Origin of the sequence: Frigoribacterium sp. NPDC087798 (genome assembly GCF_044742985.1) — a bacterium.
Lineage (GTDB): Bacteria > Actinomycetota > Actinomycetes > Actinomycetales > Microbacteriaceae > Frigoribacterium.
This window is the reverse complement of record NZ_JBIUVP010000005.1, coordinates 1-223,882: the sequence shown is the minus strand read 5'-3', so window position 1 is coordinate 223,882 and position 223,882 is coordinate 1. Positions and strand designations below refer to the sequence as shown.

Here is a 223,882-nt window from a genome sequence, read left to right as displayed (position 1 = left end):
TTCCTGGCGGCGCACGACGAGCTGCGCGACGCCGCACGCGCCTCCTGACCGGCGCGGGGCCCCCCCCCCCGCCCCCCCCCGCCCCCCGCCGCCCCCCCCCCCCCCCGCCCCCCCCCCCCCCCCCCCCCACGACGGTGCGTCCTCGGAGGTGCCCCTCGTTAGGGTGACGGGAGCACCGGGCACAGCGAGTCCGAGGCAGATCACGAGGGAGCCCCCGATGACCACGACCATGCGCAGAACGGCCGTGACGGCCACCACCACGGGCGTGCTCGCCCTCGGCCTGCTGCTCGCCGGCTGCACCTCAGGAGGCGCGGGTGACGGTGACGAGGCCGGTTCCGGTGGGTCATCGGCCGGCTCGACGGAGGGCACCTTCGACGACCTCGCCAGCTGCGACGACGTCGGCTCGGCACTCGGCGGCGTCGTGGACGGCCTGGAGTTGCGCGGCGACAGCACGTTCTCGGGTGACCAGGCGAACTGCCAGTGGGCCACCCCGACCACCGAGGCGACCGACGCCGCCGACGTGACGGCGATCGTCGTCCTCGCCCAGCGCCAGGAGTTCAGCGCCGACGACATCAGCGCCCAGACCTCGCAGATCGAGGGCACCGAGGGCGTCGAGACCGTCGACGACTCGCGCGTCCAGGCGTTCGGCGGCCAGGCCTTCTCACAGTCGGTGACGCAGCAGGGCATCACGGCCTCGGCCAGCACGGTCCTCTCGCCGCACGGCCTGATCGCCGTCACGGCGACCGGTGCGGGCGACGCCGCCCCGCTCAGCACCGACGAAACGCTCGACGCCGCCTACGGCCTGTTCGACTGAGCCCCGCCGGGGCGGGCGTCGTCGTCGTGACGCGCCCGCGCCTCCTCGTCCCGCTCGACACGTCGGTCGAGTGGTCCCGAAACGTCCTCGCGTGCGGGCCGAACCACGATTCGGGACCACTCGACGGGTCGCTCAGTCGACGCTGAGCTTCTCGAGCACGAAGTCGGCGATGACGCGTTGGCCGGCGTCGTTCGGGTGCACGCCGTCGGCCGAGAGCAGCGAGGCGACCCCGTCGGCTGGCAGGGCGTCGGCGAGGTCGACGTAGGCGCTGCCGGTCTCGGCCGCGAGGCGCTGCACGACGGCGTCGTACTCGGCGGCATCGCCGGCCAGCCCCTCGGTGAGGTTCGTGCCCGGCACGAACTCGCCCATCAGCAGGACCGACGGCGGGTCGTCGAGGCTCTGCAGGCCGTCGATCAGGGTGCGGTAGTCGTCCTCGAACTGGTCCGGCGTGCGGCTGAACGCGTCGTTGGCGCCGAGGGTGATCGTGACCAGGTCGGGCTTGGTCGCGGCGATCGAGTCGAGGAACCCGGGCAGGTCGGCCGTGAAGGTGCGGGCCGTGGCGCCGGAGCGGGACGAGTCGAAGAGCGTGATGCCGCGGTCGCGATCGCCGTCGAAGGCGGTCAGACCCTCGAGGTCGACCGGCGTCTGCGCGTGGATCGTCACGGTGTGTGCGCCCGCGTCGAGCCCGGTCACCGACGTGATCCCGCTGGTGGCCATGGAGTCGCGGGTGTCGACCTCGACCGCCTCGCCGTCGTCGACGGTGTAGTCGAAGGTGCCGCGTCCGCTCGACCACCAGAGGTCGAGGTCGGTGCCCGTGAACGGGTACGTGGTGGTCGCGCCGGCACCGAGGGTGACCGCGCGGTAGCCGAGGTCGGCGGTGCGGGACGACGCCGACACCGACCCCTCGCTGCTCGAGGCCCAGCGGGCCCAGGTCGAGGCCGGGGGAGCGACGGCGAACGCGGCCGGCCGGTAGCCGACCCCGCCCGGAACGTCGTCGGTCGGGTAGCGCTCGCGCAGGCCGTCGAGGGTCAGGTCGATCCACCGGGAGTCCACGGTCGAGGCGCCCATGCCCTCGGAGATCGAGTCGCCGACGGCGACCCAGCGGGCGGAGTAGTCGTCGCGGGCGTCGAGGGCGGTCGCCCAGTCGGCGAGCTCCGAGGAGGCGCGGGTCGGCTGGGGAGAGGAGGTCCCGTCCGCGGAGGCGCCGCCCGTGGGCTCGCTCGGGTCGGTCGGGCCCGCCGTGCAGCCCGTGAGCAGGGCGAGGGCAGCGGCGACCGCGACCAGTCGGGTGGTTCGGGTCATGACGACGACGGTAGTCGAGGGGCGCGGGGGTCGTTCACCGGCGACGGCGTCGGCGCCCTCACGACTCGGTGACGGTGCCGCCCTCGACCCTCCAGTGGCGATCGAGCCGGACCGTCTCGAGCATGCGCCGGTCGTGCGTGACGAGCAGCAGCGTGCCGTCGTACGACTCGAGGGCCTGCTCGAGCTGTTCGATGGCGGCGAGGTCGAGGTGGTTCGTGGGCTCGTCGAGCACGAGCACGTTGACGCCTCGGGCCTGCAGCAGGGCGAGGCCGGCACGGGTGCGCTCGCCGGGCGAGAGCTCGTCGACCGGACGCGAGACGTGGTCGGCCTTGAGCCCGAACTTGGCGAGCAGCGTCCGCACCTCGGCCTGGGGCCAGTCCGGCACGAGCGCCTCGAACGCGTCGGCCAACGGCACGTCGCCGGCCAGGAGTGCCCTGGCCTGGTCGATCTCGCCGACGGCGATGCTGGCTCCGAGACTCGCGCCTCCTTCGCTGGGGGCCTGGCGGCCGAGCAGGCCGCGCAGCAGGGTCGACTTGCCGGCGCCGTTCGGGCCGGTGATGCCGATGCGGTCGCCGCCGTCCACCTGCAGCGACACCGGACCGAGCACGAACTCGCCCGTCGTGGGGTCGCCCTGGCGGAACACCGCACCGCTGAGGGTCGAGACGACCGAGCTCGACCGGGGTGCGGCGCCGATCGTGAACTCGAGCTGCCACTCTTTGCGGGGCTCGTCGACCTCGTCGAGGCGGGCGATGCGGCTCTCCATCTGGCGGACCTTCTGGGCCTGCTTCTCGCTCGACTCGGCCGAGGCCTTGCGACGGATCTTGTCGTTGTCGGGGGCCTTCTTCATCGCGTTGCGGACGCCCTGGCTCGACCACTCTCGCTGCGTGCGGGCGCGGCCGACGAGGTCGGCCTTCTTCTCGGCGAACTCGTCGTAGGCCTCGCGGGCGTGACGGCGGGCCGTCTCGCGCTCGTCGAGGTAGGCGTCGTAGCCGCCGCCGAAGACGCGGTTCGACGACTGCGCGAGGTCGAGCTCGAGCACCTTCGTGACGCATCGGGCGAGGAACTCGCGGTCGTGGCTGACGAGGACGATGCCGCCCCGCTGCCCCTGCACGAAGCGCTCGAGTCGTTCGAGGCCGTCGAGGTCGAGGTCGTTCGTGGGCTCGTCGAGCAGCGCGACGTCGAAGCGGCTGAGCAGCAGGGCGGCGAGGCCGACGCGGGCGGCCTGGCCTCCGCTGAGGCCGGTCATCGGGCTGTCGGGGCCGACGGCTCCGTCGCCGTCACGGTCGAGGCCGAGGTCGGCGAGCACCTGCGGCAGGCGGTCGTCGAGGTCGGCGGCGCCGCTGGCGAGCCACCGGTCGAGGGCGGTCGAGTAGACGTCGGCGGGTTCGAGGCCGTCGGCTCGGGGCACCGGGTCGGGGTCGCCGAGGGCGGCGGCGGCGGCGTCCATCTCGGCGGTGGCCTGCGTGCTGCCCGTGCGGCGGCCGATGTAGTCGGCGACGGTCTCTCCGGGCACGCGCTCGTGCTCCTGCGGCAGCCAGCCGACGAAGGCGTCGCCGGGGTTGAGGGTGACCGTGCCGGCCTGCGGCTCGTCGACCCCCGCCAGGAGGCGCAGCAACGTCGACTTGCCGGCCCCGTTCACACCCACCACCCCCACGACGTCACCCGGGGCGACGGTCAGGTCGAGGTCGTCGAAGAGGGTGCGGTGCCCGTGGCCGCCGGCCAGGCCCTTGGCCACGAGTGAAGCGCTCATCCGGCCATTCTCGCGTACCGGGCGCCGGCCCGCGAGGCGGCCCTGGCGCCCTCCAGGCGGGGCTGGCATGCTCGAGGGCATGGCCTCCCTCACTCGTCCCCGCCGCGGCAAGATCATCGCCGGAGTCTGCGCCGCCCTCGCGAACCGCTTCGGCATCAGCGCCTTCCTGGTGCGCCTGATCTTCGTGCTGTCGATCATCCTCCCGGGGCCCCAGGTGCTCGTGTACCTCGTGCTCTGGGTCGTGTTCCCGAAGGAGAACCGCTAGTCCTCGACCCATGGGTCTGCCGATCGCCGGGTCGCGGCCCTCGCCCTGCGGGGCGCCGGGCGCGTGGCGCCGGGTTCGGGCGCCGGGCGCCGGGCGCGTGGCGCTGGGTCAGCCCTTGGGCAGGGACCGCAGCAGCGCCTCCTGCAGGTAGCCCAGCCAGTCGAAGACGTGGCCCATCGCCTGCAGCTGTCGGTCACCGCCCTCGGGGAGGCCGTCGCCCGTGACCCCCAGGCGCTCGCCGAGGGTCAGGCGCAGGTCGTTGAGGGTGCGCAGCCACGACTGCTGGGCGGCACGGTCGAGCGTCGACCCCGGCTCGCCGAGCGTCGCCAGCACCGCCCGGCCGTTCTCGACCTTGCGCCGGGTCAGGTCGTCGGCGGTGAACCGCCGGAACTCGGCGGCCGCCTCGGCGTCGTCGCGATACGCCGCCGGCAGGAGGCGCGCCAGGGCCGGATCGCCCTCGTCACCGTTCTCGAGCAGCGACAGCAGTTGACCCACCAGGTCGGTGAGCAGGCCCCGCTCGTCGGCGTCGAGCCGCACGCGGATCTCGTTGCCGCCCCGGGGGCGGACGAACGGCACCAGCGTCACGCCTCGTCCTCCTTCGAGAGGGTCGCCCACAGGCCGTAGTCGTGCATCGCCTCGACGTGCCGCTCCATCGCTTCGCGGTTGCCCGTGGCGACGACCGCACGACCCTCGGTGTGGACGCGCATCATCAGGCGCTTCGCCTCGGCCCGGCCGAAGCCGAAGTAGGTCTCGAAGACGTGCGTGACGTAGGTCATCAGGTTGACCGGGTCATCCCAGACGAGCGTCACCCAGGGGGTGTCGGGCGAGGTCAGGAGGCGCTGGTCGGCCTCCGTTCCCGTGCGGGTGTCGTCGAGGGTGGGGCTCACCCGTCCAGGGTGTCACACGGTCGCCGAGCGGGTTCCCCGTCAGGGGTCGTCTTGTTATGCTGTGCGGGTCGCGACTGGCGTTCAGATGGTCACCATCGGGGAGCGACTGACACACGTGCGTGGCCGTACGCCTGGGCCACGACATCCGACCTCCGTCCGTCCCGTGTGCCAAGGAGTCCTCCGTGACCATCTCCGACCAGACCAGCGCCCAGACCGCCGCCTCGTCCGCCGAGTCGACCGATCGCCAGCCGTCGACCTTCAACCAGCCGCTCTCGGTCGTCGACCCCGAGATCGCCGCCGTCCTCGAGCAAGAGCTGGGGCGCCAGCGCGACTACCTCGAGATGATCGCCTCCGAGAACTTCGTGCCGCGTGCCGTGCTCGAGTCGCAGGGTTCGGTGCTGACGAACAAGTACGCCGAGGGCTACCCGGGTCGTCGCTACTACGGCGGTTGCGAGTTCGTCGACGTCGCCGAGAACCTCGCCATCGAGCGCGCCAAGTCGCTGTTCGGCGCCGAGTTCGCCAACGTCCAGCCGCACTCGGGTGCCCAGGCGAACGCCGCCGTGCTCGCCGCGATCGCCGACATCGGCGACACGATCCTCGGTCTCGAGCTGTCGCACGGCGGCCACCTGACCCACGGCATGAAGCTCAACTTCTCGGGCAAGATGTACAAGGCCGTGGCCTACGAGGTCGACCCCGAGACCTACCTGATCGACATGGACGTCGTCCGTCGCCAGGCGATCGAGCACCAGCCCAAGGTCATCATCGCCGGCTGGTCGGCCTACCCCCGTCAGCTCGACTTCGCGGCCTTCCGTGCCATCGCCGACGAGGTGGGCGCCTACCTCTGGGTCGACATGGCGCACTTCGCCGGCCTCGTGGCCGCGGGCCTGCACCCGTCGCCCCTGCCGCACGCGCACGTGGTCTCGTCGACGGTGCACAAGACCCTCGCGGGTCCCCGCTCGGGCGTGATCCTCTCGAACCACGAGCCCCTGTTCAAGAAGCTCAACTCGGCCGTGTTCCCGGGCCAGCAGGGCGGCCCCCTGATGCACGTCATCGCGGCCAAGGCGACGGCGTTCAAGCTCGCCGCCGAGCCCGAGTTCAAGGACCGTCAGGAGCGCACCATCCGCGGCGCCCAGGCCCTCGCGGCCCGCCTCACGGCCGACGACGCCAAGGCCGCCGGGGTCGACGTGCTGACCGGTGGCACCGACGTGCACCTGGTGCTCGTCGACCTGCGCGCCAGCGAGGTCGACGGCAAGCAGGCCGAGAACCTGCTGCACGACGTCGGCATCACGGTGAACCGCAACTCGGTGCCGTGGGACCCCCGCCCGCCGATGGTCACCTCGGGCGTGCGCATCGGCACGTCGGCCCTCGCCACCCGTGGCTTCTCGGATGACGAGTTCGCCGAGGTCGCCGACATCATCGCGCTCACGCTGATGCCCTCGCCCGACGTCGAGGCTCTCGCGGCCCGCGTCAAGGCGCTGACCGACGCGTTCCCGCTCTACGCGTGAGCGCTGACGTCGCGGCCGGGACTCCGGCGGACGTCGGGGTCGAGGCCTCGTCACGGGGTGCGGTGGGCGTCGAGCGTGCCCGTTTCGTCCCCGGCGACGACTTGTCCGCCGTGAAGATCGACGGCACTGCTCTGGCCGCCGCCGTCAAGGACGACCTGCGCCTCCGGGTGGACGCCCTCAAGGCCCGGGGCATCGCGCCGGGACTCGGGACGATCCTGGTCGGGGCGAACCCCGGTTCGCTGTCCTACGTCGCGGGCAAGCACCGTGACTGCGCCGAGGTCGGCATCGAGTCGATCCGCATCGACCTGCCCGACACGGCGACCGAGGACGAGATCCGTCGGGCGATCGAGACGATGAACGCCGACCCCGCGGTCACGGCGTTCATCATCCAGTTGCCGTTGCCCGCCGGCATCGACCCGACGGCGATGCTCGAGCTCATGGACCCGGCCAAGGACGCCGACGGCCTGCACCCGGTCAACCTCGGCGAGCTCGTGCTGGCCGTGCCCGGCGGCAAGGGGTCGATCGACACGCCCCTGCCCTGCACGCCGCGCGGCATCGTCGAGATGCTGCACGCCTACGACATCCCGATCGCGGGGACGCACGTCACGATCATCGGCCAGGGGCTGACGGTCGGGCGGCCGCTCGGGCTGCTGTTGACCCGCCTCGAGGCGACGGCGACGCTGACGCACTCCCGGACGGTCGACGTCGCCGCCGAGGTGCGCCGGGCCGACATCGTCGTGGCCGCCGCGGGCGTCGCGGGGCTGGTCAAGCCGGACTGGGTGAAGCCCGGGGCCGCCGTGATCGACGTGGGCATCACCCGCGTGCTGAACGAGGAGACGGGCAAGTACAAGCTGCGCGGAGACGTCGACCCGGCCGTCGCCGCGGTCGCGGGCTTCCAGTCGCCCGTGCCGGGTGGGGTCGGGCCGATGACCCGGGCCATGCTGCTGAAGAACGTGGTCGAGGCCGCCGAGCGTCCCTGACGCCGGGGCCTGCCGGGCGTGCTGCCGCTGCCCGCACCACGCCCGGAGATGAGCACAGCGCCAGGTTTTCCCCTGGCGCTGTGCTCATCTCGTGGTGCTGTGCCCACCTCGTGGTGCGCTGGCCGTCCCGTGGTGCTGAGTCGGGGTCGTGCCGGCATCCCGCCACGAATTCGACACGCCGCCACGCAATGACGTGGCGGCGTATTCATCTCGTGGCGGGGAGCACTGCCGCCGCTCCCACCACGCCAGAAGATGGGCACCGCGCCAGGTTTTCCCCTGGTGCTGTGCCCATCTCGTGGTGCTGTGCCCATCTCGTGGCGCTGTGCCCGTGGCAGGGCAGCCCGGCGTCAGGCGTCGCGGCGGGCGCCCTCGGCGGCGTGCACCGTGAAGACGGTCGGAGCCGTGTAGCCGGCCTCGGCGAAGGCGGCGACGATCGCGGCTTCGACGTCGGCGCGGGCCTCGGTGGGGACGAGCGCGATGGCCGACCCGCCGAAACCGCCACCCGTCATGCGGGCACCCACGGCACCGGTCGCCTGGGCGGTGGCGACGGCGAGGTCCAACTCGGGGACCGAGATCTCGAAGTCGTCGCGCATCGACACGTGCGAGGCGTCGAGCAGATGGCCGATCGCCTGCGGGCCGTCGGTGCGCAGCGTGCGGACGGTGTCGAGCACGCGCTGGTTCTCGGTGACGACGTGACGGACGCGACGGAAGGTCTCGTCGTCGAGCAGCTCTTCGGCCCGAACGAGGTCGTCGGCGTCGAGGTCGCGCAGGGAGTCGACGCCGAGGGCGGCGGCACCCTTCTCGCACGACGCGCGACGCTCGACGTAGCCGCCGGTGGCGTGGGCGTGCTCGACGTGCGTGTCGACGACGAGCACCTCGAGGCCGGCGGCGGCGAAGCCGAGGTCGACGACGTCGGCGTCGAGGCTGCGGCAGTCGAGGAACACGCCCGAGTCGGCCTCACCCAGCAGCGACGCGGACTGGTCCATGATGCCCGTCGGTGCGCCGACGACCTCGTTCTCGGCGAGTTGCCCGACCGCGGCCAGGGCCGAGCGGTTGACGTCCAGCGACCAGAGCTCGGCGAAGGCCACGGCCACCGAGCACTCGAGCGCCGCGGACGACGAGAGCCCTGCGCCGACCGGCACCTCGGACTCGACGAACAGGTCGAGGCCGGGGACGCCGGACAGGTCGATGGTCGACAGGTCGCCCCCGGCGGCCGCGAACGAGGGTGAGTCGGCGCGGTCGTGTGCGACCGACAACGCCCAGGCGATGCCGAGGGCGTACGCCGACCACCCCGACATCGATGCCGGGTCGAGGTCGTCGAGCGACACCTCGTGCACGCCGCCCTCGAACGACGACGCCACGCGCAGCAGGCGGTCGTCGCGCCGACCGACGGTGACGGTGGTGCGTCGGTCGATGGCGAAGGGCAGCACGAAGCCGTCGTTGTAGTCGGTGTGCTCGCCGATGAGGTTCACGCGGCCCGGGGCGGACCAGCGTCCGGCGACCTCGGTGTCGAAGACCTCGCGGAAGCCCTGGGGAGTGGTGGTGTCGGTCATGATCGCTCGATCGCCTCTCGGATTCGGTCGGCCTGCACCTCGGGGACGAGGTCGCCCACCCAGGCTCCCATCGCCGCCTCGGAGCCTGCCAGGAACTTCAACTTGCTCTCGGCCCGGCGAGGCGAGGTGATCTGCAGCATCAGGCGCACGGTGTCGCGTCCGACGCCGACGGGGGCCTGGTGCCAGGCGGCGATGTAGGGCGTCGGGTCGTCGTACAGGGCGTCGACACCCCGCAGGAGGCGCCGGTACATGACCGCGAGCTCGTCGCGTTCGTCGTCGGTCAGCGCCGCGAAGTCGGGGGCGTGACGGTGCGGCAGCAGGTGGATCTCGATGGGCCATCGCGCGGCGAACGGGACGAAGGCCGTGAAGTGCTCGCCGGCGAGGACGACGCGGGGGCCGGAGCGTTCGCGGTCGAGCAGGTCGGCGAAGAGGGTCGGCCCGTAGGTCTCGATGCTGTCGAGCAGCCGCGTGGTGCGCGGCGTGACGTAGGGGTAGGCGTAGATCTGACCGTGCGGGTGGTGCAGGGTGACGCCGATGGCCTGGCCGCGGTTCTCGAAGGGGAACACCTGCTGGATGCCGGGCAGCGCCGACAGGGCGGCCGTGCGGTCGGCCCAGGCCTCGACCACGGTGCGGGCGCGTGACTCGCTCAGGTCGGCGAACGACCCGTGGGTCTCGGGGCTGAAGCAGACGACCTCGCACCGGCCGACGCTGCGCAGGGTGCGTTCGAGGCCGATGCGGGTCAGGTCGTCGAGGCCCTCGGGAGCGTCGTCGCTCTCGAGCAGCGGCCCGAACGACGGCGAGCGGTTCTCGAACACGGCGACGTCGTAGACGTCGGGGATCTCGGACGGGTTGGTCTCGCTGGCCGGCGCCAGCGGGTCGAGCTCGGCCGGGGGCAGGAACACACGGTTCTGCCGCGACGCGGCGATCGAGACCCACTCGCCGGTGAGGACGTCCTGTCGCATGGTCGCCGTGTCGGGCCGCGGATCGAGCGTGCGCGCGTCGACGCGTCGCTCGGCCGTGAGCGTGGTGTCGGCGTCGTCGAAGTAGATGAGTTCGCGACCGTCGGACAGGACCGTCGCGCGTTTCGTGATGGACGACATCGCGCCTCCTTCAGTTCGGGGCACTCGCTACTACGATTTGCAGTTGCGAAAGTACGTGAAAGCATACGAAACTAGCCGGGTGAACGGCAACTCGACCCCGCCCCCGGTGCCGCAGCCCGCGCCGCTGCCGGGTGAGCGGCGTCGCGACCGCATCGCCGACCTCGTCGGGCGTCGCGGCTTCGTCCGCACGGCCGAGCTGGCGCGCGAGTTCCGGCTGTCCGAGGTGACGATCCGCACCGACCTCGAGAGCCTGGCGGCCGACGGCCTGCTCTCGCGCGTGCACGGTGGGGCGCTGTCCGTCGACCGCCCGGCCGAGCGACCGTTCGAAGAAGAGAGCTCGGTCTCGACCGAGGCCAAGCGGGCCATCGGGGTCGAGGCCGCGTCGCTCGTACGGTCGGGTGACTGCGTCGTGCTCGACGTCGGCACGACCACAACCCAGATCGCGCTTGCCCTGCTCGAACGGCACGACCTCGAGGGCGTCGTGGTCGTGACGAACGGCCTCACCATCGCGCTGGCGCTCGAGCAGGCCGTGCCCCGGTTCACGGTCATCGTGTCCGGCGGCACCCTGCGGCCGTTGCAGCACTCGCTGGTCAACCCGCTGGCGACGAGCGTGTTCGCGAGCGTCACGGCCGACCTGGCGTTCATCGGCTGCACCGGCGTCCACGCCCTCCACGGGGTGACGAACGTCAACCTGCCCGAGACCGACCTCAAGCGCCTCATGACCCAGACCGCCCGCCGGTCGTACATCGTCGCCGACGGCAGCAAGCTCGGCGAGGCCCACCTCGGCGTCATCGGTCCGCTCGACACCTTCGAGGCGCTCATCACGGCGGGGGCCGACGAGGCGCCCGTCGCCGAGCTGCGTCGAGCCGGCCTCGCCGTCGTCACCGCAGGAGGCGCGGGCGAGGTCGACGCGCCTCCTCGCGACCCTGCCCCCTCGCGTCCCTGAGCCCGGGCCCCCGTCGCGGGGCCTCGAGCGATCCCGGACGCCACCGACACCCGAGAGCGAGACTGGAACGATGACGACGAGCAGCCCGACCGGAGAACAGTACGACCTCGCCCTCGAGCACGACGGGCACCGCGTCACGGGTGTGGTCACGCAGGTGGCGGCGGGCATCCGCGCGCTGGCCGTCGACGGCATCGCCCTCACCGAGACCTTCGGTGCCGACGAGGTGCCGCCGTCCGCCTGCGGCATCACCCTCGTGCCCTGGCCGAACCGGGTCGCGCGCGGCCGATGGACGCTCGACGGCCGTGAGCAGCAGCTCGACCTGACCGAGCCGTCCAAGGGCAACGCCAGCCACGGGCTGCTGCGCTACACGGCCTACCAGGTGGTCGACCGCGAGCCCCACGCCGTGACGCTCGGAGCGACGGTGTTCCCCCAGCACGGCTATCCGTTCGAGCTCGACACGAGCGTGCGGCACGAGCTCGTCCCGGACGGCATGGTCGTGACGCACACCATCACGAACGTCGGCCCGGACCGGGCCCCGTTCGCCGTCGGGTCGCACCCGTTCTTCCGTGTGGGCGACCACGATCCGGCGACGCTGACCGTCACGCTGGCGGCCTCGACGCGGTACGAGACCGACGAGGCGAGCATCCCGGTCGGCACGGTGCCGGTGGCCGGCACCGCGTTCGACCTCTCGCAGGGCCCTCGCCTGGGCGACCTCGACCTCGACACGGGTTACCGCGACGTCGAGCCCGACGCCGACGGCATCCGCACGACGACCTTCACGGCCCCCGACGGCTCGACGACCGAACTTTGGCAAGACCCGTCGTTCGAGTACGTGCAGGTGTTCACGCCCCGAAACTTCCCCCGGGACGGGGTCGAGGGGCTGGCCGTCGCCGCCGAACCGATGACGGCACCGGCCAACGCGCTGGCCTCGGGCGAGGGTCTGCGCTGGCTCGAGCCGGGCGAGACGTGGACGGGCACGTGGGGCGTGCGGTACCGGGCGTCCGGCTCATGACGATGACGTGGCGGTTCGTCGAGACTCGCTCGAGGGTCAATGTCCAGAAAACGCGAACCTGAGACCGGCACGATGCCGGGCGCGTAACGTCGACTGCTGTCTCCCCAGGGTCCCGTAACCCTGGCGTACCCCGTAACGACTCCGTCGGCTTGCCCGACATGTGTCGCGAGGAGGCCGAGCGCCCCTCCCGGCCCGAACCGGAGGGGCGCTTTCTCTCGCCCTCAACAGACTCGTCGAGACGCGGAGGCGGACAAGGCGTATGTTCTGCCCATGCCAGGTGGGTGGGACCACCTGAAATCGGGGGACAGGATTCGGGTTCGGTCTCTCGTGGTGGGGCCGCCGCATTCGGGTGCGACGTCGGCCCCACCTTCCTGGTCGGAAGACGGCCGTCCGTGAACGCGACGACGACGTCGGAGCGATGTCGGCGATCGCGACGCGTACAGGTGGGCCCCGTGGGGCTCGAACCCACGACCCGCGGATTAAAAGTCCGATGCTCTACCAACTGAGCTAGAGGCCCGTGCGCGTCCACTTTACGGGATGCCGCGCCTCCTGACCGCCAGGCCGACCCGCGCCTCCTCGGTGTCGACGGGCGTCGACGGGTGGGCCCGGTGCAGGCGGTGGTTCCGTGGGCGAACGCCCGGCTCGGTGTCGGTGGTCGCGCCTATCGTGGGTCCGGTGCCGAGACCATTCCACCGCCCGACCCAGTTCTCGGGGTCCGAGTTCGAAGCCTTCCAGGGCGGAGACGACCCCGCGACGATGAACCGCGTCGCCCACGAGTCGGCCTCGGCCCTCGTCGCGCGCGTCAAGCACGACCCGAGCCCCGAGATCCTCGACCGGCTCGTCACCTTCACCGACCAGCACGGCATCGACGCGGTCGCCGAGCTCTGGGCCCGGGCCAGTCCCCACAGCCTGCCGGGCGCCCTCTGGCGCATCTACCTCGTGCGGGCCGTCATCCGGCAGAACCCGGTCGAGGTCACCCAGCTCTTCGAGCGCGGGGTCGAGGTCGCCACCACGATCGACCCGGTCGTCGCGGGCGCGCCGGCTCCGGCCAGCCCGGAAGAGATCCTCGAACTCGCCGACCTGATCCTCCGCGGGGTCTTCGTCGGCGACTTCGCCATCGCCCTCGAGCGGGGTGCCGCGTTCTGCCGCCTCGCCGCCGCCGGCGCCACCTCGGTCGCCGACGACCAAGACGCCGTCGGGTCCGACCGCGCGGGCGAACTCACCCGTCGCGCCCTGCGCTTCAGCGAGCTCGGGGTCGACCTCGTCGCCTGCGCCCACCTGTGGCGCGACGACAGCCTCGACTGAACACCGCGCCGCGCCACGCGGGCGGGCGGGCCTGCGCCGCGCTGCGGAGGGCGGCACGGCCGAGGGCGACCGCCGACGGCCGACGGCCGACCGCCGACCGCCCCACGCTCGACACGCGCGGACCCGCCTCGCGTTCGCACGACGCGAACTCGGCGGACCGCTCGGCCCGAGGCGGGTAAAGTCTTCCCTGTCGGGCCGCAGTAACCCCGGGCTCCAAATTTAGCCGCTTCGAGCGGCCTCGCGCCGAGAGGCGTTTCTGCGGTCCGGCGCCTCTTCCTCCCGAGGCGGGTCCTCGGTCGAGGACCGACGTGACGACCGACCGTCGGCCTCCTTCCCTCCGGCACCGCGCCTCCTCGGCTCGTCGGTGTGGGTACGTCGCGAGCAGGCGACGGCGTCTGGCGATCGCTGGGTGACGGTGAGCGACGCGTCGGGGCGAACCCGTCGGCTCCTGGACGGCTGTCGGTCCGCCCCTCTCGGGTTCGACACCCGGGTTCCGGCCGGGCGACACGAGCGCGCCGGGATGTTCACCCAATCCGGCGGGCCCCCCGTGCCGAATCATTGACGTGAGGGATCCACGATCCCCCGCCGACACCCGTCCTCCCTTAGTTTCGGGCGTCGGCGGGCTGGTCTCCCTGCGATGCACCGGGCCTGAACGCCATCCCAGACGGACGCATCGCAGGGAGTCCCGTCCGCACCACGAACACACCGCACCACGAACACACCGCACCACGAACACACCGCACCACGAACACACCGCACCACGAACACACGGCACCACATCACGATCCGCTCCGGATCGTGACCCACGACCCGACGAACAGTGCGACCGGAGGTGAACCCTGACATGCTCGAACTCGTGACCCGAGAGACAGAGACACCCGAGAGCGGGCCTGCTCCGTCGACCCCCGACATGTTGTTGCCGCGGGTCGCCCAGGGTGATCAGGCCGCTTTCGCCGAGCTGTACGATCAGACGGCGCCCCGCGTGCTGGGTCTGATCAAGCGCCTCCTGAAAGACCACGCCCAGTCCGAAGAGGTGGCCCAAGAGGTCTTCCTCGAGATCTGGCAGAACGCCACGCGCTTCGACTCCACCCGGGGCAGCGCCGCCAGCTGGATGCTCACGATGGCGCACCGACGAGCCGTCGACCGCATCCGCGCCTCCCAGGCCGGTCGCGACCGCGACCTCAAGATCGGCGTGCGCGACCTCGAGACCGACTTCGACTCGGTCACCGAGTCCGTCGAGATCCGCATCGAGCACGAGCGGGTCGAGCGGGCCCTCGGACGCCTCACCGAACTGCAACGGCAGGCGGTGAAGCTCGCCTACTACGGCGGCCTCAGCCACAGCGAGGTCGCGAAACTGTTGGACGTGCCGATCGGCACGGTCAAGACCAGACTGCGCGACGGCATGATCCGTCTGCGCGACGAGATGGGGGTGGCTTCGTGACCGACCACGACGAGCCCACGCACGGCCGCCACGCGGACGACGCGGGCACCACGAGAACCGACACCGACAACCTGTCCGGCGCCTACGTGCTCAACGCACTGAGCGACGACGAACGACACGCGTTCGAGGCACTCCTCGACGACACATCAGACCAGCACGACGACACCAGGACGGAGGTGGCCGAATTGAGAGAGACCGCATTGTTGCTCGCTCACGCGGCCCGGCCCGTCACCCCGTCGGCCGGGCTCCGCGCAAGCGTGCTCGACCTCATCGCGTCGACGCCGCAGCTCGCGCCGCTCACGGCGACGGCGGCACCGACGAGCCCCACGGCAGACCACGACATCGCGACGACCGCAGGAGGCGCGGGTGACGACGACCACGCACGTCGCGTCGAGCGCACCCCCGCCCCCGAGATGGAGCCGAGCGAAACCGAGGGCGCCCGCGTCCTCACGCCGACCGGAGCCGCGCACCGTCGTTGGTTCACGCGCCCCGTCGCCGTCCTCGGGGCGGCCGCCGCGGCCGCCGCGCTCTTCTTCGGCGGTGGAGCCCTCGTCGAGGGCCTCGGTCAGTCCGGCCAGCAGCAAGAACAGCAGGCCTCGGGCATCGACGAGATCTACGCCGCGAGCGACTTCCAGCGCTCGGTGGCCGACGTCAGCACCGGCGGCAAGGCGACGCTCATCTGGTCGGACGAGCTCGGCCGCTCGGCCGTCGTCGTCGACGGGATGACCTCGCTGCCCGGTGACCAGACCTACGAGCTCTGGTACATCAACGATGACGGCGCCGTCCCCGCGGGTACCTTCGACGCCTCGTCGAGCGCCCCGGCCACGCACCTGCTCAAGGGTGAGATGAACGCGGGCGACACCATCGGCATCACGGTCGAGCCGGCGGGTGGCTCGTCCTCGCCGACCAGCGACCCGGTCGTCGCCATCCCCAGCGCCTGACCCGTCGCCACGCCAGAAGAGGCGGTCCACCACGTGGTGGACCGCCTCTTCTCGTGTGCCCCTCACGGACACGCCGCGGGTGGGTGCGCCTCACCCCGAGGAGGCGCGGCTCCGATCAGCCGAAGCGTCCCGACACGTAGTCTTCCGTGGCCTGCACGCTCGGGTTCGAGAACATCTTCGCGGTGTCGTCGTACTCGATGAGCTTGCCGGGCTTGCCGGTGCCCGCGATGTTGAAGAACGCGGTCTTGTCGCTGACGCGGCTGGCCTGCTGCATGTTGTGGGTCACGATGACGATCGTGTACTGCTGCTTGAGCTCCTCGATGAGGTCCTCGATGGCGAGCGTCGAGATCGGGTCGAGGGCCGAGCAGGGCTCGTCCATCAGCACGACGTCGGGGGAGACCGCGATGGCCCGCGCGATGCAGAGGCGCTGCTGCTGACCACCCGAGAGGCCCGAGCCGGGCTTGTCGAGGCGGTCCTTGACCTCGTTCCAGAGGTTCGCGCCCTGCAGCGACGACTCGACGAGGCCGTCCTGGTCGCTCTTCGACATGCGACGGTTGTTGAGCTTGACGCCCGCGAGCACGTTGTCGCGGATGCTCATCGTCGGGAACGGGTTGGGGCGCTGGAACACCATGCCGACCTGTCGACGGACCAGGACGGGGTCGACGCCGGGGCTGTAGAGGTCGTTGCCGTCGATCAGCACCTCGCCCTCGACGTAGGCACCGGGGATGACCTCGTGCATGCGGTTCAGCGTGCGCAGGAAGGTCGACTTGCCACAGCCGGACGGGCCGATGAACGCGGTGACCGTGCGGGGCTCGATGGTGATGTTGACGTCTTCGACAGCCTTGAACTTGCTGTAGTAGACGTTGAGGTCGTTGACCTCGATGCGCTTGGACACGGTGATTCCTTCGGGGTGGGAGCCGGGCGGGAGCCGGGACGGGGTGTGGGTCGGGGCGGCCGGGTCAGCGGCCGAGCTTGGGGGCGAAGACGCGGGCGATCACGCGGGCCAGCAGGTTCAACGCCATCACCAGGAGGATGAGGGTGAGGGCCGAGGTCCAGGCCCTGTCGATGAACGCGGCGGCGTCGGTGCCCTGGCTGACGTACGAGCTGTAGGCGAAGACCGGAAGCGACTGCATGGCTCCGCCGAACAGGTTGTAGTTCATGTTCGCCGTGAACCCGGCGGTGATCAGCAGCGGAGCCGTTTCGCCGACGACGCGGGCGATGGCGAGCATGACGCCCGTCGTGATGCCGGCCACCGACGTGGGGATGACCACCTTCAGGATGGTCAGCCACTTCGGCACGCCGAGGGCGTACGACGCCTCGCGCAGCTCGTTCGGCACCAGCTTGAGCATCTCTTCGGTGCTGCGCACGACGACCGGGATCATCAGCACGGCCAGGGCGACCGAACCGGCCGCGCCCATGCGGACGCCCGCACCGAAGAAGATGACGAACAAGGCGTAGGCGAACAGGCCGGCGACGATCGACGGGATGCCCGTCATGACGTCGACGAAGAACGTGATGGAGCGGGCCAGGCGGCCCTGGCCGTACTCGACCAGGTAGATGGCCGTGAGCAGCCCGATCGGCACGGAGATCACCGCGGCGAGGGCGGTGATGAGCAGGGTGCCCGTGACGGCGTGCAGCCCGCCGCCGCCGGCGCCGACGATGTTGCGCATCGACATCGAGAAGAAGTCGGCGTCGAACCGGTTCGTCCCGGACGTCACGACGGTGATGAGCAACGACACCAGCGGCACGAGCGCGATGATGAAGGCGGCGCTCACGAGGGTGGTGACGACGCGGTCCTTCGCCCGGCGGATGCCCTCGACCTGCATCGCGACGACGAACACGAGCGCGGCGTAGAGCACGGTCCCGAGGACGATCGCTCCGACCCAGTTGAAGGTCTCGGTGACGCCGGCTGCGTTCAGGAGGGCGAAGACGACGCTCATGACGACCCAGCTGCCGAGCAGGATGACGAGGGGCGCGGCCTTGGGCAGGCGCCCCGTCGTGAGGGCGTTGACCGTGCGGGTGGACCGGCGCACGCCGGCGGTGGTGGTGGCCATCAGTTCGCTCCCGAGAAGGCCTTGCGGCGGTTGATGACGTAGCGGGCGATCGAGTTGACGATCAGGGTGATGACGAAGAGCACGAGGCCCGTCGCGATGAGGGTGTTGATCCCGATGTCGTGTGCCTCGGGGAACCTCAGGGCGATGTTGGCCGCGATCGTCGACGAGTTCGTCGACGTGAGGATCGCGGGGTTGATCACGAGGGCGGGTGACAGCACCAGGGCGACGGCCATGGTCTCGCCGAGCGCGCGTCCGAGCCCCAGCATGGCCGACGAGATGATGCCGGGCCGGCCGAAGGGCAGCACGGCGATCTGGATCATCTCCCACCGGGTGGCGCCGAGGGCCAGGGCGGCCTCCTCGTGCAGCACGGGCGTCTGCAGGAAGACCTCGCGGCTGAGGGCGGTGATGATCGGGAGGATCATCACGGCGAGCACGATCGAGGCGGTCAGCAGCGTGCGCCCGGTGCCCGAGACGGGGCCGGCGAAGAGCGGGAACCAGCCGAAGGTGTTCACGAGCCAGTCGTAGAACGGCTGGATCGCCGGGGCGAGCACGATGCTGCCCCACAGGCCGAAGACGACCGACGGCACCGCGGCCAGGAGGTCGATGACGTAGCCGAGGCCCTGGGCGAGCTTGCGGGGAGCGTAGTGCGAGATGAAGAGCGCGATGCCGATGGCGACCGGCAGGGCCATCAGAAGGGCCAGCGCGGCGGCGTAGACGGTGCCGAAGGCCAAGGGGCCGACGTACTGCCAGAAGGTGCCGGGGTAGCCCGAGAGCGAGACCTCGCCCGGGGCGGCGGTGAGTGCCGGGATGCTCTGCACGACGAGGAAGAGGGCGACGGCGGCCAGGATCGCGAGGATGAGACCACCCGCGACGACGGTGCTGCCCGAGAAGATCCGGTCGGCGGGACGTCGCTTGGGCTTCGGGACGACGGCGGGGGCCGAGGTCGTGGCGGGGGCGGTCATCGGACGGGGTCCTCCGGAGGCTCGGGTGGGGATCGGGGGCGAACGGGTGCGGGTGTGCTGGTGGTGCTGGTGCTGGTGGTGCCTGTCAGGCCGACGGCCCGGGAACGCACGCGGTGCGTTCCCGGGCCCCCGAGGTGGTGCGGTGTTACTTGATCAGTGCGATGGCGTCGGCGACCTGACCCGAGAGGGTGCTCGAGATCGGGGCCGAACCGGCGGCGTCGGCCGCGGCCTTCTGGCCTTCTTCGCTGGTGACGTACGAGAGGTACGCCTTCACGAGCTCGCCCTTGGCGGCGTCCTCGTAGGACTCGCAGGCGACGAGGTAGCTGACCAGGACGATCGGGTACACGCCGGATGCGGTCGAGGTCCGGTCGAGCGCGATGGCGATGTCGCCCTCGGTGCGGCCTTCTTCTTCGGGCGACTCGTCGACGATGGCGGCAGCGGCCTCGGCCGAGTAGCCGACGAAGTCGTCGCCGACCTTGACCTTGACGGTTCCGAGGTCACCGGCGCGCGAGGCGTCGGCGTAGCCGATGGTGCCGGTGCCGTTGGTGACGGCGTCGATCACGCCGGTGGTGCCCGAGGCGCCCTCGCCGCCGAACGCGGTCGGCCAGGTGCCGTCGGCCTCTTCGGTCCAGGTGTCGCCGGCCGTGGCGTGCAGGTAGTCGGTGAAGTTCTCGGTGGTGCCCGAGTCGTCCGAACGGTGGACGGCGGTGATGCCCGTGCTGGGCAGGTCGGCGTCGGGGTTGTCGGCCTTGATCTCGGAGGCGTCCCAGGTGGTGATCTTGCCGCTGAAGATGCCGGCGAGGGTGGCGGGCGTCAGGTTGAGCTCGTCGACGCCGTCGAGGTTGAAGACGACCGCGATGGGCGAGACGTAGGCGGGCAGCTCGACGATGCCGGTGTCGGGCGTGCAGCCGGCGAAGGTGCTCGACGAGATCTCGTCGGTCTTGAACGCGCGGTCGGAACCGGCGAAGTCCGCGGCACCCGAGATGAAGCTCTCGCGGCCGCTGCCCGAGCCGGAGGGCTCGTAGCCGATGTTGGCGTCGGGGTTGGCGGTCTGGAAGGCCGCGACCCAGGCCTCCTGGGCGGCCTGCTGCGACGAGGCGCCGACGCCCTTGATGGAGCCGGAGACGTCGCTGGACGATGCGCCGCCCGAAGGCGTGGCGCCGCCTTCGTTGCTGGCGCAGGACGCGAGGAGCATGGTTCCGACCGCGGCGATCGCGACGATGCTGCCGGTGCGCTTGAAGTTCACAGGGGGGTCCTTTTCGGGATGTGATGGCTGGGTGCTGTGGGCCAGGTGCCGACCCGTGCGAGACGCTACGGCGACGGGTTAACCACGGTCGCCTGCCCCGGTGAACGGAAGGTGAACGAGGGGGGAACATCGGCCCGGACAGGCGCGTCCGGACGGCGGTCGACCCCCGCCCGGTGCGGGCGGGGGTCGACCGTCTCGGCGTCGCGAGGAGCCGAGGAGGCGCGGGTCAGGCGGCCGGGCCGTGCGTCTCGATCGCGACGAGCGCCGTGTCGTCGACCGAGACGTGCAGCACCGTGAACTCGGCCGTGCCGAGCGACGAGGCACGGCGCAGGTCGATGCGGTCGCCCCCCTTGGTGCCCAACGAGATCTGTCGGATGACCTCGGGCAGCACCGGGCCGTGGCTGCAGATGACGGCAGCGGCCTTCTTCTTGAGGCGTTTCTTGACGACGCCGGCGACGTCGTCCGTGCCCTGCTCGAAGGCGTCCTGGCTGATCGCGTCGGTCTGCTTGACGCCGACCCGGGTCAGCTCGGAGAGGGGCTCGAGGGTGGCCAGGCACCGCGCCGCCGTGCTGCTGACGATGCGGGTGGGGGCCCAGGCGGCGATGACGGGGGCGACCGACCTCGCCTGGCGGCGGCCCTGGGGCAGCAGGGGGCGCGTGGCGTCCGAGCCGTGCCAGTCGGACGGCGAGGTCGTCTTGGCGTGGCGCAGGGCCACGATCGGGAAGGTGCGGGCCGTGCCCGTCGCCACCCGGTCGGCGAAGCGCTGCAGCACGTCGGCGTCGCGGGCGTAGGTCAGCATGGCCTTCGCCTTCTCGATGCCGACCCACTCGATGGCCGCGACCTCGTGGTTGGGCGTGAACGTCCCGGCCGCGGCGAAGGACTCGTCGGTGACCTCGGCGGACCAGTAGTGCACCACCTTGTCGCGACCGCCGGGCAGCAGGTACTCGGCCGTGCCGAGCGGGGCGCCCAGCGTCACCCGGTAGCCCGTCTCTTCGTGGATCTCGCGCACGGCCGTCTGCGGCGTCGCCTCGCCCGGGTCGACCTTGCCCTTAGGCAGCGAGACGTCGCCGTGGTGGTCGCGGTGGATCAGCAGCACCCGGACCTTGCCGTCGACGAGGCGCCAGCAGACGGCACCCGCGGCGACGACCGTCGTCGAGGTGATGGTCATCGCTTGGAGCGCTTCCGCTGCGTGATGGCCTTCATCTGGGCGTTCTGCAGATCGGTCAGCGAGCGGCCGTCGGCGTCACGCGCGTGGCGGGTCCAGGTGCCGTCGGCCTCGAGCCACCACGAGGCGGTCTCGTCCGACATCGCCTGCTCGAACAGGTCGGCGACCTCGGCGAGGTGGTCGGCCTGCGTCAGGCGCACCAGGGCCTCGACGCGACGGTCGAGGTTGCGGTGCATCATGTCGGCGCTCCCGATGAAGACCTGCGGGTCGCCGTCGTTGAGGAACCAGAACAGACGGCTGTGCTCGAGGTACCGCCCGAGGATCGACCGCACCCGGATGTTCTCGCTCAGGCCCGGCTCGCCCGGCTTGATGGTGCAGATGCCGCGCACCCAGACGTCGACGGGCACCCCCGCCTGGCTCGCCTTGTAGAGGGCGTCGATGATCTGCTCGTCGACGATGGAGTTGATCTTGATGCGGATGCCGGCGGGTCGGCCGGCCTGGGCGTTCTCGATCTCGTTCTGGATCTGCTTGAGCAGACCTCGGCGGAGGTAGCGGGGAGCCACGAGCAGCCGCTTGAACTTCTTCTCGATCGCGTAGCCCGACAGCTCGTTGAACAGGCGCGTCAGGTCTTTCCCGACCTGGTCGTCGGCGGTGAAGAGCCCCATGTCTTCGTAGATGCGGCTGGTCTTCGGGTTGTAGTTGCCCGTTCCGATGTGCGTGTAGTGCTTGAGCGTGCCCTTCTCCTGGCGGATGACCAGGGCGAGCTTGCAATGGGTCTTGAGCCCGACGAGGCCGTAGACGACGTGCACGCCGGCCTTCTCGAGCTTGCGGGCCCAGGTGATGTTGTTCTGTTCGTCGAACCGCGCCTTGACCTCGACCAGCGCGAGGACCTGCTTGCCCGCCTCGGCGGCGTCGATGAGCGCCTCGATGATCGGGCTGTCGCCGCTGGTGCGGTAGAGCGTCTGCTTGATGGCCAGCACGTTGGGGTCGGCCGCGGCCTGTTCGAGGAACGCCTGCACGCTGGTCGCGAACGACTCGTACGGGTGGTGCACGAGGATGTCCTGCCGGGCGATGCTCGCGAACATGTCGGGCTTCATGTTCGGCTCGGTCTGCTGCAGCTGCACGGCGGTGGTCGGCAGGTGCTTGGGGTACTTGAGGTCGGCCCGCGGCATCTTGGTGATCTCGAACAGGCCGGCCAGGTCGAGCGGGGCCGGCAGCTTGTAGACCTCTTGATCGGTCACGTCGAGTTCGCGCACGAGCAGCTCGAGCGTGACCGGGTCCATGTCGTCGGTGATCTCGAGGCGGATCGGCGGACCGAACCGGCGGCGCAGCAACTCGCGCTCGAGGGCCTGGATGAGGTTCTCCGACTCGTCCTCGTCGACCTCGACGTCCTCGTTGCGGGTGACGCGGAACACGTGGTGCTCGACGACCTCCATGCCGGGGAAGAGGTCTTGCAGGTGGTTGGCGATCAAGTCCTCGAGGGGGATGAACCGCACGCGCCCGCTGTCGTTGTCGGGCAGCTGCACGAAGCGCGGCAGCATCTGCGGCACCTTGAGGCGCGCGAACTCCTGTCGCATCGTCTTGGGGTTGCGGACGCGGATGGACAGGTTCAGGGACAGCCCCGAGATGTAGGGGAAGGGGTGGGCCGGATCGACGGCCAGCGGCATGAGGACCGGGAAGATCTGCTCGGCGAAGATCTCGCGCATGCGGACCCGGTCGGCCTCTTCGAGGTCGGACCAGTTCTCGATGTGGATGCCCGCGTCGTCGAGGTCGGGCTTGACGAGGTCGAGGAACGCCCGGGCGTGGCGTTCTTGCAGCTCGTGGGCCTTCCGGTTGATGTCGGCCAACACCTCGTTCGGCCCGCGCCCCACGTTGGTCGGCACGGCGAGGCCCGTCGCGATGCGGCGCTTGAGGCCGGCGACCCGCACCATGAAGAACTCGTCGAGGTTGCTCGCGAAGATCGCCAGGAAGTTGGCCCGTTCGAGCAGCGGCGTGGTCGGGTCTTCTGCGAGCTCGAGCACGCGCTGGTTGAACGCGAGCCAGCTCAGCTCGCGGTCGAGGTAGCGCTCGGCGGGCAGGGTGCCGTCCTCGAAGCTGACGATCTCGTCGAAGTCGTCGAGGAAGTCGGGGGTGACGCCGGCGCCGTCGACGCGGGGTTCGCTGCTGTCCATCGCACCATCGTGCCACCCCCGACCGCCTCGCAGCGTCGTCCCGGGTAAACGCGAGATGACGTGTGGACACCCGGCCGCGGGGGAGGAGCGGTCGAGGGGACGACGACGCCCCCGCCGGGTGGGCGGGGGCGTCGTCGCAGTGGAGGACCTGCGGTTACTTCTCTTCGTTCTTCAGGGCGAGGCCCAGGGCGAAGAAGGTCGGCGCCCAGTGGCCGATGAAGATGCCCCAACGGTCGGACTGGGCCTTGTCGGACGAGTCCTTGCCCTGCGAGGCGATCCAGGCCACGAGGGCGATCACGATCGAGGCGAACCCGCCCCAGTAGGCGTGCTTGCTCTGGAGGCCGAGATCGGAAAGGAACTTGACGGGGTTCATGTTGTTCTCCTGACGATGGGATGCGTGCCTTGCGCGGTGCCTCAATCCACTCCCCGGTGCTGGGAGTGCGGTGGCAGGTTGGCTCGGACCCCAGGAGTAGGCGTCGCCGCCCCGCTTCTGTACCCCGGCTGTACCCCTTGGGTCAGGTGAGCGGCGTGGCGACGCTCGAGGTGAACGTGGCGCCGTCGGCGGTCACGTCGCTGATGAGGCCGCCCACCCGCACCGGCACGGGGGCGAGCGAGCCGTAGACGCCGCTGTTTCCCGCAGCATCGACGCCCTGGGCGGTGAAGGAGGCCGAGCCCGGAGTCGTGGTGCTCACCGTCCACCCGCCGTCCTGCCAGTCGCCGACGGTGAACTGCGGCGCGGACTCGAGGGTCCACTTCTGGCCGGACAGCGTGTACCGACCGGACTCCGTGTCGTACAGGCCGAAGCTGCAGCCCTCCGGACGCAGGTCGGTCGAGGCGATGCAGCCCGCCACCCAGGCGTCGACGGCCGCGGTCGCCGCCTCGGTGCCGGCGGGCGTGAGCGCGGTCGTGAGCAGGGTCGGTTGGGCGATGGCGTCGGCGCCTTCGACCACGGCGGTGGCGGAGGTCGCCGAGTACGACTCGTTCTCGGCGGCGAGGGCGACCTCGTAGCTGCCGGGGAAGGCCTTGAGGCTCACCGATCCGTCGGACCCCCGGGTCACGGGAGTGCCGTCGACGGCGATCTCCGCCGATGCCGGTCCGGCGACCTGCACCGAGACCGTGCCGAGGTCGACCGGCTGGAGCGCCCATCGGTCGAAGAGGAGCAGATCGCGCCCGTCGCGCACGAGCGTGAACTCCTGGGCGTGGGTCGACCCGTCGCCGCGGTGCACGACGGCCTCGACCTGCGCGTCGTCCCCGTCGGTCGAGACGGCACCCACCTGGAACCCGTCGACCCGGTCGCCGGCCGCGGCATAGGCCACGTCGGTCAGCAGCACGTCGCCCTTGGCGACCTCGGTGCCGTCGAGCGCGAGGGCGCGTTCGACCTCGCCGGCCTGGACGGCGCCGAGGTAGTCGCGGACGGCCGCCTCGGGCCGGTGGGAGGCGCTCATCGTGGCGAACGTCACGGCACCCGCCACGACCAGCACGAGCAGCAGGGCTGCTCCACCGATCAGGCCGATCAGCAGTCGTCGACGTCGTGCGGCCTCTTCGGGCGTCCTCGGTGCCGGGGGAGTCGGAGCCTGCGCGTACGCGAACTGCGAGGTCGGCTGGCCCGAGGCGTCGTACGGCTGCTGGTACGCCCCCTGCGGCGGTCCCTGGTCGCCCGGCTGCGGCGAGGAGCCGTAGAGCTGGTCCCCGTAGCCGGTCGCCTGGTGCGGGTTCCCCTCGGGCTGCTGCCCGTACGGCAGTCCCTGGTAAGGGAACGCGGCGGGCTGCTCGTGGCCCCCGGCCGGTGCCCCGTCGTGCTGCGGCTCGTCGTGCCCCTGGTCGCCGTCCGGTCTGGTCTGATCGGTCATGATGCCCCCTCGATCGCTGTCATCCGATCCGCAGCATATCGGTGGACCGGAGGGGCCCGCACCCCCCCCCCCGAGGACGGGCCGTGCCCGGGCGGGGTTCAGCGGGTGAGGGTGTACTGCACGTCGACGGCGTGGTCCGTGAACCCGCGGGCCGCGTAGAGCCGGAGGGCGGCGGTGTTGTCCCCTTCGACGTACAGCGCCGCGGTGCCGGCGCCGCGCTCGGCGAGGCGCGCGAACCCGGCGTCGACCACCGCGCCTCCGAGTCGTTCGCCCTGGTGGTCGGGCGAGACGCCGACCGCGTAGAACTCCCCGGGCTGGCCCTCGTCGAGCTTCAGCCAGCAGAAGGCCAGCAGGTCGTCGCCGCGCCAGAGCATGAGGAAGTCGTCGGCGTCGAACCACGACTCGGCCTTCCGGGCGTCGAGGTCCGCCTGGACGAGCGAGCCCTGCTCGGGGTGGTCGGCGAACGCGCGGGCGTTGAGGTCGAGCCAGGCCTCGTCGTCGACTCCAGGCCGGAACGAGGCGACCCGGTCGGCGTCGCGGAGGCGGGGCGCACGGGGTTCGGCGGGGACGTCGGCACGCTGTTGCAGCAGGCGACGGGTCTCGGCGAGGCCGAAGCGCGCGGCGAGCACGCGGGAGCCGGGGTGGTCACCGTGTGCCCAGAACAGCAGCGGGCCCTCGGTCTCGTCGACGAGTCGTTGCAGCAACTCGGCACCGCGACCCTGTCGGCGGTCGTCGGGATGCACGACGAGCTCGGCCTCGCCCTCGCGCAGCACCGCCGCGGCGTGCGCATCGCCGACGACGGTCGCGACGCCCGACCGGACGTCGACCAGGGTCTGGTCGGAGAACGGCGGGCTGCCGTCGGCCGTGGTGGCCGCTCGGGCGAGCGGGGGCACGAAGGAGGCGCCGGTCGCGTCGGCGACGTCGGTCACCGCGACACCGTGCTCACGAGACGACCGCCTGGGCGTCGTCGTCGTAGACGTTGAACCGGTAGCCCACGTTGCGCACCGTGCCGATCAACGACTCGAGGTCGCCGAGCTTGGCCCGGAGCCGTCGGACGTGCACGTCGACCGTGCGCGTGCCGCCGAAGTAGTCGTAGCCCCAGACTTCGCTGAGCAGCTGTTCACGGGTGAAGACGCGGGAGGGATGCGTGGCGAAGAAGCGCAGCAGCTCGAACTCTTTGAAGGTGAGGTCGAGGGGGCGACCGTGCACCTTCGCCGAGTAGCTGGCCTCGTCGATGACGACACCGGAGGCGTGGATCTTCGAGCCGTTCTGCGACTGCGCGAGACGACCGGTGACCAGTCGGATGCGGGCGTCGATCTCGGCGGGGCCGGCCGTCTCGAGGATGACGTCGTCGACGCCCCACTCGCTGTTGACGGCGGTCAGTCCGCCCTCGGTGAGCACCAGGACGAGCGGCACCGTGACGCCCGTGGTCCGCAGGATCTTGCAGAGCGACTTGGCGCTGGCGAGGTCGACGCGGGCGTCGACGAAGATCAGGTCGCTCGAGGGGGCGTTCACCAGTTGCGCGGGTTCGGCCGGGATCTGCCGGGTACGGTGGCTGAGCAGGGCGAGAGACGGCAGGACCTCGGGGCCGCCCGCAGACGTCAGTACCAAGAGCTGCGCCACACGACCTCCAGTGAATGTACTGTCGAGCAGTCTAAAACATGAGACCCCGCCACTCCGACCATCCGATGCTAGGGCAGGTCGGCAGAACGGCGGACACGAACGAGGGACGAACGGTGCAGACAGGCGAACGAGACGTCGACGCGACGACGGCACGGCTGAAGCCGATCACGGTCGTCCCGGTCTGGGCCGCCACGCTCGTCGTGGCCGTGCTGATCGGCCTGCGGTCGCCCGCCTCCGAGTACTGGGACCACGTCGTCCTGGCCCTCGGCGGGGCCATCGTCCTCACCTTCGTGCTGCAGCTCGCCACGAGCCAGAAGGACGGCCTGGTCTCACGCACGATGCTCAGCACCTGCGGCAGCCTGGTGATCCTGGCCGTCGTGACGGGCGTCTTCGCACTCGTCTGAACGCCCGACCCCCGGCTCGTCTGAACGGTCGCCCCGAAGGGCTGGGCACGTCCGCGGTCGCCGGGTAGGCTCGACGGCATGGATTCCCTGCTCGCACTCGAGGTGTTCTACATCGGGCTCCTCGGCCTCGCCACCCTCGCCATCGGCTTCGTCTCGGTCGTCGTCCTGCTCAAGTTGTTCAAGGGTCAGCGCTGACCGCTCCATGATCGACATCCCCACCGACCTGCCGTCCGAGCTCGTCCCCCTCTCGTGGTTGATCGGCGTCTGGCAGGGCACCGGCGTCGTCGACTACAAGATCGGCGAGGGCGACCCCGACTCCGAACCGGGCACCGAGCGTCGCACCCACGAGTTCGGGCAGCGCATCAGCTTCAGCCACGACGGCCTGCCGTTCCTCAACTACAGCTCGTTCACCTGGCTGCTCGACGACGAGCACACGCCACTGACGAGCGAGACGGGCTACTGGCGGCTCGAACGTCCGGCCGAGCCGGGTGACCGCGGCCCGGGCATGCTGCCCGGCGTCGGAGTCCAGCCCTTCACGTCGGCCCGGGCGGTCGAGATCCTCCGCACGCCCGACGACGGCTTCGGCCTCGAGGTGCAGATCGCCCACCCGACCGGCGTGAACGAGCTCTACCTCGGACGGGTCAAGGGGCCGCGGATCGACCTCGCGACCGACGCCGTCGTCCGGTCGAGCAACGCGAAGGAGTACTCGGCGGCCACCCGCATGTACGGCCTCGTCGAGGGCAAGCTCTTCTGGGCCTGGGACATCGCGGCCCTCGGGCAAGAACTGCGCTCGCACGCATCCGGGCAGCTGGCGCGCGTTGACTGACGTCGGCGACGCGTCCCCCGACACCACGGGCCCCGTGGTCTCGCCCTTCTCGTCGCGCGACGGCTTCGTCGACGACGGCTCGGGCGTGGCGTCCCACTACGGCAATCCGCTCGGCGAACAGCGACTGCTCGCCCGGGGAGCGGCGATCGTCGACCTCTCCGACCGTGGCGTGCTGACCGTCACGGGGCCGGACCGGCTCAGCTGGCTCAACTCGCTGACGAGCCAGGCCCTGGTCGGTCTCGCGCCGGGCGTCTCGACCGAGACCCTGCTGCTCGACGCCAACGGCCGCCTCGAGCACGCCGCCCGCGTCCTCGACGACGGCGAGACCACCTGGCTGCTCGTCGACCGCGCCGAGGTCGAACCGCTCGGCACCTGGCTCGACCGGATGCGCTTCATGCTGCGCGTCGAGGTCGCCGACCGCACGGCCGACGTCGCGACGATCGGCTCGATGCACGACCTGCTCGACGGCCCCGACGGCCCCGACGGCCCCGACGGCTCCGACGGCCCTGACGGCTCTGCTCCGATCGTCCCGGTCCTGATGTCACACGACACGGCGCTCGTCTGGGTCGACCCCTGGCACGAGGTCGCGGCCGGCGGTCACAGCTACGCCGACTCCGACCGTCACCCGGGTCACGACTGGACCTACCGCGAGAGCCTCGTCCGGCGCTCCGACCTCGACGCCCTCGCCGCGTCGCCGGCCGACCGGCTCGCCGTCGCGGGCACCCTCGCCCTCGAGGCCCTGCGCATCGAGGCCTGGCGTCCCCGGCTCTCGACCGAGGTCGACGAGCGGACCATCCCGCACGAGCTCGACTGGATGCGCAGCGCCGTCCACCTCACCAAGGGTTGCTACCGCGGGCAAGAGACCGTCGCCAAGGTGCACAACATCGGTCACCCGCCGCGTCGGCTCGTCATGCTCCACCTCGACGGCAGCGACGGCGTGCTGCCCCCGCGCGGTGCCGAGGTCGTGCTGGCCCCGGTCGCCGGCGGTGCCCCCGACGCAGCCGCCACCGCAGGAGGCGCGGTGTCCGATCCCGAGGCGACCGCACCCAAGTCGGTCGGGCACGTCACGAGCGTCGCCCTGCACCACGAGCTGGGCCCGGTGGCCCTCGCGCTCGTCAAGCGCGGCACCGACGAGGCCGCACCGCTGGCCGTCGTCGTCGACGACCTGATGATCGCCGCTGCGCAAGAGATCGTCGTGCCCGCCTCGGCCGGTGCCGCCGCAGGCGTTCCCCGGTTGCCGCGCCTCGGCGCCGTCCGCCGCTGACGGCCTGGTGACGCGGTGCACCCGGGCCCGGTCGTGACCGGGCCGACGCGCGGCGGCGGGCTGCGACGCGGCTGGCACCGCGCCTCCTCGTCCTTCGACGTGCGCGACGCGACGGCGCGGACGATCGCGTCCGGTCCGGCGATCGTCCAGATCGTGCTCGCCGTGGCGGGGGCCTACGCCATCACGCACTACGGACTCGGGCACGCGATCCCCCTGCTGGCCGTGACCGTCACGATCTCGTCGCTCGGCCTGGCCCGTGACGCCCGTCCGCGTCGGGTGCTCGAGAACGCGGTCGGCGTGCTCATCGGCATCGCGCTCAGCGAGGTGCTGCTCATGGTGGTGGGCAAGGGGCTGTGGCAGATCGCCCTGGTGCTGTTCGTGACGCTCCTCGTCGCCCGGTTCTTCTCGTCGAGCGGCGCCTTCGCCGCGGCCGCCGCGACCCAGTCGATGCTCGTCATGCTGCTGCCCGACCCCGACGGAGGGGCGTTCGTCCGCAGCATCGACGGCGCGGTCGGGGGAGCGGTGGCGTTGCTCGTCACGGCGATCGTGCCGCGCGACCCGGTCGGCCTGGCCCGCCACGACGCCCGGCGCCTGTTCGACGAGCTAGACCGGGCCTTCGCGGCGCTCGTCGGCGCCCTCCGCACCGACGACGCCCCGCGGGCCGACGACGCCCTCGAGCGGTTGCGGTCGACCCAGCCGGTGCTCGACGACTGGTCGTCCACCCTCGAGTCCGCCGAGTCGATCGCGCGGCTGTCACCGTTCCTCCGCTCCCGGTTGCCCGACCTGCGGCAGCAGGCGACGGTCCGGCGCTACGTCGACCTCGCCGTGCGCAACCTGCGCGTGGTGGCGCGACGGCTCGACACGCAGCTCGGCGACGGCGTCGACCGGTCGGCCCTGGCCGACCTCCTCGAGTCGACCTCGCGCGCGGTCGCCGTGCTGGGTCGGTCGGTGCACGACGTCGAGCAGCGGCCCGTCGCCCGTGAGGCCCTGTCGGCCGTCGCCCGTCGACTCGATCCGACGGTCGTGCTGCCCGGGGCGCCCGTGACCGAGGCGATGGTCGTGCTGATGCTGCGCCCGCTGCTCGTCGACCTGCTCATGGCCACCGGCCTGGACCACGACGAGGCCCGAGGCCGACTCGCCCACGTCTGAGGTGACCTGCCCCAACTCGACCCGACCCGACCCGACCGGGCTCGCCCCGGCTCAGTCGCGAGGCGTGACGGCGGCCCAGGGCAGCGAGAGCTCGCCGAGCCGCCAGCGGGACCGCCCGCCGAGCACCGGCCAACCCATGTCGCGGAGCCCCTGCACCGTCGCGAGCCACCGTTGGACCGGCCCGTAGACCGAGAGCGGGGCCGCCACAGCCCACTGCCGGTCGAGGTCGACGAGCAGGTCGTGCACGCGCTCACCCGGCACGTTGCGGTGGATCAGGGCCTTGGGCAGCCGTTCGGCCACGATCGAGGGCAGCTCGAGCCCGGCCAGGCGCAGCGAGATCGTGAACGTCGTGGGCCCCTCGGGGGTCACGTCGATCCAGCTCGCGACCCGCCCCACCTCGTTGCAGGTGCCCTCGACGAGGACGCCTCCGGGCTGCAGCCGGCCGGTCATCAACGCCCAGGCGTCGGCGACCTGCGACTCGTCGTACTGCCGGAGCACGTTGAACGCCCGGATCACCGCGGGTCGCCGGTCGCCGTCGAGCGGCACCTCGAAGCCGCCCCGCCGGAAGCTCACGCCCGGCCGCGCCGAGAGGCTCGCCCGCCGGACGCGCTCGGGCTCGATCTCGATGCCCACGACCTCGACGTCGTCTCGCACCTTCAGGAGGCGCTGGTGCAGTTCGAGAGGAGTCGTCGCGCTCGCCCCGTACCCCAGGTCGACGACGAGCGGGTCGTCCGCCCGCCGGAACGACGGGTGCGCGGCGATCCAGCGATCGACGCGGCGCAGGCGGTTGGTGCCGGTCGTCCCTCGCGTGACGGAACCGATGGGCATGAGCCAAGTCTGCCATCGGGCCGTCGCGATACGCTGGCGGCATGACTTCGACCCTCATCCTCCTGCGTCACGGCAACAGCGAATGGAACGCGAAGAACCTCTTCACCGGATGGGTCGACGTGCGGCTCACCGAGCAGGGCCGCGCCGAGGCCAAGCGGGCCGGCGAGCTGCTGCGCGAGGCCGACCTGCTGCCCGACATCCTCTACACGTCGCGCCTGACCCGGGCGATCCAGACGGCCGACATCGCGCTCGACGAGGCCGACCGGCTCTGGATCGACGTCAAGCGGTCGTGGCGACTCAACGAACGCCACTACGGCGCCCTGCAGGGCAAAGACAAGGCCCAGACGCTCGAGCAGTACGGGCCCGAGCAGTTCCAGACCTGGCGTCGCTCGTTCGACGTGCCGCCGCCCCCGCTCGACGACGACAGCGAGTTCTCGCAGGCGCACGACAAGCGCTATGCCGAACTCGGCATCGACGCGCCGCGCACCGAATCCCTCGCCCTCGTCATCGAGCGCATGCTGCCCTACTGGCACAGCGACATCACCGAGAGCCTGGCCGCCGGTGACGTCACCCTCGTCGTCGCACACGGCAACTCGCTGCGCGCGCTGGTGAAGCACCTCGACGGCATCGGCGACGACGAGATCGCCGAGCTGAACATCCCCACGGGCATCCCGCTCGTCTACGAGCTCGACGACGACTTCGTGCCCACCGGCCCGGCCCGCTACCTCGACCCCGAGGCCGCCGCCGCCGGTGCCGCCGCCGTCGCGAACCAGGGCAAGAAGTAGCGCCTCCCGACGTTCCCACGCCCCGCGCCCCGTTCTCGGGGCGTGGGGCGCTTCGGCGTCCGGCACCCCCGGCACCCCCGGGTTCGGGGCGGTCGTCAGACGAACCGCTCGCTGATCTGCACCACCAGGTCGTCCATGTCGACGGGCGTGCTCGTGTCGACGCGGATCACGGGCCAGTCGCCGAGTGGCTCGGCCGCGGCGGCCCACGTCGGCCACGAGGCCCGGGTCGATTCGACCGTGCCGTGGGCCGGGTGCCGACCGCCGGCCGCGAGCCGGTCGACCACGCGCTGCAGCGCCGTGTCGGGGTCGACGTCGCACCACACCTCGACCGTGCGGGGCGACCCGGCACGCTCGACGCCGGCCCGGGCGAACTCGAGGTCGCGCTCCCGGTGCCAGAAGGCGTCGACGACGACGCCCGCCTCGACCTCGCCCGCCATCGCCCAGACGGTGTCCATCGCGATGCCACCGAGGGCCTCGGGGGCGATCATCGGCCCGGCCAGGTCGACCAGCGCCTCCTTGACGGGGTCCTTCGCGAGCAGCGGGCACCCGAGCACCCCGGCGAGCGTGGCCGAGAGGGTGGTCTTGCCCGATCCGGGCAGACCGTTGACGAGGATCGCGACTGAAGCCATGCCCCCATCCTCGCGGACGACGCAGGCCCCGAGAGAACGCAGGAGGCGCGGTGCCCGTCGAACGGTCACCGCGCCTCCTGTGGGCCGAGGGTCGATCAGACCTCGGGCGCGACCCAGTCGCCGGTCGCGAGGTACTGGACCTTCTTGGCGATCGAGACGGCGTGGTCGGCGAAGCGCTCGTGGTAGCGCGACGCGAGGGTGGAGTCGACCGTGTCGACGGCCGCGCCCTTCCAGGTCTCGCCGAGCACCTTGTCGAAGACGCTGAGGTGCAGCTCGTCGATGCGGTCGTCGTCGTTGCGGATCTCTTCCGCCAGGCGGACGTCCTCGGTCGTGAGCAGCTCGGTGAGCTTGTTCGCGATGGCGACGTCGAGCTCGCCGAGCTCTTTGAACGTCGGACGCAGCGACTTGGGCACGACCTTCTCGGGGAACCGGTAGCGGGCGAGCTGGGCGATGTGCTCGGCCATGTCGCCCATGCGCTCGAGCGAGGCGCTGATGCGCAGCGCGCTGACCACGATGCGCAGGTCGCGGGCGACCGGGTTCTGGCGGGCCAGGATGTCGATGGCCAGCTCGTCGAGGGCGATGGCGCGCTCGTCGATCTTGTCGTCGTCGGCGATGACCTGCTCGGCCAACGAGACGTTCGACTCGTTGAAGGCCGTGGTCGCGTTCGCGATCGAGACGGCGACGAGGCCGGCGATCTCGACGAGACGCTCCTGCACCTCCAGGAGTTCCTGCTGGAATACCTCGCGCATGTCGTGTTCGACCCTCTCGTCGTGGGGGCTCGGTGGCCCTGGGAGCACGGTGGCTGTGAGCGACGTGCGGGTCGCACGGTCGGCTCGTGACGTGGGGCAGAGTCGCCCGCACAGTCCCGACGATGGTCTCCGGTGAAGGTTAACGACCGGTGATCACCGCCTGAACTCTGACCAAAGTACAGCGGATGGGACGACCTCCCGTTCATCCGCCCGCCGGGGGGTCACTACTGTGAACGACATGGAATCCGCCTGGCTGGTGCCGTTGTCGCTGGCCTTCGGGGTCGTCGTCGGTGCCGCGATCGTGGTGGTCGTCGTCTCGGCCCACCGACGAGCCGTGCGTGCCGCGGCACTCGTCGACGTCGCCCTGCCCGACGGCATCGACGCCGTGCTCGACGCACTCGAGTCGGCGGGCCTCGTGGTCGACCCGTCGGGCAACGTGCTCAAGGCCTCGGCGGCGGCACGTCAGCTCGGCCTGGTCTCGGCCCAACAGCACCTCGTGCACCCCGAGGTCGAGACGATCGTGGACGCGGTGCGTCGGCACGGCGACCCGGTGGTCGAAGAGCTCACCCTGCCGCGCCTGCCCGGCAGCGAGGCCACCATCGCCGTGCACGTGCGGGCTGCCGCGCTCGGTGGACGATTCGTGCTGGTGCTCGCCGAGGACCGCACCGAGGGTCGTCGGCTCGACGACATGCGCCGTGACTTCGTCGCGAACATCAGCCACGAGCTCAAGACGCCGATCGGGGCCGTCGGCCTGCTCGCCGAGGCGCTGGAGTCCGCGTCGTCCGACCCCGAGCAGGTGCGCCACTTCGCCGCTCGGCTGACCCGTGAGGCCGGCCGTCTCGGCCGCCTCACGCAGGACATCATCGAGTTGTCGCGTCTGCAGGCGACCGACGCCCTCGAGACCAGCGAGTCGGTCGACGTGCGCCACGTGGTCGACACCGCCGTCGACCGCAACCGCGTGGGTGCCGAGGCGAGGGGCATCGACCTCGTCGTCCGGGGTGGCAAGCACGCGCACGTGATCGGTGACCAGGCGATGCTCGTCACGGCCGTCGACAACCTGGTCGCCAACGCGATCAACTACTCGCCGGACGGTTCGCGGGTCGGCATCGGCGCCACCCTCGACCAGGCCGGCGTGGTCGAGATCTCGGTGACGGACCAGGGCTACGGCATCCCCGACGACGAGCTCGACCGGGTGTTCGAGCGGTTCTACCGGGTCGATCCGGCCCGGTCGAGACGGACCGGCGGCACGGGACTCGGACTCGCCATCGTGAAGCACGTGGTGCAGAACCACGGCGGCGACGTGCGCGTCTGGTCGCAGGTCGGCAAGGGGTCGACCTTCACCCTGCGCCTGCCGGCGGCGGACGTCGACCCCGCCACCCGATCGATCCCGACCACGGCCGCCTCGGCACCCGAGCACCAGGAGACACGATGACCATGGAGACCCGATGACCCACATCTTGATCGTCGAGGACGAAGAGTCCCTCAGCGAGCCGCTCGCCTACATCCTGCAGCGCGAGGGCTACCAGGTGAGCGTGGCCGAGGACGGACCGGCCGCCGTCGCGGCGTTCGACAAGACCGGTGCCGACCTCGTGCTGCTCGACCTCATGCTCCCGGGCATCCCGGGCACCGAGGTCTGCCGCGTGATCCGCACCAGGTCCCAGGTGCCGATCGTCATGCTCACCGCCAAGGACAGCGAGGTGGACATCGTGGTCGGCCTCGAGCTGGGTGCCGACGACTACGTCACGAAGCCGTACTCGACCCGGGAGCTGCTCGCCCGCATCCGGGCCGTGCTGCGCCGCCGCGTCGACCCCGACGACCTGTCCGACTCGATGCTCGAGGCAGGCGACATCCGAATGGACGTCGAGCGTCACGTGGTGACGGTCCGCGGGGACGACGTCGCCATGCCCCTCAAGGAGTTCGAGCTGCTCGAACTGCTCATGCGCAACGCCGGTCGCGTGCTCACCCGCGGTCAGCTGATCGACCGGGTCTGGGGTTCGGACTACTTCGGCGACACCAAGACGCTCGACGTGCACATCAAGCGCATCCGCTCGAAGATCGAGGCCGTGCCGTCCGAGCCGAAGGCGCTCGTGACGGTACGCGGTCTCGGCTACCGCATCGAGGCCTGATCCCGAGGGCGGGCCGTCGGCCCGTCCCCACCGCGCCGACGGCCCCGAGGAGGCGCGGTGTACGGAGGACGCGAGAGGCCCGGCACCGCACTCGGCGGGCCGGGCCTCTCGGCTGACGTGAGGGAGACGCTACGGCGTCGGCGACGAGGAGGGTGCCTGCTGGGTCGCCTCGGGCAACGGCGTCGACGACGGCGTGGCCTCGCCGGACGGCGTGGGCGAGGGCAGCAGGGTGGCGTACTCGCCCAGCGCTCCCGTGAGGACGGGCACGACGAACGACTTGCCGGTCTCGGTGCCGTACTGGACGAAGATCGTCACGAGGGCACCCGGGTCGGAGTCGAGGGACTCCATGAGGAACTGGTCCTGACCGGGCTCGGTGCCCAACGAGACCTGCGACGAGCCGTCGACGTCGACGGTCTGGGTCTTCTTGCCGTCGGTCGTGGGGTACTCGAACGAGACCTCGGCGGCCTCGTCGCTCGTGTTGAGCACGACCATGCTGAGGCTGGCGGTGCCGCCGTCGCCCTCGCTCGCGGTGAGGGCGATCGCATTGCGCACCTGGATGTCGCCCACGTTGACGCTCGTGCCGTCGCTCGCGTCGTACTGCTTCGTGGTGGCCTGGGGGCTGATGAAGTTGCAGCCGGCGGCGGTCAGGACGACCACGGCACCGACGGCGGCGGCCGAGACGAGCCGCGTCGTCAAGCCACGCGACTTCAGGGTTGGGGCTCGCACAGGTGTCCTCCAGGATCAGCGTCACGACAAACGTACGTCGTCCAGCTTATCCGCGCCCGCAGGGGTCGGTTCCTTAGGGCAGCCTTACCAACGACGGCTTATGGTATCCTGGGTGTCGCAGAATGGAGCCTGATTCATGCAGTTCGAGGTCGGCGAGACCGTTGTATACCCGCATCACGGGGCAGCGACAATCTCAGAAGTCAAGAAGCGGATCATCAAGGGCGAAGAGAAGCTGTACCTCAAGCTTCGCGTCACCCAGGGTGATCTGACCATCGAAGTACCCGCAGACAACGTCGACCTGGTCGGCGTGCGAGACGTCATCGGCAAAGAAGGGCTGGACCGCGTCTTCGACGTGCTCCGCGCCCCCTTCACCGAAGAGCCGACCAACTGGTCGCGCCGCTACAAGGCGAACCTCGAGAAGCTCGCCAGCGGTGACGTCATCAAGGTGTCCGAGGTCGTCCGCGACCTCTGGCGTCGCGATCAGGACCGTGGCCTCTCGGCCGGCGAGAAGCGCATGCTCGCCAAGGCTCGTCAGATCCTGATCAGCGAGCTCGCGCTCGCCGAGAAGACCGACGAAGAGAAGGCGTCGAGCGTCCTCGACGAGGTCCTTGCGTCCTAGCACTCCCGACGACCGCTCGGTCGACGACGGTGGGGTCCACACCCCGTCCGTCGCCGGTCGGGCGGTCGTCGTCGTTGCGGCCGGAAGCGGCACGCGCCTCGCCCTCGGCAAGCCGAAGGCGTTCGTCGAGGTGGCCGGGCGCAGCATCCTCGAACGCTCGCTCGACGCCGTCTTCGCCTCGGCCGTGCCGACGCAGGTCGTCGTCGTCGTGCCCGAGGCGCTCGTCGACGAGTCCCGCACCCTCGTCGACGCCCTCGCCGGCCCGGCCCGTGGCTACGCCTCCGTCGTCGTCGGCGGTGCCACCCGCCAGCAATCGGTCGCGGCGGGCCTGACGGCCCTGGGGCCCGACGTCGAGACCGTGCTCGTCCACGACTGCGCCCGACCGTTCACGCCCACCGCCCAGTTCGACCTGGTCGCGACGACCGTCGAGGCGAGCGGTGACGGCGTCGTCCCCGGGCTGCCGGTCACCGACACGATCAAACGCGTCGACGCTGACGCCGCCTTCGTCGTCGACACCGTCGACCGCAGTGAACTCGTCGCCATGCAGACGCCGCAGGGGTTCCCGCGCGCCGCCCTCGACCACGCCTACGCGACGGCGTCCGTCGAGCACACCGACGACGCGGCGCTCTTCGCCGCCGCCGGTCACCGCGTCCGCGTCGTGGCGGGCGACCCCGTGGCCTTCAAGATCACCACCCCGTGGGACCTGCGCCGGGCCGAGACGATCGTCGCCGAGAGCGAGGCGACCCGGCCGGGTCCTGACGCGAGCGCTCGACCGGCCCCGCGCCTCCTGACCGGGGTCGGCACCGACGTCCACGCGTTCGACGCGGCCCAGCCGATGCACCTCGGGCTGCTGCACTTCCCGGGCGAGGCGGGCCTCGCGGGCCACAGCGACGGCGACGCGGTCGCCCACGCGATCGTCGACGCCCTGCTCTCGGCGGCGGGCCTCGGCGACATCGGGTCGAGTTTCGGCACGGACGACCCCCGGTTCGCCGGGGCGTCCGGCGACGTCTTCCTCACGGCGACCCTCGAGCTGCTCGCGGCGGCGGGGGCCGCTCCGGTCAACGTCGCCGTCCAGGTCGTCGGCAACCGGCCCCGGCTGTCCTCCCGCCGCGTCGAGATGCAGGCGGGGCTGACGCGCGTGGTCGGCGCCCCGGTGAGCGTGTCGGCCACGACGACCGACGGGCTCGGCTTCACCGGTCGGGGCGAGGGCGTGGCCGTGATCGCGACGGCACTCGTCACGCGCGACGGGTCGTCCACGGGCCACGGGGCGTCCCCGGGCGACGCGACCGAAGCCGCGTCAAATAGGCTGATCACGTGACCATCAGGCTCTACGACTCCCGTCAGCAGACGCTCGTCGACTTCGTCCCGCTCGTGCCCGGCCAGGTCGGGCTGTACGTCTGCGGACCCACCGTCCAGTCGTCGCCCCACATCGGGCACCTGCGCTCGGCTCTGGTCTACGACCTCTGGCGTCGGTGGTTCACCTACCGTGGCCTCGACGTCACCCTCGTGCGCAACGTCACCGACATCGACGACAAGATCCTCGCGCTGGCCGCCGACACGACCGAAGAATGGTGGGCGCGCGCCTACCGCTACGAACTCGAGTTCACCGCCGGCTACCAGGCGCTCGGCATCCTGCCGCCGACCTACGAGCCCCGGGCGACCGCCAGCGTCAGCGAGATGCAGCAGATCATCACGACGCTGCTCGAGAAGGGGCACGCCTACGTCGCCCCGGACGGCTCGGGCGACGTCTACTTCGACACCGCCGCCTGGCCGACCTACGGTGCCCTGACCAACCAGTCGATCGACGACATGGCACCCGCGGCCGACGCCGACCCGCGGGGCAAGCGCGACTCCCGCGACTTCGCCCTCTGGAAGGGCCACAAGGCCGACGAGCCCGAGTCCGCCTCGTGGGCCTCGCCCTGGGGTGACGGGCGACCCGGCTGGCACATCGAGTGCTCGGCGATGTCGGCCCGCTACCTCGGCGAGGCGTTCGACATCCACGGCGGCGGGCTCGACCTGCGGTTCCCGCACCACGAGAACGAGCTGGCGCAGTCGACCGCGGCCGGCATGGGTTTCGCCTCGTACTGGATGCACAACGGCCTCGTCGCCGTCGAGGGCCAGAAGATGTCGAAGTCCCTCGGCAACTCCATCTTCGCCGCCGACTTCCTGGCGCAGGCCCGTCCCGTCGTCGTCCGCTACTTCTTCAGCGCCGCGCACTACCGGTCGACCATCGACTACCACGAGGGCGCGCTGCTCGAGGCCGAGGCAGCCCTCGACCGCGTCGAGACGTTCCTCGAACGGGCTCAGCGTCGCCTCGCCGACACGCGCTTCGCCGGTGTCGGTGCCCGCGTCGTGCCCGACGAGTTCGGCGAGGCGATGGACGACGACCTCAACGTCCCCCAGGCCGTGGCCGTGCTGCACGACACGGTGCGCGCCGGCAACGTGGCCCTCGACGACGGCGACCTCGACACCGCCGCACGCTCCTGGCAGCACGTGGCCGCCATGGTGGCCGTGCTCGGCATCGACCCGACGGCGCCCGAGTGGCGTGCCGGTGACGAGGTCGACGCGCACCGCGCGCTCGGCACGCTCGTCGACGTACTCTTGGCCGAACGCCAGCAAGCCCGGGCCGATCGCGACTTCTCGCGGGCCGACGAGATCAGAGGCGTCCTGACGGGCGCCGGCATCACCATCGAAGACACCCCCAGCGGGTCGCATTGGAGCCTCGAACAGTGAAGAACACCAGCGGAGCACGCAAGGGCCGTCCCGGCAGCAGTGCCGTGCGTCAGGGCAGCAAGGGCAAGCAGGTCGGCAGCGGCGGCCAGGGGCGCCAGGCGCTCGAGGGCAAGAAGCCCACCCCCGCGGCGGAGGACCGTCCGTACCACCCCGCGGGCAAGGCCAAGGCGGCGCGTGAGCGACTCGAGGCGGCCCGTGGTCGTGGCGGAGCCGGTCCCCGTGCCGGGTCGCCGATCGCCGGTCGCGGCGGACCGGACGCCCCCCGTCGTCGCCCCAAATCGGCCGACGACCACGAGATGGTGACCGGTCGCAACTCCGTCGTCGAGGCCTTGCGGACGCGCATCCCCGCCACGACGCTCTACATCGCCGCCCGCATCGAGATGGACGAGCGCACGAAAGAGATCCTGCAGCTCGCCACCCGCCGCGGCCTGCCGATCCTCGAGGTCATGCGCCCCGAGCTCGACCGCATCACCGGCCACGACTCCGTGCACCAGGGCGTCGCGCTCAAGGTGCCGCCGTACGAGTACGCGCACCCCGTCGACATGCTCGAGGCCGCGGTCAAGCGTCAGCAGAAGCCGCTCTTCGTCGCGCTCGACGGCATCACCGACCCGCGCAACCTCGGAGCGATCATCCGCTCGGTGGCCGCGTTCGGCGGGCAGGGCGTCATCGTCCCGCAGCGTCGTTCGGTCGGCCTGACGGCGTCGGCCTGGAAGACCTCGGCCGGTGCGGCCGCGCGCATCCCCGTCGCGATGGCGTCGAACCTGACCCAGACCCTCAAGTCGTTCAAAGAGCAGGGCGTGTTCGTCGTGGGCCTCGACGGTGACGGCGACGTCATGCTGCCCGGGCTGGAGCTCGCCGACCGCCCGATCGTGGTCGTCGTCGGCAGCGAGGGCAAGGGCCTGTCGCGCATCGTCGCCGAGACCTGCGACGCGATCGTGTCGGTGCCGATCACCGGTGCCGTCGAATCGTTGAACGCCGGCATCGCGGCCTCGGTCACGTTGTACGAGATCTCGAAGCTCCGCGCCGAGCGCAAGAAGAAGTAGCGAGGGCGCCCGCGAGACGCGGGGCCTCGAGGAGGCGCGGGTCGGCTGGTCGCCGGCCCGCGCCTCCTGCGCTCTCAGACCTTGCTGCGCCAGTCCTCGTCCGCGTCGGCCTCGTCGGCCTCGAGCTGGGCGGCCTCGGGCAGCGTGAGGGACTCGGTCGCGGGCTCGATCACCATCTGCTCGTCGCGACGGTGGCGCAGCACGTCGTTGATGTACGAGGTGAGGGCTTCGGCGATCGGCACGTCGCGGTTCTCGGCCTGCGACTGGTACCAGCGGTGCTCGAGCAGCTGGTGGAAGACCTCGGCGGGTTCGAGCCGTCCGCGCAGGTCGCGGGGGATCGAGCGCACGACGGGCTCGAAGACGCGCGAGGCCCACTCGTGGGCGATCATCTCTTCGTCAGAGTCCGACTGGTCGGTGCGCATGCGGTACGCGTCGAGGTCGTTCAACAGTCGACGGGCCTGGTTCTCTTCGACGTCGAGGCCGGTGAGTCGGAGCAGGCGGCGCGAGTGGTGCCCGGCATCGACGACCTTGGGCTGGATCTTGACCTGGCTGCCGCCCTCGGCCGTCTTGATGGCCAGTTCTTCGATGTCGAAGCCGAGGTCGTTCAGGCGCTCGACGCGGTCGTTGATGCGCCAGCGCTCCGAGCTGTCGAAGGTCTCGGCCCCGGTCAGTTCGGTCCAGAGGCTGCGGTACGCGGCGACGATGCCGTTGCTCACGTCGACCGGGTCGAGGTTGTCGTCGAGGCGACCCCCGGCCTCGAGGTCGAGCAGTTCGCCGGCGATGTTGACGCGGGCGACCTCGAGGTCGTTCTCGCGCTGCCCGTTCGAGAGGCCGCCCGGGTAGAGCTTGCCCGTCTCGGCGTCGACGAGATACGCCGCGAACGCACCGGCGTCCCGGCGGAACAACGTGTTCGACAACGACACGTCGCCCCAGTAGAAGCCGATGATGTGCAGCCGGACGAGCAGGAGGGCGAGCGCGTCGACGAGGCGACGAGCCGTGTCGGGGCGCAACGTCTGCGAGTACAGCGCCCGGTAGGGGAGCGAGAACTTCAGGTGGCGCGTGACGAGCACCGGGTTCAGCGGCGACCCGTCGGCGTCCTGGCGGTTGGTGATGACCGCGAGCGGGTCGACGCACGGGATGTCCATGCGCTGCAGCGTGCGCAGCATCTCGTACTCGCCGCGGGCCATCTCGCCCGACGTCTCCTTGATGGCGATGACGAAGCCGCTGAGGTGCGCGAACCGGACGAGGTGGCGCGAGATGCCCTTGGGCAGGGTCGCGATGGCCTCGTCGGGCCACTCCTCGAGCGGGAGGGCCCAGGGCAGGTCGAGCAGCGCCGGGTCGGCCGTGGCCGAGGTGATGTTGAGGGAGTCGGGCATGAGGGCCTCTCGTGCGGGGGAGCGCCGCCTGAGGCGAGGCGGCGGGGGAGGTTCGGGAGGCGCGGGGCCGGAACGCGGGACGGCCCGCCGGGCCGATCGGAGGAGTGCTCCGAGCGGACTCGACGGGCCGACCCGACGGGGTGCTACGCGCTGACGACGGCCTTGTCGCCGAGGCGCTCGCCGCTCTCGGTGTCGAAGACGTGCACGTGGTGCGCCTGCGGGGTGACGTAGATCGTCTCGCCCAGCTTGGGGTGGTTGCGACCGTCGACGCGGACGACGACGTCGACGCGGTTGCCGTCGACCTCGGTGTGGCCGTAGAGGTACCCGTCGGCGCCGAGCTCTTCGACGACGTCGACGGTGACCGCGAGGCCCTCGCCGGTCGTGTTGACCACGACGTCCTCGGGACGCACGCCCACGGTCACGCTCTTGCCGTTGGCCTGGCCGACGGTGTCGCGGTCGACCGCGGTGACGGCGGTGCCGAACTGGATGCCACCGTCGACGACGTCGGCGGGCAGCAGGTTCATGGCAGGCGAGCCGATGAAGCCGGCGACGAAGACGTTCTGCGGTTTCTCGTACAGGTCGCGCGGCGTGCCGACCTGCTGCAGGACGCCGTCCTTCAGCACGGCGATGCGGTCGCCCATGGTGAGCGCCTCGGTCTGGTCGTGCGTGACGTAGACCGTGGTGACGCCCAGTCGGCGCTGCAGCGACGCGATCTGGGTGCGGGTCTGCACGCGCAGCTTGGCGTCGAGGTTCGACAGCGGCTCGTCCATGAGGAACACCTGGGGCTGACGCACGATGGCGCGGCCCATGGCGACGCGCTGACGCTGACCACCCGAGAGGGCCTTGGGCTTGCGCGAGAGGTAGGGCTCGAGGTCGAGCAGCTTGGCGGCCTCGAGGACGCGGGTGGCCCGCTCTTCTTTGCCGACGCCGGCGATCTTCAGGGCGAAGCCCATGTTCTCGGCGACCGTCATGTGCGGGTAGAGCGCGTAGTTCTGGAAGACCATCGCGATGTCGCGGTCCTTCGGCGGGACGTCGGTGACGTTGCGGTCGCCGATGTAGATGTCACCCGAGTTGACCTCTTCGAGGCCTGCGAGCATGCGCAGGGTGGTCGACTTGCCGCAGCCGGAGGGGCCGACGAGGACGAGGAACTCGCCGTCGGCGACCTCGAGGTCGATGCCGTCGACCGCGGCGCGGGTGCTGCCGGGGTAGAGACGAGTTGCCTTGCTGAACGTGACTGACGCCATGATCTTCTCCTTCACCGGCAGGTACGTGCCGGACGATCCGTTGTGAATGGACGGTGATCAACCTCAGAGGTCTGCGGTGACCACCACCGATCAGCATGCCATGAAAATCTCTCGGATCGCCACGGGAGCGCCTCTTCTCCACCCGCTCTCGCCCGCGCCTGGCGGACTTCTGCCAGGCTCGCCTCGTACCATGTTTCGTGGCCACGACTCGTGGCGACCGTCCCCACCACCCGCTCGACGCGACCATGCGAGGCCGTCGCGCACCGGAGCCCCATGACTGACCTGAATCCCGACGACTCGTCGTTGACCAAGAACCAGCGGCGCGCGGCGGCCCGCCAGAAGGCCCAGCTGGCGCGCCAGAAGCAGAAGCGGCGCCAGCGCGCGGGCAAGTGGGCGCTGCGGGGCGGTCTCGCCCTCGTGGTGATCGCGATCGTCGTCGGCGTCGTGCTGGTCATCACGAACAGCATCCGCCCGGCCGGCCCCGGCCCCGCCAACATGGCCAGCGACGGCATCAAGATCGGTCAGGGCTTCGAGGCCGTGCAGACCGGGGCCCTCGGCCCCGACGACGAGCCCACGGCGTCGGCGTCCACGGCGTCGAGCGACACGGTCGACATCGTCGTCTACCTCGACTACCTCTGCCCCATCTGCGGCGAGTTCGAGCAGGCGAACAACGACTACATCAGCGGCCTCGTCGAGTCGGGGGCGGCGACGGTCGAGTACCACCCGGTCGCCATCCTCACGAACCAGTCCCTCGGCACGAAGTACAGCAACCGGGCGGCCAACGCGGCGGCCTGCGTGGCGAACTACTCGCCGAACTCGTTCTTCGACTTCAACACCGCGATGTTCGAGCAGCAACCCGAAGAGGGCACGCGCGGTCTCGACGACTCGCAGCTCGCCGACATCGCGACCGGCGTCGACGGGGTGACGAAGGCGAGCGACATCACCAGGTGCATCGACGACGACGAGTTCGGTTCGTGGGTGACGGCGGCGACCCAGCGGGCCATCGACGGTCCCTTGCCGAACAGCGACCTCGACGCCCTCACGGGCACGCCGACGGTCCTCGTCAACGGGCAGAAGTACGACGGCAGCCGTCCGTTCACGGTGCAGGAGTTCCGCAGCTTCGTCGTGACGGCGGCCGGCAACAGCTACACCGAGTCGGGCACGGCCAGCCCGTCGCCGACCCCGACCGAGTCGGCCCCGGCCGAGTCGGCCCCGGCCGAGACGCCGGCCGGCTAGGTCGTCATGCGGGGGTGCGGGAGCACCCCCGTGCGGTCCCGGGCGGCCACGGGCAGCTCGTGCAGCACCACGTCGCGCACCTCGCCCGCGTCGAGGGTCAGCGTGAGGTAGGTGGCGTGGGGCTGGCGACGGCGGTCCGTGGGCGACCCCGGGTTCAGCAGGCGCAGGCCCGCCGGGGTCGTCGTGTCCCACGGGATGTGGCTGTGCCCGAACAGCAGCAGGTCGGTCTCGGGGAAGTCGCGGTCCATTCGTCGTTCGCGCGCCTCCTTGGCTCCCGTCTCGTGCACCACGGCGAGACGCACGCCCTCGATCGTCGTGCGGGCCACCTCGGGCAACCGGGCGCGCAGCGCGTCGCCGTCGTTGTTGCCCCAGACCCCGATCAGGAGGCGCGCGCGGGCCTCGAACTCGTCGAGCAGCGGTTCGCCGATCCAGTCGCCCGCGTGCACGACGACGTCGGCCCTCTCGACCGCGGTCCACACGACCCCCGGAACGGCCTTGGCCTTCTGCGGCACGTGGGTGTCGGACACGACGAGGACGGAGGTCGGCATGACTCCCACGCTAGGCGCGCGTCGGGTCGCGGGGGCACCGATCCGGCCCGATATTCTCGTGACGGGGTTGGCTGTCCTAGTCGGGCCGATCACCCCCGACGCCTCCGTCGGCGCACCGGCACGCGGCCGTGCCCGGCCGTGCCCTTTCCGGCGCCCCTCTCGACCCCCGCACCCCCAGAAACGAGGACGACACCGTGGCACTCTTCCGCAGCCAAGAAGCCGAGGTGGCCAAACAGGACGCCGCCGTCCGGCACTCCCTCTGGGCCGACGCGTTCGGCACGCTCGCGACGCGTGCCGTGCAGATCATCGCGGTGCTCGTCGTCGCGATCGGCGTCATCTACGTCTTCCTCAGCCTGAGCCTCGTCACCCTGCCGGTGCTGCTCGCGCTGATCTTCGCCTCGGCCATGCTGCCGGTCGTCGCGTTCCTGCGGCGCCACAAGGTGCCCTCGGTGCTCGCGACCCTGATCTGCCTCTTCGCCGTGTTGATCATCCTCGGGCTCGTCGCCTGGCTGATCGTCTGGGCCGTCGAGAGCCAGGCCAGCTCGCTCGCCGACTCGGCCACCTCGGGCTTCAACAAGCTGCAGGACTGGGTCACGACCCTTCCGTTCTCGATCAGCGACCAGCAGATCGACGACGTCCGCAACACGGCCGTCGACTTCGTGACGAGCTCGCAGTTCGGTTCGGGCGCACTCGCCGGCGCCTCGGCCGTGGGCAGCTTCGCGACGGGCCTCGTGCTGATGATCGTCGTGCTGTTCTTCTTCCTCAAGGACGGCCCGGCGATCTGGGAGTTCCTGCTGCGCCCGTTCAAGGGCGAGAACTACGCCCGCGCCCGTCGCATCGGCGACAAGACGGTCACCACCCTCGGCGGCTACGTGCGCGGCACGGCGACGGTCGCCGCCGTCGACGCCATCGGGATCGGCGTCGGCCTCTGGATCGTCGGCGTGCCGCTGGCCCTGCCGCTCGCAGTCATCGTGTTCCTGACGGCGTTCATCCCCCTCGTGGGCGCCACGGCCGCGGGCATCCTCGCGGCGCTCGTCGCCCTCGTCGCGCTCGGCCCCGTCCAGGCGCTGATCGTCGTCGGCATCGTCGTCGTCGTGAACCAGCTCGAGGGCAACTTCCTGCAGCCGGTGCTGATGGGCCGCACGTTGCAGCTCCACGGCCTCGTCATCCTCGTCGCCCTGACCGCCGGCACGATCCTCGGCGGTGTCGTCGGGGCCGTCATCGCCGTGCCGCTCATGGCCGTCGTCTGGGGCATCACCCAGGTCTGGAACGGCGACCACCAACCGGCCGAGATGTTCCGCCAGAAGCGGCCCGAAGAGGTCCGCTAGCGCTCACGGGCGAGGCGGGGCCCGCAGGAGGCGCGGTGCGAGGACGACTCGCACCGCGCCTCCTGCGCGTCCGCGGTCGGGAGCCCCCCTCGCGCGGGCGTTCGAGAGAAAAGTGCAGCAACTGCACTCAAATGGTTGCGGATCGTCAACGAAAGCGTATGGTTGACATTCTGCAACCAACGGACCCGGCCAACGGCGGTCAGTCCTCACCATCTCGAACCACCGGAGCGCACCTTGTCGCAGACCACGACCGCCGCGGGCACGAAGCCCGCGGCACCCCACGAACCGGGCGAAGCGCCCGGCATGAGCCACCGCGAAGTCCTCACGGCCCTGTCGGGCCTGTTGATGGGCATGCTCGTGGCGATCCTCTCGTCGACCGTCGTGTCGACCTCGCTGCCGCGCATCGTCAGCGACCTCAACGGCAGCCAGACCTCGTACACCTGGGTCATCACCGCGACCCTGCTGGCCACCACCGTCAGCACCCCGCTGTGGGGCAAGTTCAGCGACCTGACGAACCGCAAGGTGCTGCTGCAGGTCGCCCTCGTGCTGTTCGTGCTCGCCTCCGTCGCGGCGGGTTTCTCCCAGAACACCGCGACGCTGATCACCTTCCGCGTCTTCCAGGGGCTCGGCGCCGGTGGCCTCACCGCGCTGGTGCAGGTCGTCATGAGCGACATCATCAGCCCGCGTGAGCGCGGCCGCTACATGGGCTACCTCGGCGCCGTGATGAGCGTCGGCACCATCGGCGGGCCGCTGCTCGGCGGCGTGCTCACCGACTCGATCGGCTGGCGCTGGAACTTCTTCGTCGGCGTGCCCGTCGGCGTCGCCGCCCTCATCGTCATCCAGCGCACCCTGCACCTGCCCCCGAAGCCCAAGAAGGCCGTCGTCGTCGACTACTGGGGCGCGGGCCTGATCGCCGGCGGCGTCTCGCTGCTGCTCGTCTGGGTGTCGCTCGGCGGCAAGCAGTTCGACTGGAACTCGACCACCAGCTGGCTGATGGGCGTCGGCGCGGCGGTCCTGCTCGCGCTCGCCGTCGTCGTGGAGTTCCGCTCGAAGGAGCCGATCATCCCCCTGACGCTCTTCACGAACCGCACCTTCACCTTCGCGGTCATCGCCTCGCTCAGCGTCGGCGTCGCGATGTTCGGCACCAGCGTGTTCCTCGGCCAGTACATGCAGCTCGCGCGCGGCCAGTCCCCGACCATGGCCGGGATACTGACCCTGCCGATGGTGCTCGGCCTGCTGATCTCGTCGATGGTCGCCGGTGCGCTCATCTCGAAGTACGGCAAGTGGAAGCCCTACATGATCGTCGGGTCGATCCTGCTCGCCGCCGGCCTCTTCCTCATGTCGACCATCGAGTACGACACGAACTTCGCCATCGTCTCGGTCTTCATGGCCATGATGGGGCTCGGCATCGGCATGGTCATGCAGAACCTCGTCCTCGTCGTGCAGAACTCGGTCGACGTCAGCGTCGTCGGTGCCGCCTCGTCGAGCGTCGCGTTCTTCCGCAGCCTCGGCGGCACGATCGGCGTCTCGGTCATGGGTGCCGTCCTCGGCACCAAGGTCTCGGGTTACATCACCGACGGCCTCACCGACGCCGGGGTCGACCCCAGCGCGCTCGGCAGCGGCGGCTCGACGAGCATCCCCGACCTCAGCACCGTGCCCGGCCCGATCCGGACCATCATCGAATCGGCCTACGGTCAGGGCGTCGCCGACGTGTTCCTGATCGCGGCCCCGCTGGCGATCATCACCATCGTGTTCGTCTGCCTGCTGCCCAACGTCGAGCTCGGCACCAAGACCGGCCTCCAGCGTGCGGCGGCGAAGACGGACGACCCGGCGGACGGCGCTGCCTCGGCCTCGGCCTCGGTCGAGCACGACGGAGGCGCGGCTCCGGTCGACGCGAACGCCGCGTCCCCGGCCGCCAAGGGAGCCGCGGCCACGGCCGGCCTGGCCCCCGCCGTGTCGAGCGCCCCGGCGACGGAGTCGACGCCGGCACCGGTCTCGCCGATCGACGAGGGCCGCGGTCCCGCCGAGGGCCAGCGCCGTCACCACGGCCACACGACGACCGCCACCGGTACCATCGACACGATCATCGCGACGGGCGCCGCCGAGGTGGCAGGGCACCCGGTGCCCGCCGACGAACTGGCCGAGAGCCCGGTGTTCTCGTCCCTGGTCGAGGAGAAAGATGTCGCAGCCGACCGTTGACGGCCCGCCCGAGGGTGCGGTGCTCGACGCGCCGCGCCCCTCGGGGGGCGACCCTGCCGACCAGGCCGCACCGCGCCTCCTCGGGGCCGCGGGGCAGGCCGCACCGCACCTCCCGGGTCCCGACGACGACGGCCGCGAGGGCCTCATGGCCGGCGTGGTCGACGAGATCGGCTCGATGATGGTCGAGGCCAAGCGAACGATCGCCGCGGCGGCGTCGCGCTTCGACCCGGACGTGCCGCCCACGGCCTTCTACGTGCTGCGCTACGTGATGAAGCACCAGCCGTGCAGCGCCGGCGACATCGTCAAGGCGATGGCGATGGACAAGAGCGCGGTCAGCAGGCAGGTCACGTTGCTCCGCGAGGCCGGGTTCGTCGACGTGGTGCCCGACGCCGCCGACGGACGGGTCATGACCCTGCGCAGCACCGAGCGCGCCGAGAGCCGCATGCTCGAGGTGCGCCACGAGAACCGCGCCGTGTTCCGCAACCACGTCGAGGGCTGGTCCGACGACGAGCTCGCCGAGTTCGCCGGCTGGCTGCGCCGGTTCAACTCCCCCGCCGGGTAGCGCCGGAGCCGTCCGGCAGCGCCCCGCCCTCCGCACCGACGAAGGCCCCCTCCCGTGACGGGAGGGGGCCTTCGTGCGTGCAGGCGGGTGCTAGATGGTCGCGGTGTCGATCACGAAGCGGTAGCGGACCTTGCTGGCGACGACGCGCTCGTAGGCCTCGTCGACCTCGTCGGCGCCGATCGTCTCGATCTCGGCTCCGATGTGGTGCTCGGCGCAGAAGTCCAGCATCTCTTGCGTCTCGGGGATGCCGCCGATGTTCGAGCCGGCGAGGCTGCGACGGCCACCGATCAGCGAGCCGGCGCTGAACGACTGCGGGTTCTCGGGCAGGCCGACGAACACCATGGTGCCGTTCAGGCGCAGGGTGCGGGCGTAGGCGTCGATGTCCATGTCGGCCGAGATCGTGTTGATGATCAGGTCGAACGAGCTGCGCAGCTGCGTGAACGTCTCGGGGTCGCTCGAGGCGTAGTAGTGGTCGGCACCGAGCTTCAGGCCGTCCTCCCGCTTGGACAGGGTCTGGCTGATGACGGTGACCTCGGCGCCCAGCGCGTGGGCGATCTTGACGGCCATGTGGCCGAGCCCGCCCATGCCGACGACCGCGACCTTCTTGCCGGGGCCCGCGCCCCAGTGCTTCAGCGGCGAGTAGGTGGTGATGCCGGCGCAGAGCAGCGGCGCGGCCTCGTCGAGCGAGATGCCCTCGGGGATCGACAGCACGTAGTTCTCGTCGGCGACGATCTGCTTGGCGTAGCCGCCGTAGGTGGGCTCGCCCGAGTACTGGCGGCCGTTGTAGGTCGCGACGTTGCCCTTGACGCAGAACTGCTGCTCGCCCGCGAGGCAGTTCTCGCACTCGCGGCAGCTGTCGACGAAGCAGCCGATGCCGACGCGGTCGCCCACCTTGTGCTTCGTGACGTCGGAGCCGACCTCGGTGACGATGCCGGCGATCTCGTGGCCGGGCACCATCGGGAAGATGGCCTTGCCCCATTCTTCGCGGGCCTGGTGGATGTCGCTGTGGCAGATGCCGGCGAACGCGATGTCGATCTGGACGTCGTTCGGACCGACGTCGCGCAGTTCGACGGTGGAGTGCTCGAAGGGGGCGCCGGCGGACGGCGTGAGCAGGACGGGGACGGTGGTGGGCATGAGATGACCTCTCTGCGAGTGGTGGTGCGGTGGTGGTGCGCGCCCCGCGGGCGCGACGGATTCCGACGACGTTGTGGGATGCAACCCAGCCTAGGCGGCACCCCCGACAGCGGCTCCCAGAGAAGCGGCCGGCCGGAGGAGGCGCGGGTCGTCGACCCGAGGAGGCGCGGCTCAGCCGAGCAGCTCGGCCTGCCAGACGAGCGCGGCGGCCCCGACCAGGGGGCTCTCGTCGCTCAGGCCCGAGCGGACGACCCGGACGCGACGGGCGTACTCGTTGACCGGCGCCTCCTGGACCGCGGCCCGGACGAGGTCGAGGTAGTCGTCGCTGACGCGCGAGAAGCCGCCGCCGATGGCGACCACGTCGAGGTCGAGGAGGGTCGTGACCGACGAGATCGCCTCGCCCACGGCGTTCGCGGAGCGACGCACCGCCGCGACGGCGATCGCGTCCCCGGCGACGTAGCCGGCGGCGAGGTCCTCGCCGCGCTCGCCCGTCCAGCCTCGTTCCCGGGCCCAGGCGACGACGTTCGGGCCCGAGGCGATGACCTCGAGCGTGGCGGCCCAGGCGCTCTCGCCCGCGGGGCGGTCCGCGATCTGGATCTGGCCGATGTGACCGGCGTTGCCCGTGCCTCCCGAGAGCAGCCGGCCGTTGACGATCAGGCCGCCGCCGACGCCGGTCGAGACGGTGATCGCGAGGGCGTTGTCCGCCCCCTGCGTGGCACCCACCCAGTGCTCGGCGAGGGCGAGGCTGACGCCGTCGAGCCGCAGGGTGACCGGGGCCGCGTCGGGCAGGGTCGACGCCGCCAGGGCCGCGACCTGCTCCCGCAGCGGATAGCCGCGCCAGGCGTGCAGGTTGATCGGCGAGACGGTGCCGTGCACGAGGTCGACGGGCCCGGCGCTGCCGATGCCCGCCCCGACGAGGGCGTCACCCTCGGGCAGGGCGTCGAGGGCGTGCGCCACGACCGCGCGGACCGCCTCGGCGAGTTCGTCGGACGTCGACCCGGCACCGGTGGGGCGTCGGTCGCGACTTCCGTCGAGGAGGGCTCCGTCGGAGGCGACCAGCGCCGCCTCGACCTTCGTTCCGCCCACGTCGACGGCCAGTGCGTAATCGGTCACGTCGGCCAGCGTAGCGGGGGAGTGCGGCCCGACCGCGTGCCGGAATAGGGTGGCTGCCGGCACGCTGACGAAAGGCACCCCCATGGACACCACCGACGGTCGGGTCGCCGTGCTCGGCGACGCCCTCATCGACGAGCTCCGCACCGACGAGGGCTCGACCGACCACGTCGGCGGGGCCGGCCTCAACGTCGCCGTCGGGCTGTCGCGCCTCGGCGTGCCCACGACCCTGCTCGCCTCGATCGGGGACGACGCCGACGGCGAGGCCATCCGGTCGTTCCTCGCCGAGCACGGCGTCGAGCTCGTCCCGACGATCAACCCCCTCGGCACCGGCCGGGCGGTCTCGCTGCGGGTGGCCGGCGAGCCGACCTACGTCTTCACCGACGCCGCCGTCGCCCGCGGTCTCGACTTCTCGCCCGAGCAGCGGGCCGTGCTCGACGCCGCCCCCGTGGTCGCCGTCAGTTCGTACCCGTTCGACGACGCCCCGCTGACCGATCGCTTGCTGCGCGCGGTCGGCACCGACCCCGTGCGGCTCGTCGTCGACCCGAACCCGCGGCCGGGGTTCCTGCCCGGTGGGGCGGCCCAGATCGCCGACTTCGCCGCTGGCTTCGAGCGGGTCGCGGCCTCGGCCCTGCTCGTCAAGATCGGTGACGACGACGCCGAACTCGTCGCCGGGCGCACGCTCGACGACTGGCAGGAGGCGCTGCTCGCGGCGGGCACCGGGGGAGTGCTCGCGACCCGCGGCTCGGCCGGGGCGGGTCTGGTGCTGGCCCCGTCGGCCGGCGACACGGCGGGCACCTCGCTCACCCGCGGCATCTCGGACGCCGACGGCGAGGTCGTCGACACGATGGGTGCGGGCGACGCGACCTTCGCGTCGATCGTCGCGTCGTTGCTCGCCGAGCGGCGCGGGCCCGGTTCGGTCGACTGGGCGGCCGCCCTCGGGCGGGCCATGGACGTGGCGGCGGCGACGGTCAGGGCTCCGGGAGCGCTCCTCCGGCTGCCCCGGTGACGTCGGCGGGTCCGGTGGTGCGCGCCTCCTGCGCCCGCCCGCCTCGCCCGCCGGGCGGGAGGCTCAGCCCAGCGACTCGGCGACCGCCCGTGCCTTGCCCGACAGGTACCAGTGCGAGCGGGCGCCGGTCTCGACCGGTTGCATGCCGACGACGACCTTGCCGCGCGAGTGCTGCTCGGCGAGGTCCTCGAACGCCTGGGCGATGTAGTCGAACGGGTAGAAGCCCGAGACGAGCACGCGCAGCTTGTTCTCGGCGATGAGCTTCGCGAGGGCCGAGAGGATCATCGCGGGTTCGGTGTCGTCGCGCTCGGCGCCGATGAAGCGGATCTCGCGCTCGAGGCGGTCCTCGCTCGAGCTGAAGCGCGCCGGCAGCACGCCGAGGTCGGTGCTGAGGGCGGGGTTGTCCCCGCCGAAGTTGTCGATGAACGCCGTCACGTGGCGGTCGGTGCCCGCGGCCTTGTCGATGCGCTCGCGGAGGCCTTCGCCGTAGTCGACGGGCACGACCCCGATCGAGCGGAGGTAGTCGTGGTTGCCCGGGCTGCAGGTGCCGATCACCTTGGCTCCGAGCTGCTGGGCGAGCTGGCACTCGATGTGGCCGACGCCGCCCGCCGCGGCCGTGATGACCACGACGTCGTCGGGTCCGAGGTGCAGGCTGCGGACCGTGTCGTAGGCGGTGGCCCCGGCGAGGTAGAGCCCACCGGCGACCTCCCACGGGACGTGCTGCGGCTTGGGCACCACGGCGCTGGCAGGCACGGCGATGTAGGTCGCGTGCGCGCCGCCGCCCACCGCGTGGCCGATCACCTCGGCGCCGACGGAGAAGTTGCGCACGGCGGCCCCGCGCTTCTTGACGATGCCGGCGAAGCACGACCCTTCGCGGGCCGGGAAGTCGAGGGGCAGCCGGTCGACGAAGTCCCCTTGTCGGATGAAGTTCTCGATGTGGTTGAGGCCGGCGCAGATCACCTCGACGACGACCTCGTCGTCGGCGGGCGTCGGCAGCGGCTGCTCGACGAAGTGCAGCTGCGAGACGTCTCCGTACCCGTCGAACTCGATGGCCTTGCCCGGTCGTGCCATGACGCGCCTCCACTGCTGTCGTCGCGGCGGCGCCGGTGCCGTCGCGAGGGTGAGTGAAGTGTGCGCCCTCCGGACCGCCGTCGCCCGGAGGACGCGCTTCGAGTTGCCTGGACGCACCGTGCCGCGGTGCGGCGCCGACCGTCAGGAGGCGCGGGTCGGCTTCGTCGTCAGAGCTGGTCGGTCGGCACCGAGAAGGTGTCGCAGGCCGTCGCGCCCTGGCTGCGCCCGGTCTCGAACCACCTCTGACGCTGCTCGGCCGAGCCGTGCGTCCAGGTGTCCGGGTCGACCTGGCCGCCGCTCGCGGACTGGATGCGGTCGTCGCCGACGGCGGCGGCCGCGTCGAGCGCGTCGGCGACCTGCTGGTCGGTGACGGGCTCGAGGAACGTGGTGCCGTCGGTGTCCGCGATGGTCGACGCCGAGCCGACCCACGCCCCGGCGTAGCAATCCGCCTGCACCTCGAGCCGGATGGTGTCGGAGCCCGGCCCGGTGTCGCTGCGGTCGGCACGGTCGAAGGCCCCGGTCAGCTGCTGGACGTGGTGGCCCCACTCGTGGCCGACGACGTACATCTGCGCGAGGGGGCCGCCGCTGGCGCCGAACTGCGACCGGAGCTGCTCGAAGAAGTCGGTGTCGACGAAGAGGGCCTCGTCGGGCGGGCAGTAGAACGGGCCGGTGGCGCTCGTCGCCCCACCGCAGCCGGTGTCGGTCGAGCCGCTGAAGAGGAAGAAGTCGGGGGTGCGGTAGTCGGTGACGCCGAGTGCCGGGGCCTCGGCGGCCCAGTACGCGTCGAGCGAGTCGGCCGCACCGACCATGCGGCAGTCGACGCTGTCGTTGGCCTGCGCGCCGGTGGTGCACTCGGACGACAGGTCGCCCTCGCTGACCGGCTGGGCGCCTCCGCCGGCCGTCCCACCGCCGAGCAGCCCCGAGACGTCGACGCCGGTGACCTGGCTGATGAGGAAGACGGCGATCACGCCGACGATGCCGATGCCGCCGCCGGCGACACCCACCGTGCGACCGCGACCGCGTCGCTTGACCTTGCTGCCGTCGAGGCGCGCGTCGTCGTTGAAGGACATGTCGCCGACGGTAGCGCAGGGCGGGGGTCAGTGCCCCTCGGCGGCTTCTTTCGCCTCGCGCTCCTTGCGGAGGACCTCGCGGCCGGCGTTGCGCTCCTTGACGCGCAGTTCTTCTTCGCGCACGTCGGCGTGGATGCCGCGTTCGGTGCGCAGCCAGTCGGGCATCTCGTCGAGCAGGGCGTGGATCTCGTCGGTGGTCATGACGTCGTCGACGCCGGCACGGGCGAGGCCCGAGGTCGAGATGCCGAGCTTCTGGGCGACGACCGGCCGCGGGTGCGGACCGGTGCGGCGCAGGTCGGACAACCACTCGGGCGGGTTCGTGCTGAGCTCGGCGAAGGCCTCGCGCGTGACGGGGGCGGCCTGGAACTCGGCGGGCGTGGCCGGCAGGTACACGCCGAGCTTCTTGGCGGCCGTGAAGGGCTTGAGGGTCTGCGGCTGCTTGCCGGACGGCGCGTCGGAGGTCATCTGCCCAGGGTACCGGGCCGATACCCTCGACCCATGACGACCGAGCCGACCCGCGCCCCGTTCCGCATCGGGGTCGTGCCCGGCGTGACCCTGTCGAAGTGGTCGAGGCTCTGGGAGGAGCGCCGCCCCGAGACCCCGCTGGCCTTCGTGCCGCTCGCCGACCTCGACGCGGTGCCCGCCCTCGACGACGACCGGGGCGACGACCGGGTCGACATGGTCCTGGCCCGACTGCCGATCGAGGTCGAGGGGTTGTCGGTCATCCGGCTCTACGACGAGCGGGCCGTCGTCGTCGTGCCGAAGGACCACGCCGTCGCCGCGGCCGGCGCCGAGGACGAGGTCGAGGCCGTGGCGTTCGCCGACGAGCACCGGCACGACCTCGACCCGTCCCTGTCGCTCGCCGATGCCGTGTCCGTCGTCGCGACCGGGGCCGGCGTCGCCGTCATGCCGCAGTCGCTGGCACGGCTGCACGCCCGGAAGGAGGTCACCTACCGTTACGTCGCCGACCTGCCGCCGACCACGATCGCGCTGGTCTGGCCCGAGGGCGAGCTCACCGACGACCTCGACGACTTCATCGGCGTCGTGCGGGGTCGCACGGCCCGCAGCTCCCGGTCGAGGAGGCGCGACGAGCCCGAGCAGGAGGCCCCGGCCCGCAAGGGGTCGGCTCCCGACCCGCGCGGGGCGAAGCCGAAGCGCACGCCGCCGAAGGGCCGAGGGCCCCAGCGCGGCACCGGTCGCAGCCGACCGCGCCGAGGGCGCTGACCCCCTCGCCGACGGGCCGGCCGGTCTGCCAAGCTGAGCGGGTGTCGAAGGAGCCCCGCATGTCGAAGAAGATCTGTCTGCTCACCGGTGCCGGCCGCACGAACTCGATCGCGAACGGCATCGCCCACGAGCTCGCCGCCGACGGCTGGGACCTCGCGCTGACCACCTGGGACGGTTACGACGCCGCCATGCCCTGGGGACTCGCGGCCGTCGACGTGGGCTCGCTCGTCTCCGAGCTCGAGGCCGCGGGTGCGCGCGTGGCCGTGTACCCGGCGGATCTGGCGGACCCCGCTACCCCCGCGCGCCTCCTCGGGGCGGTGAACGACGACCTGGGGCCGGTGACGGCGCTCGTGCTGTCGCACTCGCACAGCGTGGACTCGTCGATCCTCGACACGACGCTCGAGAGCTGGGACGCGCACTACGCCGTCAACGTGCGGGCGGCGTGGCTCGCGATCAAGGCGTTCGCCGAGCAGCTGCCCCCGGTCGACCTGCTCGACGAGGGTGCCCGCATCGTCGCCCTGACGAGTGACCACGTCGTGCACAACCTGCCCTACGGCTCGAGCAAGGGCGCCCTCGACCGGCTCGTCGTCGCGGCCGCCCGGGAGCTCGGGCACCTCGGCGTCTCGTCGAACGCCCTGAACCCCGGGCCGATCGACACGGGCTGGATGGACGACGAGATCCGCGCGAGCGGCATCGAGCGGCAACCGACCGGCCGTCTCGGCACGCCCACCGACCTCGGTCGGGTCGTGCGCTTCCTGCTGTCGCCCGAGGGACGCTGGATCTCGGGCCAGCTGATCAAGGCCGACGGCGGCTTCTCGGTCTGACCGGTCCGGCCCGCCGCCCGACCACGGATCGCCGCGCCCTGTACCCCGCGTCGCTGGGTGACGGGTCGGCGCAGGCGGGGTACCGTCCACGCCACCACCGCGCGGCACCGGACGCCGACGGACGGATCGACACACCAAGGAGGCGCGATGTCGTTCAGCAAGGGAGATCACGTCACCTGGAACACCCCCCAGGGCGAGACCCACGGCACGGTCGTGGAGAAGCGCGTCGAGGAGTTCCAGCTCGACGGGCAGAAGTTCAAGGCCTCGGACGACGAGCCCTACTTCGTCGTCGAGAGCGACAAGAGCGGGGCGAAGGCCGCCCACAAGGGTTCGTCGTTGAGCCCGAAGAAGAAGTAGCACCAGCCGCACCCCACCCACCACCGCCCCACCCCACGAGGAGAACACCATGGCCGACCTGAACGACGTGCGCTGGAACGACGAAGCGCGCGACAAGATCCTGACCGACGCCGACAACGTGCTGCGCGACGCCGTCCGCGACGCGGCCGCAGCCCACTCGGGCGAGTCGTGGGAGGAGTCCTTCAAGGCGATCAACGACGCCGTCAAGGACCGCTTCATCGACTACGAGCCCGGCCCGGACGTCCGCAAGTACGCCGAGGCGATCGAGCGCGGCGACTTCAGCTGACCCGCGCCTCCTGGCCGGCGTCGATCCGTCGCACCCGTGAGCTCAGCGCCACGGCCACCGCGACGGCGACCACGAGGCCGGCCAGGGCGGCGAGGGTGGCCGGGGTGCCGATCACCTGGGTGAGCGGTCCGACCACCACCTCGCCGACGGGCACGCCCGCCAACGACGCCAGCGTCAGGCACGAGAAGACGCGCCCCAGGTAGGCCCCCGGCACCTGCCGCTGGACGACCACGTCCAGCGGCACCGTGAAGACCTCGAGCCCGACGCTGGCGGCGAAGAGGCCGAGGCTGATCCAGAAGAACCAGTGCAGCGGGTCGAAGACCACGGGGTCGGTGCCGTAGGCGAACGACAGCAGCACGAGCGGCAGGGCCAGCGCCGCGGCGCCGAGGCAGGCGGCCCACAACCGGAGCCGCCCGCGGAGGGCCCCGGCCCAGTACGCCCCGACGATCAGGCCGAGGGTCTGCAGGGCACCCGCGAACCCCCAGAGCAGACGTCCGAACGACTGGTCGGCCACGAGCGGGCCGACCACCTGGACCCCGCCCGCGAAGGCGAACTGGAACGTGAACGCGAGCGCCGCGGTCGAGACGAGCCAGCGCGTGCGCCAGACGAAGCCGAGTCCGCTGCCGAGGTCCTCGAGCACCGACGTCCCTCCGGAGGCGCGGGCGCCGTCCCGGGGCAACCAGACGAAGACGGCCGCCGCGACCACGAAGACGACCGCGCCGACGGCCAGGGCGACGCCCGATCCGGCGGTCGCCACCACGGCCCCGCCCACCGCCGTGCCGATCACCAACCCGACGTTCATGCCGACGCGGCTGAGAACCGTCGCGTCCCGCAGCCGGTCGTCGGGGACGGTCTCGCGCAGCAGGGCGCTCGTGGCAGGGCCGAAGAAGGCGGCCGCGGCGCCGTTCACCGCGCCCACCGCCGCGAGGGTGGGCAACGTCTCGGTCTGCGTCAGCATCAGGGCGGCCGCGACGACGAGCGACGCCGCCGACAGCCACGACGAGGCGATCGCGACGGTGCGTTTCGAGAAGCGGTCCGCGAGGGCCCCGCCCACCAGCACCAGGGCGATGTTGGGCACCGACCGGGCGACGACCACGAGCCCGAGGTCGACGGCGTCGGCCCCCAGGTCGATCGCCGCGAAGACGATGGCCAGGGGCGCGAAGCCGCTGCCCACCCACGAGAACAGGCGCCCGACCCAGAGGGCCCGGAAGGCAGGCGTTCTCAGCAGCGACCACGGCACCGCTGAACTCTATGCCGACGCACCGTGTGCGGACGCCGCGTCCCGCGGCGTCGTCATCCGCGCGGGGACGACCTAGGCTGACCCCGATGGACGCCCCCGAGCCCGACACGACCCGCGCCGACGTCACCGACGTCCCGCCGGTCGCTGCGGTGCGCGAACCCGGCCGCTACCGCAAGGGCATCGCCAAGCGCGAGGCGATCCTCGACGCGGCCCTGCCGGTCTTCGGCAAGGTCGGGTTCCACGGTGCCACCCTGCGCGAGATCGCGCGGCGGTGCGGCGTCTCGCACCAGTCGCTCATGCACTACTTCCCGACCAAGGACGAACTGCTGATGGCCGTGCTCCGGCGGCGCGACGAACGACTGCGACGCCACTTCGACGACGACGGTGGCATGCGCGTCGACGAGCTCGTCGCGCTCGCCGAGTACAACGTCGACGTGCCGGTCGTCATCTCGCTGTTCATCACGGCGTCCGCCGAGGCCACCTCACCCGACCACCCGGCGCACCGCTACTACGCCGACTACTACGAGCGCATCGTCTCGTCGACGTCGGCCTACCTCGGGCTCGCCCAGGCCCGCGGCTGGTTGCGCGACGGCTACACCGCCGAGTCGGCGGCTCGCGTCGTGCTCGCGGTGCAGGACGGTCTGCAGTTGCAGTGGTTGTACGAGCGCGACGCCGTGGACGTCCCGGCCCTGATGCGCCTCGTGATCGCGAGCGTCCTCACGGTGCCGACGAGCGAACTCGACGCCGCCGTGCGCGAGGCGGCCGGGCACGCGGGCTGACCCGCGCCTCCTCGGCGGGCGGTCGACGGCCGCGGCCGGTGGCGGGCGTCCGGCGTCCGCTACTTCGCGCTGATGCGCTGGAACTTGCGGATGCACAGCGGCACGAAGACCACCAGCATCACGGTGATGCCGAGCAGGACGGTCGCGTAGGGGTGCTGCATCGTCCAGATGTCGGGCACCGGCGTGGCGCCCAGGTTGCCGAACGAGGTGCGGGCGGCCTGCACGAGCGACGACACCGGGTTCCACTCGGCGAAGACCCTCAACACGGTCGGCAGGGTGTCGCTCGGCACGAACGCGTTCGAGACGAAGGTCAACGGGAACAGGATCATGAACGACGCGTTGTTGATGGTCTCGGGCGTCTTGACGCTCATGCCGAGCAGGGCCATCACCCAGCTGAACGAGTAGCTGAACAGCAGCAGCAGGGCGACCCCGCCGACGAACGAGGCAGGTGAGGCGTTCACCCTCCAGCCGACGGCGAGACCGGTGAGCATCATGATGACCATCGAGATCGTGTTGAGCGCCAGGTCGCTGTTCGTGCGACCGATCAGCACGGCCGACGGGCTCATCGGCAGGGTGCGGAACCGGTCGATGATGCCCTCCTTCAGGTCTTGGGCCATGGCGGCACCGGAGAAGGTCGAGCCGAAGACCACGGTCTGCGCGAAGATGCCCGCCATGAGGAACTGCGTGTAGTCGGTGCCCTGGACCGCGATGGCACCGCCGTAGACCTGGCTGAAGAGCAGGACGAACATGATCGGCTGCAGCACGGCGAAGATCAGCATGTCGGGCGAGCGCTTCACCTTGATCAGGTTGCGCTTGGTGACCGTCCAGCCGTCCGAGGCCCAGGTGCCGAGGCCCGTGTCGGTCGACGGGACGAGCGTCTGCGCCAGGGCGGAGGTGGTTCCGGTGGTGGTCATGCCCGTGCCTCTCTCTTCTTCGCACCGCGCCGACCGCGACCTCGACCGCCGGCCGGGTCGTCGTCGGGGGAGTCGTGGTCGTCGCCCGCGTCGTCGTCGGCCGCGCGGTGGCCGGTGAGCTGGAGGAACACGTCGTCGAGGGTGGGTCGTCGCATGCCGGCGTCGTGCAGCTCGATGCCGGCCGCCCCGAGGTCGGCGAGCGTCCGCTGCAGGGCGGTCGGGCCGTCGGTGACCGCGACCTCGAGCTGGCGGCCGTCGGCCCCGACGGCCGGCTCGGAGTCACCGTGCCGCCGGAGCACCTCGACCGCCTGGTCGGCCCGCGCCTCGTCGACGAGGGCGACGACGAGGCGGTGGCCGCCGACCTGGGCCTTGAGCTGGTCGGCCGTGCCCTCGGCGATGACGGCGCCGCCGTCGATGACGGAGATGTCGTCGGCCAGGCGATCGGCCTCCTCGAGGTACTGCGTGGTCAGCAGCACCGTCGTGCCACCGTCGACCAGCCCGGTGATGATGTCCCACAGGGCGAGGCGGCTGCGGGGATCGAGCCCCGTCGTCGGCTCGTCGAGGAAGAGCACGCGCGGGTTCGTCACGAGCGCCCCGGCGAGGTCGATCCGTCGGCGCATGCCGCCGGAGAAGCCCTTGACCGGCCGGTCGCCCGCAGCGGCGAGGTCGAAGACCTCGATCAGCTCGCGGGCGCGGTCCCGACTCACGCGGCTGCCCAGGTGGTACAGCCTCCCGATCATGTCGAGGTTCTCGAATCCGGTGAGGTTCTCGTCGACCGCGGCGTACTGCCCCGAGACGCCGATCGAGCGGCGCACGGCCTGGGCGTCGGCGACGACGTCGAGCCCGGCGATCGTGGCCGTGCCGGCGTCCGGACGTTCGAGGGTGGTGAGCATCTTGACGCCCGTGGTCTTGCCCGCGCCGTTCGGCCCGAGCAGCGCCTTGACGGTGCCCTCGGGCACGATCAGGTCGAGGCCGGTCAGTGCGTGGACCGGGCCGGACTTCGACCGGTAGGTCTTCGTGAGGCCGCGGGCCTCGATCATCGCCATGGGTGCTCCCGGTGCAGGGGGCCCGTCCATCCGCAGACGGGTCCGTCTTGGCGGGCGCTGTGCACCGCCTGAACGCGCCCAAGGTAGCGCTGTCCGGCCCTCGCCGCCAGTGCCGATCGACCCCTCGTGGAGAAGGAGGCGCGGGCACGTTACGGTCTCGTGTCAAACCTTGCCAGGTGGCAAGTTCCGCCCTACATTCATCCCATGACCACCATCGACGAGACGGCGGGGCCGTCCACCGCTGAACAGCTCCTGCCCGTCGGCATCGGCGACGACGCCGTCGCCCTCGCCCGCCGCTGGGCGCACGAGGCGTCCGGCGCCCCGAGCACCGGTTCGGCCCACCTGCTCGCCCAGGTCCTTAAGGACGAGTCGGGCCTCGCGTTCACGATCGGTTTCGTCGACCGGGTCGTCCGGCCCGAGGACCTCGGCGTCGCGGCCCGCAACCTGTCGACCCTGGCGAAGCAGGCACCGGCCTTCCTGCCGTGGCACATGCGTTCCGCCGTGCGTCTCGGCGGCGTCATGGCACCCGTGCTCCCCGGCGTGGTCGTGCCGATCGCCCGTCGCGTCCTGCGCGGCATGGTCGGCCACCTCATCGCCGACGCCCGCCCCGCCAAGCTCGGTGCGGCCATCGCGAACATCAAGAAAGACAGGACGCGGCTCAACCTCAACCTGCTCGGCGAGGCCGTCCTCGGTGACGCCGAGGCCGAGCACCGCCTCGCCGGCACCCGGGCGCTCCTCGCCCGCGACGACGTCGACTACGTGTCGATCAAGGTCTCGTCCATCGTCAGCCAGCTCTCGATGTGGGCCTTCGACGAGACCGTCGAGCGCGTCGTCGAGAAGCTCACCCCGTTGTACGAACTCGCCGCCCGGTCGCCGAAGCCGAAGTTCATCAACCTCGACATGGAGGAGTACCGCGACCTCGACCTGACGATCGCGGTCTTCACGCGCCTCCTCGACCAGCCGCAGCTGAAGGGCCTCGAGGCCGGCATCGTCCTGCAGACCTACCTGCCCGACGCCCTCGGCGCCCTGCAGCACCTCACCGCCTGGGCGACCGAGCGGGTCGACGCCGGCGGGGCCGCGATCAAGGTGCGCATCGTCAAGGGCGCGAACCTCGCGATGGAGACCGTGGACGCCACGGTGCACGAATGGCCGCTCGCCACCTACGGCACCAAGCAGGACAGCGACACCAACTACAAGCGCGTCCTCACCTGGGCCTTCACCCCCGGACGCACCCGTGCCGTCCGCGTCGGCGTCGCCGGCCACAACCTCTTCGACATCGCCTTCGCCCACCTGCTCGCCGAGGCCCGTGGCGTGAGCGACCGGGTCGAGTTCGAGATGCTGCTGGGCATGGCCGAGGGGCAGGCCGAGCTGGTCAAGGCCGACGTCGGCGGGCTGTTGCTCTACACGCCCGTCGTGCACCCCCGCGAGTTCGACGTCGCCATCAGCTACCTGATCCGCCGCCTCGAGGAGAACGCGTCGAGCGAGAACTTCATGTCCGCCGTGTTCGAACTCGCCTCGAACGAGGCCATGTTCGAGCGCGAGAAGGGCCGGTTCCTCGCCTCCCTCGCCGAGGTCGACGGAGACACCCCGGCACCGCACCGCGTGCAGAGCCGCCTCGACGCGGCCCAGGCGTTGCAGCCCCGCGCGGCCGGCAGCGGCTTCGACAACGAGCCCGACACCGACCCCGCCCTGGCCGACAACCGCGCCTGGGGTCGTGAGATCGCCGCCCGCTCGGCCGACTCGCGCCTCGGCATCGAGCTGATCGAGTCCGCCCGGGTGACCGACGAGGCCACGCTCGACGCGATCGTCGCCGAGGCCGTCGCCGCCTCCGCCGCCTGGTCTGCCCGCGGAGGCGCGGGTCGTGCCGCGATCCTGCGCGAGGCCGCGGCCACGCTGTCGGCCCGCCGCGCCGACCTGATGGAGGTCGCCGCGAGCGAGACCGGCAAGACGGTCGCCGAGGGCGACGTCGAGGTCAGCGAGGCCATCGACTTCGCCAACTGGTACGCCCACCTCGCCGAAGAACTCGACCGGGTCGACGGTGCGACGTTCGTCCCCGAGCGACTCACCCTCGTCACGCCGCCCTGGAACTTCCCCCTGGCGATCCCGGCCGGCTCGACCCTCGCCGCGCTCGCCGCGGGCAGCAGCGTCGTCGTCAAGCCGGCGGGCCAGGCCAAGCGCAGCGGGGCCGTCATGGTCCAGGCGCTCTGGGACGCCGGCGTGCCCCGCGAGGTGCTGAAGCTGGTCGACGTCGACGAGGGCGACCTCGGTCGTCACCTGGTGTCGCACCCGTCGGTCGACCGCGTCATCCTCACCGGCGCCTTCGAGACGGCCGCGCTGTTCACCAGCTGGCGCACCGACCTGCCCCTGCTCGCCGAGACGAGCGGCAAGAACGCCATCATCGTCACCCCCAGTGCCGACCTCGACCTGGCCGCGTCCGACGTCATCAAGTCGGCCTTCGGCCACGCGGGTCAGAAGTGCTCGGCGGCGAGCCTGGTGATCCTGGTCGGCTCGGTCGCCACCTCCGAGCGCTTCCGCCGTCAACTCGTCGACGCGGCGTCGACCGTGCGCGTCGGACTGCCCTCCGACCCCACCACGCAGATGGGCCCGATCGTCGAGCCGGCCCACGGCAAGCTCGAACGTGCGCTCACCACGCTCGGCGCGGGCGAGACCTGGCTCGTCGAGCCGAAGCGACTCGACGACACCGGGCGCCTCTGGTCGCCCGGCGTGCGCGCCGGCGTCGCCGCGGGCAGCGAGTTCCACCTCACCGAGTACTTCGGCCCGGTGCTCGGCGTCATGACCGCGAAGACGCTCGACGAGGCGATCGAGCTGCAGAACGCGACCGACTACGGCCTGACCGCGGGTCTGCACACCCTCGACCCCGCCGAGCTGTCGACCTGGCTCGACCGCGTCGAGGCGGGCAACCTCTACGTCAACCGCGGCATCACCGGGGCGATCGTGCGTCGCCAGCCGTTCGGCGGCTGGAAGAAGTCGTCGGTCGGTGCCGGCGCCAAGGCGGGCGGGCCGAACTACCTCGTGCACCTGGGGTCCTGGCAGCCGACGACGCTGACCGAACCGCAGGAGGCGCGCCCGGGTCGCGAGGCCCTGGCCGCCCTCGAGGCCGCGTCGCCCCTGCTCGGGGCGTCGGGTGCGTCGGCCTCCGACGACCTGCGGGCCGCCGCCGCCAGCGACGAGCACTTCTGGGCCACCGAGTTCGGCGTCGCCCGCGACGTGAGCGACCTCGGCCTCGAGCGCGACCTGCTGCGCTACCGTCCCCTGCCCGTCACGATCCGCGCCGCCGACGGCGCGGCCCCGGCCGACGTGGTCCGCGTGCTGCTCGCCGGACGGCGCTCGGGTGCGCCGCTCACGGTGTCGTCGTCGGTCGAGCTGCCCGGCGCCCTCGTCCGTGCGCTCGGCCTCGCGGCCTCCGACGTCGTGCACGAGGACGACGCCACGTGGCACGACCGGGTGCGTGCGGGGCGCCTGTCGACCGAGCGCGTGCGGTTGGTGACCGGTGCCGGTGACGCGACCCGCGCCTCCTCGGCCCTGGCGGACGCCCTGGGCGGCGACCCGGCGGTGGCCGTGTTCGCGGCCCCGGTCACGCCGACCGGCCGCCTCGAACTGCTGCCGTTCCTGCGTGAGCAGGCCGTCGCCATCACGGCCCACCGCTTCGGCAACCCCGACGACTGGAGCGCCTCGGTCATCTGACCCCGCCGGCGCACGCAGACGCCCGAACCCGCCGGACCCTTCGGGAACCGGCGGGTTCGTGCCAATCACGGCGGGTCAGCGATGGCCCGCCGGGAGCGACGGGAACCCCGCCGACCGAGCCCCTAGCCGGGGACGACCTCGACCTTGGTCCAGCCGGGCTCGCGGCGGTCGAACGCCTCGTAGGCCTCGATGGCCGAGCCGATGCCCTCGTGCTCGGTGATGAACGCCGTGGGGTCGAACTGGCCGGACGCGACCAGGTCGATCAGCGGCGGGGTCACCGAGTGGTGGTCGCAGTTGCCCATGCGGATGGTGAGGTTCTTCAGCATCGCCTCGCCGAAGGGGAACGACGTCACGGTCGGCGAGTAGACGCCGATGACTCCGATGCGGCCGTACTTCGCCACGACCTCGACGGCCCAGCGCAGGGCCTGGGTCGGCGCGTTGCCGGGCACCCACTGGTCGCCCTGCGGGTTCGCGTCGGGGGCGACCTGCTCGACCTCGGCGGTGAACTCGGCGGCCGTGTCGGAGTCGGGGGCGGCGGGACCGTGGCTCGCGTGCTGTGCGTCCACGCCGACCGCGTCGATGACGGCGTCCACACCGGCGCCACCGGTGAGGCGCTTGATGGTCTCGACCGGGTCCTCCTCGTCGAAGTTCACGATCTCGGCGTTCTGGGCGAGCGCCTGCGCCAGGCGGGTCTCCTCACGGTCGACCACGATCACGCGGCTCGCGCCCTGCTTGAAGGCCGAGGCGATCGCGAACTGGCCCACGACGCCGGCACCGAAGACGGCGACCACGTCGCCGCGGGTGACCCCGGCGAGTTCGGCGCCGAACCAGCCGGTGGGGAAGATGTCGCTCAACAGGATGGCCTGCTCGTCGCTGACCGTGTCGGGCAGGCGGTGCATGGTGTTCTGCGCGAACGGGACGCGCACCTGCTCGGCCTGCAGGCCGTTCACCGGGCCGGTCGAGGCCGGGCCGCCGAAGAAGCAGGTGCCGGCGTCGGGGCCGTTGGGGTTCGCCACGTCGCATTGAGCGGTCTGGCCCTGGCGGCAGTAACGGCAGGTGCCACACGACACCGTCGAGTTGATGACGACCCGGTCACCGGCACTGAAGCCGCGCACGTCGTCGCCGACCGCGGTGACGACGCCCACCGCCTCGTGACCGAGGATCGTGCCCTCGGCCATGGGCGCCATCGTGCCGCGCACGAAGTGCAGGTCGGTGCCGCAGATCGCACTCCGGGTGATGCGGACGACCGCATCGGTCGGGTCGACGATCGTGGGGTCGGCGACCTCGTCGAGTCGGATGTCGCCGATGCCGTGCCAGACGACTGCCTTCATGGGATGGTCCTTCCGTTGAGCCCTGGGCACCGGAGCTGCCCGGTACCCGTGCGACGGTAGGCGGCACGACGCCGGAGCGACGTGTGCCCTCACACAGAGAACGGGGGACGCCGCCTCGCCCTGGTTCCCTCCGACCCGAGGGTGGCCGGGCGGCGGGCCTCAGACGGCGGGCTGCCCGGCGGCGTACCAGGCGGCGAGACGACTCAGGCCCTCGTCGACGCTCACGGCCGGTGTCCACCGCAGGTCGCGCTGGGTGCGCCGCTGGTCGAACCAGTGCGCCGTGGACAGCTGCTCGGCGAGGAACCTCGTCATGGGTGGTTCGTCGGTGCCCGGCCGCACGGCCCAGACGCGCTCGACCAACGACCCCGCGGCACGGGCGATCCCGGCCGGCACCCGCAGGCGAGGCGCGGGCACACCGGCGGCCGCGCAGATGCCGGCCATCAGGTCGGCGACGGTGCGGGGCTCGCCGTTGCTGATCACGTACGACTCGCCGCTGACCTCGTCGACGCGTGCGAGCGCGGCGGCGATGCCGGACGCGGCGTTGTCCACGTAGGTGGAGTCGATCAGGGCGGCGCCGTGGTCGAGCAGCGGCAGGCGGCCGGAGCGCGCACGGTCGACGATCCGCTCGACGAGCTGCGTGTCGCCCGGTCCCCAGACGAGGTGGGGGCGGACGGCCACCACGCGCAGGTCGGCGTCGGCGGCCCCGAGGGCGACCCGCTCGGCCGCGGCCTTGGTGCGGGCGTAGTCGCCTCGAGCGTGTCCGGGCGAGGCGGGCAGGGCGTCGTCGCCGACGATGGACGACCCGGCGTGCGCCACGGACGGCGACGAGACGAAGACCAGCCGGGGCACCGAGGAGGCGCGCATCGCCTCGACCAGGGAGCGCGTGCCCCCGACGTTGACGGCTTCGAACTCGGCGGGGTCACCCGTGAGCGACACCTTCGCCGCGAGGTGGACGACGGCGTCCTGGTCGCGGACGGCGGCGGCGACGGCCCGCGGGTTCGTCATCGACCCGAGCACGTCGCGGGCACCGGGCACGCCGGAGGGCCGACGCTGGAAGGTCGTGACATCGTGTCCGGCGTCGGTGACGGCGCGGGCGACGGCACCGCCGAGCAGGCCGCTCGCGCCGGTGACCAGCACCCTCACGGGCGACGCATCCGGCCGCCGGACAGCACGGACGTCGCCCACGCGGCCAGGCCCGTGCGGTCGATCTTGCTGTTGTGCCGCACGTCGGTCGGCAGCTGCGGCACGACGAGCACCGCGGCCACGGGTCGACCCGACGCCGACCGGACGGCCGAGCGGACCGAGGCCGCCAGGGCCGCGGACGCCAGCCCCGGGCGACGAGCCGGGGGGACGGTCTCGGCCACGACGACGACCTGCTGCGTGCCGGCCGGACCGACGCCGACGACGGCGGCGCGCGCGATGGCGGCTCGCGCCTCCACGGCCTGTTCGGATGCCACCGGCGTCAGCACGCCCGTCGACGTCGTGATCACGTGGGGCAGGCGGCCCTCGACCCAGAGTCGACCCTGCGCGTCGAGGTGCCCGACGTCGCCGGTGCGGTGCCATCGGGTCTCGGCGGTCGAGCCCAGGCGGCTGAGGCGGTGCGTCAGCCAGAGACGGTCGTAGTGGTCCTCGACGTGGGGCGCCGAGACGACGATCTCGCCCGAGACGCCGGGGGCGTCGGTGAACGCCGAGGAGGCGCGGCCCCCGTCGTCGAGGGGAGCGATCCGCACGGTCGTGGTCGCGCCGGGCAGCCCGACGCAGACCCCGCCGGCGTCGGGCGCACCCGCGGCGACGGCTGCCCCACGGTCGGCGGCCGCGGAGCGCACGCCCTCGAGCGTGACGTCGGTCATCAGCAGGCCCTCGGTCATGCCGTAGGGCGTGTGGGGCGTCGCGTTCGGCATGAGGTCGCCGGCCGCCGCCAGCAGCGCCTCGGAGACGGGCGCGCCCGCCGACAGGAAGGTCTCGACGCCGGCCAGCGCGCGGTGGTCCACGTCGTCGAGGTCGTCCGACGTCGCGACGACGTTGGCGAGCGCGGCGGGGGAGAGGAACACCACGGTGGCGTCCACCGCCGCCGTGGCGGCCGCGACGGACCGGGCGGTGAGGGTGCGCGGCTTCGTGACGTCCATGTCGGGGGTGACGCTCGTCGCCCCGAGCGCGGGGCCCAGCAGGGCGAACGGGGCGAAGCCTGCCACCAGGCCCGTGCCCGGACCGACGTCGTACTGCTCGGCCAGGGCGTCGCGCAGGGCCGTCAGCTGGCCGTGCCGGTAGACGACGCCCTTCGCGGGGCCGGTCGAGCCCGAGGTGAACAGGATGGCGGCCTCGGCGTCGGCCGTGGGGGCGTCGGGCAGCTCGGCGAGGGCACCGTGGGCGCGGCGGCCGAGGGCGGCGATCTCGGGCAGCGAGGCCTCGACGCCGAGTGCCCGGGCGGCGACCGGCGGCAACGTCGTCGTCGAGATCTTGCGGCCCGGCCAACCGAGGGCGGTGGCCGCCGTGAGTCCCGGGAGCTGGCCGATCACGTGGTCGGGCCACGCGCCGCGGACGGCGCGGGTCAGGCCGCGCATGCCGAGACCGGCGTCGGCCACGACCACGACGGCACCGAGGCGGACGCAGGCGTAGAGCACCGCGGTCAGGTCGGCACCGGGCTGGACGAGCAGCGAGACGCGGTCGCCGGGGCGCACGCCGTGCTTCCGCAGACCGAGCGCGATCTCGTGGACGCGACGGGCGAGCAGGCTCCAGCTGATCGAACGCGGGCCGTCGGCACCCGCGGGTGCCATCTCGACGAGCGCGGTGGCCGGGCTGTCGGCCAGGGAGTCCAGGTACGACCAGAGCGGGCGGTCCTGCGGGGAGGCCACCCGCGCCTCCTCGGTTCCGACCGGGGCGGCGACTCGGGCCTCGGTGGCGGCTCGGGCCGGGGCGTCGACGGCGGCCGTCCCGCCGGGTAGCCGGTCGCCCAGCCAGGTGAGCACGGCTCCGGCGTAGTCGACGTCCTCGGCGACGAGGTGGCCCGCACCCTCGAAACGGTGCACGTCGGCGTGCGGTAGGCGGCCGACCAGGTCGTCGAGGTACCGGTCGGAGAAGATCGGATCGCGCGGGCCCCAGAGCATCAGGGCCGGGACGGTGAGTTCGCGCAGGCCCTCGGCGATGCGGTCGAGCTCGGGGCTGCTGACGTGCCCGTCGTCGACCGGGATGTCGGCCACGAAGCCACCGATGCCGCCGCGGCGGTCGGCCTGGCGGTACGGGGCACGGAAGCCGGCCTTGACCTCGGGCGAGAGCGGCGGGTGGGCGAGGCCGAGGGTCACGTCGAGGAACCCGGTGGTGCCGACGGTCGCCCGGCCCAGCACGCCGCGGGCGAGGGTCAGGCGCAGGGGAGCGGGGATCTTCTCGCCCTCGGGCTGGTGGATCGCGGTGTTGAGCAGCATGAGCCCGGCCAGCTGGTCGGGGTGGTCGACCGCCCAGCCCATCGAGACGACGCCGCCCCAGTCGTGGCCGAGGGTGACGACGGGCCCGGTGACCTCGAGGGCGTCGGTGAGGTCGCCCAGGTCGGCGACGCGGCGGGCCAGCGTCTGCGCCGAGCCCGTGCGCTCGGAGAAGCCCATGTCGAGCTGGTCGACCGCGACGACGCGCCACGCGGGCCCCCCGGCGACGGCCGTCTCGACCGTGCGGGCGACGAGGCGGCGCCAGAGGTACGACCAGGTCGGGTTGCCGTGCACGCAGAGGATGGTGCCGACCGGTTCGGCGCCGACCTCGGCCAGGGCCTCGGCGTTGTCGAGGACGTGCCAGGTGCGGGAGGCGCGGTGTGCGCCGAGCCCGTACGGCACGTCGACGAGACGCGACCACGACGGGTCGAGCCCGTCGAGACCCGCGGGGGGACGTGACGCCGGCGCCGTGGCGGAGGCGGACCGCGGGAGCCGACTCACCAGGCGAGCTCCATCATCGCGGTGTTGATGCCCGAGCCGACGCCCATCAACAGGACGCGGTCGCCCTTGCTGAGGGTCTTGCTCTCTTCGACCAGCGTGATCGGGATCGACGCCGGGCCCACGTTGCCGAGGGTCGGGTAGGTGAGCGGGACGAGCTTCTTGTCGATGCCGGCGGCCTTGACGAAGGCACCCGTGTGCACGTCGCTGACCTGGTGCATGATGTAGCGGTCCATGCGCTGCCAGTTCCAGTCGCGCTTGGCCTCTTTCCAGGCCGAGACGACGAGTTCCATGCCGCGCTTGAGCAGGGCCTTGGCGTCGGTGAACATGCCGTCGACGCTGCCGACGCAGAGGTCGTAGTTCTCGGTGGCGGCGCGGGTGACGCCGCCGACGATGCGGTGGCCCTCGGGGTGGAGGTCGGCGCGGCCGATGACGGCGGCGGCGGCCCCGGAGCCCAGGGTGAGGCTGGCGAACTCGCTCATGAAATCGTCGCGGCCGTAGCCCTTGGTGAGGAGGCGGTCGATCGTGTTGACCTGGACGTCGTCGGCGTCCTCGCCGTCGATGATGACGGCGTAGTCGATCTGACCCGCGTCGATCAGCTGGGCGGCGAGGGTCATGCCGTTGACGAAGCCGAGGCAGGCGTTGGCGATGTCGAAGTTCGTGGCCGACGAGGGCAGGCCGAGGCCGTGGTGCAGGCGCACGGCGACCGAGGGCTCGAGGTGGGGGCGCGTGACCGACGTGTTGATCAGCAGGCCGACCTGGTCGGGGCGGATGCCGGCCTCGGCCAACGCACGCTTGCCGGCGTCGATGGCCGCCGCGTCGAAGCTCTGCTCGGTGCTCCAGTTGCGGCGCTCGTACACGCCGGCGACGCGCTGCAGCAGGCCCGTGGGCAGCTTGAGGCGCTTGAGTACGGGGCCGAGCTTCTCGTCGATGCTCTCGGAGGTGGTGACCCGGTCGGCCATGGTGCTGGTGACCGACAGCAACGCGACGTTGCTGTGCCGGGTCGTAGCGTTTCCGTTCAACGGAACTCCCTGTCGAGTTGTGGCGGGGTGGGGCTGCACGCGCGCGCGGGGTCGCGAGCGGAGCCGAACGTCGTGGGCACCGGTTCGGTGCATCAGTCAGTTTACGGCGGCGCACGCTGGGTGGTTGCCAGGTTGACGGGGCACGTCCATGCCCTGAACGGCATGTGACCGGGGGTTCCGGCGTCAGGCCCCGGGGTCGCGGGGCAGCCGGACGATGCGGCGGCGGTCGTCGTGCGTCCACCAGACGAGGTCGGCCACCGCCCAGGTGACGGCACCCAGGCCGGCGGCGACGACGACGACGGTGACGACGGTGACGTGGCCGCCGCCGACCGTCAGGGCGGCGACGATGCTCGCGATCACGACGAGCGCGCAGAACGACGTGACGAGGGGCAGGGCGAGGCCGCCGCGTTTGGTGAGCAGCCAGTTCGGCACGTCGGGATCGACGTGGACGTCGCGTCGTCGCACGGTGCCTCCTCGGCGGATCGGGGTCCAGGCGATCGTAGCCCGCGCACCTTGTACCCTCGGGTGCATGAGCGACCTGCGGCGACCCTGGTTCACCCTGACGAAGACGGGTGCCGTGGTGCCCGCCGTGTTCGAGGTGCTGATCGGCTTGTTCGGCCTCGTCGTGCAGGTGCTCAACATCGCCTCGGGGGTACCGGTCCAGGCGATCACGGTCATCATCCTGATCGTCGCCGTGCTGCTGGTCGCGCAGGGCGTCGCCGACCTGGTCTGGTGGAGCAAGGACGGCCGCCGGGCGAGGGCGCGCCAGGCCTGACCGCTCGGCCGGGGCCACCCGGCCCCTCGGGTCAGACGGACGCCTCCGGCCGTGGCCTCCGCAGCCGGTGCGTCGCGAGGAGCACGACGACCACCACGCCCACCCCGATGGCGGTGTCGGCCGACCGGGCCGCCACGAGGGCGCCCACGTCGACGGGTGCGCCGCCGAGTGCCCGCATGCCGAGCGCCATGGGCGTGATGGTGACCAGCGCGAGCCCGTAGTTGCGGACGATCAGCAGCTCGGTCGCGAACTGGAGCACGCCGAAGGCGACGATCAGGGCCGCGACCCCGGGGTGCCACGCCAGCAGCAGAGCGGCGAGGCCCACCCCGACGAGGGTGCCGAGGAGGCGGTGGCCGGCCCGCACGAGCTGGCCCGCCGTCGCGGTCCCCACGACGGGTACCACGGCCGACACCATGGCCCAGTACGGGCTCTGCACGCCGAGACCGAGGCTGATCAGCCCGGCCGCGATCGACGCGACCAGGCAGACGGCGGCGTGGACGACCGTCCGCCGGCCGTCCAGGGGACGGGGCCCGCGCCTCCATCGGCGTCCGTCGACGGTCGCGAGCGCGCGACGACCGGCGGGCAGCAGCACGCCCGCGAGCGACGCGAGCAGGGCGAGTGCGAGGCTCGCCGGGGCGACCACGGCTGCGACGGCGACGGTCGACCCGGTCGCGGGCACGAACGCGGTGACGCCCAGGCCGAAGACGAAGAAGAGCGGCCCGGGCGGGCTCCAGCGGCGCAGGTCGGAGAGGGCCGAGGTGATGCCGGCCACGATGCCGATCGTGACGACGAGCAGCCAGACCGGGGCCGCCGAGGCGGCCAGCGCGGTGCCCAGCACCACGCAGGCGACGAGGACGAGCCCGGCCTCGAGCTGCATCTCGAGCCGCTGGAAGCGGGGCAGCCCCCGGCCGAAAGCCGAGGCGAAGGCCCCGAACACCGCGTAGGGCGTCCACTCCACGTGGCCGATCAGGGCCAGCACGACCATCGGTGCCAGGACGGACGCGGCGACGCGGGCGGCCGGACGGTGGGCGCCGTCGTGTGGGCCGAAGCGGACCAGGTCGCGTGGGTGCGGCAGCAGGCGGTGGGTGGGGGTCGTGGTCGTGATGTGGCGGTCCTCTGGTCGGCGCGGCGTGGGCGCTCGTCGTCGAACTGCTTCACGGGTGAATGATCTGCGCATCACTTTACTCGTGAAGCATCGCTAGGCTCAAGGGCATGACCGATCCCGGGCTCCGAGACGTGATGGACGACGTCCACGACCGGTGGCGCGAACTCCGGCCCGACCTCGACGTCTCGGCGATCCCGGTCGTCGGCCGGGTGAACCGGCTCGCCCGCATCGTGCAGCGTCGTAGCGACGACTTGCTGGCCGAGTTCGGCCTGGGGCGCGCGGACTTCGACCTGCTCGCCGCCCTGACCCGCCGCGGCGGACCGATGAGTCCGACGCAGTTGGCGGACGAGACCCTGCTCTCACCGCCGGCCGTGACGAAGCGCGTCAAGGGGCTGCTCGCGGCAGGCCTCGTCGATCGCTCCGCGAACCCCGCCGACCACCGTGGCTACTTCGTCGCGCCGACCGCGGCCGGGCGCCGTCTGATCGACCGCGTGCTCGAGGTCCAGCTCGCGGACGAGCGGGCCGTGCTCGCCGCCCTGCCCGAGGAGGCGCGCCCAGCCGTCGCGGACGGCCTGCGTCACCTGCTCGTCGCCCTCGAGGGGTGAGCCGTGAGCGTCTGGTCGGAACGGCGGGAGAAGAGAGCCGGCCACGGGACTCGAACCCGTAACCTTCCGATTACAAGTCGGATGCGCTACCAATTGCGCCAGGCCGGCGGAGCGTGCCCATCTTACCCAGCCCGCGCCTCCTCACCCGGCGAGCAGCATGCGGTCGGCGCAGGATTGGCGTTCCGAGGCCGAGAAGTGGTGAAGTAGACGCAGCGCACCGCGCCCGCCGGACGCACCGACCTGAGGAGCCCCCTTGTCCACGATCTTGACCGCGCTCGGTTCGCTCGCCATGCTCTTCGTCAGCTTCGCCCTGTTCGCCTACTCGTTCGGCTCGGGCGAGCCCAACGCCTTCGTCTTCTTCGGGGGCATCGTCCTGATGACCGGGTCGTTCTGGCTGCCCATCACGGTGATCGGCAACAGCCACAAGACCTGGTGACCGGCGCGGCACCCGCGACCGGGTGCCGCCGAGGGCGGTCGACCCGCTACGGCGTGCTGACGAACTGCTCGGGGTCGAGCAGCTTGCGAGGCTTGGCGTCGTCAGCGTCGCGTCCGCCCACGTAGAGCCAGCCCAGCAACTGCTCGCCCTCGCGCAGGCCGTGCGCGGCCGCCACCTCGGGAGCCCGGGTCAGGACGCCCGTGCGCCAGAAAACGCCCCAGCCCTCGTCGTCGAGCACGAGCGACAGCAGGTGCGCGACGCCCGAGGCGACCGATTCCTGCTCCCAGTAGGGCACCTTGCGGCTGTCGCGGGGCGAGACGACCACGGCGACGATCAGCGGCGCCCGCAGCGCCTTCTGCGTGAGCTTGTCGCGGGCGTGGCCCTCGGCCCCGCCCGCGTCGGCCAGCGACCGGCCCACGACGAGCCGGTCGTCTCCGCGGAACTCGATCAGGCGCCAGGGCCTCAGCTCGGAGTGGTCCGCCACCGTCGCCGCCGACCGCACCGCGTCGAGCAACTGCTCGTGCGTCGGCGCGACGTCGGTGACCTTCGACCGCGACCGACGACGTCGGGCGGCGTCGGCGACGGCGCTCACTACTCGGCGGCCTTGAAGTCGAGCGAGATGCTGTTCATGCAGTAACGGTCGCCGGTCGGCGTGCCGAAACCGTCGGGGAACACGTGGCCGAGGTGCGAACCGCAGTTCGCGCACCGGACCTCGGTGCGGGTCATGCCGAGCGAGTTGTCCTCGATCAGCTGGACCGCGTCCGGGTTCACCGACTCGTAGAAGCTGGGCCAGCCGCAGCCGCTGTCGAACTTGGTGCCGCTCTTGAACAGTTCGGCGCTGCACGCCGCACAGGCGTAGACGCCGGCACGGCTCTCGTCGAGCAGTTCACCCGTCCACGGGCGCTCGGTGGCGGCCTCCCGCAGGACGGAGTACTGCTCGGCGTCGAGCTCTTCGCGCCACTGCTCGTCGGTCTTCTCGATCTTGTACGCCACGATGATCTCCTTGCTTGTCGGGACTCCTCATTCAACACGGTCGGCCGGTGCACGATTCCCGGGCCCCCACCGGGCTGTCAGACTCCTGCTCGTGAGCACCTCCGACCGCTTCCTGGCCGCGGCCCTCGCCTTCGACCGCGAGGGGTCGCCGTCGCAGGCAGAACTCGCGCGGGGCGTCGCGGGTGATCCGGCGGCGCTCGCCGTCGTCGATCGAGCCGAGGAGGCGCGGCGCCAGCCCGTCCTCGTCCTCGCGGTCTGCCGGTGGCTGGGTGCGCCGCACGGCCCCTGGTCGGTGCTGCGGCCCTGGCTGCTCGCCCGCTCCGACGACGTCGTGGCCGAACTCGGCCGACGGCTCACCCAGACCAACGACGTGCGCCGCTGCGCGCCGCTGTCGATCGCGCTGGCTCGCGTGCCGGGCCCGATCGCCCTGATCGAGGTCGGCGCCTCGGCCGGGCTCTGCCTCGGTGTCGACCGCTACGGTTACCGCTCGGGTGACCGGAGCTGGGGCGATCCGTCGAGCACGGTGCAGCTCGGGATCGACGTCGTCGTCGACGGCGCGGCCCGGTCCGAGGCGGAGCTGCCGACGGCCCCGCTTCCCGAGATCGTCTGGCGGGCGGGGATCGACCTCGACCCGGTCGACGTCCGCGACCCCGACCAGGTCGCCTGGCTCGCGACGCTGCTGCCCCCCGAGCGCGCCGATCGGCGGGACCTGCTGGGGCGGGCCGTCGCGCTCGCCCGCACCGCGCCTCCTCGTCTCGTGGCGGCGGACGCCGTCGACGGTCTCGCCCCGCTCGCGGCCGAGGCCCCGACGGGCGTCACGCTCGTCGTCGTCTCGACGGGCACACTCGTCTACCTGCCGGGTCGCCGGCGTCAGGCCTTCGTCGACGAGGTCGGCCGGCTGGGCGCGCGGTGGATCTCGTACGAACGGCGCGACCTGCTGAGCGACGTGGTCGCCGAGGTGCCGCCGAGGGTGTCTCCCGACGACGCGTTCGCGGCCCTCGCCCTCGACGGCCGGGTGCTGGGCATGGGGGACGCCCACGGCACGCGGCTGCACCTCACGGCCTGACCGCGGGTCGGGCGCTCGCGACACCCGGCGGCTCCCCGAGCGGGTGGACGGGTTGTCGGACCACGCCCCCGGCCTCCGCGATCGGTCGGGGCGCCGCCCATAGGATGACCCGGAACCCAGGGGAGGGCCTCGACGATGGACGAGAAGGCGACAGGTGACGACGTGCGCTCGAGCGCGTTGTCCGAGCTCGACCGTGCCGTCCTGGACTTCGAGCAGCACGCCCCGGCCGCCGCCGGTGCCCGGGAGGCCGCCGTCCGTCGCGAGTTCGGCCTCGGGATCGTCCGCTACCAGCAACTGCTCAACTCGCTCATAGACCGACCCGCTGCACTGGCCTACGCACCCATGCTCGTCGGCCGCCTGCAGCGCCTGCGAGTCGCCCGCCGCGACGCCCGATCGACCCGTTCGTTCGGTCCGACCCGCTGACCCACGAGAGACCACGCATGCCGAAATTCGACCGAGACCGGTTCGACGACGTCCCCGCCGACCTCGACCGCGTCGGAGCCCACCGGGCCGAGAAGCGCCCCGGCAGCGGCTGGATCGCTTTCGCCTGGGCCGCGTTGGCCGTCGGCGTGCTGGTCGGTGCCGGCGTGGTCTACCTCGGGGTCGCGAACAACAGCTTTCAGTTCGTCAACCCCTCGACGTCGAGCACCGCCGAGGCCCAGGCGCCCGAGACGGAGACGGTGACCCCGACGGCCTCGCCGACGGTGGCCCCGCTGACGGACCCCTCGCAGGTCGACCCCTCGGTCACCACCATCACCGTCCTGAACGGCACGGCCACCGCCGGGCTCGCCGGTTCGGCCTCCGAGCGGCTCGAGACCGCCGGGTGGGTCGTCGGCACCCAGGGCAACGCGAGCGAGCTCGTCGCGACGTCGACCGTCTACTACTCGGCGGCCGACGACGAGGCCGCGGCGCTCGGGCTCGCCCAGCAGCTCGGCATCACCGACGTCGAGGCGAGCGACGCCTTCCCGGGTGCCGCTGTCACCATCGTCCTCGGGGCCGACTACCGCGCCTGAAGACGCCGCTCCCGCGGCATCGATCCGAGGAGGCGCGGGTCCCGTCGGGCCCTCACCGCACCTCCCGTGTTACGCCCACGTTTAATAACCGGTGAAATCCTCGTTTTCTGCGGGTGTTTCTCGGTCGAGGCGCGCTTTTCCGCTTTTCCCGTGGTTACCATCTGGAATTGGTCGCCCCTCACGGCTCGCCGACCTGGTGTTCTGCACGAGTGACGCTGTCCCGTCCGGGTTCGCAGGTCGCTGCGTCGACGACCCGGCCCTGCAGCACCGCACGCGCCGTACCACCACAGCAAAAGGGGAGCGACACCATGGCAAACGGGACCGTCAAATGGTTCAACGCGGAGAAGGGCTACGGCTTCATCACCGTCGAGGGTGACGGCCAGGACGTCTTCGTGCACTACTCGGCCATCGACATGAGCGGGTACAAGGTGCTCGAAGAGGGCCAGGCCGTCGTGTTCGAGGTCGGCACGGGCGACAAGGGGCCGCAGGCGGAGTCCGTCCGGCTCGCCTGAGGCCCGCCGGAGCGCCTCGCCGCGCCCACTCCCACGCCGCACGCCGTCACGGTCCACCGTGGCGGCGTGCTCGTGCGTCCGGGCCCCGTCACGTCACTTGCACTCTCATCGGGCGAGTGCCAGAATCGTTGCTGGCACTCGCGACACGTGAGTGCCAATGCTTCTGCTTCATGACGTCCGGGAGGGACGAAAAACACACATGGCTAAGATCATTGCTTTTGACGAAGAGGCCCGTCGTGGCCTCGAGCGTGGCCTGAACATCCTGGCCGACGCGGTGAAGGTCACGCTCGGCCCGCGTGGTCGCAACGTCGTGCTCGAGAAGAAGTGGGGCGCCCCCACCATCACGAACGACGGCGTCTCCATCGCCAAGGAGATCGAGCTCGACGACCCCTTCGAGAAGATCGGTGCCGAGCTCGTCAAAGAGGTCGCGAAGAAGACCGACGACGTCGCCGGTGACGGCACGACCACCGCGACGGTGCTGGCCCAGGCCCTCGTCCGCGAAGGTCTGCGCAACGTCGCGGCCGGTGCCGACCCCATCTCGCTGAAGCGCGGCATCGAGAAGGCCGCCCAGGCCGTCTCCGACCAGCTGCTCGCCGACGCGAAGGACATCGAGACCAAAGAGCAGATCGCTGCCACGGCCTCGATCTCGGCCGCCGACCCCACCATCGGTGCGCTCATCGCCGAGGCGATCGACAAGGTCGGCAAAGAGGGCGTCGTCACCGTCGAGGAGAGCAACACCTTCGGCACCGAGCTCGAGCTCACCGAGGGCATGCGCTTCGACAAGGGCTACCTGTCGCAGTACTTCGTCACCGACCCCGAGCGTCAGGAGGCCGTCTTCGAAGACGCCTACGTGCTCATCGTCAACTCGAAGATCTCGAACATCAAGGACCTGCTGCCGATCGTCGACAAGGTGATCCAGTCGGGCAAGCAGCTGCTGATCATCGCCGAGGACGTCGACGGCGAGGCCCTGGCCACGCTCGTCGTGAACAAGATCCGCGGCATCTTCAAGTCGGTCGCCGTCAAGGCCCCCGGCTTCGGTGACCGTCGCAAGGCTCAGCTCCAGGACATCGCCATCCTCACCGGTGGTCAGGTCATCGCCGAAGAGGTCGGTCTCAAGCTCGAGAACGCGACGCTCGACCTGCTCGGCCGTGCCCGCAAGGTCATCATCACCAAGGACGAGACGACCATCGTCGAGGGTGCCGGCGACGACGAGCAGATCGCCGGCCGCGTCCGTCAGATCCGCAGCGAGATCGAGGCGACCGACAGCGACTACGACCGCGAGAAGCTCCAGGAGCGCCTCGCGAAGCTCGCCGGTGGCGTCGCCGTCATCAAGGCGGGTGCCGCGACCGAGGTCGAGCTGAAAGAGCGCAAGCACCGCATCGAGGACGCCGTGCGCAACGCGAAGGCCGCCGTCGAAGAGGGCATCGTCGCCGGTGGTGGCGTCGCTCTCATCCAGGCCGGCAAGACCGCTCTGGCCAACCTGCAGCTCGAGGGCGACGAGGCGACGGGTGCGAACATCGTCCGCGTCGCGATCGACGCTCCCCTGAAGCAGATCGCCTTCAACGCCGGCATGGAGCCCGGCGTCGTCGCCGACAAGGTCCGCGGGCTCGACATCGGTTGGGGCCTCAACGCCGCGACCGGCGAGTACGTCGACATGCTGGCCGCCGGCATCATCGACCCCGCCAAGGTCACGCGCTCGGCTCTGCAGAACGCCGCGTCGATCGCCGGTCTGTTCCTCACGACCGAGGCCGTCGTCGCCGACAAGCCCGAGAAGAACCCGGCCCCGGCCGGCGACCCCTCGGGTGGCATGGACTTCTAGTCCGCATCCGCGCGGCTCACGCCGCGCACACGCTCAAGGGCGGTTCCCCTCCGGGGGAGCCGCCCTTCGGCGTCGCCGGGGGAGGGGCGCGCCTCGTGCTCGGTGGTTCGGCCGCTTCCGCTTCCGGGGAACACGCCAGGACGTGGTCACGACGCCACGAGAAAACGTGGTTCAGTGCCCACGTCGTGGCGTCGTGTCCAGGGCGCGGGGTGCCGGCCGTGCCGGTCGGGCTAGGCGGTCACGCCGGCGGGCTCCGCCGCGATGACGGCGTCGGCGGGCATCAGCGGCAGGGCGACACGGAAGGTGGCTCCACCGCCGGGGGTGTCGTCGACGTCCACCGAGCCGCCGTGGGCCGCGACGATGCCCGAGACGATCGCCAGGCCGAGGCCGCTGCCACCGGTGTCGCGCGTGCGGGACGAGTCGGCACGCCAGAACCGCTGGAAGATCTTCTCGCGGATCTGCGGCGGGATGCCCTCGCCGTGGTCGACGATGGCGACGGTGGCCACACCGCGTCCGGGGTCGGACTGCACCACGAGTTCGATCGGGCTGTCCGGCTCGGTGAACCGCATGGCGTTGCCCATCAGGTTGGTGATCACCTGACGGATCTTGTTCTCTTCGCCGTGCACGATGGCCGGGGCCTCGAACCTCTGCACCTCGTCCTGCAGCTGGGCGGCCGTCGCCGTGTCGCCGTTGCGGACGGCCCGAGCCCTCAGGCTGCGGAGGCGCGCGAGGGTCGCGCCCGCGAACGAGATCGGGCTCGTCGCGCCGACGGCTGCGCCCGTGAGCGCCGTGCCCGTCGCGGGGGTGTTCGCGGCGGGCGAGGCCGTCTCGGGGGAACGTCCGTCGGCCTGGGTGTCGTCGCCGTCGGCGGGGGCGGGGGCGGGCGACGGTGCGAGGACGGGCTCGAGCACGATCACGTCGATGTCGCGATCGGGGTTCGACGCCATGGTGTCGAGGGCCGAGTCGCGGGCGAGCTGGACGAGGTCGACGGGGCCGAGCTCGAGCGGCTTGGACTCGTCGAGACGGGCGAGGGCGAGCAGGTCCTGCACCAGGACACCCATGCGGATGGCCTCCTTCTCGATCCTGTCCATGGCCTGGGCCACGTCCTCGGGTTTCGTCAGGGCACCCATGCGGTAGAGCTCGGCGTAGCCGCGGAGGGAGACGAGCGGCGTCCGGAGCTCGTGACTGGCGTCGCCGACGAAGCGGCGCATCTGGTCGATGGTCTTGGCCCGGTCGTCGAAGGCGCTGTCGATCCGGTTGAGCATCGTGTTGAGGGATCGGTTCAGACGCCCGACCTCGGTGTTCGGCGTCGTCGAGTCGAGCCGCTGGGTGAAGTCGCCGTCGGCGAAGCGGGCCGCCGTGGCCTCGACGTCACGCAGCGGCGCGAAGGTCGACGTGACGAGCAGGCGGGTGAGGGCGGCGCCGAGCACGACGACCGAGAGGCCGAACCCCAGGAAGATGCCGCCGAAGCGCCCGATCGTCGCATTGGTGCCCGCCAGGTTCGTTCCGGCCACGATGACGGCGGGCACTGTCGTCACGCTGCCCTGGGCATCGGTCGAGCGCAGGGCGGCCGCGTGGGCGAAGAGGCGCCACTCGTTGTCGCGGCTCGAGTTGTACCGGTTGAAGGCCTCGTCGAGGGGAGCGCCGGCGACGCCGACGCCCGTGAGGTCGGGGGCGTCGGTGGCACTCGACAGCTGCGAACGGGTGTCGCAGATGAGATCGCCCTCGTCGTCGAGGATCGCGACGTAACTGCTGGTCAGGCCCGCGAAGTTCACGGTGCACGAGCGGGAGTCCGCCTGGTCGAACGAGGCGCTGGTGAAGTTGGTCGCCGAGTTCCGCAGGGACGTGTCGACCTGACCCATGAGGTAGGTGCTCAGGACGGTCATCGTGCCCAGGCCGGCGACGACGAGGCCGAGGGTGACCAGGGTCACCGTGATGCCGGTGATCTTGGTGCGGATGGAGATCTCGTTCCACCACTGCGAGAGGCGAGCGTGCATGAGGACAGACGCTAGCGGAACCGGCTGGGCGCACCCCGCCCGTCGGAGCACGTACGACGACGCCCGACCGCTCGGGGCGGTCGGGCGTCGTCGTGTTCACGCACCAGGGCTGGTGGTCAGGCCTTCGTGGCCTTGAGCATGTAGCCGAAGCCCCGCTTGGTCTGGATGATGGGCTCCGTCGAGAACTGGTCGAGCTTGCGACGCAGGTACGAGATGTAGCTCTCGACGATGCCGGCGTCGCCGTTGAAGTCGTACTCCCACACGTGGTCGAGGATCTGGGCCTTCGACAGCACGCGGTTCGGGTTGAGCATGAGGTAACGGAGCAGCTTGAACTCGGTGGGGCTGAGCTCGATGGCCGTCTCGCCGATGGTGACCTCGTGGGTGTCCTGGTCCATCGTCAGCTCACCGGCACGGATGATGGCGTCTTCGTCCTCGTTCATCGTGCGACGCAGGATCGCCTTGATGCGCGCGACGATCTCGTCGAGGCTGAAGGGCTTGGTGACGTAGTCGTCGCCGCCGACCGTGAGGCCTGTGATCTTGTCCTCGGTGTCGTCCTTCGCCGTGAGGAAGAGGATCGGCGACGTATAGCCCGACGAGCGGAGGCGCTTGGTGACGCCGAACCCGTTCATGTCGGGCAACATCACGTCGAGGATGATCAGGTCGGGTTCTTCTTCGAGGACCGCCGAGATCGCCTGCGCGCCGTTGCCGACCGCACGGACGGCGAAGCCGGCGAAACGCAGGCTGGTGGTCAACAGGTCGCGGATGTTCGGTTCGTCGTCGACGATCAGGATCTTGGGGCCGTCACTCATGCGCCCAAGTATCTGCGCGCCTCCTCGGTGTTTCCTGTGAGCCGGAGGCACGTCACCCGCACGCTGCCGGAGCGGCAGCCCTCAGGTGGCCGAGACAGCGGGACGCATGGACGTGGACGCGGACGTGGACGCAGACGCGGACGCGGACGCTCAGGCGTCGGGGGCGGACCACTCGACGTTGGGCACCAGGGCGACGCGCGTCGTCAACTCGAGCAGCTCGTCGGGCACGGCCAGCGTGAAGTCGACGCCTTCACGCCGCTCGAGCACCGCGGTGTAGCCCGAGGCCCGGGTGATCTGCCACCCCGGGAACTCCTCGACCGACGCGGCGACGACCTGGGCCTCGGAGGCGTCGTCGGTGGCGCCGATCGCGGTGAGGCCGGCGAACAGGTGGTCCTTCACCGGCGACCCGGCGAGCAGGTCGCTGCGTTCGATCACCTCGGGATCGGGGCTCCAGGTCACGATGCTGAGGGTCGCCCCCGCGTGGAGGCCGCCCTGCACCTCGTAGGTGCGGGCGACCGACACGACGACGGACGGGTCCCACTCGGCGAACCGGGCGACCTGGCCGCGGAACTCCATGGCGTCGTGGTCGAGGGAGGCCACGAGCGGACCGAACGTCGCGAACGGGGCCTGGTCGGCCGCGAACACCCTTCGCAGGCTGTCGCGCCAGAGCTCGTCGTCGCCCAGGGGGAGGTCGGCGTCCGTGGCGTCGCTCACGCGGCGACCACCGGCGAGTCGAGGATGGTGTAGCTGTAGCCCTGTTCGGCGAGGAACCGCTGACGGTTCTGGGCGAAGTCCTGGTCGACCGTGTCGCGGCTGACGAGCGTGTAGAACGAGGCTGGCAAGCCCGACTTCTTCGGCCGCAGCAGACGACCGAGTCGCTGTGCCTCTTCTTGCCGTGACCCGTACGAGCCGCTCACCTGGATGGCCACGGTCGCCTCGGGCAGGTCGACCGAGAAGTTGGCCACCTTCGAGACGACGAGCACCTTGAGGTCGCCGTCGCGGAAGCGCTGGTAGAGGCGTTCGCGCTCGTCGATGGCGGTGCTGCCGGTCAGGGTGGGGGCGTCGAGCACGGCGGCGAGCTCGTCGAGCTGGTCGAGGTACTGGCCGATGACGAGGATCTGCTCGCCGTCGTGCCGGGCCACGAGGTGCTTGACCACGTCGAGCTTGGCCGGGGCCGTCGCGGCCAACCGGTAGCGCTCGTCGTCGGGGGAGGCCGCGTACTCGAGCCGCGCCTCCTGGGGGAGGTCGACCCGCACCTCGTAGCACGAGGCCGGCGAGATGAAGCCCTGGGCCTCGATCTCCTTCCACGGGGCGTCGAAGCGCTTGGGGCCGATCAGGCTGAAGACGTCGCTCTCGCGGCCGTCCTCACGGACCAGCGTGGCGGTGAGGCCGAGGCGCCTGCGGGCCTGCAGCTCGGCGGTCAGCTTGAAGACCGGCGCGGGCAGGAGGTGCACCTCGTCGTAGACGACCAGGCCCCAGTCGAGCGCGTCGAGCAGCGAGAGGTGCGTGTACTTGCCCCCGCGGCGGGCCGTGAGGATCTGGTAAGTGGCGATGGTGACCGGCTTGACCTCCTTCACCGAGCCGGAGTACTCGCCGATCTCGTCCTCGGTCAGCGAGGTGCGTTTGAGCAGCTCGTCCCGCCACTGTCGCGCGGAGACGGTGTTCGTGACGAGGATCAGCGTGGTGGTGCCGGCGGCCGCCATGGCCCCGGCCCCGACGAGGGTCTTGCCGGCGCCGCACGGCAGTACGACGACGCCCGAGCCGCCCTCGAAGAAGTTGTCGATCGCCTTCTGCTGGTAGTCGCGCAGGTGCCAGTCGCTCTCGTCGAGGTCGATGGCGTGCGGGGTGCCGGGCGTGTAACCGGCGTGGTCCTCGGCGGGCCAGCCGAGCTTGACGAGCTGTTGCTTGACCTCGCCGCGCGCCCACGGCAGGAGCTCCCACAGGTCGTCGGCCCGCTTGACGCCGAGCAGCTCGCCGACCTTCTTGGCCCGGGTGACCTCGCTCAGCACGGAGCTGTCGGTGCCGCGCAGCAGCAACTGGTCGCCGTCGCGCTCGATGACGATGCGGCCGTAGCGGGCGACGGTCTCGGCGATGTCGACGCTGACGCTCTGCGGCACCGGGAACTTGCTGTACTTCTCGAGCGTGCCGAGCATGTCGTCGGCACTGTGCCCGGCCGCCCGTGCGTTCCACAGTCCGAGGCGGGTGATGCGGTAGGTGTGCACGTGCTCGGGAGCGCGCTCGAGCTCGGCGAAGACGCTCAGGTCGTGCCGCGCGTCCTCCGCCTGCTCGTGCGCGACCTCGAGCAGGACGGTGCGATCGCTCTGCACGATCAGGGGTCCGGTCATGAGGGTCGAGTCTAGGCGCGCCCGGTCCCGGCTCTCACAGCCGGGCACCGGTCGGCGCCCACCCGGCAGGACGAGGAGGCGCGGCTCGGCCGACGAGGGCCGCCCGCCTCAGTCGCGACTCGCGACCGCCACCACGTTCTTCAGCGGCAGCGTGCGCTCGACGTCGGACTTCTTGTCGCGACCGCGGACGCGTCCGCCCCCGATGCCGGTGGGCTCCATGTCGAGGGTGGTGGTGCTGCCGTCGGGCATCGCGACCGTCACGGTGACCGTCAGACGGCCCTTCACGGCGGCGTCGAGCTGGCGGGCGATCCAGGCTCGGTCGGTGGACTCGTCACCGGAGCCGGGGTCGGTGTGCAGACGCTCGACGAGTTCGCGCAGCGGGTCACGCGTCTCGATCGGGGCCGGTCGCCGGGGTCGGCGTCGGGACGGCGGGACGACCTCGGCACCGCCCTCGTCGACCACGACGACGGGGTAGCGCTCGTCGCTCAACGACCAGAAGACGGTGTCGCGTTCGAACCGGCTCGCCACGGTCGTCGCGTCGACCCGGGTGAGGGCGAGGGGCGAGAGCGACTGGTCGACCTCGAGGGTGTCGAGGCTCGCACGGTCGTCCGCGACCACGAGCGACAGCGCGTCGCCCGGCACGCCCGCGGGGGCGCCGCCCGGCGCGATCGCGCGGACTCGGTAGCGCCCGTGCCGTTCGGCGCTCTGCTGGATCAGGTAGTCGAGCGGCTGGGGGATGCCCGTCGACGAGATGCCGCCGAGGAACTCGCGCAGCGAATCGGCGGACTCGCCCTCGCTCAGGGCCCGTTGCAGTCCGCCCTCGGTGATGCGGTAGGTGGCCGCGAGGCCTGCGCTCTCGACCACCGCGATGACGCGGAGCCGGGCGTCGATGGCGGGCGACAGGGGCCCGGGCGACACGACGCTGAGGTCGTGCTGCAGGTAGACCTGCTCGACCGCGTCGGGCAACAGGGCGGCGACCCGGGTGCGGGCGGCGGCCGGACCGTCGCGGAACAGGGCGACGGCCGCCGAGGTGGGGGTGTCGTCGGAGGTCAGACCCAGCACCTCGGCGCTGCGCGAGAACGCGGCGATGCGCTCGGTGATCCAGCTGCCCCCGGCCGGGTAGGACCAGTCGGAGAACTCGCGCAGCGGCAGTCCCCACGACGTGTCGACGCGTTGCTCGAGCACCGCGAGGATCTCGGTCGGCAGCGATGCGAGCCAGGCCCGCGTCAGCGTCTGCCACCGGTCGGGCCAGGAGGCGCGGAGCCAGTCGGTCGCGTCGGCGGCCACGACCCAGCCGTCCGGGCTCGGCGCGGCCAACCCGGCCCGCACGGCGATGGCGAGCACGGTCGCCACGTCGTCGACGTCGATGCGGGCGGCCTCGGCGAGGCGCCTCGACTCGGGCAGGGCCAGGCCCCCCTTCGCGAGCTCGCGGGCAGGTGACTGCTCGAGGGCACGGAGGATCTCGGCGACCTCGATGACGACGGCGTACAGCCGCTCGGCCGAGCGGGCGTCGGCGTCGTCGCGGGCCTGGTCGAGGACGGTCTCGAGCACCACCGGCGGTCGTTCGGAGGTCAGGATCTCGAGGGCCAGGGCGGGGTCGTCGTCGAGTCGCTCGCCCACGGCGTCGAGGGTCGAGACGGAGTCGCCGCGGCGGACCACGAGGAAGGCCTCGTCCACGCGGTCGAGCGCGGCGGCCACCGTCTCGCGGTCGACCTCGAAGGCGGCGTCGATGCGCTCGTGCACGGCGTCGACGTCCCCCGGCACCCGCACGACCTGCAGCACGATGAGCGCGACGCGGTCGAGGTGGGCGAGGGCGTCGCGCACGCTGGCCGGCTCGAGCAGGACGTCCGCGAGGTCGAAGGCGTCGTGGACGCTCGACGCCCGGACCTGCCGTCGAGCGAGGCGGCGCAACAGGTCGTCGTCGTCGATGGCGCGCAGGACGCCTGCGAGGTCGAGTGCACTAGCCATGGTCGAGGCCTCCAGCCGTCGTGCAGCCCGGGTCTGCGGTTACCGTCTGGTGCCCCGTGAGTCGCGGCTGCGACGCACGGCGCTCGCCACCACGAATGCGAGGAGCATCGCGAAGGCGATCGGGAGCCCGATGAGGGGCAGGATCGTGAGTGCGGGCCAGACGCCCGCGGTGAAGTCGGTGACACCCGTCGCCACGCCCACGAACCTCGTGAAGAACGCGAGGACCGAGACGACGACGATGGCGAGGATCATGAAGAGGAGGACGCGCTCTGTACGATTGACGTCAGAGGGCGCACTCGGTTCGATCTTCTTGGCCACGGGTCAACGATAGTGCGGTGCGGCCCTACCCGGCGATCTAAGCTGGGGCGACCCACCCCCAGGGTCACCCGTCTTCACGAGAGGTCCAGTCATGCCCACCGGCAAGGTCAAGTTCTACGACGACGAGAAGGGCTTCGGCTTCATCAGCAGCGATGACGGCCAAGAGGTCTTCCTCCACGCGTCGGCCCTGCCCGCCGGCACCGTGGGTGTCAAGGCGGGAACCCGCCTCGAGTACGGCATCGCCGACGGCAAGCGCGGCGCGCAGGCCCTGTCGGTCCGCGTGCTCGAAGCCGCCCCCAGCCTCGCCAAGATGAACCGTCGCTCCGCCGACGACATGGCCGTCATCGTCGAAGACCTCGTCAAGGTGCTCGACAAGGCCGGCGGCGACCTCCGTCACGGCCGGTACCCGCAGAACGGCGCCCGCATCGCCGTGCTGCTGCGCACCGTCGCGGACTCGTTCGATGCCTGAGGCCGCCACGCGCACGCCCTGGTCCGAGCTCGCCCGTCGCGCCCTCACCGAGATCACGCCCGACGAGACGATCGGTGCCGAGGCCGACCCGATCGACGACGAGCCCGGCGTCACCTCGGTGCGCTTCGCCACGCTGCTGCCCGGTTACCCCGGCTGGCACTGGACGGTCAGCGTCGCCCACCTCGACGGCGAGGAGCCCTCGGTGCTCGAGGCCGAGCTCATGCCCGGTGACGGCGCCCTGCTCGCCCCGGACTGGGTGCCGTGGGCCGACCGCCTCGCCGACATGAAGGCCCAGGAGGCCCACGGCGACGACGAGGACGACGAGTCGGACGAGGACGACGACGAAGACGACTCGGACGACAAGGACGAGTCCGACGACGAGCGCGGGTCGATCGTGCACGGCGGCGACGTGGACGGCGTCGACATCGACGACCTGGTCGACGCCTCCGAGGGCTCCGACGACGACTCCGACGATTCCGGGCGGGCCGTCGACGCACCCGTCGTGCCGGCCGCGCACCCCGAGGCGGACCTCGACGACGACTCGCACGACGACGACTGGGACGGCGAGGATGAAGACCCGCTGAGCAGGCGACGGAAGTAGTCCCTCAGGCCAGACCCGCGCCTCCTGCGTCGGGGTCGGACCACGACGAAGGCCCCGACACGATCGTGTCGGGGCCTTCGTCGTGCGGGCGATCGGTCAGAGGGCGTCGACGACGAACTCGATCGACCGGATCAGATGGCGGACGTCGTCGGGCTCGATGGCCGTGAAGGTCGCGACGCGCAACTGGTTGCGGCCGAGCTTGCGGTAGGGCTCGGTGTCGACGATGCCGTTGGCGCGGAGCACCTTCGCGATCGCGGCGGCGTCGATCGACTCGGCGAAGTCGATGGTCGCCACGACCTGGGAACGGTGCGACGGGTCGACGACGAACGGGGTCGCGTACTCGGAGGCGGTGGCCCAGTCGTAGAGCGCCGACGACGACTCGCGCGTGCGGGCGTCGGCCCAGGCGAGTCCGCCGTTCTCGAGCATCCAGCGGGTCTGGTCCTCGAGCAGCAGCAGGGTCGTCAGGGCGGGCGTGTTCAACGTCTGGTCGAGCCGCGAGTTGTCGACGGCGTTCTTGAGGCTGAGGAACTCGGGGATGTAACGGCCGCTGGCGGCGATCCGCTCGACCCGCTCGATCGCCGCGGGGGAGAAGAGCGCGAACCAGAGGCCGCCGTCGCTCGCGAAGTTCTTCTGCGGGGCGAAGTAGTAGACGTCGGCCTGCGAGGCGTCGACGTCGATGCCGCCCGCCGCGCTCGTCGCGTCGACGACGGTGAGGGCGCCGGGGTCGCCCGCGACGCGGGTGACCGGGGCCATGACGCCGGTCGAGGTCTCGTTGTGCGGCCAGGCGTAGACGTCGACGCCCTCGAGCACCTCCACCTCGGCCAACGAGCCGCCCTCGGCGGTGACCACGTGGGGGGCCTCGAGCCAGGGGGCCGCGACGGCCTTGGCGAACTTCGAGCCGAACTCGCCGAACGACAGGTTCTCGGCACGCTTCTCGACGAGCCCGAACGCCGCCGCGTCCCAGAAGGCGGTCGAGCCGCCGTTGCCCAGCACGACCTCGTAGCCGTCGGGCAGGCGGAAGAGCTCGCCCAGTTCGGCGCGGACGCGACCCACCAGGTCCTTCACGGGGGCCTGACGGTGCGAGGTGCCGAGGATCGTCGCGCCGGCGGTGACGAGGTGCTCGAGCTGGGCGGCCCGCACCTTCGAAGGGCCGCAACCGAAGCGGCCGTCGGTGGGCAAGAGGTCAGTGGGAATCCGGATGTCCGCCATGCGCTCGATCCTAGTGACGCGGCGCGGTGCCCAGCGTGCAGCCGGTAGGCTTGCGGGGTAGTCCACGTGTTCCACCGGGAGGCCCCTGTTGACCGATCTCGTCGACACCACAGAGATGTACCTGCGCACGATCCTCGACCTCGAAGAAGAGAACATCGTGCCGCTGCGTGCGCGCATCTCCGAGCGTCTCGGCCACTCCGGTCCGACCGTGTCGCAGACCATCGCCCGCATGGAACGCGACGGCCTGGTCGTCGTCTCCGGCGACCGACACCTCGAGCTCACGCACGACGGACGCGCGAAGGCGACCCACGTCATGCGCAAGCACCGCCTCGCCGAGCGCCTGCTCGCCGACGTGATCGGCCTCGACTGGGCCTACGTGCACGACGAGGCCTGCCGGTGGGAGCACGTCATGAGCGAGCAGGTCGAACGACGACTGCTCGACATGCTCGACCACCCGACCGAGTCGCCCTACGGCAACCCGATCCCCGGGCTCGACGAGCTCGGCGACTCTCCCGCGGGGCGCTTCCTCGACGGCGTGGTCAACCTCGTGGCCGTGCTCGCCGAGCACCCCGAGGGCGTCACCCGGCCGATCCGTCGCCTGGCCGAGCCGGTGCAGTTCGAGCCCGAGCTGCTGCAGCAGTTGCAGGGCGCCGGCGTGCTGCCGGGCGGCGTCGCGACCCTTCGCTCGGCGGGGTCGTACGTCTTCGTCAAGGTCGAGGGCCACGACGAGGGCCTCGAGCTGCCGACCGAGGTCGCACAGCACATCTACGTCGGGCTCTGACCGCTCACCGAGGCGGGATGCGGCCGCGCGGGATTCTTGCGTCCGTGCGCCGCGCCTCCTGCGTTCTGCGCCGGATCACGCAGTCGTTTACCGATTCGTTACAAATATCCCTCTCGAGGATGATCTCGCAGGGGTCGCTGGGCTACAGTCGCTGAGTCCCCAGGCTGCTGAACCGGCCGCCGGACCCGTGGCAGGACGTCTCTCACGCCCGTCTCCTGCCGTGTGTCGTCGCGATACGAACGAACGGACGGGACAGCTTCCCGAAAGCTGTCGAGACGCAGGAGACCCACCCTCTTGACCCTCCCCGGCTCAGACCACACCCCCGACGTGCGCCCGAACCGCACCGTCGCCACCCGCACCCCCGCCGATCTGCCGACCCGCTCGTCGCTGCGTCGCGCCCAGGCCACGGCCGCGCCCGCCGCCCGCCCGGGCCGCCCGTCGGTCAAGCGCAGCGTGGTCTCGGTGACCGTGATGACGCTCACCGCCGGTCTGATCGGCACGATGGCGCTGCCGGCGTTCGCGTCGAACCCGGCGGCGGCGAACGGCCCGAGCGTCGGCGCCGCGTCGACGAGCTCATCGACCAGCCACGCGCAGAGCGTCGCGGTCGCGGACGACGTCGCCCTCGCGGACGCCACCCGAGACGGCTACACGGCGACGTCGCAGGCGGACCTCAACGCGGCCGCCCTCGCCAGCCAGCGTGAGGCCGAGCGTGCGGCGTTGGCCGCGAGCTACGCCAGCTACACGGGCCCGACGGCCGCCCAGAACGTGGCCGCCGCGACGAGCTCGGCGACGGGCACCGTCGCCACGCCGGGAGCGTTCAGCCTCAGCGCCGTCTACGCGACGGCCCTGCAGTACGTCGGCACGCCCTACGTCTTCGGTGGCGCGACCCCGGCCGGCTTCGACTGCTCGGGCTTCGTGATGTACGTCTACTCGCAGTACGGCATCTCGCTGCCGCATTCGGTCACCCGCCAGGGAGCCCTGGGCACGCCGATCTCGGCCGCCGAGGCGCAGCCCGGCGACGTCGTCATCTTCAACAACGGGTCGCACGACGGGTTCTACGCCGGAAACGGCATGATCCTCGACGCACCGAAGCCCGGTGGCTCGGTCAGCGTCCGCCCGCTGTGGACCTCCGCGGTGCACTACGTGCGCTACGGGGCGTAGGCGACCCGCGCCTCCTGGGGCACCGCGCCTCCCGGGACACCGCGCCTCCCGGGGCATCGTGCGCCCGGACGGCGCCCCGCGTGAACAACCTGTGAAGGGTCGTCCTGCCTCTAGGCAGTGCGACCCTTCCGGGGTTAACCTGGCGATCTCGGAGTTCCGCTCAGACCAGGAGCGTCAGATGCCTCGTTCGACCGCCACCCGCACCATGGGTGCGCTGTCGCACGAGCACATACGACACCCCGCCATGTGACAGAGCACCGTCCTCGTGACGGTGCTTTTTTCGTATCGGTGGGCCTGTTGGGCCTGCGCAGCCCCGAGAGATCGAATCCCTGGAAGCCGTCCAGGGTGCTTCGAAAGGGAAAGCATGCGCACTCTCGTCCTGAACGCCGGTTACGAGCCCCTCGCCGTCGTGTCCGACCGGCGGGCCCTCGTCCTCGTCATGAGCCAGAAGGCGACCGTCGTCGCCGCCGATGCGGAACACCCCGTCCTCGGGGCGGCGACGTCGTGGGATCGCCCGTCCGTCATCGTGCTGACGCGGTACGTGCGCATCCCGCACACCCGGCAGATCCCCGTCTCGAGGCGGGGCGTCATGCGGCGCGACTCGCACCGGTGCGCCTACTGCGGTCGGTCCGCGACGACGATCGACCACGTGCAGCCGCGGTCGCGGGGCGGGGCGGACAGCTGGGAGAACCTCGTCGCGTGCTGCCTCAAGTGCAACAACCTCAAGAGCGACCGCACCCCGCACGAGATGGGCTGGGAGCTGCTCTTCACGCCCAAGCCACCGCACGGGGTCGGCTGGGTCGTGCGCGGCATGGAGCGGACGCAGGCGAACTGGGACGAGTACCTCGCCGCCGCGTGAGGCCTGGCGCCGGCGCCCGCTCGTCTGCCCATGAACCCCGTTCGCGAAGATGAACCCCGCTTCATCGGGGTTCACCTTCGCGAACGGGGTGCACGGCGGGCCGGACGGCAGGAGGCGCGGGTTCGGTAGACTCGCGGGGTCAGCCTCTGTAGCTCAATGGAAGAGCAGTTCCGTCCTAAGGAAAGGGTTGGGGGTTCGAGTCCCTCCAGGGGCACCTGACGTCGCTTCGCGACGATGCCCCTGGAGGGACTCGAACCCCTGCGGCTCCGCGCTCTGCGCGCCCGTCCAGGGGCACTCCTCGCTTGCGCGCGTCGAGCCCCTTGCGGGCCTCGAACCCGCGCGGCCCGACGGCGCTGGCGCGCCGTCCCCTCCAGGGGCACCTGACGTCGCTTCGCGACGATGCCCCTGGAGGGACTCGAACCCCTGCGGCTCCACTCTGCGCGCCCGTCCAGGGGCACTTCTCACGAGCGCCGATCGGCTACGCGGGCAGCTCGGGCAGGGCCAGGAGCGCGATGCCGAGTGCGGCCGCCACCGCTCCCAACGCCGTGATCGCCACGCCCGGCAGGGCGCTGCCGCCGTCCCGCTGCCGGACGATCAGGACGCCGCCGACGATGCCGACGAGCCCGAGGACGAGGAGGGTGATCGAGAACACCATGAGGGACCTTCCGGTTGGTGGGAACGGTGCTGACGTCGCCGAGCCTGCGTGGGGGAGTCGCCGGCGCACACGCCACCGTGAGTGCCCGTCGCGCTCAGACGGCCGGGAACCACGCTACCTGGAGGCCAGGATCGCCGAGGGGCCAGAGTGGATACATGCCGACCGCCGCTGAGACCGCCCGCACGACCCGCTACGACCGGCAGATCGGGCGTCGCGACCTCACCGAGTGGCGCTCGAGGCCGGGCCGGCGTCTCGCGTCGCGACACAAGGTCGTCGCGCAGAAGGTCGGTGCCCGCCGCGCCCTGGTCGCGACGCTCGCCGTCGGCGGAGGCATCGCCCTCGCGGCGACCGCCGGGGCGGCCTACATCTACGACGGTGTCACGGGTCGGGACGGCATCGAGAGCCTCGACCGGCCGGCGCTCGAGCGCGCGAAGAAGCTCCGGAGTCCGGCGACGAACGGCGCGGCCGCCGCCCTCGCCCACGTCTTCGGGCCCGTCGTCCTGCCCGCCGTCACCGTCGGAGCCGCGGCAGCCTTCGGCTTCCGCGACCGCCACCCCAGTCCCGTCGCCCTCGTCGTGGCGGCCGGTGCGGGATCGCTCGCCATGACGGTCGTGGGCAAGAGGCTCATCAAGCGCAACCGGCCCGACCGTCACGAAGCCATCCCACCGTACGAGAAGTCCCCGTCGTTCCCGTCCGGCCACACGCTGAACACCACCACGATCCTCGGCGTGCTCGCCTACCTCCTGGCTCTCCGGCAGGAGAAGCAGGCACCGCAGGTCGCCCTCGTCGGCGCCGCAGCCGGGACGGCCGGCGTCGTGGGGTTGTCCCGCGTGCTGCTCGGGGCCCACTGGTTCACCGACGTCGCCGTCGGCTGGGTCAGCGGCATCGGCTGGCTCTCGCTGATCGTCACGAGCCACCGGCTCTACCTGAGCACCCAGGACGACGACGACGTCCACGAGTGACGCGGAGCACGACCGACGGGACCACCGCGGCGGGCGTGCGCCGCGCCTCCTCGTCCGGCGCCTCGTCCTGGGACGGCGGCGACGGCGTCACGCGCGGTCGTGCAGGGTGACCTGGTAGCCGTCGGGGTCGACGAAGGTGAAGGTGCGGCCGAAGGGGCCGTCGACCGGCGGGGTGGCGATCTCGACGTCGGCGGCGACCAGGGCATCGTGGATCGCCTGCGCGTCGGGGGCGAGCAGCCAGAGGCCGACGCCGCGACCGAGCGGGGCCGCGTCGAGGTCGACGCCGGGCAGCGGGCCCCGCACGGCGAACGCGATCGGGGTCGTGGCGAAGACGACGGCGTGGGGCGGGCCGTCCTGCCGGGTGAGCCCGAGGTGCCGTTCGTAGAACGCGGCCGAGCGCTCGACGTCGCGGACCTGGAGGGAGATGAAGTCGGGGCCGGTGGCGGTCATGGTGCCTGCTCTCGTGTCGTGGCGGTTGATGTCAGTTGACTGACACAGCAGAACCTATGTCAGACTACTGACATGAGTCAAGCCGCGTCGACCATCGACCTCGAGACCTCCGTGGGGTATCTGCTGAAGGAGGCGTCGAGTGCCCTCCGCGCCGCCATGGAGGCCGAGCTGCGCCCGTTGGGCATGACGATCACGCACTACTCGTGCCTCGAGCTCCTGGCCCAGCGCCCCGGGCTCTCGAACTCCGAGCTCGCCCGCGGCGCCTTCGTGACGCGACAGTCCATGAACGTGCTGCTGCAGTCGCTCGAACGCGACGGGCTCGTGCGGCGTGCCGACCGGGCGCCGTCGGGGCGGGCGTTGCCGACCGAGCTGACGGCGGCGGGCCGCCGCCAACTGGCGACGGCGAGTGCCGCCGTGCGGGGCGTCGAGGACGCGATGACGCGAGGGCTCGACCAGGAGGCGCGGCGTCAGGTGGTCACGGCCCTGCGGGGATTCGCGGCCGCGTTGCGCTGACCGACGCGGTCAGGGTTCGTCTCGTCGCGCCTTCCCGTGTGGTGCCGGGGACGGGTCAGGCGCTCTCGCGCCACATGATCTCGGTCGGCAGCAGGAGCGCGGTGTGCGTCTCGTCGGTGCCGCCGAGCTGGTCGAGGACCTGGCGGGCGGCCCGTCGGCCCAGCTCTTCGGCAGGCTGGCGCACGGTCGAGAGGGGCGGGGTGCAGCGCAGCGCCCACGAGCTGTCGTCGAAGCCGACGATGCCGAGGTCGCCGGGCACCGAGATCCCGCGCCGGTGGAGGACGTCGAGGGCCCCGGCGGCGACGGCGTCCGACGCCGCGAAGACCCCGTCGACCCGGGGGTCCCGCTCGAGCAGCTCGGTCATGCCGTCGACGCCGGCCGAGTAGCTGTAGAACGGGTTGCGCACCACGAGGTGCGGGTCGTAGAGGTCGTCGAGCGCGGCGCGGAAGCCGGCGAGGCGGTCTTCGCCCGAGTCGCGGTCGAGTCCCGAGGCGAGCATGCCGACCCGGGTGCGCCCCGTCGACACGAGTCGGCGCACGATCGCCTCGGCGGCGGCCTGGTTGTCGATGCCGATGAACGGGATGTCGGGAGCGTCGCTCGGGTGGCCGACGAACGAGGCCGCCAGCCCGAGCTCGGCGACGGCCTGCGAGATGGGGTCGCCCGTCCGGGCGGACAGGATGATCGCCCCGTCGACGAAGCCGCCGCGCAGGTACTCGACCACGCGGTCGCTGTCGCGCTGGGAGTCGATCATCAGCGTGACGAGTTGGTGGTCGGCCTGTGACAGCACTGCGTTGGTGCCGATCAGGATGTTGCCGATGTTCGGGTCGTCGAGCACGACCGAATGGGGCTCGTGGACGATCAGCGCGATCGCGCGCGACCGCTGGGTGACGAGGTTGCGCGCGGCCGCGTTGCGGACGTAGCCCACCTTGGCCACGGCGGCCTCGACGGCCTCGCGCGCCTGGTGTGAGACGTACGGTTCGTTGTTCAGCACGCGCGACACGGTGCCCCGGGAGATGCCGGCCTCGGCGGCCACGTCGTGGATCGTGGCACGCCGACGCGGAGATCTCGGACCGGGCATGTCGGTCACCCTAGCGGAGCCCGGGACCCTCGGGATCGTTCCCGGGAGGGCGAACGGAGGTCGCACGGAGGGCGAAGGACGGGCGGCCGGTCGGGTCACCGTACGATCACGGTCGGCCCCTCCGCTTTGACAAACCGGCGACCGTGGGCTTAGCTCTGTGAACGTTCCCAGAAAATGCCATCCGGTCCTTCGGGTCATCCTCTGGGAACGATCACAGAAACCCTGTGAACCTTCGCCGTCGAAGGGCCTCCGGCCGTTCGTGAAGGACACCTGCCGAAGAAGCCGAGGCCCCGTGTGACCCAGACTGCTGCCGAGCCCGCCGTCGTCGCCCCGCCGTCCCCGCGTCCGACGAGACCGCGGAAGCCGTTCCGGTACCGCAAGGCGATCGCGATCTTCATCGTCCCCTTCGCGGCGCTCTTCGCGGCGTTCTACCTGACGCCCATCCTCTACGCCGTCTTCCAGTCGCTGCAGAAGGTCGAACGCGAGGGCACGTTCGGTGCCCCGACCCAGGTCTTCGGCGGCCTCTCGCAGTACGCGTTGGTCTTCCAGAACACCGAGTTCTGGTCGTCCATCGGCCGGGTGCTGCTCTTCGGCGTCGTCCAGGTCCCCGTGATGCTGCTGCTGGCCCTGCTCTTCGCGCTGCTGCTCGACTCGCCCCTGCTGCGCGGCAAGCGGTTCTTCCGCCTCGCGTTCTTCGCGCCCTACGCCGTGCCCGGCGTCATCGCGGCGATCATGTGGGGCTACCTCTACTCGCCGAGCCTCTCGCCGTTCTCGGCCGTCACGTCGCGGGCCGGCCTCCTCGACGGCGGCACGGTGCTCTGGGCCGTGGCCAACGTCGTCACCTGGGTGTTCGTCGGCTACAACATGCTGATCATCTACTCGTCGCTCTTGGCGATCCCCACCGAGATCTACGAGGCGGCCCGCCTCGACGGGGCCTCGCAGTGGCGCATCGCCGTGTCCATCAAGATCCCGCTGGTCGTCCCCGCGATCGTGCTGACCGCCGTCTTCTCGGTCATCGGCACCCTGCAGCTGCTGACCGAACCGCTGGTCTTCCGCCAGTTCACGTCGACCATCTCGTCGACCTTCACGCCGAACATGCTCGTCTACTCGACGTCCTCGGTGCCCAACTTCAACCTCGCGGCGGCGTTCAGCGTCGTCCTCGCGGTCGCCACGTTCATCCTCTCGATCGGGTTCCTCCGGTTGACCCAGCGGAAGGCCGACCAGTGACCGTCGACGCCCCCATCCGTCCCGCCCAGTCGTTCGACGACGCGACGACCCCTGCTCGCCGACGCGGCGGGGGGCCCCGCGAGAGCGTGATGTCGCGAACGGCCGCCATGGTCATCATGGGCGCCTTCACGCTGTACTTCCTCGTGCCGATCTTCTGGCTGCTGGTGTCGTCGACCAAGACGCTCGACAACTTCAACTCGAGCGCCGCCCTGTGGTTCTCGCCGACGTCGGCGCAGGACTTCGTCGGCAACGTCGGCCGGCTGTTCACGTACAACGACGGCATCTTCCCGCGGTGGATGCTCAACAGCATCGTCTACGCGACGGTCGCCGGCGCGCTCGGCACGATCCTGTCGGCGATGTGCGGCTACGCCCTGGCCAAGTACCGCTTCTGGGGTCGGGAGGCGCTGTTCAACATCTTCCTGGGTGGCGTGCTCGTGCCGGCGACGGCCCTGGCGCTGCCGCTGTTCCTGATCTTCAGCAAGGTCGAACTGACCGACACCTTCTGGGCGGTCTTCCTGCCCAGCATCGTGAGCCCGTTCGGCGTGTACCTCAGCCGCATCTACGCCGCGTCGAGCGTCCCCGACGAGATCGTCGAGGCAGCCCGCATCGACGGTTCGAGCGAACTGCGCACGTTCTTCACCGTGGCGATCCGGCTGATGTCGCCCGCCCTCGTGACGGTGTTCCTGTTCCAGTTCGTCGCGATCTGGAACAACTTCTTCCTGCCGCTGGTGATGCTGCGGTCCCAGGAGCTCTTCCCGGTGACCCTCGGCCTCTACACCTGGAACTCCAACGTGAGCCAGTACCCCGAACTGCGCACCCTGGTGCTCGTCGGCGCGCTGGTCTCGATCATCCCCCTGCTCGTCGCCTTCCTCAGCCTGCAGCGCTTCTGGCGCAGCGGCCTGGGGTCCGGCGGCCTCAAGTAGCCGATCCCGCGGCCCCGGCCGTCCCGACCAGCCGCTCCCGTCCTGATCCACCGACCCGCACCTCCTCGACCTCCTCTCCGCAAGGCAACGACGTCGTTCCCTCCCGTGGCCGGCCCCTCCGGCTCCGCACCCCGATTGGACACCAGATGAAGACATCCCGAGTACTCACGATCGCGGCGGCCGCCGTGGTCTCGACCATGGCCCTCGCCGGTTGCAGCTCCGGCAGCGGCTCGGACGCCGCCTCCGGCGACTCCGCCTCGTGCGAGGCGTCCTCCGGCAAGGTCACCCTGAACTTCACGACCTGGGTGCCGAACATGGACAAGGTCGTCGCCCTCTGGAACGAGGAGAACCCCGACATCCAGGTCAAGGTCTCGATCGTGCCGAACGGCAACAGCGGCACCTACCAGAACTTCTTCAACCAGCTGCAGGCCGGCAACGCCCCCGACATCGGTCAGGTCGAGTACGACACCCTGCCCGCCTTCCGCGTGCAGGACGGACTGGCGAACATCGCCTCGTGCGAGGGCGTCTCCGCCGCGAAGGCCGACTACTCCGACGGCCTCTGGAACCAGGTGACCTTCGGCGAGGACGACTCCGTCTACGCGATCCCGCAGGACTCCGGTCCCATGGCGCTGTACTACCGCAAGGACCTCTTCGAGCAGGCCGGCCTCGACGTCCCCACCACGTGGGAGCAGTACGCCGAGGACGCCGTGAAGATCAAGGAGATGGGCGGCAGCATCACCAACTTCGCGAAGGGCGACGTGAACCAGTTCGCCGGTCTGGTGTCGCAGGCCGGTGGCCAGTGGTTCGACACCGCGGACGGCACCTGGAAGGTCGACATGGGCGACGAGGCCTCGACCAAGGTCGCCGACTACTGGCAGGACCTCATCTCGAAGGACCTCGTCACGACCCTGCCGAGCTTCACCGACGAGTGGAACAACGCGTACAACACCGACCAGGACTGGACCTGGGTCTCGGCGGTCTGGGGTGCCAACACCATCTCGAGCGGCGCCCCCGACACGTCGGGCAAGTGGGCCGTCGCGCCCATGCCGCAGTGGAAGGACGGCGAGTCCGCGTCGGCCGCCTGGGGCGGATCGTCAAACGTCGTCTTCAAGGGCAGCGAACACCCCGCCGAGGCGTCGAAGTTCCTGGTGTGGCTGAACACCTCGACCGAGTCGCTCGAGGCGCTGAACAAGGAGGCCAACCTGTACCCGGCCTCCACGACCGGCGCCGACCTGCCGGCCCTGACCTCGGGCGTCGAGTTCTACGGCGACCAGGCCATCTACGAGGACTTCGCGAAGGCCGCCGAGAACATCCAGCCCTTCACGTGGGGCCCGACGATGACGCAGACCTACAGCGACATCTCGGACGGCTTCGGGGCGGCCGCCTCGGGTGACGGCACCCTCCTCGACGCCTTGACGTCGGGCCAGGAGAAGACCGTGGCCGCGATGAAGGCCCAGTCGATCACCGTCGAGTAGCGATGATCCGAGGAGGCGCGGTGTCGGTGATCCCGGCACCGCGCCTCCTCTGCGTCTCCGGCCGGTATCGCGCCGGCCGGTGTCCGGCCGCGGCGCCTCAGCGCCCCGCGGTGGCCCGGTTCCTCGCCCGCGCGACGAGGTACAGCACGGTGCCCGCCGCGAGCAGGATCGCCCCGAACAGCCAGACCTGCCCGCTCTGCTGCGACATCAGCAGCAGGCAGGACGCGACGCCGGCCACCGGCACGGCCGTCCAGACGCGGAAGTGCGCGTGGTCGACCCGGTCGCGACGCAGCACCAGCACGGCCACGTTCGTGCTGATGAACACGAACAGCAGCAACAGGACGACCGTCTCGGCGAGGACGCTGATGTCGCCGACGGTGGTCAACGCCATGGCGACGGCCGTGGTGACCGCGATCGCGGCCCAGGGCGTCTTCCGTCGGGGCAGGACCGCACCGAGCGAGCGGGGCAACAGCCCCTGCTCGGCCATGCCGAAGGTCACGCGGCTCGCCATGATCATCGTCAGCAGGGCGCCGTTGGCGACGGCCACGAGGGCGATGAGGCTGAACACCCAGGTGGGCACGCCGACGCCGGTCGCGGCGACGACCGCCAGCAGGGGACCGGTCGAGTCCGCGAGCTCGGCGGGCGGCAACGCCACGGCGCTCGCGAGCCCGACGAGCACGTAGACCACGCCCGCCGTGGCCAACGCGCCGAACAGGGCGCGGGGGTAGACCCGGCTCGGTTCGCGCACCTCCTCGGCGATGTTCGCACTCGTCTCGAAGCCGACGAACGAGTAGTACGCGATGATCGCCGCACCGAGCGTGGCCAGGGCGGGGTTCGCGTCGACGGGGAACTCCCCGACGCGCGAGACGTCTCCGCCCCCGCCGCCGAGCATCACGGCAACGACCACGATCACGATGACGAGCCCGCTCACCTCGACGACGGTCATGACCACGTTGCCCCGCAAGGACTCGCTGATGCCCCGGGCGTTGAGCAGGGCGACGAGTGCCAGGAAGGCGATGGCGGTCGGCACCGGGGGCAGGTCGACGAAGGTGCCGAGGTAGTCGCCGGCGAAGGCCAGCGAGAGGCCCGCCGCACTCGTCACGCCGGCCGCCAGCATGCTGAAGCCGACCAGGAACGAGACCAGTGGCCGACGGAACGCCCTCTCGGCGAAGATCGCCGCCCCTCCTGCCTTGGGGTACTTGGTGACGAGCTCGGCGTACGAACCCGCGGTCAGCAGCGCCAGGAGCAGGGCGAGCACGAGCGGGGCCCAGAGCGCCCCACCGACCTCGGCCGACAGGGTTCCCATCAGGGCGTAGATCCCGGCTCCGAGCACGTCGCCGAGGATGAAGAGGTAGAGCAGCGGGCCCGTGATCGCCTGCTTCAGCTTGGACTGCCCGACGGCCGGGCCTCCGGTCTGGGGCTGCGGGACGTCGCGGGTCGCCGGCTCGGCCAGGGGTCCTCCTCGATCGGGCCGGGCGGGGTGCGCAGGCCTCGCCGACGAACGAACCACGACCGAGCCGTCGGGGGCCGAGTGCCGGCCGGGGGTTGACGAACGGTCACCTCGTGGGCCACGAGCTGCCCGACGCGGTCGGCCGGGTCGCCGTGTCAGGGCGACCGGATCGCTGCGTCGAGCCGACCGGGTCGGGCGTTGCGGCCCGCTCAGTCGGTGGGGCGGGCGCCGTCCGACGGCCCGGCCGCCTCGGCGAGCCCGGACCCGTGCGTCGGGGCGCCGTCCAGGGTGCGGCCGAGCGACACCGTGCCCTCGTCGTCCGCGTAGTGGCCGTAGGCCGCGATCGGCCGGTAGCCGGCCGACTCGTAGAGACGGATCGCGGTGTCGTGGGCCACGTTGGTCTCGATCACCATCTCGATGACGCCGGCGTGTGCGGCCGACCGTTCGAGCCAGTGCAGCACGAGCCGCGACAGGCCGTGCCCGCGCCGGTCGGGCCGCACGTACATCCGCTTCAGCTCGGCCCGTCCGTCGGGCAGCAGGCGCCAGGCGCCGAGCGCCACGGGCTCGCCGGCCTCGTAGGCCACGGCGAACGTGCCCCTCGGCAGCTCGAACTCGGAGCGGTCGATCGGGCTGTCGTCGCGCCCGCCGTAGATCTCGACGTACAGCTCTTGCAGTCCTTCGACGAGCTGCTGCACGTCGGGGTGGTCGTAGGGACGGGGTTCGATGCTCGTCACGGGCGCCGGAGTGGTCACCGGACCATCTTCGCCGATCAGGCGAGGTGTGGCTCGGCCCGGTGCGGCCCGGTGTGGTGCGGCTCGGGGCGGTGCGGCTCGGTGCGTCAGCCCGCGTCGCGCCCGGTCACCCGGTCGAGACCGGACGAGGAGGCGCGGCGAGCGTCCCCGAGGTCGCACCCGAGGGCCACGAGCACGCGGGCGACCAGCTCGACCGTCCACGCGGGGGTGACGAGTTCGGGGGTCGACCACCAGGTGTGCAGCCCGCCGAGGAGGCTGCCGCCGACCAGGGACAGCGCCAGGTCGACGTCCAGCTCGGCGAAGGAGCCCGCCGCCTGCCCGGCCTGCACGAGAGCCCGTGCCTGCGGCACCAGCGCGGCCTCGGCGTCGAGCAGGCGCAGGCCGTTGCGCGCGACGACCACGGCCACGGCCGGGTCGCTCTCGGCCAGTCCGAGGACCACGTGCATCGCGATCGCCGCGGTCGTCACGGGGGAGTCGTCCGCGCGCCCGAGCGCCGCCATGCGCTCGGTCTGCGCGTCGAGCACGCTCTGCACGGCCTCGTCGAACAACGCGTCCTTGCCGGCGAAGTGGTTGTAGAACGTGCCGAGGCCGACATCGGCCAGCTGCGTGATCTCGGCGACGGGGACGGCGGCGTAGTCGGCCCGCCGCAAGAGGACGACGCCGGCCTCGACCAGCTTGCGACGCGTGTCGCGCGTGCGGCGGGACGTCCTCGAGGGGGCGACCCGCGCCTCTTCGTCGTCCGGTTTCACAGCGGCCTCTCACGTGTCGGGCGGGATGTCTGGCTACATTCTGTCACGACTGACGAATCCGTCAGTCATGACGAATCATTCGAGGAGACAGCGTGCCCGACGTGACCATCACCGCCGCCCGCCCGGACCAGCTGGACGCGGCCGCCGCCGTGCTCGCCGAGGGGTTCCGCGACGATCCCGTGATGCTCGGGTTCGTCCCGCGCGGGCGGCGGCGGCATGCCCGTCTGGTCGACCTCTTCTCCGCGATGATGCGGTCGATCCCGGCGGGCCGTCGCACGGTCGACGTGGCCGTGGCGGACGCCGGCCGGGACGTCGTGGGGGCGGCCGTCTGGGACGCGCCGCGCACCCGACCGTCCTCGCCGCTGCGCCTGCCGGTGTCGCTCGCGGAGATCGGGCAGCTGCCGCGGTACCTGCGGGCGCTCGGGCTCGGCGGGCTCGTGCCGGCGGCCCGCCACCAGGCGACCCTGGCGGCGCCCCGGCCGCGGCTGCCGCACTGGTACCTCGGCGAGATCGCGGTCGGCGACGCGGCCCGAGGGCTCGGCGTGGGCACCTCGTTGATCGAGCACCGCCTCGCGGCGATCGACGAGACGGGCGGCGCCGCCTACCTCGAGTCGTCGACCGAGCGGAACCGGGCGCTCTACCGGCGCCTGGGCTTCGTCGAGCTGGGCCCGATCGGCGGGCTGCCGGGCGCGACGCCCGCGGCGATGTGGCGCCCGGCGACACGGACGACCTGAGCCGCGTGGGCGGGCCGTCCAGACCGGGCATGTATCTTCATGTCGAGAGACTTCTGCGCGGTAGCGTAGAGGCAGCACCACCGAGCACACGCATGCCCGACAACGAGGGAGCACCTGCCGCATGGCGAAGATCATCTACACGCTGACCGACGAGGCGCCCATGCTGGCGACCTACTCGTTCCTGCCCATCATCCAGGCCTACGCCAAGACCGCGGGGGTCGACGTCGAGACCCGCGACATCTCGCTGGCGGCCCGCATCATCAGTCAGTTCCCCGAGCGCCTCACCGACGAGCAGCGCCAGGGCGACGCCCTCGCCGAGCTGGGGGCCCTGGCGAAGACGCCCGAGGCCAACATCATCAAGCTGCCGAACATCTCGGCCTCGATGCCGCAGCTCAAGGCCGCCGTGGCCGAACTCCGGTCGCAGGGCTACGACCTGCCCGACTACCCCGACTCGCCTTCGACCGACGCCGAGCGCGACGTCAAGGCCCGGTACGACAAGGTCAAGGGCAGCGCGGTCAACCCCGTGCTGCGCGAGGGCAACAGCGACCGTCGTGCTCCGCTCTCGGTCAAGAACTACGCCCGAAAGCACCCGCACCGCATGGGCGCCTGGACGGCCGACTCGAAGACGAACGTCGCGACCATGGGCGTCGACGACTTCCGTTCGAACGAGAAGACGGTCGTCATCCCGGCCGACGACACCCTGCGCATCGAGTTCGTCGGCGCCGACGGCGAGACCCGCGTGCTGCGCGAGTCGATCCCCGTGCTGGCCGGCGAGGTCGTCGACGGCACCGTGCTGCACGTCGCCGCGCTGCACGAGTTCCTCGCCACACAGATCGCCCGGGCCGAGGCCGAGGGCGTCCTGTTCTCGGTCCACCTCAAGGCCACGATGATGAAGATCAGCGACCCGATCCTCTTCGGTCACGTGATCCGCGCCTTCTTCCCCCGCGTCTTCGAGCAGTACGGTGCCGACCTGCAGGCTGCCGGGCTCGACCCCGCCAACGGTCTCAACGGCATCCTGCAGGGCCTCGCGGCACTGCCGAACGGCGACGAGATCAAGGCCGCCTTCGACCAGGGGATCGCCGACGGGCCCGACCTCGCCATGGTCGACTCCGACAAGGGCGTCACCAACCTCCACGTGCCGAGCGACGTCATCGTCGACGCGTCGATGCCCGCGATGATCCGTACGTCGGGCCACATGTGGGGCCCCGACGGCGACGAGCACGACACCCTCGCCGTCATCCCCGACTCGAGCTACGCCGGCATCTACCAGGCCGTGCTCGACGACTGCCGTGCGAACGGCGCCTTCGACCCCGCTACCATGGGCTCGGTGCCGAACGTCGGCCTGATGGCGCAGGCCGCCGAAGAGTACGGCTCGCACGACAAGACCTTCGAGGTGCCCGGCGACGGCACCGTCCGCGTCGTGAACCAGGCGGGCGAGACGCTCATCGAGCACGAGGTCGCCACGGGCGACATCTGGCGCGCCTGCCAGACGAAGGACGTCCCGATCCGCGACTGGGTCAAGCTCGCCGTCACGCGGGCCCGCGCCAGCCAGACCCCGGCGGTCTTCTGGCTCGACGAGACCCGTGCCCACGACGCGACCCTGATCGGGCTCGTCCGCACGTACCTCGCCGAACACGACACCGAGGGCCTGCAGATCGAGATCCTCTCGCCCGTCGACGCGATGGCGTTCTCGCTCGAGCGCATCCGCCGTGGCGACGACACCATCTCGGTCACCGGCAACGTGTTGCGCGACTACCTGACCGACCTGTTCCCGATCATGGAGCTCGGCACCTCGGCCAAGATGCTCTCGGTCGTGCCGTTGATCAACGGCGGCGGCCTGTTCGAGACGGGTGCCGGCGGTTCGGCCCCGAAGCACGTCTCGCAGCTCGTCGAGCAGGACTACCTGCGCTGGGACAGCCTGGGCGAGTTCCTCGCCCTCGCGGTCAGCTTCGAGCACCTCGCGACGTCGACGGACAACGCGCGGGCGCAGATCCTCGCGGACACGCTCGACCGCGCCACCGGCACCTTCCTCGACGAGAACAAGTCGCCCGGCCGCAAGCTCGGCTCGATCGACAACCGCGGCAGCCACTTCTACCTGGCGAAGTACTGGGCCGACGAGCTCGCCGCCCAGACCGACGACGCCGAACTGGCCGCCGCCTTCGCCGGGCTGGCCGCCACCCTCGGCGGGGCCGAAGAGGCGATCGTCGCCGAACTGATCGAGCCCCAGGGCACGGCCGTCGACATCGGGGGCTACTACCACCCCGACGCCGCGAAGACCGAAGCCGTGATGCGCCCGTCGCGCACGCTGAACGAGGCGCTCGCGACGCTGTAGGTCGTCGGTCGCCGGGCGCAGGTCGCTCGAGAACAGGAGGCGCGGTGCCGGTCGGCACCGCGCCTCCCGTCGTCCGTCGGGTCGGGCCCTCGTCTGGCCGGTCGTCGACTGGTGGGGGGGGGGGCGGGGGGGGGGGGGCGGCGGGCGGGGGGAGGCGCCACCCCCCCCCCCCCCCCCCCCCCCCCCCCCCCCCCCCCCCCCCCCCCCCCCCCCGCGCCCCGCCCCCCCCCCCCCGGGGGGGGGGGGGCGCCCCCCCCCCACGCCCTGGGGCCCGGGCCTAGTCGGTGACGACGCGGGCGCCGTGGACCGGGCCCGTGGCGCGGACGACCGTGAGACGGGCGGCGCTCAGCGCGATCTGCAGCTCGAGAGCGCCGTCGAGGTCGGGTGCGAGGAACGCCACCGTCGGGCCGGAGCCCGACACGATGCCCGCGAGGGCCCCGTTGCCCTCACCGAGCTCGAGGACGTCGGCCAGGCCCGGCTGGAGGTGCAGGGCGGGCGCCTGGAGGTCGTTGTGCATGGCGTCCGCGAGCATGCCCGGGTCGCCCGCCCGGAGTGCCTGCAGGACGCCGGCGTCGACGACGGGGTGCCGCACCGAGCGGATCTCGCCCTGGTGCCGCAGACGGTGCGCGTCGAGTTCGTCGTAGACGCGCGGCGTCGAGAGGCCGACGTCGGCCACGGCCAGGACCCACTGGAACTGCCCCTTCGCCAGGGCCGGGCTGAGCTCGTCGCCGCGACCGGTACCGATCGCGGTGCCCCCGGCGAAGGCGAACGGGACGTCGGCACCGAGTCGGGCCGAGAGCCGCAGGAGTTCGTCACGACCGACGCCGGTTCCCCAGAGCGTGTCGCACGCGAGCAGCGTCGCGGCGGCGTCGGCCGATCCGCCCCCCATGCCGCCGGCCACGGGCACCGCCTTGTCGACGGTCAGGGCGACGCCGCCCGTGTAGCCGGTCGTCTCGGCCAGCAGGCGGGCGGCCTTGATCGCCAGGTTGGACCCGTCGGTCGGCACGCCCGACACGTCGATGGACGGGCCACCCGTGACGCTGACCGTGAAGTCGTCGGCGCGACGCGCGCGCACGTCCTCGTAGAGGGAGACGGCCTGGTAGGCGGTCGCGAGGTCGTGGTAACCGTCGTCCTGCAGGTCACCGACGGCGAGGAAGACGTTGATCTTGCCCGGCGCACGCGTGTGGACCACGGTCGGGGCGGCCACGGACGTCATGCGTCCAACCTAGTCAGTTCTGGCGATCACTCATGACGCCGAACGCCCGCGTCAACCCCTCTTTCACGGGCTGCACCCGTTCGGGCAGGCGCAGGCTGCCCTGCGTCAACGACACCGAGCACTTCGGACCGGCGGTCGACACCACCTGGAGGCGCAGCGTGTCCCCGTGCGCGAGGGTCCAGTCGGCGGTCGGACGCGTCGCGGACCGGGCGACGACCTCGGGCGGACCGCCGGCGTACCGGGCGAACCGGTCGACGGCGAGGTCGAACAGTTCGAGCGGTGCACCCCTCAGGCTGCGGCCGACGGTGACCGCGTAGCTGCCGTCGGACTGACGCCCCGGCGGCTCGACGCCGCGTTCTTGTTCGTAGCGCACCGTGATCCCTTCGGCCCACCACGGCACGACCTCGAACTCGTCGACCAGGAGGCGCGAGATCTGCTCGTGGGACAGTCGCGCCGCCCCCGCGGCGTCGAGCCGTGCGAACCACTCGGCCGCACCGCGTCCGGTGCCCGACCCGAGCCGGGCGTCACTGAGCCGCTGCTCACCGTGCCCGCGCTCGTCACCGCCACCGTCCCTGCCCCTGGCCCTGCCGGACGGCGCGCCGTCGGGGCCGTTCTTGCGTCGGGGCACGGCTCAGCCGGCCTCGCCCTCGTCGGCGTGCAGCACGGCGGCGACGGACGCCCCGGCGAGGGCGTCGACGTCGCTGACCCGGGCCACGGCGAGGAAGTCGTCGACGGTGAGCTGCTCTCCCCGCTGGGTCGGGGCGATTCCGGCACGCTCGAGGGCCTCGGAGGCGGCGGCGGACGACCCGTAGAGGGAGGACAGCGACTGGCGCAGCATCTTGCGTCGCTGCTGGAACGCGGCATCGACGAGGGCGAAGGTCGCCCGACGCTCGAGCTCGCTGCCGCGGGCCGGCTTGCGGTCGAACGCGACGAGGATGCTGTCGACGTTCGGCACGGGCCAGAACACCTGGCGGCTGACCTGGCCCGCGGCCCGGAACTCGCCGTACCACGCCGCCTTGATGCTCGGGCCGCCGTAGACCTTCGAGCCGGGCTCGGCGGCCAGGCGCAGACCGACCTCGGACTGCACCATGACGAGCCCGTGCTCGAGCCCGCCGAAGTGCTCGAGGAAGTGCAGGAGCACCGGCACGCTGACGTTGTACGGCAGGTTCGCCACGAGGTGGGTGGGTTCGTCGGGCAGGGTCGTCACGCGCAGGGCGTCGTCGACGACGACGGTGAGGTCGGCCGCCGGCTGCAGCTGCGCGACGGTCTTCGGCAGCTGTTCGGCGAGGCGCTTGTCGATCTCGACGGCCACGACCTTGGCACCCGCCTCGAGCAGGCCGAGGGTCAGGGAGCCGAGCCCGGGGCCGATCTCGACGACGGTCATGCCCGCCGAGACACCCGACGCGGCGACGATGCGACGCACGGTGTTGGCGTCGTGGACGAAGTTCTGCCCGAGCTTCTTGGTCGGCTGCACGCCGAGGAGGTCGGCGAGGTCACGGATCTCGGCGGGGCCGAGCAGGGTGGCGCGCGACATCAGCCCTCGACCGTCACGGGCTCGCTGTCCCAGCTGCCGTAGACCAGTTCGGTCGTCGACGAGATCTGGGCCGCGAGCATGGACACGTCGGTGCCGATCGTCTCGGCCATCGACCGCAGCGTGAAGGGGATCAGGTACGGCGCGTTGGGGCGACCGCGGTAGGGCACCGGCGTCAGGTAGGGCGCGTCGGTCTCGACCATGATCAGGTTGCGCGGCAACTGCACGAGGGCGTCGCGCAGGGGCTGGGCGTTCTTGAACGTCACCGTGCCGGCGAAGGACGCGTACCAGCCGTTCTCGGCGAGGATGCTCGCCAGCTCCGGCCCGCCGCTGAAGCAGTGGAAGACGGTGCGTTCGGGAGCGCCCACCTCGAGCAGCAGGTCGACCACGTCGTCGTGGGCGTCGCGGTCGTGGATCTGCAGGGCCAGGCCGTGGCGCTTGGCGATCTCGATGTGGCCGCGGAACGCCTCGAGCTGGGCCGCCCGACCGTCGTCGCCGGTGCGGAAGAAGTCGAGCCCGGTCTCGCCGACGGCGCGCACGCGCGGCCTCGCGGCGAGCCCGTCCAGTTCGGACAGCGCCTCGTCGAGGGTGCCCGCGGCCGCGAGGGCCGGGGCCTCGTTCGGGTGGATGGCGACGGCGGCGAGCACCCGGGGCTCGCGGCTGGCGATCTCGGCCGACCAGCGGGACGTCTCGAGGTCGGTGCCGACCTGCACCACGCCGCGCACGCCCACGGACGAGGCCCGGTCGAGGTGCTCGCGGTAGTCGAGGGGGCCGTCGCCGTCGTCTCCGACGCCGTCGGCGATCTCGAGGTGCGTGTGGTTGTCGTAGACCGGCACGACGAGGGGCTGGGGAGGCGCGGGGTAGGTCAGGTCGCGCTTCTGGCCGTCCGCGCCCGACGAGCGGTGGCGGACGTGCGTCGCCGGGACTCCGTCGGCCGGCCCGGAGGTCGCGCCGCCGCCACCGGACGTGTCGTCGCTCATGCCGCGGGCTCGGGCTGTTCGATGCGCGGGAAGAGACCGGCGGCGAGCGGCTGGACGTCGGGAGCGCTCGACCACTCGGCCGCACGATCGACGGGCTGGCTGGTCAGCTCGCCCTGCCCGATCGACTGCCACAGGGTGCGCGTGGCCGTCGGGATGAACGGCGACAGCAGCACGGTGAGGGTGCCGAGACCCCGCAGCGCGGTGGCGAGGACCGTCGCCAGGCGCTCGCGCTGCGACTCGTCCTTCGCGATGGCCCAGGGCTCTTGCTCGGTGATGTACCCGTTCAGCTGGTCGACCAGTTGCCAGATGGACGCGAGCGCCTCGTTGATGGCGAACCGGTCGATCGCCGCGTCGGCCTCGGCCGTGACCCGCAGTTCGGTCTCGCGGACGGCCAGGTCGGCCTCGGTGAGGTCGCCGGCGACGGGCACGGTGCCGTCGAAGTAGCGGGTGATCATGGCCACGACGCGCGAGGCCAGGTTGCCGAACCCGTTGGCCAACTCGGCCTGGTAGCGGGCCGCGATGTCTTCCCAGCTGAAGTTGCCGTCCTGACCGAAGGTGATGGCGCGCATGAAGTAGTACCGGAACGCGTCGGCACCGAAGACGTCGGTGATCTGCTGAGGGGCGATGCCCGTGAGCTTCGACTTCGACATCTTCTCGCCGCCGACCAGCAGCCAGCCGTGGCCGAAGACGTTCTTGGGGACGGGCAGCCCGGCCGCCATGAGCATCGCGGGCCAGATGACGGCGTGGAACCTCACGATGTCCTTGCCGACGAGCTGCACGGCCGGCCAGCGACGCCGGAACTCGTCGTCGTCGACGCCGTAGCCGATGGCCGTGACGTAGTTGAGCAGGGCGTCGAACCACACGTAGACGACGTGCTTCTCGTCCCAGGGCACCTTGACGCCCCAGTCGAAGCTCTGCCGCGAGATCGACAGGTCGCGCAGACCCTGCTTGACGAACGAGACGACCTCGTTGCGCACCGAGTCGGGCTGCACGAAGTCGGGCTGGGCCTCGTAGAGGTCGAGCAGTCGCTGCTCGAAGTCGCTCATGCGGAAGAAGTAGTTGCTCTCTTGCAGCACCTCGACCGGGATGCTGTGGATCGCGCAGACCTGCTCGCCCTCGTAGGCGCCGGTGCCGGGCACCAGGTCACTCGGCTGCTTGTACTCTTCGCAGCCGACGCAGTAGAAGCCCTCGAACTCGCCCTGGTAGATGAAGCCGTCGTCGTAGAGCTTCTGCAGGAACTTCTGCACGCCGGCCTCGTGGCGGGCGTCGGTCGTGCGGATGAAGTCGTCGTTGGCGATGTCGACGGTCTCGAGCAGGGGCTTCCAGGACTCGGTGACGAGCTTGTCGGCCCACTCCTGCGGGGTCACGCCGTGGCTCGTGGCCGTGCGCAGGATCTTCTGACCGTGCTCGTCGGTGCCGGTCAGCAGCCAGGCGTCGTCACCCCGCTGACGGTGCCACCGGGCGAGCACGTCGGCTGCGACCTCGGTGTAGGCGTGACCGATGTGCGGCACGTCGTTGACGTAGAAGATGGGCGTTGCGATGAAGAAGGAGTCGCCGGCGGGCATGGGGACCATCTTAGGTGGGGGCACCGACGTGATGACGCGACCCGCGCCTCCTGCGTCCGCCGCCGGGGATGAGGAGGCGCGGGTCGCGTCGACCGGTCAGGTCGCGTCGTGCTCCTCGGTGCGGTCGTCGGAACCCGCCCGCTCGCCGGCGTGCTCGCCCGGGTACTCGACGACGTCCATGCCGAGCACGTACTTGCCCCGGGCGTGGCCGTCCTCGAGGTCGCGGTAGGCGTCCTTGACGTCGTCGAGGGGGAAGATCCCGTCGATCGGCACCATGATCTTGTTGGTCGAGATCAGCTCGAGCAGCTCGGACAGCACGGCCTGCGACGTCGCCTGGGCGCTGCCCTCGGCCTTGACGCCGTGCTGCTCGACGGCCGCGAAGTCGATGATCGTGTCGATGCGCTGCGGCGCGACGCCGAGCTCGAGGGCGTACCCGACGTTGCCCTGGCCGAAGCAGTCCACGAACGCGTCCACGCCCTGGGGGGCGGTCTCACGGATGCGGTCGACGACGCCGTCGCCGTACTCCACGGGCGTGACGCCGAGCTGCCGCAGGAAGTCGTGGTTGCGCTCGCTCGCGGTGCCGATCACGGTGAGCCCGCCGAGGACGGCGAGCTGCGACACCATCACGCCGACGCCGCCGGCCGCGGCCGAGACGACGATCGTGTCGCCCTCGGTGGCCTGCACGGCACGCAGCGCGGCGTAGGCGGTGGGTCCGGTCACGCTGATGCTGCCCGCGACCTCCCACGGCACGTTCTCGGGCTTCGCCACGAGTTCGTCGTGGTCGACGACGACGAACTCGGCGTGCGACGACCGGTTGGCCCACCCGACGACCTCGTCACCGACGGACCACTCGTCGACCCCCGCACCGACCTCGTCGACCACGCCGGCGAAGTCGGTCCCCTGCCCCGATGGGAACGCCGCGGGGAACGCGTCGTGCATCAGTCCGGCGCGGATCGCCGCCTCACCGGGGTTCAGGCCCGCCGCCTTGACGGCGACCACGACCTGGCCGGCACCCGCCTCGGGCTTCGCCACCTGTTCGACCTTCAGCTCGTCGATGTCGCCGTACTGCTCGAAACGGACCGCCTTCATGTCGTACCTCCTGCTCGTGGTGGGCCGCGCCTCCTCCGGGCACGCGCCTCCTCCGAGCTTGCACCCGCCGGGCTGGGCGGGGTACGCCACGCCCTACGCGCGGGGCGGGCGGGCGGCGAGGGCGGCCTGGTAGAGGTCGCGCCTCGACAGACCCGTGGCGGCGGCCACGTCGGCGGTGGCCTCTTTGAGGCGGGTGCCGTCGGCGACCAGGGCCTGCACCTGCGCGAGCCCGGCGGCCAGGTCGACGACGCGTTCGGGGGCGCCCTCGACCACGATGCAGATCTCGCCCCGGACGCCCTCGGCCGCCCACTCGGCGAGCTCGGCCGCGCTGCCGCGGCGCACCTCTTCGTGCAGCTTCGTCAGCTCACGGCAGACGACCACGCGGCGCGTGGCCCCGAGAGCGGTGACCAGGTCGCCGAGCGAGTCGGCCAGGCGGTGGGGCGACTCGAAGAACACCATGGTGCGGCGTTCGTCGGCGAGCGCCCCCAGCACGCGCAGACGGTCGCCCTGCTTGCGCGGCAGGAAGCCTTCGAAGCTGAAGCGGTCGGTGGGCAGTCCCGACACGGCGAGCGCGGTGAGCACCGCGGACGGGCCGGGGATCGCCGTGACGGTGACGCCCGCGGCCGCGGCGGCCTCGACGAGCGGGAACCCGGGGTCGCTGATGGCGGGCATGCCGGCGTCGGTGAGCACGACCACGTCGGAGGCGCGGGCCAGCTCGACGATCTCGCCCGCCTTCTCGCGCTCGTTGTGCTCGTGCAGGGCGATGAGGCGGGGGCGGTTCTCGACGCCCAGGGCGCGCATCAGGTGGATCGCCGTGCGCGTGTCCTCCGCGGCGACGACCTCGGCGTTCGACAGCGTCTCGATCAGGCGTCGGCTGGCGTCGCCGAGGTTTCCGATGGGGGTGGCGGCGAGCACGATCACCCGCCCATTGTCCCCCGGCCCCGGACCGCCCACTTACGATGGCCCGATGACGACCGGGCCCGAGCGCGAATTCGACGCGCTCGTCGAGGCCGGCACCGCGCCTCCTGCCCGTCCGACGGCGGGCGAGCCGGGCCTCGCGTCGGCCGACCCGCTCACCGACCGGGTGACCGTCACGCCCGTCGGCACCCCGGTCGACGACGCGACCGCGGCCCACGCCCGCGAGGCTCCCCCGGCCCGGCTCGACGCCTGGTGGGGGCGCGTGCTGCGCACCCCGGTCAGGAGGCGCGTCTGGGCCTGGGCGGGCCCGCTCGCGGTCACGCTGCTGGCCGCGGTGCTGCGCCTGTGGCACCTGAACTCCCCCGCGACCCTCGTGTTCGACGAGACGTACTACGTCAAGGACGCCTGGTCGTTGTTCAACCTCGGCTACGAGGGGTCGTGGCCGGCCGACTACGACCCGACCTTCGCCGCGGGCGGGGTCGGCGGGTTCCTCGCGGCACCGTCGTTCGTGGCGCACCCGCCCCTCGGCAAGTGGCTGATCGGCCTCGGCATGGCGGCGGTCGGTCCCGAGAACCCGGCGAGTTGGCGCATCAGCACGGCCGTCGTGGGCATCCTCGCGGTCGCCCTGGTCGCCGTCATCGGGTCGTTGCTGCTGCGATCGACGCTGCTCGGCACGCTGGCGGGGTTCTTCCTGGCGATCGACGGGCACGCGATCGTCATGTCCCGGGTGGCCCTGCTCGACAACTTCGTCATGTTCTTCGGCCTGCTGGCCTTCGGGGCGGTGCTGCTCGACCGCCGGCAGAGCGCCCGCCGGCTCGAGGCCTGGCGGGCGAGGAGGCGCGGTGCCGGTCGCGACATCGCCTGGGGCCCCGCCCTGTGGGCGCGTCCCTGGCTGGTGACGGCCGGCCTGCTGTGCGGGCTGGCGACGGCCGTGAAGTGGAACGGCCTGTACTTCCTGGCGTTCTTCGCGGTCTACACGGTGGTCGTCGACATGGTGGCGCGCCGCCGGGCCGGCGTGGAGTTCTGGCTGTCGGGCACCCTGTTCAGGCAGGCACCGGTGAGCTTCGTGCTGACCGTGCCCGTCGCCGTGGTGGCCTACCTGGCGAGTTGGACCGGCTGGTTCGCGACGTCGGGCGGCTACTACCGCAGCTGGGTCGAGGACGGCGGCACGCGGTGGACGGGAGCCCTGGCGTGGGTGCCCGACGTGGTGCAGAACTTCTGGCACTACCAGGCGGGCGTCTACGGGTTCAACGTCGGCCTGCACACCCCGCACGCCTACCAGGCGAACCCGCTCACCTGGCTGCTGATGCTGCGACCGACGAGCATGTACTACCAGGGGTTCGACGAGGGCCAGGGCGGCTGCGACGTGGCCCGGTGCGGCGAGGCGATCACCTCGGTCGCGAACCCGTTGATCTGGTACGCGGCGGTCGCGGCCTGCCTCTACCTCGTCTACCGCGTCGCGCGGTACCGCGAGTGGCGGTACGGGGCGATCCTCGTCGGCGTCGCGGCGGCCTACCTGCCGTGGCTGGCGTTCACCGACCGGACGGTGTTCCAGTTCTACACGATCGCCTTCGAGCCCTACCTCGTGCTCGGCCTGGCCGCGGTGCTCGGCATCGTCCTCGGCCGACGCACCGACGACCGGTCCCGGCGGCTGAGCGGCATCGGCGTCACGGCGATCGTCGTCGTGGTCGCCGTCGCCGTGTCCGTCTTCTTCTACCCCCTGTGGACGGCGCAGCTGGAGGACTGGGAGTTCATCCGGCTGCACTACTGGATTCCCAGCTGGAAGTAGGCGTCGGAGCCGCCGTCCGCCGACCGACGGCTCCTCCCCCGCAGGAGGCGCGGGTCGGCCGTGTTCCGCCGTGTGACGTCCCGGGTCCCCGCGTGACGACCAGCGGCTAGCGTGGGGGCATGGCAGATCGTGAGTACGGCTTCCGCACGCGGGCGATCCACGCGGGCAACATCCCCGACGCGGCGACGGGGGCACGGGCGCTGCCCATCTACCAGACCAGCGCCTTCGTGTTCGACGACACCGACGACGCCGCGGCGCGGTTCGCCCTGCAGAAGTACGGCAACATCTACAGCCGCCTCGCCAACCCGACCACCGCCTCCTTCGAGGAGCGCGTCGCCAGCCTCGAGGGCGGCCTCGGCGCCGTCGCGACGGCGAGCGGCCTCAGCGCCCAGTTCGTCACGTTCGCCTCGCTGGCCGGCGCGGGCGACCACATCGTCGCGAGCGCGAACCTCTACGGCGGGTCGATCACCCAGCTCGACGTCACCCTGCGTCGCTTCGGCATCGAGACGACCTTCGTGCAGTCCTCCGACCCGGCGGACTACGCCGCCGCCATCCGTGCCGAGACGAAGCTGGTCTTCGTCGAGACGGTCGCGAACCCGTCCGGCGAGGTCGCCGACCTCGAGGGCCTGGCCGACGTGGCCCACTCGCACGGCCTGCCCCTGATCGTCGACTCGACCATCGCCACCCCCTACCTCAACCGGCCGATCGAGTGGGGTGCCGACGTCGTCGTGCACTCGGCCACGAAGTTCCTCGGCGGGCACGGCACCACGCTCGGCGGCGTCGTCGTCGAGTCCGGCCGCTTCGACTGGGACAGCGAGCGGTTCCCGCTCTTCGACCAGCCCGTGCCGAGCTACGGCGGCCTCAACTGGTCCGGCAACTTCGGCGAGTACGCCTTCCTGACCCGGTTGCGCGCCGAGCAGCTGCGCGACATCGGCCCGGCCCTCGCTCCCCACTCGGCCTTCCTGCTCGCCCAGGGGGTCGAGACCCTGCCGTTCCGCATGCAGGCCCACGTCGACAACGCCCGCCAGGTCGCCGAGTGGCTCGACGCCGACCCGCGCATCGAGCGCGTTCGCTGGGCCGGCCTGCCCGGGCACCCGCACCACGAGCGCGCGGCGAAGTACCTGCCGAAGGGCCCCGGCTCGGTCTTCACGTTCGAGCTGAAGGGCGGTCGTCCGGCCGGCAAGACCTTCATCGAGTCAGTCGAGCTCGCCAGCCACCTCGCCAACATCGGCGACGCGAAGACGCTCGTCATCCACCCGGGCTCGACCACCCACGCCCAGCTCAGCGAGCAGCAGCTCGTCGACGCGGGAGTGCTGCCCGGCTCGGTGCGCATCAGCGTCGGCATCGAAGACCCCGACGACATCATCCACGACCTCGACCAGGCGCTGGCCGCGGCGACGAAAGGCGAGTGACCCGACGTGACCGACACCGTCACCACGCAGCTGACCAACGGGCTGACCTGCGAGCTGCCCGCGTCGTCCCCCCTCGCCAAGCTGCTCAAGTCGCAGCGGACGTGGGTCGGCCCCACGGCCCGCGAGCGCCAGGCCATCCTGCGCTCGGCGAAGAGCGTCGCCGTCGTCGGCGCCTCGCCCAACCCGAGCCGGTCGAGCTCGTTCGTGGGCACCTACCTGCAGCAGTCGACCGACCTGCGCGTCTACTTCGTCAACCCCCGCGCCGACACCATCCTCGGCCAGAAGGCCTACCCCGACCTGGCCTCGCTGCCCGAGGTGCCCGACGTCGTCGACGTGTTCCGCAAGGCCTCCGACATCCGATCGGTCGTCGACGACGTGCTCGCGATCGGCGCGAAGACGATCTGGGTACAGCTCGGCATCTACGACGAGGAGGCCGCCCGGTACGGCGAAGAACAGGGGCTCACCGTCGTAATGGACCGCTGCATGAAGGTCGAGCACGCCCGGTTCAACGGCGGGCTCAACTTGATGGGCTTCGACACCGGCGTCATCACCGCGAAGAAGGCCGGTCGCTGACACGACCGTCGGGGCGGGTCGCGGTTTCCCCGTTCGTCGCGGCGCACACGTTGTGACGCTTCATTGCGGACTCAGGGTCCGATGTCACCGGTCGGCGTTACCGTGGCCCGCATGGCACCCGTCCTCACCTCACCCGTCGTCTCGACACAGTGGTTGGCCGACCACCTCGGCGCCGACGACCTGACGATCGTCGACGCGACGGTGCTCGTCGACCTCGACGTCGACGTCGATCCGGGTCGCGGCGTCGGCCCGGGTCGCGACGTCGATCCGGGTCGCGGCGTCGGCCCGACGGCCCTCGCCACGGGCCGCGACGGGTTCGAGCGCGACGGTCACGTCCCCGGGGCGGTCCTCGCCGACCTGCTCGTCGACTTCAGCGACCCCGGCTCCGACCTGCCCTTCACCCGGCCCGGGGTCGACCGCTTCCAGGCCGCGGCGGCCGCGCTGGGCGTCTCGAACGACAGCACGGTCGTCGTGTACGACACGGTCGACGGCCGCTGGGCGTCCCGCCTGTGGTGGCTGTTCCGCGCCTACGGGCACGACGCCGTGGCGGTGCTCGACGGCGGGTGGTCGCAGTGGCTCGCGCAGGGCAAGCCGTACGACCTCGGCGACGTCCTGCCGACGCCCGCCCCGTTCGTCGCGACCGAACGTCCCGACCACTGGGTCGACAAAGCCTTCGTCGAGTCCGTGGTGGCGGGCGACGAGAGAGCGGCGCTCGTCTCCGGTTCGCCCCGCGACGAGTTCGACGGCACGTCGAGCCCGCTCACCCGCGCCGGGCACATCCCCGGCAGCGTCAACGTGCCGGCCGAGACGCTCCTCGCCGACGACGGCACGCTCGCCCGCGACCCGGTCCTCCGCGACCGCCTCGCCGTCGTGCCCGACGAACCGCGCACGGTCGTCTACTGCGCCTCGGGGGTGTCGGCCAGCGTCGACGCCCTCGCCTTCGCCGTCCTCGGCCGCTCGGACGTCGCGGTGTACGACGGTTCGCTCGCCGAGTGGGTCGCCGACCCGACCGCACCGCTCGTGCCCGCCGCCGCCTGACGCCCCCGCCCGGCGCCCCGGACGGTTCAACCCGCCGGGCACCCCGACCCGGTGCTTCGCCGGGCGGGTGCCCCTATCCGGTGCGTCGCCGGTGCCTGGGCGACCGACGCGGTCGTGTCGTCACTCCTCGAGCAGCAGTCCGTCGAGGTCGTCCACGGTCGTGACCGGCAGTCGGCAGACGAAGTCGCGGCAGAGGTACGCGGTGGGGACGCGCCCGGGGGCCGAGCGACCCGCGAACAACTCGAAGCCCGCGTGCTCGAAGGCGACCAGCGCCTCCTCGTCCAGCACGGCGACGACGCTGCCCGGGCGGACGACGCGGCGTGCCCGGCGGGCGAGGCCGTCGTCGGCGCGGTCCGCCGGGGACGGCTCGACCACGACCAGCTGCGTCAGCGGGGCCTCGAGCTCGACGAGCAGCCCGAAGGCGGCACCGTACGCGAGCGGGTTGTCGAGGGCCGAACCGGCCACCTCGGCGACGAGCCGTCCGGCCACCGACCGGTAGCGCGCCTCCCCGGTGAGCTGGTGGAGGGTGAGCGCGGCCGCCGCGACCGCACTGCGTCCCGACGGGTAGGCACCCTCGCTCGGGTCGCTCGACAGGGCCACGCCCTGCGAGACCAGCACGGGGTCGCCACCCGACGGGGCCGCGACGACCCGCGGGTCGGCGTCGTCGAGCAGGCAGGCGTCGACGAACGACCGCGCGGCGACGGCGTACCGGGCCTCGCCCGTCGCGAGCGAGAGGGCCAGCAGGCCGGACGCGAACAGGCCGTGGTCCTCGAGGGTCGCCACGGCGTCCGACACGGTCGACCCGACGGAGGCGCGCAGCAGACGACCGTCGTCGGTCACGTGACGCGAGAGCAGCAGGTCGGCCGCGCCGCGGGCGGTGTCCACCCAGTCGGGGCGGCCGTGCCGTGCCCCCGCCTCGGCGAGCGCCGCGATCGCGAGGCCGTTCCAGCCGGTGAGCACCTTGTCGTCGACGGGCGGCGGGTCGAGGGCCGCGCGGCCCGCGGCGTCCCTCCGGTAGTAGCCGCCCTCGTCACGGACGCCGTCGATCGTGCTCTCGCTGTCCTGCGCCGAGCCGAAGGCCCCGTCGGCCGTGCGTAGTCGGGAACTCAGGAAATCGGCGACCCCGGAGGCGACCCGGGCCGGATCCGAGCCGATCTCCTGAGTTGCCGACGTCGGCGCGGAGCCGGGGGCCGGGGCCGGGTCGAGCACCGAGAGCCGCGAGTAGGCCAGCAGCAGCTGCGCGTTGTCGTAGAGCATGCGCTCGTAGTGGGGTTCTGACCAGTCGCGGCGGACCGCGTACCGGAAGAACCCGCCCTCGACCGGGTCGCGCAGCGGCGACGCGGCCATGCGGGCGAGGGTCCGCGACACGAGTTCGAGCGCGCCGTCGTCCCCTCCCGCGCCGAGGGCGAGCAGCGCCAGCTGGGCCGGCGCCGTCGGGAACTTCGGGGCCCCGCCGAAGCCGCCGTGCTCGCGGTCCTCGTGGGCGACGAGCCGGGCGACGGCGTGGGCGAGCTCGGGCCGTCCCGGCAGGGCGACCCCGGCACCGGGACCAGGAGGCGCGGTGCCGGTGACCGACGCGGGCCCCGCAGCCAGCGCCTCCTGCACCGCCGACGCGGTCGCGTCGACCTCGGACCGCCTGGTGGTCCAGGCGTCGGTGACGGCGTCGAGCACCTGTCGGAACGACGGCCGACCCTGCACGGGCACCGGCGGGAAGTACGTGCCGGCGTAGAACGGCCGCCCCTCGGGCGTGACGAAGACGGTCAGCGGCCAGCCGAGCCCCTCGGTGAAGGCCGAGGCGGCGGCCAGGTAGCTGGAGTCGACGTCGGGGTGTTCCTCGCGGTCGACCTTGACCGAGACGAAGCCCGCCGAGAGCTGGGCGGCGACCTCGGGGTCGGAGAAGCTCTCGCGCGCCATGACGTGGCACCAGTGGCAGGTCGAGTAGCCGATCGACACCATCACGGGCAGGTCCCGCTCGGCGGCCTCGGCGAACGGCCCCGTCCCCCAGGCACGCCACTCGACGGGGTTGTCGGCGTGCGACCTGAGGTAGGGGCTGACGGCGTCTCGCAGCTGGTTCGGCATGCGGGCCACGGTAGGCGTCAGCGCGCGGGGACGTCCCTCAGGGGTGCGCCGTCGTACTCGCTCAGGGGGCGGATGAGCGAGTTGGCCTCGCGCTGCTCGATGACGTGGGCGCTCCAGCCGAGGACGCGCGACGCGACGAACAGCGGCGTGAAGACCGGCGTCTCGAACCCCATCAGGTGGTACGCCAGCCCGGACGGGTAGTCGACGTTGGGCTTCAGGCCCTTGCGCTCGAACACCGTCGCGGCGACGACGTCGTAGGTCTCCTTGAGCCCGTCGACCCGGTCGTCGCCCTGCTCGCGGGCCCGGTCGACGAGACGACCGAGGGCGTCCTCCATCGTGGGAACCCGGCTGTCGCCGTTCTTGTAGACCCGGTGCCCGAAGCCCATGATCTTCTCCTTCCGCGCGAACGCCTCGTCGAGCCAGGCCGCGGCCCCGTCGGCGGGGCCGACCCGGTCGAGCAGCTCGAGCGCGGCCTCGTTGGCGCCACCGTGCAGCGGGCCCTTGAGGGCCCCGATCGCGCCGACGATCGACGAGTGCAGGTCGGACAGCGTCGAGGCGACGACCCGGGCCGTGAAGGTGGAGGCGTTGAACGAGTGCTCGGCGTAGAGCGTCATCGAGGTGTCGAACGCGTCCACGTCGAGCGGGTCGGGCTCGCGGTCGAACACCTGGTGCAGGAAGTCGGCGCTGTAGCCGAGGTCGTCCCGCGGCGGAACCGGCGGCAGGTCGTGGCGGCGCCGCTGGTCGTAGGCGATCACGGCGGGCAGCACGGCGAAGAGGTGCGTGGCGAGTCGACGCGTGTCGGCGACGTCGTAGGCGCCCGCACCCGTCGTGGGTTCGGGCCGGGCGGCGCCGATGGCGCTCACCGCGGTGCGGACGACGTCCATGGGGTGCGCCGAGGTGGGGATCAGGTCGATGAGGTGCTGCAGCCCGGGGGCCAGCGTGCGGTGCGAGCGCAGCTCGGCGTCGAAGTCGCGTCGCTCGTCGACGGTCGGCAGGTCGCCGTGCAGCAGCAGCCAGGCGACGTCCTCGACGTCCCGCTCGGCGGCGAGCTGCTGCACCGGGTAGCCGCGGTAGAGCAGCGAGTTGCTGGCCGCGTCGACCTTCGAGACCGCCGTCCGGTCGACCGTGACGCCGGCCAGGCCCTTGTGGATCTCGGGACCGTCGGAGGCGGCCGGGGCGGGTGCGGTGATGGTGTCGCTCATGTCACTCCTTCGTGATGAGGCGGGCCCGCCGGAGCGGGCCGGTCGTGTCGGGACGGGGCCGCGACACGATCGTCGAGGCTCCACTCTAGGTGGCGAGCGCCTCGGGACGGGAGGGGCGGGCGGGTCTCGTCAGCACGATCGAGACGACACCCGCCAGCACGAGGGCGAGGCCGATCCAGCCCGGCGGCTCGAGCCGCTCGCCCACCACGAGCACCGCCAGCAGGGTCGCGACGAACGGTTCGAGCAACGTCACGGTCGTCGCCCGAGAACTCGACACCGTGCGCAGGCCGTGGCCGAAGAGGAGGTAGGCGACGAACATCGGCCCGATCGCGAGGTAGGCCGTCGCCCCCACGGAGGCGCCCGACTGCAGCAACGGAGCCCCGGTCGCCAGCAACACCGGCAGCAGGAGCACCGCACCGAGGCCGAACTGGGCCGACACGGCCCCGCGCGACGGGTGACCCTCGGCCATGAGCCGAGCCGCGGTGTAGGTGTACGTCGCGTAGGCGAGACCCGCGAGGACGCCCAGTGCGATGCCGAGCGGGGCGGACCCGGGGGACGCCGCCGTGCCCGCCTGACCGTGCTGCCCGGTCGCCGCGAGCACTCCGACGCCCACGACGGCCAGTGCCGCACTCGCCACCCAGCGGGGCTCGAGGGGACGCCGCCGGCCGGGCGGGTCGAGCAGGCGTTCGAGCAGCGCCGCGAAGACGGGCGCCGTCCCGAGCGAGACCACGTTGCCCACGGCGACGCCGGCGAGCGACATGGACGAGTAGAACGCCAGCGGGTAGACCACGACGCCCAGTGCCCCCGGCACGAGCCAGCGCCACGCCGCCGGGCCACCTCGCAGGGCGGCGCGCGTGGCGCGGGGGGCCGTGAGCGCCAGCAGCAGGCCGCCGACGCACATCATCGCGGCGCCCGTGGCGAGCGGGCCGACGTCGCCGGGAAGAGAAGACGCCACCGTGCCCGTCGTGCCCCAGAGGAGCGCGGCGAGCACGATGGCGATCATCGTGCGAGGGTACCGACGGCGCGGGTCAGGTGCGCGGCGGGCCCGGGCAGTAGTTCAACGCGGCCGCGTTCTCGGAGACGGCGGCCGTGCCACCGATCGTGACGACCTTCTCGGACGCGAGGCCCGCGATGAGGTCCTCGGCGTAGTAGTTCGTGCAGCCGGGCGCGGTGAGGAGCACGGGCGACTTCTCGGCACCGGCGACCGCGGCGATCGCGAGGGCGTCCGGGAAGTTCTGCCCGGAGGCGAGGTACACGGTGCCCGAGTCGTCGGTACGGGGGACGTCGCCCGTCGCGTCGCTGAAGGCGAAGAACGACACGAAGGCCGAGGTCTCGTAGCGGTCCTGGCCGGCAAGCAGGGCGACCTCGCCCGGGAACTGCGCGTCGAGATCGGAGACGATGCCGTCCGAGATGACCGCGGGGCCACCCACGACGGCGACGGACTCGACGCCGAGCGATTCGAACAGGTCCGACGTGGGCTGGTCGACCCCGTCGGCGGTCCCGGGGACGAGCACGACCGCGTCCGGCGCACCGGTCGAGTCGGTGCTGCCGGCACCGGCGGCGGCACTGGCGCTGACGGCGTCGGGGAAGTTCAGGCCCGAGGTGACGAAGGCGCGGTAGACGCCGGTCTCGGCGAAGAACGCGTCGACGACGGCCCGCGAGGTCGCGTAACGGTCGGCGCCATGGACACGATCGACCGTCGCCCCGGTGATCTTGCCGATCTGGGTGGCGACGGCGGGCGACACGGCGTTGACGCCACCGATGACGACCACGTTCCGCGGCTTGAGGGCGACGAGGCGGTCGGCCACCGACGACGGGAGGGCGTTCGGAGCCGTCAGCAGGAGCGGCGCCTCGATCAGCGCGGCGGCCGGAGCGGCGCTCAGCGCGTCGGGGAACTGCACGCCGTTCGCGATGATGACCGTGCCGGCACCGTCCGGGTAGGCCCGGCCGGCGATGTCGGCGGCCGTCGCGAAACGGTCGGCGCCCTGGTAGCGGTCGAGGGCGGGGGCCGCTGCCGCGGAGGCGTCGGACCCGGTGAAGGAACCGGTGGCGGGTTCGGCGGTCGCCGCGGTGACGCCTGCCAGGCTCAGGGCGACGAGGCCGCCCACGGCGGCGGTGACGCCGAGGACTCGGGACATGGAAGGGTTCACGGGGGTCCTGTCAGATCGGGCTGAGGTTCTGCTGTGAGGCTAGGAGCCCGATCGTCCGCCCGGCAGCCCCCGTCCGGGCAGCCCCCGTCCTGGTGATCCCCGTCCGGGGGGTGCCCTCGCGACCCGGTCAGCGGGGCGCCGCGGCTCCCTCGCCGACCCCGGTGACGGCGGCCGAGAACCGGTCCACGAGTTCGCGCTTGAGGACCTTGCCGCTGGGGCCGAGCGGCAAGGCGTCGAGGACGTGGACCACGCGGGGGTACTTGTAGGCCGCGATCTCGTCGGCGACGAAGGCGACCAACTCGTCGGGGGTGGCCGTGGCCCCGTCACGGAGGACGACGGCCGCCTCGATCTCCTGCCCGTGGAGTTCGTGCGCCACGCCGAAGACGGCCGCCATCGTGACGTCGGGGTGCTGCGCGAGGACCTCCTCGACCTGCCGCGGGTACACGTTGTAGCCGTTGCGGATGATCATGTCCTTCGTGCGGTCGACGATCGTCAGGTAGCCGTCGTCGTCCTTCGTGCCGAGGTCGCCCGTGCGGAACCAGCCGTCGACGATCGCCTTCGCGGTGTCCTCGGGCCGGTCGAGGTAGCCGTTCATGAGGTTGTGCCCACGGATGACGAGTTCGCCGATCTCGCCGTGCGGCAGCAGCACGATCGAGTCCTCGACGTGCTGGTCGGCGATCTCGACGTCGACGCCCCAGATCGGCGTGCCGATGGTGCCGGGCCGCGGTGGCACCCCGACGTGGTTGAAGGTGGCGACGGGCGAGGTCTCGGTCAGCCCGTAGCCCTCGTGGATCGGGGCGTCGTACACCTGCTGGAACTTCTCGAGCACCGCGAGCGGCAGCGACGCCCCGCCCGAGACGGCGTAGCGCAGCGGTGGGCGCGCCTCGCTGCGGGTGGCCGCGGCGATCAGGGCCATGTACATCGTGGGCACGCCCATGAACACCTCGCAGCCGTGCTCGACCATCGCGGCGAGCGCGGCGTCGCCGTCGAACTTCGGCAGCATGACGATCGTCGCGCCGACCCGGAACCCGGTGTTCATCGTGCAGGTCTGTCCGAAGGTGTGGAACAGCGGCAGGGCCCCGAGCAGCACGTCGCCGCGATGCATGTCGAACGTCGTCATCAGGTTGGTGTTGACCTGCTCGATCAGGGCGAGGTGAGACCCTGCGGCCCCCTTGGGCTGGCCCGTGGTGCCGCTCGTGTAGAGGATCGTGGCGGTGTCGAACGGGTCGCGGGGCACGTAGGTGTCGAGGGGTGCGGCGGCCGCGGCGAGGTCCTCGAGGCGGTCGGGCCCGTCGTCCTCCTGGCCGGCAGGAGGCGCGAGCACGGTCAGGACGTCGACCCCCGCGAGCTGCGCTCCCGCGCCTCCTTCACCGAGCAGCGGTGCGGCGCAGACGAGCAGGCGGGAGCCGCTGTCGCGCAGCACGTACTCGATCTCGTGTCGCTTGAGGAGGGCGTGGACCGGCACGGCGACCGCGCCGAGCGCGAGCGTCGCGTAGTAGACGCGGGGGAAGTCCGCGACGTTCGGGACGAGCATGGCGACCCGGTCCCCGGGGCCGACGCCCCGGGCGCGGAGGGCCCCGGCGTAGGCCAGGGTCTGCTGCCAGAGCTCGGCGTAGGTGGTCGAGGTGGGCCCGACGATGACGGCGACGTCGTCGGGGAACCGGCCGGCCGACTCGGCGAGGATGGCCGCGACCGACGCGGTGGCGTGGCCTCGGGGGCTGGGTGCTGATGACATGGTGTCTCTCCGTCTCCGTTGACGTGCGGTCTGCCGCGATCCTACGACGCGCCACCCGTCGCCCGGTCCGGCCCCGGGCGGCTTACGATGGAGGGCTCATGATCCCCACCATCACGTATCCCGCCGAGCTGCCGGTCAGCCAGAGGCGCGACGACATCGCCGCGGCGATCCGTGACAACCAGGTCGTCATCGTCGCGGGCGCCACCGGTTCGGGCAAGACGACCCAGCTGCCCAAGATCTGCCTCGAGCTCGGCCGGACCAAGATCGGCCACACCCAGCCGCGCCGCATCGCGGCCCGCACCATCAGCGAGCGCATCGCCGAAGAACTCGGCGACGAGGTCGGCGGCGTGGTCGGCTACCAGGTGCGGTTCACCGACAAGGTCGGTGCCGACACGCAGATCAAGCTGATGACCGACGGCATCCTGCTGAACGAGATCCACTTCGACCGCGAGCTCGAGCGCTACGACACGATCATCATCGACGAGGCCCACGAGCGCAGCCTGACCATCGACTTCCTGCTCGGGTACCTCAAGCAGCTGTTGCCCCGCCGCCCCGACCTCAAGCTCATCATCACGAGCGCCACGATCGATCCCGAGTCGTTCTCGAAGCACTTCGGCGACGCGCCCATCGTCGAGGTCTCGGGTCGCACCTACCCGGTCGAGGTCCGCTACCGACCGCTCGTGGCCGACGACACCACGAGCGACGACGACGGCGACCTCGACGACGACGACCGCCCCGCGGGTCGCCAGGGCGACCGTCAGGAGGCGCGGGCCGGCGACCGCAGGCAGCGCGCCGACGACAAGGACTACCTGCAGGGCATCAACGAGGCCCTCGACGAGCTCGCCCGCGAGTCGAGCGGCGACGTCCTCGTCTTCCTCAGCGGAGAGAACGAGATCCGTGACGCCGAGGAGAGCATCCGCGGCCGCAACCTGCCGTTCACCGAGGTGCTGCCGCTCTACGGCCGGTTGAGCGCCGCCGACCAGCACCGGGTCTTCCAGCCCAGCACGACCGCGGGCACCCGGCGCCGCATCGTCCTCGCGACCAACGTCGCCGAGACCAGCCTCACCGTGCCCGGCATCAAGTACGTGATCGACGCCGGCACGGCCCGCATCAGCCGCTACTCGACCCGGGCCAAGGTGCAGCGCCTGCCGATCGAGGCCATCTCGCAGGCGAGTGCCAACCAGCGGTCGGGCCGCTCCGGTCGCACGAGCAGCGGCATCGCGATCCGCCTCTACAGCGAGACCGACTTCGAGAAGCGCCCCGAGTTCACCGAGCCCGAGATCCTGCGGACCAACCTCGCCGCGGTCATCCTGCAGATGATCTCCCTGAACCTCGGCGACATCGCCGCCTTCCCCTTCCTCCAGCCGCCCGACTCGCGCGGCATCAAGGACGGACTCGACCTGCTGCGCGAGCTCGGCGCGGTCACCCAGGGCGGCCAGATCACCCGGGTCGGCAAGCAGCTCACGCGACTGCCGATCGATCCGCGCCTCGCCCGCATGGTCGTCGAGTCCAAGACGCAGGGCACGACGCGCGAGGTGCTCGCCATCGTCTCGGCCCTGAGCATCCAGGACCCCCGCGAGCGTCCCCTCGAGCGGCGTGCCCAGGCCGACGAGAAGCACTCGCGCTTCCGCGACCCCAAGGGCGACTTCCTCACGCTGCTCAACCTGTTCGAGTACCTCGAGGACAAGCAGAAGGAGCTCAGCGGCAACGCCTTCAAGCGTCTGTGCCGCGACGAGTTCCTCAACTACCTGCGCATCCGCGAGTGGCAGGACGTCTACCGCCAGCTCAGCCGCGCGGCCAGGCCCCTCGGCCTGCACATCGGCGAGCGCAGCGCGAACCCCGACGGCGTCCACCGCAGCCTGCTGGCCGGCCTGCTCAGCCAGATCGGCCTGTTCGACCCGCAGAAGAAGGACTTCGTCGGCGCCCGCCAGACGAGGTTCCTGATCTTCCCGGGCAGCAGCCTCGCGAAGAAGCCGCCGGCGGCCGTGATGACCGCCGAACTCGTCGAGACCAGTCGCCTGTTCGCCCGCGTCGCCGGCTCGATCGACCCGGCGTGGGCCGAACCGCTGGCGCCCGACCTGGTCAAGCGCAGCTACGGCGAACCCCACTGGGAGAAGAAGCAGGGCGCCGTCGTCGCCTACGAGCGCGTCACGCTCTACGGGGTGCCGATCGTCGAGCGACGACGCATCCAGTTCTCGCGCATCGACCCCGCCTACGCCCGCGAGCTGTTCATCCGGCACGCGCTGGTCGAGGGCGACTGGGAGGGGCACCAGGCCTTCGAGCAGAAGAACCGGCAGCTCATCCGCGAGCTCACCGAGGTCGAAGAGCGCACGCGCCGCCGCGACATCCTGGTCGACGGCGACGCCGCGTTCGAGTTCTTCCAGCGGCGCATCCCGGCCGACGTCGCGAGCATGCGCGACTTCGAGGGCTGGTGGCGCAAGGCCAAGGTCGACACGCCCGACCTGCTCACCATGACCGCCGCCGACCTGCTCGGGGACGACGAACCCGACGTCGACGAACAGGGTTTCCCGAGCACGTGGCAGCAGGGCGACCAGACGTTGACCCTGCGCTACAAGTTCGAGCCGGGGGCCGACGACGACGGCGTGACCGTGATCGTTCCGCTGCCGCTGCTGCCGCGCCTCCGTCCGGTCGGCTTCGACTGGCAGGTGCCGGGGTTGCGCGACGAGCTCGTCACGTCGCTCATCAAGTCGCTGCCGAAGCAGATCCGCAAGAACGTGGTGCCCGCCGCCGACTGGGCGTCGAAGATCACGGACGAGCTGCCCGACGCACCTCCGGCCGACGTCGACGAGCCGTTCACGGCGACCGTGGCCGCGGCGATCAAGAAGCTCACCTACACGCCCGTATCGACCGACGACTTCGACCTGCACCGCGTGCCCGCGCACCTGCGGGTCACGTACGCCGTGGTCGACGAGCGGGGCCGCACGGTCGGGGCCGACAAGGACCTCGACGCGCTCCAGCACCGGCTGCGCGACGCCACGCGCGACAGCGTCGCGCGCGTCACACAGGGCGGCGGGCGCGACGAGCGCGGCCGTGGCCGGGGTCGCGGACGAGGAGGCGCGGGGGGCGACGCCACGCCCGTCACGCCTCGCCCCACGAGCTCGATCGAGCGCGAGGGCCTGACGTCGTGGGACTTCGACGAGCTCCCCGCGGTCGTCGACACCCGCCACGGCGACACCGTGATCCGGGCCTACCCGGCGTTGGTCGACCACGGCGACTCGGTCTCGATCACGTTGATGGCGACGCCCGCCGACCAGGCCCTGGCGACGCCGAAGGGCGTGCGGCGCCTGCTGATGCTGGCGACCCCGTCGCCCGTGGCCTACGTGCAGCAACACCTGACGAGCGCCGAGAAGCTCATCCTCGCGACGAGCCCGTACCAGAACACGTCGGCGCTCTTCGCGGACTGTCTCGTGGCCGTCGTCGACGACGTGCTGTTCCGCGTCAAGCCCGACGGCATGGTGATGACGAAGAAGGAGTTCCTCTCGACCCGCGACCGGGTCTCGGGGGCCGTGATGGACCAGATGTTCCAGACCGTCTCGCTCGTCGCCCGCACGCTGACCGCCTCCCGCGACGCCGACAAGGCCCTGAAGGGTGCGACCTCGATGACCCTGCTCGCGGCGCTGACCGACATGCGGCAGCAGCGGGATCGCCTGATCCGTCCGGGCTTCGTGTCGCAGACCGGGCTCCAGCAGTTGCAGCGCGTGCCGGTGTACCTCGTGGGCATCACGAAGCGCACGGCGAAACTGCTCGAGAACCCCGGGCGGGACCGCGTCTGGCTCAGCGAGGTGCAGCAGGCGACCGAGCGGTACGAGGCCGCGGGCGGGACGTTCCCGCCCGCCGACACCGCGCCTCCTGCGCTCGTCCGCGCCCGGTGGATGATCGAGGAGTTCCGCCTCAGCCTGTTCGCACAAGACCTGCGGCCGAGCGAGAGCGTCTCGCTGCAGCGCATCGTCAAGGTGCTCGCCTCCGCCTGAGCGCCTGCCGCCACTAGCCTGAACGCATGCGCGCGACGGTGAAGGACGTGGCGGCACTCGCCGGGGTGTCGCCGAAGACCGTCTCCAACGTGATCAACGGCGTCGTCTTCGTCCGGCCCGACACCCGTACCCGGGTCGAGAGCGCACTGGCCGAACTCGACTACGTGCCGAACCTCAGCGCGCGTGGCCTGCGCACCGGGCGCACCGGGTCGATCGCCCTGGCGTTCCCCGACCTGAGCACCCCGTACAGCGCCGAGATGACGCACTGGTTCGTCGAACAGGCGCACGAGCGCGGCTGGTCGATCCAGCTCGAGCAGACCGGCTCTCGGCCCGAACGCGAGGGCGAGCTGCTCTCGCGCGGCAAGGAACACCTCGTCGACGGCCTCGTCCTCAACCCGATCACGCTCGACGCCAGCGCCCTGTCGTCCGCCGGCAGCGCCTCCGGCACCGGCACCGGCACCGGGGCCACCGACTCGCTGCCGCCCGTCGTCGTCATCGGCGAGGTCGAGCAGACCCTCGTCGACCAGGTGCGGGTCGACAGCGTCGCCGCGGCCCGCGACATGACGGCCCACCTGATCGCCGCCGGACACCGCCGCATCGCGACCCTCGGCGACTCTGCCGGCGAGTTCGACACGGCCACGGCGCGCGCCCGCACCCGCGGCTTCGAGCAGGCCATGGCCGAGGCCGGCCTGCCCCTCGACCACGCGCTGCAGTACTCGTGCCCAGAGTGGACCTCGGCCGACGCCTTCTCGGTCGTCCGGGCGGCCGTCGAGCGCGGCGACCGGCCCGACGCGATCTTCTGCTTCACCGACTCGCTCGCCATCGGCGCCGTCAGCGCGCTGACGTCGGCGGGCCTGCGGGTCCCCGACGACGTCGCGGTGGCCGGTTTCGACGACATCGTCGACGGGAGGTTCTCCGTGCCGCCGCTGACGACCGTCACCTTCGACAAGCGCCTCTTCGTCGACCGCACCCTCGAACTGCTCGCGGCCCGCATCGCCGACCGGCAGGGCGCGGCCGAACTCGTGATCGTCCCCCACGAGATCGTCGTGCGCGCCAGCACCCGCGGCCGCTCCTGACACCACGAGGTGGGCACGACACCAGAAGAGAGCCTGGTGCTGTGGCCCTGTCCTGGCGGTGTGCCGGAAACCTCTTGCGCATCCGTTACAACGATGGAATAGTCGCTCTCGTCACGCATCACGAAGGAGTGAAGATGACCGAGAACCATCGGACGACCCCGGCACCGCGACCGGGCACCACCTCCGGCACCGCCACCCCCCGCGGCCTCAGCCGCCGCAGCATGTTGCTCGGCTCCGCCGCCCTCGTCGGCGGGGCGTTCGTCGCCACGGGCCTCTCGGGCTGTGCGCCCGGGGCGGTCACCGGCTCGGGCACGGACGTCGCGCAGCTGAAGTTCTGGCACCTGCTCAGCGGCGGTGACGGCATCAAGATGTCGGCGCTGATCGACCAGGCCAACGAGCAGAACCCGGGGTTCCACGCGACGCAGACCGTGCTCGCCTGGGGCACGCCGTACTACACGAAGCTCGCCATGGCCTCGGCCGGCGGTCGCGCGCCGGACGTCGCGATCATGCACGCCTCGCGCGTGCCCGGCTACGCCCCCGGCGGCCTGCTCGACCCGTGGGACGTCGAGAAGCTCGCGTCGTACGGCGTCCGCGAAGAGGACTTCGCCGAGGCCGTGTGGAAGAAGGGCTTCAACGGCGGCGACCTCTACTCGGTCGCCCTCGACTCGCACCCGTTCATCCTGTTGTACAACACCGACATCGCCGCCCAGGCGGGTGCCCTCGGCCCCGACGGCAAGCTCGTCGAGATCACCAGCCCCGAGCAGTTCCTCGAGGTCGCGAACGCCATGCAGCAGGTGACCGGCAAGCACGGCGCCTCGTGGGGCTACCTCAACGACGGCGCGCAGCTGTGGCGCATGTTCTACACGTTCTACAAGCAGCAGGGCGCCGACATGGTGCTGAAGGAGGGCGGCACGGTCGAGTACGACGAGCAGGCCGCCGTCACCGCGCTCCAGTTCATGCAGCAGCTCACGGACGGCACGGCGATGGCCACGGCCAGCGACATCCAGTCGGGCATCGCCGAGTTCGTCAGCGGCGAGAGCGGCATGCTCTTCACCGGCGTGTGGGAGGTCCCGAGCGCCGAGAACGCGGGCATCCCGTTCGACGGCAGCATCATCCCGACGCTCTTCGGCACGCCGGCCGTCTACGCCGACTCGCACGCGTTCGTGCTGCCGAGGCAGAGCGAGGTCGACGACGTCAAGCGCGAGGACGTCTACAAGATGGTCTCGACCATCCTGAAGGACTCCATCTCGTGGGCCGCGGCCGGGCACATCCCGGCCTACCTGCCGATCGTCGAGAGCCCCGAGTACGCCGAGCTGCGACCGCAGGCGAACTACGCCGAGGCGGCGGACTACCTGAACTACGACCCGCCCGCCTGGTTCACCGGCTCGGGCTCGGACTTCCAGACGTACTTCCTCGACTCGATCCAGTCCGTGATCCTCGCCAAGGACGACGCGGCCGACGGCATGCGTCGGTTCGTCGCGCGAGTCAACACGCAGCTGTCGCGGCCGGCTCCGGTGTGACCGTCGTGCCCTCCCCCACGCCGACACGACACCGCCGCCCCGTCCGCCCGACACCGCCCTCCTCCCCCTCCGCACGACCCGACCATCACGACGACGAAGGAGTCGATCTGTGACCTCCACCACGGTCAAGGCCCCCCGGGCCACCGCCGAGCGCACGCGGTCCGACGCCCGCGCGACCGACCGCAGCCGCGCCTCCCGCAAGCGGACCGGCCCCTCCGACAACCGCATCGGCTGGGGCTTCGCCGCTCCGTTCACCGTGCTCTTCGCGGTGTTCCTGGTCTGGCCGCTGCTCCACGGCTTCTACCTGAGCTTCACCGGCCAGAGCCTGACCGGCCAGGGCGGCGAGCTGATCGGCGTCGCCAACTACGCCGAGGCCTTCGCCGACGGCGACATGTGGCGGTCGATGCTCAACACGCTGTGGTTCACGGTGCTCAGCACGATCCCGCTCGTCGTCGTGGCGCTCGTGCTCGCCATCCTCGTCAACACCGGGCTGCCGGGTCAGTGGCTCTGGCGGCTGAGCTTCTTCCTGCCGTACCTGCTCGCCTCGACGGTCGTCTCGCTGTTCTGGATCCAGCTCTACAGCCCCACCCTCGGCCCGATCAACAACGTGCTCGGCACGCTGGGTCTGCCGCAACCCGCCTGGCTGCAGGACCCCGACACCGCCATGATCGCCGTGGTCGCGACCACCGTCTGGTGGACGGTCGGCTTCAACTTCCTGCTGTACCTCGCCGCCCTGCAGAACATCCCCGACCAGCAGTACGAGGCCGCGTCGCTCGACGGCGCCGGACGCTGGCGGTCGCTGCTGTCGATCACCATCCCGCAGCTCGGCCCGACCACCGGCCTGATCGTCATCCTCCAGGTGCTCGCCTCGCTGAAGGTCTTCGACCAGATCTACCAGATGACCACCGGCGGACCGGCGGGCAGCACCCGCTCGGCCGTGCAGTACATCTTCGACACCGGCTTCACCGGCTACCGCTTCGGCTACTCGTCGGCGATCTCGTACATCTTCTTCGCGGTCATCGTCGTCATCTCGATCGCGCAGTTCAGCATCACGGCCCGCAACCGCAAGGGAGCCCAGAAGTGACCGCCCCCGCCCTCGCCCCCACGTCCGACCTGCGGGCCCCCACCGCCGGCCGGGGCCGGAAGGGCCACAAGCCCGGCCAGAAGCCGTTCGGCCCCATGGCCGTGATCAGCGTGGCCATCCTGGTCGTGCTCGCCGTCCTCTGGCTGCTGCCGTTCCTGTGGTCCCTCGCCACCTCGTTCAAGAGCGAGACCGACGCCGCGGCGACGCCGCAGACCTGGATCCCGGCCGGCGGCTTCACGCTGGACGCCTACCGCGGGGTGCTCGAACAGGGCAACATCCCGGTGTGGCTGTTCAACAGCCTGTTCACCTCGATCGTCATCACGCTGATCGTCGTGGCCACCTCGGCCCTCGTCGCCTACGCCTTCTCGCGCCTCGACTTCCGCGGCAAGAAGTGGCTGTACGTCGCGACGATCGCGTCGATCATCATCCCGCCGCAGGTGCTGATCGTGCCGCTGTTCTACCAGATGCTCGCCTTCGACATGGTCGACACGTACTGGGGCATCATCCTGCCGCAGGCGATCGCCCCGGCGATGGTGTTCGTGCTGAAGAAGTTCTTCGACCAGGTGCCGATCGAGCTCGAGGACGCCGCCCGCGTCGACGGCGCGGGGCGCATCCGGGTCTTCTTCACGATCCTGCTGCCGCTGTCGCGCCCCATCCTCGGAGCGGTGTCGATCTTCGTGTTCATCGGCGCCTGGAACAACTTCCTGTGGCCGTTCATCGTCACGAACGACGCGTCCCTGCTCACCCTGCCGGTCGGCCTGCAGACCATCGAGAGCGCCTACGGCATCCAGTACGCGCAGAACATGGCCGCCGCGGTCCTCGCCGCCCTGCCGCTCATCCTCGTGTTCCTGTTCTTCCAGCGGCAGATCATCAAGGGCATCTCGACCACCGGGTTCGGAGGTCAGTGATCCGACCGCCCCGGACGCGACCGCCCTGCCGCACCGCGCCTCCTCGTCCCCACCACACGCACGCCGATCCCCTCACCTAGGAGACCCATGTCCACCGCCCGCATCACCGTCGACCGCGAGTTCACCATCGGCCCGGTCCCCCGCCGCCTGTTCGGCTCGTTCGTCGAGCACATGGGCCGCTGCGTCTACACCGGCATCTACGAACCCGGTCACCCCGCCGCCGACGAGAACGGCTTCCGCCAGGACGTCCTCGACCTCACCAAGGAGCTCGGCGCCACCGTCATCCGCTACCCCGGAGGCAACTTCGTCTCGGGGTACAACTGGGAGGACGGCGTCGGACCGGTCGACCAGCGCCCCCGTCGCCTCGACGGCGCCTGGCACACCGTCGAGACCAACGCCTTCGGCCTGCACGAGTTCGTCGCGTGGTCGAAGCTGGCCGGCACCGAGGTGATGGAGGCCGTCAACCTCGGCACCCGGGGCGTCGACGCCGCCCGGGAACTCGTCGAGTACGCCAACCACCCCGGCGGCACCGCGCTGAGCGACCGCCGCATCGCCAACGGCGCCAAGGACCCCTTCGACATCAAGCTCTGGTGCCTCGGCAACGAGCTCGACGGCCCGTGGCAGATCGGCCACAAGACGGCCACCGAGTACGGCCGCCTGGCCCAGGAGGCCGCCAAGGCCATGAAGTTCGTCGACGACTCGATCGAACTGGTCGCCGTCGGCAGCTCGGGCCGCGGCATGCCCACCTTCGGCACCTGGGAGCACGAGGTCCTGACGCACGCCTACGACGAGGTCGACTACGTGTCGATGCACGCGTACTACCAGGAGCACGACGGCGACGCGAAGAGCTTCCTCGCGACGGCCGTCGACATGGACGCGTTCATCGAGGAGGTCGTGTCGACGATCGACGGCGTCAAGGCCGCCGGCAAGCACACGAAGCAGGTCGACATCTCGTTCGACGAGTGGAACGTCTGGTACCAGACGGGCCTCGACTCGGACGACCAGCCGCACAACGTGTCGAAGGGCTGGCGCGAGCACCCCCGGCTGATCGAGGACCAGTACAACGTCACCGACGCGGTCGTGGTCGGCACCTTCCTCAACTCGCTGCTGCGTCACGGCGACCGGGTCAAGATCGCCAACCAGGCGCAGCTCGTCAACGTCATCGCGCCGATCCGCAGCGAGGCCGGCGGGCCCGCGTGGCGTCAGTCGATCTTCTGGCCGTTCGCCCGCATGGCCGCGCTCGCCACCGGGCAGATCCTGCGCACCCTCGTCACGAGCGACAAGGTCGACACCGAGAAGTACGGCGACGCCGACCTGGTCGACGTCAGCGCCACCTACGACGAGGAGGCCGGCACGGTCGCGTTCTTCCTCGCCAACCGCGGTCTCGACGAGGCGGCCGACGTCGAGGTCGCCCTGCGCGGCTTCAGCGGCGGACGCGTCACCCGTGCCGAGGTCCTGGCCGTCCCCGAGGGCGGCGACCGCTTCTCGTCCAACACCGAGGACGCGCAGGACACCGTGGGCCTCGTGCCGCTGACCGGCGTCACGGTCGACGGCGGCACCGCGCGCCTCCGCCTGCCCGCCCTCTCGTGGGCGGTCGTCGAGCTCGAGGTCGGCAAGGCCTGACCCACGGCACGACCGCAGGAGGCGCGGTGCCGGTCACGACCGGCACCGCGCCTCCTGCGTCCGGTCGCGTCGACGCCCCGGATCAGCCGCGGGGCTTGAAGAGGCGGGCGATGCTGTCGCGCACCGACTCCTCGATGGTGTCGGTGAAGCCGTTCGAGAAGCCCAGGGCGTCGGCAGGGGCCGACGCGGCCGTCATCGACTCGACGACGCGCTGACCGTGATGGGCACGCGCCTCGCGCACCGAGCCGAAGCCGAGGCCGAGGTCGACGGCCGCCTGGGCGAGGAGCGCCTCGCGGGCGTCGTCGGTGCTGGTCTGTGCCTCGGCGAGCGCGAGCACGGACAGGTCGTCCACGCCGTCGTCCACCCATCGGACCGCACGCCCCGGCAGCACGCCGGAGGGCAACAGGCCGAGACGGCGCTGTGCCTCGCTGTCGCGGATCTCGGCGCGGGCGACGGACGGGCCACGGGGAGTCGGGTCGGGGTTCACGACGATCACGATACCGGTGGGCATCCCGGAGCGGCTGCCCCGCCTTCGGGTCGCGCTCAGCTGAACAGGCGCGTCGGGGTCGTGACGTCGAGCTCGCCGGCGCGCAGGTCGTCGACCGCCAGGTCGTCGCGCGCGTCGCCGTCGTCGAGGGTCTGCTCGATGCGCCCCTTCTCGGCGATGCTCGAGCGGATCAGCGGCAGGCCGCGCTGGATCGCGTGGCGGATGCGCTCCTGCAGCAGAGGGGCCGTGACCGCATACTTCTCCGCGCCTCCGGTCGCCGTGAAGTCGGTCGTGTGCGCGTAGACGCCCAACGGCAGGGTGAGGGCCTGGAAGAACCCGAACAGCGGTCGCAACGCGTGCTCGATGATCAGCGCGTGGCGCTCGCTCCCCCCGGTCGCGGCGAGCAGCACGGGCACGTCCACGAGCGCGTACTGCTCGACGAAGTCGAACAAGTGCTTGAACAGCCCGGTGAAGGAGGCGCGGTAGACGGGCGAGGCGACGATCAGCAGGTCGGCGGTCTCGATGGCCACCAGCTCGCGCTCGACCCGCTCGTCGAGCTGGTCCCGGGTGAGCGCGCCGGCGAACAGGGGGCCGAGTTCGCTGACCCGGATGACGTGCGCCTCGATCGGCAGGACGTCGCCCAGCGCCGTCACGATCTCGTGCACGAGGGCGTCGGTCTTCGACGGCGTGCTGAGGGTGCCGGACACCGCGACGACCCGCAGGGGACGGGTCGGACGCGGGGACGAAGGGGTCGGAGGCAGCGAGGAAGTCATCCCCTCCATGCTGCGCCCGAGGCCGACGTAACAGAGGGTGTGTGACGGATCGTGACGTGCGACAGTGTTCCGGTGACACATCAACCACTGCAGGAGGGGTTCGATCCGGCCGCCCATGGCTTCGACCCCGCACGACCCGATTCCGACCTCGCCGCCTCGTTCGGGCTGGCCGCCGACGTCTACGAGAGGGGTCGCCCGTCGTACCCCCTCGACGCCGTCGACTGGCTGCTGCCCGAGGGCGCCTGTCACGTGGTCGACCTGGGGGCGGGCACGGGCAAGCTCACCCGTCTGCTGCTCGACCGTGCCCCGTCGGTCACGGCGGTCGAGCCCTCGCCGGGCATGCGCGCGACCCTCGAGCAGGTCGTCCCCGGGGCGACGTCGGTCGCCGGGTCGGCCGAGGACATCCCCCTCGGCGACGACACGGTGGACGCCGTCCTCGTCGCGCAGGCCTGGCACTGGGTCGACCCCGACCGCGCCGTGCCCGAGATCGCCCGCGTCCTGCGTCCCGGCGGCACCCTCGGCCTCGTCTGGAACATCCGCGACGAGTCCGTGCCGTGGCTGGCGGAGCTCAGCCGGGTGATGCGCCAACCCCGCGAGCGCGACATGGGGTCGGACGCCCCCGTCGTCGGTGCGCCGTTCGGCACCGTCGAGCGGTACGACGTCCCCTGGGTGCACGAGCTGGGTCGCGACGAGTTCCTCGCCATGATCGCGTCGCGCAGCTACGTCATCACGCTCTCGCCCGACGACCGCGCGGCCCTGCTGCGCGACGTCGAGCGACTGCTCGACACGTACCCGGACACCCGCGGCGCCGACCTCATCCGCCTGCCCTACGTGGCGCGGTGCTCGCGGGCCGTCCTGCCCGGCTGAGTCGCGCCTCCTCGGCACCCACCCTGCGGAGCCCGCCTCGTCGTCCCCGGACGCGGGCGGGCCTGCAGAGCACGGGCAGCACGCACGAATAGGGTCGGGTCATGGACCAGGAGGCGCGGCTCGTCACGGTCGACCACGCCTGGTCGGGCCGGTGGTCCGGTCGCAGCCTGTTGCGCCTCGACGCCCACGGCGTGGTCTTCGCCGGATCGGCCGACGCGCACGACGCCGACACCCTGGCCGGCGCCGAGCTGCCCCACGTGCCGGGCACCGTGCTGGCCCCCTTCACCGACTCGCACGTCCACCTCGGCCTGATCGACGCCACGCAGCTGCCCGTCGGCGGCATCTCGCGGGTCGTCGACCTCGGGTGGGACCCGACGGTCGCCTCCGGCTGGCTCGGCCGGTCCGGTCGCGACGGCTGGCCCGAGGTGGCGATCGCCGGCGGGTTGATCACGGCGCCGGGCGGGTACCCGAGCCGGGCGGGCTGGGCGCCGCCCCGCGCCTCCCTCCCGGTCGGCGGCCTCCGCGCCTCGACCCGGCTGCGCCGCGCGGCCCGGCTCGTCGAGCAGCAGCATGCCCTCGGCGCCTCGATCGTCAAGGTCGCCCTGAACTCCGACGTCGGCCCCGTCCTCGACGACGCGACGCTGGGCGCCGTCGTCGACGCCGCGCACGGGCTCGACCTGCCCGTGGTCGCCCACGTCCAGGGCGTCGGCCAGGCGGCACGCGCGGCCGACGCCGGGGTCGACCGGCTCGCCCACACGCCCTTCAGCGAACGGCTCGACGACGACCTCATCGCCCGGCTGGCCGCGTCCACGACGTGGGTGAGCACGCTCGACATCCACGGTCACGGTCTCGGTGGGGCCGCGCACGAGACGGCCGTCGACAACCTGTCCCGGTTCCGGGCCGCCGGGGGTCGGGTGCTCTACGGCACCGACCTCGGCAACGGCGACCTTCCGCTCGGGGTGAACGAACGCGAGCTGCGCGCGATGGGTCGGGCCGGCTTCGGGCTGGCCGGCCTGCTCGACGCCCTCGCCCCCGACGTCGCCGGGCCCACCGGCGGTGCGCGCCTGCCGTTCACCCGCGTGACCTGGATCGCCGACGCGCCCCGCGCCTCCGCGTCCTCCGACGAACGGGCCGCCTGGCTCGCCCGCGCGACCGCACTGACCGCCGACGAGCTGCTCGCCGTCGCCCTCGAGGAGAAGACCCGATGACCGATCCGCTCGCCTACCCCGTCGACTCCACCGACCCCGACGAGCAGGCCTCGGCGCACCCCGCCGGCCCGCTCGACGCCACCGACCCGCTGGCGTCGTTCGTCGACCGGTTCGTGCCGGCCGTCGACGTGGTGTCGTACCTCGACGGCAACTCGCTCGGGCGGCCCGTGACCGCCACGCTGTCGCGACTGTCCGAGTTCGTCGAGGGCGCCTGGGGCACGCGGTTGATCCGCTCGTGGGACGAACGCTGGATGGCCCTGCCGACCGAGCTCGGCGACCGCATCGCGGCGGCCTGCCTCGGTGCCGCCCCGGGCCAGACGGTCGTGGCGGACTCGACGACCGTGCTGCTCTACAAGGCGATCCGTGCGGGCTTGCGGGCTCGGCCCGACCGCCACGAGATCGTCATCGACGACGACCAGTTCCCGACCGACCGCTTCGTCGTCGAGGGCATCGCCCGCGAGCACGGGGCCACGATCCGCTGGATCGCCGTCGACAAGGCGACCGGCGTGACCGTGTCGCAGGTGCGCGACGTCGTGGGGCCCGACACCGCACTGCTGCTGGTGAACCACGTGTCGTACCGGTCGGGCTGGCTGGTCGACCTGCCCGCGATCACGACGCTCGTGCACGAGGCGGGCGGTCTCGTGCTGGCCGACCTCTGCCACAGCGTCGGCGTCGTGCCGATGCAGCTCGACGACTGGTGCGTCGATCTCGCCGTCGGCTGCACCTACAAGTACCTGAACGGTGGGCCGGGAGCCCCCGCGTTCGTCTACGCCCGCGCCTCGCTGCTGCCCGAGCTCGACCAGCCGATCCAGGGATGGATGGGCGCCGCCGACGTGTTCGCCATGGCCGACGGATACCAGCCGGCGACCGGCATCCGGCGGTTCATCAGCGGCACTCCCCCGGTGATGGGCATGCTCGCGATGCACGACATGCTCGACCTCATCGACGAGGCCGGCATCGATGCCATCCGGTCGAAGTCGCTCGCCCTGACCGACTACGCCTTCGACCTCGTCGACGCCTGGCTCGTGCCGCTCGGGGTGACCGTCGCGACGCCTCGCGAACCGGACCGCCGCGGCAGCCACGTCACGATCACGCACGACTCGTTCCGGTCGATCGTGGCGCGGCTCTGGGAGGCCGGTGTCGTGCCGGACTTCCGCAACCCCGACGCCCTGCGCATCGGACTGTCGCCGCTCAGCACCTCGTTCGCCGAGGTGCGGATCGGCATCGCCGCGATCCGTGCGGCACTGCTCGCCGACTGAGCCCGCACGCGGTCGGACCGGACGCAGAACAGGCGCCGCCCGGGATGGGCGACGCCTGCTGCGTGGTGCGGGGGTGGGTCAGAAGTCCCAGTCCTCGTCTTCGGTGTTGACGGCCTTGCCGATGACGTACGACGAACCCGACCCCGAGAAGAAGTCGTGGTTCTCGTCGGCGTTCGGCGAGAGAGCGGACAGGATCGCCGGGTTCACGTCGGTCGTCTCCTTGGGGAACATCGGCTCGTAGCCGAGGTTCATCAGCGCCTTGTTGGCGTTGTAGTGCAAGAACTTCTTGACGTCTTCGCTGAGGCCGACGCCGTCGTAGAGGTCTTGCGTGTACTGGATCTCGTTCTCGTAGAGCTCGAAGAGCAGGTTGAACGTGTAGTCCTTGATCTCTTGCTTGCGCTCGTCCGAGGCGCCTTCGAGACCCTTCTGGAACTTGTAGCCGATGTAGTACCCGTGCACGGCCTCGTCGCGGATGATGAGGCGGATGAGGTCGGCCGTGTTGGTCAGCTTGGCGCGCGACGACCAGTACATCGGCAGGTAGAAGCCGCTGTAGAACAGGAACGACTCGAGCAGCGTCGAGGCGACCTTGCGCTTCAGAGGGTCGTCGCCCGTGTAGTAGTCGAGGACGATCTGGGCCTTCTTCTGCAGGTTGACGTTCTCGGTCGACCAGCGGAAGGCGTCGTCGATCTCGGGGGTCGACGCGAGGGTCGAGAAGATCGACGAGTAGCTCTTGGCGTGCACCGACTCCATGAACGCGATGTTCGTGTAGACGGCTTCTTCGTGCGGGGTGATCGCGTCGGGGATCAGGCTGATCGCGCCGACGGTGCCCTGGATGGTGTCGAGCAGCGTCAGGCCGGTGAAGACCCGCATCGTCATCTGCTGCTCTTCGGGCGTGAGGGTGTTCCACGACTGGACGTCGTTCGACAGCGGGATCTTCTCGGGCAGCCAGAAGTTGTTGACCAGCCGGTTCCAGACCTCGACGTCCTTGTCGTCGTGGATGCGGTTCCAGTTGATCGCACTGACCGACGAGATCAGCGGGACCGACTTGCCGGTGGCGTGGACCGGATCGGTGAGGGTCATGACGTGCCTTTCAGGAGCAGGAGTGTGAGTTCAGGAGGCGCGGGCCGGTCGTCGAGACCGGCCCGCGCCGGGTGGCGCAAGGACTCGAGGCGCAGGGCCTAGAGCATGCAGCTGACGCAGCCGTCGACCTCGGTGCCCTCGAGCGCGAGCTGGCGGAGGCGGATGTAGTAGATCGTCTTGATGCCCTTGCGCCATGCGTAGATCTGCGCCTTGTTGATGTCGCGCGTGCTCGCCGTGTCTTTGAAGAACAGCGTGAGCGACAGGCCCTGGTCGACGTGCTGCGTCGCCGCGGCGTAGGTGTCGATGATCTTCTCGGGCCCGATCTCGTAGGCGTCGGTGTAGTACTCGAGGTTGTCGTTCGTCATGAACGGCGCCGGGTAGTACACGCGACCGAGCTTGCCCTCTTTGCGGATCTCGATCTTCGACGCGATCGGGTGGATCGACGACGTCGAGTGGTTGATGTACGAGATCGACCCGGTCGGCGGCACGGCCTGGAGGTTCTGGTTGTAGATGCCGTGCTGCATGATGCTGGCCTTGAGCGCGAGCCAGTCGTCCTGCGTGGGGATCGCGACGCCGGCGTCGGCGAACAGTGCCGCCGCCCGCTCGGTCTCGGGCTTCCACTCGGTCTCGGTGTACTTGTCGAAGAAGGTGCCCGACGCGTAGGTCGAGTCCTCGAAGCCGCCGAAGGTGACGCCACGCTCGATCGCGATGGTGTTCGAGGCGCGCAGGGCGTGGAACAGCACCGTGTAGAAGTAGATGTTCGTGAAGTCGATCGCCTCGGGCGTGCCGTAGTGCACCCGCTCGCGGGCGAGGTAGCCGTGCAGGTTCATCTGGCCGAGGCCGATGGCGTGCGACTGGTCGTTGCCGACCTCGATCGAGCGGACCGACGTGATGTGGCTCATGTCGCTGACGGCGCTGAGGCCACGGATCGCGGTCTCGACGGTCTTGCCGAGGTCGGGAGCGTCCATCGACAGGGCGATGTTCATCGAGCCGAGGTTGCAGCTGATGTCCTTGCCGATCTCGTTGTACGAGAGGTCTTCGTTGAAGGTCGTCGGCGTGTTGACCTGCAGGATCTCGGAGCACAGGTTCGACATGTTGATGCGACCCTTGATCGGGTTCGCCTTGTTGACCGTGTCCTCGAACACGATGTAGGGGTAACCCGACTCGAACTGGATCTCGGCGATCGTCTGGAAGAAGTCGCGCGCCTTGATCTTGGTCTTCTTGATGCGCGAGTCGGCGACCATCTCGCGGTACTTCTCGCTGATCGCGACGTCGCCGAAGGGAACGCCGTAGACCTTCTCGACGTCGTACGGCGAGAAGAGGTACATGTCTTCGTTGTTCTTCGCGAGCTCGAACGTGATGTCGGGCACGACGACGCCGAGGGACAGCGTCTTGATGCGGATCTTCTCGTCGGCGTTCTCACGCTTGGTGTCGAGGAACCGCATGATGTCGGGGTGGTGTGCGCTGAGGTACACCGCACCGGCACCCTGGCGGGCACCGAGCTGGTTGGCGTAGCTGAAGCTGTCTTCGAGCAGCTTCATGACGGGGATGATGCCCGACGACTGGTTCTCGATCTGCTTGATCGGGGCGCCGGCCTCGCGGATGTTCGAGAGCGACAGGGCGACGCCGCCACCGCGCTTCGACAGCTGCAGCGACGAGTTGATGCCGCGCGAGATGGACTCCATGTTGTCTTCGATGCGCAGCAGGAAGCAGCTGACGAGCTCGCCGCGCTGGGCCTTCGCCGTGTTGAGGAAGGTCGGCGTGGCCGGCTGGAACCGGCCCGCGATGATCTCTTCGACGAGGTCGACGGCGAGCTTCTCGTCGCCCTGGGCGAGGCCGAGGGCGGTCATGACGACGCGGTCCTCGAAGCGCTCGAGGTAGCGCTTGCCGTCGAACGTCTTGAGCGTGTACGAGGTGTAGTACTTGAACGCGCCGAGGAAGGTCTGGAAGCGGAACTTCTTCGAGTAGGCGAGGTCGTTCAGCTTCTCGATGAAGGCGAAGTCGTACTGCTCGATGGTGGCGAGCTCGTAGTACTCGTTCTCGACGAGGTAGTCGAGACGCTCACGCAGGTTGTGGAAGAAGACCGTGTTCTGGTTGACGTGCTGCAGGAAGTACTGCTTCGCCGCCTCGCGGTCCTTCTCGAACTGGATCTCGCCGGACGGACCGTAGAGGTTCAGCATCGCGTTCAGGGAGTGGTAGTCCATCCCCGAGCTGAGACCCTGCCCCGGGGCGGCGATCACTTCGAGGTCATCGACTGCTGCGTCCAAAATTCTTCCAATCCTGTGTGTACGGCTTGTACGTCGTCTGGTGTTCCGAAGACTTCGAAACGGTAGAGAAGGGGAACGTCGCACTTGGCGGCGACGATGTCACCGGCCAGGCAGTAGCCCTCTCCGAAGTTGGTGTTGCCCGCCGCGATCACGCCTCGGATGAGGCGCCGGTTGCCCTCGTCGTTGAGGAACCGGATGACCTGCTTCGGGACGGCGCCTCGTCCTTCGCCGCCACCGTAGGTCGGCAGGACGAGGACGTAGGGGTCACGGACGTGGAGCGGCGGCTCGGACGGGAACAACGGGATGCGCCGGGCCGGCAGACCGAGCTTCTTGACGAAGCGGTCGGTGTTGCCCGAGACGCTCGAGAAGTAGACGAGTTCGTTCGTCATGACGAGTCCCCGCCTCCGACGTGGTGTGGGCCCGAGCCCCGGGTCATCCGACTGGTGGGGCGCTGTGCGCCGGGTCGACTAGTCGACCTTGGCGGCCAGCGCGGCGATCTTGTCGGGGCGGAAACCGCTCCAGTGGTCGTCGTCGGCGATGACCACGGGGGCCTGCATGTAGCCGAGGGCGCGGACCTTCTCGAGGGCGGCGTCGTCGGCCGTGACGTCGAGCACGTCGTACTCGATGCCCTTGTTGTCGAGGGCTCGGTAGGTGGCCGTGCACTGGACGCAGGACGGCTTGGTGTAGACGGTGATGGCCATGGGATCCCCTGTGTTCTGGCCGGCCCCTGAGGCCGGATCGGTGGTTCGTGAGCCTGCGGGTCGTGGTGCCCGTGGCGACTCCTCGATACTACATCTAGTGGCCCGGGGTTGCCCCCACAACTAGATGCGGTGTTACACGCCTGTAGTTCGTCTCGCAGAGTTGTCCACAGGGAACCGCACACGTTTTGCACAGAACGAGGGCGGTTCTCCCCGGTTCTGCGCCGTTCTCCACATGTTCGTCCCCACCACCGACACTCGTCGACGGATGTCCCCAGTTCGGGACCACGGCGTGTCGCGGACCGCGGACCCACTCGTAGACTTGTCCCCTCGTGAGCACCTATTCGACCCTGCTGAAGACGCCCGGCGTCTCGCGCATCATCGCGGCCCAGCTGACCGCGCGCTTCCCGTTCGGCATGCTGTCGCTCGCGTTCCTGCTGCACGTCGAGCACGTCCACCACTCGTACGCCGCGGCCGGTCTCGTCCTCGCCGCGACGAGCATCGGTCAGGCGATCTCGGGGCCGCTCACCAGCCGGTGGATGGGCCGCTGGGCGATGCGCCCCGTGCTCACCCTGACCCTGGTGGTCTGCCTCATCACGATGGTCACCTTCACCCTGTACGACTTCTCGGTGCCGGTGTTCATGGCGCTCGGCTTCGTGACGGGCCTCAGCGTGCCCCCCGTCCAGCCGGCCGTCCGCACCATCTACCCGAAGATGGTCACCTCGAACCAGCTCACCCCCCTCTTCTCCCTCGACGCGTCCGCGCAAGAGATCATCTGGGTCGCCGGTCCGGTCATCACGACCTTCGTCGGCACGCAGGTCGGCACGCGAGAGGCGATCTGGCTCGCGGCCGCGTTCCTGGTCGGCGGCGGCATCTGGTTCATCGCCTCGCCCGAGGTCGGACGCGTCCGCATCCCCCGCAGCAAGCGGGCCTTCGGCAAGGTGCTGGCCCGGCCGACCGTGCTGCTCGCGACCGTCGCCGGGTTCCTGCTCATCGGCGCCTGCGCCGCGGTCGAGGCCGGCGTCGTCGCGCTCTTCGGCGAGGGGAGCGCCGACTCGGGCATCGCCCTGGCGATCTTCGCCGCGGGCTCGCTGGTCGGCGGTCTCGCCCTCGGGCACGTCCCGGTCGGCCCGTGGGCGCTCGCCCGCCGCATCGCCATCGTGTTCGTGGGCATGACCCTCGCGATCTTCGCGACCGGCCTCTGGCCCATCAGCATCACGCTGCTGATCGCGGGCGTCGGCATCGCACCCGCCCTGGCCGTGATGTTCGCGATCGTCTCGTCGAGCGTGAAGTTCAGCGACACGGCCGAGGCCTACGGCTGGGCCGGCACCGGCCAGCTGATCGGCTCGGCCCTGGGTTCGGCCATCGCCGGCTTCGCGATCGACCACGTCGGCGGCCAGGGCGGGCTCATCGTCGCCGCCTGCTTCGCCTTCGTCGGCATGATCGTCGGGGCCGCGTTCCACAAGGCGCTGCCCGACCTCCGCGGCCGTGACGCCAGCCCCCTGCCCGACACCGAACCGGTGCCGGTCCAGACGAGCTGACCCGCGCCTCCTCGCCCATCGGTCGACGGGCCCGGCACGCACCGTTCACCGGACGGTCGCCCGCCGCGTGCGACACGCGTCGGGCGGTCGCTGGCAGAGTTGGGGCATGCCCTCCATCGACGTGCCCCAGATCACCCTCAACGACGGCCGCACGATCCCCCAGCTCGGCCTCGGCGTCTACAAGGTCGCCGACGACGAGGCCGAGCGGGTCGTCGAGACCGCCCTCGCCGAGGGGTACCGCCACCTCGACACGGCCGAGTTCTACGCCAACGAGCGGGGCGTGGGCCGGGCCCTGCGGGCCTCGGGCGTGCCGCGCGACGAGGTGTTCCTCACGACCAAGGTCTGGAACACCGCGCACGGCTACGACGAGACGCTCCGCTCGTTCGACGAGAGCCTGACGAAGCTCGGCACCGACCACGTCGACCTCTACCTCATCCACTGGCCGGCTCCGCGGCAGGACAAGTACGTCGAGACCTACCGCGCGCTCGAGACGATCCGGGCCGAGGGCCGCGCGCTCTCAATCGGCGTGAGCAACTTCCAGATCGCGCACCTCGAGCGCCTGATGGCCGAGACCGACGTCGTGCCGGCCATCAACCAGGTCGAGGCGCACCCGTGGTTGCAGCAACGCGAGCTGCGCGACTTCGACGCCACCCACGGCATCGTCACCGAGGCGTGGTCGCCGCTGGCGCGAGGGCGCATCCTGGACAACGCCGCCCTGGTGCGCATCGGCGCGAAGCACGGGGTCACCCCGGCCCAGGTGACGATCCGCTGGCACCTGCAGCAGGGGCTCGTCGTGATCCCGAAGTCGGTCACGCCGTCGCGCATCCGCGCCAACCTCGACGTCTTCGGCTTCGAGCTCGACGCCGGCGACCTCGCCGCCGTCGCGGGCATCGAGACGGGCGAGCGCACCGGGTCGCACCCCGACCACAACGGCTGACACGGGCGGGCGCCACCCCACCGGGCGATCGCCGACACCCCCGCAGGAGGCGCGGGTCCGGTCGGTCGCGCCCGGCACGTTACCGTGGACCGGCAACCCGTCGACGCAAGGAGCACCCCGCATGACCATCACCGCCGCAGCAGACGGATCGGCCCTCGGCAACCCCGGCCCCGCCGGATGGGCCTGGTACGTCGACGACGAGCGGTGGGCGGCCGGCGGCTGGCCGCGTGCCACCAACAACCAGGGCGAGCTCACCGCCGTTCTCGAGCTGCTGCGCGCCACGGCCGGAACCGACGACGACCTGCACATCCTGTGCGACAGCCAGTACACGATCAAGGCCTGCACCGAATGGATGCCCGGCTGGAAGCGCAAGGGCTGGCGGAAGGCCGACGGCAAGCCCGTGCTCAACGTCGAGATCCTCAAGGAGCTCGATGCCGCCCTGGCCGGGCGGAAGGTGCGCTTCGAGTGGGTCCGCGGCCACGTCGGCCACGAGATGAACGAGGCGGCCGACGTGCGGGCCCGGGGCGCGGCCACGGCGTTCCAGAACCGCACCGACGTGCCGTCCGGGCCCGGCTGGCCGGGGGCGCCGGTCGCCACGACCGACCCGATCGCGGCGCCGGCGACCCCGCCCGCGCCTCCGGCGACGCTCTTCTGACGCGCCCCGCCCGCACCGCACCGCACCGCACCGCACCGCACCGCGAATCGTGCACCGCACCTGATCTAGACGCGGTGCCGTGCACGAATCGCGGTGCCGCACCGCGCAAGGCAGGCAGCACCGCGCCGCGCAGCTACATCGAGGGGTGCGTGCTCGACAGCCCGCCGTCGACGACGAACTGGGCGCCGGTCGAGAAGGCCGAGTCGTCGCTCGCGAGGTGCAGGGCGAGCCCGGCGACCTCGTCGGGCTTGGCGAGTCGACCCCGCGGGCTCATCGCGCGAAACGCGTCGAGCACCTGCGGCTGGGCCTCGACCTGACGGCGGAACAGGGCGGTGTCGGTCGGGCCGGGGTGGAGCGAGTTGATGCGGATGTTCCAGCCCTCCTGGGCGGCGTGTGCGGCACTCGACCGGGTGAGCCCGACCAGCGCGTGCTTGCTCGCCGTGTAGGCCGCGTCGTCACCGAAGCCGAGGAAGGACGTCGCCGGAGCCAGGTTGATGATCGACCCGCCCTCGCCGTCGGGGTTCGCGCGCATCTGTTCGATGGCGAAGCGCGTGCCGAGCATGACGCCGGTGACGTTGACCGCGAAGACGCGGTTCCAGCTCTCGAGCTGGGTGACGTCGATCGACTGACCCGAGACGATGCCGGCGTTGTTGACCAGCACGTCGAGTCGGCCGTAGTGCTCGGCGATGCGGTCCATGACGCGCTTCCAGTCGCCGCCGTTGGCGACGTCGTGCTGCACGAACTCGGCCCCCGTCTCGGCGGCCACGGCCGCCCCGTCGACGATGTCGGTCGCGACGACCCGGGCCCCCTCGTCGGCGAACCGGCGGACGATCGCCTCGCCGATGCCCGAGGCTGCCCCGGTGACGATGGCGACTTTGCCGGACAGACGAGACATGGCGACCTCTTCGTGGTGGAACGCGGGTGGAGCTGGTCGGCTGCCGGGGTGGGGCGCGACCCTACGAGATTACCCCTCGACGGGTGACGGTCGGCTCCGCTCGGAGGCCGGCCCGACGGCCGTGACGGTCACGACGGCCTCGCCTCGCTCGTCGCTCGAGGCGAGGTCGACCACGGCCGAGATGCCGAAGTCGTGGTCGCCCTCGGGGTCGGCGAGGATCTGCCGCACCCGCCACACCGTGGGCAGTTGCTCGACCTGGAGCATCTGTGGGCCCCGGGCCGCGGCGTCCGTGCCGATGGAGTCGTACTCGTCGTAGTACCGGTCGAGGGCCTCGCCCCAGCGGTCGGCGTCCCAGCCCGAGCCCGCGTCGAGGGCCCCGAGGGCGTCCGCGTCGTCGCGGGCGGCGAGTTCGACGCGACGGAACAGCTCGTTGCGCACCATGATCCGGAAGGCCCGGGCGTTGGCGGTGAGGTTGCGGAGCGTCGGGGGCACGATCTCGTCGTGGGCCTCGAGCTCGCTCGGGTTCACCATCTCTTCCCACTCGTCGAGCAGGCTGGAGTCGACCTGCCGGACGAGTTCGCCGAGCCACTCGATGACGTCGACCAGCTCGTCGGTCTTCGCCTCGTCCGGCACCGTCTGCCGCAACGCACGGAAGGCGTCGGACAGGTAGCGCAGCACGAGCCCCTCGGAGCGGGCCAACCCGTAGAAGGCCACGAAGTCGCCGAACGTCATGGCGCGCTCGTACAGGTCGCGCACGACCGACTTGGGGCTGAGCGCGAAGTCGCCGATCCAGGGCTGCGAGGCCGCGTACGTCTCGAACAGGGCGGTCAACAACTCGTCGAGCGGCTTGGGCCAGGTGACCTCCTCGAGGAGTTCCATGCGCTGGTCGTACTCGATGCCCTCGGACTTCATCGCGGCCACGGCCTCGCCGCGGGCCTTGAACTGCTGCTGCGACAGGATCGGCCGGGGGTCGTCGAGGGTCGCCTCGACCACGGACACCATGTCGAGGGCGTAGGTGGGCGACTCGACGTCGAGCACCTCGAAGGTCGCCAGGGCGAAGGGCGACAACGGCTGGTTGAGGGCGAAGTTGGCCTGCAGGTCGACGGTCAGGCGGATGGTCGGAGCGCCTCCGTCGGGCGAGGCCTCTTGTACGACGACCTCGGCGGTGCGCAGCGTGCGGTAGATCGAGATGGCCTGCCGGGCCATGGCGTACTGCTTGGCGAGGGGCTCGTGGTTGTCGAAGACCAGCGAGCGCACGTTGGCGAAGACGTCGCCGCCGCGCCCGATGACGTTGAGCAGCATGGCGTGGGTGACCTGCATGTGCGAGGTCAGGGCCTCCGGCTCGGCGGCGATGAGCTTGGTGAAGCTGGGTTCGCCCCAGGACACGAAGCCGTCGGGCGCCTTCTTGCGGACGATCTTGCGCTTCTTCTTCGGGTCGTCGCCCGCCCGCTCGATCTGCTTGAGGTTGTCGATCTCGTGCTCGGGCGCCTGCAGCGTCACCGTGCCCGAGGTGTCGTAGCCCGCGCGACCGGCCCGCCCGGCGATCTGGTGGAACTCTCGCGCGCTGACCTGGCGCATGCGGGTGCCGTCGAACTTGGTCAGCGCCGTCAGCAACACCGTGCGGATCGGCACGTTGATGCCGACGCCGAGCGTGTCCGTGCCGCAGATGACCCGCAGCAGGCCGCGTTGCGCCAGTTGCTCGACGAGGCGACGGTACTTGGGCAGCATGCCCGCGTGGTGCACCCCGATGCCCGAGCGCACCAGGCGGTTGAGGGTCTTGCCGAACCCGGTGCTGAACCGGAAACCGCCGATCAGTTCGGCGATCTCGTCGCGCTGCTCGCGGCTGGCGACCTTGATGCTCGACAGCGCCTGCGCCCGCTCGAGCGCCGCGGCCTGGGAGAAGTGCACGACGTAGACGGGCGCCTCGCCGGTCGAGAGCAGTTCTTCGACCGTCTCCTGCACGGGCGTCTGCGCGTAGAAGTAGTGCAGCGGCACGGGACGCTCGACGCCCGTGACCCGAGCCACGGGCCGACCGGTGCGCCGAGCGAGGTCGTCGGTGATGCGGGTGACGTCACCCAGCGTCGCCGACATCAGCAGGAACTGCGCACGCGGCAGCAGCAACAGCGGCACCTGCCAGGCCCAGCCGCGAGACTGGTCGCCGTAGAAGTGGAACTCGTCCATCACGACCTGGTCGACGGCGGCGTCGGCCCCGTGCCGCAGGGCCAGGTTCGCGAGGATCTCGGCCGTGCAGCAGATGATCGGCGCGTCGGAGTTCACCGACGAGTCGCCGGTCACCATGCCGACGTTCTCGGGCCCGAAGAGCTCGACCAACGCGAAGAACTTCTCGCTGACCAGGGCCTTGATCGGGGCCGTGTAGTACGACCGCCCGCCCTGGCTCAGGGCGACGAAGTGGGCACCGGCCGCGACGAGCGACTTGCCCGTGCCGGTCGGCGTGCTGAGGATCACCGACGCGCCTCCGACGAGCTCCATCATCGCTTCGTCCTGGGCCGGGTAGAGGGGCAGCCCCCGCGACTCGGCCCACTCGGCGAAGGCCGTGTACGCCGCGTCGGCGTCGTACGAGTCGGCGCCCGGCGTCGAGGGGAGCAGGGCGGCGAGGGGGGCGACGGGAGCGGGCGACATGATGAGTCAACCCTGCACCATCCACCGGTCCGACGACGACGACCACGGACGGGTCGTCCGGCCGCGGGAGCGCGACGACGCCCCCGCGGCCGGTCCCCCGCCTCGTGCCCTGAACCTCCACGAGGTGAGGGGGACTCAAGTAAATCACGAGGAGGCGCGACTCGCGACCCCGAGGACGCGCGGTCCGCGACGACCTCCGGGACGAGAAGAGGGCACGCCCCGGTCGACGAGCGGAGCTCGGACCAGGGCGTGCCCACCGGACCCACGGCCGAGGACCTCACGAAGTCGGATCAGGAGACCACGCTGCGTTCGTCGGCCGCTTGACGGGAACGGGCGCCCCGGTAACCAGCCGGTGAGCGCACTACACCGTACCTCGGACGATGCCCGAGGTGGTGGGTGACTTCCAGGTGATTGGAACACCTCGTAATCCGGATGAAACACCGGACGGCTAACGTCGCGATGAACCAACTGGTTCACATCTCTCGACGGGAGCCCCGATGACCCGCACCACGTCGCTCGACCCGGTCGAACGCTCGGCGTTCGCCGCCTTCCCGAGCGGGGTCGCCGCGCTCGCCGCCACCGGGGTCGACGGCCCGGACGGCATGGTCGTCTCGAGCTTCACGGTCGGGGCCTCGTTCGACCCGCCGATGGTGACGTTCTCCGCACGTCAGGACTCGGCGACCTGGGCCCGCCTGCGCACGGCGCCGCGCCTCGGCGTCTCGGTGCTCGCCGCCGACCAGGGCTTGCTCTGCCGTCAGCTCTCGTCGCGCACGCGGGCCGCCCGGTTCGCCGACGTCGACCACGTCGTCACCGACGACGGGGCCGTCCTGGTGGCAGGCACCCCGCTGCGGCTCGAGTGCGTGGTGCACCGCGAGGTGCCCGCCGGCGACCACGTCGTGGTCATCCTGCAGGTGCTCGGCGCCCGGGTCGACGACACGGCGGCACCGCTCGTCTACCACGGCACCGCCTTCCACTCGCTGCAGCCGATCGGCTGACGCGTCGACCGGCCCGACGGCTCAGGCGACGCGTCCCGGGCCGCCGAGGAGCCCGTCGACCTGGTCGACGGCGCCTTCGACGGCGGCCTCGTCGGCCGGGGACTCGCCGTTCAGCTCGACCTCCTCGGGGCTGTCGCCGTGCACGGCGGCCGGGTCGGTGCGCTCGTCGGCGTCGTGGTTCGCGGGGTTCGTGGGCGTGCTCATGGGGGCCTCTCTCGGGGGCCGACGGTCGACCCCGGTCAGGCCGAAGCTACCCGGCACGTCCGACACGGCTCCCAGCGGATGCGGACCCTCGCCGCGCCTCCCGGGCGTCAGGGCGGAGTCGTCCCGACCCGCCGCGCCCGACCACGGATGCCCGCCGGCTAGTAGAAACGACGGAGGCGCGGAGCCCGATCCGCGCACCCCCAGACCCGCCGGGCGTCCGGCAGAAAGGGCCGACGATGTCGTCTCCCCGCACCCCCACCACCCGAGTCGCCGTCACCGGCGGCAGCGGCAAGCTCGGCCGCGCCGTCGTCCGCGACCTCGCCGAACACGGCTACGAGGTCGTCTTGCTCGACCGCGTCCCCAGCCCCGACCCCGTCGAGGGCGTCGTCTTCGTCAAGGTCGACCTGACCGATTACGGCCAGGTCGCCCAGGCGCTCACGAGCGTGGACGACCGGTACGACCACATCGACGCCGTCGTGCACCTCGGCGCCATCCCGGCCCCCGGCCTGGTGCCGAACGCCGCCCTCTTCACGAACAACGTGACGTCGAGCTACAACGTCTTCGCGGCCGCCCGTGCCGCGAAGATCCGCAACGTCGTCTGGGCCTCGAGCGAGACCCTGCTCGGCATCCCGTTCGACATCGATCCGCCGTACCTGCCGCTCGACGAGGAGTACGCCGTGCGCCCCGAGTCGTCGTACTCGCTGGGCAAGGCCGTCGAGGAGGAGATGGCGCGGCACTTCACGCGGTGGGACCGTCAGCTCAAGCTGATCGGCCTGCGCTTCTCGAACGTGATGGACGACGGCGACTACTCGGAGTACCCCTTCGACGAGACCCCCGAGAAGCGCACCTTCAACCTGTTCTCGTACATCGACGCCCGCGACGGCGCCCAGGCCGTGCGCAAGGCGCTCGAGAGCGACCTCGTCGGCTTCGAGGCGTTCATCATCGCGGCGTCCGACACCGTGATGAACACGCCGACGGCCGTGCTCGCCGAGCAGTACTGGCCGCAGGTCGAGAAGCGCCGGGCGGTCGAGGGCGTCGAGCCGCTGCTCAGCAGCGACAAGGCCCGCGACCTGCTCGGCTTCGTGCCCGAGTACTCGTGGCGCGAGTGGGGCGAGCGCACGGGCAACCACCGCGGCTGACGCCCGCTCCGCGCACCGACGACCCGCGCCTCCTGATCCGACGGACCAGGAGGCGCGGGTCGCGTCACGCGGCGCGCCTCACCCCTCGAGCACGACCGTCGCCTCGAGCGGCAGCTCGGCGACGGACGACCCGACGTGCACCGTGAAGGCGCCCGGCTCGTGGGCCCAGGACCCGTCGCGCCAGTCGGCGAACGCCCGGGCCGGGACGGTCACCTCGACACGGCTCGTCCCCCCGGCCTGCACCACGACGGGCGCGAACCCGACGAGCCACCGCGCCGGACGGTCGACCACGGAGTCGGGGCGCGAGGCGTAGACCTGGACCACGTGCTTGCCCTCGCGGGCGCCGGTGTTGGTGACGTCGACGGCCACCTGCACCGCGCCTCCTGCGCTCACCGTCGAGGTCGCGTCGAGGCCCGAGAGCGACCAGGTCGTGTAGCCGAGGCCGTGCCCGAACGGGTAGGCCGGGGTCGTGCCGGCCTTCAGCCAGGCGCGGTAGCCGACGTGGATGCCCTCGTCGTAGACGACCTCGCCGTCGACGGGGGTGACGTCGATCACGGGCACGTCCGCCTGCGTGGCGGGCCACGTCGTGGGCAGGCGGCCGCCGGGCTCGACGGCACCGGTGAGGACGTCGCCGAGCGCGTGGCCGTACTCCTGACCACCGAACCAGGTGAGGAACAGGGCGTCGACCTCGTCACGCCACGGCATCGTGACCGGCGACCCCGCGTTGACGACCACGACGGTCGTCGCGGCGGCCGCCGCCACGCGCGAGACGAGCTCGTCCTGGCGGCCGGGCAGGTCGAGCGAGGTGCGGTCGAAGCCCTCGGACTCGACCTTGCTGTTCGTGCCCACCACGACGATCGTCAGGTCGGCGGCCGCCGCGGCCGCGACGGCCTCGTCGATCAGCCCGGACGGGTCGGCGTCGTCGGGCTCGATGCCGAAGGTGTAGCTCAGGGCTCCGCCGAGTGCGCTCGCCCCGATGGTGTGGTCGATGACGACGTCGATCGGTCGCCCCTCGACGACCGCCACGGCCGCCGACTGCGACGGCGGTGCGAGGAACGCCGCGCCGAGGTCGTCGCCGACGGCCTCGCTCGTGCCGTCGAGCACGACCTCGCCGTCGACGCGGATGACCGAGTGGCCGACCGAGGCCACGCCGAGCAGGATCTCGCCCGTGACCTCCGGCGTGTAGCGGGTCGAGAAGCGCACCGTGTCGCTGCGCTCGATGGGGGCGTCGCCACCGAACCAGACGAGCGCGGTGGCCCGACGGTGCTCCGAGAACAGCTCGTCGTCGCCCGAACGGAACGACACACGGACGCCGGGTTCGCCAGTCTCGGGATTGGTGATGCGGTCGAGGGGCAGCTCGGCCACGCCCTCTTGCACGACGGCGCCGACCGAGTAGGTCACGGTCGCGTCGGGGAAGGCCTGCTCGATGCCCTCGACGGGCGTGACGACCTTCTCGGGCAGCACCGTGGCGCTGCCGCCGCCCTGGGTCCGCGCGAACCGCGCGTTGTGGCCGACGACGGCGACGGACCGGACGGTCGCGGGGTCGACCGGCACCGCGCCTCCCCGGTCGTGGGCCAGGACGGTGCCGGCGGCCGCGGCCTCGCGGACGAAGGCGATGCCGTCCTCGACCGTGGTCGGCGTCGCGGCGACCGGCTCGAAGCCGTCGAGGGCTCCGACGCGGGCGGCGAGCTGCAACAGGCGCAGCACCTTGCGGTCGATCGAGGCCTCCGGCACCTCTCCCGCCCGCACGGCGGCGACGAGGGCGTCGCCCCAGGGGCCGTCCGGGCCGGGCATCACGAGGTCTTGCGAGTGCTTCGCGCTCTCGACGCTCCGCACGCCGGTCCAGTCGCTGACCACGACGCCGTCGAAGCCCCACTCGCTGTTCAGCGGCGTCTCGAGCAGCTCGTTCTCGGTCGCGGTCACGCCGTTGATCGAGTTGTACGACGACATGACCAGCCAGGCGTGCGCCTCGGTGACGGCCTTCTCGAACGCCAGCAGGTAGAGCTCGCGCAGGGCCCGGTCGCTCACCACGGTGCTCGCGGTGAAGCGGTCCGTCTCGTAGTCGTTGGCGACGAAGTGCTTGGGGGTCGCGCCGACGCCGTTGTCCTGCACGCCGTGGACGTACGCGGCGGCGAGCTCGGCAGTGAGCACCGGGTCCTCGCTGAACGCCTCGAAGTGCCGACCGCCGAGGGGTGACCGGTGCAGGTTGATGGTCGGGCCGAGCACGACGTCGACGCCCTTGCGGCGGGCCTCGACGGCGGCCGCGGCACCGTAACGACGGGCCAGGTCGGGGTCCCAGGACGACGACAACGAGGAGGCGCTGGGCAGGTTCAAGGACGGCGAGCGTTCGTCCCACACCTCGCCGCGCACCCCGCTGGGGCCGTCGCTGACGAGGATGCGCCGCAGGCCGATCTTCTCGTTCGGGTGGGTCGTCCAGAAGTCGCGGCCGGTGAGCAGCTGCACCTTCTCGTCGAGCGTGAGTCGCCCGAGCAACTCGCTCAGTCGGGCCTGGTCGTCACGGGCCTGGTCGTCCCGGGCCTGGTCGTCCCGGATCTGGTCGTCTCGGATCTGGTCGTCGGCCGCGTCGCCGTCGTGGTGGAGGGTCATGACGTGACGCTACCAGCGAAAACCGAGTGACGGTGGGTTTCGGGCCCGAGCGCCGACGGTCGCGCTAGCCTGACCGCATGGCACAACGGGGTTCGTACGCGAAGGGTGTGGCCAAGCGCACGGAGATCCTCGACACGGCGCTCGAGGTGGTCTCCCGCAACGGCTTCCGCGGCACGTCGGTCCGGGAGCTCGCCGACTCGGTCGGCCTCAGCCAGGCCGGGCTGCTGCACTACTTCGACAGCAAGGACGAACTCTTCACGGCCATCCTGCGCCGACGCGACGAGGTCGACCTCGCCCTCGCCGACCCGCAGGCGGACATCGTCGAGCAGTTGATCACCGTCATCCGGCACAACGCCGACGTGCCCGGGCTGGTCCAGCTGTTCGCCAGCATGTCGACGGCCGCGACGAGCGATCCGAGCCATGCCGCCCACGCGTACTTCGTCGAGCGCTACGCGTCGATCCGCGCCCAGGTCGCCGAGGCGATCACCGCCCGACAGCGACGGGGCGAGGTGCCGGCGGGCGTCGACCCCACCCGCCTCGCGACCGTCCTGCTCGCGGTCAGCGACGGCATGCAGATCCAGTGGATGCTCGACCCCGCCACCGACATGGCCGAGCACGTCGAGCTCGTCTGGCGCCTCGCGCTGGCGACGGTGGGCACCCCCGCCTGACCCCGTCCGGCCGGCGCCCGGCACATCTTCCGAGCCCGGGACGGGACACGCCCGTCCGGCTCAGGCCCGCAGCATGCCCGTCGTCACCAGTTCGCGGACCTGGGGCAGCAGCTCCGCCCGCAGAGCGGCCTCGTCGGCCCCGAGCAGCTGGGCCAGGGCACCGACGATCGCCCCGACGCTGAGCTCGCCGTCGCAGGCACCGACCAGGGCCGACAGGGCCGTCCCCGAGTCGACGGTGCGGGCGAAGCCGCCGCCCTGCCGCAACGAGATCACCGTGGGGTCGTCGTTGCCCGGCCAGTAGTGGCGCTCCTCGGTGACGTCGCCCGCGACGACCAGCCGACGCGCGGCCAGCTGCTCGTCGTCGAGGTCGCGCAGCAGGTCGATGGCGTCGAGCGTGCCGAGCAGGTGGGCACCGAGTCCCACGTCGTTCTGGCCGAGACCGCCGAGGAGGCGCTCCGTGCGCACCACGGGCAGGCTCGCGTCGTCCGCGGGCCGACGCACCGTCAGGTAGCCGAACCCGACCTCGACGACCCCGCGGGCCTCGAAGTCGCCGAGCCACGCCTCGTACAGGCGCTCGAAGTCGGCGGAACCGGGTCGGGTGCCGCCGTCGCGGATCCAGGTCTCGGAGTACGCGGTCGGGTCCTGCACCTCGCGCTCGACGACCCAGACGTCGACGGGCACGCCACCCCGGGCCGCCCAGTCGGCGACCGAGTACGCGCCCCTCTTGCCGGCGACCGCACCCGCGCCTCCGGACTCCCAGTTGCCCAGCAGCTGCGCGATGCCGCCCGGCGCGAGGTGGCGCCCGAGGCCCTCGACGACCGAGGCGACGAGGTCGTCGCCGACCATGCCGCCGTCGCGGTACTCGTACTCGGGCACGCCCTCGGCTCGCGGCGTGATGACGAAGGGCGGATTCGAGACGATGTGGTCGAAGGTCTCGCCGGCGACGGGCTCGAACAGGCTGCCCAGCCTCAGCTCGATGCCGTCGACCAGGTTGAGCGCGGCGTTGAACGCGGCGTAGTCGAGGGCGCGCTGCGAGATGTCGGTGGCCACGACGTGCCGCGCGTGCCGGGCCGCGTGCAGCGCCTGGATGCCGCAGCCGGTGCCGAGGTCGAGCGCGCGGTCGACCTGGCGCGAGATCATCAGGCCGGCGAGCGTCGCCGAGGCTCCCCCGACGCCGAGCACGTGGTCTTCGCGCAGCGCCCCCTCGACGACGAGCTCGCCGAGGTCGGAGGCGATCCACCAGCTCGCCTCGCCCGAGGCGTCGACGAAGGCGTACGGACGGAGGTCGACGAGCGCACGGACCGAGTCGCCCTCCCTCGCCACGAGCCCGAGGGCGACCGCGCCCTCGGCGCCCAGGGTCGGCAGGGCGCCGGCCACCGCGTCGACGGCCTGCGGGTAGCCGAGCACGAACAGCGACGCGAGCGTGGCGGCCGGACGCACCGACTCGTCGCGGGCCGCGCTGCGGGCGAGGGCACGACGGGCCGCGACCCGCTCGCCGCGGAAGAGTGCGGCCCCCGCGTGCGAGCCCCACGCGTCGGCACCCTGCAGCCGCTCGACCGTGAACCCGGACGACGCCAGGTCGGCCCTCAGCCGTGCGAGCAGCTCGGGATCGGTCGAGAGGTGGGGCGTCGGGGCATCGGTCGGGGTCGTCGGAGGCACCCGACCATCATGGTGCAGGAGGCGCGACACCGGTCGTCCCGGACGCCACGGAGCCCCCGTCGCGGACGACGGGGGCTCCGCCCGACATGGGCCAGTGGACGCGGAACGCGTCAGCTGGTGAACACCACGTCGTCGTAGTCGAACGACGGGGACATCTGGAACACGATCTGGTCGGCGTCGGCCACCGAGAACACGATGCGGTACGAGATGGACTGGCCGGCCGGGACGACCGTCGTGGGCGAGCTCTCGATGTCGGAGTCGTAGACCTTGCTGGCCTCGACGCCGCCCGAGGTGGCCGTCTCGTACGGCATCGGGTCGAAGTTGGCGTCGGTGCCGTTCTCGATCGTCACGGTGAAGACCACGGAAGCCGCCTGGTCGGCGCCGCTCGAGTACTCGCCGGGCGTGTACGCCTCAGGGGCCGAGACGGTCAGGGCGATGCCGTCGTCGTAGGTGAAGGTGTCGCCGAAGGCGTTGTTCTCGGCCGAGGCGTCACCGTCGGCCGTCCCGGTGTCACCCGAGTCGATCGAGCCGCTCGTGGGCAGGGACTCGTTGATGGCCTGGACGGAGGCGAGCCCGACGATGACACCGAAGATCACGACGGCGATGCCGATCAGGACGCCCAGCCCCGACACGATCGTGCCGATCAGGGCGAGCATGCGCGCACCCTTCTTCTTCACGAGCGCGATGATGCCGAGCACGAGGCCGACGATCGCGGGGATCACGCCGAACCCGACGAACGACAGCAGCAGTCCGACGCCGCCGACGACGATCGAGGCGATGCCCAGGCCGTTGCCGCCCTGCGGCGACTGCGGGGCCTGACCGTAGGCGGGAGCGCCGGTCGGGGCGCCACCGTAGGGCTGCTGCTGGCCGCCGTACGGCTGCTGCGGCTGTCCGCCGTAGGGCTGCTGCGAGCGGTCGCCCTGCGACTGCCCGCCGTAGGGCTGCTGCGGGGCTCCGTAGGCGGGCTGGGGAGCACTCGGCGGGGGCGTGGTGCCGTAGGCCGGCTGCGGGAGCTGGGGTGCCGACGGCGGAGGCGTCTTCTGGTCGCCGCGTCCGTTCTCGTCGCGAGGGTCACGGGGCTCGTCGGACGAGCCGTAGGGCGGCTGCGGAGTGCTCATCAGGCAAGCATGTCGTGATCTCGACGTCCCCGAGGGCCGAACAGGCTGCGCGACCGGTTTTCGTTACCGATCTGTCGTAATTGATTCACCCTCCGCAACCTCTCGGCGGTCATGCGCCGAATCGGGGTGGTCAGGCCGGCAGCACCGAGATCTCGAACTCGCCGTACATGTGGGCGGCGTCGCGCAGGTGGCGCAGCGCCTCCTCGGCCTCGGATCGGGAGTGGTACGGCCCCCGGGCCGGCGCGCCGGGCAGGGCACGGGCGTACGAGTACTGCAGGTACCAGACCGGGTGGTCGTGTTCGTCGTGCTGCACGATGCTGACTGCGAGTGACATGCCCGGATGCTACGACCGCCCTCGGCCCGCCGCACCCGCTCACAGCGGATCCATCAGGTCGCTCGGGCCGACGACGGCGGCGCCGGCATGAGGAAGGCCCGGGTCGTGATCGACCCGGGCCTGATGTGGTGGAGCTAAGGGGATTCGAACCCCTGACCTTCTCATTGCGAACGAGACGCGCTACCAACTGCGCCATAGCCCCAGAAACTGCTCTGCCACGATAGCACCTCGTCGACACCCGGATGAACCCGGGCCGGATGCTCCGCGGGTCAGACGGCGCGGCGACGCTGCAGGGCCTCGTCGAGCGAGAAGTCCGACTGCGGCAGGTCGTCGATGATGCCCATGCGGGCGAAGCGACTCGGGGGGCGAGGGGGCGCGACCGGCTCGACCCGCGCCTCCTCGGCGGGGACGGCGGGAGCCGCGACGGGTGCAGGAGGCGCGGTGCGGGCCACCGACGCCCGTCGCGTCGACTGCAGCGCGGCCTCGGCCCGGGCGGCCTCGCGCAGGGCGTCGTGTTGGGCCGACCGGAGGGACTCGACCGAGCGACGGGAGTCCCGCTGCAGCTCGGCCGCCGCGTCGTCGGCCGACGCGGCGCCCACATAGGCGTCGGGGACGGGGCGCTGGCGGCCGCGCCGCAGGTAGAGGGGCCTCGGGACGGGCACGGGGGTCCACAGGCGCGACTCGGCCGAGGCCTGCTCGTCGCGGATGACGACGCCGTCGCCCATGACGCCGGAGAAGTCCTTGAGCGGCTGCGCGACGGGGGCGACGACCGCCCGGCGGGCGCGCGCCCGCGACACGGCGGCGAGCTGGGTCAGCATCGCGACCGCGCCGGCACCGAAGAGGAGGCCGGCGACGACGAGCACCCACGACGACGTCAGGCCCGCGGCGACGCCGCCGACGACGGCGACGACGCTGACGGCGAGCACCACGGTCGAGACCAGGCGTGAGCGCCGGAGCCGACGGGCGGCGAGGGCCGGGTCGCGGTCGGCGGCACGCAACACGGGGGCGGCCGCGGCGAGCTCACGGGTGACGGCACGCTGCCGCGCCGCCTCGTGCGCACGCCTCAGGGCCTCGCGCCGCGCCTCCTCGTGTCGCAGGATCTTCTGCGCGTCGGCGACCGAGCGGGCGTTCGCCTCGATGCGCACCTCGTCGGGGACCTCGGCCGTCTGGGCGAGGATGCGGAGGGTCTGCTGCAGCCGCACGGCGTTGCGTTCGGTCGCGAGGTACTCCCGTCGGCGCTGCCAGGTGGGCACGAGGTAGACGAGCCAGAGCGCGGCGACGAGAGCGAGGACGACGCCTCCACCCCACGACTCGATGTTCATGGTGACCAAGGTATGAGCGGGCGGGCCCCGGAGGCCGCTGATCGACAGGTGTGTCCGCGTGTCGCGGCACGGATGTGCCTCGCGACCCGACGGGCGACCCCCGAGGGCGGAGTCGCTAGAGCGGCAGCGCGCGCCCGGCCTCGGCGAGGGCGTCGGCGGGCACGCTGCCCTGCCCGACCGGCACGGTGCCCGTGGTCCAGCGACGCAGGACGCCTTCGGGGACCTCTTCGGCGACCAGCGCGAAGCAGAAGTGGTCGCGCCACGAACCGTTGATGTGGATGTACCGCCGCCGCAGACCCTCGTAACGGAAGCCCAGCTTCTCGACGACGCGCAGGCTGGGGGCGTTCTCGGGCCGGATGCAGATCTCCATGCGGTGGAGCCCCAGTGCCCGGAAGCAGTGGTCGGTCGCGAGTGCCACCGCGATCGGCGTCGCGTTGTGGCCCGCCGCGGCCTGGGTCACCCAGTAGCCGATGGTGGCCGAACCGAGCGAGCCGTAGGCGATGCCCGAGACGTTCAGCTGGCCGACGAACCGGCCGTCGAGCTCGATCGCGAACGGCAGACCGAGCCCGGCCCGGGCGTTCGTCTGCAACGAGCGGATGCTGCCGCGCACGTCGTGGCTGGTGAAGCCGTTCGGGTTGGTGGCCTCCCACTGCCGCAGCCACGACCGGTTCTCCATCAGGGCCTGGTCGAGGTCGCGGGTGTCACGGAGACGGAGGGGGCGGATGGTCACCGCCCCCTCCGTCAGCGTGGGGATGTTCGTCACGGAACGAGTCGCCTGCTTACTTCTCGAGCCCGGCGGTGAACTCTTGCAGCCACGGGCGCAGCTCGCCGCCGATGTCCTCGCGGTCGGACGCGAGCTGGACGATGGCCTTGATGTAGTCGAGCTTGTCGCCGGTGTCGTACCGACGGCCACGGAAGACGACGCCGTACACGCCGCCGGTCCACTCTTCGGCACCGGCCATCTTCATGAGGGCGTCGGTCAGCTGGATCTCGCCGCCCTTGCCCGGCTCCTGCTTCTCGAGGACGTCGAAGACCTCGGGGCGGATGACGTAGCGGCCGATGATGGCCAGGTTCGAGGGCGACTCGCCCTGGGCCGGCTTCTCGACGAGGCCGGTGACCTTGACGACGTCGTCCTCGTCGGTCTTCTCGACCGTGGCGATGCCGTAGAGGTGGGTCTGCGAGGGGTCGACCTCGAGGAGGGCGATGACGGTGGCGTTCTTCTGCCCCTGCACCTCGACCATGCGCGTCAGCAGCGGGTCGCGTGCGTCGATGATGTCGTCACCGAGCAGCACGGCGAACGGCTCGCGACCGACGTGCATCTTGGCGCGGAGCACCGCGTGGCCGAGGCCGAGCGGGTCGCCCTGGCGCACGTAGTGCATGTCGGCGAGGTCGGTCGACTGGTTGACCTTGGCGAGCTTGTCGTGGTCACCCTTCTTCTTCAGCGTCTCCTCGAGCTCGCTGACGTGGTCGAAGTGGTTCTCGAGCGCGTTCTTGTTGCGTCCCGTGATCATCAGCACGTCGGTGAGGCCGGCGTTGACGGCCTCCTCGACGACGTACTGGATCGCCGGCTTGTCGACGACCGGCAGCATCTCCTTCGGCATTGCTTTCGTGGCGGGCAGGAATCGTGTCCCCAGGCCCGCGGCGGGAATGACTGCTTTAGAAATCGTGAAGCCCATGCGGGTCAGCGTATCCATCCCCGACGTTTCGCGGAGGTTAATAGTCGGACGGTTAAGCTCGTCGTCATGACTGACGACGTCGGCAACGCCAAACGCGCCCTGCGAGCCGAGATCCGCCAGAAGCGTCGCACCCTGGGTGCGCACGAGAGGGATCAGGCCACCGAGGGCATCACGCGGCACCTCACCGACCTCGCGACGGGCCTGTCGGTGCGCTCGATCGCGGCCTACCTGTCGACCGACGTCGAGCCGAACACGCGTCCGTTCCTGAACTGGGCCTTCGCGAACGACGTCCGCGTGCTGTTCCCGATCACGCGGGCCGACGGCCTGCTCGACTGGGCGGTGGGCGACGGCGAGAGCGAGACCCGGGGCCTCTTCGACCTGCCCGAGCCCGTCGGCGAGGTGCTCAGCCCGATGGCGGTCAACGACGTCGACCTGATCGTCGTGCCCGCGGCGTCCATCGACCACGGCGGCATGCGCATGGGCTGGGGCCGGGGCTACTTCGACAAGACCCTCGGCTCCATGGAGCGTCGCCCGCCCGTCTATGCTGTGGTGTTCGACCCCGAGTACGTCGAGTCGGTGCCCCGAGAGCGGCACGACCAACCCGTCGACGGCGTCGTCACCCCCTCCGGCATCCACGAGTTCTAGACTCGCCTTCCTTCAGGAGCGCCTCCGTGCCCACCTACTCCTACCGCTGCACCGAGTGCGACAACGCCTTCGACATCGTCCAGTCGTTCACCGACGACACGCTGACGGTCTGCCCGGTCTGCCAGGGCAAGCTCCGCAAGGTGTTCAGCCCCGTCGGCGTGACCTTCAACGGATCGGGCTTCTACCGCACCGACTCGCGTTCGAAGGGCACGTCGGGCTCGGGCTCGTCGGGCGGCTCCGGCGAGAAGGGATCGTCGTCCGGCTCGTCCGACAAGAGCTCAGGAGGCGCGAGCGGCTCGTCCTCGTCGGGCGCCTCGGGCAGCGGGTCGGGTTCGTCCGGCTCCGGCAGCGGCTCGTCCGGCTCCGGCTCGTCCGGCTCGGGCTCGTCGGGCTCGAGCTCGTCCGGTTCGAGCTCGTCGGGCGGTTCGTCCAGCTCGTCCTGACCGGCCGCGGCGACCGACGGGGCCACCCGAGCGCGCCTCCGTGGTTTGCTTGACGTCGAGAATCTCATCTCGTCCGATCAGAAGGAGTCGCCCGTGAAGGGTTTCAAAGAGTTCATCCTGCGCGGCAACGTCATCGACCTCGCCGTCGCGGTCGTCATCGGTGCGGCCTTCACCGCCATCGTGACGTCGCTCGTGACCAACGTGTTCAACCCGCTGATCGGGGCCGCGTTCAACGCGACCATGCTCGACGAGGCGCTCATCGTCACGATCCCGACGCTCGCCGGCGGCGAGGCCCAGCTGAAGTTCGGCGCCGTCATCGGGTCCGCGATCCAGTTCTTGATCATCGCGGCCGTCGTCTACTTCGTGCTCGTGCTGCCGGTCAACAACCTGCTCAAGCGCACCTTCGCCAAGCAGAAGGCGGAGGAGACCCCCGCCGACGTCCCGCCGACCGACGTCGAACTGCTCAGCGAGATCCGCGACCTGCTGCGTGCGCAGGCCGCACCCGCCGTCGGCGGCGGTTCCCACGCCGCGCCCGTGCTCGAGTCGCGCGACCCCCACAGTGAGAACGGTCCGCTCGGCAGCCGCTGACGCCCCGGCGGCTCCCCCGGGCTCCGACCGCCCGTGAACCCCGAATGCGACGATGAACCCCCCGGAATCGGGGTTCATCGTCGCATTCGTGGTTCATGCCGACGTCGGGCGTGCGTCGCCGCCCGAGGCCGACTCAGCCCCAGTGCGGCGGGACGTCGGCACGAAGTCGCTGGTCGTTCTCGCTCGACCCCTGCCGAGCGGGTTCGGGCGCGGGCGTGGGGTCGCTGCCCGGCACCGGGTCGGTGCTGACGCGACGCCCGGACCGCCGACGCACCACCAGGGGGCTCGGCTCGGCCGCCTCGAGGGCGTGAGGGGCGTCGCCCTCGGACGCCGCGCCTCCTGCGGTCATCGACGGTTGACGTGCTGGCTGGCCGACAGGGCCGGCACCTCGTGCGTGTGCGAGTCACCGATGCCGAGCACCTCGGCGACGCGCTCGGCGACGGCGTCGGGATCGGTGAAGAGCTGGAACGCGTGCACACGGATGTAGTGCCAGCCGAGCCGCCGCAGCACCTCGGGACGCGAGCGCAGCGACTCGCGCAGGCTGGTGCGCGAGAGCGTCGTGTCGGTCTCGATCGTGACGCAGACGCCGTCGTGGGCGGCGACGAGACCGAGCTTGCCCCGGTGCCCGAGCGCGACGGGGATGCCCTTGACCTCGAGCCGGCGAGCCAGGTCGACGAGCATGGGCTCGCTGTCGTCGGGCACGTGCTCGGCCGACGTCCTGGCCTGCACCTCGGTGAGGATCTCGCTGAGCGCGACCGTTCCGTGGCCCATGCGACTCGAGTCGATGTCACCCGGCTGGAAGCAGGTGACGATGACCATCGAACGACGCGCACGCGTCATGGCCACGGCCAGCAGGCGCTCGCCACCCGGCTGGCCGAGCGGCCCGAAGTCGCTGAGCACGCGGCCGTGCGGGGTGCGGCCGTAGCCGATCGAGAACACGACGTGGTCGCGGCTCTGCGCGACGCTCTGCTCGAGGGTGGCGATCATGAACGGCTCGCTGCGGTCGCCCACGACGAACTCGGTCAGGTCCTTGTGCCCCGAGACGGCAGTCAGCACGGCCTGCTGGACGCGGATGGCGTGCTTGGCCGACGCCGTCAACACCATGAGCGACTCGCTCGGGCGCGTGCGGGCGTGTTCGAGGACGAGGGACACGACGCGGTCGACCTCGGCGTCGACACTCTCGACGGCGCCGGACTCGGGATCGGGGACGGCGGTGCCGCCCGAGACGTAGTCGAGCGCGATGCTGCCGTGGCCGAGGAAGCTGCCCGCCCAGGGGAGGGACTCGATGCGACCGCCGTAGAAACGACGGTTGACGAGTTCGGCGAGGTCTTCTCCGCCGGCACGGTAGCTGCGCGTGAGGGAGAGCGTGGGCAGCAGGGTCGCGAGGCGCGCCAGGGCGCTCTCGGAGTGCGACGCGGCCAGGGCCTCTTCGTCCGCGTCGACGGGCGGCTTGCCCGGCACGACGCCGATGTCGAACTCGGAGGGGGTCTGGGTCACGGGGTCGCCGAACGCGACCGTCTGCTTGCCCCGACGGATAGCCCCGACGTTCTCGGCCAGGGTCGTGGCCCCGGCGTCGACGAGCACGACCGTGTCGAACGGCACGGTGTCGGCGATGGTGTGGACCTCGTACGGCGACGCGACCCAGACGGGAGCGATGGCGCGCGACAGGTGCGGGGCCGCGTCGTGCAGCAGGCGAGCGGTCAGGTGGCCCTGACGCAGCAGACCCTTGAGCGCCGACGCCTCGTCGGGCCAGTCCACCAACCCGATCTTCCAGTTCTCGGCCAGGAGCCACGCGAGCAACTGGGCGCTGCCCGCGGCGTGGGCCTCGTCGACGAGGCGGAAGTCGGCCTCGAGTCGGTCGAGCATCGCGGTGTTGGCGCCGAGCAGGGCGCGGTCGGCCTCGAGCAACGACTCGAGCGCCGAGCGCCACCAGGCGAGCTCGAGTTCGGCCGCGACCTGGTGCTCCGGCACGTGGCGGTTGGCCAGGTCGGTGATCAGCGGGGTCAGTTCGAGGTCGCGCAGGGTCGTCATGAGCTCGGTGCGCTCTTGGAGGTTCTGCAGGACGTCGCTCTCGGCGGCGAGGGCCTCGAGTCGTTGCTGCAACTCGACGATGCCGATCTCGGTGAGCCCGTCGTCACCCTTGAGGCCGAGGGGGCCGTCGAGCCGCTCGAGGTCTTGCGACACCTGCTGGTGCAGCACGTGCGTGTCGGCGATGCCCGTCGGCACCTCGGGCGGGGTGCCCGCCGACACGTAGCGCTGCCAGACGACGCGTTGCTGCTGGATGCGCTGCAGCGCACCGTGCAGGTCGGCGATGTGGACGCCGGGTCGCACGTACTCGCGGGCGAGCTTCTTGAGCCGACGGCGGTTGGCGCTCGACATGTCGGGTGCCTCGCGCTTCGGCGCCGTCGCGGCGACGAGCTCGGCGACCGAGCGGTCGAACACGACGGGCATGAACTTGTCGAGGGTGTCGCGGATCTCGGTGAGCAGGCGCAGGTAGACGCCGAGCTCGGCGACGCTCTCGAACGGGCGCATGCGCGTGCTGCCGATCACCTCTTCGGCGCGCTCGAGCAGACGCGGCAGGTCACGGTGGTGGAGGTTCTTGGCGAGCTGGTGGGCGTCACCGGCCCCGACGCTCTCGGTGAAGCGCGCGCCGTACCAGGGCGAGTCGCCCGGGCCGTACTTGAACTCGCCCAGGTTGGCGGCACCGACCATCGTCTCGGCGACGCGGCCACGACCGTCGACCATGGCGGCGATGCTGCGTCGGCTGAGGCGGGCGGTGGTCGCCGGGGCCGCGGGCAGCAGGGCCAGCCGCGAGAGCTCGGTGAGGCAGTCGAGCACCGAGACGCCGAGCTCGGGGTCCCGGCGGCTGAGGGCGCCGCGGTAGTCGACGAGCACCTTGCGGAGGCGCACGAGGGCGTCGTCGACCTCACCCATCTGCGGGTGGGTGGCCTTCTCGTTGCGGGAGATCGACCGGATCACGTCACGACGCAGCGTGGTCGGGCTGACGGCGACGCCCGGCAGGCCGACCTCGGCGAGACGGCTGGTGATGCCGCGCAGGGTCGCCCGGCGGGCGCTGACCACGAGGACGCGCTTGTTCTGCGACACCAGACGACCCACGGCGTTGACGATGGTCTGCGTGCCACCGGTGCCCGGCAGGGTCTTGACGACGACCGAGTTGCCGGCGGCGATCTGGGCCACGACGTTCTCTTGCTCGGGATCGGCGTCGAGCAGCAGGGTGTCGGTCTCGGGGCTGCGCTCGTCCTGGGGCGTGGCGGTGGTCGGGCGGTAGGCCTCTTCGACCTGACGGATGGCCATCGGGTTGCCGGCGAGCGCGTCGAGCACCGGGTGCCCCAGCTCGCGGGCGTCGAGGGCCATCTCGGTCGAGACCTCGGTGAAGGTCGAGACGACCAGGCGGGGCTGCACCGTGAACCACTCGAGGTGGGCGGTCAGCCCACGGAGCCGGTCGATGACCGGGTTGGGCGTGAACGACCCCTCTCGGCTGGCGAGGGAGACGAAGGACTCGGCGTCGAGCGTGATGCCGAACTGGTCGTGCAGCGCGTCGACCAACGACGGGTTGAGGAAGGGCTCTCCGAGCAGCTTGACCTCGAAGTCACGCCCGTGGCGACGGATCGCCAACGGCCGCAGCAACACGGGCGCCCGGAAGTCTTCTCCGGCGAAGGACCAGGCGGCGACGCCGATGGCCAGGTGGACGGCGTCGATGCCGCGGACCGTGCTCAGCTCGAGCCCCTTGGCGGCGATCTCACCGGCCGCGGCACGGGCCGTGCGCAGGGCGAGGTCGTCGCGGATCAGGCTGGAGAGCAGGGTCGTCTTGCCCGTGATGAACTGCGCGAGGCCACCGGGGTGGGTCGTGCTCAGCTCGATGCGGGACCGCTGCGAGTCGCCGAAGTGCAGCAGCGTGGAGGGGCCGCCCACCCGGCGGAGGGACTCGCGCCAGGTGTTCCAGACGGGCTCGGCCACGTTGCCCAGGGACTGACCCGGGTGCCCGAGGCTGACGGCGTGGGGTGTGATCACGCCCGTGGGCGCGCCGGTCGGGACGGCGACGGAGTCGTTCTCGTCGTCGTCGTTGTCATGCTGTCTGTCGGCTCGCCACACCCTGACACCTTAAGCGGTCCGCCCCGACAACTCCCGGAGGACGGGCGGTTCCGCCGCGAGTCGCCGTGGGGCGCCACCCCGGTACCGGCGGTCGCATCGGCGACACCTGACGCCCATCGACGGTCGTGTTACACCATCCGTCATCATGCGCGACATGATCGGTTACGTGAGTTGTCGTCATAACCGTGCGCTCGTACGTCACCGTACAGTACGGTCATCACGGGGGCTATTCAATGAGCCGACACGACACCGTGTCTCGACACCAGGAGCGCACATGCCTTTCGAACAGAAGTACAGCGACGAGACGCGAGAGAAGTCGCTCGCCCGGGTGCTCGAGCGTCGCGAGGCCGAGCCGGGCAACCGGTCGATCATCCGCGAGACGGCATCCGAGTTCGAGGTCGGCGAGCAGTCCCTGCGCGGTTGGATCCGAGCCCACGAGCGGGCGACCGCCCCCACGCCGGCACCCGACGACGCGGTCGAGAAGGAACTCGACGTCACCTCGGACGACGACGAGCCCGCCCCGTCGACCACCGCGGCCCCGCGCCGAGGTCGCCCCCCGGGCTCGGGGTCGGCCGCCACGGCCGAACGCGTCGCCGAGCTCGAGGCGGAGGTCGCCAAGCTGCGCCGCGACCGCGAGGCCCTGAAGGGCGCCATGGCGGTCCTGCTGGCCGACTGACCTAGCACCCGAGACCCGCGGCCACCGCCCGGGACGACGAGAGCGCCCGACCCCGCGACTGCCATCCGGGGTCGGGCGCTCTCGTGTGCTCGGTGCGCGACCGAAACGGACCGGTGCGGCCGCCCGGTCTCGGAGGGGGGACGAGACTCGCGGGCGGACGCACCGACTCACACAGTGTGACAGTTGGAATGTCACATGTCAAGTGGTCGCTGAGGAGCCGACCTGCGGGAGGCGCCACCCGACTCCGCGACACGGGTCGCCTCCCGCCCGGGGTGCGGCCCTATGCTGTCGCCACGCAGAGCGCGCGCACCACTTCGTGCAAGGGGACCCCCATGGCAGGCACCTTCGTCGTCACCCAGGACGCCTCGGGCGAGTACCGCTTCGCCCTCACCACCGGCAGCGGCGTGGTCATCGCCTCCTCCGAGGGCCATCGCCAGAAGGGCGCGGCGATGAACGCGATCGACGACCTGCGTCGAACCGCCGTCGACGCGGTGGTCGACGACCGGACGAGCGTGCCCGAACCGGGTCACGCCGACTGACGGACCGCGCCCCGGCGACTCCGGTCGCGACTCAGTCGGGGCGGTCGCCGGTGGCGACGGGTCGCGCGGGGTCGTTCGACCAGGCGCTCCACGACCCGGCGAAGAGCACGGGGTCGAACCCGGCGATCGTCGCGGCCAGGGCGTTGTGGGCCGCCGTGATGCCCGACCCGCAGTAGACGGCCACCAGCGTCGCCGGAGTGACCCCCGCCTCCTCGAACCGGGTCCGCAGCGCGGCGGCGTCGACGAAGCGGCCCGACGGGTCGAGGTTGCCCGCCGTGGGCAGGTTGACGGCGCCCGGGACGTGACCGGCTCGCGGGTCGACCGGCTCGACGTCGCCGCGGTAGCGCTCGGCGGCCCGGCTGTCGACCAGCACGCCCGTGGTGGGCCACGAGGCCGCCGCGTCGGCGTCGATCACGGGCCACGGATCGTCGCCGAGGGTGACGTCGCCGGGCACCACGTCGGCATCGCCCTGTTCGACGGGCAGGCCCGCGTCGGTCCAGGCCGCGAGCCCGCCGTCGAGCAGACGCACGTCGGCGACGCCCGAGGCCCGCAACAGCCACCACGCGCGGGCCGCGGACTGCCCGCCGAGGTCGTCGTACACGACGACGGCGTCCCCGTCGCGGAGTCCCCAGCGCCGGGCGGCGGCCTGCAGGTCGGCCCGGTCGGGCAGCGGATGACGCCCCTCGACGGGTTCACCGTGCCGGGCGAGCTCGGAGTCGAGGTCGACGTAGACGGCGCCCGGCAGGTGCCCCTCGCGGAAGGCGGGACGGCCGTCCGGCCGGTCGAGCCGCCACCGGACGTCGAGCAGGCGCACGACTCCCCCGCCCGTCAGGGTGGCGTCGAGCTCGGCGGCGGTCACGAGGGGATGGCTCATGCCGACGAGGCTAACCGGCGTCCCACAGGTGAGGACTTCTCGACGTCGAGGGACCGCACGGACGGTGACCGTCCGGTCCCCTAGTTTGAGCGCATGACCGACCACATCGTCCTCGCCGGAGCCAGCGGCTTCATCGGGCAGCACCTCGCGGCCGCGTTCCGCGCCGAGGGTGCCCGCGTCAGCCTGATCGGCCGCCACGGACCCGACGCGTCGTGGGGTGACACCGCCGGCATCACCGCCCTGCTCGAGGGCGCCGACCTGCTCGTCAACCTCGCCGGGAAGAGCGTGAACTGCCGCTACGGCCCGGAGAACCGCGCCGAGATCGTGCGCTCGCGCGTCGAGACCACGCGCGAACTGAAGGAGGCGGTGCTCGCGTGCGCCGCGCCTCCTCGGGTCTGGATGAACTCGTCGACGGCGACGATCTACCGCCACGCCGAGGACCGCCCGATGACCGAGTCGGAGGGCGAGATCGGGTCGGGGTTCTCGGTCGACGTGGCCACCGCGTGGGAGGCCGAGTTCTTCTCGGGCGAGCTGCCCGCCACCCGCCGCGTCGCCCTGCGCATGGCCATCGTGCTGGGCGACGGCAGCGCGCTCGTCCCCCTGATGAACCTGGTGCGGGCGGGCCTCGGCGGGCCGCAGTTCGACGGCCCGTGGCCGGCCACCCGGGCGCGGCTCGCGGCGGGCACGTACCACCACGAGGGTCGCGGCGGTGGACGGCAGAAGTTCAGCTGGATCCACGTCGACGACGTGCTCGGGGCGATCCGGTTCGCCCGTGCGGACTCGTCCGTCGAGGGCCCGCTCAACCTGTCGTCCCCGAACCCGAGCGACAACCGCACCGTGATGCGCACCCTCCGTCGCGTGCTGGGCGTGCCGTTCGGCCTGCCGGCCTGGCGGTGGATGCTCGAGCTCGGCACGGCCGTGCTCCGCACCGAGACCGAGCTCGTGCTCAAGAGCCGGTGGGTGCTGCCCGAGCGCCTCGTCGACGGCGGGTACGAGTTCGTCCACCCGCACCTCGACGAGGCCCTGAAGAGCATCGTCGCCGGGAGGCGCGGCGCGGCCTGAGTGCCCCTGGTGCGACCAGGCCGAGGACGGCGGCCGCCGCGCGGGTGCCGGTCAGCGGAGGACGGAGCTGAGCAGCAGGCTGGTCTCGCTGTTGACGACGCCCTCGACGCTGCGGATGCGGGCGAGCACGCGGTCGAACTCGCCGAGCGACGACGTGCGCAGCTCGGCGACGAGGTCCCAGCCGCCGTTCGTCGTGTGGAGCGACGCCACCTCGGGGAACCCGCGCAGCTGCCGGATGACGTGGTCGGTCGACCGCCCCTCGATCTCGATGAAGCCGATCGCACGGATGAGGTCGGGATCGTCGGCCTCTCGCACCCGCACGGTGTAGCCGAGCACCGTTCCCGACGCCTCGAGCCGGTCGAGCCGTGAGGTGATCGTCGCCCGCGTCACGCCCAACCGCCGCGCGAGGCTCGCCGCCGACTCGCGCGCGTCGACCCGCAGGGCCGCCAGGAGGCGCCGGTCGAGTTCGTCGAGATCCGCCATGGATCGAAACGTACAGCACGACCGCGCACAACGGGTGATCGAGCGTGCGGAATGGCGCTCGATGGTGATTGTGGCTGCACATCGCCCAGTCCTAACGTGGTGCCACCCGGACGCGACGACCGAACCGGGCCGAGCAGGAGGAGGTCGCCGTGGTGCGCTTCGTGGACGTGCAGAACATGATCCGATGGGTCACCGACCGCGGGGTCGGCCCGATCACCAGCGGCATGGTGACCGCCCTCGAACGCGACTTCGCCCGGTGGCCCGCCTTCGACAAGTCGCCCCGCGTCGCCTCCCACAGCCCCATCGGCGTCATCGAGCTGATGCCGGCCAGCGACAGCGAGACCTACGGCTTCAAGTACGTCAACGGCCACCCGTCGAACCCGGGCCGCGGCTACCAGACCGTCACCGCGTTCGGCGTGCTCGCCGACGTCGACACGGGCTACCCGACCTTCCTCGCCGAGATGACGATCCTCACCGCGCTGCGGACCGCCGCCACGAGCGCGATGGCCGCCAAGCGTCTCGCCCGGGCCGACTCGCGCGTGCTCGCCCTGATCGGCGCCGGCTCGCAGGCCGAGTTCCAGGCCCTCGCGATGCGCTCGACCCTCGGGCTCGACACGGTCCGCGTGTTCGACGTCGACCCCGGCGCCACGGCGAAGTTCGTCCGCAACCTCGAGCCGCTCGGCTTCGACATCACGGTCTGCGCGAGCCCCGGTGAGGCGGCCGACGGCGCCGACGTGATCACGACCTGCACGGCCGACAAGCAGAACGCGGTCGTCCTGCCCGACGAGGCCGTCCGCCCCGGCGTCCACGTCAACGCGATCGGCGGCGACTGCCCGGGCAAGACCGAGCTCGACCCCGCGACGCTGCGCCGGGCCGACGTCTTCGTCGAGTACCCCGAGCAGACCCGCGTCGAGGGCGAGATCCAGCACCAGCCGGCCGACTTCGCCGTCACCGAGCTGTGGCAGGTCGTCGCCGGGCAGCGCCCCGGGCGCACGAGCGACGAGCAGATCACGATCTTCGACTCGGTCGGCTTCGCCATCGAGGACGTGTGCGCCCTGAAGTACCTCCGACAGGACGTCGTCGGCACCGACTACGCCGTCGAGATCGACCTCGTCGCCGACCCCGACGACCCGAAGGACCTGTTCGGCCTCGTCGCCGCCCGCCGACCCGTCGGCGTCTGAGCCCCCGACCGCCCCGGACCGCACCCACCGCCGAAGCCGCGCCGAGACCGTCGTGACGACCGTCGCTCCCCCGCCCCGCGCCTCCTCGTCCCCGGCGACCGCCGTGGTGACGCCGCCGGCGTCCCCCGCACTCCGCGCCTCCTCGCGCACCCGAAGCGCCGACGAGGAGGCGCGGACGGCCCTCCAGTCGCCCGCCGCGGTCGTGATGGTGCGGCCGCACCACTTCACGCCGAACCCGCAGACCGCGGCCGACAACGCGTTCCAGACCGACCCGGCCGAGGTCGACGCGACCCGGGCCCAGCTCGCGGCGCGCGCGTTCGACGAGGTGACCCGGGCGGCCGAGGCCCTGCGCGCGGCGGGCGTCACGGTGCACCTCGTCGACGACGGGCGGACCGACCGGCCCGACGGGGTGTTCCCGAACAACTGGTTCTCGACCCACGACGACGGCCGGGTGATGCTCTACCCGATGCACTCGCCCAACCGTCGGGGCGAGCGACGCACGGACGTCGTCGACCTGCTGCGCGAGCGCTACCGCGTCACCGAGGTGCTCGACCGTTCCCCGCTCGAACGGCTCGGGATCGTCGTCGAGGGCACCGGGGCGCTCGTCCTCGACCACGTCGGGCGCGTCGCCTACGTCGCGCTCTCGCACCGTGCCGACCGGGCGGCCGTCGCCCTGGTCTGCTCCGACCTCGGCTACGAGCCCCTGACCTTCACCGCGACCGACGCGACGGGCGTGCCGATCTACCACACGAACGTCATGATGAGCGTGGCGTCGCGGTTCGCCCTGGTCGGACTCGAGTCGATCGCGTCACCGAGCGAACGGAGGCGCGTGGTCGAGCGCCTGGCGGCCTCCGGACGCGAGGTGGTCGCCCTGACCCGCACCCAACTCGGCGAGTTCGCGGGCAACGCGCTCGAACTGGCGGGGGCCGACGGGCCCGTGCTGGCGATCTCGGCACGAGGATGGGCGTCCCTCACCCCGTCGCAACGCCGCACCGTGTCGCGGCACGCACGGCCACTGCCGCTCGAGGTGCCGACGATCGAGCTCGCCGGCGGGTCCGTGCGCTGCATGCTCGCCGGGGTGCACCTGCCGCCCCGGTCGTAGCCGGGGCGCCTCCTGCCTCGGTGCCGGCCGGGGCATCGGCCGCCCCGGTGACGCGGGTGCGGGCCTTGCACGCACTGCAGCTTCTCAGGACTGTCACGGTCGCTTGAGGGCACGCCCCCAGCGGACCCCCACGTACCGTCGTCTCAGGAGCCTTTCCGCTCGTCACGAGCCTTCTCCGCTGTCCGGCCGTTCGCGCCGCTCAGCCCGACCCGCCTCATCAGCCCGACCCACCCGGAGCATCCCCGTGGACGTCTCACTGACCACCTGGCTCATCACGATCGCCGTCACCATCGCGTTCTTCGTGTTCGAGTTCTTCACCCACGTGCGCAAGCCGCACGAGCCGACGATCGGCGAGTCCGCCCGCTGGTCGGCGTTCTACATCGGTCTCGCGCTGCTGTTCGGCGTCGGCATCGGCTTCGTGAGCGGCTGGGGCTTCGGCGGCGAGTACTTCGCCGGCTACCTCACCGAGAAGGCGTTGTCGATCGACAACCTGTTCGTCTTCCTGCTGATCATGACCGGGTTCGCCGTGCCGCGCATGTACCAGCAGAAGGTGCTGATGATCGGCATCGTCATCGCGCTCATCATGCGTGCGGGCTTCATCGCCGCCGGCGCCGCGCTGATCGAGAACTTCTCGTGGGTCTTCTACCTCTTCGGCGCCCTGCTCTTCGTGCTGGCCTACCAGCAGATCAAGGGCGACCACGGCGGCAACGCGGCCGACAACGCCTTCGTCAAGATCGCCCGCCGCGTCCTGCCCGTCGACGACGAGTTCCACGAGGACAAGTTCACCGTCAAGAAGGGCGGCAAGCGCTTCGTGACGCCGCTGCTGCTCTGCGTGATCGCGATCGGCTTCGTCGACCTGGTCTTCGCCCTCGACTCGATCCCCGCGATCTACGGCCTGACCAACGAGGCGTACATCGTCTTCACGGCCAACGCCTTCGCTCTGATGGGTCTGCGCCAGCTCTACTTCTTGATCGGCGGGCTGCTCGAGCGCCTCGTGTACCTGTCGCAGGGCCTCGCGATCATCCTCGCGTTCATCGGCGTGAAGCTCGTCTTCCACGCCCTTCACGTCAACGAGGTGCCGTTCATCAACGGCGGCGAACCGCTGCTGTGGGTGCCCGAGATCCCGATCTGGTTCTCGCTGCTCTTCATCGGCGCGACCATCACCGTGGCCACGATCGCCAGCCTCGCCAAGACCCGCGGCGACGCCCAGAAGGCGAAGCGCGACGAGGTCGACGGCGAGAAGGTCACGGTCGCCAAGGACTCGGACGACCCCACCCGCCACTAGGCGCCCGCCCGCACTGCACCGCGTTTCGTGCACCGCACCACGACCAGTCGGGGTGCGGTGCACGAAACGCGGTGTGGTGTGTCACGAGCGCGCGGCACCAGGCCGCCACACCACCGCGACTTGGTCCGTCGACGGCCGTGCGCGAAGATCGGGTGTCCTCCCGCGGTCGTCGAGGGGGACCGCCTGAGAGGGGTTCTCCGTGGTCGTCGATCGACATGCCGGCTGAGACGCTCGGGCTGCTGCTCGGCCGGTGGTCCGTCACGCGCGAGATCGACGACCACCGCACCGGCGAGCACGCCCGGTTCGACGGGACGGCGACCATCGAGGAGGCGCGGGCGGGTTCCGACCTCGTGGCGACGTACGACGAGGCCGGCGTGCTGGTCGTGGCCGACCGGCGGACGCCCGCCACCCGGCGACTCGGCTACGCGACCCGGGGTGACGGCTCGCTCGACGTGCGCTTCGCCGACGGACGGCACTTCGTCGACCTCGACCTGCGGTCGGGGGCCTGGGAGGCGCACCACCCGTGCGCCCCGGACGCCTACCTCGTCGAGACCCGCGTGCTCTCACCGACGTCGTTCGAGGAGCGGTGGACGGTGCGCGGGCCGGCGAAGTCGTACGACGCGCTCACGACGTACGAGCGCGTCGCCGGGCATCCCGCCACGAAGTGAACAACCCGCCACACGTTCGCGTGGCGGGTTGTTTACTTCGTGGCGGGGTGGAGGGTCGGCGCGTGGCGAGGTGACGCGGTGCCGCGGTGCCGCGGTGCCGCGGTGCCGGGCTAGAGCTTGGCGGCGAGCTCGGCGTCGGTCGGCTCGACCAGGTGGCTGCCGTCGGGGAAGACCACGACGGGGATCTGCGTGCGACCGCTGACGGCGTAGGCGCGGTCGGCACCGTCGGCGACGGCCTCGAGGTCGACGTAGTCGTAGGCCACGCCCTCGCGGTCGAGCAGCGCCTTGGAGCGACGGCAGTCACGGCACCACTCGGCGCCGAACATCAGGATGCGGTCGGGGGCGGTGTCGGTGCTCATGGCGACCAGGGTACGCGCGGTGACGGGACGCGGGCACGCCACCCGCGCCTCCTCGTCCCCGACCGGTCTCGAGATCCGGTCCGGGAATCCGGTCGGACGCCGGATCGCCGCCCGGTTCGCTCGCCGCGAGCGAACGTCGTTCGGTTTCTCGTTCGGGGGCCTTGCGAGCCCCCGGGGGTGGCATGTCACACTGGATGAGCGCCCTCGTCGTGGAGTGGCAATCCCCCCAATCCACCCGCCAGCAGCATGGCCCGCGACGAGTGTGCTGCATCGTGCAGACCGGGGTCGACCACGAGTCGGCCGCCGACGTCCACGATGCCCCCGACGAGATGATCGTCGTGCGCACGCGCCCCGGGCCCGGAGGCATTCCCGTGACCGACACCCTTCAGCGCCCGCCCCAGACCTCGAGCACGCCCGCCGTGCGCACGCCCGCCGCCGCACCTCCCCCGCGCTCGTCGTCGACGCACCCGCGCGACACCCGCCCCACGCCCCAGCCGCACCGCCTGACCCCCTCGGGCGTCGTCGGCATCGCCGTGCTCGGCCTCGCGACGTTCTTCGCGATCACCACCGAACTGAGCCCGGTCGGCCTCCTCTCGACCATGAGCACCGACCTCGGCGTCAGCGAGGCGCGCATGGGCGTCGTCGTCACGGTGTACGCCGTGGCCGTCGCCGCGTTGGCCCTGCCCCTCACCTGGGCCACCGCACGCTTCCCCCGCAAGGCCGTGCTCGTCACGACCCTGGTCGGCTACACGGCCTCGAACCTGATGGTCGCGCTCGCCCCGAGCTTCGGCGTGCTGCTGACCGGTCGCGTGGTCGGTGGCATCGCGCACGCCCTGTTCTTCTCGGTGGCCTCGGCCTACGCGACGCGCATCGTGCCGCCGCGCCTGGCGGGCCGCGCCATCGCCTTCGTCTACTCGGGCAGCTCGCTGGGCTTCGTCGTCGGCGTGCCGCTCGCGACGACGGTCGGCGACCAGCTCGGCTGGCGTCCCGCCGTGGGCGCGGTCGCCGTCGCCACCGCGGTGCTGGCCGTCGTGGCCGCGCTGTTCCTGCCGCACGTCCAGGGCGAGTCGTCGCCGCACGTCGGCTCGGTCCGCTCGTGGGCACGCTCGGGGCTGCTCGCCGTGGTCGTGGCCGACCTCATGCTGTTCGCCGGCCACTACGTCGTCTACACCTTCATCGGCCCGTACCTGACGGGGGCCGGCCTCGGCGAGGACCTCGTCGGCGGCGCCCTGCTCGTGCTCGGCGGCACGGGCGTGGTCGGCCTGCTCGCGGCCGGCGCGTTCGTCGACCGGGCACCCCGGCAGACGCTGATCGTCGCGGTCGCGGTGATGATCGGCGCCCTGGCCGCCCTGCCGTTCGTGCACGGTTCGCTCGTCGGCACGTTCGTCGTCGCTGGGCTGTGGATGGCCGCCAACGGCACGACCGGGACGCTCTTCATGGCGGCCGCGATCCGCACCGGCGGGGTCAGCCCCGACATCGCGGGCGCGCTGATCAACGCCGGCTCGAACGTCGGCATCGCCGCCGGTGCCGCGATCGGCGGGCAGGTCTACGGGATGACGGGCCTCGCCACGGTGCCGTTCGCCGCCGCGGCCATCGTCGCGATCAGCCTCGTCGTGATCGTGGCGGGCCGACGCGGATTCCCGCTGACCGGTCACGCGCAGGCGACCCTGTCGACCTCGTCGCTCGCGGTCATCACCTCGTCGGTGGCGGTCGTCACGACGTCGATCCCGACCGTGGGCCAGGGCCACGGCGGGCGTCGCCCCCGCCGGTAGGACGCAGGAGGCGCGGGTCGCGTCCTCGGCACCGCCATCCGCCCCGCTGTACCCCGATGTCCCCCACAAGGCGGACGAAATCACCCCTGCTCTGGGGACTCCACTCGACAAACGAGAAGCTTTATTGTCGAGGCATCCACTTCCGTGGAGCCCCCGTACCCGAGGGGGCGACACGCGGGCACCTGAACCCCCGCGTGTCGAGCAGGACCGACGTCCGACCGGATCCGACCCGGCCGGACGCCCCCACCCGAGGACACCCCCATGTCGCTTCTCCGCGCCTCCGTGCGCCCCCGTCGTCGCGCCCTCTCGTTCGCGGCCTTCGCCACCGCCTCCCTGCTGGCGGCCGTCGCCGTGACCCAGGCCGTCTCGCCGGCGCCGGCCCAGGCCGCCGCAGCGCTCTCGTGCGACCAGAACACGATCTACGCGACGGCCGGTCAGGGCCAGTTCGTCGCCATCAACGTCGCGGCCAACACGGTGTCCGACGTGATCGCGGGGACGGCGAACCCGTTCTCACCGGCCAACAACGGTCTCGGCGTCGGGCGGAACGGCCTCGACGCCTACGCCTTCACCAACGGCGCGGCCAACAACTCGAACGGCAACACGCTCGCGCGCTACGACTCGGCGGCCGGGGCCGTCACGACGGTCGCCAACGCGAACCCGTCGGGCGCACCCGCCTCGACCCTGCGGGGCGCCGTCAACCCGGTGACCGGGCTCTACTACTACGCGACCGGTGGCGACCCGTCGACGATCTCGGCGTACGACCCGAAGACCGGGGACAAGATCGGCGTCGTCGGCCGCATCCCCGGCCTGCAGGCCGGCAACGGCGACTTCGCCTTCAGCACGCAGGGGCTGCTCTTCGTCGTGGCGAGCAACGCGGTCTACCGACTGAACGACGAGACGATCCCGACCACGGCCGGCACCACCTCCCTCGCCGCCACCAAGCTGACCGACCTGCCCACGGGCACCAACAGCCCCGGCATCGCCTTCTCGTCCGACGGCTACCTGTACGTCTCGTCGGGCATGCAGATCATCAAGCTCGACTCGAGTTCGGGTACCGAGGTCAGCCGCATGACGACCCCGGCCATCAGCAACGTCACCTCGTACTCCGACCTCGCGAGCTGCAACTACGCCAACACCCTGACGGGCAAGGCGGACGTCACGGGCCGCTGGAAGTCCGGCGACCAGTTCGCCCTCAAGGTCGACGGCGGCAACCTGTCGTCGCCGTCCACCGCGACGACCTCTGGCACCGCGAACGGAGTCCAGGCCCAGAAGGCCGGCGCCGCGCTCGCGATCCCGGCCCGGACGTACACCGTCTCGCAGACGGCGGGCAACAGCTCGACGCGCCTCGCCGACTACTCGACGACGTACCGCTGCGCGAACGTCACCGACGACGCGACCGTCGCGTCGGGCTCGGGCAACACCGCGCAGTTTACCTTCCCGGCCGCGACCAGCGCCGACGGCACCGACGTCGTGTGCACCTTCGCGAACACCGTGGCGGCGATCTCGGCCGCAGCCTCCGACGACACCGGGACCACCGCCTCCGGAACCTCGCTGAGGGTCGGCGCGCCCGGCGTCCTCGCCGACGACGCGGGCACCGACCTGACCGTGACGTCGAACACGCAGCCGGCGCACGGGCAGGCCACCGTCGCGGCCGACGGCTCGTACGTCTACACGCCCGCGACGGGCTTCTCGGGCACCGACACCTTCCAGTACACGACGACCGACGGAGGCGGTGGCACGTCGACCTCGACGATCACGATCACCGTCACCCCGGTGAGCAGCGACGACGTCGCGACCGCCCGTGCCGGCCAGGCCCTCGTGGTCGACGCGGCCTCGGGCGTGCTGGCGAACGACTCGGGCACCGGTCTGACCGCCGCCGTGGCGACCGGACCCTCGCACGGCTCCCTCGTGCTCGGTCGTGACGGCTCGTACCGCTACGTCCCGGCCGACGGGTTCTCGGGCACCGACACCTTCACCTACACGGCCACGGACTCCGAGGGCGCGAGCACCACGAGCACGGTGACCGTCACCGTGCTGCCCACCGCCGTCGACGACACGGCGACCGCCGTCTCGGGCACCCCGACGACCATCGCCGGAAGCGCCCTGACCGCGAACGACGACGGCACCGGCCTGAAGGTCACCGCCGCCTCGACGCCGGGTCACGGCACCGCGTCCGTCACCCCCGCGGGCGACGTGCTCTACACGCCGGCCGACGACTTCTCGGGCACCGACACCGTCGACTACACCGTCAGCGACGGCACGGGCGGCACCGACACCGGCACGGTCACCGTGACCGTCGCGCCGCGCGCCTCGGCCGACACCGCCGACGCCGTCGCGGGCTCGGCCCTCGACGTGCCCGCCGGGCGCGGACTGCTCGGCAACGACGGGGGCACCGGTCCCCTCGAGGCCGCCCTCGCCACCGCCCCGACCACCGGCACCGTCGTCGTCAACCCCGACGGCTCGTACGTCTACACGCCGGAGAAGGGCTTCTCGGGCACCGACGTCTTCACCTACACGCTGACCGACGCGAACGGCGTCACGAGCACCGGAACCGTCACCGTCGCCGTCGCCCCGAAGACCGTCGACGACACCATCACCGTCGTGGCGGGCGGAAACGCCCACGTCGACGGACCCGGCGTGCTCGGCAACGACCTCGGCACCGGCCTCGGCGCCGCCATCGTGACCGGCCCGCAGCACGGCAGTGCGACGATCGCACCGAACGGCGAGTTCGACCACACGCCCACGCCCGGCTTCTCGGGCACCGACACCGTGACCTACCAGGTCACCGACGCCGCCGGTCGCACGGCCACCGCGACGGTGACGATCACCGTGACGCCGGTGGCCGTCGACGACGCGGCGACCACGCCGAACGGCACCACGGTGACCACGCCCGCCTCGGCCGGACTGCTCGCCAACGACCTCGGCACCGGGCTGCGCGTGACCGACCACGGCACGCCCGCCCACGGCACCGTGACGGTCGATGCCGACGGCAGCTGGAGCTACACGCCGGACGCCGGCACCTCGGGCACCGACTCGTTCGAGTACCAGGTGACGGACGCCGCGGGGCAGACCGCGACGGCTCGCGCCTGGGTCGTCGTCGGCGACCTGGCCATGGCCGACCAGGGCACCGCGACCGCCGGTCGCGACCTGACCGTGTCGGCGAAGGACGGCCTCCTCTCGAACGATCGCGGCACCGGCCTGGCGGCCACGCTCGACGGGACCCCGCACCACGGCGACGTGACCGTCGCTAAGGACGGCTCGTACGTCTACGCCCCGGCGAAGGGCTTCTCGGGCACCGACGGATTCACCTACACCGTGACCGACGCCGAGGAGCAGACGAGCACGGGCATCGTGACGATCGTCGTCCGGCCCGACGCCGTCGACGACACGACCTCGACGACCGCCGGCACCACGGTCACGGTCACGGCCCCCGGCGTGCTCGGCAACGACCTCGGCACCGACCTGCGCGCCGAGATCGTCGACGCCCCGACCCACGGCACGGCCACGATCGCGGCCGGCGGCACCATCACCTACACGCCTGCCGACGGCTTCTCGGGCACCGATCAGCTGACCTACCGCGCCACCGATGCATCCGGCGGCTCGGACGTCGCGACGGTGACGATCCACGTCGGTCCGATCGTGGTCGACGACTCGCCCGTCGGTGGCACCGTGGCCGACCAGCCCCTCGTCGTGGACGCCGCGCACGGGGTGCTCTCGAACGACAAGGGCACCGACCTGACGGCGAAGGTCACCGACCAGCCGAAGGCCGGCACCGTGACCACGGGCCCCGACGGTTCGTACACGTACACCCCGGAGCCCGGCACCTCGGGCAAGGACACCTTCGGCTACGAGGTCACGGACGGCAACGGACAGACCGGCACGGGCACCGTGACGATCGTCGTCAGCCCGAAGGCCGCCCCCGACGTCGCCTCGGTCGTCGCCGGTGACCGCGTCACCGTCGGCGCGCCGGGTGTGCTCGGCAACGACGTCGGAACGGGCCTGACGGTCACCACGGTGACCCCGGCCGCGCACGGCACCGTCACGATCGCGCCGGACGGCACGTTCGACTACACGCCGGCCCCGGGCTTCTCGGGCGACGACATCGTCGTCTACACGGTCACCGACCGGGACGGCGGCACCGCCACGGCGACGGTCACCGTCTCCGTGACGCCCCGCGCCCTCGACGACCGGTACTCGACGCCCGCCGCGACCACGCTCACCGTGCCGGCCCCCGGCTTGCTGGTCGACGACCTCGGCACCGGCCTGACGGTGACGGGCGTCGACACCCCGGCGCACGGCACGATCGACACCCGGCCCAACGGGTCGTTCGTCTACACGCCGGTCCCTGGTTTCTCGGGCACCGACCGGGTCGGGTACACGGCGACCGACTCGGCCGGCCGGTCGGTGAAGGCCACGGCGACCATCGTCGTCGGTGCCCTGGCGCTCGACGACACGGGCAGCACCCGTGCCGGCACCCCGCTGACCGTCGACGCCCCGCACGGCGTGCTCTCGAACGACTCGGGCAGCTCGCTGAACGCGACGCTCGACGCCGCGCCCACGCACGGCACGGTCGAGCTCGCTCGCGACGGCTCGTACGTCTACACGCCGAAGTCCGGTTTCTCGGGCACCGACGCCTTCACGTACACGGCGACCGACGGTGAGGGGCAGACCCGCACGGGGACCGTCACCATCACGGTGCTGCCGACCGCGGTCGACGACGCCGCCTCGACGCCGGCCGACACGACCCTGACCGTCGCCGCCCCGGGGGTGCTGGGCAACGACCTCGGCACCGGCCTGCGCGTCACCTCGACGGGTCTCGCGGCTCACGGCACGGCGACCATCGACCCCAGCGGCCGCCTGGTCTACACGCCGGACGCCGGGTTCTCGGGGAAGGACGCCGTGACCTACGCGGTGACCGACCGCGACGGCGGCACCGCGTCCGCCACGGTCACCCTCACCGTGGGCGTCAAGGCCGTGGCCGACTCGGGCAGGACGATCGCCGGCAAGCGGCTCGTCTCGGGCACGGTCGGCGGCGTGATGCGCAACGACGACGGATCGGCCCTCTGGGTCGCCCTGGCGTCCCCGCCGTCGCACGGCACGGTCACCCTCGACCGCGACGGTTCGTACGACTACCTGCCGGCCGCCGGCTTCGTCGGGGTCGACGCGTTCGACTACACCGCGACCGACGAGGCCGGGCAGACCGCCCGGGCGACCGTCGCCATCACGGTGCTGGGCGCGGCCGTCGCGGTCGACGACGAGCAGCGCGGCACGACGGACCACCCGGTCACCGTCGACGTCACGGCGAACGACGCCCCCACCGAGGGTGCGACCTTCGACCGCGGCACCGTCGTGCTCGTCGACCCGGCCACCGGTGACGGGGTCAGCACGCTGACCGTGCCCGAGCAGGGCACCTGGACGGTCGTCGACGGAACCGTCGTCTTCACCCCCGCGACGGGTTTCGACTCCGAGGCGTCGGTGCAGTACCGCGTGACCGACACGGCCGGCGAGACGGTCCAGGCGGTCGTCACGGTGTCGTTCCCGATGATCCTGTCGGCGACGCAGCTGGCCTTCACCGGCAGCGCGTCGGTGCTCGGCATCGCCGCCATGGCCCTGCTCGGGGTCGCGCTCGGCCTGGCGCTCTCGCGTCGCGGCCGTCGCGTGGTCGGCCCGATCCGAGGCCGTCGCCGGGCCGAGTAGCCCCCGACGCGCCGACGTCCCCGTCCGCCCGCCCCTCCTGCCGAGGGGGCGGACGGGCGGGGACGTCCGTCGGACGGCAGTCCGTGCCGCGGAACGCTCTCGGCGGCTCCGCAGCACGCGACCCCACCGGGGGTGTCATCCGTCGGGAGGACGCGCCCGCGGCTCGATGCTGAGAGGGTCACGAGGAGGCGGACGGGTCGTCGTCGAGGGAGAGAGGGATCGTCGTGACATCACCGGGAAGGACGTCGGAGCCGCGGTCCTGGGCCTGGGCCCTGGGCTGGCTGAGCCTGTCCGGCCCGGTCCTGCTGGTCGCGGGCAACGCCCCCTCGCTGATCGGCACCCCACTCGTGCCCTGGGCGAGCATCCTGCTGGATCTCTGGGCGGTCGTATCCGTGTTCTTCGGAGTCGCCGCCGTCGCCTTCGCCCGCGACGACGTCGAGTCGGCTCCTGACGACCGACCCCGCTTCGTCACGGCCGGGATGGCGCTCGGCCTTCTCGGGCTGGCGGTCAGCGGGTGTCTGCTGCTTCTCTGGCTGCTGACGCCCCTGCCCTTCTGACCCGTGAGCGAGCGCCGGCAGAGACGGCGTGATCGTCGTGGACGACAGCGCCGGTGCGTGCCGGCGGCCCTCACGCCAGGAGCACGCCCCGCCGCCTCGCGACGGGTGTGAGCACGACTCGCGTCGGACACGCCGCAGGGACGCGAACGAGTGCGCCACGATCCTGCGCGGTCGGCGCAGGCGGTTCCACGATTCCGACCTCCACGTGAGTGGCTTACGAGAAAGTGCGTACCTGCCGACGACGGGGCTTCCTGCGATGCTGCGATCACCCGCCGACCACACGAGCAGGAGAACACATGACGAACGACCTGACCACGCGCAGCCCCTCCCGCCGCCTCGCCCGCGGCACGGCCGTCCTCGCCGGAGTCGCCCTCCTCACCGGACTCGGCGTCGCCACGCCGGCGGCCGCTGCTCCCGGGACCCCGCCGAAGTCGACCGTGACGGCTGCCGCGGACCGGCGGGACAGCACCACCGAACACCGCAACGCCTGCGCCGTGCGGACGCTCCTCACCCAGACCTTCGCCGACCCGGACGGCACGTCCTCCCGCGAGCTCGCAGCCCGGCTCGTCTCCCCGACCGCGGTCGCGCACGGAGCAGGGACCGCCGCGGGGCCGGAGGGACTCCTCGCCCAGTTCGCGGCGGACCGCATCCGCGTTCCCGGTGCCCACGCCGTGATCAAACACGTCGCAGCCGACGGCGACCTCGTCGCGGTGCACTGGCAGATCACGCCGGACCCCGGCGACGAACGACGCGGTGACGCCGCCGTCGACCTGTTCCGCCTCGAGCACGGCCGGATCGTCGAGCACTGGTCGCTCGAGCAGCCCGTTCCGACCGGCACACCGGCCAGCGGGAACACGAACTCGATGTTCAGCGACCTCTACCGGCCGGCGCGTCCGACCGCCGCGCCGTCGGAACGTCAGGAAGAACGCAATCGCGTCCTCGCGGTGTCGGCGTACGACACGCTGTTCCGGGACCACGACCCGTCGATCCTCGACCGCGCGTTCGACCCCGCGTACCTGCAGCACAACCCGGTGGCTCCGAACGGGACGGCAGCGCTGAAGCAGCTGTTCGGGAGCGGTGCGCAGTTCCCGGCGCAGCAGTCCGTCATCTCGCTCTCGGACGGCGACATCGTCTGGACCTTCTCGCAGGCGGTCGGCGCGAAGCCCGGGGACCCGCTGCTCGCGGCCGACCTGTTCCGCGTCGACGGCGGCCTCATCCGCGAGCACTGGGACGTGGTCCCCACCGACTAGCCGCCGAGGCGGCCTCGCGCACCGGGCGTGCGGCGTCGATGCCAGGTGAGGGCACTCGCCGCGAGCACGCCCCCCACGACGGCACCGACGGTGTTGGTGATCCAGTCACCCGTGTCGCAGGCCCGACCGATCACCACCACCAGCGCCTGGAGCAGCTCGATGGCACCCGACAGTGCGACGGCACCGAGAACTGCCACCACCGGTCGTCGTCAGAGCACCCCCGCGAAGAACGAGACCGGGACGAACAAGAGGACGTTCGCGGTCGACTCCACCGCAGTGGGCGAGAGGTACGGCAGGCCCGGGTTGCACGTGATGCCCGGGTAGGGCGCGCCATCCGGGTACAGCGTGAGCGCCAGGACCGCGAGCACTGCCAGGCCGAGGAGAACGCCGGTCGTCCGTCGGCGTCCCACGAGCCACAGTCCGGCGACCGGACCGACGACGACGACGCCGACCAGGACCGAGAAGGCGAGCCACGGCACCAGGGCGAGCACGGTCGAGAGCACGGACCGAGACTAGGACACGTCGGATCTGCTGAACGCGGCGGTGGAGGTCACGGCGGGGTAACGAAGATGATGCGTTCCAATCCTTTTCGGGCCCGGTGGCGAACCCAGTACATCCCCACCGGGACCAACTGACAAGGAGCTTCACCATGAACGCTTTCACTCGCAAGAACATCACCAAGACCACCCTCGGCCTCGTCGCCTCGGGCGCCCTGCTCTTCTCCCTCGCCGCGTGCTCGATGGACTCCGGCACCTCGACCGACACGTCCTCCTCGTCGAGCTCGTCGTCCTCCGAGCCCAGCGCCGCGTCGACGCCCGCCGCGTCGATCGCCGACCTCAGCAACGGCGTCGACACCCAGGTCGCCGTCGACCAGTCCTTCGTCGACGCGATCACCTCGCTCGGCCTGACCCCGGGCGTCGTCGGCACCGCGACCTTCACCGACGGCACGTTCGCGTTCCCGATCACGGGCGGCAACGTCGACTACTACGGCCCCGACAGCGACGTGCGACCCTACGTCCAGGGCGAGATCGACCACGACGGCTCCGGCCTGTCGCTGACCTCGGCCGACGGCACCGTCGTCGAACTGACCGACTTCCGCATCGACCCGGGTGAGAGCAAGCTCTACGGCACCGTCACCGCCAACGGCACCGTCGCCGCCGAGGACGCCTACCTGTTCAACCTCTACGGTGGCACGCTCAAGCCGATCCAGATGGAAGGCTCCAACGCCGTCCTCGAGGGCACCACGGTGCACATCAGCCCCGACGCCGCGTCGCTGCTGAACCAGACCTTCAAGACCGACGCCGTCCAGGACGAGATGCTCGTCGGCGTCGCGAAGATCACCGCCGCCACGGAGTAGTACCTGCCTGGCCGGCTACCCGCCGGCCCGGCCCCAGGGCCGCACCCCGCCTCGCGAGGTGCGGCCTGGAACCCGGGTCGTCTCCGTGACGACGCACCGGCCCCGCCCTGCTCGACGGGGTCGGCGATCCCGGTGGACCCCGCCTCGTGCTCACGCACGGGGCGGGGTTTTTCCGTTGCCCGCCCGGGGCCGGCCCGGGGTCAGGCGGCCGTGAACCCGGTTTCGAACGACGCACCCAGAAGAATCGGGGTGCATCGTTCGGAACCGGGTTCTTCGCGCACTGACGGCCGGGGGTCAGGAGGCGCGGCGGGGGTGACGAGCGCCGTGCTCACCGCGCCCGTCACCTCCGCGTCTGCCCGGCAGCTGACGACCACCGCAGACACGACTCGTGACCCTCGGTCTGGGGTCACCGCTTTCAATTCAAGCGCATAGAGTTCGAGGGGTGCCGTCGGTGGCACGAAACCTCGATCCCGAGCCCCCCGGACTGGACGCCATGTCTCTTGCACCTGCGCCACCCGTGGGGACCGAGCGCTCCGACGACGACCTCCTCGTCCTCGTCGCCGAAGGCAACCAGCAAGCCTTCGCGGTCTTCTACGACCGGACGGCTGCCCGTGTCCTCGGACTGGTCCGTCGCATCCTGGTCGATCCGGCGCAGTCCGAGGAGGTCACGCAGGAGATCTTCCTGGAGGCCTGGCAGACCGTCGGGCGCTTCGATCCCGCGCGTGGCAAGGCATCGTCGTGGCTGCTCACGATGGCGCACCGCCGCGCCGTCGACCGGGTGCGCGCCTCCCAGTCCTCACGCGACCGCGACCTCGCAGTCGGTGCCAAGGAATTCGTCGACGCACGGGACGACGTGGCGGAGACGGCCGAGACCCGGGTCGAGCACGAGCGAGTGACGAAGGCCATGCGCACCTTGACCGACCTGCAGCAGCAAGCCCTCGAGCTGGTGTACTTCGGCGGGCTGAGCCACAGCGAGGCTGCCCGTGAGGCCGGCGTCGCCATCGGGACGATGAAGACCCGCATCCGCGATGCCCTGATCACCCTCCGTCGACTGATCGCAGAAACGGAAGCGGCCTGACCGATTCATCCCCCGGGATCGGGCCGGGGGCACGTGCCGGAGGCACGTGCCGAGCAGATCGGCGTCCAACAGCGGGCCTCACGACGTTCTCGTCGACGTCGACGCTCGGCATCGTCAGGGTGTTGGGTCGATGGATGGTCGCCGCCTCACCTGTCCTGACCGTCGACGCGTTCCCCGTCGGGTTCACGTTCCTCTCGTGGACCTTCATCGCCATCGGTGTCGTCTGCGCGGTCGGTGTCGCGGCCGACGTGGCCCGCCGCCCACAGCCGATGGCCGTGATGAATGTGGTGTGGCCCGTGACGATGCTGTTCGGCGGGCTCGCGTGGCTGCTGTTCTACCGTCGGACCGCGCGCGCCGCCCTCCGAGGACTGAGCCAGGACGAGCGCGGGAGTTCGATGGCGGTCTCCGTCGCCACGGGCACCAGCCACTGCGGCGCGGGTTGCGCGATCGGCGACCTCGTCGCGGAGTTCGCCCTCGTCGCCTTCCCCGTCATCGGCGTCGTCGTCGGCCGGGGCACCCTGTACGACGACGAGATCTTCGCCGGCTGGATCATCGACTTCGTCCTCGCCTTCGCTCTCGGGATCGTGTTCCAGTACTTCTCCATCGCCCCGATGCGCGGCCTCGGCCTCCGAGCCGGCATCGTGGCCGCCCTCAAGGCCGACGCCCTGTCGATCTCGGCGTGGCAGGTCGGAATGTACGGGGTCATGGCGCTGGCCCAGTTCCTCGTCCTGCCCTCACTCTTCGGCGGGCGCGCGGACGTCGTCAGTCCGGAATTCTGGTTCGTCATGCAGATCGCCATGCTCGCCGGGTTCGCGACCTCCTACCCCGTCAACTGGCTCCTCATCAGGTCGGGCGTGAAAGAAGCGATGTGATCCGATGCAGACCTCGACGCCGCACACGAACGCTCGGCCCGGGGGCTGGCGCCCGCGCTCGTTCCGTCGCACACTGGTGCCCAGCGAACGAGAGGACTCGTCATGAGCGACACCGTGGTCGATCAGTACATCGCGGGGTTCCCGCCCGAGAGACGCGAAGCGCTCGAACGGGTGAGGCGGGCCATCCACGCCGGGTGCACAGGCGGCGTCGAGAGCCTGCGGTACGGCATGCCGGCCATCCGCTTCGAGGACGGGCAGACGCTCTACTTCGCGGCATGGACGCGCCACCTCGGCATCTACCCCGTGCCCCGGTTCGACGAAGCCCTCGAAGGCGACGTCTCCCCTCACCGACGAGCCAAGGACACCGTCGCCTTCGGCTGGGGCCGCCCCGTCCCCGACCAGCTGGTCGAGCGGATCAGCCGCGCGATCGCGTGCGGCGCGGCGACGATCGTGGACGCCCCTCCCCCGGCGTTCGCCGTCACCCGCTGACGGATCCACGCACCCCACTGACGCCCCCTCCGCACTCCTCCGAGCCGCGGCGCCCGCCACCGCTCGTCGCGACGCGTCGCGTCGCGTCGGGTCGGGTCGGGTCGGGTCCCGCCAGCCGATCACCCGGCCTTCACGGTCCGAAAGTCGCTAGTTTCGACGAGAAATGCTCACCCCGATTCTGAGGAGACCCGACATGACCGACGCCACCCCCTACCCCGGCCCTGGCACCACCGGCCCCGCCACGACGACCAAGAAGACGATGGGCGTCCTGTCGCTCGTCTTCGGCATCGTCAGCATCGTCTTCTGCCTCTTCCTGCCGGTGCTGTGGATCCTCCTCGCCATCGCCGCCGTGGTGCTCGGCTTCCTGTCGCGCAAGCGCGAGCCCGCCGCCCGCACCATGGCGACGGTCGGCATCGTGCTCGGCTTCATCGGCATCGTGGCCAACATCGGCTCGATGGTCGCTGGCGCGCTGATCATGACCCAGGGCCTCTAGCCCGCACGACGACCCGGACGAGTGGTCGCCGATCGTCCTCCGCCACGATGGCGGGCACGATCCGCGGCCGCTCGTCCGCTGCGTCCGGGCCCGTACCCCGAACGCGCCGCGTCGGCGGAGGCGGCCCGGCGTAGCGTCCAGGGCACCCCCGAACCAGAGAGGACCCCGCATGACCCGCGACCAGTACACCTTCTCCGACCCGCGCACGCTCTACCCCACGATCAGCCCCGAGGTGCAGCACCAGGACGAGCCCGGCCTGCAGTCGCAGATGACGCCGGTCCCCGACCTCGGCGAGGAGACCTACCGCGGCACGGGACGCCTGCAGGGGCGCAAGGCCCTCATCACGGGTGCCGACTCGGGCATCGGCGCCGCCGTCGCGATCGCCTACGCCCGCGAGGGTGCCGACGTCGCCCTGAACTACCTGCCGAGCGAACAGTCCGACGCCGACCACGTCATCGCGCTCGTCGAGGCCGCGGGGCAGAAGGCCGTGGCCCTCCCCGGGGACCTGACCAGCGCCTCCTTCTGTCGCGAACTGGTGCAGAAGGCGGTCGACGGACTCGGCGGCCTCGACGCCGTCGTCAACGTCGCCGGCAAGCAGGTCTGGCACGAGGACATCGCCGACATCACCGACGAGCAGTTCGACCTGACCTTCCGCACCAACGTCTACGCCCCGTTCTGGATCGTCAAGGCCGCCGTGCCGCACCTCGCCCCCGGCTCGACAATCATCAACACCGCCTCGGCCGAGGCCCACACGCCCGCGCCCGACCGCCTCGACTACGCCGCCACCAAGGGTGCGGTCAACAACCTGTCGAAGGGCATGGCGCAGCAGCTCATCACGAAGGGCATCCGCGTCAACGTCGTCGCGCCCGGCCCGACCTGGACCGTGCTGCAGGTGACCGACGGCGTCGACCCCGAGTCGCTGCCCGAGTTCGGCTCGAGCGAGGCCCCGCTCGGTCGCGCCGGCCAGCCCGCCGAGCAGGCACCGGCCTACGTGTTCCTCGCCTCGGCCGAGTCGAGCTTCGTCTCGGGCGAGACGCTCAACGTCAACGGCGGCATGGTCTCGCCGTAGCCCGACCGACGACGGAACCGAGGAGGCGCGGGTCGGCTGCACCGCGCCTCCTCGGCTCCTCGGGTCAGCGGCCCCCGGCGGCTCAGGCGGGCAGCGCCGCCGCGAGGTACGGCGCGGTGCGACTACCGGTGGCTCCGGCCACCTGTTCGGGAGTCCCGACGGCGAGCACGCGCCCACCGGCGTCCCCTCCGCCGGGGCCCAGGTCGATGACGTGGTCGGACGCCGCCACGACGCCCATGTGGTGCTCCACCACGACGACCGTGTTGCCCGCGTCGACGAGCAGCTGCAACTGGGTGACGAGCAGCTCGACGTCGGCGGGGTGCAGGCCCGTCGTGGGCTCGTCGAGCAGATAGAGCGTGTGGCCCGAGCGTGCCCGCTGCAGTTCGGTCGCGAGCTTGATGCGCTGCGCCTCGCCGCCCGAGAGTTCGGTGGCCGGCTGACCGAGTCGCAGGTAGCCGAGCCCGACCTGCCGCAACGTCTCGAGGGCCCGGGAGGCGCTGGTCACCTCGGCGAGGAACGTCGCCGCCTCGTCGACCGTCATCGCGAGCACGTCCGCCACGGTCGCGCCGTGCCAGGTGACCTCGAGCGTCTCGGCGTTGTAGCGGGCTCCGTGGCACTCGGGGCACGGCGAGTAGCTGCCGGGCAGGAAGAGCAGCTCGACCGAGACGAACCCCTCTCCCTGGCAGACCTCGCAGCGGCCCCCGGCGACGTTGAACGAGAAGCGTCCGGCGCCGTACCCCCGGGCCCGTGCCTCGTCGGTCGCGGCGAAGGCCTGGCGCACCGCGTCGAACAGGCCCGTGTACGTCGCGAGGTTCGACCGCGGAGTCCGGCCGATCGGCTTCTGGTCGACCTGCACGACGCGGTCGACCCGCTCGTGGCTCGTCGCCGTCTCGGCCAGCACGCCGCCGACCAGCGTCGACTTGCCCGAGCCCGACACCCCCGTGACCGCGGTCAGCACGCCCAGCGGCAGGTCGACGTCGACGCCGTCGAGGTTGTGCCGGGTGACGCCACGCAGTTCGAGGGTGGCGGTCGGTTCGCGGCGGACGGGCGACCCGCCCTGGGCGCGACCGTCGGCGGAGGGGTCGAGGAACCGCCTCGTGACGGAGTCGGCGACCCCGGCGAGCCCGGCGACGGGCCCGCTGTAGAGCACCGCGCCTCCTTGGCTGCCGGCCCCCGGGCCGACGTCGACGACCCAGTCGGCGCGACGCACGATGCTCATGTCGTGCTCGACGACGAACACCGAGTTGCCGCTCGCCCGCAGCCGCTCGAGCACCTCGACGAGGGACTCGGCGTCGGCGGGGTGCAGGCCGGCGCTCGGCTCGTCGAGCACGTAGACGACGCCGAACAGGCCCGAGCGCAGCTGCGTCGCGATGCGGAGCCGCTGCATCTCGCCCGGCGACAGGGTCGGCGTCGCACGGCCGAGGCTGAGGTAGCCCAGCCCGAGGTCGGCGAGCACGGTCGTCCGGGCCAGCAGGTCGGAGGCGATGCGGACGGCGACCTCGGTGACCTCGCCCGACGACGCGTTCGACACCGCCGCCGACGCACTCGTCAGGGTCGCCGTCGGCCGCAGGACGTCGCCCAGCTCGGCGATCGGCAGGGCGTTGAGCTCGGCGATCGTCCGGCCGGCGAAGGTCACGGCGAGCGCCGCCCGAGTCAGGCCGCTGCCACCGCAGAGCGAGCAGGGACCGCTATCGACGTACTGCAGGACCTTGGCCCGCTGGGTCTCGCTCTGCGAGTCGGCGAGGGTGTGCAGGACGAAGGCGCGGGCGCTCCAGAAGCGGCCCTTGTACGGCTTGGCGACGCGGTCGCGCTGGGGGGTCACCTCGACCACGGGCTGCTCCTCGGTGTAGAGCAGCCAGTCGCGATCGGCCTGCAGCAGGTCACGCCAGGGGCGGTCGATGTCGTAGCCGAGCACGCTCGTGACGTCGCGGAGGTTCTTGCCCTGCCAGGCTCCCGGCCAGGCGGTGATCGCGCCGTCGCGGATGCTCAGGTCGGGGTCGTGGACGGCAGACGCCTCGGTCACCTCGTGCGCGACGCCGAGCCCGTGGCAGCGCGGGCAGGCCCCCGCGACCGTGTTCGGCGAGAACGAGTCGGACTCGAGCCGGTCGGCCCCCGCGGGGTAGCTGCCGGCCCGCGAGTAGAGCATCCGCATCGAGTTCGACAGGGTGGTCAGGGTGCCGACGGTCGACCGCGAGCTCGGGGCGCCGCGGCGCTGCTGCAGGGCGACGGCCGGGGGCAGGCCGGTGATCTCGTCGACGTGCGGGGCGCCGCCCTGGGCGATCAGCCGCCGCGCGTAGGGGGCGACGGACTCGAAGAAGCGGCGCTGCGCCTCGGCGAAGATCGTGCCGAAGGCCAGCGACGACTTGCCCGAGCCCGAGACTCCCGTGAACGCGACGATGCTGTCGCGCGGGACGTCGACGTCGACCGCACGCAGGTTGTTCTCGCGGGCGCCGCGGACGCGGACGAAACCGCGGGCGTGGACGTCGGCGGGGGCGTCGGCGGGCACGTCGGGCACATCGGGAGGGGCGGTGTCGGGCATCCGGTCGATGCTACGGGTGTCCGACGGACTCGGCCCGGGTGCCGGTGGCCCGTCGGGGTGCCGGTGCGGCGTCGGCGGGGGCGTCGGCGGGGTGTCGGCGGGCTGCGGGGCTGCGGGGCTGCGGACCGAGTGTCGGTGGCCCGTCGTAGCGTGTGCGCGTGCCCGAGCCGATCGCCGCCTGGTGGGCGCGACGCCGGTCGTCGCGCGGCCTCGCCGTGCCCTACCCCGTGGGCAGCTACCGCGAGGCCTGGGCGTCGTACCCGGTGCTCGTGCGGCAGTACCGGCCCGAACACAACGGCGGCATCGTGCTCAGCCAGATCCCGCCCGCGGCCGACGTGTGGCTGTGCTGGCTCTGCGACGCGGGCCACGTCTTCGTCGCCACCCCCGACGAACAGCGGCACCGGCCTGGGCGCGAGCGTCGGCGGTCGTCGTGGTGCCCCGAGTGCAGCGAGCTCGCCGCTCCGCGCGCCCTGCCGATGAGACCGCCGATGGCACCGGCGGCGGCGGTCCGCGCACAGGCCGAGGGCATGCCGGCGCAGGGCGCGAGCGCACCGGGCCAGGCCCGGCCGGCACCGGGCGATGCCGGGACGGCGTCCGGCCAGGCCTGGGCGGCCCAGACCGCAGGAGGCGCGGTGCCGGCGGCCCCGTCACCCCCGCCCCGGCGTCGCCGCGGCTCGAGCACGGGTCTGCCGTCGACGACGCCGCGCGCGGAGGCGAGCCGCAGTCCCGAGCCCTTCCGCGCCTCCCCCACCTCGCCGCCGGTCAGCGATGTCCGCACCGAGCGTGCCTCCCTGTCCACCGGCGCCTCCCGCACCGTACGCGCCTCCCCGCCCATCAGCGGCTCCCGCACCGAACGCGCCTCCCGGCCCATCAGCACCTCCCTCACCGAACGCGCGTCCCGGCCGGCCCGCGCCTCTCGGCCGACCCGCGCCTCCCGGCCGGTGTGCGACAAGACGCCGGCGCTGCCGACCGGCACGCCTTTCGTCAGCGCGTGTGCCCCGAAGCCGGCGTCGGCGGTCGAGGCCGAGCTGCGAGCCGGACTGACGGCCCGGCTCGAGTTCGAGCCCGGTCTGAACGCGGTGCGGGTCGGGCGTCCGTTCTTCGACCACGTCGAGGTGTGGCCCGACATCGTGCTGAGCGAGCTGCGGGTCGCGATCGAGTACGACTCGACCGGGCGGCACGGGCTCGAGCACGTCGGGCACCGCGAGACCGCCGACCGCCGCAAGGACGCCGCGCTGCGGGCCGCCGGTTGGGAGGTCGTGCGGCTCCGGACCGGAAAGCTGCCCCCGCTCGGCCCCCACGACCTGCAACTCTCGGGGCTGACGCGGCAGACGGTGCCCCTGCTGCTCGACGAGCTGCGTGACATCCGCGGCCCGCTGCTCGTCGACGCCTACCTGCGCCGCTGAGTACGGCGCGCCCCCCCGGGCGGCAGGGCCGGGCGGGCGGGCGGGACCACGACACCGCACCGCGTTTCGTGCACCACGCCCGATCTCGTCGCGGTGCGCTGCACGAAACACGGTGCGACGTTCAGAACGTGGTGTGACGCGACCCCCAGGCCAGGCGGGCCAGGCGGGCCAGGCGGGCTCAGCCGCGGAGGGCCAGCGCCTCGCTGCGCCAGCGGGCGTAGCGCTGCCACGGATCGTCGATGCCCTCGGTGAGCGCCGCCACGTGGGCGTCGAGCTCGGCACTCCGGGCGAACCATTCGGTGCGACCGAACCGGGACGCCGCGAACTGGCCGTGCCGTCGCCGTTCTACCAGGCGGTCGCCTCGCTCGAAGGCCAGGAGTTCGTCGTGCCAGAGCGTCCCCAGTCGCTGTCGAGGATTCGACGAGGTGCCGATCTTGATGCGGTCCTCGAAGCGGATGTAGTAGACGACGTCGACCCGCACGACCCCGAGCTCGCCGTCGGGCACGTCGCCCTGACGCCACTCGCAGACGGCGCAGAGCCACCCCGACGGCCAGTGCACGCCGAGCCGCGACCCGCAGGCGAGGCAGGGGGACGGCAGCACGTCGGTCACGCCCTCGCCCGAACCCTCGAGCGAAGCCACCCAGTCGACGGCGAGCGCGAGGTGCCGGTCGCAGAGCGGCACGGGTGAAGACGGGTCGACCGGACCACCGCAGGAGTCGACGACGAGCCGCCCCGTGCCTCCTCGGCAGGTGTCGTCGGGTCGGGGCGTCGGGTTGGTCACCCCCGCAGGCTAGGTGCGGCCACCGACACCCGGCCGGGCCCGGCTCAGTCGTGCTCGTGGTCGATGCGCAGCCCGAGCGGGTGCGGCCCGAGCAGCAGCCAGACCGCACCGGCACCGAGCGGGAAGAGGACGGCGGCGACCGTCCAGACCGTGCGCTCGAGCTGCGTCGTGTCGGCACGCCGTCGGACGGCACGCACGATGCTGACGACGATCACGAGGTACACGACCGCCACGACGATCGCCACCACCGCCGGACCCCAGTCACCCCATGCGCTCATCCACCCAGCCTAGGGTGCGGCCCCCAGCCCGCCTCAGTGACCGCTGAGCCGCGCCAGCACCTCGTCGTAGCGCCCCTCGGCCTCGGCGTTGCGCAGGAACTTGACCCGCTCGACCAGGATCTCGTGGGCGTCGGGCTGTGCCTCGAGCAGCGCCATGGTCTCGTCGAGGTACTCGTCGAGCGGCATGGCCGACGGGTCGTCCTGCTGGCCGAGCAGGGTGGTCTGCACGGCCGGCGGCACGAGTTCGACGACCTGGACGCTCGTGCCGGCGAGCTGCACGCGGATGCCCTCGCTGAACGAGTGGATCGCCGCCTTGGTCGCGTTGTAGGTCGGCGTGATCGGCAGCGGCACGCTCGCGAGCCCGGACGACACGGTCACGATCGATGCCGCCGGCCGTGACTGCAGGAACGACGTCCACGCGGCGATCAGGCGGATCGGCCCGAGCAGGTTCGTCGTGACGATCGCCTCGGCGGTCGGGAGGAACTCACCTGTCGTGACGTCCTCGGTCTGCATGATGCCGGCCATCGCGACCACGACGTTGGTCTCGGGCCAGCGGCGTTGCACCTCGGCCGAGACGTCGACGACGGCCTGCGGGTCGGTGGTGTCGAGCTCGACGGCCTCGAGGCCCGGGTGGTCGCGGACGATCTGGTCGAGCAGGGCCCGGCGTCGGCCCGCCACGACGACGGTGTTGCCGGCGGCCTGCAGGCGCAGGGCGAGGCCCAGGCCGATGCCGGACGTGGCTCCGGGGATGAACACGGTGTTGCCGCTGATCTTCACGGTTGCTCCTTCGGGTGTGCCGCGCTCGGCGCGGCCGGTGGTCGTCGCCGCGCCGAGGGTGGTCGGGGCGACGACCCCACTCTGACCCGGGGAGGCGCGAGGCGGCAGAGAGCGCTCGTCCAGGGATCGCCACTCCCTGGTCGGCGAGCGACGGGGCTGACAGCATGGGGCGATGGACCGCGCCGAACTCGCCGACTTCCTCCGCCACCGCCGCGAGGCGCTGCGGCCGTCCGACGTCGGGCTGCCCGAGGGCGTGCGTCGGCGAACCGCGGGACTGCGTCGTGAAGAGGTGGCGGGGCTCGTCGGCATGTCGACCGACTACTACGCGCGGCTCGAGCAGCAGCGCGGCCCCCAACCGTCCGAGCAGATGCTGGTCGCGCTCACCCGGGCGCTGCGGCTGAGCCTCGACGAGCGCGACCATCTCTACCGCCTGACCGGTCACCACCCGCCGCGCCGCACACGCGGCGGCGACCACGTCAGTCCCGCCCTGCTGCGGGTGCTCGACCGTCTGGACGACACCCCCGCGCTCGTCCTCAGCGACCTGGCCGAGACGCTCGCGCAGAACCGGCTCGCGGTCGCCCTGCTCGGCGACCAGATGAGGCACGAGGGTCTCGACCGCAGCGCGTTCCACCGGTGGTTCACCGACCCGGCCGAGCGCGCCTCCTACCCGGTCGAGGACCACGCGCACCAGCTCGAGCTGCAGGCGTCCGGGCTGCGGGCGGCGCTCAGCCTGGCGGGCGGCCGCGGGCGACCGCGCGAACTGGTGGAGGCGCTGCTCGCCTCGAGCGACGAGTTCGCGACGATTTGGAGCCGTCACGCGGTCCACCAACGTTTCGACGACCGCAAGACGCTGTTGCATCCCGAGCTCGGCCGCATCGAGGTGGACTGCCAGGCCCTCTTCACCGAGGACCAGTCGCAGACGCTCCTCGTGCTGACGGCGACGCCCGGGTCCGACGACGACGCCAAGCTGCGCTTGCTCGACGTGATCGGCATCGGGCGGTTCGCCGAACACGAGTGAGGGCGAGGGGCGACCGTCAGACACCCGCAGCCGCACACGCACACTGGCAGCCGCCCGCACCCGCACCCGCGAAGATGGATGCACCCACGACGACGTGACCCCGAGGAGAACGCATGTCCCCGCAGACCCCGAGCACCCCGAGCACCCCGAGCACCCCGAGCACCCCGAGCTTCCCCGCTTCGACGGCCGTCCCGTTGCGGGGCGGGCCGGTCCTCCGCTGGGGCGTGATCGGCCCGGGCGAGATCGCCGGCGACTTCACCGACGCCCTACACGCGCACACCGACCAGCGCATGGTCGCCGTGGCCTCGCGCAGCCTCGACCGGGCCGAGGCATTCGCCCGCGCCCACGGCGTCGACACCGCCTACGGGGACGCGGAGGCGCTGGTCGCCTCCCCCGACGTCGACGTCGTCTACGTGGCCACGCCCCACACCCGGCACCTGCCCGACGCCCTGACCGCGATCCGTGGCGGGAAGCACGTCCTGATCGAGAAGCCGATGGCGACCAGCACGGCCGAAGCCGACGAGATCGTGGCCGCGGCGAGCGCCGCGGGGGTCCTCGCGATGGAAGCGCTGTGGACGCGCTACCTGCCGCACACCACCGTCATCGCCGAACTGCTCGCCGAGGGGGCGATCGGAGACGTGCGACTGGCGACCGCCGACGTCGCCTGGGCGAACGACCTCTCGACCGGCGGACGCATGACGGACCCGGCCCTCGGCGGCGGTGCCCTGCTCGACATCGGCGTCTACGCCTTCTGGTTCACCCAGTTCGCCACCGGTCACCCCGTCGAGTGGCACGCCACCGGCTCGACCCGGGCCGACGGCGTCGACCTCGACGCGGCCGTCGTCACCCGCACGGCCGACGGGGTGCTGGCCACCGCGGCGACCAGCCTGCTCACGACCTCGCCCGGACTCGGCACGATCTCGGGCACGACCGGCTCGATCCGCACCCTGCAGAACCTCGTCTTCCCCGCGACGTTCGAGCTGACCACGGGCAGCGGCTTGGCCGTCTGGAGCGACCCGACCGTCCCGACCGGCCGCCAGGGCTTGGCCTACCAGGCGACGGCCCTGGCGTCCTACGTCGATGCCGGGCTGCGCGACTCGCCTCTGCACTCGCTGGCCGACTCGAGGTCGTTGCTCGCGACGATCGAGGCGACCCGCGCCTCCTTGACCATCGTCTGACCCTGCCGAGACGTCACGACGTGTGGCTCAGGTCCAGGGTGGAGCGGCACGTCGGACCTCTCGGCCACCCGAGCCCGGGCCCAGGACATAGCTCAACTCGCGACCGGGGGCACCGACGCGACGGCGATGTCGTGGCCGTCCGCGGCACGGATCTCGACGGACGCCACGTCGGGCCGCAGCACGGCGGCGTTCAACCGACAGTCGACGCGCACGTCCGACCCGAGGAACGCTCCGGACTCGTACTCACGCCCGTCGCCCCCGACCACCACGACCGTGAAGGCCGAGCCCGTCGGCAGGCCGTCGATGCTGAGGACGGTCTCGGTACCCCAGGTGTGGGCGACAAGGTCTCCGTCGAGGTCGACCCCGGCGGGCTGACCGACGAAGTCCACGTGCTCGACGGCACCGAGGGTGCCGGCCGGGCCGGCCACCACCGTGTCGCGAGGCATCGCGAGCAGGACTCCGCCCCCGGCCCCGATCGCCAGGCATGCGGCGGCGGCGACGGCGATCAGCAGCGGGCGACGGCCCCGGCCCGAGCGGGCGGTGGCGACGTGCGGACCGATGCGCGGGAGCGTCGGGTCGTCCCCCGTCGTGCCGGCGCCGGACAGGATGCCGGCATCGGAGGCGGTGCCGACGTCCGAGGCGATGCCGTCATCGGACGCCCGCCCCACGGCCGGGTCGTCTCCGGCCCGTCCGACGGCGTCGACGCGCTCGCGGAGTCCGTCGCTCGGGGCGACCTCGTCCCAACGACCGAAGTCCGAGAGCCCTCCGACGACGACGCCCAGCGCCGCCAACTCGGCGTCGATCGACGGGTCGGCGGCCCGCAACGCGTCGAACTCGACGCGTTCGCTCGGCGAGAGGTCGTCCGCGAGCGCCGCGGCCGTCAACTCGTCACGACGGGCGTCGGCGCCCCCGACACCGTCGGCGCCCCCGCCGTCCCCGGCACCGGCACCGGCACCGTCACCGGCCCCCACCCCTGGCGTGCGGTCAGTCATCGGTCGTCTCCTGGTCGTCGAGGTGGGTGCGGAGGGCACGCAGCGCGTGGAACACACGGGTGCGGAGGGTCGCCACGGGCACGCCCGTGCGCTCGGAGACCTCGCGGTAGCTCAGGCCCTCGAGGTGGACGGCCACCACGGCCGCCCGGTGGTCGTCGCTCAGGCGGGCGAGCCCCTCGGCCATGCCCAGGTGCTCGAGCGGGTCGGCGACGGTCGCCACGGGGTCGGGGGCGTGCTCGAGCGGCACGACCGACGGCGTGCGCGTGCGTGCCCGGTACACGTCGAGCACGACGCGGCGTTCGATCGCGAACAGCCAGGTGCGGACGCTGCCGCGGTCGGCGTCGAACGAGTCGCGGGCGCGCCAGGCCCGCACGAAGGTCTCTTGCACGCAGTCCTCGGCGAGCGCCCGGTCGCGGAGGGCGTTGACGGCGAAACCGAGCAGCGACGAGCCGTGTTCGACGAACGCGGCCCGGACGTCGAGACCGGACGACCCCTCGCTCATCGGGCTCCGATCTGCGACGCGGCCCGGGACGGGCCCCGCGCGACCCATGACGGCGATCATCCGCCTGCCCTCCAGCCTATCCACGCCGTTCGCGGATGCCGACGGGGTCTACGTCCGCTGCGCCTCCGGCGTTCACCGCACCGTCGAGAAAACTTTCTCGGCACCTGGTGAACGCATCGAGGCCCGACGACGTAGGCCCTGTCGAGCGGCACCCGCCCGGGCGCCGCCCCGTCGAGAGGACCCGGAGCATGCCGAAGATGACGCGCACGACCAAGAAGACCGCCATCCGCACCCTGACGATCGGTGGCGCCGCCGCCACCGCCGTCACCCTGTTCGGCGTGACGCCCGCGTTCGCCGAGACCGAGGTGCCCGAGCCCGCGACCTTCACCAGCGCCTACACGGTGATGGCGACGCCCGACCAGGTGATCAACAACGACGGGGTCGCCACCCCGGGCGAGGCCGGTGCCACGGGCACGTTCGACTTCCGCGTCAACAGCGACACCGAGGTGATCTGCTACGACATCACCCTGCGCGGCGTCACGGGCGAGTACCAGAGCCCGGCGAAGACCGCGACGCACATCCACGAGGCCGCGAAGGGCCAGGCCGGCCCGCCGCGCATCTCGTTCCCGAACCCGGTCGACCGCGGTGACGGCACGCGCACGAGCAGCGGCTGCCTGCAGGGGCCCTTCACGACCGGCGTCATGAGCGCCGCCGGGGCCGACACGGGCACCGGCTTCAGCCTGAAGCAGCTCGAGGCGAACCCGGCCGGCTTCACGGGCGACTCGCACACGGCCACGTTCGCGGCCGGCGTCGTCCGCGGCCAGCTGACGCAGGTGCCCGTCGGTGGCGTCGACACCGGACTCGGAGGCGCGGCCGCCGAGAGCGCGTCGGCCGGCGGTCTCGGCCTCGCGGCCGGTGGCGCCGGGGCCCTCGCCCTGCTCGGTGCGGGTGCGTACGTCCTGACCCGTCGTCAGCGCGCGGCCCGGGCCTGACGTGCTCCGCTCCCTCCGGCCGGTGGTCGTCGTCGGCGTCGTGCTGGCCCTCGCCGGGTGCGCGTCACCCGGGGTGGTCGCACCGACGGTGACGCCGGCCCCGGGGGCGGGGGTGAGCCCCTCGGCGACCGCGGCTCCGTCGGCGACGGGCACCGCATCTCCTGCGGTGGGCGGGGTCGACGGCGGCGGGGTCGACGGCAGCGGCGAGGTGGTCGGCGAGGGCGTCGCTCCGGCGGCCGTCTCGGTGCCGGCCATCGGGCTGGACGCCCCGCTGATCGATCTCGGCATCGCCGACGACGGTGCCATGGAGGTACCGGTGGACGCGGACGACGTCGGGTGGTTCACCGGCGGGGGCCGACCCGGCGGGCGCGGGCCGACCGTGATCGCCGCCCACGTCGACTCGGCGTCGGGCCCCGCGGTCTTCGCCCGCCTCGACGAGCTCGTCGTCGGCGACCGGGTCGACGTGACCACGGTCGACGGGGACGTCGTCGGCTACGCCGTCACCGAGGTCGTCGACGCGCCGAAGGCGGAGTTCCCGACCGCCCGGGTCTTCGGGGCGCAGCCGACCGACCAGCTGCGGCTGATCACCTGCGGCGGCGTCTTCGACCGCGGCTCGGGCCACTACGACCAGAACCGGATCGTCTTCGCCGAGCCGGTGGCCTAGGCCCGGCACCCGTCGCCCGCCGCCCGGGCACGCGGACACGCCGGCACGCCACGACGTGCCGTGCCGTGCCGGCTGGTCTACAACACCCCGGGAGGCGCGGCCCGCGTCGGTCGCGCCAGGGTCGCCACGAGGTGCTCGACGAGCGGCACGGTCCACGCGACGTTCGCCGCGATGCCGCGGTTCGGTTCGTCGTCGGGCTGGTGCAGGCGGTGCAGGTCGTTGAAGGTCAGGAACGCGCTGGGCACGCCCGCCCGGTAGAACGACGCGTCGTCGGTGCCGGTCGTCGGCGGGAACCGGGTGACCAGCTCGAGGTCGGGCCGGGTGGCCGCGGCGTGCTGCAGCAGCGCCCCGCGGAACGCCGTCGAGAACGCCTCGGGGGCGCCGAACGCCTCGACGAACGATCCGCGCCCGAGCCCGTCGACGTTGAGCACGTAGTCGATGGCGTCGAGTTCGTCGGACGAGGCGCTGTCGACGAAGTGCCGGGACCCGCCCAGGTGCCACTCCTCGGCGGTGAAGAAGACGAGGCGGACCGACGAGACCGGCGGGGCCGCCGCCCACCGCTCGGCCAGCTGCAGCAGGGCGATCGTGCCGCTGCCGTTGTCGTAGGCACCGACCGTGTTGAAGAACGTGTCGTAGTGCGCGCAGAGCAGCACCGACCCGTCGCCCGTGCCGGGCACGTCGACGACCAGGTTGTCGCTGGTCGCGGCGTCGACCGGGCCGCCGTCGGCCTCGATCTCGACCTCGACGGGCTTGCCGTCGGCGATCCACTCGGTCAGCTGCAGACCGTCGACGCGGCCGATCGCGAGGTGGGCCACGTCGTGGTCCGACCCGGAGGGCAGCGGCTGCGGTGCGGCGGGTCCGTCGTCCCGCGCGTGCAGGTAGGCCACGACGTCGCCGTCGTCCGCCCGCACGACGAACTTCTGCCAGACCATCGAGTCGCCCCAGAGCCCCTGCGGGCCGACGGCCTCGACCGTGCCCCGGCGCGCACCGCCGGTCGATCCGCTCCAGAGCATCGGCCAGGCGGGCAGCTCACGGGCGATCGGCTGCTGCACCGCGACCCGGTGCACGCTGCCCGGCTGCCAGCCGGGCAGCGTCACGGGCTGCCGGGCGACCGGCCACCCGACCGCGGTCAATCGCTGCTCGAGCCAGTCGGCCGCGGCCGCGATCCCTGCGGTGCCGTGAAACCGGGGGCCGTGCTGGACCAGGGCGACGAGGTCGTCGTAGGCGCGTTCCGCGCGCTGCGCCGCGGCCGGGTCGGTGTCGTGGGTCATGTCGTGCCTCTCGGTAACGGCTCTGGGGTCGGGGTCGGTGACGGTGTCGTGGTGGCGGTCGACGACGCGGCCGACGGACCGAGGAGGCGCGGCGCGGCCCCCCGGGCGGCCTGCGCCACCGTCGTGGCGGGCACCCCGAGCAGGTGCTGGGCCACGCGGGCGACGTCGTCCGTCCTCCCCCGGAACCACCAGCTGGCGAACCGGTCGGTGACCGCTTCGGGTCGCGGGCCGAGGACGGGCGTGCCCCGGGCCTCGATCTCGGCGAACCCGCCGAGCCCGCCGTCGTCGTCGTACAGGTGCAGCGAGTCGCCCCGGACCCCCGGGGACGGGTCGGGCTCCTCCGAGTACTCGGCCGACGGGTCGCTGTGGCTGCCGCGCACGAAGAGCACGGCACGGTCGTCGGCCGGGTCGCCGACCGCGCGCACGTACCCGAGGCGTCCGGTGACGTGCGGTGCCGCGAATCCGATCTTGAAGCGGTCGGCACCGGTCAGCGACACGGCGACGCCGCCGGGCACCTCGGCGAGCAGGTCGCCGACCGGCTCGTAGTAGTCGGTCACCTGGGTGTCGGGCACGGCCGCGACGAACGCCGTGCCGCCCGCCCGCACCTGGTCGAGCATCCACGACTCGGCCTCGTGCGCGCCGTCCGAGGTGATGCCGAGCCGCACCTCCGTCACGTAGCCGCCGTACTCGACGGCGTCGACGAGCGGTGCGCCACCGGGGCCCCCGGCCGACGCCCCGCGCAGGTGTCGCAGCGGGTGGGCCGCCGGCCGCACGACGAGCGTCAGGTCGGCCCGCACGAGCCCGGTCGGCTCCGTGAACGCCTCGAGCTCGGCGACCCGTGACAGCGTCACGCGGTCGCCCGTGCGGCCGAGGTCGTGGCGGCCGGGGTCGAGCGACGGCGGCATCTCGTAGCTGCCCCAGTAGTCGCTGCGGTCGCGGATCATGTAGGCGATCTCGGGCCCGATCCAGACCCGGTCGCCGCCGACGTTCCAGTCGCCCGAGTCGACCAACGCGCCGAACGCGTCGTCGTCGGCGAACGCGTCGGGCAGCCAGTTCTCGGCCTCGCCCTCGGCGAAGAAGGGTCCGTAGACGCGTCCGCCGTAGGACGAGACGACCACGACGGCGTCGGCTCCGACGACCACCCGTTCGGAGGCGATGCCGGCCGCGGCGAGACGGGCCTCGACGGCGCGCAGGTCGATCGCGACCGGGCCGACCGGGCCGACCGGGTCGACCGGGCCGACAGTGGGCCCGGTCACGCGGCCACCTCGACGAGGGCGCTCGCGTGGAACGCGTCCTCGGCGCGCAGCATGCCGACGAACCAGGCGTCCAGCCGGGCGTCGGTCACGTCGGCGGGCAGCTCGTCGACCAGCTGGTGCAAGAAGGCCACCTGGGCGCGGAAGCCGTCGGTGACGTGCAGCTCGATCCACCGTTGCACGTCGTCCGGTCGGGGCACGGCACGCTCGGCCGCCCGCGTGCACCACCGCAGGTAGAGCGTCTCGGCCGCGGCGAGGCTGGTGACGACTCCGGCGTAGCCGCCCTCGGCGAGTGCCGCCGTCACCGCCCCCTCGAGGACGGAGGCGCGGCGCAGCAGGTCGGTCGAGGTCGCGTCGTCGACCGGTCGCGTCGAGAGCAACCGCTCGAAGTACCGGCTCTGCGGACCGACGAGGTCGGCGACGGCCTCGGCGTGGCGCTCGGCGCGGGACCACTCCGGCTGCTGCCAGAGGCAGTAGCCCGCGAGGCGGGCCGCCGTCCGGACGAACGCCTGCTCGATCGCGAGGTAGCGACCGAAGGCGGGGTCGTCGAGCGTGCCGTCGGCCATCCGGGCCAGCAGCGGCACCGACGCCGAGGCGTCGAGCTCGGCCGAGCAGCGGGCGACCAGCGCCGCCGCCCGGCCCGTGCCGACGCCCTCGGGCCGGGTCGTGCCCGCCACCGTCAGCGACCGGTCAGCCACGACACGATGCCGTTGAACACCCGGGCGTAGCCGTCCCACTCCTCGCAGAACGCCGGCGGCGCCCAGTGCGGCGAGCAGTCGCTCGTGAAGACCGCCGTGCGCCCCGCGCCGGCCTCGCCGACGACGACGAGCGGGTCGCCGTCGAGGCGGGCGAGCTCGACCGCGCCCGGCTTCACGACGGTGCGGTTGTAGCCGAGCAGCAGCGGCCACTCGGTGCCCGCGCCGCCGAGGGCGGGGTGCTCGGCGTCGAGCACGGTGGCGACGACGCCGGCCGGGCGCTCGACGCGGTCGTCCCCGATCAGCATCTCGACCGGCAGCACGTCGGCGATCTCGGTGCGGGCGTAGCCCGCACGACCCTGCCAGCCCGAGAACGACAGGTAGCCGCCGATCATCAGCAGCGCGCCTCCGGCCTCGACCCAGCGGGCGAGCTCGCGGACGCGGTCCCGACCCGGGATGCTCTTCTCGAAGACGGCGGGCGCGAGCTGCAGCGAGTTGACGCCGATGTCGGACAGCACCACGACGTCGTAGGCGTCCAGCGCCTCCTGCGTCTCGGGGAAGTCGGTGGCGACGAGGTGGGCGGGCAGGTGGACGACCTCGTGGCCGCCGGCCTGCAGGGCCGTGCGCAGCTGCGCGACGCCCTCGGTGTACGAGTGGGCGGTGAACTCGTCGACGCCCTTGGTGTGGGTGGTCGCGGTGATCCAGCTCTCGCCGGCGATGAGGATGCGGGACATGGTGGGGCCTTCCGGTGGTGACGGGACGGTTCGGGACGAGGAGGCGCGAGCGGCTCGGTGCCGCGTCGTCGCCCCTCAGCGGGTCAGGGCGGCGCCCTCGAAGAGGTCGCGGACGTTGCGGGTGCCGACGCCGTGCACGATCTCGGCGTCGACGCCGAGGTCGGTCAGCCGGTCGAGGAACACGGCGGGGACGTACGAGAGGCCGTTGCCGCCGTGCTTGCGCAACATGCTCTTGAGGAAGAGGTCGTGGCTGAAGAGCAGACGGCGGCCGAACCCGGCCGAGGCCAGACGGGCGATGGCCGTGGCCGTCTCGACCGGCGACGGCGACTGCCCTTCGCCGGGCAGGGAGAAGCGGTACGGCATGCCGATCATGTCGAACTCGAGCCAGACCCCGCGCTCGGCGAGGCTGCGCTGGTAGTCGGGGTCGCTGCCGGACGGGTCCATGTGGCAGAGGACGACCGCCGTGGGGTCGACGCCCTCGTCGCGCAGCACGACGTCGAGCACGCGGCCGCCGTGCCGGACGAAGCCGGGCAGGTGCACGAACATCGGCAGGCCGGTCTCGCGTTGCAGGCGGCAGGCCGCGCGCAGCGAACGCTCCTCCCGCTCGGTGAACCCGGGCGAGACGCCGATCTCGCCGATCACGCCCGACCGGGGCACCCCGGTCTCGGCCGGGTCGGCCCGGTACTGCGCGACCAGGCGCGAGGCCAGGTCGTCGACGGTGTCGCGGCCCGTGGCCTCGGGGTGGAACCGCTCGAGGTACCAGCCGCCGCCGGTGACGACGGCGACCCCGCTGCGGCGCGAGATCTCGGCGAGACGGCGGGGGTCGCGCCCCTGTCCGTCCGAGGTCAGCTCGACGACCGTGCTGCCGCCGAGCTCGCGGAACGCGACGAGCTCGTCGACCGCGTCGTCGTCGCCGTCGAGCACGCAGTTGTCGCGGCAGGCGAGCGGACGGTCGCGCAGCAACCAGGCGATCTCGGGAGTGACCGGGGCGTCGAACAGCTCGGGGAAGTCGGGGTCGGGTTCGAGCCCGCCCTCCTCGATGCTGTTGATCAGGTGCTCGTGCGGCAGCGTGTAGCCGAGCCGGTCGCTCGGCACGGGACCGGTGACGGTCTGCACGTCGACGACGGTGGTCGTCTCGACCCCGAACCCTCCGACGCGGCTCATCGGGTCACCCGCTTGCGCACCAGGTCGGTGAACGAGCCGCCCCGCAGGTTGATCCAGATGACGATGATCAGGAGGCTGCCGGTCACGATGGGCACGATGTAGGGGCTCAGGCCGAGCAACGTGAGGCCGTTGGTGATGACGCCGGTCAGGATCGCCCCGATCGCCGTGCCGATGACGCTGCCCTTGCCGCCCAGCAGGTTCGTGCCGCCGATCACGACGGCGGTGATGACCGTCATGGCGAAGTCGACGCCCGAGTTGGCGTCGCCCGACCCCAGTCGGGCCGCGGTGATGATGCCGGCCGCGCCGGCCGCCGTGCCGCTGAGCACGAGGGCCATCATCTTGACGAAGCGGGTGTCGACGCCCGCCCGGCGGACCGACTCCTCGTTCGAGCCGATGCCGGTGATGTACTGGCCGAACCGCATGCGCTGCAGCCCCACGATGCCGACGCCGACGATGATCAGCGCGAGCCAGGCCGGGTACCCGAGCCCGAACAGCCGGCCCTGCCCGACCTGGGCGAAGATCAGCCCCGAGCCGATGGCGATCGAGTAGCCCTTCGTGATCAGCAGGGCGACGCCCCGCACGATCGACATGGTGGCCAACGTGACGATGAACGACGGGATGCCCTGGTAACTCGAGAACCAGCCGTTGACCAACCCGCAGAAGGCTCCGACGGCCAGGCAGATGACGATCACCAGCACCGACTCGAGACCGGCCCGCAGCAGGACCGCCCCGATCACCGAGACGAGGGCGAGCGTCGACCCGACCGAGAGGTCGATCATGCCCGCCGTGATGACGAAGGTCATCGCGACGGCCACGATCGCCGCGGGGGCGACCTGCACGGCGACGTTCCGCAGGTTCGTGCCGGTGAGGAAGGTCGGGGTCGCCACCGAGAAGACGACGATGACGACCAGCGTCACGACGAGCATCAACAGGGTGGACTTGTTGACGCGTTGCAGGGCTTCCCAGCGGCGCTCGCGCACGTCGGTGGAGCCGTGTCCGCGACCCGGCTCGGGGCCGTCGGTGCGGGTGGGGTCAGAGGTCGTCGCGGTCATGCGGCAGCGCTCCCTTCACGGGTGATCATGTCGACGAGCGACTCGATGGTGAGGTCGTCGATGCGGGCGTCGTCGACGCTGCGCCCCTCGTACATGACGGTGATGCGGTCGCAGACCCGGAAGAGGTCCTGCAGCCGGTGGGTGATCAGGATGACGCCGACCCCTCGGGCCGCGACCTCCTTGATGAGGCGCAGCACCGACTCGACCTCGGTGACGGCGAGGGCGGCGGTCGGCTCGTCGAGGATCAGCACGTCGGGGTCGACCGACGCGGCGCGCGCGATGGCGACCGACTGGCGCTGACCACCCGACAGCTGCGAGATCAGCTGGTGCGTGGACGTGACGCGGACGCCGAACTCCTTGAGCACGGCCGTGGCCTCGGCGTGCATCGCCCCGACCTTGAGGAAGGGCCCGACCCTCGGCTCGCGGCCGAGGAACAGGTTGGCGGCGACGTTGAGGCTGTCGCAGAGGGCGAGGTCCTGGTAGACGATGCCGATGTCCTCGGCCTGGGCGTCGCTCGGGGACTGGAACCGCACCTCCTTGCCCTTGATGCTGATGCGGCCGCCGTCGTGCTGGACCGAACCGGCGAGCACCTTCATGAGGGTGGACTTGCCGGCGCCGTTGTCGCCGACCAGGCCGAGCACCTCGCCGCGCGCGAGGCGCAGGTCGACGCCGCGCAGGACGTCGACGGCGCCGTACGACTTGCGGATGCCCTCGAGTTCGACGAGCAGGTCGCCGGTGGTGACGTCGGTCATCAGCCCTCCAGGTAGTACGAGAAGTCGGCCAGGTTGTCGGGCGTGACGATCGTGATCGGCACGTCGACGGTCGCCGGCACCTCGGCGGTGCCGCAGGCCAGGTTGATCGCGGCCTTCGCGGCCTCGTAGCCGAAGCCGAAGGTGTCCTGCTGGATGACGGCCTTCACGTAGCCGTCCTGCAGCCCCTCGACGGCCGAGGGCGAGAGGTCCCAGCCGACGATCGTGACGCGGTCCTGGGCGCCCTGGCTCTTGACCGCGGCGATGGCGCCGTTCAGCGCGGGCTCGCCCGTGGCGTAGATGTACTCGAGGTCGGGGTTGCCGGTCAGCAGGTTCTCGGCCGCCGCCTGGGCGTCCTCGTTGACGTTCTGGCCGTCGACGATCGTGCCGATGGTCATGCCGCCGGCCTCGACCGCGTCGGTGAAGCCGTTCTGGCGCTGGATCTGGATCGCGCTGTTGAGCGCTCCGACGACGCCGACCTCGCCCTCGCCGCCGGTGATGTCGAGGAAGGCCTTCCCGAGCTGGGCGCCGCCGTCCTCGTTCGCCGTGCCCACGTACGAGTCGATCGCCGAGGCGTCCTCGACCGAACCGTCGGCCGCGACGACCGGGATGCCGGCCGCCTTGGCCGCCGTGAGCGCCGGGATCAGCGCGGTCGCGTCGACCGGGTCGACGATGAGCGCGTCGACCCCCGAGGCGACGAGGTTCTCGACGCCCGAGACCTGCGTGGCGCTGTCGTTGTCGCCGCTGACGATCTGCAGGTCGGCACCGGCCTCGTCGGCGACGTCCTGGACGCCTTCGTTCATCTGGGTGAAGAAGGCGGTCTGCTCGTTGATGTCGACCATGCCGAGCTGCAGGGTGCCGCCGCCGTCGGGGGCACAGGCCTGGGGGACGTCGGTGGGGGCCGGGCGGGTCGAGGTCGAGCCGCCGGACGCGGAGCCGGAGGCGGTGGTCGAGGACGAGTCGCAGCCGGCGAGGGTGCCGATGGCGATGGCGCCCACGGCGAATGCGGCGAGGACGGTACGGGTCGTGGGCATGAGGAGCCTTCCTGGGGAGGACGAGGTGGAGCATGCGGGACTGGCGAGGGGGCGATCTCGGTGGGGTCGAGATCGACGGGCAATCGATTTCCGTCGGGAACTGCGTCAAGAGTGACGCCTCCGTGTTTCGAGTGTCAACACCTTTGTGTTTCCGACGTGTAAAAGAGATCTGGGGCGGGCAATCGGTTTCCCGCGAGGGGACGATACGATGACGGCATCACCCGTCGTCCCCGGCGGCCACGCCCTGAGGAGCCCATGAACGCCGTCACCATCTCGGACGTCGCCCGCCGGGCGGGCGTCTCCGCCGCGACGGTCTCGCGCGTCATGTCGGCGTCGCGCCCGGTCGGCCGCGAGGTCGAGGCCCGCGTGCGACTGGCGGCCGACGAGCTGGGCTATTCGGGCAACGGCATCGCCCGCGCCCTGCGCACCCGCCGCACCGACACGGTCGGCATGGTCGTCCCGAGCATCCTCAACCCGTTCTTCACGACCCTGGTCGACAGCCTCGAGAGCGCGCTGCACGGCGAGGGCAAACAGCTGTTCCTCTGCGACTCGCGGCAGGACCCCGCCGTCGAGGCCGAGCACCTCCGGTCACTCATCGAGCGGCACGTCGACGGGATCGTGGTCAGCCCCGTGCACGACACCGAGAGCGCGGCGGCCGTGGCCGCGTCCGCCCGGGCCGTCCCGCTGGTGCAGCTCGACCGCCGGGTCGACGTCGCCGGCACCGACTGGATCGGCCTCGACGACGCCGAGGCGATGAAGCTCGTCCTGACGCACCTCGCCGGGACCGGTGCCCGCTCGGCCGCGTTCGTGACCTCCGAGCTGACGAACTCGTCGACGACCCTGCGCCTCCGGGGCTTCCGGCACTGGGCGGCCGAACTCGGCATCCGCGAGGTGCGCGACGGGGTCGTGCTCGGCGACTACTCGGTCGACAGCGGCGACGCGGCGGCCCGCCGACTGCTGACCTCCGACGACCGCCCGGACGCCATCGTCTGCGCGGACGACCTGATCGCCATGGGCGTGCTGAGGGCGGCCCGCGAGCTCGGGGTGTCGGTGCCCGACGAGCTGCAGGTCACGGGCTTCGACGACATCGTCTTCGCCTCGTACGTGACCCCGGCCCTGACGACCCTGGCGCAGCCGACCGACCGCATGGCCGCCGAGGCGCTGCGGCTGCTCTCGCTGCGGGGCTCCGACGACGGAGGACTCGGAGGCGCGCGCGTCTCGTTCGCGCCGAGGCTCGTCCGCCGGCAGAGCACGCGGTCGTCGACTCCCGAGCCCGCCTGACCCGACCGCCCCGTCGGGCGTCGGTCACTGCTCGACGGCCCCGACCGCCCCGTCGGGCGTCGGTCAGTGCTCGACGGCCCACCGCCCGCCGACGCGGCCGAACTGCTCGACGGCCCGCAGGACCGCCTCGACCGACACGGACTCGTCCACCGTGTGGACGACGGTGGGGTCGCCCGGGCCCCAGACCACGACGGGCACCCCGTCCTCGAGCGACCGCACGAGCACCGAGGCGTCCGTGAAGTACGACGCGGGCGCCTCCGAGACCGGGGCGTCGAGCCCGGCGAGCCAGGGATGGTCGCGCGGGGTCCACACGGCGGCCAGGTCGAGGTCGACGCGGACGTCGGTCACCTCGGGCTGGCCACGCCACCAGTCGACGAGTTCGTCGACGTCCTCCCGGACGACGCGCAGGTCGATGCGCGCCTCGCAGACGTCGGGCACGATGTTCGGCACGCTGCCGCCCGACACGACGCCGACGTTGACCGTCTCGCGCCCGAGGTCGGCATGGGACGAGAGCGGCAGGTCGTCCAGGCGCCCGAGCACGGTCACCAGGTCGAGGATCGCGTTGTGGCCCCGCTCGGGCGTGCTGCCGTGCGCGGCGACGCCCGAGGTGCGGACGGTCGCCCAGAGCGCGCCGCGGTGACCGAGCACGACCTGCCCGTCGGTCGACTCGGGGATCACCACGGCCCCCACGCGCAGGCCCGCGAGCAGGTCGACGACGGCAGGAGCCCCGAGGCAGCCGACCTCCTCACCGGTCGAGACGGCGAGCGCGACGGGTGCACCCTGGCGCAGGAGGTCCCGTACGGCGACGATCGAGGCGGCCAGGCCGGACTTCATGTCCGAGGCACCCCGCCCGTACAGGCGGTCGCCGACGACGGTCGAGGCGAAGGGATCGTGGGTCCAGGCCGAGGCGTCGGTCACCGGGACGACGTCGGCGTGGGACGCGAAGACGAGCAGCGGCCTGTCGGCGCCGACGACCACCGGCGAGACCAGCAGCGCCGTGGGCTCACCGTCGGCCCCGGGGGCGAAGGCGACCCGCGCCTCCTCGACGCCCTCGAACTCCGCGGCGACGCGGCGCAGGACGGCCGCCTCGCCCGGTGAGCCGCTGGTCGAGTCGATGGCGACCAGGTCGCACAGCAGGCTGAGCACGGGCACCTCGGACGGTTGGACAACGGTCATCCGCCCACGGTAGTCATGGCATGTGTCGGGCTCGTGTCGCGAGAAGGGCCGCAAGCAGGAGCGCGCCTTCGACGGGCTATCCCGCCGCAGGCGACATGGGGATCATCCAAGGGTAATTCGAGGGTAATCAATGGGGCAATCGGGGGGCGTCATCTATGATTCCTTCATGCCCACGCGTACGATCACCGGCCAGCACACCAGGACCGCGCGGATGGACGTCCATGAAGTGGCGAATGTCCTCGTGCACGGCTTGGGCCCGACACTCGTCGCCGCCCTGACCGGCTCCAAAGACCGCAAGCTACCCGCGAAGTGGGCTCGATCCGACGGGCCCACCCCGGGTCCCGACTTCACACGACGTCTGCAACTCGGCCACAGGGCGTGGGCAGCACTGGTCCAAGACGAGGGTGCCCACATCGCCCGCCAGTGGTTCATCGGTGGCAACCCCCTCCTCGGCGAAAGCACTCCCTTGACGGCCATTCGCGAGGACCGCGGTCGCGAAGTCATAGAGGCCCTCACCGCGTTCCTTCGAGATGAGCCGGACGCCTGAGGGTGAACGGGGGCACCACGTGTACCGCGACCGGCTTGCGCCTCGTGCCGGAACTCGGCGAAACCACCTACCGCATCGCGAAACCGAGATACGGAGCGCTGTCGGCTCCCGAGCGGACTGCCAGGAGCGCACGAAAAAGGTGGGGGCGCTACGACTCCCTGGGCCGCACGCTCTACCTGGCTCGCGAGGCCGAGTCGGCTTTCGCTGAAGTCCTCTCCCCGTTCAAACGGCAGCTCGGCGCACTCGATCCTCTCGAAAGCGATGCCGCCGCGCTCGGCCTCACGCGAAGCGAGCTGCTCGAACTCGTGGCCGAGGAATGGGGCGAGGCCCAATTCATGGGCATGGGCGCCGTGCCACAGCAATGGCGCGTCGACAGGTGCGTGTACCAGGTGATCGGACAGGGGGACGGGTGGTGGATCGACGTGGAGCATCCTGACTCGCTCTCGGTCCTGGAAGCAACGATCGAACCCACGCTCATCCGTCAGGGCGTCAGGAGTCTGACGACAGCGGTTCTGAGGGGCGAGAACCGCATCGTGACCACCGCCGTCGGCATGCACCTGCGAGGCATCGAGCTGTTCGACGGCTCGGTCGCTCGTGGTCTTCAGTTCGGCAGCAAGCACGGGGGTGGATGGTGTCGCGCGGCGTGGATGCCCGGCGCAGCGGACTCATGGTCTGCGGACTTCATCGCGACGAGTGGCGAGCCGCTCCTCGTCACCGACGAGCACCTCGCCCGCGCCAGCGAGCGGTTCCGCATAAAAGTCTTCTGATGCGCAGCTCGACGCGTTATCGCAGGCCTGACTCATCCGGGCTCCGCGTCAGTGCGCGACCGTTCGTTGTCTGACGACTGCAACAGCCCGAGGAGCGCATCCCGACGGGACTGCAATGCCGCCTACGGCAGCGGCGGCAGGGCCCGCTCGTCGAGCCAGGGACGCAGCAAGGGGCCGACGGGGTGGCCGGAGACGCGGGTGGCGAGGGCGACGAAGTCGGCCGTGGTCGCCACCCCGTGCCGGTGCTCGGCGGTCCAGGCGCGCAGCACGTCGAAGAACGTGACGTCGCCGACCGCCGAGCGCAGCGCATGCACCGCGAGCGCCCCGCGCTTGTAGACGCGATCGTCGAACATCAAGTCGGGGCCGGGGTCGCCGACGAGCAGGTCGCGGGGCAGACCGGCCAGCCGCGCGCGGGTCTGGGCGGCGATGCGCGCGGCCGACGGACCGCCCGAGGCCTCGGACCAGATCCACTCGGCGTAGCAGGCGAAGCCCTCGTTCAGCCAGATGTCGCGCCAGGTCGTCAGGCCCACGCTGTTGCCGAACCACTGGTGCGCCAGTTCGTGCGCGATCAGCCGACGCGACCCGCCCGCCCCGTCGGCGTGGTTCGCCCCGAAGATCGCGAGGCCCTGGGCCTCGAGGGGGATCTCGAGGTCGTCGTCGGTGACGACCACCGAGTACGACGCGAAGGGGTACGGACCGAACCGCTCGACGAAGCAGGCCATCATGTCGGCCACCTCGCCGAAGTCACGACCGATGCGGGACCGCATCGCGGGCACCCCGGCGAAGACGCCGGGCACCCCCGCGAGCACGACCGGCACCAACTCGTAGCGGCCGATCTGCACCGTGGCGAGGTACGTCGCCGTGGGCTCGGGCTGCTCGTAGACCCAGGTCGTGCGGCCGGACCGCGTGTGCCGGTCGGTCAGCTCACCGTGGGCGACGACGGCGTAGGGCTGCTCGGTCGTGACCTGCACCCGGTAGGTCGCCTTGTCCGCCGGGTCGTCGTTGCACGGGAACCAGGTCGCCGCCCCGTTCGGCTGCGAGGCGACGAGTGCGCCGTCGGTCAGCTCCTCCCAGCCGAGGGTGCCCCAGCGGGTGCGGCGAGGTGCGGGCGAGCCCGCGTACTCGACGACCACCTCGACCGGCTCACCCGGCACGGTCTCCTCGGGCAGCGTCACCGTGAGCTTCGTCGCCGACTGCGCGTGACGCGCCTTGCGCCCGTCCACCCGCACCTTCGCGGCACGGAGGCGGAGCAGGTCGAACACGAGCGTGCGGAGGACCTCGGTCGGCACGACCGTCAGCGTCGCCACGCCGTCCAGTCGGTTCGTCGCCACGCGGTACCCGATGACGAGGTCGTACGAGCGCACGCCGTACCCGGTGTTGCCGCTCTCGGGCGTGTAGCCGTCCGGGATCGCCGCCGGACCGGTCACTGCGAGACGGCGTGGTAGTCCGCGAACGTGACGTCCCGCCACGGGCCGATCGGGTTGCCGCTCCACCGGCTGCCGACGGGGACGACCTCGCCGCGCATGACGAGCGACGCGGGTCCGACCGTGGCGTGTTCGCCCAGGCGGGCCGCGGGCAGCACGACGCTGTGGGGTCCGAGCGTCGAGCCGACGGCCAGGGTGACGGTGTCCATGCTCATGATTCGATCATGGAACAGGTGGGTCTGCACGACGCATCCTCGATTCACCGTCGACGCGTCGTCGAGTCGCACCAGGTCGGCCTCGGGCAACCAGTAGCTGTCGGTCCACACGCCGCGACCGATCGAGGCCCCGAGCGAGCGCAGCCACCACACGAGGGCCGGGGTGCCGGCCGCCGCGTGGGCGAACCAGGGGGCCGCGCACATCTCGGTGAAGGTGTCGGACACCTCGCTGCGCCAGACGAACGACGACCAGAGCGGGTGCTCGCCGGCCCGGATGCGCCCGACGAGCGCCCACTTGGCGAGTGTCGTGACCCCGGCGGCCGCCGCCCCGACGGCGAGCATCACGACACCGCCGACCGCGGCCGTCGCGCCGACCCCGATCGCGTCGACCAGCGCCCACAGTCCGACGACCAGGCCGAGGCCGATGCCGCAGGTGACGACGACGGGCACGACCCGGCTGAGCTCCCACGCGATGCGGGCCACCCGGAGGTGTGTGGCCGGGCGGAAGGTGCGGGTCTCGTCGGCGACGGCGACCGTGCGGCGCAGGCGCACCGCGGGTGAACCGAGCCACGACGACCCCGCCTTGGACTTGCGCGGAGCCGACGAGAGCACGGCCACCAGACCGTCCTTCGGCACCTTGTGGCCCGGGGCGGTCATGCCCGAGTTGCCCAGGAACGCCCGCCGACCGATCTCGGCCCGGGCCACGCGCAGCCAGCCGCCGCCGAGCTCGTACGACGCCACGAGCGTGTCGTCCGCCAGGAAGGCTCCGTCGCGGACGGTCGTCATCGACGGCAGCAGCAGGACGGTCGACGCCTCGACGTCCCGCCCGATCTCGGCCCCGAGCAGGCGCAGCCAGACCGGCGTGAACAGGCTCGAGTAGAGCGGGAACAACAGGGTGCGCGACAGGTCGAGCAGGCGTTCGGTGCTCCAGACCTGCCAGCCGACCCTCGACCGCACCGCGAAGGTGCCCTCGGTCACTCCGAGGGCCCACAGGCGGGTGAGCGCGACGACGAGCACGGCGGCCGCCAGCCCGGCCACGAGCGTGCCCGGCACCAGGAGGGCGAGGGCCCGCCACCACGCGTCCGTCAGCGAACCCGCACCCCGCACGCCGAGCGCGACGACCGCGCCTCCTGCGCTCAGCGACGCCACCGGCAGCAACGCGACGACGACGGCCGACGCCCCGTAGGCGACGAACCACCGGGTGGGTGCCGGGGGTCGGTCCTCCGGCCACCAGGCGCGGGTGCGGCCGACGCGCTCGGCCGGCGACCCGGCCCAGTGCTGACCCGACGGCACCCGCCCGAAGACCGCGGACCCGGGCGCGATCGAGGCGTCCTTGCCGATCCGGGTGCCGGGCAGCAGGGTGCTCCGCATGCCGATCGTGCTGCCCGCACCGATGCGGATCGCCCCGATGCGGACGACGTCGCCGTCGATCCAGTGCCCGGCCAGGTCGACCTCGGGCTCGACCGACGCCCCGCGACCGATGCGCAGCATGCCGGTCACGGGCGGCAGGGCGTGCAGGTCGACGTCGGGTGCGATGCGAGCCCCGAGGGCCCGCGCGTAGTAGCTGATCCACGGGGCGCCGGCGAGCCCGACCGCCCCGATCTGGTGCGCGACCTGCTCGGCCAGCCAGAGCCTCAGGTGCACGCTGCCGCCGCGCGGATGATCGCCCGCCTCGACCCCCCGGAGGAGGAGGCGCGAGGCCAGCACCGAGATCGCCATGCGTCCCGGCGGGGTCGCGAACACGAGGATCGCGACGACGAGCAGCCCGCCGTCGACCGCGGGCAGGGCGTCGAACCCGCTCCACCAGCGCAGCACGGTGCTCGCGGTCAGGGCGTAGGTCAGCCAGCGCGCACCCGACAGCACGAGGAGGGGCACCCCGAGCAGGGTCTGCAGCCATTGGGTGCGGCGCGGGGTCGGCACCGACCGGTGGAACACGGCCGGCGGGGCCTCGTCGTCGACGTCCGCCACCGTCAGCGCCTCGGCCAGCGCGCCGAGCCGGGGGTGCGAGTAGATCTCGGCGACGGTGAACTCGGGGTCGAGCTCGCGCAGCCGGGCCACGAGCTGGGCGGCGGCCAGCGATCCCCCGCCGAGGTCGAAGAAGTTCGCGTCGGCGTCCGGGACGGGTACGCCGAGGACCTCGCGCCAGCGGTCGGCGACGAGCTGCTCGACCGGGGTCATCGAACCGGCACCGTCGGGCCGGCCACCTCTCCCGTCGCCACCGGTCGACGAGTCGACCAACGGCCAGGGCAGCGCGTCGCGGTCGATCTTGCCCGACGTCTTCGTCGGCAGGTCGCCGGTGACCAGCGCCAGCAGCGGCACCAGCGCGGCCGGCAGTCCGTCCCGGAGGCGGGCGAGGGCGGCGCCTCGGTCGAAGGTCTCGGCGGACGCGACCGCGAGGTAGCCGACGAGCACCTGGTTGCCGGCCGCCGTCGTCCGCACCGCCGCGGCGGCGCCGCCGACCCCGGGCAGGGCCTGCAGCGCGGTCTCGATCTCCCCGAGCTCGATCCGGCGCCCGCCGACCTTGACCTGGTCGTCGGCCCGCCCCTGGAACACGAGTCCGGCCCGGTCGAACCGCACGAGGTCACCGCTGCGATAGGCGCGCTGCCAGCCGAGCTGCGCGTGCGGGGCGTACTTCTCCGCGTCCTTGGCGGGGTCGAGGTAGCGGGCCAGGCCGACGCCGCCGATGATCAGCTCGCCCACCTCGCCTTCCGCGACCGGGTCGCCCTCGGCGTCGACGACGGCCACGTCCCACCCGTCGAGCGGCAGACCGATCCTCACCGTCTCTCCGGCACGCACCAGCGCCCCGGTGGCCACCACGGTCGACTCCGTCGGCCCGTAGGTGTTCCACACCTCACGGTCGTCGCCGACGACGCGGTCGACGATCTCGGGCGGGAGCGCTTCTCCGCCGAAGATCAGCAACCGGACGCTCTCGAGGGCCTCGTCCGGCCAGAGGGCCGCGAGGGTCGGCACGGTCGAGACGACGGTGATGCCGTGGGTGACGAGCCACGGCCCGAGATCGGCACCCGACCGGACGAGGCTGCGAGGGGCCGGCACCAGGCAGGCGCCACTGCGCCAGGCCAGCCACATCTCCTCGCACGAGGCGTCGAACGCGACCGACAGTCCGGCCAGCACCCGGTCGCCCGGTCCGAGCGGATCGACCCCGGGCGACGACAGGAACATCCTCGCCTCGGCGTCGGCCAGGGCGGCCGCCGAGCGATGACTCGCGGCGACGCCCTTCGGCGTGCCGGTCGAGCCCGAGGTGAAGATCACCCAGGCGTCGTCGTCCGGGGTCGGCGACCGGTCGTCGTCGGCGAGCGCCGTGCCCCGCCCGCTGACGTGCCCGGCCGGTGCGGCGAGCACGAGGCTGTCGGGTCGGTCGGCGTCACGCGGGGTGAAGCGTCCCCCCGCCGAGACGATGCCCACGACGCCGGCCTCGCCGAAGACCAGGGCGGCCCTCTCGTCGGGGTCGTCGGCGTCGACCGGCACGTATGCGGCCCCGGCGGCCAGGACGGCGAGGATCGTCAGGTAGAGCGACGAGTCGCCCGAGGGCATGCGCACGCCCACCCGGTCGCCGCGGCGCACCCCGGCGTCGGCGAGCGCGCGCGAAGCGGCTCCGACGCGGACGACGAGTTCCGCGTAGCTCCACGCACCCCGCTCGTCCTCGAGGGCCGAGGCGTCCGGGTGCTCGAGCGCCGTGGCCCGCAGGACGTCGACGAGCGTCCGGGGTGCGGGGGCCGCGGTCGAACCGGCGATCACGCCGGGCAGTGTCTGGCTCACGGCCGCACGGTAGGGACCCCAGGTGTCACGTCGGTGAACTCGACCGCGTCCAGGGCCGGACCGGCGACGGCGAGGAGGACCCCGGTCGCCGAGCGCCGGTCGTGGACCAGTCCGCGTCGACCGTCCGTGGTCGTGCCCCCGGGCCCGGGCCCCAGACGGAGCGCCGACATCGCGGTGGTCAGCCCCTCCCCCGTCGACTTGAGCAGCGCCTCCTTCCGCACCCAGGCGCGCAGCACGTCCACGTCGACGTCCTCGGGGCTCACGTCGGGCCGGAGGTGCTCGAGCGCACCGGCCGGACGGGCCCCTTCGACGTCGACGCCGACGGGCGCCCCGGCCCGCACCGCCACGGCGGCCCAACGACCGCTCCGGCTGAGGCTCACGTGCAGGTCGTCCGACGGCACCGGCACCGGCCGACCGTGCGGACCACCGCACGAGCGACAGGCTTCGCGACCGAACTCGATCGACCCGGCCTCCCGGCCGGTCACGGACGAGAGCAGGAGGCGCAGCGCACGATGCGAGGCCAGGTACCGACGCGCGTCGGTCGCGTCCACGAGGGCCGCCGCGCGGGCCCGTTCGTGCCCGTCGCAGACCTCGCTCGCCGGAGGCGCGCCGGCGTCGCCTTCTCGGCCGAGGCCGAGGTCGAGGTCGAGGTCGACCAGCCACACCTGCGCGCCCGTCACGGCAGGCGAGCCTAGCCGCGTCCGCACCCGCGCCGAGGCTCCGTTCACCTGCCGTTCTCCGGGTGGGGTGATGATCCGGTCGGCGTCCGTGACCCTCCCGACCGGTCCGGGACGCCCCGCCACCCGTTTCCCTCACCCGAGAGGCCCCCGCATGGCCAAGAAGATCCCCACCGCGCTCGCCGAACTCGTCGACGCCCTCGAGCACCACGCCGAGGTCGTCACGGCGAAGTCGTCGTCGTCCAAACGGCTCGGTCGCGCCACGGCGAAGGTGCGCCGCGCCTCGGCCGCCTACACCGAGGTGGTGGCCGCCCGGACGGGGCAGCCGAACCCGTTCGTGGACTTCCTCGATCCCGAGACGATCGAGTCGCTCCGTGCCGAGCGGGACCGCATCGCGAGCGGCAAGGCGACGCCGGTCGACTGACAGCCGTCCCAGGTGGGCGTGCCACGCTCACAGGCACGATTTCCGCACGTTCGAGAGAGGGGCCGATCCCGTGGCCGACCAGAAGAAGCTCAAGAAATCCGCCGCCAAGGCCTACGACAAGGCCGAGGACGCCGTCACCGATGCCCGCGCCGCGGTCGCCGAGGCCAAGCGACGTGCGAAGAAGCTCGCCAAGAAGAGCCGCCCGTCGGTGAAGCCGCTCGAGAACGCCCTCGACGACGCCACGTCCGGCTTGAGGGACGCCAAGAAGACGGCCAAGGGTGCCGTGCAGGGCTCGACGGGTTCGGCGTCGAGCGGTTCGTCGTCGAGCACGCCGTCCGCCACCCCGGCCGAGCCGCGCTCGATCTACACTCCGCCCCTGCCCGAGGTCGACGAGACCACCGTCCAGCTGTCCGACGGTCACGACGCCCACGTCGACCTGCACGCGCAGACCCTCGTCGCGCTGCGCGCCCTCGCCCGCACCAAGGGCATCACCAACGTGTCGCGTCACACCAAGGCGACCCTGATCGAGAAGATCGAGCAGGCCTGACCCGGACGCCGGCGTCGACCCGATGACCTCGTGAGCGGCTACGGGTCGGCTCCGCCTCACTAGGGTGAGCACATGACGCGCGCTCAGCTCATGGTCCCGTACCGGTTCGTCTTCGCCGCGCTCGCCCTCGTGGCCGTCTCCGCCCAGTTCGCCGACACCCTCGAGAACGACTACAGCGTCGTCAACTTCTTCTCGTTCTTCACGAACCTGAGCAACCTGTTCGCCGTCGTGGTCTTCACCGTCGGCGGCGTCCGCACCCTGCTCCGTCGTCCCGGCAGCCGGGCCTGGGACGTGGTCCGGCTGATCGCGGTCGTGAACATGGTGTTCGTCGGCCTCGTCTTCAACCTGCTGCTGACCGAGGTGGCCGGCGGCGTGCTGCCCTGGGTCAACGTCGTCGTGCACATGGTGATGCCCGTCGCCGTGCTGGTCGACTGGCTCGTGTTGCCCGTCGGCCGTCGCCTGCCCTGGGCCGCCGCGGGCCTCGGCCTCGTCGTGCCCGTCCTCTACAGCGTGTACTCGCTCGTCCGCGGCGCCGTCACGTCGTTCTACCCCTACCCCTTCTACGACCCGGAGGCGCTGGGCGGCTACGGCCCCGTGGCGCTCTACATGGTCGTGCTGCTCGTCGCACTCGCCGTGCTGTCGGTCGCGCTGGTCGGTCTGGCGCGCCTCGCCGGCCGCTTCTGGAAGCAGCGCTCGCGCCGCTGACGCGACCCGCGCCTCCTGCGGGCGACGTGTCGCGTCGCCGCCGCACCGCCACGTCCCGCCACCCCGCCACCCCGCCACCCCGCCACCCCGCCACCCCGCCACCCCGCCACCCCGCCACGATGTAAACGAACCGCCACAAGTTTGCGTGGCGGCGTGTTTATATCGTGGCGGGGTGCGCCCATGACGCGACCCGCGCCTCCTGCGGGCGGCTCAGCGGTAGTGCTGTTCGCCGCGGGCGGCCGCCGCGACCACGTCGCGGATGCGGGCCGCCCGGGTCTCGGGCCGCTTCAGCGCGGCCAGCCGGAAGTACACCCGGAACCGCTCGGTCTTCGTCATCGTCGCGAAGTGCGCCGCCGCCACCGGGTCGGCGTCGAGGGCTGCCTGCAGGTCATCAGGAGGCACGGCGTCCTTCTGGCGGTAGGCGGCGTCCCAGCGGCCGTCGGCCTTCGCCCGGTCGACCTCGGCCTGACCCGCGGGGGTCATCCGCCCCTCGGCGGTCAGGCGTGCGACGTGTTCGCGGTTGACCTGGGACCAGGGGCTGTCCTTGCGCCTCGGTTGGAACGCCGTGAGCGTGAAGTCGTCGTCGAGCCGGCTGGTCTGGCCGTCGATCCAGCCGTGGCAGAGGGCGACGTCGAGCGCCTCCGACCAGGTCATGCCGGGCCTCGTCGACCGCACCTTGCGGAGCGTCAGTCGCACCCCACCCACGTCGGGGTCGTCCTCGAGGTACTCGCGCCACTGCTCGACCGTCACGTCGAGCACGGGCTTGTCGGCGAAGCTGACCATGCGGCGACCCTACCGGCGGCGAGACGTCGCGACGTGCCGCTCCACAGCGGAACCGAACGGCCCGTCCCGACCCCTCGAGGGGCGGCCGGCCGTCAGAGCCCGAACAGCAGCCGCAGCCCGAGGGCGACCATCACGACGGCGATCACCGCGTCGAGCACCCGCCACGCGACCGGCTTCGCGAACAGGGGACGCAGGAGGCGCGCGCCGAACCCCAGCACCGAGAACCACACGAGACTGCCCGTGACGGCCCCGCCCGCGAACCACCACCGCAGCTCGGGCGGCTGGTGGTTCGCGACCGAGCCGAGGAACACGATCGTGTCGAGGTAGGTGTGCGGGTTGAGCCAGGTGAAGGCGAGGGCGCCCAGGACGGCGGGGACGACCCGGGCGGGCGGCGCGCCGGCCTCGACCGTGAGCGCGCCGACGGGCCGGATCGCGCGCTTCGCGGCGAAGGCACCGTAGACCAGCAGGAACCCGGCCCCGACGACCTGGACGACGACGACCGCCTGCGGTGCGGCCTCGACGAGCGCGCCGACCCCGGCCACCCCGGCGCTGATCAGCACGGCGTCGCTCACGGCGCAGACCACGACGACCGGCACGACGACGCGGGTCACGGCCTGGAGCCCGACGCGCAGCACGTAGGCGTTCTGGGCACCGATGGCGACGATCAGGGCGAGGCTCGTGCCGAAACCGAAGAGGGCGGCGGGCAGCACGGTCGCGAAGGTCATGGCGACACGCTAGGCGCGCACCAGGCCATCACGCCAACTCATGTTCGTGATGCTGCATAAGCTCGACTCATGGCCCGTTTCGCGCTCGACCAGCTCGACACCCTCCGCACCGTCGTCGACGAAGGCACGTTCGAGGCGGCGGCGAGACGCCTGCACGTCACGCAGTCCGCGGTGTCGCAGCGCATCAAGCAGCTCGAACGAGCGGCCGGGCAGGTGCTGCTGCGACGCACGACACCGGTCACCACGACCGAGGCCGGTGACGTGGTGCTGCGTCATGCCCGCCAGGTCGACCTGCTCACGTCGGACGCGCTGGCCCGGCTCGGCGCCGGCCGACCCGACGGAGGGGACGACGGTGACGACCCCGTCCCCACCACCCTCCCCATCGCCGTCAACGCCGACTCGACGGCGACCTGGTTCCTCGACGCGCTGGCCGCCGTCCCGCCCACGGTGCCCGTGGTGTTCGACCTGCGCCGGGCCGACCAACAGCACACGGCCGAGCTGTTGCGATCGGGGGACGTGCTCGCCGCCGTCACCGCGACCCGGGAGCCCGTGCAGGGCTGCAGCTCGGAGCCGCTCGGCGTCATGCGCTACCGCGCGGTCGCCAGTCCGGGGTTCGTCGAACGGTGGCTGGGCGCCCGACTGAGCGCAGGGGGAACCGCCGAGCGCAGGGGCCTCCACCACGGACGGCTCGATCGTGCCCCGATGGTGGTCTTCGACCGCGCCGACGACCTGCAGCACGACTTCGCGCGTCGGCTCACCGGTCACGAGCCGCTCGCGCCCCGGCACCACGTGCCCGCCTCGGCCGACTTCGCCCGGGCCGTCGTGCTCGGCCTCGGCTGGGGCATGCTGCCCGAGGCGCAGGCCGGCCCCGAACTCGACGCCGGCCGTCTGGTCGAACTGGCCGCCGGCGACCCGGTCGACGTGCCGCTCTTCTGGCAGCGCTGGACCCTCGCCTCGCCCCTCCTCGAGGCCGTCACCGACGCCGTCCGCGCCACCGCCCGCCACGCCCTGCATCCCTGACGCCCTGTCTCGCCGGTCGAGTGGTGGGGGGGGGGGGGGGGGGGGGGGGGGCGGGGGGCCGGGGGGGGGGGGGGGGGGGCGGGCCGCGGGGCGGGGGGGGGGGGGCGGGGGGGGGGCGGGGGGGGGGGGGGGGGGGGGGCGCGGGCCGGGG

Annotated in this window: 209 protein-coding genes, 4 tRNA genes and 1 riboswitch; of the genes, 103 read left to right on the top strand and 110 right to left on the bottom strand. The window is 71.8% G+C overall.

Features of this window, described 5'->3' with window-relative positions; translation table 11 throughout:
* The first annotated feature begins 217 nt into the window (after positions 1-217).
* The gene (locus ACIOSR_RS13775; RefSeq protein ID WP_402752902.1) at positions 218-814 is read left to right on the top strand and encodes a hypothetical protein; all 597 of its coding nucleotides are present in this window, start codon (positions 218-220) and stop codon (positions 812-814) included.
* A gap of 132 nt (positions 815-946) precedes the next feature.
* Here ACIOSR_RS13775 and ACIOSR_RS13770 read toward each other — a convergent pair whose 3' ends face one another.
* Both ACIOSR_RS13770 and ACIOSR_RS13765 read right to left on the bottom strand, forming a co-directional pair.
* Positions 947-2,116, bottom strand: coding sequence for an SGNH/GDSL hydrolase family protein (locus ACIOSR_RS13770; RefSeq protein WP_402752901.1), 1,170 nt, complete (start codon positions 2,114-2,116; stop codon positions 947-949).
* 58 nt (positions 2,117-2,174) lie between these two features.
* Entirely contained in the window at positions 2,175-3,866 is a 1,692-nt protein-coding gene (locus ACIOSR_RS13765) for an ABC-F family ATP-binding cassette domain-containing protein (RefSeq protein ID WP_402752900.1), read from the bottom strand.
* A 79-nt stretch (positions 3,867-3,945) separates the two neighbouring features.
* Here ACIOSR_RS13765 and ACIOSR_RS13760 point away from each other — a divergent pair, with 79 nt between their 5' ends.
* A complete protein-coding gene (locus ACIOSR_RS13760; RefSeq protein ID WP_054147120.1) occupies positions 3,946-4,131 on the top strand; it encodes a PspC domain-containing protein in 186 nt (61 codons plus the stop codon).
* A 108-nt stretch (positions 4,132-4,239) separates the two neighbouring features.
* Here the strand turns inward: ACIOSR_RS13760 and ACIOSR_RS13755 are convergent, their stop codons facing one another.
* Together ACIOSR_RS13755 and clpS are read right to left on the bottom strand one after the other, a co-directional pair.
* Positions 4,240-4,716 carry a DUF2017 domain-containing protein gene (locus ACIOSR_RS13755; RefSeq protein ID WP_402752899.1) on the bottom strand — a complete coding sequence of 159 codons (477 nt, stop codon included), beginning with the start codon at positions 4,714-4,716 and terminating at the stop codon, positions 4,240-4,242.
* On the bottom strand, positions 4,713-5,018 hold the full coding sequence (gene clpS, locus ACIOSR_RS13750; protein WP_056043262.1) for an ATP-dependent Clp protease adapter ClpS: 306 nt from the start codon (positions 5,016-5,018) through the stop codon (positions 4,713-4,715). Before clpS ends, ACIOSR_RS13755 begins: the two co-directional genes overlap by 4 nt.
* Positions 5,019-5,078: 60 nt before the next feature.
* Positions 5,079-5,162, top strand: a riboswitch (ZMP/ZTP riboswitch).
* 44 nt (positions 5,163-5,206) lie between these two features.
* Between clpS and glyA the strand changes: the two genes are divergently transcribed.
* Together glyA and ACIOSR_RS13740 are read left to right on the top strand one after the other, a co-directional pair.
* Entirely contained in the window at positions 5,207-6,523 is a 1,317-nt protein-coding gene (gene glyA, locus ACIOSR_RS13745; RefSeq protein ID WP_082460133.1) for a serine hydroxymethyltransferase, read from the top strand.
* Positions 6,524-6,624: 101 nt separating this feature from the next.
* Positions 6,625-7,503 carry a bifunctional methylenetetrahydrofolate dehydrogenase/methenyltetrahydrofolate cyclohydrolase gene (locus ACIOSR_RS13740; protein WP_402752905.1) on the top strand — a complete coding sequence of 293 codons (879 nt, stop codon included), beginning with the start codon at positions 6,625-6,627 and terminating at the stop codon, positions 7,501-7,503.
* Positions 7,504-7,850: 347 nt separating this feature from the next.
* Here ACIOSR_RS13740 and galK read toward each other — a convergent pair whose 3' ends face one another.
* Both galK and galT read right to left on the bottom strand, forming a co-directional pair.
* A complete protein-coding gene (gene galK / locus ACIOSR_RS13735) occupies positions 7,851-9,056 on the bottom strand; it encodes a galactokinase (protein WP_173153213.1) in 1,206 nt (401 codons plus the stop codon).
* On the bottom strand, positions 9,053-10,156 hold the full coding sequence (gene galT, locus ACIOSR_RS13730) for a galactose-1-phosphate uridylyltransferase (RefSeq protein ID WP_159827720.1): 1,104 nt from the start codon (positions 10,154-10,156) through the stop codon (positions 9,053-9,055). The genes galK and galT overlap by 4 nt, the downstream gene beginning before the upstream one ends.
* A 55-nt stretch (positions 10,157-10,211) precedes the next feature.
* Between galT and ACIOSR_RS13725 the strand changes: the two genes are divergently transcribed.
* Together ACIOSR_RS13725 and ACIOSR_RS13720 are read left to right on the top strand one after the other, a co-directional pair.
* Positions 10,212-11,102, top strand: coding sequence for a DeoR/GlpR family DNA-binding transcription regulator (locus tag ACIOSR_RS13725; protein ID WP_402752898.1), 891 nt, complete (start codon positions 10,212-10,214; stop codon positions 11,100-11,102).
* Between the two features lie 70 nt (positions 11,103-11,172).
* Positions 11,173-12,114 (top strand): aldose 1-epimerase family protein, encoded by a 942-nt coding sequence (locus tag ACIOSR_RS13720; RefSeq protein WP_402752897.1) that lies wholly within the window; start codon positions 11,173-11,175, stop codon positions 12,112-12,114.
* A gap of 444 nt (positions 12,115-12,558) precedes the next feature.
* Here the strand turns inward: ACIOSR_RS13720 and ACIOSR_RS13715 are convergent.
* Positions 12,559-12,631, bottom strand: a tRNA-Lys gene (locus tag ACIOSR_RS13715).
* A 158-nt stretch (positions 12,632-12,789) separates the two neighbouring features.
* Here ACIOSR_RS13715 and ACIOSR_RS13710 point away from each other — a divergent pair.
* From ACIOSR_RS13710 to ACIOSR_RS13700, 3 genes are all read left to right on the top strand, one after another.
* A complete protein-coding gene (locus ACIOSR_RS13710) occupies positions 12,790-13,419 on the top strand; it encodes a hypothetical protein (protein WP_055977451.1) in 630 nt (209 codons plus the stop codon).
* Between the two features lie 844 nt (positions 13,420-14,263).
* Positions 14,264-14,860, top strand: coding sequence for a sigma-70 family RNA polymerase sigma factor (locus ACIOSR_RS13705; RefSeq protein ID WP_056043251.1), 597 nt, complete (start codon positions 14,264-14,266; stop codon positions 14,858-14,860).
* Positions 14,857-15,801, top strand: a complete 945-nt coding sequence (locus ACIOSR_RS13700; protein WP_173153206.1) for an anti-sigma factor — start codon at positions 14,857-14,859, stop codon at positions 15,799-15,801. The genes ACIOSR_RS13705 and ACIOSR_RS13700 overlap by 4 nt, the downstream gene beginning before the upstream one ends.
* A 115-nt stretch (positions 15,802-15,916) precedes the next feature.
* Here ACIOSR_RS13700 and pstB read toward each other — a convergent pair whose 3' ends face one another.
* The 10 genes from pstB to ACIOSR_RS13650 form a co-directional block, all read right to left on the bottom strand.
* Positions 15,917-16,696 (bottom strand): phosphate ABC transporter ATP-binding protein PstB, encoded by a 780-nt coding sequence (gene pstB, locus ACIOSR_RS13695; protein WP_043597259.1) that lies wholly within the window; start codon positions 16,694-16,696, stop codon positions 15,917-15,919.
* 64 nt (positions 16,697-16,760) lie between these two features.
* Entirely contained in the window at positions 16,761-17,855 is a 1,095-nt protein-coding gene (gene pstA, locus ACIOSR_RS13690) for a phosphate ABC transporter permease PstA (protein WP_402752896.1), read from the bottom strand.
* Positions 17,855-18,817 (bottom strand): phosphate ABC transporter permease subunit PstC, encoded by a 963-nt coding sequence (gene pstC / locus ACIOSR_RS13685; protein ID WP_137847466.1) that lies wholly within the window; start codon positions 18,815-18,817, stop codon positions 17,855-17,857. Before pstC ends, pstA begins: the two co-directional genes overlap by 1 nt.
* A gap of 145 nt (positions 18,818-18,962) precedes the next feature.
* Positions 18,963-20,063 carry a phosphate ABC transporter substrate-binding protein PstS gene (locus ACIOSR_RS13680; RefSeq protein ID WP_402752895.1) on the bottom strand — a complete coding sequence of 367 codons (1,101 nt, stop codon included), beginning with the start codon at positions 20,061-20,063 and terminating at the stop codon, positions 18,963-18,965.
* Positions 20,064-20,289: 226 nt separating this feature from the next.
* Positions 20,290-21,231: an NUDIX hydrolase gene (locus ACIOSR_RS13675; RefSeq protein WP_056043236.1), complete on the bottom strand. Its 942-nt coding sequence runs from the start codon at positions 21,229-21,231 to the stop codon at positions 20,290-20,292.
* Positions 21,228-23,399, bottom strand: coding sequence for an RNA degradosome polyphosphate kinase (locus tag ACIOSR_RS13670; RefSeq protein ID WP_056043235.1), 2,172 nt, complete (start codon positions 23,397-23,399; stop codon positions 21,228-21,230). The genes ACIOSR_RS13675 and ACIOSR_RS13670 overlap by 4 nt, the downstream gene beginning before the upstream one ends.
* A 154-nt stretch (positions 23,400-23,553) precedes the next feature.
* Positions 23,554-23,772: a hypothetical protein gene (locus ACIOSR_RS13665; protein ID WP_054146872.1), complete on the bottom strand. Its 219-nt coding sequence runs from the start codon at positions 23,770-23,772 to the stop codon at positions 23,554-23,556.
* A gap of 142 nt (positions 23,773-23,914) precedes the next feature.
* Complete coding sequence (locus ACIOSR_RS13660; protein WP_402752894.1) at positions 23,915-25,249, bottom strand: hypothetical protein; 1,335 nt, start codon at positions 25,247-25,249, stop codon at positions 23,915-23,917.
* A 98-nt stretch (positions 25,250-25,347) separates the two neighbouring features.
* Positions 25,348-26,178, bottom strand: a complete 831-nt coding sequence (mshD, locus tag ACIOSR_RS13655; RefSeq protein WP_402752893.1) for a mycothiol synthase — start codon at positions 26,176-26,178, stop codon at positions 25,348-25,350.
* 13 nt (positions 26,179-26,191) lie between these two features.
* A complete protein-coding gene (locus ACIOSR_RS13650; RefSeq protein WP_056043227.1) occupies positions 26,192-26,872 on the bottom strand; it encodes a winged helix-turn-helix domain-containing protein in 681 nt (226 codons plus the stop codon).
* Between the two features lie 113 nt (positions 26,873-26,985).
* On the opposite strand from ACIOSR_RS13650, the gene ACIOSR_RS13645 reads away from it, so the two are divergent.
* From ACIOSR_RS13645 to ACIOSR_RS13630, 4 genes are all read left to right on the top strand, one after another.
* Positions 26,986-27,276 (top strand): hypothetical protein, encoded by a 291-nt coding sequence (locus ACIOSR_RS13645; protein ID WP_056043223.1) that lies wholly within the window; start codon positions 26,986-26,988, stop codon positions 27,274-27,276.
* Between the two features lie 202 nt (positions 27,277-27,478).
* Positions 27,479-28,102 (top strand): FABP family protein, encoded by a 624-nt coding sequence (locus ACIOSR_RS13640; RefSeq protein ID WP_043597230.1) that lies wholly within the window; start codon positions 27,479-27,481, stop codon positions 28,100-28,102.
* Positions 28,103-28,136: 34 nt separating this feature from the next.
* Positions 28,137-29,366: a YgfZ/GcvT domain-containing protein gene (locus ACIOSR_RS13635; protein WP_402752904.1), complete on the top strand. Its 1,230-nt coding sequence runs from the start codon at positions 28,137-28,139 to the stop codon at positions 29,364-29,366.
* Between the two features lie 33 nt (positions 29,367-29,399).
* Positions 29,400-30,515: an aromatic acid exporter family protein gene (locus ACIOSR_RS13630; protein ID WP_402752892.1), complete on the top strand. Its 1,116-nt coding sequence runs from the start codon at positions 29,400-29,402 to the stop codon at positions 30,513-30,515.
* Positions 30,516-30,566: 51 nt separating this feature from the next.
* Here ACIOSR_RS13630 and ACIOSR_RS13625 read toward each other — a convergent pair whose 3' ends face one another.
* Positions 30,567-31,343 carry a class I SAM-dependent methyltransferase gene (locus ACIOSR_RS13625; protein WP_402752891.1) on the bottom strand — a complete coding sequence of 259 codons (777 nt, stop codon included), beginning with the start codon at positions 31,341-31,343 and terminating at the stop codon, positions 30,567-30,569.
* Between the two features lie 41 nt (positions 31,344-31,384).
* Between ACIOSR_RS13625 and ACIOSR_RS13620 the strand changes: the two genes are divergently transcribed.
* A complete protein-coding gene (locus ACIOSR_RS13620; RefSeq protein WP_056043208.1) occupies positions 31,385-32,128 on the top strand; it encodes a phosphoglyceromutase in 744 nt (247 codons plus the stop codon).
* Positions 32,129-32,223: 95 nt separating this feature from the next.
* Here the strand turns inward: ACIOSR_RS13620 and ACIOSR_RS13615 are convergent, their stop codons facing one another.
* Positions 32,224-32,757, bottom strand: a complete 534-nt coding sequence (locus ACIOSR_RS13615) for an AAA family ATPase (RefSeq protein WP_056043205.1) — start codon at positions 32,755-32,757, stop codon at positions 32,224-32,226.
* Between the two features lie 95 nt (positions 32,758-32,852).
* Positions 32,853-33,506, bottom strand: coding sequence for a phosphate signaling complex protein PhoU (phoU, locus tag ACIOSR_RS13610; protein WP_043597221.1), 654 nt, complete (start codon positions 33,504-33,506; stop codon positions 32,853-32,855).
* Between the two features lie 238 nt (positions 33,507-33,744).
* Between phoU and ACIOSR_RS13605 the strand changes: the two genes are divergently transcribed.
* A complete protein-coding gene (locus tag ACIOSR_RS13605; RefSeq protein ID WP_402752890.1) occupies positions 33,745-34,938 on the top strand; it encodes a sensor histidine kinase in 1,194 nt (397 codons plus the stop codon).
* Between the two features lie 13 nt (positions 34,939-34,951).
* Positions 34,952-35,632, top strand: a complete 681-nt coding sequence (locus ACIOSR_RS13600; RefSeq protein ID WP_056043202.1) for a response regulator transcription factor — start codon at positions 34,952-34,954, stop codon at positions 35,630-35,632.
* A 129-nt stretch (positions 35,633-35,761) separates the two neighbouring features.
* On the opposite strand, the gene ACIOSR_RS13595 is transcribed toward ACIOSR_RS13600, so the two are convergent.
* On the bottom strand, positions 35,762-36,328 hold the full coding sequence (locus tag ACIOSR_RS13595) for a hypothetical protein (RefSeq protein WP_200412678.1): 567 nt from the start codon (positions 36,326-36,328) through the stop codon (positions 35,762-35,764).
* Between the two features lie 166 nt (positions 36,329-36,494).
* On the opposite strand from ACIOSR_RS13595, the gene ACIOSR_RS13590 reads away from it, so the two are divergent.
* Genes ACIOSR_RS13590 through rlmB form a run of 4 tightly spaced genes read left to right on the top strand, consistent with a single transcriptional unit; the run spans position 36,495 to position 40,753 of the window.
* Positions 36,495-36,977 (top strand): CarD family transcriptional regulator, encoded by a 483-nt coding sequence (locus tag ACIOSR_RS13590; protein WP_043597211.1) that lies wholly within the window; start codon positions 36,495-36,497, stop codon positions 36,975-36,977.
* Positions 36,967-38,295 (top strand): 2-C-methyl-D-erythritol 4-phosphate cytidylyltransferase, encoded by a 1,329-nt coding sequence (gene ispD, locus ACIOSR_RS13585; RefSeq protein WP_402752889.1) that lies wholly within the window; start codon positions 36,967-36,969, stop codon positions 38,293-38,295. Before ACIOSR_RS13590 ends, ispD begins: the two co-directional genes overlap by 11 nt.
* On the top strand, positions 38,292-39,710 hold the full coding sequence (cysS, locus tag ACIOSR_RS13580) for a cysteine--tRNA ligase (RefSeq protein ID WP_173153182.1): 1,419 nt from the start codon (positions 38,292-38,294) through the stop codon (positions 39,708-39,710). The genes ispD and cysS overlap by 4 nt, the downstream gene beginning before the upstream one ends.
* Complete coding sequence (gene rlmB, locus ACIOSR_RS13575) at positions 39,707-40,753, top strand: 23S rRNA (guanosine(2251)-2'-O)-methyltransferase RlmB (RefSeq protein WP_056043187.1); 1,047 nt, start codon at positions 39,707-39,709, stop codon at positions 40,751-40,753. Before cysS ends, rlmB begins: the two co-directional genes overlap by 4 nt.
* Before the next feature lie 74 nt (positions 40,754-40,827).
* Here the strand turns inward: rlmB and ACIOSR_RS13570 are convergent, their stop codons facing one another.
* Positions 40,828-42,129, bottom strand: a complete 1,302-nt coding sequence (locus tag ACIOSR_RS13570; protein WP_056043184.1) for a DUF4032 domain-containing protein — start codon at positions 42,127-42,129, stop codon at positions 40,828-40,830.
* A gap of 143 nt (positions 42,130-42,272) precedes the next feature.
* Positions 42,273-43,373: an ABC transporter ATP-binding protein gene (locus ACIOSR_RS13565; protein ID WP_043597318.1), complete on the bottom strand. Its 1,101-nt coding sequence runs from the start codon at positions 43,371-43,373 to the stop codon at positions 42,273-42,275.
* Between the two features lie 273 nt (positions 43,374-43,646).
* Here ACIOSR_RS13565 and ACIOSR_RS13560 point away from each other — a divergent pair, with 273 nt between their 5' ends.
* Positions 43,647-44,609: a DsbA family protein gene (locus ACIOSR_RS13560; protein WP_402752888.1), complete on the top strand. Its 963-nt coding sequence runs from the start codon at positions 43,647-43,649 to the stop codon at positions 44,607-44,609.
* Here ACIOSR_RS13560 and ACIOSR_RS13555 read toward each other — a convergent pair.
* Positions 44,606-45,157 (bottom strand): metallophosphoesterase family protein, encoded by a 552-nt coding sequence (locus ACIOSR_RS13555; RefSeq protein WP_402752887.1) that lies wholly within the window; start codon positions 45,155-45,157, stop codon positions 44,606-44,608. The genes ACIOSR_RS13560 and ACIOSR_RS13555 overlap by 4 nt on opposite strands.
* Before the next feature lie 194 nt (positions 45,158-45,351).
* On the opposite strand from ACIOSR_RS13555, the gene ACIOSR_RS13550 reads away from it, so the two are divergent.
* From ACIOSR_RS13550 to ACIOSR_RS13540, 3 genes are all read left to right on the top strand, one after another.
* The gene (locus ACIOSR_RS13550; protein ID WP_159827634.1) at positions 45,352-46,485 is read left to right on the top strand and encodes an AI-2E family transporter; all 1,134 of its coding nucleotides are present in this window, start codon (positions 45,352-45,354) and stop codon (positions 46,483-46,485) included.
* Positions 46,486-46,788: 303 nt separating this feature from the next.
* The gene (locus tag ACIOSR_RS13545) at positions 46,789-48,684 is read left to right on the top strand and encodes an MDR family MFS transporter (RefSeq protein ID WP_082460131.1); all 1,896 of its coding nucleotides are present in this window, start codon (positions 46,789-46,791) and stop codon (positions 48,682-48,684) included.
* Complete coding sequence (locus ACIOSR_RS13540) at positions 48,665-49,246, top strand: MarR family winged helix-turn-helix transcriptional regulator (RefSeq protein WP_402752886.1); 582 nt, start codon at positions 48,665-48,667, stop codon at positions 49,244-49,246. Before ACIOSR_RS13545 ends, ACIOSR_RS13540 begins: the two co-directional genes overlap by 20 nt.
* A 90-nt stretch (positions 49,247-49,336) precedes the next feature.
* Here the strand turns inward: ACIOSR_RS13540 and ACIOSR_RS13535 are convergent, their stop codons facing one another.
* Both ACIOSR_RS13535 and ACIOSR_RS13530 read right to left on the bottom strand, forming a co-directional pair.
* Positions 49,337-50,380 carry an NAD(P)-dependent alcohol dehydrogenase gene (locus tag ACIOSR_RS13535; RefSeq protein ID WP_402752885.1) on the bottom strand — a complete coding sequence of 348 codons (1,044 nt, stop codon included), beginning with the start codon at positions 50,378-50,380 and terminating at the stop codon, positions 49,337-49,339.
* 171 nt (positions 50,381-50,551) lie between these two features.
* Entirely contained in the window at positions 50,552-51,493 is a 942-nt protein-coding gene (locus tag ACIOSR_RS13530; protein WP_402752884.1) for an ROK family protein, read from the bottom strand.
* Between the two features lie 82 nt (positions 51,494-51,575).
* On the opposite strand from ACIOSR_RS13530, the gene ACIOSR_RS13525 reads away from it, so the two are divergent.
* Positions 51,576-52,499: a carbohydrate kinase family protein gene (locus tag ACIOSR_RS13525; protein ID WP_285062531.1), complete on the top strand. Its 924-nt coding sequence runs from the start codon at positions 51,576-51,578 to the stop codon at positions 52,497-52,499.
* Positions 52,500-52,562: 63 nt separating this feature from the next.
* Here ACIOSR_RS13525 and ACIOSR_RS13520 read toward each other — a convergent pair whose 3' ends face one another.
* From ACIOSR_RS13520 to ACIOSR_RS13510, 3 genes are all read right to left on the bottom strand, one after another.
* The gene (locus ACIOSR_RS13520) at positions 52,563-53,570 is read right to left on the bottom strand and encodes an NADP-dependent oxidoreductase (protein ID WP_402752883.1); all 1,008 of its coding nucleotides are present in this window, start codon (positions 53,568-53,570) and stop codon (positions 52,563-52,565) included.
* A gap of 167 nt (positions 53,571-53,737) precedes the next feature.
* A complete protein-coding gene (locus ACIOSR_RS13515; RefSeq protein WP_402752882.1) occupies positions 53,738-54,640 on the bottom strand; it encodes a neutral zinc metallopeptidase in 903 nt (300 codons plus the stop codon).
* Between the two features lie 27 nt (positions 54,641-54,667).
* Positions 54,668-55,105, bottom strand: coding sequence for a DUF5997 family protein (locus ACIOSR_RS13510; RefSeq protein WP_123571708.1), 438 nt, complete (start codon positions 55,103-55,105; stop codon positions 54,668-54,670).
* Positions 55,106-55,138: 33 nt separating this feature from the next.
* On the opposite strand from ACIOSR_RS13510, the gene ACIOSR_RS13505 reads away from it, so the two are divergent.
* The 4 genes from ACIOSR_RS13505 to ACIOSR_RS13490 all read left to right on the top strand — a co-directional run bounded on the left by ACIOSR_RS13505 (position 55,139) and on the right by ACIOSR_RS13490 (position 57,331).
* Positions 55,139-55,864, top strand: a complete 726-nt coding sequence (locus tag ACIOSR_RS13505) for a LysR substrate-binding domain-containing protein (RefSeq protein WP_402752881.1) — start codon at positions 55,139-55,141, stop codon at positions 55,862-55,864.
* A 59-nt stretch (positions 55,865-55,923) separates the two neighbouring features.
* On the top strand, positions 55,924-56,688 hold the full coding sequence (locus ACIOSR_RS13500; protein ID WP_402752880.1) for an SDR family oxidoreductase: 765 nt from the start codon (positions 55,924-55,926) through the stop codon (positions 56,686-56,688).
* A 147-nt stretch (positions 56,689-56,835) separates the two neighbouring features.
* On the top strand, positions 56,836-57,045 hold the full coding sequence (locus ACIOSR_RS13495; protein WP_056043151.1) for a DUF2945 domain-containing protein: 210 nt from the start codon (positions 56,836-56,838) through the stop codon (positions 57,043-57,045).
* A 49-nt stretch (positions 57,046-57,094) separates the two neighbouring features.
* Entirely contained in the window at positions 57,095-57,331 is a 237-nt protein-coding gene (locus ACIOSR_RS13490) for a hypothetical protein (RefSeq protein ID WP_043597179.1), read from the top strand.
* Here the strand turns inward: ACIOSR_RS13490 and ACIOSR_RS13485 are convergent.
* Positions 57,324-58,571, bottom strand: a complete 1,248-nt coding sequence (locus ACIOSR_RS13485) for an MFS transporter (RefSeq protein WP_402752879.1) — start codon at positions 58,569-58,571, stop codon at positions 57,324-57,326. The genes ACIOSR_RS13490 and ACIOSR_RS13485 overlap by 8 nt on opposite strands.
* A gap of 86 nt (positions 58,572-58,657) precedes the next feature.
* Between ACIOSR_RS13485 and ACIOSR_RS13480 the strand changes: the two genes are divergently transcribed.
* Positions 58,658-59,350: a TetR/AcrR family transcriptional regulator gene (locus ACIOSR_RS13480; protein ID WP_158612926.1), complete on the top strand. Its 693-nt coding sequence runs from the start codon at positions 58,658-58,660 to the stop codon at positions 59,348-59,350.
* A gap of 59 nt (positions 59,351-59,409) precedes the next feature.
* Here the strand turns inward: ACIOSR_RS13480 and ACIOSR_RS13475 are convergent, their stop codons facing one another.
* Together ACIOSR_RS13475 and ACIOSR_RS13470 are read right to left on the bottom strand one after the other, a co-directional pair.
* Positions 59,410-60,264 (bottom strand): ABC transporter permease, encoded by an 855-nt coding sequence (locus ACIOSR_RS13475; protein ID WP_123571703.1) that lies wholly within the window; start codon positions 60,262-60,264, stop codon positions 59,410-59,412.
* Positions 60,261-61,310 (bottom strand): ATP-binding cassette domain-containing protein, encoded by a 1,050-nt coding sequence (locus ACIOSR_RS13470; RefSeq protein ID WP_123571702.1) that lies wholly within the window; start codon positions 61,308-61,310, stop codon positions 60,261-60,263. Before ACIOSR_RS13470 ends, ACIOSR_RS13475 begins: the two co-directional genes overlap by 4 nt.
* 204 nt (positions 61,311-61,514) lie before the next feature.
* Here ACIOSR_RS13470 and ACIOSR_RS13465 point away from each other — a divergent pair, with 204 nt between their 5' ends.
* Positions 61,515-65,015 carry a bifunctional proline dehydrogenase/L-glutamate gamma-semialdehyde dehydrogenase gene (locus ACIOSR_RS13465; protein WP_402752878.1) on the top strand — a complete coding sequence of 1,167 codons (3,501 nt, stop codon included), beginning with the start codon at positions 61,515-61,517 and terminating at the stop codon, positions 65,013-65,015.
* Between the two features lie 122 nt (positions 65,016-65,137).
* Here ACIOSR_RS13465 and ACIOSR_RS13460 read toward each other — a convergent pair whose 3' ends face one another.
* The 5 genes from ACIOSR_RS13460 to ACIOSR_RS13440 all read right to left on the bottom strand — a co-directional run bounded on the left by ACIOSR_RS13460 (position 65,138) and on the right by ACIOSR_RS13440 (position 71,747).
* Positions 65,138-66,346 (bottom strand): alcohol dehydrogenase catalytic domain-containing protein, encoded by a 1,209-nt coding sequence (locus ACIOSR_RS13460; protein WP_402752877.1) that lies wholly within the window; start codon positions 66,344-66,346, stop codon positions 65,138-65,140.
* Between the two features lie 159 nt (positions 66,347-66,505).
* A complete protein-coding gene (locus ACIOSR_RS13455; protein WP_402752876.1) occupies positions 66,506-67,489 on the bottom strand; it encodes an NAD-dependent epimerase/dehydratase family protein in 984 nt (327 codons plus the stop codon).
* Complete coding sequence (locus ACIOSR_RS13450) at positions 67,486-70,263, bottom strand: alpha/beta fold hydrolase (protein ID WP_402752875.1); 2,778 nt, start codon at positions 70,261-70,263, stop codon at positions 67,486-67,488. The genes ACIOSR_RS13455 and ACIOSR_RS13450 overlap by 4 nt, the downstream gene beginning before the upstream one ends.
* On the bottom strand, positions 70,260-71,282 hold the full coding sequence (locus tag ACIOSR_RS13445; RefSeq protein WP_056043127.1) for a 3-oxoacyl-ACP synthase III: 1,023 nt from the start codon (positions 71,280-71,282) through the stop codon (positions 70,260-70,262). Before ACIOSR_RS13445 ends, ACIOSR_RS13450 begins: the two co-directional genes overlap by 4 nt.
* Before the next feature lie 183 nt (positions 71,283-71,465).
* The gene (locus ACIOSR_RS13440; protein WP_402752874.1) at positions 71,466-71,747 is read right to left on the bottom strand and encodes a hypothetical protein; all 282 of its coding nucleotides are present in this window, start codon (positions 71,745-71,747) and stop codon (positions 71,466-71,468) included.
* A 64-nt stretch (positions 71,748-71,811) separates the two neighbouring features.
* Here ACIOSR_RS13440 and ACIOSR_RS13435 point away from each other — a divergent pair, with 64 nt between their 5' ends.
* The gene (locus tag ACIOSR_RS13435) at positions 71,812-72,057 is read left to right on the top strand and encodes a hypothetical protein (RefSeq protein WP_123571699.1); all 246 of its coding nucleotides are present in this window, start codon (positions 71,812-71,814) and stop codon (positions 72,055-72,057) included.
* A gap of 31 nt (positions 72,058-72,088) precedes the next feature.
* On the opposite strand, the gene ACIOSR_RS13430 is transcribed toward ACIOSR_RS13435, so the two are convergent.
* Positions 72,089-73,234, bottom strand: coding sequence for an FUSC family protein (locus ACIOSR_RS13430; protein ID WP_402752873.1), 1,146 nt, complete (start codon positions 73,232-73,234; stop codon positions 72,089-72,091).
* A gap of 35 nt (positions 73,235-73,269) precedes the next feature.
* Here ACIOSR_RS13430 and ACIOSR_RS13425 point away from each other — a divergent pair, with 35 nt between their 5' ends.
* Complete coding sequence (locus ACIOSR_RS13425) at positions 73,270-73,767, top strand: MarR family winged helix-turn-helix transcriptional regulator (RefSeq protein ID WP_082460032.1); 498 nt, start codon at positions 73,270-73,272, stop codon at positions 73,765-73,767.
* Positions 73,768-73,802: 35 nt separating this feature from the next.
* Here ACIOSR_RS13425 and ACIOSR_RS13420 read toward each other — a convergent pair.
* Positions 73,803-73,875: transfer RNA gene (locus ACIOSR_RS13420), tRNA-Thr, on the bottom strand.
* A gap of 145 nt (positions 73,876-74,020) precedes the next feature.
* Between ACIOSR_RS13420 and ACIOSR_RS13415 the strand changes: the two genes are divergently transcribed.
* Positions 74,021-74,203 carry a hypothetical protein gene (locus ACIOSR_RS13415; RefSeq protein WP_055974590.1) on the top strand — a complete coding sequence of 61 codons (183 nt, stop codon included), beginning with the start codon at positions 74,021-74,023 and terminating at the stop codon, positions 74,201-74,203.
* A gap of 46 nt (positions 74,204-74,249) precedes the next feature.
* On the opposite strand, the gene ACIOSR_RS13410 is transcribed toward ACIOSR_RS13415, so the two are convergent.
* On the bottom strand, positions 74,250-74,795 hold the full coding sequence (locus ACIOSR_RS13410) for a nitroreductase family protein (protein ID WP_402752872.1): 546 nt from the start codon (positions 74,793-74,795) through the stop codon (positions 74,250-74,252).
* Positions 74,795-75,196, bottom strand: a complete 402-nt coding sequence (gene msrB / locus ACIOSR_RS13405; RefSeq protein ID WP_043593533.1) for a peptide-methionine (R)-S-oxide reductase MsrB — start codon at positions 75,194-75,196, stop codon at positions 74,795-74,797. Before msrB ends, ACIOSR_RS13410 begins: the two co-directional genes overlap by 1 nt.
* A gap of 91 nt (positions 75,197-75,287) precedes the next feature.
* On the opposite strand from msrB, the gene ACIOSR_RS13400 reads away from it, so the two are divergent.
* The 5 genes from ACIOSR_RS13400 to groL all read left to right on the top strand — a co-directional run bounded on the left by ACIOSR_RS13400 (position 75,288) and on the right by groL (position 79,606).
* The gene (locus ACIOSR_RS13400; protein WP_402752871.1) at positions 75,288-76,262 is read left to right on the top strand and encodes a DUF2332 family protein; all 975 of its coding nucleotides are present in this window, start codon (positions 75,288-75,290) and stop codon (positions 76,260-76,262) included.
* Between the two features lie 135 nt (positions 76,263-76,397).
* Positions 76,398-76,685 (top strand): DUF3263 domain-containing protein, encoded by a 288-nt coding sequence (locus tag ACIOSR_RS13395; protein ID WP_056043106.1) that lies wholly within the window; start codon positions 76,398-76,400, stop codon positions 76,683-76,685.
* 17 nt (positions 76,686-76,702) lie between these two features.
* The gene (locus ACIOSR_RS13390; protein ID WP_402752870.1) at positions 76,703-77,275 is read left to right on the top strand and encodes a LytR C-terminal domain-containing protein; all 573 of its coding nucleotides are present in this window, start codon (positions 76,703-76,705) and stop codon (positions 77,273-77,275) included.
* A gap of 308 nt (positions 77,276-77,583) precedes the next feature.
* Entirely contained in the window at positions 77,584-77,787 is a 204-nt protein-coding gene (locus ACIOSR_RS13385) for a cold-shock protein (protein ID WP_054146828.1), read from the top strand.
* Positions 77,788-77,986: 199 nt separating this feature from the next.
* Positions 77,987-79,606: a chaperonin GroEL gene (gene groL, locus ACIOSR_RS13380; protein WP_043593524.1), complete on the top strand. Its 1,620-nt coding sequence runs from the start codon at positions 77,987-77,989 to the stop codon at positions 79,604-79,606.
* Between the two features lie 230 nt (positions 79,607-79,836).
* Here groL and ACIOSR_RS13375 read toward each other — a convergent pair whose 3' ends face one another.
* The 6 genes from ACIOSR_RS13375 to ACIOSR_RS13350 form a co-directional block, all read right to left on the bottom strand.
* Positions 79,837-81,603 carry a sensor histidine kinase gene (locus tag ACIOSR_RS13375; protein ID WP_402752869.1) on the bottom strand — a complete coding sequence of 589 codons (1,767 nt, stop codon included), beginning with the start codon at positions 81,601-81,603 and terminating at the stop codon, positions 79,837-79,839.
* A 116-nt stretch (positions 81,604-81,719) separates the two neighbouring features.
* Positions 81,720-82,412 (bottom strand): response regulator transcription factor, encoded by a 693-nt coding sequence (locus tag ACIOSR_RS13370; protein ID WP_043593521.1) that lies wholly within the window; start codon positions 82,410-82,412, stop codon positions 81,720-81,722.
* A gap of 150 nt (positions 82,413-82,562) precedes the next feature.
* Positions 82,563-83,126, bottom strand: coding sequence for a hypothetical protein (locus tag ACIOSR_RS13365; RefSeq protein WP_056043098.1), 564 nt, complete (start codon positions 83,124-83,126; stop codon positions 82,563-82,565).
* Complete coding sequence (locus ACIOSR_RS13360; RefSeq protein ID WP_056043095.1) at positions 83,123-84,757, bottom strand: DNA repair helicase XPB; 1,635 nt, start codon at positions 84,755-84,757, stop codon at positions 83,123-83,125. The genes ACIOSR_RS13365 and ACIOSR_RS13360 overlap by 4 nt, the downstream gene beginning before the upstream one ends.
* Positions 84,758-84,865: 108 nt before the next feature.
* Positions 84,866-86,725 (bottom strand): helicase-associated domain-containing protein, encoded by a 1,860-nt coding sequence (locus ACIOSR_RS13355; RefSeq protein ID WP_402752868.1) that lies wholly within the window; start codon positions 86,723-86,725, stop codon positions 84,866-84,868.
* Between the two features lie 39 nt (positions 86,726-86,764).
* Positions 86,765-87,043 (bottom strand): hypothetical protein, encoded by a 279-nt coding sequence (locus ACIOSR_RS13350; RefSeq protein ID WP_054146822.1) that lies wholly within the window; start codon positions 87,041-87,043, stop codon positions 86,765-86,767.
* Positions 87,044-87,134: 91 nt separating this feature from the next.
* On the opposite strand from ACIOSR_RS13350, the gene ACIOSR_RS13345 reads away from it, so the two are divergent.
* Complete coding sequence (locus ACIOSR_RS13345) at positions 87,135-87,512, top strand: cold-shock protein (protein ID WP_043593516.1); 378 nt, start codon at positions 87,135-87,137, stop codon at positions 87,510-87,512.
* The gene (locus tag ACIOSR_RS13340; RefSeq protein WP_402752867.1) at positions 87,505-88,113 is read left to right on the top strand and encodes a DUF3027 domain-containing protein; all 609 of its coding nucleotides are present in this window, start codon (positions 87,505-87,507) and stop codon (positions 88,111-88,113) included. The genes ACIOSR_RS13345 and ACIOSR_RS13340 overlap by 8 nt, the downstream gene beginning before the upstream one ends.
* A 96-nt stretch (positions 88,114-88,209) precedes the next feature.
* Here ACIOSR_RS13340 and serC read toward each other — a convergent pair whose 3' ends face one another.
* Complete coding sequence (serC, locus tag ACIOSR_RS13335; protein ID WP_402752866.1) at positions 88,210-89,322, bottom strand: phosphoserine transaminase; 1,113 nt, start codon at positions 89,320-89,322, stop codon at positions 88,210-88,212.
* 88 nt (positions 89,323-89,410) lie between these two features.
* On the opposite strand from serC, the gene ACIOSR_RS13330 reads away from it, so the two are divergent.
* From ACIOSR_RS13330 to ACIOSR_RS13315, 4 genes are all read left to right on the top strand, one after another.
* Positions 89,411-90,103 carry a metal-dependent transcriptional regulator gene (locus ACIOSR_RS13330; RefSeq protein ID WP_056043076.1) on the top strand — a complete coding sequence of 231 codons (693 nt, stop codon included), beginning with the start codon at positions 89,411-89,413 and terminating at the stop codon, positions 90,101-90,103.
* 327 nt (positions 90,104-90,430) lie between these two features.
* Positions 90,431-91,264: a C40 family peptidase gene (locus ACIOSR_RS13325; RefSeq protein WP_402752865.1), complete on the top strand. Its 834-nt coding sequence runs from the start codon at positions 90,431-90,433 to the stop codon at positions 91,262-91,264.
* 364 nt (positions 91,265-91,628) lie between these two features.
* Complete coding sequence (locus tag ACIOSR_RS13320) at positions 91,629-92,123, top strand: HNH endonuclease (protein ID WP_159827583.1); 495 nt, start codon at positions 91,629-91,631, stop codon at positions 92,121-92,123.
* Positions 92,124-92,265: 142 nt separating this feature from the next.
* Positions 92,266-92,337: transfer RNA gene (locus ACIOSR_RS13315), tRNA-Arg, on the top strand.
* Between the two features lie 264 nt (positions 92,338-92,601).
* Here ACIOSR_RS13315 and ACIOSR_RS13310 read toward each other — a convergent pair.
* Positions 92,602-92,778 carry a hypothetical protein gene (locus tag ACIOSR_RS13310; protein ID WP_158612924.1) on the bottom strand — a complete coding sequence of 59 codons (177 nt, stop codon included), beginning with the start codon at positions 92,776-92,778 and terminating at the stop codon, positions 92,602-92,604.
* A gap of 155 nt (positions 92,779-92,933) precedes the next feature.
* On the opposite strand from ACIOSR_RS13310, the gene ACIOSR_RS13305 reads away from it, so the two are divergent.
* Positions 92,934-93,740, top strand: a complete 807-nt coding sequence (locus ACIOSR_RS13305; protein ID WP_402752864.1) for a phosphatase PAP2 family protein — start codon at positions 92,934-92,936, stop codon at positions 93,738-93,740.
* Positions 93,741-93,827: 87 nt separating this feature from the next.
* Here ACIOSR_RS13305 and ACIOSR_RS13300 read toward each other — a convergent pair whose 3' ends face one another.
* The gene (locus ACIOSR_RS13300) at positions 93,828-94,190 is read right to left on the bottom strand and encodes a VOC family protein (protein ID WP_056043063.1); all 363 of its coding nucleotides are present in this window, start codon (positions 94,188-94,190) and stop codon (positions 93,828-93,830) included.
* 72 nt (positions 94,191-94,262) lie between these two features.
* On the opposite strand from ACIOSR_RS13300, the gene ACIOSR_RS13295 reads away from it, so the two are divergent.
* Positions 94,263-94,703, top strand: a complete 441-nt coding sequence (locus ACIOSR_RS13295) for a MarR family winged helix-turn-helix transcriptional regulator (RefSeq protein ID WP_056043060.1) — start codon at positions 94,263-94,265, stop codon at positions 94,701-94,703.
* A 55-nt stretch (positions 94,704-94,758) separates the two neighbouring features.
* Here ACIOSR_RS13295 and ACIOSR_RS13290 read toward each other — a convergent pair whose 3' ends face one another.
* Complete coding sequence (locus ACIOSR_RS13290; RefSeq protein ID WP_123571762.1) at positions 94,759-95,781, bottom strand: LacI family DNA-binding transcriptional regulator; 1,023 nt, start codon at positions 95,779-95,781, stop codon at positions 94,759-94,761.
* Between the two features lie 294 nt (positions 95,782-96,075).
* Here ACIOSR_RS13290 and ACIOSR_RS13285 point away from each other — a divergent pair, with 294 nt between their 5' ends.
* The 3 genes from ACIOSR_RS13285 (at position 96,076) to ACIOSR_RS13275 (ending at position 99,406) form a co-directional block, all read left to right on the top strand.
* On the top strand, positions 96,076-97,008 hold the full coding sequence (locus ACIOSR_RS13285; RefSeq protein ID WP_056043057.1) for a carbohydrate ABC transporter permease: 933 nt from the start codon (positions 96,076-96,078) through the stop codon (positions 97,006-97,008).
* A gap of 89 nt (positions 97,009-97,097) precedes the next feature.
* A complete protein-coding gene (locus ACIOSR_RS13280; protein WP_056044474.1) occupies positions 97,098-97,931 on the top strand; it encodes a carbohydrate ABC transporter permease in 834 nt (277 codons plus the stop codon).
* Between the two features lie 146 nt (positions 97,932-98,077).
* Complete coding sequence (locus tag ACIOSR_RS13275; RefSeq protein ID WP_402752863.1) at positions 98,078-99,406, top strand: ABC transporter substrate-binding protein; 1,329 nt, start codon at positions 98,078-98,080, stop codon at positions 99,404-99,406.
* Between the two features lie 97 nt (positions 99,407-99,503).
* Here ACIOSR_RS13275 and ACIOSR_RS13270 read toward each other — a convergent pair whose 3' ends face one another.
* The 3 genes from ACIOSR_RS13270 to ACIOSR_RS13260 all read right to left on the bottom strand — a co-directional run bounded on the left by ACIOSR_RS13270 (position 99,504) and on the right by ACIOSR_RS13260 (position 102,357).
* A complete protein-coding gene (locus tag ACIOSR_RS13270; protein WP_402752903.1) occupies positions 99,504-100,790 on the bottom strand; it encodes an APC family permease in 1,287 nt (428 codons plus the stop codon).
* A gap of 275 nt (positions 100,791-101,065) precedes the next feature.
* Positions 101,066-101,608: a GNAT family N-acetyltransferase gene (locus ACIOSR_RS13265; RefSeq protein WP_402752862.1), complete on the bottom strand. Its 543-nt coding sequence runs from the start codon at positions 101,606-101,608 to the stop codon at positions 101,066-101,068.
* 86 nt (positions 101,609-101,694) lie between these two features.
* Positions 101,695-102,357 (bottom strand): TetR/AcrR family transcriptional regulator, encoded by a 663-nt coding sequence (locus ACIOSR_RS13260; RefSeq protein WP_200412691.1) that lies wholly within the window; start codon positions 102,355-102,357, stop codon positions 101,695-101,697.
* 92 nt (positions 102,358-102,449) lie between these two features.
* On the opposite strand from ACIOSR_RS13260, the gene ACIOSR_RS13255 reads away from it, so the two are divergent.
* A complete protein-coding gene (locus tag ACIOSR_RS13255) occupies positions 102,450-103,091 on the top strand; it encodes a GNAT family N-acetyltransferase (RefSeq protein ID WP_402752861.1) in 642 nt (213 codons plus the stop codon).
* Positions 103,092-103,212: 121 nt separating this feature from the next.
* Complete coding sequence (locus ACIOSR_RS13250; RefSeq protein WP_402752860.1) at positions 103,213-105,423, top strand: NADP-dependent isocitrate dehydrogenase; 2,211 nt, start codon at positions 103,213-103,215, stop codon at positions 105,421-105,423.
* Between the two features lie 277 nt (positions 105,424-105,700).
* Here the strand turns inward: ACIOSR_RS13250 and ACIOSR_RS13245 are convergent, their stop codons facing one another.
* From ACIOSR_RS13245 to rsmI, 7 genes are all read right to left on the bottom strand, one after another.
* On the bottom strand, positions 105,701-106,639 hold the full coding sequence (locus ACIOSR_RS13245; protein ID WP_159827195.1) for a 4-(cytidine 5'-diphospho)-2-C-methyl-D-erythritol kinase: 939 nt from the start codon (positions 106,637-106,639) through the stop codon (positions 105,701-105,703).
* A gap of 13 nt (positions 106,640-106,652) precedes the next feature.
* Positions 106,653-107,267 (bottom strand): hypothetical protein, encoded by a 615-nt coding sequence (locus ACIOSR_RS13240; protein ID WP_123571621.1) that lies wholly within the window; start codon positions 107,265-107,267, stop codon positions 106,653-106,655.
* Positions 107,268-107,270: 3 nt separating this feature from the next.
* Positions 107,271-108,173, bottom strand: a complete 903-nt coding sequence (gene rsmA / locus ACIOSR_RS13235; protein ID WP_402752859.1) for a 16S rRNA (adenine(1518)-N(6)/adenine(1519)-N(6))-dimethyltransferase RsmA — start codon at positions 108,171-108,173, stop codon at positions 107,271-107,273.
* The gene (locus ACIOSR_RS13230; protein ID WP_082460596.1) at positions 108,173-109,150 is read right to left on the bottom strand and encodes a TatD family hydrolase; all 978 of its coding nucleotides are present in this window, start codon (positions 109,148-109,150) and stop codon (positions 108,173-108,175) included. Before ACIOSR_RS13230 ends, rsmA begins: the two co-directional genes overlap by 1 nt.
* Positions 109,147-110,715, bottom strand: a complete 1,569-nt coding sequence (gene metG, locus ACIOSR_RS13225; protein ID WP_056049295.1) for a methionine--tRNA ligase — start codon at positions 110,713-110,715, stop codon at positions 109,147-109,149. Before metG ends, ACIOSR_RS13230 begins: the two co-directional genes overlap by 4 nt.
* 96 nt (positions 110,716-110,811) lie before the next feature.
* Positions 110,812-111,804, bottom strand: a complete 993-nt coding sequence (locus ACIOSR_RS13220) for an NADP-dependent oxidoreductase (RefSeq protein WP_402752858.1) — start codon at positions 111,802-111,804, stop codon at positions 110,812-110,814.
* 93 nt (positions 111,805-111,897) lie between these two features.
* Complete coding sequence (gene rsmI / locus ACIOSR_RS13215; protein WP_056048904.1) at positions 111,898-112,725, bottom strand: 16S rRNA (cytidine(1402)-2'-O)-methyltransferase; 828 nt, start codon at positions 112,723-112,725, stop codon at positions 111,898-111,900.
* Between the two features lie 46 nt (positions 112,726-112,771).
* Here rsmI and ACIOSR_RS13210 point away from each other — a divergent pair, with 46 nt between their 5' ends.
* The 4 genes from ACIOSR_RS13210 (at position 112,772) to ACIOSR_RS13195 (ending at position 117,534) form a co-directional block, all read left to right on the top strand.
* Positions 112,772-114,511 carry a dolichyl-phosphate-mannose--protein mannosyltransferase gene (locus ACIOSR_RS13210; RefSeq protein ID WP_402752857.1) on the top strand — a complete coding sequence of 580 codons (1,740 nt, stop codon included), beginning with the start codon at positions 112,772-112,774 and terminating at the stop codon, positions 114,509-114,511.
* 119 nt (positions 114,512-114,630) lie between these two features.
* The gene (locus tag ACIOSR_RS13205; protein ID WP_173152937.1) at positions 114,631-115,923 is read left to right on the top strand and encodes an O-acetylhomoserine aminocarboxypropyltransferase/cysteine synthase family protein; all 1,293 of its coding nucleotides are present in this window, start codon (positions 114,631-114,633) and stop codon (positions 115,921-115,923) included.
* Positions 115,924-115,929: 6 nt separating this feature from the next.
* Positions 115,930-116,496, top strand: a complete 567-nt coding sequence (locus ACIOSR_RS13200; protein WP_056048910.1) for a CoA-binding protein — start codon at positions 115,930-115,932, stop codon at positions 116,494-116,496.
* A gap of 111 nt (positions 116,497-116,607) precedes the next feature.
* On the top strand, positions 116,608-117,534 hold the full coding sequence (locus ACIOSR_RS13195; protein ID WP_402752856.1) for a sulfurtransferase: 927 nt from the start codon (positions 116,608-116,610) through the stop codon (positions 117,532-117,534).
* 120 nt (positions 117,535-117,654) lie between these two features.
* On the opposite strand, the gene ACIOSR_RS13190 is transcribed toward ACIOSR_RS13195, so the two are convergent.
* The 5 genes from ACIOSR_RS13190 to ACIOSR_RS13170 form a co-directional block, all read right to left on the bottom strand.
* Entirely contained in the window at positions 117,655-119,613 is a 1,959-nt protein-coding gene (locus ACIOSR_RS13190; RefSeq protein WP_402752855.1) for a thioredoxin domain-containing protein, read from the bottom strand.
* 17 nt (positions 119,614-119,630) lie between these two features.
* The gene (locus ACIOSR_RS13185; protein ID WP_173152949.1) at positions 119,631-120,815 is read right to left on the bottom strand and encodes a bifunctional 2-methylcitrate synthase/citrate synthase; all 1,185 of its coding nucleotides are present in this window, start codon (positions 120,813-120,815) and stop codon (positions 119,631-119,633) included.
* Between the two features lie 85 nt (positions 120,816-120,900).
* Positions 120,901-121,818, bottom strand: a complete 918-nt coding sequence (locus tag ACIOSR_RS13180) for a DMT family transporter (protein ID WP_402752854.1) — start codon at positions 121,816-121,818, stop codon at positions 120,901-120,903.
* A gap of 25 nt (positions 121,819-121,843) precedes the next feature.
* Positions 121,844-122,953, bottom strand: a complete 1,110-nt coding sequence (locus ACIOSR_RS13175; protein WP_402752853.1) for a cell wall-binding repeat-containing protein — start codon at positions 122,951-122,953, stop codon at positions 121,844-121,846.
* A 139-nt stretch (positions 122,954-123,092) separates the two neighbouring features.
* The gene (locus tag ACIOSR_RS13170) at positions 123,093-124,700 is read right to left on the bottom strand and encodes a long-chain fatty acid--CoA ligase (RefSeq protein WP_402752852.1); all 1,608 of its coding nucleotides are present in this window, start codon (positions 124,698-124,700) and stop codon (positions 123,093-123,095) included.
* Between the two features lie 98 nt (positions 124,701-124,798).
* Here ACIOSR_RS13170 and hrpA point away from each other — a divergent pair, with 98 nt between their 5' ends.
* The 6 genes from hrpA to ACIOSR_RS13140 all read left to right on the top strand — a co-directional run bounded on the left by hrpA (position 124,799) and on the right by ACIOSR_RS13140 (position 134,903).
* A complete protein-coding gene (gene hrpA, locus ACIOSR_RS13165; RefSeq protein WP_402752851.1) occupies positions 124,799-128,692 on the top strand; it encodes an ATP-dependent RNA helicase HrpA in 3,894 nt (1,297 codons plus the stop codon).
* Positions 128,693-128,718: 26 nt separating this feature from the next.
* Positions 128,719-129,768 carry a LacI family DNA-binding transcriptional regulator gene (locus ACIOSR_RS13160; protein WP_402752850.1) on the top strand — a complete coding sequence of 350 codons (1,050 nt, stop codon included), beginning with the start codon at positions 128,719-128,721 and terminating at the stop codon, positions 129,766-129,768.
* Positions 129,769-129,902: 134 nt separating this feature from the next.
* Positions 129,903-131,288, top strand: a complete 1,386-nt coding sequence (locus tag ACIOSR_RS13155) for an extracellular solute-binding protein (protein WP_402752849.1) — start codon at positions 129,903-129,905, stop codon at positions 131,286-131,288.
* Positions 131,289-131,514: 226 nt separating this feature from the next.
* On the top strand, positions 131,515-132,372 hold the full coding sequence (locus ACIOSR_RS13150) for a carbohydrate ABC transporter permease (RefSeq protein ID WP_043593482.1): 858 nt from the start codon (positions 131,515-131,517) through the stop codon (positions 132,370-132,372).
* Positions 132,369-133,280, top strand: coding sequence for a carbohydrate ABC transporter permease (locus ACIOSR_RS13145; protein ID WP_056048933.1), 912 nt, complete (start codon positions 132,369-132,371; stop codon positions 133,278-133,280). The genes ACIOSR_RS13150 and ACIOSR_RS13145 overlap by 4 nt, the downstream gene beginning before the upstream one ends.
* Positions 133,281-133,367: 87 nt before the next feature.
* On the top strand, positions 133,368-134,903 hold the full coding sequence (locus tag ACIOSR_RS13140; protein WP_402752848.1) for an alpha-N-arabinofuranosidase: 1,536 nt from the start codon (positions 133,368-133,370) through the stop codon (positions 134,901-134,903).
* An 82-nt stretch (positions 134,904-134,985) separates the two neighbouring features.
* On the opposite strand, the gene ACIOSR_RS13135 is transcribed toward ACIOSR_RS13140, so the two are convergent.
* Together ACIOSR_RS13135 and msuE are read right to left on the bottom strand one after the other, a co-directional pair.
* Positions 134,986-135,414 carry a hypothetical protein gene (locus tag ACIOSR_RS13135; RefSeq protein WP_402752847.1) on the bottom strand — a complete coding sequence of 143 codons (429 nt, stop codon included), beginning with the start codon at positions 135,412-135,414 and terminating at the stop codon, positions 134,986-134,988.
* Between the two features lie 32 nt (positions 135,415-135,446).
* Positions 135,447-136,097, bottom strand: coding sequence for an FMN reductase (gene msuE / locus ACIOSR_RS13130; RefSeq protein ID WP_402752846.1), 651 nt, complete (start codon positions 136,095-136,097; stop codon positions 135,447-135,449).
* A gap of 138 nt (positions 136,098-136,235) precedes the next feature.
* Between msuE and ACIOSR_RS13125 the strand changes: the two genes are divergently transcribed.
* The 3 genes from ACIOSR_RS13125 (at position 136,236) to ACIOSR_RS13115 (ending at position 139,497) form a co-directional block, all read left to right on the top strand.
* Positions 136,236-137,030: a class I SAM-dependent methyltransferase gene (locus ACIOSR_RS13125; protein ID WP_402752845.1), complete on the top strand. Its 795-nt coding sequence runs from the start codon at positions 136,236-136,238 to the stop codon at positions 137,028-137,030.
* Between the two features lie 101 nt (positions 137,031-137,131).
* Positions 137,132-138,238 (top strand): amidohydrolase, encoded by a 1,107-nt coding sequence (locus tag ACIOSR_RS13120; protein WP_402752844.1) that lies wholly within the window; start codon positions 137,132-137,134, stop codon positions 138,236-138,238.
* Complete coding sequence (locus ACIOSR_RS13115) at positions 138,235-139,497, top strand: kynureninase (protein WP_402752843.1); 1,263 nt, start codon at positions 138,235-138,237, stop codon at positions 139,495-139,497. Before ACIOSR_RS13120 ends, ACIOSR_RS13115 begins: the two co-directional genes overlap by 4 nt.
* 78 nt (positions 139,498-139,575) lie before the next feature.
* Here the strand turns inward: ACIOSR_RS13115 and nrdF are convergent, their stop codons facing one another.
* The 4 genes from nrdF to nrdH form a co-directional block, all read right to left on the bottom strand.
* Positions 139,576-140,577, bottom strand: coding sequence for a class 1b ribonucleoside-diphosphate reductase subunit beta (gene nrdF, locus ACIOSR_RS13110; RefSeq protein ID WP_056048952.1), 1,002 nt, complete (start codon positions 140,575-140,577; stop codon positions 139,576-139,578).
* A gap of 98 nt (positions 140,578-140,675) precedes the next feature.
* Positions 140,676-142,781, bottom strand: coding sequence for a class 1b ribonucleoside-diphosphate reductase subunit alpha (nrdE, locus tag ACIOSR_RS13105; protein WP_123571747.1), 2,106 nt, complete (start codon positions 142,779-142,781; stop codon positions 140,676-140,678).
* A gap of 32 nt (positions 142,782-142,813) precedes the next feature.
* Positions 142,814-143,233, bottom strand: a complete 420-nt coding sequence (gene nrdI, locus ACIOSR_RS13100) for a class Ib ribonucleoside-diphosphate reductase assembly flavoprotein NrdI (RefSeq protein WP_056048957.1) — start codon at positions 143,231-143,233, stop codon at positions 142,814-142,816.
* A gap of 78 nt (positions 143,234-143,311) precedes the next feature.
* Positions 143,312-143,545, bottom strand: a complete 234-nt coding sequence (nrdH, locus tag ACIOSR_RS13095) for a glutaredoxin-like protein NrdH (RefSeq protein WP_043596549.1) — start codon at positions 143,543-143,545, stop codon at positions 143,312-143,314.
* A 329-nt stretch (positions 143,546-143,874) separates the two neighbouring features.
* On the opposite strand from nrdH, the gene ACIOSR_RS13090 reads away from it, so the two are divergent.
* The 3 genes from ACIOSR_RS13090 (at position 143,875) to ACIOSR_RS13080 (ending at position 146,675) form a co-directional block, all read left to right on the top strand.
* Positions 143,875-145,083 carry an MFS transporter gene (locus ACIOSR_RS13090; protein ID WP_056048960.1) on the top strand — a complete coding sequence of 403 codons (1,209 nt, stop codon included), beginning with the start codon at positions 143,875-143,877 and terminating at the stop codon, positions 145,081-145,083.
* A gap of 106 nt (positions 145,084-145,189) precedes the next feature.
* A complete protein-coding gene (locus tag ACIOSR_RS13085; RefSeq protein ID WP_056048963.1) occupies positions 145,190-146,020 on the top strand; it encodes an aldo/keto reductase in 831 nt (276 codons plus the stop codon).
* Positions 146,021-146,141: 121 nt separating this feature from the next.
* Positions 146,142-146,675, top strand: coding sequence for a ribonuclease H (locus ACIOSR_RS13080; protein ID WP_056048966.1), 534 nt, complete (start codon positions 146,142-146,144; stop codon positions 146,673-146,675).
* 133 nt (positions 146,676-146,808) lie between these two features.
* Here the strand turns inward: ACIOSR_RS13080 and ACIOSR_RS13075 are convergent, their stop codons facing one another.
* Positions 146,809-147,570 (bottom strand): SDR family NAD(P)-dependent oxidoreductase, encoded by a 762-nt coding sequence (locus ACIOSR_RS13075; protein WP_043596555.1) that lies wholly within the window; start codon positions 147,568-147,570, stop codon positions 146,809-146,811.
* A gap of 69 nt (positions 147,571-147,639) precedes the next feature.
* Entirely contained in the window at positions 147,640-150,210 is a 2,571-nt protein-coding gene (locus ACIOSR_RS13070; RefSeq protein WP_082460602.1) for an RNA helicase, read from the bottom strand.
* Between the two features lie 497 nt (positions 150,211-150,707).
* Here ACIOSR_RS13070 and ACIOSR_RS13065 point away from each other — a divergent pair, with 497 nt between their 5' ends.
* On the top strand, positions 150,708-151,205 hold the full coding sequence (locus ACIOSR_RS13065; protein WP_402752842.1) for a flavin reductase family protein: 498 nt from the start codon (positions 150,708-150,710) through the stop codon (positions 151,203-151,205).
* A gap of 21 nt (positions 151,206-151,226) precedes the next feature.
* Here ACIOSR_RS13065 and ACIOSR_RS13060 read toward each other — a convergent pair whose 3' ends face one another.
* Positions 151,227-151,409, bottom strand: a complete 183-nt coding sequence (locus ACIOSR_RS13060; protein WP_056048970.1) for a hypothetical protein — start codon at positions 151,407-151,409, stop codon at positions 151,227-151,229.
* 236 nt (positions 151,410-151,645) lie between these two features.
* Here ACIOSR_RS13060 and ACIOSR_RS13055 point away from each other — a divergent pair, with 236 nt between their 5' ends.
* Positions 151,646-152,548 carry an NAD-dependent epimerase/dehydratase family protein gene (locus tag ACIOSR_RS13055; protein ID WP_402752841.1) on the top strand — a complete coding sequence of 301 codons (903 nt, stop codon included), beginning with the start codon at positions 151,646-151,648 and terminating at the stop codon, positions 152,546-152,548.
* A 78-nt stretch (positions 152,549-152,626) separates the two neighbouring features.
* Here ACIOSR_RS13055 and ACIOSR_RS13050 read toward each other — a convergent pair whose 3' ends face one another.
* Positions 152,627-155,155, bottom strand: coding sequence for a beta-glucosidase (locus ACIOSR_RS13050; RefSeq protein WP_402752840.1), 2,529 nt, complete (start codon positions 155,153-155,155; stop codon positions 152,627-152,629).
* Between the two features lie 77 nt (positions 155,156-155,232).
* Here ACIOSR_RS13050 and ACIOSR_RS13045 point away from each other — a divergent pair, with 77 nt between their 5' ends.
* Complete coding sequence (locus ACIOSR_RS13045) at positions 155,233-155,823, top strand: TetR/AcrR family transcriptional regulator (RefSeq protein WP_200922612.1); 591 nt, start codon at positions 155,233-155,235, stop codon at positions 155,821-155,823.
* 60 nt (positions 155,824-155,883) lie between these two features.
* Here ACIOSR_RS13045 and ACIOSR_RS13040 read toward each other — a convergent pair whose 3' ends face one another.
* The 7 genes from ACIOSR_RS13040 to galU all read right to left on the bottom strand — a co-directional run bounded on the left by ACIOSR_RS13040 (position 155,884) and on the right by galU (position 161,950).
* Positions 155,884-157,482 carry a methyltransferase gene (locus tag ACIOSR_RS13040; protein ID WP_402752839.1) on the bottom strand — a complete coding sequence of 533 codons (1,599 nt, stop codon included), beginning with the start codon at positions 157,480-157,482 and terminating at the stop codon, positions 155,884-155,886.
* Between the two features lie 110 nt (positions 157,483-157,592).
* Positions 157,593-158,600: a hypothetical protein gene (locus ACIOSR_RS13035; protein WP_402752838.1), complete on the bottom strand. Its 1,008-nt coding sequence runs from the start codon at positions 158,598-158,600 to the stop codon at positions 157,593-157,595.
* 130 nt (positions 158,601-158,730) lie between these two features.
* On the bottom strand, positions 158,731-158,934 hold the full coding sequence (locus ACIOSR_RS13030; protein ID WP_056048981.1) for a hypothetical protein: 204 nt from the start codon (positions 158,932-158,934) through the stop codon (positions 158,731-158,733).
* 126 nt (positions 158,935-159,060) lie between these two features.
* Positions 159,061-159,136 (bottom strand) — tRNA-Ala (locus ACIOSR_RS13025).
* Positions 159,137-159,203: 67 nt separating this feature from the next.
* Positions 159,204-160,256 carry a hypothetical protein gene (locus tag ACIOSR_RS13020; RefSeq protein WP_402752837.1) on the bottom strand — a complete coding sequence of 351 codons (1,053 nt, stop codon included), beginning with the start codon at positions 160,254-160,256 and terminating at the stop codon, positions 159,204-159,206.
* 115 nt (positions 160,257-160,371) lie between these two features.
* A complete protein-coding gene (locus ACIOSR_RS13015; RefSeq protein WP_056048986.1) occupies positions 160,372-161,019 on the bottom strand; it encodes a GNAT family N-acetyltransferase in 648 nt (215 codons plus the stop codon).
* Between the two features lie 16 nt (positions 161,020-161,035).
* Positions 161,036-161,950 (bottom strand): UTP--glucose-1-phosphate uridylyltransferase GalU, encoded by a 915-nt coding sequence (galU, locus tag ACIOSR_RS13010; protein WP_369794403.1) that lies wholly within the window; start codon positions 161,948-161,950, stop codon positions 161,036-161,038.
* A gap of 48 nt (positions 161,951-161,998) precedes the next feature.
* Here galU and ACIOSR_RS13005 point away from each other — a divergent pair, with 48 nt between their 5' ends.
* From ACIOSR_RS13005 to mscL, 3 genes are all read left to right on the top strand, one after another.
* Positions 161,999-162,577 (top strand): 5-formyltetrahydrofolate cyclo-ligase, encoded by a 579-nt coding sequence (locus tag ACIOSR_RS13005; protein WP_056048994.1) that lies wholly within the window; start codon positions 161,999-162,001, stop codon positions 162,575-162,577.
* A 26-nt stretch (positions 162,578-162,603) separates the two neighbouring features.
* Positions 162,604-163,020 (top strand): FmdB family zinc ribbon protein, encoded by a 417-nt coding sequence (locus tag ACIOSR_RS13000; protein WP_402752836.1) that lies wholly within the window; start codon positions 162,604-162,606, stop codon positions 163,018-163,020.
* Between the two features lie 93 nt (positions 163,021-163,113).
* Positions 163,114-163,608, top strand: coding sequence for a large conductance mechanosensitive channel protein MscL (gene mscL / locus ACIOSR_RS12995; protein WP_056049319.1), 495 nt, complete (start codon positions 163,114-163,116; stop codon positions 163,606-163,608).
* 133 nt (positions 163,609-163,741) lie between these two features.
* On the opposite strand, the gene ACIOSR_RS12990 is transcribed toward mscL, so the two are convergent.
* Both ACIOSR_RS12990 and ACIOSR_RS12985 read right to left on the bottom strand, forming a co-directional pair.
* Positions 163,742-163,957, bottom strand: coding sequence for a hypothetical protein (locus ACIOSR_RS12990; protein ID WP_056048999.1), 216 nt, complete (start codon positions 163,955-163,957; stop codon positions 163,742-163,744).
* Positions 163,954-167,721 (bottom strand): AAA family ATPase, encoded by a 3,768-nt coding sequence (locus ACIOSR_RS12985; protein WP_402752835.1) that lies wholly within the window; start codon positions 167,719-167,721, stop codon positions 163,954-163,956. Before ACIOSR_RS12985 ends, ACIOSR_RS12990 begins: the two co-directional genes overlap by 4 nt.
* A gap of 274 nt (positions 167,722-167,995) precedes the next feature.
* Here ACIOSR_RS12985 and ACIOSR_RS12980 point away from each other — a divergent pair, with 274 nt between their 5' ends.
* Complete coding sequence (locus ACIOSR_RS12980) at positions 167,996-168,397, top strand: hypothetical protein (protein WP_402752834.1); 402 nt, start codon at positions 167,996-167,998, stop codon at positions 168,395-168,397.
* A gap of 332 nt (positions 168,398-168,729) precedes the next feature.
* Positions 168,730-168,936 carry a DUF1508 domain-containing protein gene (locus ACIOSR_RS12975; protein WP_285062629.1) on the top strand — a complete coding sequence of 69 codons (207 nt, stop codon included), beginning with the start codon at positions 168,730-168,732 and terminating at the stop codon, positions 168,934-168,936.
* A 31-nt stretch (positions 168,937-168,967) separates the two neighbouring features.
* On the opposite strand, the gene ACIOSR_RS12970 is transcribed toward ACIOSR_RS12975, so the two are convergent.
* Positions 168,968-169,810: a sulfurtransferase gene (locus ACIOSR_RS12970; RefSeq protein WP_402752833.1), complete on the bottom strand. Its 843-nt coding sequence runs from the start codon at positions 169,808-169,810 to the stop codon at positions 168,968-168,970.
* A gap of 93 nt (positions 169,811-169,903) precedes the next feature.
* On the opposite strand from ACIOSR_RS12970, the gene ACIOSR_RS12965 reads away from it, so the two are divergent.
* Positions 169,904-170,872 (top strand): epimerase, encoded by a 969-nt coding sequence (locus ACIOSR_RS12965; RefSeq protein WP_402752832.1) that lies wholly within the window; start codon positions 169,904-169,906, stop codon positions 170,870-170,872.
* Between the two features lie 51 nt (positions 170,873-170,923).
* Here the strand turns inward: ACIOSR_RS12965 and ACIOSR_RS12960 are convergent, their stop codons facing one another.
* Positions 170,924-171,355 (bottom strand): Lrp/AsnC family transcriptional regulator, encoded by a 432-nt coding sequence (locus tag ACIOSR_RS12960; protein WP_056049014.1) that lies wholly within the window; start codon positions 171,353-171,355, stop codon positions 170,924-170,926.
* A gap of 149 nt (positions 171,356-171,504) precedes the next feature.
* Between ACIOSR_RS12960 and ACIOSR_RS12955 the strand changes: the two genes are divergently transcribed.
* The 4 genes from ACIOSR_RS12955 to ACIOSR_RS12940 all read left to right on the top strand — a co-directional run bounded on the left by ACIOSR_RS12955 (position 171,505) and on the right by ACIOSR_RS12940 (position 175,591).
* Positions 171,505-172,536, top strand: coding sequence for an ornithine cyclodeaminase (locus tag ACIOSR_RS12955; protein ID WP_402752831.1), 1,032 nt, complete (start codon positions 171,505-171,507; stop codon positions 172,534-172,536).
* Between the two features lie 52 nt (positions 172,537-172,588).
* On the top strand, positions 172,589-173,638 hold the full coding sequence (ctlX, locus tag ACIOSR_RS12950; RefSeq protein WP_402752830.1) for a citrulline utilization hydrolase CtlX: 1,050 nt from the start codon (positions 172,589-172,591) through the stop codon (positions 173,636-173,638).
* A gap of 244 nt (positions 173,639-173,882) precedes the next feature.
* Positions 173,883-174,923: a TerC family protein gene (locus tag ACIOSR_RS12945; protein WP_056049019.1), complete on the top strand. Its 1,041-nt coding sequence runs from the start codon at positions 173,883-173,885 to the stop codon at positions 174,921-174,923.
* A 215-nt stretch (positions 174,924-175,138) separates the two neighbouring features.
* Positions 175,139-175,591 (top strand): DUF6314 family protein, encoded by a 453-nt coding sequence (locus ACIOSR_RS12940; RefSeq protein ID WP_402752829.1) that lies wholly within the window; start codon positions 175,139-175,141, stop codon positions 175,589-175,591.
* 110 nt (positions 175,592-175,701) lie between these two features.
* On the opposite strand, the gene ACIOSR_RS12935 is transcribed toward ACIOSR_RS12940, so the two are convergent.
* Positions 175,702-175,950: a glutaredoxin domain-containing protein gene (locus tag ACIOSR_RS12935; RefSeq protein WP_043594734.1), complete on the bottom strand. Its 249-nt coding sequence runs from the start codon at positions 175,948-175,950 to the stop codon at positions 175,702-175,704.
* Between the two features lie 272 nt (positions 175,951-176,222).
* Here ACIOSR_RS12935 and ACIOSR_RS12930 point away from each other — a divergent pair, with 272 nt between their 5' ends.
* From ACIOSR_RS12930 to ACIOSR_RS12915, 4 genes are all read left to right on the top strand, one after another.
* The gene (locus tag ACIOSR_RS12930) at positions 176,223-177,722 is read left to right on the top strand and encodes an MFS transporter (RefSeq protein WP_402752828.1); all 1,500 of its coding nucleotides are present in this window, start codon (positions 176,223-176,225) and stop codon (positions 177,720-177,722) included.
* A gap of 261 nt (positions 177,723-177,983) precedes the next feature.
* Positions 177,984-183,419 carry an Ig-like domain-containing protein gene (locus ACIOSR_RS12925; RefSeq protein ID WP_402752827.1) on the top strand — a complete coding sequence of 1,812 codons (5,436 nt, stop codon included), beginning with the start codon at positions 177,984-177,986 and terminating at the stop codon, positions 183,417-183,419.
* 224 nt (positions 183,420-183,643) lie between these two features.
* Positions 183,644-183,976, top strand: coding sequence for a hypothetical protein (locus tag ACIOSR_RS12920; RefSeq protein WP_148053709.1), 333 nt, complete (start codon positions 183,644-183,646; stop codon positions 183,974-183,976).
* A gap of 296 nt (positions 183,977-184,272) precedes the next feature.
* The gene (locus ACIOSR_RS12915) at positions 184,273-185,226 is read left to right on the top strand and encodes a nuclear transport factor 2 family protein (RefSeq protein ID WP_402752826.1); all 954 of its coding nucleotides are present in this window, start codon (positions 184,273-184,275) and stop codon (positions 185,224-185,226) included.
* On the opposite strand, the gene ACIOSR_RS12910 is transcribed toward ACIOSR_RS12915, so the two are convergent.
* Together ACIOSR_RS12910 and ACIOSR_RS12905 are read right to left on the bottom strand one after the other, a co-directional pair.
* On the bottom strand, positions 185,223-185,426 hold the full coding sequence (locus tag ACIOSR_RS12910) for a VanZ family protein (protein ID WP_402752825.1): 204 nt from the start codon (positions 185,424-185,426) through the stop codon (positions 185,223-185,225). The genes ACIOSR_RS12915 and ACIOSR_RS12910 overlap by 4 nt on opposite strands.
* A gap of 9 nt (positions 185,427-185,435) precedes the next feature.
* Positions 185,436-185,729 (bottom strand): hypothetical protein, encoded by a 294-nt coding sequence (locus ACIOSR_RS12905; RefSeq protein WP_402752824.1) that lies wholly within the window; start codon positions 185,727-185,729, stop codon positions 185,436-185,438.
* A 146-nt stretch (positions 185,730-185,875) separates the two neighbouring features.
* Here ACIOSR_RS12905 and ACIOSR_RS12900 point away from each other — a divergent pair, with 146 nt between their 5' ends.
* The 6 genes from ACIOSR_RS12900 to ACIOSR_RS12875 all read left to right on the top strand — a co-directional run bounded on the left by ACIOSR_RS12900 (position 185,876) and on the right by ACIOSR_RS12875 (position 190,584).
* Positions 185,876-186,583 (top strand): hypothetical protein, encoded by a 708-nt coding sequence (locus ACIOSR_RS12900; protein WP_402752823.1) that lies wholly within the window; start codon positions 185,876-185,878, stop codon positions 186,581-186,583.
* A 493-nt stretch (positions 186,584-187,076) separates the two neighbouring features.
* A complete protein-coding gene (sigK, locus tag ACIOSR_RS12895) occupies positions 187,077-187,661 on the top strand; it encodes an ECF RNA polymerase sigma factor SigK (RefSeq protein ID WP_402752822.1) in 585 nt (194 codons plus the stop codon).
* A gap of 134 nt (positions 187,662-187,795) precedes the next feature.
* The gene (locus tag ACIOSR_RS12890) at positions 187,796-188,533 is read left to right on the top strand and encodes a DUF4396 domain-containing protein (protein ID WP_192122847.1); all 738 of its coding nucleotides are present in this window, start codon (positions 187,796-187,798) and stop codon (positions 188,531-188,533) included.
* 102 nt (positions 188,534-188,635) lie between these two features.
* Positions 188,636-189,022, top strand: coding sequence for an iron chaperone (locus tag ACIOSR_RS12885; protein ID WP_056042961.1), 387 nt, complete (start codon positions 188,636-188,638; stop codon positions 189,020-189,022).
* A gap of 193 nt (positions 189,023-189,215) precedes the next feature.
* Positions 189,216-189,515: a hypothetical protein gene (locus tag ACIOSR_RS12880; protein WP_056042964.1), complete on the top strand. Its 300-nt coding sequence runs from the start codon at positions 189,216-189,218 to the stop codon at positions 189,513-189,515.
* Between the two features lie 169 nt (positions 189,516-189,684).
* Positions 189,685-190,584, top strand: a complete 900-nt coding sequence (locus ACIOSR_RS12875) for an SDR family oxidoreductase (RefSeq protein WP_056042968.1) — start codon at positions 189,685-189,687, stop codon at positions 190,582-190,584.
* An 82-nt stretch (positions 190,585-190,666) separates the two neighbouring features.
* On the opposite strand, the gene ACIOSR_RS12870 is transcribed toward ACIOSR_RS12875, so the two are convergent.
* On the bottom strand, positions 190,667-193,123 hold the full coding sequence (locus ACIOSR_RS12870; RefSeq protein ID WP_402752821.1) for an ATP-binding cassette domain-containing protein: 2,457 nt from the start codon (positions 193,121-193,123) through the stop codon (positions 190,667-190,669).
* Between the two features lie 158 nt (positions 193,124-193,281).
* Between ACIOSR_RS12870 and ACIOSR_RS12865 the strand changes: the two genes are divergently transcribed.
* Complete coding sequence (locus tag ACIOSR_RS12865) at positions 193,282-194,529, top strand: hypothetical protein (protein WP_402752820.1); 1,248 nt, start codon at positions 193,282-193,284, stop codon at positions 194,527-194,529.
* Positions 194,530-194,707: 178 nt separating this feature from the next.
* On the opposite strand, the gene ACIOSR_RS12860 is transcribed toward ACIOSR_RS12865, so the two are convergent.
* Genes ACIOSR_RS12860 through ACIOSR_RS12850 form a run of 3 tightly spaced genes read right to left on the bottom strand, consistent with a single transcriptional unit; the run spans position 194,708 to position 196,365 of the window.
* The gene (locus ACIOSR_RS12860) at positions 194,708-195,310 is read right to left on the bottom strand and encodes a GIY-YIG nuclease family protein (protein ID WP_402752819.1); all 603 of its coding nucleotides are present in this window, start codon (positions 195,308-195,310) and stop codon (positions 194,708-194,710) included.
* A 44-nt stretch (positions 195,311-195,354) separates the two neighbouring features.
* Positions 195,355-195,588, bottom strand: a complete 234-nt coding sequence (locus ACIOSR_RS12855) for a PLDc N-terminal domain-containing protein (RefSeq protein ID WP_071256476.1) — start codon at positions 195,586-195,588, stop codon at positions 195,355-195,357.
* Positions 195,589-195,621: 33 nt separating this feature from the next.
* Entirely contained in the window at positions 195,622-196,365 is a 744-nt protein-coding gene (locus tag ACIOSR_RS12850) for an SDR family oxidoreductase (protein WP_056042980.1), read from the bottom strand.
* Between the two features lie 172 nt (positions 196,366-196,537).
* Between ACIOSR_RS12850 and ACIOSR_RS12845 the strand changes: the two genes are divergently transcribed.
* Positions 196,538-197,383, top strand: a complete 846-nt coding sequence (locus tag ACIOSR_RS12845; RefSeq protein WP_056042983.1) for a helix-turn-helix transcriptional regulator — start codon at positions 196,538-196,540, stop codon at positions 197,381-197,383.
* A gap of 113 nt (positions 197,384-197,496) precedes the next feature.
* Positions 197,497-198,561: a Gfo/Idh/MocA family protein gene (locus ACIOSR_RS12840; protein WP_402752818.1), complete on the top strand. Its 1,065-nt coding sequence runs from the start codon at positions 197,497-197,499 to the stop codon at positions 198,559-198,561.
* A 92-nt stretch (positions 198,562-198,653) separates the two neighbouring features.
* Here ACIOSR_RS12840 and ACIOSR_RS12835 read toward each other — a convergent pair whose 3' ends face one another.
* Both ACIOSR_RS12835 and ACIOSR_RS12830 read right to left on the bottom strand, forming a co-directional pair.
* Positions 198,654-199,553, bottom strand: coding sequence for a hypothetical protein (locus ACIOSR_RS12835; RefSeq protein WP_402752817.1), 900 nt, complete (start codon positions 199,551-199,553; stop codon positions 198,654-198,656).
* A complete protein-coding gene (locus ACIOSR_RS12830; RefSeq protein ID WP_254065151.1) occupies positions 199,546-200,055 on the bottom strand; it encodes an RNA polymerase sigma factor in 510 nt (169 codons plus the stop codon). Before ACIOSR_RS12830 ends, ACIOSR_RS12835 begins: the two co-directional genes overlap by 8 nt.
* A gap of 248 nt (positions 200,056-200,303) precedes the next feature.
* On the opposite strand from ACIOSR_RS12830, the gene ACIOSR_RS12825 reads away from it, so the two are divergent.
* Positions 200,304-201,047, top strand: a complete 744-nt coding sequence (locus ACIOSR_RS12825; RefSeq protein ID WP_233568501.1) for a CHRD domain-containing protein — start codon at positions 200,304-200,306, stop codon at positions 201,045-201,047.
* A gap of 1 nt (position 201,048) precedes the next feature.
* Positions 201,049-201,711 carry a class F sortase gene (locus tag ACIOSR_RS12820; RefSeq protein ID WP_402752816.1) on the top strand — a complete coding sequence of 221 codons (663 nt, stop codon included), beginning with the start codon at positions 201,049-201,051 and terminating at the stop codon, positions 201,709-201,711.
* Positions 201,712-201,788: 77 nt separating this feature from the next.
* On the opposite strand, the gene ACIOSR_RS12815 is transcribed toward ACIOSR_RS12820, so the two are convergent.
* From ACIOSR_RS12815 to ACIOSR_RS12780, 8 genes are all read right to left on the bottom strand, one after another.
* Positions 201,789-202,982, bottom strand: a complete 1,194-nt coding sequence (locus ACIOSR_RS12815) for a M28 family metallopeptidase (protein ID WP_402752815.1) — start codon at positions 202,980-202,982, stop codon at positions 201,789-201,791.
* Positions 202,979-204,238, bottom strand: a complete 1,260-nt coding sequence (locus ACIOSR_RS12810; RefSeq protein WP_402752814.1) for a hypothetical protein — start codon at positions 204,236-204,238, stop codon at positions 202,979-202,981. Before ACIOSR_RS12810 ends, ACIOSR_RS12815 begins: the two co-directional genes overlap by 4 nt.
* Positions 204,235-204,933: a TenA family protein gene (locus ACIOSR_RS12805; protein WP_402752813.1), complete on the bottom strand. Its 699-nt coding sequence runs from the start codon at positions 204,931-204,933 to the stop codon at positions 204,235-204,237. The genes ACIOSR_RS12810 and ACIOSR_RS12805 overlap by 4 nt, the downstream gene beginning before the upstream one ends.
* The gene (locus ACIOSR_RS12800; protein ID WP_043593262.1) at positions 204,915-205,664 is read right to left on the bottom strand and encodes a glutamine amidotransferase; all 750 of its coding nucleotides are present in this window, start codon (positions 205,662-205,664) and stop codon (positions 204,915-204,917) included. Before ACIOSR_RS12800 ends, ACIOSR_RS12805 begins: the two co-directional genes overlap by 19 nt.
* A gap of 75 nt (positions 205,665-205,739) precedes the next feature.
* Positions 205,740-206,828, bottom strand: a complete 1,089-nt coding sequence (locus ACIOSR_RS12795; protein ID WP_159827359.1) for a phosphotriesterase — start codon at positions 206,826-206,828, stop codon at positions 205,740-205,742.
* Positions 206,825-207,880, bottom strand: a complete 1,056-nt coding sequence (locus tag ACIOSR_RS12790; protein WP_052505095.1) for an ABC transporter permease — start codon at positions 207,878-207,880, stop codon at positions 206,825-206,827. Before ACIOSR_RS12790 ends, ACIOSR_RS12795 begins: the two co-directional genes overlap by 4 nt.
* Positions 207,877-208,632 (bottom strand): ATP-binding cassette domain-containing protein, encoded by a 756-nt coding sequence (locus tag ACIOSR_RS12785; RefSeq protein ID WP_056043006.1) that lies wholly within the window; start codon positions 208,630-208,632, stop codon positions 207,877-207,879. The genes ACIOSR_RS12790 and ACIOSR_RS12785 overlap by 4 nt, the downstream gene beginning before the upstream one ends.
* Positions 208,632-209,663, bottom strand: a complete 1,032-nt coding sequence (locus ACIOSR_RS12780; protein ID WP_402752812.1) for a substrate-binding domain-containing protein — start codon at positions 209,661-209,663, stop codon at positions 208,632-208,634. The genes ACIOSR_RS12785 and ACIOSR_RS12780 overlap by 1 nt, the downstream gene beginning before the upstream one ends.
* 255 nt (positions 209,664-209,918) lie before the next feature.
* Between ACIOSR_RS12780 and ACIOSR_RS12775 the strand changes: the two genes are divergently transcribed.
* Positions 209,919-210,944, top strand: coding sequence for a LacI family DNA-binding transcriptional regulator (locus tag ACIOSR_RS12775; protein ID WP_056043012.1), 1,026 nt, complete (start codon positions 209,919-209,921; stop codon positions 210,942-210,944).
* A 63-nt stretch (positions 210,945-211,007) separates the two neighbouring features.
* Here the strand turns inward: ACIOSR_RS12775 and ACIOSR_RS12770 are convergent, their stop codons facing one another.
* Complete coding sequence (locus ACIOSR_RS12770; protein ID WP_402752811.1) at positions 211,008-212,120, bottom strand: M20 family metallopeptidase; 1,113 nt, start codon at positions 212,118-212,120, stop codon at positions 211,008-211,010.
* Between the two features lie 166 nt (positions 212,121-212,286).
* On the opposite strand from ACIOSR_RS12770, the gene ACIOSR_RS12765 reads away from it, so the two are divergent.
* Together ACIOSR_RS12765 and ACIOSR_RS12760 are read left to right on the top strand one after the other, a co-directional pair.
* Positions 212,287-212,667, top strand: coding sequence for a hypothetical protein (locus ACIOSR_RS12765; RefSeq protein ID WP_402752810.1), 381 nt, complete (start codon positions 212,287-212,289; stop codon positions 212,665-212,667).
* 35 nt (positions 212,668-212,702) lie between these two features.
* On the top strand, positions 212,703-213,434 hold the full coding sequence (locus ACIOSR_RS12760) for a hypothetical protein (protein WP_402752809.1): 732 nt from the start codon (positions 212,703-212,705) through the stop codon (positions 213,432-213,434).
* A 122-nt stretch (positions 213,435-213,556) separates the two neighbouring features.
* Here ACIOSR_RS12760 and ACIOSR_RS12755 read toward each other — a convergent pair whose 3' ends face one another.
* The 3 genes from ACIOSR_RS12755 to ACIOSR_RS12745 are packed head-to-tail and all read right to left on the bottom strand — an operon-like array spanning position 213,557 to position 219,530.
* Positions 213,557-214,861: a M1 family metallopeptidase gene (locus ACIOSR_RS12755; protein WP_402752808.1), complete on the bottom strand. Its 1,305-nt coding sequence runs from the start codon at positions 214,859-214,861 to the stop codon at positions 213,557-213,559.
* On the bottom strand, positions 214,858-218,850 hold the full coding sequence (locus tag ACIOSR_RS12750) for a Pls/PosA family non-ribosomal peptide synthetase (protein WP_402752807.1): 3,993 nt from the start codon (positions 218,848-218,850) through the stop codon (positions 214,858-214,860). The genes ACIOSR_RS12755 and ACIOSR_RS12750 overlap by 4 nt, the downstream gene beginning before the upstream one ends.
* Positions 218,847-219,530 (bottom strand): 4'-phosphopantetheinyl transferase family protein, encoded by a 684-nt coding sequence (locus ACIOSR_RS12745; protein WP_402752806.1) that lies wholly within the window; start codon positions 219,528-219,530, stop codon positions 218,847-218,849. The genes ACIOSR_RS12750 and ACIOSR_RS12745 overlap by 4 nt, the downstream gene beginning before the upstream one ends.
* A 151-nt stretch (positions 219,531-219,681) precedes the next feature.
* On the opposite strand from ACIOSR_RS12745, the gene ACIOSR_RS12740 reads away from it, so the two are divergent.
* The 3 genes from ACIOSR_RS12740 (at position 219,682) to ACIOSR_RS12730 (ending at position 221,203) form a co-directional block, all read left to right on the top strand.
* A complete protein-coding gene (locus ACIOSR_RS12740; protein ID WP_402752805.1) occupies positions 219,682-219,951 on the top strand; it encodes a hypothetical protein in 270 nt (89 codons plus the stop codon).
* A 70-nt stretch (positions 219,952-220,021) separates the two neighbouring features.
* Complete coding sequence (locus ACIOSR_RS12735) at positions 220,022-220,498, top strand: hypothetical protein (protein ID WP_402752804.1); 477 nt, start codon at positions 220,022-220,024, stop codon at positions 220,496-220,498.
* 72 nt (positions 220,499-220,570) lie between these two features.
* A complete protein-coding gene (locus ACIOSR_RS12730; protein WP_267659355.1) occupies positions 220,571-221,203 on the top strand; it encodes a Pr6Pr family membrane protein in 633 nt (210 codons plus the stop codon).
* A 210-nt stretch (positions 221,204-221,413) separates the two neighbouring features.
* Here the strand turns inward: ACIOSR_RS12730 and ACIOSR_RS12725 are convergent, their stop codons facing one another.
* Together ACIOSR_RS12725 and ACIOSR_RS12720 are read right to left on the bottom strand one after the other, a co-directional pair.
* Complete coding sequence (locus ACIOSR_RS12725) at positions 221,414-221,986, bottom strand: YdeI family protein (protein WP_402752803.1); 573 nt, start codon at positions 221,984-221,986, stop codon at positions 221,414-221,416.
* Positions 221,987-222,078: 92 nt separating this feature from the next.
* The gene (locus tag ACIOSR_RS12720) at positions 222,079-222,711 is read right to left on the bottom strand and encodes a LysE/ArgO family amino acid transporter (RefSeq protein ID WP_402752802.1); all 633 of its coding nucleotides are present in this window, start codon (positions 222,709-222,711) and stop codon (positions 222,079-222,081) included.
* Positions 222,712-222,780: 69 nt separating this feature from the next.
* Here ACIOSR_RS12720 and ACIOSR_RS12715 point away from each other — a divergent pair, with 69 nt between their 5' ends.
* On the top strand, positions 222,781-223,731 hold the full coding sequence (locus ACIOSR_RS12715; protein ID WP_192122864.1) for a LysR family transcriptional regulator ArgP: 951 nt from the start codon (positions 222,781-222,783) through the stop codon (positions 223,729-223,731).
* Positions 223,732-223,882: the final 151 nt, after the last annotated feature.

Coding starts and splice junctions, on each gene's coding strand:
- ACIOSR_RS13375 (WP_402752869.1), bottom strand. CDS start 81,603: ATGCACGCTCGCCTCTCGCAGTGGTGGAACGAGATCTCCATCCGCACC.
- ACIOSR_RS12730 (WP_267659355.1), top strand. CDS start 220,571: ATGACGCGCGCTCAGCTCATGGTCCCGTACCGGTTCGTCTTCGCCGCG.
- ACIOSR_RS13160 (WP_402752850.1), top strand. CDS start 128,719: ATGCGCGCGACGGTGAAGGACGTGGCGGCACTCGCCGGGGTGTCGCCG.
- ACIOSR_RS12765 (WP_402752810.1), top strand. CDS start 212,287: ATGCCCACGCGTACGATCACCGGCCAGCACACCAGGACCGCGCGGATG.
- sigK (WP_402752822.1), top strand. CDS start 187,077: ATGTCTCTTGCACCTGCGCCACCCGTGGGGACCGAGCGCTCCGACGAC.
- ACIOSR_RS13540 (WP_402752886.1), top strand. CDS start 48,665: ATGTCGCAGCCGACCGTTGACGGCCCGCCCGAGGGTGCGGTGCTCGAC.
- ACIOSR_RS13475 (WP_123571703.1), bottom strand. CDS start 60,264: ATGACCACCACCGGAACCACCTCCGCCCTGGCGCAGACGCTCGTCCCG.
- ACIOSR_RS12790 (WP_052505095.1), bottom strand. CDS start 207,880: ATGACCGCGACGACCTCTGACCCCACCCGCACCGACGGCCCCGAGCCG.
- ACIOSR_RS13425 (WP_082460032.1), top strand. CDS start 73,270: ATGACCGATCCCGGGCTCCGAGACGTGATGGACGACGTCCACGACCGG.
- groL (WP_043593524.1), top strand. CDS start 77,987: ATGGCTAAGATCATTGCTTTTGACGAAGAGGCCCGTCGTGGCCTCGAG.
- ACIOSR_RS12830 (WP_254065151.1), bottom strand. CDS start 200,055: ATGAGCGAGGGGTCGTCCGGTCTCGACGTCCGGGCCGCGTTCGTCGAA.
- galK (WP_173153213.1), bottom strand. CDS start 9,056: ATGACCGACACCACCACTCCCCAGGGCTTCCGCGAGGTCTTCGACACC.
- ACIOSR_RS12725 (WP_402752803.1), bottom strand. CDS start 221,986: ATGGTCAGCTTCGCCGACAAGCCCGTGCTCGACGTGACGGTCGAGCAG.
- ACIOSR_RS13345 (WP_043593516.1), top strand. CDS start 87,135: ATGCCCACCGGCAAGGTCAAGTTCTACGACGACGAGAAGGGCTTCGGC.
- ACIOSR_RS13600 (WP_056043202.1), top strand. CDS start 34,952: ATGACCCACATCTTGATCGTCGAGGACGAAGAGTCCCTCAGCGAGCCG.
- ACIOSR_RS12855 (WP_071256476.1), bottom strand. CDS start 195,588: ATGAGCGCATGGGGTGACTGGGGTCCGGCGGTGGTGGCGATCGTCGTG.
- nrdI (WP_056048957.1), bottom strand. CDS start 143,233: ATGACGAACGAACTCGTCTACTTCTCGAGCGTCTCGGGCAACACCGAC.
- ACIOSR_RS13070 (WP_082460602.1), bottom strand. CDS start 150,210: ATGTCGCCCGCTCCCGTCGCCCCCCTCGCCGCCCTGCTCCCCTCGACG.
- ACIOSR_RS13355 (WP_402752868.1), bottom strand. CDS start 86,725: ATGGCTAGTGCACTCGACCTCGCAGGCGTCCTGCGCGCCATCGACGAC.
- ACIOSR_RS13775 (WP_402752902.1), top strand. CDS start 218: ATGACCACGACCATGCGCAGAACGGCCGTGACGGCCACCACCACGGGC.
- ACIOSR_RS13220 (WP_402752858.1), bottom strand. CDS start 111,804: ATGAAGGCGGTCCGTTTCGAGCAGTACGGCGACATCGACGAGCTGAAG.
- ACIOSR_RS13525 (WP_285062531.1), top strand. CDS start 51,576: ATGGACACCACCGACGGTCGGGTCGCCGTGCTCGGCGACGCCCTCATC.
- ACIOSR_RS13765 (WP_402752900.1), bottom strand. CDS start 3,866: ATGAGCGCTTCACTCGTGGCCAAGGGCCTGGCCGGCGGCCACGGGCAC.
- nrdE (WP_123571747.1), bottom strand. CDS start 142,781: ATGGACTACCACTCCCTGAACGCGATGCTGAACCTCTACGGTCCGTCC.
- ACIOSR_RS13460 (WP_402752877.1), bottom strand. CDS start 66,346: ATGAAGGCAGTCGTCTGGCACGGCATCGGCGACATCCGACTCGACGAG.
- ACIOSR_RS13005 (WP_056048994.1), top strand. CDS start 161,999: ATGACTGACGACGTCGGCAACGCCAAACGCGCCCTGCGAGCCGAGATC.
- ACIOSR_RS13180 (WP_402752854.1), bottom strand. CDS start 121,818: ATGATCGCCATCGTGCTCGCCGCGCTCCTCTGGGGCACGACGGGCACG.
- nrdF (WP_056048952.1), bottom strand. CDS start 140,577: ATGACCCTCACCGATCCGGTCCACGCCACCGGCAAGTCGGTCCCGCTG.
- ACIOSR_RS13205 (WP_173152937.1), top strand. CDS start 114,631: ATGGCAGATCGTGAGTACGGCTTCCGCACGCGGGCGATCCACGCGGGC.
- ACIOSR_RS13300 (WP_056043063.1), bottom strand. CDS start 94,190: ATGACCGCCACCGGCCCCGACTTCATCTCCCTCCAGGTCCGCGACGTC.
- ACIOSR_RS13190 (WP_402752855.1), bottom strand. CDS start 119,613: ATGCCGAACCAGCTGCGAGACGCCGTCAGCCCCTACCTCAGGTCGCAC.
- ACIOSR_RS12880 (WP_056042964.1), top strand. CDS start 189,216: ATGACCGACGCCACCCCCTACCCCGGCCCTGGCACCACCGGCCCCGCC.
- ACIOSR_RS13065 (WP_402752842.1), top strand. CDS start 150,708: ATGACCCGCACCACGTCGCTCGACCCGGTCGAACGCTCGGCGTTCGCC.
- ACIOSR_RS12775 (WP_056043012.1), top strand. CDS start 209,919: ATGAACGCCGTCACCATCTCGGACGTCGCCCGCCGGGCGGGCGTCTCC.
- ACIOSR_RS13760 (WP_054147120.1), top strand. CDS start 3,946: ATGGCCTCCCTCACTCGTCCCCGCCGCGGCAAGATCATCGCCGGAGTC.
- ACIOSR_RS13665 (WP_054146872.1), bottom strand. CDS start 23,772: ATGAACCCCGTCAAGTTCCTTTCCGATCTCGGCCTCCAGAGCAAGCAC.
- ACIOSR_RS12840 (WP_402752818.1), top strand. CDS start 197,497: ATGTCCCCGCAGACCCCGAGCACCCCGAGCACCCCGAGCACCCCGAGC.
- ACIOSR_RS13135 (WP_402752847.1), bottom strand. CDS start 135,414: ATGCCCACCGGTATCGTGATCGTCGTGAACCCCGACCCGACTCCCCGT.
- ACIOSR_RS13115 (WP_402752843.1), top strand. CDS start 138,235: ATGACCGATCCGCTCGCCTACCCCGTCGACTCCACCGACCCCGACGAG.
- ACIOSR_RS13170 (WP_402752852.1), bottom strand. CDS start 124,700: ATGTCATCAGCACCCAGCCCCCGAGGCCACGCCACCGCGTCGGTCGCG.
- ACIOSR_RS12740 (WP_402752805.1), top strand. CDS start 219,682: ATGGCCAAGAAGATCCCCACCGCGCTCGCCGAACTCGTCGACGCCCTC.
- ACIOSR_RS12940 (WP_402752829.1), top strand. CDS start 175,139: ATGCCGGCTGAGACGCTCGGGCTGCTGCTCGGCCGGTGGTCCGTCACG.
- ACIOSR_RS13640 (WP_043597230.1), top strand. CDS start 27,479: ATGATCGACATCCCCACCGACCTGCCGTCCGAGCTCGTCCCCCTCTCG.
- ACIOSR_RS13560 (WP_402752888.1), top strand. CDS start 43,647: ATGACTGACCTGAATCCCGACGACTCGTCGTTGACCAAGAACCAGCGG.
- ACIOSR_RS13310 (WP_158612924.1), bottom strand. CDS start 92,778: ATGGTGTTCTCGATCACCCTCCTCGTCCTCGGGCTCGTCGGCATCGTC.
- galT (WP_159827720.1), bottom strand. CDS start 10,156: ATGTCGTCCATCACGAAACGCGCGACGGTCCTGTCCGACGGTCGCGAA.
- ACIOSR_RS13625 (WP_402752891.1), bottom strand. CDS start 31,343: ATGCCCATCGGTTCCGTCACGCGAGGGACGACCGGCACCAACCGCCTG.
- ACIOSR_RS13085 (WP_056048963.1), top strand. CDS start 145,190: ATGCCCTCCATCGACGTGCCCCAGATCACCCTCAACGACGGCCGCACG.
- ACIOSR_RS13120 (WP_402752844.1), top strand. CDS start 137,132: ATGGACCAGGAGGCGCGGCTCGTCACGGTCGACCACGCCTGGTCGGGC.
- ACIOSR_RS12915 (WP_402752826.1), top strand. CDS start 184,273: ATGACGAACGACCTGACCACGCGCAGCCCCTCCCGCCGCCTCGCCCGC.
- ACIOSR_RS13055 (WP_402752841.1), top strand. CDS start 151,646: ATGTCGTCTCCCCGCACCCCCACCACCCGAGTCGCCGTCACCGGCGGC.
- ACIOSR_RS13515 (WP_402752882.1), bottom strand. CDS start 54,640: ATGTCCTTCAACGACGACGCGCGCCTCGACGGCAGCAAGGTCAAGCGA.
- ACIOSR_RS13050 (WP_402752840.1), bottom strand. CDS start 155,155: ATGACCCTCCACCACGACGGCGACGCGGCCGACGACCAGATCCGAGAC.
- ACIOSR_RS12875 (WP_056042968.1), top strand. CDS start 189,685: ATGACCCGCGACCAGTACACCTTCTCCGACCCGCGCACGCTCTACCCC.
- ACIOSR_RS13305 (WP_402752864.1), top strand. CDS start 92,934: ATGCCGACCGCCGCTGAGACCGCCCGCACGACCCGCTACGACCGGCAG.
- ACIOSR_RS13035 (WP_402752838.1), bottom strand. CDS start 158,600: ATGAGCACTCCGCAGCCGCCCTACGGCTCGTCCGACGAGCCCCGTGAC.
- ACIOSR_RS13430 (WP_402752873.1), bottom strand. CDS start 73,234: ATGCGCAGATCATTCACCCGTGAAGCAGTTCGACGACGAGCGCCCACG.
- ACIOSR_RS12885 (WP_056042961.1), top strand. CDS start 188,636: ATGAGCGACACCGTGGTCGATCAGTACATCGCGGGGTTCCCGCCCGAG.
- ACIOSR_RS12925 (WP_402752827.1), top strand. CDS start 177,984: ATGTCGCTTCTCCGCGCCTCCGTGCGCCCCCGTCGTCGCGCCCTCTCG.
- ACIOSR_RS13495 (WP_056043151.1), top strand. CDS start 56,836: ATGTCGTTCAGCAAGGGAGATCACGTCACCTGGAACACCCCCCAGGGC.
- rsmA (WP_402752859.1), bottom strand. CDS start 108,173: ATGTCGCGCGCCACCCTGCTCGGCCCCGCCGAGATCCGTGACCTCGCC.
- ACIOSR_RS13605 (WP_402752890.1), top strand. CDS start 33,745: ATGGAATCCGCCTGGCTGGTGCCGTTGTCGCTGGCCTTCGGGGTCGTC.
- ACIOSR_RS12900 (WP_402752823.1), top strand. CDS start 185,876: ATGAACGCTTTCACTCGCAAGAACATCACCAAGACCACCCTCGGCCTC.
- ACIOSR_RS12835 (WP_402752817.1), bottom strand. CDS start 199,553: ATGACTGACCGCACGCCAGGGGTGGGGGCCGGTGACGGTGCCGGTGCC.
- ACIOSR_RS13465 (WP_402752878.1), top strand. CDS start 61,515: ATGACCACCATCGACGAGACGGCGGGGCCGTCCACCGCTGAACAGCTC.
- ACIOSR_RS13245 (WP_159827195.1), bottom strand. CDS start 106,639: ATGACGTCCGTGGCCGCCCCGACCGTGGTCCACACGCGTGCGCCGGGC.
- galU (WP_369794403.1), bottom strand. CDS start 161,950: ATGGATACGCTGACCCGCATGGGCTTCACGATTTCTAAAGCAGTCATT.
- ACIOSR_RS13230 (WP_082460596.1), bottom strand. CDS start 109,150: ATGAGCGACGACACGTCCGGTGGCGGCGGCGCGACCTCCGGGCCGGCC.
- ACIOSR_RS13435 (WP_123571699.1), top strand. CDS start 71,812: ATGAGCGACCTGCGGCGACCCTGGTTCACCCTGACGAAGACGGGTGCC.
- ACIOSR_RS12825 (WP_233568501.1), top strand. CDS start 200,304: ATGCCGAAGATGACGCGCACGACCAAGAAGACCGCCATCCGCACCCTG.
- ACIOSR_RS13175 (WP_402752853.1), bottom strand. CDS start 122,953: ATGTCCCGAGTCCTCGGCGTCACCGCCGCCGTGGGCGGCCTCGTCGCC.
- ACIOSR_RS13480 (WP_158612926.1), top strand. CDS start 58,658: ATGGACGCCCCCGAGCCCGACACGACCCGCGCCGACGTCACCGACGTC.
- ACIOSR_RS12980 (WP_402752834.1), top strand. CDS start 167,996: ATGCCTTTCGAACAGAAGTACAGCGACGAGACGCGAGAGAAGTCGCTC.
- ACIOSR_RS13545 (WP_082460131.1), top strand. CDS start 46,789: ATGAGCCACCGCGAAGTCCTCACGGCCCTGTCGGGCCTGTTGATGGGC.
- ACIOSR_RS13390 (WP_402752870.1), top strand. CDS start 76,703: ATGCCGAAATTCGACCGAGACCGGTTCGACGACGTCCCCGCCGACCTC.
- ACIOSR_RS13295 (WP_056043060.1), top strand. CDS start 94,263: ATGAGTCAAGCCGCGTCGACCATCGACCTCGAGACCTCCGTGGGGTAT.
- ACIOSR_RS13520 (WP_402752883.1), bottom strand. CDS start 53,570: ATGGCACGACCGGGCAAGGCCATCGAGTTCGACGGGTACGGAGACGTC.
- ACIOSR_RS12800 (WP_043593262.1), bottom strand. CDS start 205,664: ATGTCCCGCATCCTCATCGCCGGCGAGAGCTGGATCACCGCGACCACC.
- ACIOSR_RS13385 (WP_054146828.1), top strand. CDS start 77,584: ATGGCAAACGGGACCGTCAAATGGTTCAACGCGGAGAAGGGCTACGGC.
- ACIOSR_RS13510 (WP_123571708.1), bottom strand. CDS start 55,105: ATGACCTCCGACGCGCCGTCCGGCAAGCAGCCGCAGACCCTCAAGCCC.
- ACIOSR_RS13720 (WP_402752897.1), top strand. CDS start 11,173: ATGACGACGAGCAGCCCGACCGGAGAACAGTACGACCTCGCCCTCGAG.
- ACIOSR_RS12870 (WP_402752821.1), bottom strand. CDS start 193,123: ATGCCCGACACCGCCCCTCCCGATGTGCCCGACGTGCCCGCCGACGCC.
- ACIOSR_RS12960 (WP_056049014.1), bottom strand. CDS start 171,355: ATGGCGGATCTCGACGAACTCGACCGGCGCCTCCTGGCGGCCCTGCGG.
- ACIOSR_RS13275 (WP_402752863.1), top strand. CDS start 98,078: ATGAAGACATCCCGAGTACTCACGATCGCGGCGGCCGCCGTGGTCTCG.
- pstC (WP_137847466.1), bottom strand. CDS start 18,817: ATGACCGCCCCCGCCACGACCTCGGCCCCCGCCGTCGTCCCGAAGCCC.
- ACIOSR_RS13500 (WP_402752880.1), top strand. CDS start 55,924: ATGTCGAAGAAGATCTGTCTGCTCACCGGTGCCGGCCGCACGAACTCG.
- ACIOSR_RS12785 (WP_056043006.1), bottom strand. CDS start 208,632: ATGACCGACGTCACCACCGGCGACCTGCTCGTCGAACTCGAGGGCATC.
- ACIOSR_RS13535 (WP_402752885.1), bottom strand. CDS start 50,380: ATGCCCACCACCGTCCCCGTCCTGCTCACGCCGTCCGCCGGCGCCCCC.
- ACIOSR_RS13290 (WP_123571762.1), bottom strand. CDS start 95,781: ATGCCCGGTCCGAGATCTCCGCGTCGGCGTGCCACGATCCACGACGTG.
- hrpA (WP_402752851.1), top strand. CDS start 124,799: ATGATCCCCACCATCACGTATCCCGCCGAGCTGCCGGTCAGCCAGAGG.
- ACIOSR_RS13565 (WP_043597318.1), bottom strand. CDS start 43,373: ATGGCGTCAGTCACGTTCAGCAAGGCAACTCGTCTCTACCCCGGCAGC.
- ACIOSR_RS13360 (WP_056043095.1), bottom strand. CDS start 84,757: ATGACCGGACCCCTGATCGTGCAGAGCGATCGCACCGTCCTGCTCGAG.
- ACIOSR_RS13060 (WP_056048970.1), bottom strand. CDS start 151,409: ATGAGCACGCCCACGAACCCCGCGAACCACGACGCCGACGAGCGCACC.
- ACIOSR_RS12965 (WP_402752832.1), top strand. CDS start 169,904: ATGACCGACCACATCGTCCTCGCCGGAGCCAGCGGCTTCATCGGGCAG.
- ACIOSR_RS13155 (WP_402752849.1), top strand. CDS start 129,903: ATGACCGAGAACCATCGGACGACCCCGGCACCGCGACCGGGCACCACC.
- ACIOSR_RS12990 (WP_056048999.1), bottom strand. CDS start 163,957: ATGACCGCAGGAGGCGCGGCGTCCGAGGGCGACGCCCCTCACGCCCTC.
- ACIOSR_RS13615 (WP_056043205.1), bottom strand. CDS start 32,757: ATGGCTTCAGTCGCGATCCTCGTCAACGGTCTGCCCGGATCGGGCAAG.
- nrdH (WP_043596549.1), bottom strand. CDS start 143,545: ATGGCCATCACCGTCTACACCAAGCCGTCCTGCGTCCAGTGCACGGCC.
- ACIOSR_RS13660 (WP_402752894.1), bottom strand. CDS start 25,249: ATGACCGATCAGACCAGACCGGACGGCGACCAGGGGCACGACGAGCCG.
- ACIOSR_RS13075 (WP_043596555.1), bottom strand. CDS start 147,570: ATGTCTCGTCTGTCCGGCAAAGTCGCCATCGTCACCGGGGCAGCCTCG.
- ACIOSR_RS13570 (WP_056043184.1), bottom strand. CDS start 42,129: ATGCCCGACTCCCTCAACATCACCTCGGCCACGGCCGACCCGGCGCTG.
- ACIOSR_RS13195 (WP_402752856.1), top strand. CDS start 116,608: ATGGCACCCGTCCTCACCTCACCCGTCGTCTCGACACAGTGGTTGGCC.
- serC (WP_402752866.1), bottom strand. CDS start 89,322: ATGGCGGACATCCGGATTCCCACTGACCTCTTGCCCACCGACGGCCGC.
- ACIOSR_RS12845 (WP_056042983.1), top strand. CDS start 196,538: ATGGACCGCGCCGAACTCGCCGACTTCCTCCGCCACCGCCGCGAGGCG.
- ACIOSR_RS13770 (WP_402752901.1), bottom strand. CDS start 2,116: ATGACCCGAACCACCCGACTGGTCGCGGTCGCCGCTGCCCTCGCCCTG.
- ACIOSR_RS12720 (WP_402752802.1), bottom strand. CDS start 222,711: ATGACCTTCGCGACCGTGCTGCCCGCCGCCCTCTTCGGTTTCGGCACG.
- ACIOSR_RS12795 (WP_159827359.1), bottom strand. CDS start 206,828: ATGAGCCGCGTCGGAGGGTTCGGGGTCGAGACGACCACCGTCGTCGAC.
- ACIOSR_RS13590 (WP_043597211.1), top strand. CDS start 36,495: ATGCAGTTCGAGGTCGGCGAGACCGTTGTATACCCGCATCACGGGGCA.
- ACIOSR_RS13185 (WP_173152949.1), bottom strand. CDS start 120,815: ATGAGCGACACCATCACCGCACCCGCCCCGGCCGCCTCCGACGGTCCC.
- ACIOSR_RS13250 (WP_402752860.1), top strand. CDS start 103,213: ATGGCGAAGATCATCTACACGCTGACCGACGAGGCGCCCATGCTGGCG.
- phoU (WP_043597221.1), bottom strand. CDS start 33,506: ATGCGCGAGGTATTCCAGCAGGAACTCCTGGAGGTGCAGGAGCGTCTC.
- ACIOSR_RS13675 (WP_056043236.1), bottom strand. CDS start 21,231: ATGACCATCACCTCGACGACGGTCGTCGCCGCGGGTGCCGTCTGCTGG.
- ACIOSR_RS13370 (WP_043593521.1), bottom strand. CDS start 82,412: ATGAGTGACGGCCCCAAGATCCTGATCGTCGACGACGAACCGAACATC.
- ACIOSR_RS12715 (WP_192122864.1), top strand. CDS start 222,781: ATGGCCCGTTTCGCGCTCGACCAGCTCGACACCCTCCGCACCGTCGTC.
- ACIOSR_RS13705 (WP_056043251.1), top strand. CDS start 14,264: ATGCTCGAACTCGTGACCCGAGAGACAGAGACACCCGAGAGCGGGCCT.
- ACIOSR_RS12970 (WP_402752833.1), bottom strand. CDS start 169,810: ATGAGCCATCCCCTCGTGACCGCCGCCGAGCTCGACGCCACCCTGACG.
- metG (WP_056049295.1), bottom strand. CDS start 110,715: ATGCCCGCCGGCGACTCCTTCTTCATCGCAACGCCCATCTTCTACGTC.
- ACIOSR_RS13045 (WP_200922612.1), top strand. CDS start 155,233: ATGGCACAACGGGGTTCGTACGCGAAGGGTGTGGCCAAGCGCACGGAG.
- ACIOSR_RS13620 (WP_056043208.1), top strand. CDS start 31,385: ATGACTTCGACCCTCATCCTCCTGCGTCACGGCAACAGCGAATGGAAC.
- ACIOSR_RS13020 (WP_402752837.1), bottom strand. CDS start 160,256: ATGAACATCGAGTCGTGGGGTGGAGGCGTCGTCCTCGCTCTCGTCGCC.
- ACIOSR_RS13670 (WP_056043235.1), bottom strand. CDS start 23,399: ATGGACAGCAGCGAACCCCGCGTCGACGGCGCCGGCGTCACCCCCGAC.
- ACIOSR_RS12815 (WP_402752815.1), bottom strand. CDS start 202,982: ATGACCCACGACACCGACCCGGCCGCGGCGCAGCGCGCGGAACGCGCC.
- pstA (WP_402752896.1), bottom strand. CDS start 17,855: ATGGCCACCACCACCGCCGGCGTGCGCCGGTCCACCCGCACGGTCAAC.
- ACIOSR_RS13080 (WP_056048966.1), top strand. CDS start 146,142: ATGACCATCACCGCCGCAGCAGACGGATCGGCCCTCGGCAACCCCGGC.
- ACIOSR_RS12935 (WP_043594734.1), bottom strand. CDS start 175,950: ATGAGCACCGACACCGCCCCCGACCGCATCCTGATGTTCGGCGCCGAG.
- ACIOSR_RS13340 (WP_402752867.1), top strand. CDS start 87,505: ATGCCTGAGGCCGCCACGCGCACGCCCTGGTCCGAGCTCGCCCGTCGC.
- ACIOSR_RS13490 (WP_043597179.1), top strand. CDS start 57,095: ATGGCCGACCTGAACGACGTGCGCTGGAACGACGAAGCGCGCGACAAG.
- ACIOSR_RS12890 (WP_192122847.1), top strand. CDS start 187,796: ATGGTCGCCGCCTCACCTGTCCTGACCGTCGACGCGTTCCCCGTCGGG.
- ACIOSR_RS12975 (WP_285062629.1), top strand. CDS start 168,730: ATGGCAGGCACCTTCGTCGTCACCCAGGACGCCTCGGGCGAGTACCGC.
- ACIOSR_RS13395 (WP_056043106.1), top strand. CDS start 76,398: ATGGACGAGAAGGCGACAGGTGACGACGTGCGCTCGAGCGCGTTGTCC.
- ACIOSR_RS13140 (WP_402752848.1), top strand. CDS start 133,368: ATGTCCACCGCCCGCATCACCGTCGACCGCGAGTTCACCATCGGCCCG.
- ACIOSR_RS12780 (WP_402752812.1), bottom strand. CDS start 209,663: ATGCCCACGACCCGTACCGTCCTCGCCGCATTCGCCGTGGGCGCCATC.
- ACIOSR_RS12770 (WP_402752811.1), bottom strand. CDS start 212,120: ATGACCGTTGTCCAACCGTCCGAGGTGCCCGTGCTCAGCCTGCTGTGC.
- ACIOSR_RS13280 (WP_056044474.1), top strand. CDS start 97,098: ATGTCGCGAACGGCCGCCATGGTCATCATGGGCGCCTTCACGCTGTAC.
- ACIOSR_RS13210 (WP_402752857.1), top strand. CDS start 112,772: ATGACGACCGGGCCCGAGCGCGAATTCGACGCGCTCGTCGAGGCCGGC.
- ACIOSR_RS13505 (WP_402752881.1), top strand. CDS start 55,139: ATGACGACCGAGCCGACCCGCGCCCCGTTCCGCATCGGGGTCGTGCCC.
- ACIOSR_RS13320 (WP_159827583.1), top strand. CDS start 91,629: ATGCGCACTCTCGTCCTGAACGCCGGTTACGAGCCCCTCGCCGTCGTG.
- ACIOSR_RS13030 (WP_056048981.1), bottom strand. CDS start 158,934: ATGTCACTCGCAGTCAGCATCGTGCAGCACGACGAACACGACCACCCG.
- ACIOSR_RS13470 (WP_123571702.1), bottom strand. CDS start 61,310: ATGGCGATGATCGAGGCCCGCGGCCTCACGAAGACCTACCGGTCGAAG.
- ACIOSR_RS13555 (WP_402752887.1), bottom strand. CDS start 45,157: ATGCCGACCTCCGTCCTCGTCGTGTCCGACACCCACGTGCCGCAGAAG.